The sequence below is a fragment of the Burkholderia sp. SJZ089 genome (assembly GCF_007828315.1).
Classification (GTDB): Bacteria; Pseudomonadota; Gammaproteobacteria; order Burkholderiales; family Burkholderiaceae; genus Burkholderia; species Burkholderia gladioli.
In genome coordinates this window covers 226,434-457,119 of sequence record NZ_VIUM01000003.1, presented here as the reverse complement: position 1 = coordinate 457,119, position 230,686 = coordinate 226,434, and the positions used below count along the sequence as shown (strand labels likewise).

The following is a 230,686-nucleotide window of genomic DNA, read 5'->3' as shown; positions in this document are numbered from 1 at the left end:
ATGGGCGCCGAAAACACGCGAGCCGCCAATCTCGCCGTATCGTCGAATATGGCTTCGTAGGGACTGTCCACCAAGCCTGAGCGTTGCAGGGCAAGCAGGCGCCTGGCCTCGTTGCGCGCCACCGGGTAGGGCAAGGCTGGCTCCGCCTCGGCGTCGCCGGGCGCACCGTCGAGGAAAGGCGCCAACGCGGCGCGGATGGCCTGGACGGCGGCCATCTCGTCCTCGCGCGCAAGCACGGTCAGACGTGCCGAAGCCGGCGCCGCCAGATGGCCGCGGCCGCGCTCCTCGCACAAGGCGATCACCGCGACGTGGGCCAGGTGCGGGTCCGACAGGATGTGATTGACCACCAGGGTGCGATCCCAGTCCGTCGCCGATATCTCGATCACCACCACGGCCGGCTGGATGCGGCCGAAGGTGGACAGGGCGGTGAGGGCATCGGCCACATGCTCGAGCCTGGCGCCCAGCCCGGCCAGTCGTTCGCGAAAGCCATGCCAGGTCGGCTCGGTGGTCAGGAAGGCGACGGGCACAGGAGCGAGCGCGAGGCCCAGCGGCCCGGCCTCGCGCGCCTGCGCGGCAAGCACATCGCGTTCATGGGCACGGCGATGCCCTCCGGGTGTTTTCCACGACTGCGGTACGTTGGCTTCGATCCAGCTCTGCGCGGTCTTGATGGACACCCCGAGCCGATCGGCCACATCCCTCGACGTCAGGACACGATCCTCGTCTGACATGCTCATGCACGACCTCGGAATTGGTAAATTTGAAAGGATAGTAGCCTCTTCCGTCAAAATTTAGCAACGCCCGGTAGAAATTGGGCGAAAAGAAAACGTTTGCCAACTTGAAAGTGGAAAAATTGATACTTCCCAATTCGGTATTGGGATATCGTCACCGCAACGGCTGCACACGAGCCCTCACCGACGAAACAGCACCGGTACCCGCCGAGCGCAGGCGCGCCGAGATAGACGGGATCCGCCCTGCCGGCCTCGCGCGGTGCAGGCGAGCGCTCGGCTGCGACAGCGGCTCGCTATCGTACTGCGTTTGGTCGTTTGGTGCGCTTGGTGCTCGCTCGTGACGTCACCTCTGAGGCGGCTGGTCGCGATGCATGAGTTAGTGATGCGAATGAATGTGGAAAATAGTCTGAACGGAAGGTGCCAGTTGCCAACTTGCCTCGCTCACCACCGCGATCTTGTGGATGGGAATTCATGAGTTCATTCGAGTTCATCGTCGTCGACGGCGATCCAATCGTCCGCTTCGGCATCCGTGCGCTGCTGACCGGCGGCATGCAGGCCCCCACCGCCGGTGAAGTGGCCCCAGGCTTCAGGTTCCGGGACTTCGACTTGGCCGCCACGCGATTGATCGTTCAGATCGCGAACGGCAAATTCGGGGCTGGGCTCGAGCGCATCGGTGAAATCAGGAAATACTCTCCGCGAGTGCCGTTGCTGGTCCTGGCCGCGAGCGTCGATGCGGACGACGTGGTCCGTGGCTTGCGGGCGGGGGCGACAAGCTTTCTCCGACACACGGCCGACATCGGCGAACTGCGCTCGGCCATCGAGACGACATGCCGAGGGCAACGCTACCTGGGCAACGACATCGCCGCCCTGCTGTCGGAGCACCTCGTCTCGGGACAACCCCGGAAACACGCGAGCCTGTCCAATCGGGAACTGCAGGTCATGTTGCGACTCGCGCAGGGCCGACGCGTCACCGATGTCGCCCGCGAGCTATGCCTTTCCGTGAAGACCGTCAGCAGCCACCGATCGAGATTGCTCGAGAAGATGGCAATGAAATCCAACACCGACCTGACGCGTTATGCGCTGACTCACAAGCTGATCGACGGGGATCTCGGCGACGCGGAAGCGGACCCGCACGCCCCCTCCATCGAAAGCGGAATGCAGCCCGCCCAGCCGCGTGGAGCACTGCGCGAGCGTGCTCCCCACGAGGACTGGCTCGGCAAGCGAATCGAAGCGGCACCTCGATTGCCTTAGGGCACCAGCCGCCGAGGCACCCCGGAAGAAGTATCGACCGAGACAGCGAAAACAATTCATCGCCATCAATCATCTGATTAGGAATACGACATATTTCCGCCTTCCGAGAGACGTGTCGTTCCGAACCCGGGTCAGCCATCCGAAACCTTGCGGCAAGAGCCAGGCCGAAGGACCGGATCGCGATTCAACGACGGAGCTAGATATGAGTTTTGACGGCCTGACCATGCGTACCAGGTTTTCCGCGACCTTCGGTGCGCTCACGGCGATCGTGCTGATTGCATCGGCCATTTCGATCCATGCCCTGGACAACGCGAACACCCGTTTCTCGAGCTTTGTCTCGGGCGTCCAGGAGCGCGCGGCGATGGCACAGGCGATACGGGCGGCGGTCGACGACCGGGCCATGGCGGTACGCAACCTGGTGCTGGTCTCGTCCCCGGCCGATATCGAACTCGAACGGAATGCCGTGTTCGATGCCGAGCGCCGCGTCGAGACGACTCTCGCCCGTTTCAATGCCATGGTGGCCGCCGCCCAGGATGCTTCCGACGAGGAGCGGAGTCTGGCGGCCGAAATAGGACGAATCGAAACACGCTATCGCCCGGTCGCCCTGGAAATCACCAGGCTGGCCATCGACCATCGCAACGACGCCGCCGGCGCCGAGATCGTCAGCCAGTGCAGGCCGCTGCTTGCGGCCCTGATCAAGGCGTCGAACGACTATGCACGCGCCAATCGCGCGCGTGCCGACGACATGGTGCGGGAGTCGGAGGATCGATTCGCGCGGCAGCGTGCCTTGCTGGTCGTCATCTGCCTGCTCGCCGTCGCGACGGCGACGGTGTCGGGGCTGCTGATCACGCGCGGCCTCCTGCGCGCCCTCGGCGCCGAACCCGCCGCCTTGAGGGAGGTGTCCCGGCGGATCGCGGGCGGCGACCTGAGCCCGGTTGCCGGCGCCGCGCAAGCCCCGGCCGGAAGCGTATTCGCCGCGATGAGCGCCATGCAGTCGAACCTCGTGAGCTTGATCGGGCAAGTCAAGGTCTCGGCGGGATTCATCGCCACCGGGACGAGCGAGATCGCCTCCGGAAACCAGGATCTGTCCTCGAGGACGGAACAGCAGGCGTCCTCCCTGCAGCAAACCGCCTCGAGCATGGAAGAACTCACCGCCACGGTGAAGCAGAACGCGCAGAGCGCCAGGCAAGCCAGCGCCATGGCGGCCAACGCGTCCGATGTCGCCCGCAAGGGAACCGAGGTGGTCGGCCGTGTGGTTGAAACGATGAACGACATCAGCCAGAGCTCCACGAAGGTCGCCGACATCACGGGCATCATCGAAGACATCGCGTTCCAGACCAACATCCTGGCACTGAACGCGGCAGTGGAGGCGGCCCGCGCCGGCGAGCAGGGACGAGGCTTCGCGGTGGTGGCGGGCGAGGTCCGCGGTCTCGCCCAGCGTTCATCGAGCGCGGCAAGGGAGATCAAGGACTTGATCGGCGCGTCGGTACAGAAGATCCGTGACGGCGCACAGCAGGCAAACGACGCCGGCGACACCATCGCCGAGGTCGTGCACGCGGTGGCGCGCGTCACCGACATCACCAGCGAGATCGCGGCCGCGTCGGACGAGCAAAGCCGCGGCATCGAGCAAGTCAACCAGGCCATCGTCCAGATGGACCAGGTGACACAGCAGAACGCGGCGCTCGTCGAACAGGCCGCGGCTGCATCGAGTTCCCTGGAACGCCAGGGACGCGAGTTGCATGGTGCGGTCGCATCGTTTCGCGTCTAGCCCGGTGAGCTTGCCGGCTTGCCAGGGCGGTGGCCGGCGAAACCCATCGTGGGCCAGGCGCGAACCATCTCCCGATCGCCGCCTGAACTCGGGCAAATCGGAGTCGCTTGGGGCAGCAGGACAATGAACATGGGACGGACATGAGCAGCATCGAGAAATATTGGCGCGGGTTGGCGATGGGAATCCGGTCGATCGTCTATTCGAACACGGAAAATCGACTGCGGCAGTTGGCGCGGCAACACCCACGTCATTGCCGGTTGTTCGATCCGCTCGCATGGGCGCAGCGCTGCATCGCGCAGGCGGCGGCGATGATCGATCGTGCGGACTGGGACGATGCCCCCGGCTCGGACGATGCGCAAGCACTGCGCTCATACGCTACGGGGGTGGCGATCGGCTTCTATGGTGTCGAAGCGCGGCGCAGCTTCGCATCGTCGCCGCCTTCCGCCGGCTCCAAGTGGAGCCAGGAACAACTGCACCGCTTGCAATCGTTGGGGCTCGAGCACGGACGCTACATTCGCGATGCTTGCGCCAACCGGCAAAACCTGTCCGGATGAAAACCGGGCGCCTGGCGACGGACGAATCCATTGTCCAGACGAGAACCGCTGTCTAGGCATGCCTGGTCAAGCCCCGGGAGCGGTGCCGTCTGCGAGCGAAGCGCCACCACCTGCCATGCACGAAAACACGAAGATGAGCGCATTCCACATGCAGCACGGCAGCGGCCCGGCCTGGAAATCCGGTCAGATCGCCCGCCTGGGCACGGCCCTGGATTCGCTTTGCGGGGCGCTTGTCGCCATCGACAAGCGGTACGATGAAACCATCGCCCTGCGCCGGGCGGTATGCGAGTCGGCTCGCGCCCTCGGCAAACGGCGACCGCACATGACGGAGGTGGCGCACTTGCTGGAGGCGACGTTCGCGCTGACGGCCCCTGCCCACCTGAGCATGGCGCGCCGCCTGGCCGTCGAGATGCGATGCATCCTGGAACAGGCCATCGCCAGCCTGCGCGAGTTGCCGGACGCGGACGCCTCTCGCGAATCGTCATGCACGATCGTGGGCTCGGCCATGGCGGATCTCGTCCATCATTGCGACGAAAATGCCGTCGCCCTGTCAAAACTGCTGGGTAATGCGGAGCACGAAATCCAGGTGCTGCAAGCGCTACTCGTCGAACTGTCCGGGCCGTGAAGCCGCTTGCCGTCCCGCCACGGGCAAGGCCGGGCCCGACGGCTTGCCGGCGACACCCGCCAGTCACGGGCGCCGCGCCCCCGATTTCCGCCGATGCGGCATCGGTATAAACACCCGAACCACTCAAGCAAATCGAGCCGGTGTCGTTATTACATTTTCATTGTCGTGTCGCGCATTGCCATATGAGGAATGCGCCGTGCCGAAATCAATCGGTCTGAGGATTGAAGGCGGCATCGGCGATGCCAAACGCTATTGGAGAATGTTGCCGCTCGCCCGCCCGCGAGGATATCGGGCCAGCAGACGAGCGGTGGGATGAAAGCGCGGGCGCTCGCCACTTCGGCGATGCCAGCCGGCTTGATGGTTTTCAATTCGCCTGGAGGATGGTTGAGATGCAAGCCGGCACTGCCGATCGCGAGCACGGCCTGGCGATCTTCGCCAAGCAGGCGATCGTCGATCGCGTTGGAAAGATATACGGCCACGAGCTGCTGTTTCGTGACGGGGCGGGCGCCGTGGCATCCGTTACCGATCACTCACGGGCAACGATGACCGTGATCGAGGCAGCGATGGGCCACGTGGGCCTCAACAATGTCTCGCCGGTCGGCACCTTTTTCCTGAATTGCTCGGCGGCCTTTCTGATGTCGCCGGCGATCCACACGTTACCCGTTCGCCGCTTCGTGCTCGAGATTCTCGAGACATGCGAGCTGGACCGGCAGCTCATACGCCGTTGCGAGCAGCTGAAATCGCTCGGCTTCCGCCTGGCGCTCGACGACGTGCGCACGGCGTCGCCCGATCTGCTCAACATCCTCCCCTTGATCGACATCGTGAAAGTGGATTGGCCCTATACCGATCCCGAGCAGCGCGACCGGCTGATCGATACCGTCGTCAAGCACGGCAAGATGGCGCTCGCGGAGAAAATCGAAACGGTTGCCGAGCGTGCATGCGCCCTGGCGTCCGGCTGCGCACTGATGCAAGGGTTCTATTTCAGCCGACCTCAAGTCATATCGAAGAAGAAGGTCCTGCCGGACCTCGAGGTCGTCACTCAGTTGATACAGGCGCTGCTCGACGAGGCAAGCCTGCCTCGACTGGCGGAGAAGATCGAGCGAAGCCCTGGGTTATGCGTGCAGTTGCTGCATCTGGCGAACAGTTGCACCGTCGGCAACCCGTCGAGGTCGAGAATCTCGTCGATCGAGCATGCCGTCTCGCTTGCCGGCACCCAGATGCTGCTCACGTGGTGCGCGCTGCAACTGTATCAAGGGGGAGCCGACGCGACGGCCGACCCGCTTACCGACCTGGCTCGGCAACGCGCCGACCGGATAAGCGACTGGCTGACTTCCCGGGGTGCCACGCCCCAGGCGTACAACAAGGGCCGGTTGGTGGGACTGCTGTCCCTGCTCCATATCAGCCAGGGCGTTTCCGCCGCCGAGCTGTGGCGCCCGATTTCGTTCGAACCGGAAATCAAGCGCGCTCTCGTACTGCAGGAGGGGCTGCTCGGCAACGCGCTGATCGCGGCGACGAGACTGGAACAGTCCTTCTCGCCGGGCGATCGCGTGCCGGCCCTGAGCTGATCGTTCCCGTCGCAAGCACCATGACGTGAACGCCCAGGCAGCCTTTCGCCAGCGCGGCATGCCATGCGCTGCCCCCGCCCCCCAATCGGACTCAATCCGCGAAACCAGGAGATCTCATGAAAACCATCGACGGCAACATTGACGAACGCACGACGCTGACGAGCAACAATCGGCTCGAACTCCTGCTGTTTCGCCTGGGGAGCGTGCGCCCCAACGCGGCACGCGCCCTGTACGGCATCAACGTGTTCAAGATCCGCGAGATCGCGACCATGCCCGAGGTCACGCCGATCGCGGGCTCGGCCGCTCACATCCTCGGCGCGGTCGACATTCGCGGTCAGATCATCCCCGTCATCGATCTGGCCTCCCTGATCGGCACCCGGACCGACAGTGCGCCGGCCATCCTGCTGGTGACGGAATTCTCGCGCGGCACGCAGGCATTCGCCGTCGAGGAGGTCGAGGACATCGTGCGCCTCGAATGGAACCAGGTGCTGAGCGCGGAATCGAGCGGCACTTCGGGCTACGTGACCGGCATCGCGCGACTCGGCGACGCGGACGGACAAAGCCGGCTCGCGCAGATCCTCGATGTCGAGCAGGTGATGCGCGACGTGTTCCCCGAGCAGCACGAGGACGTCAAGCCGGCGGACGTGGGTGCAGCCGTGCGCGCATCGAGCGGGAGCATTCTCGCGGTGGACGATTCGGGCTTCGCGCGGGCCTTGCTCGACCAGGCGCTGACCGCGCTGCAGGCGCCTCACATGATGGCGTCGAACGGGGAAATGGCCTGGCAGATGCTGCTCAAGCTGACCGAGCAGGCCGAGCAGGAAGGCGTGCCGGTACGCGACAAGGTTTCCCTGGTGGTCACCGATCTCGAGATGCCCGAGATGGACGGCTTTACCTTGACGCGGAAAATCAAGGCCGATGACCGTCTGAGACATATTCCGGTGCTGATCCATTCCTCCCTGACCGGGGAAGCGAACGAGACCCATGCTCGAAATACCGGTGCGAACGGCTATATCGCCAAGTTTTCGCCGGCCGAGCTTTCCGCGGCAATCCGCAACGCGCTTGCGGCCTGATCCCGATCCACATTCGGCCATGGCCGACATCCTCGGGCTGCCGCCTCGGCGGCGGCACCGGCACGCGCTTCAGCCGATCCGCGAGGCGTGCCCCGCGATCACCCGCCAGCGCGCACCCGAGGCACGCCAGAGCCGCGTATAGGCGAATTGCCCGTCGATCGGCGTGGAGCCGAAATGTCCCGCCAGATCGGCCTTGGTGACCGTCACCACCATCTCGCCTACGCGCCGCGAGCGCGTCTCGATGATGTCGAGCCGATGCAGGCGCAGCAGCCGCGCGCGATGCGCATCCAGGTCGTCGTCCTTCGACAGCACCTGCCCGTCGGGCGCCGTGAACACCAGGTCGTCGTCGATCAGCTCGGACAAGGTCATGACATCGTTGGCCAGCATCGCGTCGCGCAATGCCGCTTCGTAGCGGGCGATGATCTCGATTCCGTTCATGCGAAGCTCCTCGGCGGGCGGAGGCTGCGGGTGGTCGCAGCGTACACGAATCCGGGGAGCGCCGTGCAGGCTCCGGGCATCGGCGGATACCCTGAGTGATCGGACGAGTGAGGTAAGTGGGCGCCGGCTTTGGCGGGGCTTGTTGCGTGGTGCGAAACAAAACCGCTCGATTCTCAGGAATCGACCCATTTGAGATTCAAAACGCCGCTCGCCATCCATGCATCACCCCTCCCGCGCCTGCCCCCCGAACACCCGCCGCACGCTCACGAACAGCAGCGGCACGAAGAAGATCCCCAGCACCGTGGCCGCGATCATCCCGCCCAGCACGCCCACCCCGATCGCGTTCTGCGCGCCCGAGCCCGCGCCCCTCGCGAGCGCCAGCGGCAGCACGCCGAGGATGAAGGCGAACGAGGTCATCAGGATCGGCCGCAGGCGCTGCCGCGCGGCGTCGAGCGTGGCTTCCAGCAGGCTCGCGCCGCGCGCCTCGCGTTCCAGCGCGAACTCGACGATCAGGATCGCGTTCTTGGCGGCCAGGCCGATGGTGGTCAACAGGCCGACCTTGAAATAGACGTCGTTGGTCTGCCCGAACAGGAAGGCCCCCGCCAGCGCGCCGGCGATGCCCACCGGCACCGACAGCATCACCGCGATCGGGATCGACCAGCTCTCGTACAAGGCCGCCAGGCACAGGAACACCACCAGCACCGAGATCGCGTACAGCGCCGTGGCCTGGTTGCCCGACAGCCGCTCCTCGAAGGACAAGCCGGTCCACTCGTGGCGGAAACCCGCCGGCAGCGAGGCCACCAACCGGTCGATCTCGCGCATCGCGTCGCCGGAGCTCACGCCCGGCGCGGCCTCGCCCTGGATCTCCAGCGCCGACATGCCGTTGTAGCGCTCCAGGCGCGTCGCGCCGAAGCTCCAGCGGCCCGCCGCGAACGAGGAGAACGGCACCATCTCGCCGCCCGAACCACGCACGTACCAGTGATCGAGATCGCCCGGGTGCATGCGGAAGCCCGCGTCGGACTGCACGTAGACGCGCTTGACGCGGCCGCGGTCGATGAAGTCGTTGACGTAGTCGCTGCCCCAGGCCACCGACAGCGTGGTGTTCACGTCGGCCAGGTTCAGGCCCAGCGTGCTGGCCTTCGACTGGTCCACCTCGACGGCGAACTGCGGCGTGTCCTCCTGCCCGTTGGGCCGCGTGTTGGCGAGCAGCGGGCTCTTGCCGGCGGCCGCCAGCAGCCGGTCGCGGATCGCGTTGAGTCGCTCGTGGCCGGCGCCGTTCACGTCCTGCAGGAAGAAGTCGAAGCCGTTCGAGGTGCCCATGCCGTCGATCGCCGGCGGCAGCAGCGCATAGACCTGCGCGTCGCGGATCGCCGAGAAAGCGGCCTGCGCGCGCTGCGCCACGGCCTGCGCGGACCAATCCGCCTTACGCCGATCCTTGAAGTCCTTCATGCGGATGAAGGCAATGCCGACGTTCTGCCCCGAGCCGCCGAAGCCGTAGCCGGCCACCGTCATCACGCCCTCGACGGCATGCTTCTCGTCCTTCAGGTAGTAGTCGGTGACGCGCGAGAGCACCTGCTCGGTGCGATCGCGCATCGCGCCGGCCGGCAGCTGCACGGCGGTGATCAGGGTGCCCTGGTCCTCGACCGGCAGGAACGAGCCGGGCAGGCGCACGAACATCCAGCCGGTCACGGCCACCAGCAGCACGAACAGCAGCAGGAAGCGCCGGCCGCGCGCGAGCACGCCCTGCACGCCGCGCCGGTAGGCCAGCGCGCCGCGGTCGAAATGGCGGTTGAACCAGCCGGCCAGGCCGCGCCTGGCGGCATGGTCCTCGCCGCGCTTGAGCAGGGTCGCGCAGAGCGCCGGCGTGAGCACCATCGCCACCAGCACCGACAGCAGCATCGCGGTGACGATGGTCACCGAGAACTGCCGATAGATGATGCCGGTCGAGCCCGAGAAGAAGGCCATCGGCACGAACACCGCCGACAGCACGGTGGCGATGCCCACCAGCGCGCCGGTGATCTCGCGCATCGACTTGCGGGTGGCCTCGCGCGGCGAGAGCCCTTCCTCGTGCATCACGCGCTCGACGTTCTCCACCACCACGATCGCGTCGTCCACCAGCAGGCCGATCGCCAGCACCATCGCGAACATGGTGAGCGTGTTGATCGAGTAGCCGGCCAGCGCCAGCACGCCGAGCGTGCCGAGCAGCACCACCGGGATCGCCAGCGCCGGGATCAGCGTGGCGCGCACGCTCTGCAGGAACACGAACATCACGATGAACACCAGCACCACGGCCTCGATCAGGGTCTTGACGACCTCCTCGATCGACAGCGTGACGAAGGGCGTGGTGTCGTAGGGATAGAACACCTGCACGCCCTTGGGCATGGTGCCCGAGAGCGAGGCGATGGCGGCCTTCACGGCGCGCGCGGTGTCGATCGCGTTGGCGCCGGGAGCGAGATTGACGCCCAGGCCCGAGGCCGGCATGCCGTTGTAGCGCGATTCGTAGGTGTAGGTTTCCGCGCCCAGCTCGATGCGCGCCACGTCGCGCAGCCGCACGATCGCGCCATCCGCGCCGCTCTTGACGATCACGTTGCCGAACTGCGCCGGCGTCTGCAGGCGGCTCTGCGCGGTGACGGTGGCATTGAGCTGCTGGCCCGGCACGGCGGGCTGCGCGCCGAGCTGGCCGGCCGCCACCTGCGCGTTCTGCGCGCGCAGCGCGTCCTCGATGTCGCCCGGCATCAGCGCGTAGCGGTGCAGCTTCGCGGGGTCGAGCCAGATCCGCATCGCGTAGGCGGCGCCGAACAGCTGCGTGTTGCCCACGCCCGGCACGCGCTTGATGGTGTCGTTCATCGCGCTGACCACGAAGTCGTCGAGGTCGGCCGAATCGAGCTTGCCGTCGGTCGAGGCGAAGCCCACCACCATCAGGAAGCTCGCCGAGGACTTGGTGACGGTCAGGCCCGAGGTCTGCACGATGGTCGGCAACTGCGAGGTGACCAGCTGCAGCTTGTTCTGCACCTGCATCTGCGCGACGTCCGGGTCGGCGCGGTTGGTGAAGGTCAGGCGGATCTCGACCTCGCCGGTCGATTCCGACGAGGCCGACATGTATTGCAGGTTGTCCACCCCGGTCATGCCCTGCTCGATCACGCGCGTGACCGAGTTCTCGACCGTGCGCGCATCGGCGCCCGGATAGGTGGCGAAGATCGAGATGGTGGTGGGCGCGATCTCGGGGTACTGCGCCACCGGCAGTGTGCGCAGCGCGAGCAGCCCGCCCAGCATCACCGTGATCGCCAGCACCCAGGCGAAGATCGGGCGGCGAATGAAGAATTCCGACATCGATGCGGCCTCAGCTGACGGTGACGGCCGAGGCGCCGCGTGCCATCGCGTAAGGGAACGGCGACGGCAGCAGGGTCAGCATCGGGCGCGTGGGCACCGGGTGATAGCGCTTTTCGTCGGCGGCCGAGGCCGTGGCGGCCGGCGCCGCCGAAGGCGACTGCGCGACGGGCGGGGCTGTCGTGCCGGCCTGCGGCACGGGCTTCTCGCCCGGGTTCGCGCTGGGGCTCGCGCTCGGACTCGGCAAGGGCCTGGCCGGCTCGGCGGCGGCCGGCACCGTGGCCACCGCCGGCTTGATGCCCGCCGTCTCGGCCTGCGTCACCGCCGTGACGCGCCCCGTGGCCGGGTCGATCGCCACCAGGCTGGCCTTCACCGCGTCGCCATCGCGCACCGCCAGGCTGCCCTCGACGATCACCTGGTCGCCGTCATGCACGCCGCGCTCGACGATCAGGTCGTTGCCGTGCTCGCGCGCGCCTTCCAGCACCTGCTCGACCACCTTGCCGTCGCGCACGAACAGCGCGGTGGCCTCGCCGCGCGGATTGCGGCCGATCGCGCGCTGCGGCACCAGGAAGGCGTCGCGCACCGCGCCGGTCTCCAGCACCGCGCGCGCGTACATGCCGGGCAGCAGCAGCCGCTGCGGGTTCGGGAACACCGCGCGCAGCGTGACCGTGCCGGTGGCCGCGTTGACGCTCGATTCCGAGAACTGCAGCGTGCCTTCCAGCGGGTAGCTCGCGCCATTCTCCAGCCGCAGGCGCACCCGCACCTTGCCGCCCGAGGGGCTCACGCGGCCCGCGTCGATCGCCTGGCGCAGGTTCAGCAGGTTCGCGCTCGACTCGGTCAGGTCCACGTTGATCGGGTCGATCAGGCGGATGGTGGTCAGCGCGGTGCCCTGGCTCTCGGTGACGAGCGCGCCCGGCGTCAGCGAGGACTTGTCGATGCGGCCCGAGATCGGCGCGCGGATCGTCGTGTAGGCGAGCTTGATGCGCGCCGTCTCCAGCGCTGCGCGCTCCACCGCCACGCTCGCGCGCGCCTGCGCCAGCGTTTCCACCGAGGTTTCGTACTCCTGCTTGCTCATCGCCTGGGCGCGCGACAGGATCGCGTTGCGATCGGCGCGGGCCAGGGCCGTCGGCACGGCCGCCTCGGCGCGCTGCAGCGCGGCCTTCGCGCTGTCGTAGGCGGCCTGGTAGGGCGCAGGATCGATCCGGTAGAGCGGCTGGCCGGCCTGCACGTCGCTGCCCTCGACGAACAGGCGCTCGCGCACCACGCCCGAGATCTGCGGGCGCACCTCGGATTCGAGCGAGGCCACCACGCGGCCCGCCAGCTCGGTGCTGAGCGGCACGCTCTGGCGGTGCAGCGCGATCACGCTGACCGGGGTGGCCGGCGCGGCGGCGGCGCCGTCGGCAGGATGCCGGTCGCGGCAGGCGGCGGCGCCCAGCAGCAGGGCCAGCGCGGGCGCGGTAATGAAAAGGGTACGCAGGCGATTCATGATGATCGGGACACGGTGGGTGAGGCGGGCTGGCCACGCTGGCCGCCGGCTGCGCCGCGTCGGGCGCAAAGGGGCGATGCCGCCAGGCTGCCGATCATCGGGCCCCACGATTCAGCGTTTGTGGAGAAGCGATGGAGGTTCGATGGACCCGCGCCTCGCGCCCGCGCGAGGCCTCGACGGGCCGCGCTATCATGTGCCGGCCATCCTCCCATGGCTTCCCGCCCCCGCACGACCACCATGAACGCGCTGATCCTGATCGCCGAAGACGAACCCGAAATCGCCGAGATCCTCGATGCCTACCTGACGCGCGAAGGCTTTCGCACCTACCGGGTGGCCGACGGCCAGACCGCGCTCGACGTCCATCCGGTGCTCAAGCCCGACCTGGTGCTGCTCGACGTGAAGATGCCGGGCCTGGACGGCTGGGCGGTGCTGACCGAGCTGCGCCGGCGCGGCGCCACGCCGGTGATCATGCTGACCGCGATGGACCAGGACATCGACCGCCTGCAAGGCCTGCGCTTTGGCGCCGACGACTACATCGTCAAGCCCTTCAACCCGGTGGAGGTGGTGGCGCGCACCCAGGCCGTGCTGCGCCGCGCCGGCACGCAGGGCCGCTCGCAGGTGATCCGCGCCGGGCGCATCGAGATCGACACCGAGAGCTACGTGGCGCGCGTGCTCGGCGCGGGCGCCGCGCAAGCCGGGGCCGCCGCGAACGCGGGCGACGTCACGCTGGCGCTGACACTGACCGAGTTCCGCCTGCTCGCGCACATGGCGAAGTCGCCGCAACGCGTGTTCAGCCGCGGCGAGCTGGTCGATGCCTGCCTGCCCGGCGGCGACGCGCTGGAGCGCACCGTCGACAGCCACGTCAGCAACCTGCGCAAGAAACTCGAACAGGCCGGCGCCTGCGGGCTGCTGGCGGTGGTGCGCGGCGTGGGCTACCGGCTCGAGAACGGCGCATGAACCCGCGCCGGCGCCTCGGCCGCCAGATCGTCTGGTCGATGGGGCTGGTGTCGGTGATCACCACCCTGATCGCCTTCGTCGGCTCGTACCTGATCTACGGCCTGCTGTTCACCTACCTGCCGCAACTGCAGCAGCCCGAGGATTCCTGGGTGCCGCGCACGCCCGACTACCTGATCTTCGCCGGCACGCTGCTGGTGGCGCTGGTGGCCGCGATCGTGATCGCGCTGCGCCTGGCTCGGCGCATCCTGGCGCCGCTCAATTCGCTGGCCGAGAGCGCGCGCGCCATCGCGGCCGGCGACCTGGCCGCGCGCGCCATCCCCGGCGATCGCACGCTCGGCGAGACCGCCCACCTGGTGGACGACTTCAACTCGATGGCCGGCAAGCTGCAGACCATGGCCGCCGACATGGCGCAATGGAACGCCGCGATCGCGCACGAGCTGCGCACCCCGCTGACGATCCTGCAGGGGCGCCTGCAGGGCCTCGCCGACGGCGTGTTCAAGCCCGACGACGCACTGATCCGCGGGCTGCTCTCGCATGTCGAAGGGCTGTCGCGGCTGGTCGACGACCTGCGCATCGTGACCCTGCAGGACAGCGGACATTTCGAGCTCCGAAGCGCGAGCACGGACCTTGGCGAGGAGGCGCGCCGCGCGGTGGAATCGATCCGGCCCGCGCTGGAGGAAGCCGGCTTCGTGCTGGAGCTGCGGCTGGCCTCGGCGGTGGCGCGCTGCGACGGCGCGCGCGTGCGCCAGGCCCTGATCGCCCTGCTCGACAATGCCCGGCGCTACGCCACGCCGGGACCGCTGCGGGTGGCCGTGGCGCGGGCCGGCGAGCTGGTGGTGCTGTCGGTGGAGGATGCCGGGCCGGGCCTTGCCGCGGAATTCGCCAAGCAGGCCTTCGCGCCCTTCACGCGCGCCGACGCCTCGCGTTCGCGGCAGCTCGGCGGCTCGGGGCTGGGGCTGTCGGTGGTGCGCGCCATCGCGATGGCGCACGGCGGCTGGGTGCAGTACCGCACCTCCGCGCAAGGCGGGGCCGTGTTCGAGATCGAGCTGCCGATCAAGGGGCGCTGAGGCGGGATCGTCACGTTGTCCTGTGCAAATGCAGCGACACGAGCGCGACGGCGATCCGCATCCCGCCCTACACTGTCGAGGTTCTCACTCGACGGAGACGCACACGATGCATTACGAACTCTATTACTGGCCCAGCATCCAGGGCCGGGGCGAATACGTCCGCCTGGCCCTCGAGGCCGGCGAGGCCGACTACAGCGACGTGGCCCGCCAGCACGGCCGCCAGGGCGACGGCATGTCGGCCATGATGGAACTGCTCGACGCCGAACTGCCCACGCCGCCCTTCGCGCCCCCCTTCCTGAAGGCCGGCGAGCAAATCATCGGCCAGACCGCGAATATCCTGCTGTTCCTTGGCCCCAGGCTGCACCTCGCGCCGAAGGACGAAGCCGGCCGCCTGTGGGCACATCAATTGCAACTGACGGTGGCAGACTTCGTCACCGAGATCCACGACACGCATCATCCGATCGCCTCGAACCTCTACTACGAGGACCAGAAGGCCGAGGCCGCGATGCGCGCGGAAGACTTCATCCGCCATCGCCTGCCGAAGTTCCTCGGCTACTTCGCGCGCGTGCGCGAGCAGAACCCGCGCAAGGGCGGCTTCATGGTTGGCGGGCAGCTCAGTTATGTCGATCTGTCGATCTTTCAGTTAATCGAAGGATTGCGCTATGCGTTTCCGAAGGCGATGGCGCGTGCGGAGAAGACATACGCGGGTTTGGTGGAGATTCGCGATCGGGTTGCCGAGCACCCGCCGATTGCGAACTACCTGGAATCGGATCGGCGCATTGCGTTCAATCAGGAGGGGATCTTCCGCCATTATCTCGAGCTGGATCGCTGAGGCCTCGCAACCGCCGAGGCATTGCAACGTGACCGTGCGGCGCCAGGGGCCGGGTGACTGGCGCCGCGGTTTTGCGCCTTTGACCGACTTCGAGTAACCGGCCGTGCTCGCTGCCGGCGGGCGGCATCCGGCCCCTTTCGGAGCGTGGCCCGCGGCTCGGCAGAAAGATTCGAACGCCGGCGCCAATGGAACACCGCTCATCCCCGCTGGCCGGTTGGCCCGTTGACTTGCGTCAACGCTGCGCGGCCACGACGCGACACCATAGGGCCAGAACCTGCTCGTCGCCGCCTGTCTGCCAAATGCATCACCGCTTGAGCGCGGACGTGGCAAGGCGATGCCATAGCCTACCTACCGCCGTGCCATGCGCAACGATGCCGCTCCCAGCGAACGCCTGAAGCAGTATGCCTATCGGCTGCACGCGGCCGTCATCGCGCTCGCGCTGTCGCTGTCCGCTTGCCTGTCGCTCGCGCCACAGTATGAACGCCCCGTATTGCCGGTCGCCCCCTCGTGGCCGACCGACGCGCCGAACGCGGGCCAGTCGACTGCCGCCGATGTGGGCTGGCGCGACTATTTTCCGGACCCTCAGCTTCAGGCCCTGATCGCGCAGGCGCTCGAGCACAACCGCGACCTGCGCATCGCGGTGCAGCGTGTCGAAGAGGCACGCGCCGCATATGGTGTACGCCGCGCCGATCAATTGCCTACCGTCCAGGCGGGTGGGTCGGCCCTCCGCTTCCGGACGCCGGGCGGCATCCTGGGCAGCCAGCCCATCAACGGCGCGGGCTATAGCGTGAGCCTGACCGAAAGCAACTGGGAACTCGACTTCTGGGGACGCGTGCGCAACCTGAAGGATGCCGCGCTCGAAAACTATCTGGCCAGCGACGCATCGCGGCGCGCCGCCACCCTTGCGCTGATCGCGCAGGTCGCCGATGCCTACCTTCTGCTGCGCGAGTTCGACGAGCAAATCGCCATCGCGCGCCAGACGATTGCGACCCGCACGGAATCCTTGCGTATCGTCCGGCGGCGCTACGAGGTCGGCGCGACGCCGAGGCTCGACCTGACGCAGTCGCAGATTCTGCTTGAACAGGCGCGCACTCTCGCCGCACGACTACAGCAGCAGCGCGCCACCGATGCTCATGCGCTCGACGTGCTCGTCGGCACGCCGACGGCGCTGTCGCCGCCGACGCGCCTGGACGACAACAGCATTCGGGCCGATCTCGGCGCGGGCCTGCCGTCGCAACTGCTGGAAAATCGCCCCGACATCGTCGCCGCCGAACATCAATTGCGCGCAGCCGCCGCGAACATCGGCGCGGCGCGCGCCGCCTTTTTCCCGCGCATCACCCTGACCGGCACGCTCGGCACCAGCAGTACCGCGCTTCAGGACCTGTTCTCGTCCAACACCGGCGCGTGGATCTTCCTGCCGAGCGTGTCGTTGCCGGTGTTCGACGCGGGACGCAACCGCAGCAACCTGGCTCTCGAAGAGGCGCGCCGGCGGGAAGCGCTCGCGCAGTACGAAAAAAGCATCCAGTCCGCGTTTCGCGACGTGGCCGATGCCTTGTCGGCACGCGCGTGGCTGGCCGACCAGGTTCAATCGGCACGTGCGAGCCTCGACGCGCAGACCGAGCGCGCGCGGCTTGCGCGGCTGCGCTACGACAGCGGCGCGACGCCGTTCCTCGAAGTACTCGACGCACAGCGCGATCTGCTGGACGCGCAGCAATCGCTCGTGCAGACCCGCCGGGCGCTGCTGTCGAGCCGGGTCGCGCTCTACTCCGCGCTGGGCGGCGATCTGGAGCACGAGGCCCGGGCCGGCCAGCGGCCATCGATAGCCGGACATTCGACCTCACAGGACCCGTCGCAATGAACCTTGCAACAAGGACGACAAGGCTGATTGCCGCCGCAGCGATGCTCGTCGCCGCGGCGGCCGGCTATCATGCGTGGACGCGACTGCACAAGGACGGCCCGGGCGACGCGTTCGCGAGCGGCAACGGTCGTGTCGAGGCGACCGAAATCGACGTCGCGACCAAGCTTGCCGGCCGCGTCGACAGTATCTATGTCGACGAAGGCGACTTCGTGAAAGCGGGCCAGCCGCTTGCGAGGATGCAGCTCACCGTGCTCGAAGCGCAACTCGACGAGGCGCGCGCGCGGCATCAGCAGGCGATCAGCAACGCGGCCAGCGTCGAGGCCCAGGTCGCGCAGCGCGTGAGCGACAAGGCCGCGGCTCAAGCGCTCGTGAGGCAGCGCGAGGCCGAACTCGACGCCGCGCAACGCAAGCTCGCGCGCTCGGAAACGCTGTCGCGCGAAGGGGCTTCGTCGATGCAGGAACTCGACGACGACCGCGCGCGAATGCGCAGCACCGAGGCAGCGGTAAACGCCGCCATCGCGCAGGTCGCGACCGCGACGGCCGCGATCGACGCGGCCCGCGCGCAGCTCGTCGCGGCGCGTTCGATGGTGGTGGCCGCGCAGGCCACCACTGCGCGGGTCAATGCCGATATCGTCGACAGCGAACTCACCGCACCGCGCGACGGCCGCGTGCAATACCGCGTGGCGGAGCCGGGCGAGGTGCTCGCCGCGGGCGGAACGGTCCTCAACATGATCGACCTCTCCGATGTCTACATGACCTTCTTCCTGCCCGAGACGGTAGCCGGCAAGGTCGCGCTCGGCGCCGAAGTTCGCGTGGTGCTGGATGCCGCGCCCAACTATGTGATCCCGGCCGCGATCACCTTTGTCGCCAGCACCGCGCAGTTCACGCCGAAGACCGTCGAAACCGCGAGCGAGCGCCAGAAACTGATGTTTCGCGTCAAGGCGCGCATCAGCCGCGAGCTGCTGCTCCAGCATCTGAAACTCGTCAAGACGGGGCTGCCGGGTGTCGCGTGGGTCCGTATCGATTCGCGGATGCGCTGGCCCGCGAACCTGTCGATCCGGGTGCCGCAGTGAGCGCCATGCCGGCCGGCCTGGCCGACGACGTCCGTAGCGGCGGCACGAGCGGCGCGCCGGTCGTGAGCCTGCATGACGTGACGCTGCGCTACCGCAAGACGGTCGCGCTCGACGGCGTCACGCTCGACATTCCCGCGAGCCGGATGGTCGGCCTGATCGGGCCGGACGGGGTCGGCAAGTCGAGCCTGCTGGCGCTGGCGTCGGGTGCCCGCAAGGTGCAGCGCGGCAGGGTTGACGCGCTGGGCGGCGACATGGCGTCGGCCCGCCACCGCAACCGCGTCTGCTCGCGCATCGCGTACATGCCGCAGGGCCTGGGGAAGAATCTGTACGCGACGCTGTCGGTCGAAGAGAACCTGCAGTTCTTCGCGCGGCTATTCGGCCAAGACGCGGACGAACGCCGCCGCCGCGTCGACGACCTGACGCGCAGTACGGGGCTCTATCCGTTTCTGTCCCGCCCGGCGGGCAAGCTTTCCGGCGGCATGAAGCAGAAGCTCGCGCTGTGCTGCGCGCTGATTCACGACCCGGACCTGCTGATTCTCGACGAGCCGACCACGGGTGTCGATCCGCTCGCGCGCATGCAGTTCTGGAGCCTGATCGCGCGCATTCGCGAAACGCATCCCGCGATGAGCGTGATCGTCGCCACCGCCTATATGGATGAAGCCAAGCGCTTCGACTGGCTCGTCGCGCTCGACGCCGGACGCGTGCTCGCAACCGGCGCGCCGGCCGCGATTCTCGAGCAAACGGATTGCAGCACCCTCGAGGCAGCATTCATTGCGTTGCTGCCGGAGGCGAGACGACGCGGGCACCGCGCTGTCCAGATCCCACCGCTGCAGGCGGCCGACGCAACGGACATGGCGATCGAAGCCCATGATCTGACGATGCGTTTCGGCGATTTCGTCGCGGTCGACCACGTGAGCTTCCGCATCCGCAGGGGCGAGATCTTCGGCTTTCTCGGCTCGAACGGTTGCGGCAAGTCGACCACGATGAAGATGCTGACGGGGCTGCTGCCCGCTATCGAAGGCTCCGCCACGCTGTTCGGGCGCCCGGTGGATCCCGACGATATCGATACGCGCCGACGCGTCGGCTACATGTCGCAAGCGTTCTCGCTGTATGGCGAGCTCACCGTGCGGCAGAACCTGATACTGCACGCGCGGCTGTTCCATGTGAACGAGCGCGAGATTCCCGCGCGCGTCGACGAGATGGTGAACCGCTTCGGCCTGGCGGACGTACTCGGCACGCTGCCCGCGAACCTGTCGCTCGGCGTCAGGCAGCGCCTGTCGCTCGCGGTGGCGATGGTGCACAAGCCGGAACTGCTGATTCTCGACGAACCGACCTCGGGCGTGGACCCGATCGCGCGCGACAGCTTCTGGCAGCTGATGCTCGATCTGGCCCGCCGCGACCGCGTGACGATCTTCATTTCGACGCACTTCATGAACGAAGCCGAGCGCTGCGATCGTATTTCGCTGATGCACGCCGGGAAGGTGCTCGCCAGCGACGCGCCGGCCGCGCTCGTGCGGGCGCGCCGCGCGGCAACGCTCGAAGCGGCATTCATCGGCTATCTGGTCGATGCGGGTGGCGAGCCGGATATCGATACCGCGTCGCCGGTCACGACGATCGCCCCGCCGCGCGAAGCGGCCGCCCGCACGCCCGGCCAGCGCCACTTCAGCCCGGCGCGGATGCTCGGCTACATGTGGCGCGAGGGGCTCGAGCTGCGGCGCGATCCGGTACGCGCGATGCTCGCACTGCTGGGCTCGCTCGTGCTGATGTGCGTGATGGGCTTCGGTATCAACATGGACGTGGAAAACCTCAGCTTCGCGGTGCTCGACCGCGACCAGACCGAACTGAGCCGCGACTACGCGCTGAACATCTCGGGCTCGCGCTACTTCATCCAGCAGGCGCCGCTTGCCGACTACGACGACGTCGACCGGCGCATGCGCGGCGGCCGGCTCTCGCTCGCCGTCGAGATACCGCCGAACTTCGCACGCGACCTGCAGCGCGGCAGACCGGTCGAGATCGGCGCGTGGATAGACGCCGCGATGCCGCAGCGAGCGGAGACGATACGCGGCTACGTGCAAGGCATGCACGCGGCCTGGCTCGCCGATCAGGCGCAGCACCGGCTCGGCGCCGCGCCTGCCGCCCGGCTCGACATCGAGACGCGCTTTCGCTACAACCCCGACGTGAGAAGCCTTCCGGCGATGGTGCCCGCGATCATTCCGATGCTGCTGCTGATGCTGCCGGCGATGCTGACCGCGCTTGCGGTCGTGCGCGAACGGGAACTCGGTTCGATCGTGAACCTGTATGTGACGCCCGTCACGCGCGCGGAATTTCTAATCGGCAAGCAGGTGCCGTACGTGCTGCTTGCGCTCCTCAACTTCCTGCTGATGACACTGACGGCGCGCTTCGCGTTCGGCGTTCCCGTGAAGGGCAGCTTCATCACGCTGCTCGCGGCGGTTCTGATCTTCAGTGTCGTGGCGACCAGCCTTGGGCTGCTCGCGTCCACGTTCACGCGCAGCCAGATTGCCGCCATCTTTCTCACCATCATTGGCACCATGGTGCCGACGGTCCAGTTCGCGGGGCTGATCAATCCGCTTTCTTCGATGGAAGGCAGCGGCCGGATCATCGGACAGATCTATCCCGCCGGCTACATGTTCACGATCAGCCGCGGCGTGTTCAACAAGGCGCTCGGCTTCGACGAATTGCGGACACAGTTCTGGCCGCTGCTCGTCACGATACCGGTGGTGATGCTGGTAACGATGGCGATGCTGCGCAAGCAGGAGACTTGACGATGATACGCAGGCTATCGAACATCTACCGGCTCGGCATCAAGGAACTGTGGAGCCTGCGCCGCGATCCGATCATGCTCGTGCTGATCGTCTACACGTTTACCGTATCGATCTACTCGGCCGCGACGGCGCAGCCCGATACGCTGCACAAGGCGCCGATCGCGGTGGTCGACGAGGATGCCTCGCCGCTTTCGGCACGGATTGTCGAGGCATTTTTTCCGCCGCAGTTCGACACGCCCGCGCTCATTTCGTCATCGGCCGTCGACCGGGGTCTCGACACCGGCACGTACACATTCGCGCTCGATATTCCGCCGAATTTCCAGCGCGACGTTCTCGCGGGCCGTCGCGCCGTCATCCAGCTGAACGTCGATGCGACCCGGATGAGTCAGGCCTTCACCGGCAGCGGCTACGTGCAGCAGATCGTCAGCGGCGAAGTCGATACGTTCGCCCGGCGCTATCGGGCGAATACGGAGCTGCCCGTCGATATCGCCGTCCACATGCGCTTCAACCCGAACCTCGAGCACGTGCGATTCGGCGCATTGATGGAGATAATCAACAGCGTCACGATGCTGTCGATCATTCTCACCGGTGCGGCGCTCATCCGGGAACGCGAGCACGGCACCATCGAACATTTGTTGGTCATGCCCGTGACGCCGGCGGAAATCATGCTCTCGAAGGTCTGGTCGATGGGGCTGGTCGTCCTCGCTGCCGCTGCGTTCTCGCTGAGGTTCGTCGTACGTGGGGCGCTGCACGTGCCGGTCGAGGGATCGGTGGCACTATTCATGCTGGGCGCCGCCCTGCACCTGTTCGCGACGACGTCGATGGGCATTTTCCTCGCGACGCTCGCCCGCAGCATGCCGCAGTTCGGCATGCTGATCGTGCTCGTGCTGCTGCCGTTGCAGATGCTGTCGGGCAGCATCACGCCACGGGAGAGCATGCCGCAAATCGTTCAGGACATCATGCTCGCGGCCCCCACCACGCACTTCGTCGAACTGGGACAGGCAATACTTTACCGGGGCGCGGGCATCGACGTGGTGTGGCGGCCTTTCTGCGCATTGCTCGCGATCGGCGCCACGCTGTTCGCGCTATCGCTGCGCAGGTTTCGCAAAACCATCAGCCAGATGGCCTAGCCGCCCCGCAGGAAGCCCGCTGAATTTCATGGCCGGCATGTATGTTCGACGCGTGCCCTGAAACGCAATCGGGCGATCAACCCTTACCGATGTCAAACGCGGCGTGGCACCTCACGGCTGACGTGATTCGGAACAGCCGGGACGCTTCGCAAGCTGGTTCGCGTCGTCGACGACATAGTCCCGGGCCTGCTCCGCTTTCGGGTCCGTCCGCCGACGGCGGCCATGCTCGGTCGAGCAGGCGACGAATGCCGTCGCAAGGCCGCACCGGCGGGCGGCGGCGAGGCAGCCTTCGGCTGGGGCGAGAAGGCCATGCGATGAGCACCCTGCACGGCGTGCTCGCGCGAGTGCTGCTCGCCGCCATCTGCCAGCACGGCGGTGCTGCCGTGCTGCGTCGCTTCGTGCCGCGCGACGGCTTGCTGCAACGCATGTTGCCCTGGTAGCACGCCCGAGGCCGCCCGGGTTATTCAGGCGTGCCGCGGCATGCCCATGCGCCGCCCGTCCGGCGCCACCGGATCGACGTGCGTCATGACGCCAAGCACGCGGTGCCGCGACATCAGGTTGTTCTCGACCGCCGTGGCGATCTCGTGCCCCTCGACGATCGAGCGGCTCGCCTCGACCTCGAGATGCACGTCGACCAGGATCATGTCGCCCATCTTGCGGGTGCGCAGCGCGTGGAAGCCAACCACGCCCGGCGTGGCCCCCACCGTCTCGCCGATGCGCGCCACCTCCTCGTCGTCGACCGCGCGATCCATCAGGTCGTTGATGGCCGTCCACGCGAACCGGGCGCCCATCCGGATGACCATCGTGCCGACGATCAGCGCGGCCACCGGGTCGAGGATCGGATAGCCGAGCAGGTTGCCGGCGATGCCGGCCAGCACCACGAGCGACGAGGCCGCGTCGGATCGCGCATGCCAGGCGTTGGCGGCCAGCATGCTCGAGCGCAGCCGCTTCGCGATCCGCAGCATGTAGCGGAACAGCAGCTCCTTGGTCACCAGCGCCGCCGCAGCCATCCACAGTGCCACCGTGTGCACGCTGGCGATCAACGACGGCTCGGCGCACTTGCGCAGCGCCACCCACAGCATGCCGATGCCGACCGTCAGCAACAGCACGCCGAGGATCAGGCTGGCGGCGGTCTCGTAGCGTTGATGCCCGTAGGGATGGTCGCGATCGGGCGCCTTGCGGCTCTGCCGGCTCGCGATCAGCACGACGAAATCGGCGATGAGATCGGACAGTGAATGCACGCCGTCCGACACCAGCGCCTGCGAGTGCGCCGCTATGCCGATCGTCATCTGGGCGACCGACAGCGCCAGGTTCACCACGGCGCTGACGAGCGTGCTGCGCCGGCCGGCGTCGCGTGGCGGCGTCTCGGGCGAGGCGGCTTCGGTCATGGTGGTTCCCCTGGAAGTGATGTAACGAAAATCGGTGGCGTCCTGAGGCCGGATTGTCGCATCGGGAACGCCGGAACACGGCATAACCCCTTGTTTTTGCTTTAAAAACAAATGGAAATGCGTCTTGGTTCTCTTCACGGAACCGGACCGACTTGACGCCGCTGAGAGCACCTCGCGTCTATCACGGGCGCTGGGGCCGAGCAAAGGCTGTCCGTACTTTCCACCCCTGTCGATCGTCGCCGGGCCGGAAGAGCTGACGGCCCGCGTCATCGTGGTGCGGTTCCACGTGCCCAACGCGACGCGCGCCTTTCATCTGAAGGAATGGATGCATGCCGGGCGAGTCACGCGGGAGCGCGTCGGGCGCACCTTGATTTACCGGCCGCCTACGCGCGGATGAACGCCGTCATCGGATTCCTCACCGAAAACTGCTGCCAGCGGCAGGCAGGTCTGGGCCCGGGCACGAATCCAGACCCATGCGAAGCGCGAATGCCCGCCACGCGACGCGTGGAGCCAATCGATTCCCCAAGCCTGGAATCCATATGCTTGAGTGGGCGACGTTATTGATGATCTCACCAACACAATGTCGTCGATTCGCTTACGAGTCACAATGGCTGCGCGGATCCAAGCCCGAACGTTTTCCGCGAAGGCCGGCATATCGGACCGCAATGCGCAAGGATGCGTCGCGCCGCGCACCTCGGGCCGATCGATCCTCCGCGTCGACAGCGAGCCGCCGGCAGCGGCGTCGCGGCAAGAACGCTATGTCTGCGGTGTCGTCGGCAGCCTCCAAGCGCTTCAATCGAGGGGAAAGGTCAGCCGGTCGATCACCGCCCGGGTTCGAGGACGCACGCCGCGCCACCACGAGAACGCTTCGGCCGCCTGTTCGACAAGCATGCCGACTCCGTCGGCGATACCCAGGACACCGGCGTCGCGTGCGAGTCGCAGGAAAGGGGTGAGGCGTTTGCCATAGGCGAGTTCGTAAGCCGTGCTGCCTGCACTGAACACGCTCGGCGGTACAGGAGGCAGTTCGCCCGTGAGACTCGCCGACGTCGCGTTGACCACCAGATCGAAGCGTCCCATCGCAGCGAGCTCACCATACCCGCATGCGACAAGCGAGTCCTCCGTCGCGACTTGTGCCAGGAGCCCTTCGACCTTCGCGACGTCGCGGTTCGCGACGACCAGCTCGGCGGGCCGCGCGGCGATGAACGGCAGCAAGGCACCCCGCACCGCGCCTCCCGCGCCGAGCAGCAGCACGCGCTTGCCGGCCATCGGCAGCTCAAGGTTGACTTCGATATCGCGGACGAGGCCAACGCCGTCGAAGTTCTCGGCGATGATCCGGCCGTCCCTGAAACTCAGCGCATTCGCCGCGCCGGCGAGCATTGCCCGTTCACTGCGTTCGTCGGCCATCGCGAACGCCTTCAGCTTGAACGGGGCGGTCACGTTCAAGCCCTTGCCGCCGCCGGCAATGAACGACCGGACGGCGGCCTCGAACGCGCCGTCCGGCTGCAAGGGTCCCTCGATGGCCGTGTACACCATGTCCTGTTTCGATGCTTCGGCGAACAGTCCATGAATCAACGGGGACTTTGTATGGCCGATCGGATTGCCGATCACGGCGTACTGGTCGCGCATCAGGGCCTCGCATTCGAATACAGCACGCCGTCGGCCTGCATCGCATCGATCTCGGCCGCGCCGAACCCGAGCGACGCGGCCACCTCCGCGTTATGTTGACCGAGGTCCGGTCCGACATCGCGGATGCGCGTGTCGCAGTCGGAGAAGCGAAACGGCAGGTCAGGCAGGCGCAACTTGCCGAAGCGCGGATGCTCCTGCTCGATCACCATGCCTCGCGCGATGATCTGCGGGTCCGCCAGCACCTCGTCGATGCGCTGCACTTTCGCGCAAGGCACGTCGATGCCGTCGAGCAGGGCGAGCACCTCGGCAACTGGGCGCCCCGCCACCCACGGCTTCACGACCGACAGGATGTCCAGGCGGTTGGCGTTGCGGCCGTTCAGGCTGTGGAACCGCGCGTCCGTGCCGAAACCGGCAGGTCCGCCGTGTGCCTCGACGAGCGCAGCAAAGCGCTTCCACGCGTCGTCCACCTGCGCGGCGATGACCAGGTCGCCGTCCGCGGCCCGGAACACGCCGTAAAGCGTGGACGAGGGCATGTCGTGACCGGTCTGCTCGGGGACGATGCCCTGCATCGTGTAGCACTGCACGGCGTACTCGTGCATCGACACCAGGGTGTCGTACAAGGCCATGTCGATATGCTGGCCGCGACCGCTCCTCATGCGCCCCAGCAACGCGGCGTTGATCGCGGCCACCGCGTGAATGCCGGTGTACATGTCGCCGAGGGAAATGCGCATCAGCGGCGGCGGCTCCCCCGGGTTGCCGATCATCTGCATGATGCCGCTCTTCGCTTCGGCGATCAGGCCGAAGCCGGCTCGATGCGCGTCGGGTCCCGTATGGCCGTAGGCGGAGATGGAGCAGTAGACGAGCTTGGGATTGCGCGCCGACAGTTCCTCGTAACCGAGCCCGAGCCTGGCCAGCGCACCCGGGCGGTAATTCTCCACGAATACATCGGCCGAGTCGCACAGGCGCAGCATGAAGTCCTTTCCACGAGGATCGCGCATGTTGACGCTGACGCCGCGCTTGCCCATGTTCAACTGCAGGAAATAAGCGCTTTGCTCGTCGTCCAATATGGTGGCGTGCTGGCGCCCCGGATCGCCGCTGCCTGGGCGTTCCACCTTGATCACGTCGGCGCCGAGCGCCGCGAGGCAACGTCCGACGTAGGGAGCAGCGAGAAAATGGCTGTAGTCGACAACGCGAATACCCTCGAGGGGACGTGCCTGCATCACAATGCTCCCGGGCGGCGCGGCACCATCAGACGATGCTCGCCATGCTGGACGACCTGGCCGTCCTGGTTGATCAACTCCGATGGCAGCACGACGATGCCCCAATCCGGGCGGCTCTTGCTTGCCCGCATCATGCCGACGCGAAACTTCACGTGCAACACGTCGTTCACCTTGATCGGCAGGTTGAAGTCCCACGTCCACCCGAGCGACATGCCCGGCAAGAAACGGTATTCGCTCTGGGTTTTGAGGCCGTCCGCAATCGACAGGCCGAACAGGCCGTGCGCGACGATCGAACCGAAATGGCTGGCATTGGCATACTCCTCATCGACATGGACGGGCGTGTGATCGCCAGTCAGGTCGGCATAGGCGAGAATGCGCTCCCTGGTCACCGTATAAGTCGGACTCGTGCACGCGTCGCCCTCGCGGGCGTCGTCCCAGTATTTATCGACAATCGTCATCTCAGGCCTCCGCGCGCGGGTTGATGTCCAGTGCACGCGCCACGCAGGAGGCGGGCCTGGCCTGGATCAGTTCGACAGCCAGGCCGTCGGGCAGGCGCAACCAGTTGCGGCCCTGCGGCATCTCGCTGACTTGGTAGCGCAGCGCCGCGGCCAGCGCGGCTTCCATGTCTTCGCACATCACGCCGAGGTGGCCGAGCCGCCCCTCGGGCGCATCATGGTTCGGGTCGTGCATGAATTGCAGGCCGCCGAGCGTCCAATACTGGCGAGGTGCGTCGAGCGTGCCGTCGACCTCGCGCATCGTCATGCCCAGCACGTCCTCGAAAAACCGGATATGCCAGTGGATGTCCTTCACCCAGATGGCCACGTGTTCCAGATAAGCCTTGCTGCCGTTCATGCGCTTGTCTCCCTTCTTTTTCGATCGGCCATGCAGCGTTCGATGCCCTTGATACAGGCAACGAGGGTCGCGTTGACCGGAGTCGGCACGCCGTGACGTTGCCCCCAGCGCACCACCGCACCGTTGATGAAGTCGATTTCGGTGATGGATCCTTTTTCGAGGCTTTGCAGCATCGATGTCTTGAAGCCCGACGAAAGCCCCGCGCCGGCCAGCGTCCAGGCACGCTCGGGTTCGGTGGTCGAGAGCTTGACGCCAGCGGCATCGGCGACCGTCATCGCTTCGGCTACCGCCGCGAGCGCGACCTTCTTCAGCAGCGGTTCGTCGTAGAGCTGCCCATAGGTGAGCCCCGTGGTACCCGTCAGTGCGCCGGTGGCGACGTTGACCAGCAACTTGTCCCACATCGTGCCGACGATATTGGCGCTGACGCTCGTGTCCAGTCCTGATGCGTTGAACGTTGCGGCGATGGCATTCACGCGAGCGCTGATCCGCCCGTCCAGCTCGCCGATATGGGTCGCCTTTCCGACGACCCCGGACTCGATATGCCCCGGGCCGCGCATCACGCCGCCGACATAGGTCTTGCCGGCCAGCACCCGTTCGCGCCCGACGATGTCGGCCAGCATGTCCTCGTGTCCCAGCCCGTTCTGCAATGACAGGACAAGCGTGTCGGGACCCAGCAGGGCGAGTGAGCCGCGCATCGCCGCGTCGGTGTCGAACGACTTGACCAGCACGATGACCAGATCGACAACACCGGCCTCGGCGGCGCGCGTCGTGGCGTGGACTTTCACGCGACGGGAACCGCTCGCATCGTCGACCTGCAGACCGTCACGCACCATTGCGTCGACATGGGCCGCCGAGCGATTCAGCAGCCAGACCTCGTTGCCGCCCTCGCTCAGCGCCGCGCCAATCGCGCAACCCAGCGCCCCCGCACCCAGAATTGCAATCTTCACCGCCACCTCCTTGACAGGGAGATCACGATACAAGTCGCAAACCATGCCGGCAATTCAATGGAATAAATAGCGTCATTGCCTGGTGCAATAACGGTGCATCCACCGAAACCTTTTTATGGGTCGCCGACCGGGGCTCTTGGCAGGGCGCACCCAGTTGCGCAGCGTCGCAAACACGAGCTGCGGGGTGGGGAAAGCGAGCGTCGATCGACGGCGATTTCGTCCCGGCCTGGAACGCAAGCGACGAGCCGGCCTTCATTCGCGCGATGCTATGATTTCCATCACGTCATTGCACTGCACAATAGCTCCATGAACCCGACCGAACTACCCGATCTGAAGCTGCTGCAGCTGTTCGATCTTCTTTACGACGTCCGCAGCGTCACCCGCGTGGCCGAGCAGCTTGGCCAGAGTCAGCCGACGATCAGCATCTGGTTGGGGCGCTTGCGGGAGCATCTGCAGGACCCGCTATTCGTCCGGACTCCTGCCGGCATGGCACCGACGCCGCAAGCCGACGCATTGATCGGGCCTTGCCGCGAAATCCTGGAGTCGCTGCGACGCTTCACTGCCTGGGAAATCGCATTCGATCCCGCCACGGCCAAGCGGCGTTTTCGGATCTGCATGACCGACGCCAGCCATATCACGCTATTGCCACGCATGCTGGCGCACGTGCGCATGCGGGCGCCTGGCCTACGCCTGGAAGCCACGCGCATAGACGGCAACACCGAACGGGCGCTCGAATCAGGCGAGGCGGACCTTGCAATCGGTCATGTGCCCTGGCTTGGAGGCGGAATCTATCAACAGCAGCTCTATATGCAAGACTGGATCTGTCTGGCGAATCGTCGTCATCCGCGGTTGAAGGGCAAGCTGGGCCTCAAGCAATACCGCGCCGAGGGACACGTCGCCATCGCGGCGGGAACAGGCGCGCAGCTTCTGGAGCAGGCCTTGGTGCGTGAGCACATCGAGCGCGACGTGGTGTTGGAATTGCCGGGATTCCTCGGACTTGGCGCGATCATCAAGAGCACCGACCTGATAGCGACGCTGCCGCGGCACATCGGCGAAACCCTGGCGAAACTCAATGATCTGGCGGTTCATGCCTGTCCGGTTCCGGTGGACGGCTTCGCGGTAAGGCAGCACTGGCACGCCCGGTATCATCACGAAGCGGGAAACCGCTGGTTGCGCAGCCTGGTCGTGCAATTGTTCTGCAACGCGGATTGAGCGTGCGCCGCCGTCCGCCCTCGGGCGATGGCGTAAACCGCGGAATCAGCGGTTCCGGCGCCATCATCGACTCCTTACCGATTTTGCGTCTTGCCATGCAGCACGGCGATGCGACGTCGACAGCATCCTGTCCAGGTTGGGTCAGCCACGCTAAGCGAAGACAGCAGGGTTCTTCCTACGGTTCGCGAAGAATTCCCGCATCAGCGGTTTGAACGCTTCCAGCGTGAGGCTTTCGTATGAAGTGTTGAAGGCCTTGTCGTCGTAGAGATCGACGAACTGGATGGCATCGTCGTAGTACGGACTTTCGATGAATTTCTCTCGCGCATTCTTGTCGAGACCGATCTTGTCCCAGTAGTAGTAGCCCTGGAACGTGGTGTGGTGTTGCAGGATAAAGTGGTTGCTGGGGGAAATATAGTTCTTCAGAAGGCTCGCGATTACGGCATCGTGACTGAATGGATCGAAGAGTTCGCCGACATCGTGCAGCAGGGCACAGACGACGTATTCGTGGTCGCGGCCGTCTCGCAATGCCAGAGACGCCGACTGCAGCGAGTGCTCCAGCCGATCGATCGGAAAGCCTTCGGTGCTATGCCGAAGCTGGACAAGAAAATTGCTGTACAGATTCGTCAGGTATTCCGGATCCGTATAGTGATTGAGGCCTTGCACGATGCGTTCCACGTCGGACAGCGTCGACTCGGCCATCGTCGTGTAGGTCGGCTGGGGAAGGCCGCTGGCGGTTTGCATGTTCTTCTCCTTGGTTGGAGCCCTTGGGTGCCAAGAGCGAGGCCAGTCTAGCTTTTGAGCGGGCGCCCAACCACGGAAGAAATCCTAAAAGATTGTTTCAGGTTTTTGCGGGACCGTCCGGCGAATCGAACCATCGGATAACGTGATCGATAAAGGCCGTGGCGATGCGGCTGTTTCGCTTTCTGGTCGGGTAGACGAGACAGACGTCGACATTGAGATCGCGCAGTCGATATTCGGGAAGTAACTGGACCAGTTTGCCGCCGGCGATGGCTGTCTGCGCGAGCCGCTGAGGGAGCACGGAGAAGCCGCATCCGGACAACGTGAGTTCGTGGAGCATCTGCGCGTTGTTGCAGATGACCTGGGGTATGAGATCGATGATCTCGTCTTCCTCTGCGCCCTCCGCCGCGGCGAGGCGAAGGCTCATGCCTCGACGATCACCAGGCCGGCCGAGAAACACCAATTTCTGGAGATCGGAAGGCGTCGATATCCGACCTGCACTGGACAGGTAACGAGGCGCGGCGGCGATCACGTACGAGTATGTGATCAATTGACGGGCGACGACCGTTTCCGTCGGAATCAGGTAGTCGGCAAGGAGGGCGACTTCGACGGCTTCGTCGACGAGGTTGAAACCGTCGTCCATCGTGAAGAAATCCAACTGGATCAACGGGTAGCGATGCACGAAGTCCGCGACGACAGGCGCCATGTGAGAGAACGCGACGGCACTTCCGGACATCACCTTGAGGCGGCCTCGCAGGGCATCGTTGGCCGACGTGACCTGGTTCTCGGTGTCGTCTATCAGCTCGAGCGCGCGTTTGCATCCTTCCAGATACGTCGCGCCGGCGTCAGTCAATGAAATGCGTCGCGTCGTACGCTGGAAAAGCCTGATATTCAGGCGCTCCTCCAACTGGCCGATTAAACGCGTAATGGTTGGGACCGAGCTGTTGAGTTGTTCGGCCGCGCGGCTGAAGCTTCCTGCCTCGGCCACCCGTTCGAAAGCCCGCATCGCATTCAAGACGTCCATGGCGCGCGTCCGCAAGGGTTGCTTGTTGTCGAATAGGTGATCTTATAGGAGCCTTCGTAGTGGTGGAATATCCGCGCGGCGACTCGATGGCAAGTACGGGTGGAACCCGGCCCCGCCTCGCTTCCACGGACGGAAGATCAGGCTGCGATCATCGGCATGCGGACCTCGTCGATATCCAGGCGAGCCTGCGCTCGCGTTTCATGCCGAACCGGCCGGCTCGCAGCATCGCGCTGCCGGTCGCCTGAGCCGATCTCCGTGCTTGATGCGTGCCGCCCCGGCCGCCCTGCCTCAGTCGCGATAAGACGGCGACGCCTCGTCAAGGACACGCTTCATCTCCTCGAAATGCGCGATCGAGAAATCGCGAATCCCCTCCCAGTCGCGCGCGGTGCGCTCGGCCACCCGATCCGACAGCACGTTGATCGGCTTGCCGGTGGCATAGGCGTTGACGAGGATCCGGCAGGCGCGCTCCAGCGTGTACATGTCGTCGAATGCCTCGCCGATGGTTTCGGCCGTGACCAGCACCCCGTGATTGCCCATCATCAGCCGCGACTTGCCATCGAGCAGCGCGACGAGGCGCGCGCCCTCGTCGTCCGAATCGGCCATGCCCGAGAACGAGGTATCGAGCGCGACGCGCCGGAAGTAGCGCGCGGTGTTCTGTTCGATCGGCAGGATGGTCGGATCGGCAAGCGTGGCGATCGTGGTCGCATGGATCGGGTGCAGGTGCATCGCCACGCGTACCTGCGGCAGGCGCCGGTGCAACTGGCCGTGGATCGCCCAGGCGGTCGGATCGACGCTGCCGTCGGCCACGCAGGACGGATCGTCGGCGTCGAGCAGCACCAGGTCGCTGGCCCTGATCCGCGAGAAGTGCTGCCATTTTCGGTTCATCAGGAAGCGGCGGCCATCGTCGGAGACGGCGACGCTGAAATGATTGGCGACCGCCTCGTGCATGTCCAGGCGGGCGAAGCAGCGGAACGCGGCGGCGAGATCGATACGAAGCTGGGTTTCGGTCATGGCGGGAACGGTAGGGGAACGGAAGAATCGGCGGCGCGGCGCTCATGCGCCGCCGGCCGCGGCCTGTACGGCCGAATCGGCATCGTCGGCCGCCCAGAACGCGTTGCGGTCGAGATAGTTCTGCAGGAACTGACGCAGCCGCGGGTTCTCCGAGCGGCGGAACAGCTCGCGCGGCACGCCCTGCGCGGCGATACGCCCCTGGTCGATGAACACCACGGTATCGGCCATCTGCGCGGCGAATCCCATCTCGTGCGTGACGACGGCCATCGTCATGCCGTCGCGCGCGAGGTGCTTCATCACCTGCAGCACCTCGCCCACCAGCTCGGGATCGAGCGCCGAGGTGGGCTCGTCGAACAACATGATGGTCGGCTCCATCGCGAGCGCGCGCGCGATCGCCACGCGCTGCTGCTGGCCGCCCGACATCCGCGCCGGGCGCGCGTCGGCGCGATGCGACAGCCCCACCATCTCGAGCATGGCGCCGGCCCGGCGCGCGGCCTCGGCGCGCGAGAGCCGGCGCACGCGCAGCAGCGCTTCCTGCACGTTGCCGAGCGCGCTCATGTGCGGCCACAGGTTGAATTGCTGGAACACCATGCCGACGTTGCGGCGCACGCGGTTGATCTCGGCCTGCGAGGCACGCATGCGCCCCCCGCCGCGCTCGGTATAGCCGAGCAGCTCGCCTTCGATGCGCACCGCGCCGTGATCGTAGGTCTCGAGCCCGGCCAGGCAGCGCAGCAGCGTGCTCTTGCCCGAACCGGACGGCCCGACGATGCAGACCACCTCCGACTTCGCGATGCACAGATCCACGCCGCGCAGCACGTCGGTGTGGCCGAAGCGCTTGTAGAGCCCCTCGACGGCGATCAGCGGCGCGCCGGCGGGTCGGGAGGAATCGGGTATGCCCATGCGTGGCTCCGGGGTCAGGCGAACAGCCGGCCGACGCGCCGCTCGGCGAGCGCGCCGGCCCACGTCGCGAGTTCGACCAGCAACAGATAACAGACCGACAGCGCGAGCAGCGTCTCGACGAACGCGAAGCTCGCCGAGCCGATCCCGGTCAGCACGAAGGTCAGCTCCGGCACCGTCACGATCGACAGCACCGCCGTCTCCTTGCTCAAGACGATCGTCAGGTTGGTCAGCGCCGGCAGGATCAGCGCCAGCATCTGCGGCAGCTGGATCCGCGCGATCGTCTGCCAGCGCGTCAGGCCGAGACAGGCCGCGGCCTCCAGGTGGCCCGCCGGGATCGCGGCGAAGCCCGAGCGAAACGCCTCGGTGAAATACGCGCCCGCGTACAGCGACAGGCTCGCGATACCGGCCGGCAGCGGATCGAGCGTCAGCCCGAACGCCGGGCCGCCGTAATACAGCAGGAACAGTTGCACCAGAAACGGCGTGCCGCGAAACAGTTCGATGTACACCCGAATCGCGGCCCGGGCGCCCCGCCCGCCCAGTTGCTGCGCCAGCGCGGCGGCGAAGCCGATCGCGAGGCCGAGCGCGACGCTCGCGACCCAGCTGCCGACCGTGAGCGCGAGGCCGCCGCCGATCTGCGGCAGGTTGTGGGTAATGACGGCGGGATCGAAATTCGACATGCGCGGGCTTCCGGACGGGGCGCGGCGCTCAACCGGCGCGCAGGCGCCGCTCGGCGCCATGCGCGACCAGCGCGAGCGCGCCGCACAGGATGAAGTAGATCAGGCCGGCCGCCGCGTACGCTTCCAACGGCTGGTAGGTGCTCGCGGCGAGGTTCTGCGCGGTGCGCGTGATCTCGGCGACGCCGACCACCGAGATCAGCGAGGAGGCCTTGATCAGCAACACCATCTCGTTGGCGAGCGAGGGCAGCGTGAGACGCAGCACCTGGGGCACCTGGATGCGCCAGAGCCGATCGGCGGCCGACAGCCCGAGCATGCGGGCGGCCTCGATCTGGCCAGGCGGCAGGTTCTCGAAGCCGCCGCGCAGGATCTCGGCCACGTACGCGGCCGAGCACAGCGACACCGCGCTGACGGCCGCCACGACCGGCGACACGTTGATGCCGACGAACGGCAGCAGGTAGAACACCAGCAGCAGTTGCACCAGCAAGGGCACACCGCGGAAGAACCGCACGTAGAGCGTGCCCGCCACGCGCGGCGCGGCCCACGGCGCGCGCCGCGCGCAGCAGACGGCGAGCCCGATGAAGAAGCCGAGCACGAGGCCCGCCGCCGACACGGCGAGCGTCATCGACGCGGCGTGCGTGAGCAGCGGCAGCCCCGCGAGGAAGGCGCTCAGGCTGAACATGGCCGGCTGCCCGCCACGCTCAGAAATTCGGCGTCGGCATCGCCGGCGGCAAGTCCACCGCCACGCCGAACCACTTCTTCTGCAGCGCCGCGAGCGTGCCGCTCTGGTTCAGCTTGACCAGCGCCGCATTGAAGGCGGCGTTCAGCGACGCGCTGTCGGCATCCTTGCGCATGCAGTAGGCGAAGTAGACCTTCGCGCCGAACGCCGGCTGCACCAGCGCGAACATCGCCGGGCGCTGCTTGGCCACGTAGGCGACGTTGGTGAGCGAGTTGGCGACCGCGGCCAGCCGCCCGGCGGCGAGATCTGCGTAGGCCTGGTTGTTGTCGACGTATTCGCGCACGGTCGGCGGTTTCGGCAGCGTCGCCACATAGGCCTTCAACTGGTCGAGCTGCGCGCTGCCCTTGCCCGCGCCCACCACCTTGCCGGCGATGTCGGCGGGCTGCTTCAGGCTCGCGTCGCCGGCGCGCTTGAGCAGCGCGTCGGTGCCGTCGGCGATCGGCAGCGTGAACGCATAGCGGCCCATGCGCGCCTTCGTTACGGTCAACGGCCCGGCCACCATGTCGAACTTGCCGGCGTCGAGGCCCGGCAACACGCTTTCCCAGGGCAGGTCGACGAAGCGCACCTTCACGGCCAGCAGCTTGCCGACCTCGGCGAACAGGTCCTTGTTGAAGCCGGCCTGCTGGCCGTTCTCGAGGAAGTCGAACGGCGCGAACTGCATCTCCGTGCCGACCACCAGCTCGCCGTGCTGCTTCACGCGCGCCAGCAGATCGTCCGCGTGCGCGGCGGCCGCGCCGACGCTCAGCGTCAACGCGAGCAACATCGACTTCCAATGACTGAAACGAAACATGGACGCTCTCCGGATGAATGGGCGAAAGCCGTGCCGCGCCGCGCCGAAGCGCGGCCGCGTGCCGGCCGCGAAATCAATCTATTCGGCCAATATCCCGAGAAAAATATGGTTTTCCGATGCAGGCGCAAGTTTTTGGCTATGCAGCGCGCGGGCCGGCCACGGCCTCGCCCACCCCCTCGCCATCACCGGCGTCGCCGTCCTCGGCCAGCGCCGCCACGCAGTGATCCACGAAGGCGCGCGTAAGCGGCGTCGGCTGCGCGCCGGCCAGCGTCGCGGCCACGATCGTGGTGGTCGCGAGCCGGCCGGCCAGCGGCCGGGCCACCACACGCATGCCGTCGTAGGTCAGGTCCGCGGCCGGGCGAGTGACGAGCAGCGCGAAGCCCGCGCCGTGCCCGACCAGGCCGCGCACCATCTCGATCGAGGGCGAGGCGAACGCCACCGACGGCGTGAGCCCGGCCGCCTCGAACAGGCCGAGGAAATAGCGGCGACTCGGCTCCACGTCGAGCAGGATCATCGGCGCGGCGCTCAGCTGCGCGAGCGTCAGCGTGGGACACGCGGCGAGCGGGTGCCCGGCCGCGAGCAACACGTGAGGCTGCGCGCTCGCACGCAGCGGCGTGCGGTCGAGATCGTCGCCGAGCGCCTGGTCGTAGACGATCGCGAGGTCGTATCGGCCCCGGCGCAATCCGTCGACGAGTTCGGGCTGTTCGCCGTCGCCGATCCGGAACCGCACGCCGGGATGGCGCGCGCGAAATCCGGTGATCAGGCGCGGCAGCAGCCATGGCGCCATCGGCTCGTAGCACCCGACGCTGATCTCGCCGCCCGCCAGTTCGTGGCCGGCCAGCGCGCTCTGCTCGAACGCATGCACGCGGCGCAGCAGCGCCACCGCGTCGCGATGGAAGCGCTCGCCGGCCGGCGTCAGCGTGATGCCCTGCGCGTGGTGGCGGATGCAGAGTTGCACGCCGAAGTGCGCCTCGAGCCCGCGAATCGCGCTGGCGATCGACGGCTGCGCGATGAACAGCCGCCGCGACGCCTGCGCGGCGCCGCCGTGCGCCACCGCCGCCACGAAGTAGCGGAGCTGGCGCAGCGTGAACTTCGCGCCGGCCGCCACCCACGGGCCGGCCGACGCATCGATCGGCAAGCCATGATTTTCGTCGTCATCGTCGATAAATTTCATCGTCGGTCCTCCCGAATGTTCCGTGCCACGATCCTCTCACCGATCACCTTTCTTCCGCGGAGCGAATCCGATGCTGACCGATGACACCCGCCAGGCCTTCGCGCGCGACGGCGCCGTGGTGGTGCGTGGCGCCTTTGCCGACTGGATCGACACCTTGCGCGACGGCGTGGCGCAAAACGAACGCGAACCCGGCCCCTACTTCCGCAACTATTCGCCGGGCCGCGAGCAGGGCCGTTTCTTCGGCGACTACGCCAACTGGCAGCGCATCGCGCCGTTCCGCCGCTTCGTCGAGCAAGGCCCGGCGGCGGCCGTGGCACGCACGCTGATGGGCTCGCGCCGCGCGCGGATCTTCCACGAGCACGTGCTCGTCAAGGAAGCCGGCGCGGAGCGCGTCACGCCGTGGCACCACGACGAACCCTATTACTGCGTGAGCGCCGCGCAGTCGGTCAGCCTGTGGATTCCGCTGGACCCGGTGCCGCGCGACACCTGCGTGGAATTCGTCGCCGGCTCGCATCGCTGGGGCAAGCTGTTCCGGCCGCGCAAGTTCAGCGGCGTCGACTACGACCACGATTCGGCGCAACTCGAACCGATGCCCGACATCGACGGCAACCGCGCGGCCTACACCATCCTCGGCTGGGATCTCGAGCCGGGCGACGCGATCGCCTTCGATTTCCACACCGTGCATGGCGCCCCCGGCAATGCCTCGTCGCAGCGCTCGCGACGCGTGGTGTCATGGCGCTGGCTCGGCGACGAGGCCGTCTACGTCGAGCGCGGCGGCGAAACCTCGCCGCCGTATCCGGAGCTGGCGGCCACGCTCCGGCACGGCGATCCGCTGCCGGAACCGCTGTTTCCATTCGTCGGCTGAATTCGACCTCCCGAACTACCGGCCGCCGCCCCGCGAAAAATGTACGTCGCGCGCGGCCCGGCGAAAAACACATTTCAAATATGCACCGCATGGTTTTTGGCTATGCAGAATGACGCTGTCGCCGCTCGGTCGGCGCGCCCCCCTCCCGCTTTCCCGACCGGAGCCGGCGTCATGGAAACCATCCCGCTGCGGTATTCGCTGCGCCAGTTGCGCTATTTCGTCGTCACGGCGGAAACGCTGTCGTTTACGGCGGCCGCGCGGCAGCTGCATATCTCGCAGCCGTCGATCTCCACCTCGATCGCCGAACTCGAAGCCTCGTTCGGCGTGCAGCTGTTCATCCGCCATCACGCGAGCGGCCTGTCGCTGACGCCGGCCGGCCGCGACATGCTCGGCCAGGCACGCAATCTCCTGAAGAACGCCGAGGAACTGCAGGCGGCCGCGCGCGAGATCGACGGCGGCATGTCCGGCACGATTTCGCTCGGCTGCCTGGTGTCGCTCGCGCCGCCGCTGCTGCCGGCGATCATGAGCCGCTTCGTGGCCGGCCACGCCGGCGTCGGCTTTCGCACCTCGGAGGCGCACCAGGACGACCTGCTGACCGCGCTGGCCGACGGCACGCTCGACATCGCGCTGACCTACAGCCTCGACCTGACCGACGACGTCGCGTTCACGCCGCTCGTCTCGCTACCGCCCTACGCGATCCTGCCGCCGCAACACCGGCTCGCGCGCGGCAAGCAGGTGGCACTGGCCGACCTGCTCGACGAACCCTACGTGCAACTCGACCTGCCGCACAGCCGCGAATACTTCGCCGCGCTGTTCGATCCGCTGGGCCGGCGCCCCGTGCCGACGTTCCGCTCCTCGCAGCCCGAGGTGGTGCGCGGGATGGTGGCGAACGGCCTGGGCTTCAGCATCCTGAACTTCCCGCTGCGCTCGACCAGCACCGTCGACGGCGCGACCTTCGTGATCCGGCCGTTCCGCGGCAGCGTGACGGCGACCACGCTCGGCATCGCCATGTCGCGCAGCATGAAGCCGCGCCAGCTCGTCACGCGCTTCGCGAAGTTCTGCGAACAGAGCATCCCGGAACTGCACGGCCAGGTACCCGCGACTGCATAGGAAAAAACTGGCCGTTACATCCGAAAAGAATATTTTGACTGGTAATTTGACTTGTTAGATTCGTGACCATTGCATAGCGCAGTTGCTTCGGAGGTCCGATGAGCCGTTCCCACCCCACTGCGTCCGGCATCGACGAAATCGTCCGGCAACTGCAGTCGAACTGCGCACGCGAGTTCGACGACGCGCGCGCGATGCCGCCCGCCGTCTACACCTCGCCGGCCTTCCTCGAGCGCGAGCAGCAGACGATCTTCCGCGACGAATGGCTCTGCGTGGGCCGCGCCGGCGCGCTCGCCAACCCGGGCGACTATCTGACGGCCGACCTCGGCGGCCAGCCGGTGGCGGTGCTGCGGGCCGAGGACGGCACGCTGCGCGCGTTCTCGAACGTCTGCCTGCACCGCATGTCGGTGCTGCTGGAAGGACGCGGCAACGTGCGCCGCATCGTCTGTCCCTATCACGCCTGGAACTATTCGCTGGACGGCCGGCTGCAAGGCGCCCCCATGATGGATCGGCAGGCCGGCTTCTGTAAGGATAGCTATGCATTGCCGGCGGTGCGCTGCGAGGTCTGGCAGGGCTGGATCTACCTGACGCTGAACCAGGCCGCGCCGCCGGTGGCCACCCGGCTGGCCGAGCTGGACGCGCTGATCGACCGCTACGGCATGGGCGACTACGTGGAGACCTTCCACGAGGAACACGTCTGGAACACCAACTGGAAACTGCTCGCCGAGAACTTCATGGAGAGCTACCACCTGCCGATGCTGCACCGGGCCACGGTCGGCCCGCACTCGAAGCTCGACGAGATGGAATGCCCGCCCGGCCTGCCCGCCTTCAACTATCACTGGATCACCAAGGAAGCGACGCTGCCGATCGGCAACGCGCATCCCGACAACCGTCGCCTGGAGGGTCACTGGCGCCGCACCACCGCGCTGCTCGCGATCTACCCGAACCACCTCGTCACGCTCACGCCCGGCTATTTCTGGTATCTCGTGCTGCAGCCGCTCGGCGTCGATCGCGTCGCGATCCGCTTCGGCGGCGGGCTCTCGCCCGAGTTCATCGACGACCCCGACGCGGCCGGCCACATGGCCACGCTCAAGGCGCTGCTCGACGAGGTCAACGCCGAGGACCGGCGCGGCGTGGAGGCGGTGTTCCGCGGCGTACACGCGCCGCTCGCCGCGCCCGGCCACCTGAGCCACCTCGAGCGGCCCAACTACGACTTCGCGCGTTACCTCGCCGCGCGCGTGGGCGACTGAGCCCGCGCCCGTTCCCGATTCACCGTTCCCGCAAGCGCACCACGATGCCCAGCCCACCCTTCATTTCGTTCGTCGGCGTCAGCAAGTCCTACGACGGCCGGCACGCCGTGGTCGACGGACTCGACCTCGAGATCGCGCGCGGCGAGTTCGTCTCGCTGCTCGGGCCGTCCGGCTCCGGCAAGACCACCACGCTGATGATGCTGGCCGGCTTCGAGACGCCGACCGACGGCACCATCCTGCTCGACGGCCGGCGCCTCGACGACAAGCTGCCCCACCAGCGCGACATCGGCATGGTGTTCCAGAACTACGCCCTGTTCCCGCACATGACGATCGCGCAGAACGTGGCGTTCCCGCTGTCGGTGCGCAAGGTTTCGCGCGCCGACCAGAAGCGGCGCGTCGCGCGCGCGCTCGAGATGGTCGAGCTCTCGCACCTGGCCGCGCGGCGTCCGGCCCAGCTCTCGGGCGGCCAGCAGCAGCGCGTGGCGCTGGCGCGCGCGCTGGTGTTCGAGCCGAGCGTGGTGCTGATGGACGAGCCGCTCGGCGCGCTCGACAAGCGGCTGCGCGAGACCATGCAGTACGAGATCATGCGGCTGCACCGCGAGCTGGCGCTGACCATCGTCTACGTCACGCACGACCAGAACGAGGCGCTGACCATGTCGAACCGCGTCGCCGTGTTCTCGGACGGACGCATCCAGCAGGCCGCCACGCCCACCGAACTCTACGAGAACGCGCAGAACGCGTTCGTGGCGAACTTCGTCGGCGAGAACAACGGCCTCGCCGGCCGCCTCGCGGCGATCAACGGCGAGCTGGCCACGCTCGCCGTCGGCACGGCGGGCGCGACCGTGGTCGGCCGGCTCGGCCCCGGGTTGCGCGTCGGCGACGCCGCCACGCTCGCGCTGCGCCCCGAGCGCGCCGGCGTGGCCGCGCCGAACGCGGGCGGCGCGCCGGCCGACTTCAACACGCTCGCGGCGAGCGTCCACGAACTCGTCTACTGCGGCGACCATCATCGCGTCCACCTGCGCCTGCCCGACGGGCAGCCGATGGTCGTCAAGGTCGCCAACACGCGGCTCGTCGAGCTGCCGCCGGTGGGCGCGACGGCCCACGTGATCTGGCGCCGCGACGACTGCAAGGTGCTGGCCGCCACCGCGCCGCGCGCCACCGACTCGACCACATCCGCTCAACCGGCCGCGGCCAGCTCGTCCGCCGCGCCCGCGCCGTCCGAACCCGGCGCCTCGACCCTTTCCCCTTCCGCCCCGCCTCTCGCTTCCGGAGTCACCCGATGAAAACGTCCACCCCACGCATCGCCGCCGCGGCTGTCGCGGCCCTGGCCCTGTTGCCCGCGCTCTCGCACGCGGCCGACACGCTGTCCGTCGTCACCTTCGGCGGCGCCTACGAGACGGCCGCGCGCCAGGCCTGGTTCGAGCCGTTCAGCGCGCAGACCGGCGCGAAGTTCGCGACCGAGTCCTACGACGGCGGCCTCGCCAAGCTGCAGGCGATGGAGCAGGCCAAGAATCCGACCTGGGATCTGGTCGACATGGAGACCAACGACGCGATCAACGCCTGCGACGAGGGCCTGCTCGAAAAGCTCGACCCCAAGGCGATCGGCAAGACCAGCGACTTCCTGCCCGGCGCGCTGCGCGACTGCTCGGTGGCGGCGATGGTCTGGTCGACCGTCTACGCCTACGACACCACCAAGCTGAAGACGCCGCCCACCACCATCGCCGACTTCTTCGACCTGAAGAAATTCCCCGGCAAGCGCGGCCTGCGCAAGTCGCCGAAGGTGACGCTCGAATGGGCGCTGATCGCCGACGGCGTCGCGCCCGCCGACGTCTACAAGACGCTCGCCACGCCGGCCGGGCTCGACCGCGCGTTCCGCAAGCTCGACACCATCAAGTCGAGCATCGTCTGGTGGGAAGCCGGCGCGCAGGCGCCGCAGTTGCTCGCCGACGGCGCGGTGACGATGGTGCAGGCCTACAACGGCCGCATCGACAGCGCCGTGCACCAGGACAAGAAGCCGTTCCGCATCGTCTGGGACGGCCAGCTCTACGACTACGAATGGTGGGCCGTGCCCAAGGGCGCGAAGCATGCCGACGCGGCCAAGCAGTTCATCGCGTTCGCCGCGCAGCCGAAGGCCTACGCGGACCTGACGAAGTACATCGCGTACGCGCCGCCGCGCAAGGACTCGCTGCCGCTCGTCGCGAAGGAGCGCCTGGCCGACCTGCCGACCGCGCCGGCCAACTTCAAGCGGCCGCTGCAGATCAACGCGGGCTTCTGGGCCGACAACGGCGACGAGATCAGCAAGCGCTTCCAGGTCTGGCTGACCAAGTAAGCCGCGTGCCACGCCATCACGCGCGCCGGCGGCCTGGGCGGTCGATCCGCCCGGCACCGGCGCGCAGGAGTTCCGCCTCATGACGATCCTTCCGCAACCGGCGCCAGCCGCGCAGGCCGCACCCAGGGCGCACCGGCTCGCGGCCCAGGCGGCCAACTATCGGCGCGCGCGCCGCAAGGCCGCCATCCAGGCGCTGCTGCTCGCGCTACCGCTGCTGGTGTTCCTGCTCGCCACCTTCATCGCGCCGATCGCGATCCTGCTCGCGCGCAGCGTGCGCAACCCGGAGGTGCCGGGCGCGATGCCCGAACTGGCACGCGTGCTGCGCCAGTGGGACGGCCGGGGCGTGCCCGACGAGGCCGCTTTCGCGGCGCTCGCCGCCGGCCTGCGCGCGTCCGCCGAGGCCGGCAGCCTCGGCGAGGCGGCGCGGCGCATGAACTTCTACCAGTCCGAATTCCGCAGCCTCCTGCTCAAGACGGCACGCACGGTGCGCGCCCACGAGGGCGGCGGCCCGTGGCGGCCGCTGCTCGTGCAGGCCGACGCACGCTGGGACCAGCCCGATACCTGGCGGCTGCTCAAGCGCGCCTCGTCGGCCTGGACGCCCGACTATCTGCTCAACGGCATCGACGCGCGGGTCACGCCGGATGGCCGGGTGGCCGCGGTGCCGCCCGACAGCGCGGTCTATCGCGCCGCGTTCGCGCGCACCGTGTGGATCAGCGCGACGGTCACGCTGCTGTGCCTCGTGCTCGCCTACCCGGTGGCCTGGCTGCTCGCGAACCTGCCGCCCAAGCAGGGCAACCGGCTGATGCTGTTCGTGATCATCCCGTTCTGGACCTCGCTGCTGGTGCGCACCACCGCCTGGTACGTGCTGCTGCAGCCGGGCGGCGTGATCAACCGCCTGCTGCTGTCGCTGCACCTCGTCGACGCACCGCTGCCGCTGATCTTCAACCGCGCCGGCGTGCTGATCGGCATGACGCACGTGCTGCTGCCGTACATGATCCTCGCGATCTATTCGGTGATGAAGGGCGTGCCGCCGATCTACCTGCGCGCGGCGCAGTCGCTCGGCGCGCATCCGGCGGTGGCGTTCGTGCGCGTGTACATGCCGCAGACACTGCCCGGCGTGGGAGCCGGCTGCTTCCTCGTGTTCGTGCTCGCGCTCGGCTACTACATCACGCCCGCGCTGCTCGGCGGCGCCGGCGACGAGATGATCAGCCAGCTGATCGCCGCGCAGACCAACGAACTGCTGAACTGGGGGCTGGCCGGCGCGCTGTCGGCCTATCTCGTGATCTTCACGGCCGTGTTCTATTTCATCTTCAACCGGCTGGTCGGCGTCGACCGGCTGCGCTTCGGCTGAGCGCGCCACCCGGGAGCCCCACCGTGCAACTGACGAACAGCATTCCGTCGATCCGGCTCGCCAAGCTCGGCCTGCGCGTGCATTGCACGCTCGTGCTGGCCTTCCTGGTCGCGCCGATCCTCGTCATCATTCCGCTCTCGTTCAACTCGGGATCGTACTTCTCGTATCCGATGGAGGGTTTCTCGCTGCGCTGGTACGCGCAGGCGTTCGGCAGCCCCGACTGGCAGCGCGCGTTCGCCAACAGCCTCGGCATCGGCGCGGTCTCCACGCTGATCGCCACCAGCCTCGGCACGCTCGCCGCGCTCGGCCTCGCGCGCGAGAACTTTCCGTACCGCTCGCTGATCATGCCGCTGCTGATCTCGCCGATGATCATCCCGATCGTGGTGGTGGCGGCCGGCTTCTACCTGATCTTCGCGCCGCTCGGGCTCGTCAACTCCTACCTCGGCGTGGTGCTCGCGCACGCGGCGCTCGGCACGCCGTTCGTGGTGATCACCGTGACGGCCTCGCTGCTGTCGTTCGACCAGAGCCTGCTGCGCGCCTCGGCCGGGCTCGGCGCGAGGCCGTGGACCACGTTCCGGCGCGTGACGCTGCCGCTCATCGCGCCGGCCGTGGCCACCGGCGGCGTGTTCGCGTTCGCCACCTCGTTCGACGAGGTGATCGTGATCCTTTTCATCGGCGGCCCCGACCAACGTACCGTGCCGCGCCAGATGTGGAGCGGCATCCGCGACCAGATCGATCCGTCGATCCTCGCCGTGGCCACCGTGCTGATCGCGTTCGCGATCGCGCTGTTCAGTTGCATGAATTGGCTGCACGGGCGCTCGCGCGCCGCCGGCGCGGCGGCCGCGGACTGAGCGGCGGCGGCGGGCCGGGGTGCGGACGCGGTGGGCACCGCAGCGGTTCGCGGCACCATCGGCCGCGACACGCGCTGGTCGATCGACCACGCGAAGCCGAGTCCATGGACAAACCGCCCAAACAGCGAAGCGCGCCCGGTCAGCCGCTGCAGCCGCCCTCTCCTCCGATTCGCCGACGCGCCGCGTAATGAGCCCTGCAGCGCCGGCATGAACAGGTGAACATCCAGTAGACGGGCACCGCGGCCAGGCAGCCAGCGCCGGCCGGCCAGCGGCTCGCCAACCTGGATATCCCGCCGTGGGCCTGTCCCCGACTCACACTGTTCCCGGCGCACCGCTCCCCCCTTCGTTTCCCCTTCCACCACCTTCGATTTTTCCTACAAAACCTTTCCCCATGAAATATTAGAAGTCCACCTTGCAAGTTTGCCTTCCTTTTTATACGATACCGCCCATGACGACCTCCGCCGAATCCGAACGCTCGCTCGAAGCCACCGTTGCCGACCTTACGCTGGCTATCGGGCAATTGGTGCGCCGCGTGCGCTCCGAAGTCGACCCGAGCGACTACAACCTGTCCCAGCTCAGCGTGCTCTCGCGCATCGAGCGGCATGGCGCGCTGACCACCGCCGATCTCGCGCGCGCCGAATCGATGAAGCCGCAGTCGATGGGCGCGCTGGTGGTCGGGCTCGAACAGGCGGGGCTGGTCGAACGCCAGCCGCATCCGAGCGACGGCCGCCAGTGGCTGATCGCGCTCACGCCGGCCGGCGCGGCCGTCTCGCAGCAGCGGCGCAGCGCCAAGCGCGCCTGGCTGCTGGAAGCAGTGCGCCAGCTGAGCGACGAGGAGCGCAGCGCGCTGCGCGCGGCCACTCCGCTGCTGCGCCGGCTCGCCGAACGCTGACGCAGCCACACGCACGGCGCGCCAATCGCGCCACCTATCCCCCCGAGGCGCGGCGCATGCACGTCGCGTCGTTCCACCGAGCCGCCGGCTCGTCCCCGTCAACGGCCCCAGGCCGAAGGAGCTTCCCCATGACCGCCACCGTCCTCGATTCCAAGACCGCGCTGATCGTCGTCGACCTGCAGAAGGGCATCGTCGCGCTGCCCGTCGCGCACTCGCCGGCCGGCGTGGTCGAGCAATCGGTCAAGCTGATCGATGCGTTCCGCGCGCACCACCTGCCGGTGGTGCTGGTCAACGTCGCCGGCATGGCGCCGGGACGCAACGAGCAGCCGCACAGCGGCGGCGCGCTGCCGGCCGACTGGGCCGAGCTGCTGCCCGAGCTGAAGCAGCAGCCCGACGACCTGCTGGTCACCAAGCGCAGCTGGTGCGCCTTCACCGGTACCGATCTCGACGCGCAACTGAAGCAGGCCGGCGTCACCCAGGTGGTGCTGTGCGGCATCGCCACCAGCATCGGCGTGGAATCGACCGCGCGCGTCGCGCATGCGCTCGGCTACAACGTCACGCTGGCCGTCGACGCGATGACCGACCTGAAGCCCGAGGCGCATGCCAACAGCCTCGAGCGCATCTTCCCGCGCCTCGGCGAAACCGCCACCGCGCAGGAAATCGTCGCCCTGCTCGACGCCCGTCGTGCCTGAGCGCGCTTCCCGCGTCGGCTCGACCGACACGGAAACGCCAGCGCGCGCCGCCGCCTCGCCCGCGCGGCGCGAACCGCCCGAACGCCTGGATCCCTCGGTCTGGCGGATCGGCGCGGTGGCGACGCTGGGCGGCCTGCTCGCGCAGCTCGACGCGACCATCGTCAACGTCTCGCTGTCGAGCCTGGCCGGCGTGATGCACACCAGCCTGTCGACCATCCAGTGGGTCACCAGTGCCTACCTGCTGGCGCTCACGCTGGCCCTGCCGCTGAGCGGCTGGCTGGTCGACCGGCTCGGCACGAAGCGCGTCTATCTCGGCTGCTTCGCGGCCTTCACGCTCACTTCCGCCTTGTGCGGCCTGGCCTGGTCGGCCGGCTCGCTGATCGCGTTCCGCGTGCTGCAGGGCGTGAGCGGCGGCCTGCTCGCGCCGATGGCGCAGATGACGATCGCGCGCGTGGCAGGCAAGCAGATGGCACGCGTGGTCGGCTACACGGCGGTGCCGGTGCTGTTCGCGCCGATCGTCGGGCCGGTGTTGGCCGGCGCGCTGCTCGACTACGCCTCGTGGCGCTGGCTGTTCCTGATGAACCTGCCGATCGGCCTGCTCGGCCTCGCGCTGGCGGTACGCTTCCTGCCCGCCGACGTGCGCGGCACCGCACCGCGAAGGCTCGACTGGATCGGCTTCGCGCTGCTGTCGCCCTCGCTGGCCCTGCTGCTGTTCGGTTGCGAACGTCTGGCGCGGCCCGGAGGCGCTGCATCGATCGCGGCCGGTGCCGTGATGCTGGCTGCTTTCCTCTGGCGCGCGCGGCGCATCGGTCAACGTGCCCTGATCGATCTCGCGCTGTTCCGCCGACGCGTGTTCGCCACCGCGTCCGTCACGCAGTTCGTCTGGAACGGCGCGCTGTTCGTCGGCCAGATGCTGGTGCCGCTCTACCTGATCGACGGCGTCGGCCGCACGCCAGGCGAGATGGGCTGGCTGCTCGCGCCGACGGGGCTCGGCATGCTGGTCACCTATCCCGCGATGGGCGCGCTGACCTCGCGCTTCGGGCTGCGCCGCGTCTCGGCCAGCGGCGCGCTGCTCGCGCTGGCGGCCACGCTGCCGATGATCTGGATGCCGCTGCAAGGCTTCCAGCTCGGCGTGCTGCTGGTCACGCAGTTCCTGCGCGGAATGGGACAGAGCGCGATCGGCGTGCCGACCATCACGGCCGCCTATGCCGCCGTGCCGCGCGAATCGCTGCCGATGGCCACCACCGCGCTCAACATCGTGCAGCGGCTGGGCGGGCCGGTGCTGACCACGCTCTGCACCACGCTGGTCGCGTGGCGCCTGGCGGGTGTCTCGGCGCGATCGTCGGGCGCGCATGCGCCCGCCTATGCCTGGGGCTTCGCGATGCTGGCGGCGATGTACGCGTTGCTGTTCGTCGGGGCGATGAACCTGCCGGCGCGATCGGAAGACGCGGCGAAGCCGGCCGCGCGATAATCCTCCTTCCCCGAACCCGCCCCGGAGCCCCGCATGACCCCGATCGTCCTCATCCCCGGCCTGCTCTGCACGGCCGAGGTGTTCGCGCCGCAGATTCCCGCGCTCTGGCCATATGGCCCGGTGACGGTCGCCTCGACGCTGGAGGGCGACAGCATCGCCGCGATGGCCGCCGCGATCCTGGCGAGCGCGCCGCCGCGCTTCGCCCTGGTCGGCTTCTCGATGGGCGGCTATCTCGCGCACGAGATCCTGCGCCGCGCGCCCGAGCGCGTGACGCGCCTCGCGCTGCTCAGCACCTCGGCGCGCGCCGACCAGCCGATCCAGGTCGAGATGCGCCAGGGGCTGCTGGAAGCCGCCACGCATGGCGATTACGACACCGTGCTGGCCAACGCCACGCTCAACACCGCCCATGTCTCGCTACGCCGCGATCCGGTGTTCGCGGCCACCAAGCGGCGCATGGCGGCCGACATCGGACGCGCGGCCTTCGCGCGCCAGACCGCGGCCGTGATCGGCCGGCCCGACTCGCGACGCGAGCTGCCTTCGATCGCGGTGCCGAGCCTGGTGCTGGTGGGCGACAGCGATCCCGTCACGCCGCCCGAGTTCGCGCGCGAGATGGCCGAGGCGATTCCCGGCGCGAAGCTCGTGATCGTGCCCGAGTGCGGCCACACCTCGCCGCTCGAACGTCCCGAGGCGGTCAACGCGGCCTTGCGCGACTGGCTCGCCGCCTGACCCGCGATACCGGGACAAACGGCCCGCCGCTCGCGAAGATTTCTCGCCGACCTGCACAGATGGCGGGATTTCATACTGCAACAGAGCCACGGGTAATTTTCAGTAACACACTCGTGCCCGCGCGCCGATTCACGCCCGTGATGCGTGAATTTCCCGCTAATTCGCGCGATTCGCCAACTTCAGGCGGGACAGCGAATCGCGGGCCGCAACAATCGCCGCGGTCGCTATCGTTTACGCGGGCCGTCGCGGCGGCGCCGGCCGCCTCGCATGCGAATCGCGGGGCCGCCTCACGTATATGCCGGAGCCCTGCTCGTGTATCGTGGCGACGTAACAGGCCATTCCGGAACACCGATGACAAAGATCGATACGACATCGACGCCCCATTCCAAGCTGTCCGAAGCGGTATCCAGCACGAACCTGAGCAGATCGAATCCGGCCCACGCCAACCCGCGTCGCGCCTTCCGGCGCCATGCCGCGCGCACGGCCGTCGCGCTCGCGACCGGCGCCACGCCGCTGCTCTGTCGTGCCGAAGCCGGTGAACTGGGCGGCGTCGGCATGATCGCGATCGTCGCGCTGGCGGCAGGCTGGGTGCTGTTGACGCTATTCCTGTTCACGATGCTGCGGCGCGTGCGGCCGCGCACGCGCTATCTGGCCAGCGGCCTGTTCCTGGCCGCGCCCTTCCTCTGGCTCGCCGTCACCTTCGGCTGGTTCATGATGACCGAGCCGCGCGGCCTCACCCCGCAGGGCTCGGCCACCACGCGCACGGCCGAGGCACCGGTGCTGATGGGCGGCGCGACCTTCCCCGCCGGCAGCCACGTGCAGTACGCGCCGGTCGACGATCACGGCGAGGCCTCGCAGCCCAGCGCGATCAGCAGCGACCAGCCGGTCGCGCTCGGCACGCTGTCGATCCGCGGCATCGAGCATCGCGACAGCGACGACGACAGCACCTTCGATGTCGCGCTGGCCTATGAACAGAGCATCGACGGCTGGCCCTGCGCGGCCGTCACCGACATCGGCACGCGCATCGACATCGGCGACGCGCATGCGCCCACCCCGCACCTGATCCAGTGCCGCCTCGCGAAGACGGTGACGATCGGCGACGTCGCCTGGCCGCCCGCCACGGTGGTCACGCGCGCCGCCGATTCGCGCGGCTGGTCGCTGCTCTGGTATCGCGGCACGTTCTCGCAGGTCGAGCGCGCCAAGGGCTTCTCCTTCGACGTCGATTCGATGTCGGCCGACTACGACCAGGCCCACGCGCTGCAGTCATGGCAGGGCACGCTGGCGGTGGACGGCGATGTCGGCGTAGGCAGCGTCACCTTCGCCGGCGATCCGAAGCCGGAGCTGCGCTGGAACCGCCTGGACGGCACCGTGCAGGTGACGGGCCATCGCGCCGGCCCCGCCTCGGACGTCACGGCCTGCGTGGCGGTGGCCAGCACCAAGCCGCGCTATCGGCCCTGCGCGGTGCCGGTGAAACCGGCGAGGCGCCCGGCATCGAGCTGAGGCTCGCGGCACCCTCGCGCCATTGTTCGCAGCCCAAATGAAAATCGGGCATCCAGCCTGAGCTGGATGCCCGATTTTCAATTCGAGGCGCTGTGCCGCCTAAGGCCGGCTCAATGCAGCGTCGCCGCAACAGCAGCGGCAGGCGCATCGCTGGCCGCCACGCGCGCCTGCGACAGGCGCCGGTAACGCGCCAGCGCCCACAGCGGGAAGTAGGCGGTATAGCCGTGGTACTTGAGGTAATAGATGCGCGGGAAACCCGGCGCATTGTGCGAGCGGTGCCACCAGAAGCCGTCGCCCTGCTGCACCGACAGCAGGTAGCGTATCCCGCGCTGCACCGATTCCGATTGCCAGTCGCCGAAGGCCATCTGCGCCAGCAGCGCCCAGGCCGTGAAATTGGAGGCGCTCTCGCCGCCGTTGGTGCCGGCCAGCGCCGGGTCGACATAGCTGTCGTTGGTCTCGCCCCAGCCGCCGTCGGCGTTCTGGCGCGCGCGCAGCCAGTCGATCGCGCGCGCGATGTAGGGCTGCGAGCGATCCTCGCCGGCCAGCGCGAGCCCGGCCAGCACGCTCCAGGTGCCATAGATGTAGTTGGTGCCCCAGCGGCCCCACCAGCTGCCGTCCTCGCGCTGGGTGCGCTTCACGTACTCGATCGCGCGCGCCAGCGCCGGCCGGTCCTCGGCGCGGCCGGTCACGCCGAAGCACAGCAGCACGCGGCCCGAGACATCCTCGGTGGGCGGGTCGAGCAGCGCGCCGTGATCGGCGAAGGGGATCAGGTTCAGGTAGAGGCGATCGCAATCGGCATCGAAGGCGCCGAAGCCGCCGTTGCGCGACTGCAGCCCGCGAATCCAGTCCAAGCCCCGCGTGACCACCTCGGCATAGGGATCGGTGCCGGTCAGGCGCGCCATCGCGCGGCCGCGCTGGTGCAGCATCGCGGCCACCACGGCGCTGTCGTCGATGTCGGGGTAATAGGGGTTCTCGTACTGGAAGGCCCAGCCGCCCGCCGGCGTCTCGGCCGGCGCGTTCTCGATCCAGTCGCCCTTGAGCTCGGTCACCTGCTTGCCGGCCATCCAGTCGTAGGCGCGCGTGATGCCGGCCTGCAGGTCCGCCTCGGAGACGGCCGGCCGATCGCGCGTGTCGGGCACCGCGCGCGCCTGCTCGAGCGCCATGGTGGCCCAGGCCGTGTCCCAGACCGGCGACAGGCAGGGCTGGCAGTACATGCTGCCGTCGGGGCGCTCGACCAGCAGCTTCTCCAGCGCGTCCTCGCAATCGCGACGCAGCGGATGGTCCTCGGCGTAGCCGAGCACCTCCATCATCTGGTAGCTGTAGACGATCGGCGGGAAGATGCCGCCCATGCCGTCCTCGCCGTTCATGCGTTCGGCGCACCAGGCCTCGGCATGGCGGATCGCGCGGCGGCGCAGCGCCTTCGGGATCAGCGCGTCGAGCGGGCGCAGCGTGCGGTCGATGCCGAGGAACAGGTTGCGCACGAAACCGCCGCGCGCGAAGTAGTTGCGCTCGTCCTCGGGCGCGGTCACGAACAGTTCGCGGATCGAGATCCCGCGCGGATTCTTCGCGCGCGCCTTCAGCGAGCAGAGCACCAGCAGCGGCACCATGGTCGTGCGCGCCCAGTAGGCGACCTTGTACATCGAGATCGGCACCCACTTCGGGAACAGCACGAATTCGATCGGCATGAAGGGCGTGGCGCGCCACGGCACCTGGCCGAAGGTGGCCAGCAGGATGCGCGTGAACACATTGCATTTGGCGGCGCCGCCCAGGCGCAGGATGGTGTCGCGCGCACGCGCCATGTGCGGCGCGTGCTCGCTGTCGCCGGCCGCCTTCAGCGCGAAATAGGCCTTGACGCTGGCCGACACGTCGGGCGCGCCGTCCACGTACAGGTCCCAGCCGCCGTGCGTGGCCAGCCGCTGGATCTCGCGCAGGTAGCGCGCCATGCGGGCCTGGCGCGCGTCGTCGATCTTCCCCATGAAATGCATCATCAGGATGTATTCGGCGGTGATCGTGGCGTCGGATTCGAGCTCGAAGCACCAGCTACCGTCGGCATTCTGGCGCTGCGCGAGCGCATCCCGGCCGCGCAGGATCGCGGCATCGAGCATCGATGGAAGGGGAAGATCGGAATTTTTCATCGGCCGGATCATACCATCCGGCCGGATTGTTTGGATGGGAACGACGATGCTAAGATGCGCGGATGAATCCCATCCGGCCTTCCGCGCCCGGCACGCCGCCCGACAGCCGCGCCGCCGCGCCCGCCTCCTCCTCGCCAGCGCCGGGTCCTGCATCCGCCGCCGCGTCCGACGACGCCGTCTTCGCCCCGGCTTCCGCCTCCAGCCCCGCCGCTTCCGCCAGCGCAGCCGCTGCCTGCGCCGCCGACCCGCGCGCGGCCGCCGGCGACGACGCGCGCGGCAACCGCCGCAAGAAAGCCCCGGCGCACGTGCGCGCGCAACTGCTGCAGGCCGCCGCCGAGATCGCCACCGAGCTGGGCGTGCAGGCCGTCACGCTCGACGCGGTGGCCGAGCGGGCCGGCGTCAGCAAGGGCGGGCTGCAATACCATTTCCGCAGCAAGCAGGCGCTGTTCGACGCGCTGTTCGGCCAGACCCTGGAGCGCTTCGAGCAGACCATGCAGGCGCACCTCGCGGGCGATCCGCATCCGCAAGGCGCGAACGCGCGCGCCTATTTGCACGCGGCGATGAACGAAACCTCGCCGGCCGCCAGCACCAACCTGCTGCGCGTGCTGGTCTCGTCGATGATGACCGATCCCGAGGCGCGCGAACGCTGGGCCCAGCCGATGCGCGAGATCGCGCGGCCCGATCCGCTGCCGCTCGAGCAGGCCGCGCGACTGATGATCTGCCGGCTCGCCGCCGACGGGCTGTGGATCTCGGAGCTGCTCGGCTACCAGAACCTGCCGAGCGGGCTGCGCGACGAGATCGTGCGCCAGCTCGAGACCATGACCCTGTCGGGAGCCTGAAAGCCGGGCTGCCGCGCCGTCCTTCCCCGCTGTCCCGCCTTGCCGGCGCCACGCGCCATGCAGTCCCCCGTCCCACCCGCATTTGACTTTCTCGTTTCCGGAGCCCGCCGATGTCTACCCCGATCCCGTTCGACACGATCCGCGCGATCGCCTTCGATTTCGATGGCGTGATCCTCGATTCGGTGTGGATGAAGGTCCACCTGTTCTTCGAGTGCTACGACGAGCCGATCAGCGAGGCGCAGAAGGCCGAGATGCTGGCGCACCTGACGCATCACGGCGGCGTCGGCCGCGTCGCGAAGATGGCCTACTACGAGCGCGCGATCTTCGATCGCGAGCCGGATCCGGCGGTGGTGGAGGCGCGGGCGCGCCGCTACAGCGAGCTGCTGATGGCGCGCATCGGCGACTGCCCCGAGCTGCCCGGCGCGCGCGCCTTCCTGGAGCGGATGCAGGCGCGGTTGTCGCTGCACCTGATCTCGGGCACCACCGACGACGACCTGCGGCGCATCACGCGCGAACGCGATTTCGCGCGCTACTTCCAGACCATCACCGGCTCGCCGACCACCAAGCCGGTGGCCTTCGCCAAGGTGCTGCGCCATGGCGACTGGACCAGCGATCAAGTGCTGGCGATCGGCGATTCGTTCACGGAATACGACGCGGCGCGCGAGCTGGGCATGCCCTTCGCGGGCATCGTCGCGCCCGGCGAGGAGAACCCGTTCCCGCCGGAGATTCCGGTATGGACCGACATGGCCGCGTTCGACGCGGCCTGGCGCGAAAGCGAGACGGCCGGCGGCGCGGCGCGCTGAGGGCCACCACGCCACGGCTCGGCGGCTCGGCGGCTCGGCGGCGACAGCGCTCACCCCGCGAAGCCGCCCCCGCCGGCTGCTCATGGACAGCCGGCGCCGCCTGCCGACTCAGCCCTGCCGCTTGTCTGTGCGCGCCTCGATCGCGCGCACCACGGCGGCCATGTCCTCGCCGCCGTGCCCGAGCTTCAGCGTCTCGGTATAGAGCTCGAAGCAGGTATCGAGCAGCGGCGAGGCCAGGTTCGCGCTGCGCGCGGCCTCGGCGGCCAGCCGGTTGTTCTTCAGCACGTCGGCGATCGAGGCCTGCACCTCGAAATCCTCCCTCACCAGCTTGTCGATCTTCACGCGCGACACCGCGCTGGCCATCGGGCCCGCGTCGAGCACCTTCTGGAACTGCTGCATGTCGAGCCCGTAGCGGCGCGCCAGGTGCGAGGCCTCGGCCACCGCGGTGACCATCGGGATCAGGAAGGTATTGACCGAGAGCTTCATCAAGAGGCCCGTCGGCACCGGCCCGCACACCACCGACTCGTGGCACATCGGCTTGAGCAGCGGCCGCACTTCCTCCACGTCGGCCGGCTCGCCGGCCAGCATCGCCACCAACTGGCCCGCCTCGGCCGGCTTGCGCGAGCCCGACACGGGCGCTTCCACGTAACGGCCGCCGGCGGCGCGGATATCGGCATCGAGCCCGCGCGAATACTCGGCGGACACGGTGCCCATGTGCACGATCAGGTGATCGGCCACGCGCGCGGCGAAGGCCGGCGTACCGCGGCCGAGCACGGCATCGAGCGCCTCGTCGGTGGCCATCATCAGGATCACGATGCGCGCCTGCCGATACACCTCGTCGAGCGTGTCGGCCACCTGCGCGCCGGCTTCGCGCAAGGGCGCGCAGCGCTCGGGCGAGCGGTTCCAGATCACGAGTTCGATGCCGGCGCGGGCGAGGTTGAGCGCCATCGGCTGTCCCATCACGCCGATGCCGATGAATCCGACTTTCATGGAATGTCTCCGTATCATGCGCGCCGCTCGTGGCGGCGCTCAGGTGGTGATGGCGGGGAACGGCGGGAAAGCGGTCGAGCGCGGGCGGGTTGCCCCGGGTGCGGCCCGGTGTGTCCCCGCTTTGCCTCCCCGCTCGGGCGGCGGCGATCGGCCGCGCGCGCCGCCCAGTGTATCTAAATCGCCGCCACCTGTGCGGCCGCCGCGTGGCGGCTCTCGCGATACGGCAGGCCGAGGTGGTCGCGCAGCGTACGCCCGCGCAGCAGCGGGTCGAAATAACCGCGCTCGGTCAGCACCGGCAGCACGTGGCGGATCATGTCGTCGAGCCCGAAGCCGACCACCGGCAACCCCAGCATGAAGCCGTCGGCGGCGCCCTCCTCGACCCAGCGGATCATCTCGTCGGCCACCTGGCCCGGCGTGCCGATGAAGGCTTCCGAGGTGCCGATGTTGGAGCGCCGCGTGGCCACCTCGTAGGCCACCTCGCGCAGCGTCAGGCCGCGCTCGCGCGCGAGCTTCTTGATGTTGTCGGTGGTGGAGCGGAAGCCGTCGTTGCCGAGCTCGCCGATCTCGGGGAACGGCCCGTCGAGCGGATAGACGCTGAAGTCGTGCTGCTGGAAGAAGTGGCCGAGATAGGCCAGCGCCTCCTGCGGCGAGAGAAGCTCGCGCACCTGGCGATACTTGTCGTCGGCCTCGGCCTGACTCGCGCCGACGATCGGGCCGATGCCGGGAAACACCTTGACGTGGTCCGGATCGCGCCCGGCCGCCGCCGCGGCCTCCTTGACGCGCCGATAGAAGTTGCGCGCGTCCTCGAAGCTGCCGCCGTTGGAGAACACCGCGTCGGCGTAGCGGCCCGCGAAGGCCACGCCGTCGCCCGAGGAGCCGGCCTGGAAGATCACCGGCTGGCCCTGCTGCGAGCGGCGGATGTTGAGCGGGCCGTCGACCGTGTAATGGCGCCCGCGATGATCGAGCCGATGCAGCTTGGCCGGGTCGAAGAAACGGCCGCTGGCGCGATCGCGGATCAGCGCGTCGTCGTCCCAGCTGTCCCACAGGCCCTGCACCACGTCGAGATGCTCGGCGGCGATCTCGTAGCGCTCGGCGTGGTCGGGATGCGCGCGGCCGTAGTTGCGCGCGGTGCCCTCCAGCGAGGAGGTCACCACGTTCCAGCCGGCGCGGCCACGGCTGATCAGGTCCAGCGAGGCGAACTGGCGCGCCACGTTGTAGGGCTCGCTGTAGGGGGAGGACACCGTGCCGACCAGGCCGATCTTCGTGGTCAGCGCGGCCAGCGCCGAGAGCAGCGCGATCGGCTCGAAGCGGTTCAGGAAGTGCGGCGCCGATTTCTCGGTGATGAACAGGCCGTCGGCGATGAAGGCGAAGGCGATGCCGGCGGCTTCGGCGCGACGCGCGCGATCGACGTAGAAATCGAAGTTGACGCTGGCATCGGGCGGCACGCTCGGGTGCTTCCAGGCGTTCATGTTGGCGCCGGGCCCCTGGATCAGGACGCCGAAGTTGATCTTGCGTTTGTTCTGCATGGCCATGCTTCCTCGCGGGATGGGAATGGGCCGCGCGCGACCGACGCGGAGCCGGCGGGCGCGGATGATCGATTCAGCGGCGCGGCTCGGGCACGCACTCGCGCCAGCGCAGCCGCATCGGCGCCGCCGGGCCGCGACGCAGCCCGAGCGCGAGCCGGTAGCGCGAGTCGAGTGCGAAGCGTTCGAACTGCCAGTCGCGCGCGGTATCGCCGGTTGCTGCCGCGAAGCGCGGGCGCGAGGTGCCGCGCGCGTGGCGCGGCAAGCTGAAGGAACAAGCGTCGAGCGGCGCCGACAGGCCGACGCCGCGCGCCTTCAGATACGCCTCCTTGAGCGTCCAGAGCGCGAAGAATCGCTCGCGGCGCAGCGGCGGCGGCAGCGCGCGCAGGGCGCGCCGTTCGTCGCGCGTGAAGAAGGCGGCGGCGATGCCGTCGATATCCACGCGACGATGGCTGTCCTCGATGTCGATGCCGGCATCGACGCGGCGCGTGATCACGCAGGCGACCAACCCGCCCGCGTTCGACAGATTGAAACGCAGCGGCGGCTCGCCCGTGCCGGCCAGTTCGGGGCGGCCGTGCTCGCCCGTGCGAAAGCGCCAGGCAGCCGGCGCCACGGCGGGTTGGTAGGCCGACAGCACCGAACGGCACAGCGCGCGCGTGAGCAGGTATTCGAAGCGCAGCGCGTCGGTGGCGAGCCGCGCATGACGCTCGGCCTCGGCCGCGTCGAGCAGCGCGAGGTAGCGCGCGCGGCGACGCGGTGTATCGCAGCCGGCGGCGCGCGCGATCCAGATATGAGCTTCGTTATCGGGCAGCGGCACGGGCCGGGATCGATCGACGGCCAGCGAGCAGCGTTCGATGCCGCCGGCATATCGGCGCGTCGGCGAGCTCGCCTCGACGGGCACGTCGACGCGATCGAGATGCCGACGCGACGACGAGCGCCCGCCGCGCCGCCCGGCCGCCGCCTCGCGCCCCAGCCCGAACCCTCGCGCGCCGCCGCTCATGCACCGATCGCCCGCGCGGCGGCCGGCGCGCCGTCCTGCCAGAGCAGCGGCGTCACCGCCTGCGCGGCCGTCACCGCCTCGACGCGCCCGATCACCAGGTCGTGGCTGCCATAGGCGTGCAGTGCATCGACGCGACACAGCAAGGTGGCTTGCGCGCCGGCCAGCACCGGCAGCCCGCGTGCCTCGCGCCAATCGCCGAAACCGAAGCGCGCCGCATGCTCCAGCTTGCCGCTGAACGGCGCCACCAGTTCGTGCTGCCCGGCGTTCAGCAGGCTGACCGCGAAGCGCCGCGTGCGCGACAGCGGCAGGTACAGGCTCGCGTTGCGGTTGATGCAGACCACGATCGAGGGCGGCTCGGTGCACAGCGCGCTGAGCGCGGTGGCCGTCATGCCGTAGCGCGATCCATGCTCGCGCGTCGCCACGATCGCCACCGAGGCCGTCAGCCGCCGCATCGCGTGGCGGAACTGCTGCGCGAGTTCGCGGCCGGCGGCGGCATCGCGATCGACGTCACGAGCCGCAACCGCGGCCTCGACTGCGGCCTTCGCCTCGCCACCCGCCACCGCCGCGCGTCGCGCACGTGCGGCCAGCGCCGTGTCATCCATCCAGGGGCTTGCCATCATCTCTCCTTGTCGTGTCGGTTCGTCGGGCTCAGCTCTTGAGGATCGAGTACATCAGCGTCCCCGAGAACATCAGCAGCACCAGCGAGGCGCCGCGCAGCAGGGTGGAGGTGCGCTCGGCCCAGGCGCGCCGCGAGGTGATCAGCCCGCCCAGGCAGGACCAGCCCAGGCCGATCGGCGCCAGCACCACCAGGAACAGCGCGAACGCGGTGAAGTAGACCTGCGAGGAACGGAAGGCCTCGATCGGGAACAGCGTGCTGGCGAACAGCAGCGCCTTGGGGTTCATCAGCGTGGCCACGAACTGGTCGCGGAAACTGATCGGGCGGATCGACAGGTCCTCCATCACGCGGCTGCGGGTCCACATCTTCACGGCGAGGTAGAAGATGTAGGCCGAGCTGGCCAGCTTCACCGCGTCGTAGAGCCAGGGCCGGGTAGCCGCGAAGGTGCAGAGGAAGAAGCCCCACACCGAGATCGCCACGGTATAGCCGAGCGCCTCGGCGATCACCAGCGGCCAGGTTCCGCGCAGGCCCACCTTCAGCCCCGAGGACAGCAGCAGCGTATTGGTCGGCCCCGGCACCACCAGCACCAGGGACACGTACATCACCATCTTCATCAGCGCGGCTTCGAGCAGCACGATGTCTCTCCTTGTTTTCTCTCTCAGGTTCGTTCGGGTTCGCCCCGGAGCGCGAGGCTCAGGCCCGGGCGCCGGCGAAGTAGCGGTTGCCGTCGGGCTCCAGCCAGTCGGCGCGCGGCGGCGTGAAGATGTCGAGATCGACGGCGTCCTCCAGGCACAGCGCGTTGTGGGGCAGGTTGGCCGGCAGGTGCAGGATGCCGCCGGGGCCCACCTCGGCCTCGTGTTCGAGCCGTTCGCCGTAGCGGAACAGCAGGCGCCCCGAGAGGATCAGCGTGAACTGCTCGTTCGGATGCGAATGGGTGGCCACGAAGGCGCCCTTCTTCAGGAACAGCCGGGCCATCATCAGCGCGTCGCCGTTCACCACCTGCCGCTCGATGTCGGGCGTCAGCACCTCGCGCTCGATGCCCTCCCAGTGGCCCTGGCCTTGCGGGTTCAGTCCTGTCATGTGCTTGTCTCCATGCTGTTCGTCTCGTGTCGATGCGCGGCGAGCGCGCGGCTCAGGCCGACAGCTCGCCGGCCGTCTCGCGGCGCCGGGCGGCCGGACCGGCGCCGGCTGCGCCGGCGGCCCCGCTCGCTGTCGCTGCTGCCGCCTCGCCGGCCGCCGCCCCACCACCTGCCCCACTCGCCCCGCCTGCCTCCGGCGAGCGCGCCAGCCGGCTCGCCTCCTCGGTGATGATGTCCTCCTGCCCCGCCACCAGCCGCCGCTCGGCCAGCCGCCGGTACAGCTCGAACTCGTTCACGCCGAATTCGAGCGCGGCCTTCTGGATATGCGGCACGTAGCCGGAGAACAGCCCGTACAAGCCGCTGGCGATGTTGGCGGCGGCGATATGCGGCGTCTTCGGGCTCAGGAAGGCCTCGCTCTCGCGCGCCAGCGCCGTCACGCGCTCGAAGCTGGTGTTCGCGGCATGCCCCTCGCGCTCCATCGCGGCCACCAGCGTCTCCAGCTGGGTATTGCCGGCACCGGCGCCGAAGCCCTTCACGCAGGCGTCGACGATGCGCGCGCCCTGCTCCAGCGCCACCAGGCTGTTGGCCACCGCCAGGCCGAGGTTGTTGTGGGCGTGGAAACCCACGTCGACGCGCAGCGCCTCCACCAGCAGGCGCACCTTCTCGCGCACCAGGTTCGGCGTCGAATAACCGGCGCTGTCCATCAGGATCACCGCCTGCGCGCCGTAGTCCTGCATCAGCCGCGCCTGGGCCAGCAGCACCTCGGGCGGCGCCATGTGCGACATCATCAGCACGCCGTAGGCCACCCGCCCCGCGCGCCGCGTCTGCTCGATGAAGCGCCGCGAGACATTGGCCTCGGTGCAGTGGGTGGCCACCCGCACCACGTCCACGCCGGCCTCGATCGCCAGCTCGATGTCGGTGGCCTTGCCCAGCCCCGGGATGAAATGCACGCCGAGCCAGCTGGTGGTGAGCGCCGCGCGCGCCGTCTCCAGCATCAGGACATCGTCGATCGGCGTCTGGCCGAGCAGGCAGGACGAGCCGCCCAGCCCGTTGCCGTGGCCGACCTCGACGATGTCGATGCCGGCCGCGTTGGCCGCGCGCGCGTAGTCGGCGATCTGCTCGCGGCCGAGCTGGTGGCGGATCGCGTGATTGCCGTCGCGCAGGGTGGCGTCGCTGATCAGGTTCATGATGGGACTCCCGTGCTGAGGGTTGCATGCCGATGCGTGGCCACCGCCAGCGCCGCGCAGTTGATGATGTCGAGATTGCCGGCGTATTCGGGCAGGTAGTCGCCGCGCCCGCGCACGGTCAGGCTCATGGTGATGCGCCCCTGGCTCTCGAGCGGCGCCACCACCAGTTGGTAGCCCGGCACGTATTCGCGCACCCGGGCCGCCATCGCCTCGACGCGCTCGCGCACCCGCTCGAAATCCCGGTAGCGCGCCTGCGCATAGAGCGTGGTCTGCATGCGGATGCCGGGCTCGGCCGGGTTGATGTTGAGGATCGCCTTGGTGCGCTTGGCGCCGCTGAACTTCGCCAGCGCGTACTCGGTGGTGGCCTGGTACTCGCTGATGTTCTCGCGGGTGGCCGTGCCGGCGCTGCGCGAGGCGATCGCCGACACCACCTCCAGGTAGTCGATCGAATCGACCGCCTGGCGCAGCGCCCAGGCCAGCGGCAGGCTGGCCTGCCCGCCGCAGGTGATCAGGTTGACGTTCTGCACCGCCTGCGTGTCGGGCAGGTTGATGCAGGGCACGCAGAGCCGCCCGAGCTTGGCCGGCGTGAGGTCGATCGCGAACTTGCCGGCCTCGGCGAAGAAGCGGTTGTGGATCGTGTGGGCCGCGGCCGAGGTGGCGTCGAACACCAGGTCGTAGCCGTCGACCTGGTCCTTCATGAAATCGAGCCCGTCGCTCGAAGTGGCGACGCCGCATTCGCGTGCCAGGCGCAGGCCGTCGCTGTCGGCGTTGCGGCCGACCACCCAGGCCAGCTCGAACTGCTCGCACGCCTTCACCTTGAACATCAGGTCGATGCCGATGCTGCCCGAGCCGAGGATGGCGACGCGGGTGCGTGGGGTTTGCTGCTTCATCTGCCGTTCTCCTCCATCGTTTGGACGACGCGCGCCGGAGCGCGGGCCGCGTCCTGCGCGGGCGATGCCGGCGATCCGGGCGATCCGGACGGCACCACTTCGGCCAGCGCGCGGCCGAGTTCGGCCAGCACGCGCGCCTCGTCGCCGTGCAGGAAAAAGTGATTGCCGGGATAAGGCACGTAGCGGATCGGCCCCCGACTCTCCTCGCGCCAGCCGGCCAGCCCCTCGTCGCTGACCAGGCCGTCGTCGGTGCCGTGCAGCACCAGCAGCGGGCAGGCCAGCGGCGGCGCATCCGTGTAGCGGTAGCAGGCCGAGATGGTCAGGTCGGCGCGCAGCCGGGGCAGCCACAGATCGCGCATCGACGGCTCGTCGATCAGCGCGTCGGGCGTGCCGTTGTAGTCACGCACCGCCGCGATGAAGGGCTCGTCGGGCAGCGCCTGGATGCCCGCATCGCGCCAGCGGAAACGCGGCGCGTTGCGGCCCGAGGCGACGAACAGCGCCGGCTCGCCGCGGCCGCGCTCGCGCAGCAGCCGTGCCAGGTCGAAGGCGATCAGCGCGCCCATGCTGTGGCCGAAGAAGGCGAACGGCAGGTCGAGCCAGCTTTCGATCTCCTCGGCCAGCGCGGCGGCGATCGGCTGCGCGTCCTCCACCAGCGGCTCGGCGAGCCGGTATTCGCGGCCCGGCAGTTGCACCGCCACCGGCTCGATCCAATCCGGCAAGCCCTCGCGCCAGGTGCGGAAGATCGAGGCCGTGGCGCCCGCGTAGTGGAAGCAGAACAGCCGCAACCGCGCCGGCCGGCCGTTCGGCGCCGGCTGGGGGATCAGCCAGGGCGTCTCGCGCGGCGCGCTCATGAGGCCGCCCCGGCACGCGCCGGCTGGCCGGCGGCCTCGCCGGCCAGCGGCACCGGCACGGTGCTCAGCCAGTTCCACTTGTCGGCATGGGTGCCGCGCACGATGCCGAAGTAGCGGTCCTGGATCGCGCGCGTCACCGGCCCGCGCACGCCGTTGCCCACCGGCATGCGATCGACCGAGCGCACCGGGCAGATCTCGACGGCGGTGCCGGTGAAGAAGATCTCGTCGGCCAGGTAGAGCATCTCGCGCGGAATGCTGGCCTCGGTGACGGTGCAGCCGAGGTCGCGCGCGATGCGCATCACGCACTGCCGCGTGATCCCGCTCAGGATGCTGCTGCCCACCGAGGGCGTGAAGATCTCGCCGCGATGCACCAGGAACACGTTCTCGCCGCTGCCCTCGCTGACGAAGCCGTTGCCGTCGAGCGCGATGCCCTCGCTCATGCCGTTCTCGCGCGCCTCCATCACGATCGCCTGGCCGTTGATGTACTGGCCGCCGATCTTGGCCATGGTGCTGGCCGCGCCGGGGCCGTTGCGGCGCCAGCTGCTGACCTGCACGTCGACGCCCAGCGTGAGCGCCTCCTCGCCCAGGTAGGCGCCCCAGGGCGTGGCGGCCAGCAGCGCCTCGGCCGGGTGCTGGCGCGCGTCGAGCCCGAGCGAGGGCCCCGCGCCGCGATACACCAGCGGGCGCAGATAGGCGCTGCGCAACCCGTTGGCGCGCAGCGTGTCGGCGCTCACCGCCATCCACTGCTCGACCGTCAGCGGCGAGGGAATGCGCGCCACCTTGCAGCTGAACAGCAGCCGCTCGTAATGCTCGCGGCCGCACAGGATCGCCGCCTTGTCGCCGATCGCGTAGGCGCGGATCCCCTCGAACACGCTGGTGCCGTAATGCAGCGCGTGGCTCATCACGTGCACCTGCGCGCGCTCCCACGGCAGCATCTCGCCGTTCTTCCAGATCATGCCTGCCTGCTTGCTGGTTTGGCTCACGGGCCGTCTCCTCACATCACGCTGTATTCGTTGAAGGCATCCACCACGCTGCGCCCGGCGCCCACCGCCTCGCGCACCTTGCGCTCCAGGCGGTTCTTGGCCAGCGCGCGCGTCACCGCCTCGCGCTCGACCTCGCGCGGGATCACGCAAACTCCGTCGTTGTCGCCGAACAGCAGGTCGCCGGGGCGCACCCGCACCTGGCCGACCTGGATCGAGCAGCGGTAGTCGACCACGTTGTGGCGCCCCTGCAGCCCATAGGCATAGGTGCCGCGCGAGAACACCGGCAGCCCCAGCTCGCCGATCGCGTTGGCGTCGCGCACGCGGGCGTTGAGCACCACGCCGGCCGCGCCGATCTTCTTCACGCGCGCGCTGAGCAAGTCGCCGATGCGCGCCGCGTCCACCGGGCCGCCGCTGGCGATATAGACCTCGCCGGGGCGCAGCGCCTCGATCGACTCGAACAGCAGGCCGAAGGGCTTGGCGTCGAAGCGCCTGAGGCCGCCATGCGGCACCGGCGGATCGTCCTGCACCGGCATCGCGCGGCCCACCATCACCATCCCGGGCGACAGCGGCCGGATCTCGGGCGGCAGCATCGGATGGCCGAAGCCCAGCTGCTCGAGCACGTCGCTCAAGGGGCAGGTGGCCAGCTCGGCGCGCAGCAGCGCGAACAGCTCCTCATCCGTATTCCATTGCGTCATGGTGTGTCTCATCCGATAGGAAGGGGGCTGGGCTCGTCGAGCAGCACGGCCAGCTCCCGGTTGATCTCGTCCAGCACCGCCGCCTGCTGCTCGTGGACGAAGAAGTGGCCGCCGCCGAACTCGCGGCGCCGGAACCCGCCGCGCGTCTCGCGGGCCCAGCGCGCCAGCCCCGCTTCGTCGACCATCGCGTCGCGCGTGCCGTGGAACAGCACGATCGGGCAGTCGAGCGGCGCCTCCTCGAGGTAGCGGTAGGTCTCGAACACCGCGCCGTCGGCGCGGATGCGCGGCAGCAGCAGATCGAGCAGCACCGGATCGTCGAGGATCGCCTCGGGGGTGCCGCGGCAGCCGCGCAGCACCTCCACGAAGGCCGCGTCGTCGAGCACGTGGCGGATCACGGGCGGCTTCACGTCCGGCGCGTTCTGCGCCGAGGCGATCAGCACGCGCGGCAGCGGCTGCGCGCGCCGGCGCAGGCGCCGCGCCACGTCGAAGGCGATCAGCGCGCCGGTGCTGTGCCCGAACATCGCGTAGGGCAGGTCCAGCCAGGGCGCGAGCGCCTCGGCCAGCGGCGGCGCGACTTCCTCCATCGCGTGGCGCAGCGGCTCGTCGAGCCGGGTCTCGCGGCCCGGCAGCTGCACGGCCAGCAGCTCCACCTCGTCGGGCAGGGCCGCCGCCCACGGCGCGAACATCGAGGCGCCGCTGCCCGCGTAGTGGAAGCACACCAGCCGCGCGCGCGGCGCGGGGCCCCCGGCGGGCCGGGGCAGGCCGGCGCCGGGCAGCAGCCAGTCGGAACGGGGCCTGGCCATCTCGGCGCCGGCCATCGCTCAGGCCGTGGCCGCCGCTTTCGCGGCGAGCGGCCGGGTCACGCGGTTATGGCCGTAGCGATCCTCGCCGGCCACCAGCACCGTGGAGTAGCGATCGAGCGGCAGCACCTCGCCGAAGTGATGGAACGAGTCCTGGCCCGAGTACACCTTCACGTGGGTCGGCACGAAGCGCGTGGCCCAGCCGAAGCGCACCGAATCCTTGGTCGAGTTCGGGTTCGAGCCGTGCATGCAGCGCGAGGTGAAGATGAAGAACTGGCCCGGCTTGACCTCCATGTGCACGGCGCGCGCCTCGTCGGGCTTCCACTTCGGGTCGAGCTTGAGCTTCTCGTAGTCGTAGCCGTAGAAGCCGGACTTCTGGCCGTCGTCGAGCACCCGCTGGTTGAAGTTCTCCGGCTCGAAGGGGATGTTGCGCTTCTCGTCGAAGTACCAGGTGCGATGGCTGCCCGGCATCAGCTTCAGGCAGCCGTTGGCCTTGGTGGCCTCGCTCATCGCCACCCAGGCGGTCAGCTCCCAGGGGCGGCCTTCCTCGGCCGCGGTGGGCTCCAGCTTCTCGGTGCCCTCGAACTCGACGAAGCTCTCGGCCTGGTGCCAGTCGGTGCCCTCGTCGCCGGGGTACTTCGGGAACCACTCGGTGCGCCAGCTCAGCACGTCCGGCCCGAGGATGCTGGAGATCCGGTCGACGATCGCCGGGTGGCTGATCATGCGATTCAGGTTCGGCATGTCGAGGTGCCGGTCGTAGTTCAGCTTGCTGTCGGGGAAGGCGGCGTTGGTGGTGTCCAGCAGGTCCATGCGGACCTCCTCCCACACGCGCGTCATCTCCTCCGGCTCGTAGAGCGTGAACGGGCCGGCATAACCGTTCTCGTAAAAGAACTTCTTTTCTTCCTCGGACAGATGGAAACGCTTCTGCATCTCAGTTCTCCTGATCAATAGGGAAGACCGTCGCGGGCTCGCTCGGGTCGTCACGGCTCACTGCATGGGGTCGGGGCTCGCGCCCTGGCGTGTTTCGTTACGTGTCGCTACGGGTTGCTGGGTATCGATGCCGGGAGCCGCGGCCGGCGCAGCTCAGCCGGCCGCCTCGGCGGGGCTGCGGCTGGCCTCGCGCAGCGCGTCGGTGGCCGCGGCCAGCTCGGCGACGGTCGAGCGCGTGCGGTCGAAGAACAGCCGCGGCGGCGGCGTGATGCCGAGCTTCGCCTTGAGCTGCTTGAGCACTTCGACGAGGTTCAGCGAATTGCCGCCGATGTCGAGAAAGCGCGTCTCGGGCGTCACGTGCTTCGCGCCGATCACGTTCTCCAGCACTTGGATCAAGATATCTACGGTCTTCATGAATTGACTTCCTCCTGGTGGCTTGCGTTGATGCGTTGCTGCAATATCGACAGAAGCGCCTTGCGATCCGTCTTTCCCGACGAGAGCTGCGGAAACCGGTCGAGAACCGCCAGATGGCGCGGCACCATGTAGGCCGGCAGCTCGCCCGCGAGGCGCTGCCGGATCGTGTCGGTCTGCCGCTCGGCGTCGACCGGCCTGCCCTGCTCGAACAGCACGCCGGCGGCCAGCACCTTCTCGCCGTGGCGCGTGTCGAGCAGCACGATCTCGCTGGCGTGCACGTGCGGCACGCTGTTGATGACCCGCTGGATTTCGTTGAGATGGATGCGATAGCCGCCGAGCTTGATCTCGTTGTCGCGGCGTCCCTGGTAGAACAGGCTGCCGTCCTCGAGCCAGTGGCAGAGGTCGCCGGTGCGATAGAAGGGCACGCCGTCGATGCGCAGCAGCCGCGCGGCGGTTTCCTCGGGCAGGTGCCAGTAGCCCTCCATCACCTGGCTGCCGCCGATCAGCAGCTCGCCCGGCACGTGCGGTGCGTCGATCGCGCGGCCGTCCTCGCCCACCAGCAGCACGCGCACATGGGTCAGCGGCTTGCCGATCGGGTAGAGCGTGCGGCGCTCGGGCTCGATCTCGCCGATCAGGTGGGCGGTGGACGCACAGGTCACCTCGGTGGGCCCGTAGGCGTTGATCACCTGCATGCCGGGCGTCTTGCGCAGCCAGCGCTGGATGGTCTTGATGTCGGGCACGTCGGTGCCGGTCAGGATCCGGCGCAAGGCCGGCAGGCGCGCGGCCTCGAAACCCTCGGCCTGGGCGATCAGTCCGAGCATCATGCCCCAGGCCGAGAAGTGGGTGACGTCGTGCGCCACCAGCGCGTCGAGCATGATCTCCGGCACGATCACGTCGTCGTGCACGTAGAGATGGGCGCCCTGCGCGAGCGGAAACAGCATGTCCATCAGGTAGACGTCGAAGTGCAGCGGCGAGAAGCTCGCGCAACGCGAGGCCATCTTCACGTCGTACACCTCGCGCGTGCCCTCGAAGAAATCGACGATGCTGCGATGCTTGATCAGCACGCCCTTGGGCCGCCCGGTGGAGCCCGAGGTGTAGATGCAGTAGGCGGTGGCCGAGCCGTCCAGCTCGGGCAGCGGCAGCGCGCGCACGCAGGCGTCGCTGGGGGTGGCCTCGTCGTGGTCGCGCAGCCGCTCCAGGTCGGCCAGGCGCAGCACCGGAATGGCGCCGGGCAGCACCGCGCGCGCCTCGGCCTCCAGCTCGTCGTCGACGATCACCAAGGCCGGCGCGATGTCGTTGAGGATGTAGCGCAGGCGCTCGGCGGGCATCCTGGGATCGAGCGGCACGTGCACGCAGCCGGCCTTGAAGCTGCCGACGATGGCCGCCACCAGCAGCGCACGGCGGCTCGCCGCCATCACCACGCGATCGCCCGGCGCGCAGCCGTAGGACTGCAGGCGCAGCGCGAAACGCGTGCTGAAGCTGTCGAGTTCGGCATAGCTGAAATCGTCGCGGCTGTCGGTCAGCGCCGGTCGATACGGCGTGCCGAGCGCGTGGGTCTGGATCGCGTGAACGATGTGTCCTGGCTGCTCCATATAGCCTTCTCCGATGTGTCTCTGCGGGCACCTTCGGCAGCAAGGCGGGCGGCAACGCGCGCCGGTTCGCTACGAGCGCGCAGGCTGGATTGCATGCGCCATGGCTCGCGGCCGCGACCGGCCCCTCGGTTTGTCGTGTCGCCCCCGCCGCGAGCCTCGGCCGCCTCTCTCCTGGCGGCCCCTCGCGGCGGGGTCGTATCTCTCGTGTCTATCGTGTTTCTGGTGTTCGACTGCTGAGACGAACAGTAACGGGATTGCCGTGCGTAAGGACTTAGATCGTTTACTGCATATGCATGCATTTTGTTATCGCTCCGCGATATAACCGTCGCCGAGCAGGCCGAGCTGGCGCGCCTTGTTGGCGCTGACGCGGATGTGCTCGCTGTCGAGCTTGCGGTTGATCGCGCTGAACAGCTGATAGACCGCGCGCTCGCCCACGCCGAGCTCCTCGGCCACGTGGCGCGCATTGCCGCCGCGCGCCACCAGCCGCAGCGCCTGCACCTCGCGCGGCTCCAGCGCCAGCGTGTCGGCCAGCTCGCGGCGGCGGCGCAGCACCTGCCATTCGAGCAGCTCGTTGGCCAGCCCGCGCAACTGGCGGCGATGCGCCCACAGCCGGTCCTCGCCGGCCGGTGGCGGATGCGGCGTGCTCACATGCAGCACGCCCACGGTGGCCACGTCGCGGCGGTGCGCCGGGTGGAACTGGTGGCTGCCCATGCCGTGCGCCGCGCCGTGACGCGGCAGCCAGTGGCCGGCCGGCAGCGCCAGCGCGCTGCCGCGCATCGGCCGCGTGTCCTCGCGCGCGGCCGCCAGCGCCGGGTCGTTCAGGTACCAGTGGCCGCCCGTGTAGCGCTGCGCCCAGGCCGGATCGCCGCCCACCAGCAGGTGATGGACGGCGGGTTCGCCGCTCGGCTCGTCGAACACGAACCAGTGGAAGAAGCATTGCGCGGCATCGCAGGCCGCCGTGACGCGCCGCATCAGCGCGATCAGCTCGGCGTCGCTCTCGCATTCGGAGGCATAGGCGGGCTCGTCCAGGCGCGGCGCGGCGCCGGCCTGTGCGAGCCCCGCCTCGAGCGCGTCGAGCACCGCGCGATATTCGTTGGCCAGCGGCGCGGCGAACGGATCATGCGCGACGAAGGCGGCCAGCGCCGCGCGCTCGCCCGCGTCGAGACGCTGGATCGAGACCGGCTCGCCGGGCGCGCGGCGATGCCGCTCGAACACGAAGCCGCGTTCGGCGTCGCCGCGCGCGACCAGCGAGAGACGAACCCCGCCCACCACGCCGTGCCGGATCTGCAGGGCATCGTCGTAATCGGGATCGGGGGAGAGATAGGAAGGCAAAGCGGAGTGTCGAGCCATGAGCGCCGGACCACCTGTGCAGGGAGTGGAAGGCGATGGCGGGCCGTCCCGCCGGCATCGCGGCGGGAGCGGTTTGCGTACGGGCGTGAACGCCTCGAACGACGGGGACGAATAGGTGGGTCGGCAAGCCTCGCTCCGCGTCACACGCACCGACGGCCATCGGTGGGATCAACCGCGCGGCGGGCGTGCCGACGCGCGCAGGGGATCTCGGGCGACGAGAAAAGGCGGATCGCGAAACCGGCGCGGGCGAGGCGCTGCCTCGTCCTGGCCGGGATGCGAGCCGATCGAAACGCACTGGTGGGCCGCCGGGAAGGCGGCACGCGACGCAGCGGCGCCGCGGCCGAGGCCGGGCACCGCCGCCGCATGGATGGCCAGGGCGGCCCGCATGCGGCGAACGTCAGGCGGCGAACCAATGGAACGCGGCGGCACGGCGCCGCGCGCGACACGCGCGGCCGCAGCCTGGGGCCGCGGCACACGGTGCCGGTTCGCTCGGGCGGCCCGAGGCGTCTCCTGGACTCGGGCCGGATTGCAGAGACGATGACGGCGGGTGCGAGCCCGGCCGTGAGCGCGGTTGCCTGCGCCACGGCCTGCTCGCCCCGCCGTTCCTTGGTCGTCAGTTCAGACTTCGCACTCTCTCGTCGTCGAATGCCTGATCGCCGGGTCCGCCAGGCGTCCCGGCCTTGTTGTTCAAGGCTTGCCGCGGCCGGTCATCGCGCGTCGTCGCGCGCGGCGACCGGTTCGGCCCTAGATGTGCAGGGCGTGACCGAGCGCCCGCAAGGCCGCCTCCATCACCGCCTCGCCGAGCGTCGGATGGGCGTGGATGGTGCCGCCCACGTCCTCCAGCCGCGCGCCCATCTCCAGCGACTGCGCGAAGGCGGCGGACAGCTCCGAGACACCGCGGCCCACGGCCTGCCAGCCGAGGATCAGGTGATCGTCGCGGCGCGCCACCACGCGCACGAAACCGTCGCTGCTCTCCAGCGTCATGGCCCGGCTGTTGACCGACAGCGGGAAGCTGGCCACCAGCGCGTCCTCGGGCGTGGCCGCGTCGTGCGGCGCGAGGCCGACCGACACCACCTCCGGATCGGTGAAGCAGACCGCCGGGATCGCCGCCGGCATGAAGCGCCGCCGCTTGCCCGAGACGATCTCGGCCACCATCTCGCCCTGCGCCATGGCGCGATGGGCGAGCATCGGCTCGCCGGTCAGGTCGCCGATCGCCCAGACGTTGCGCATCGAGGTACGGCACTGGTCGTCGATCTTCAGGGCATGGCCCTCGCGATCGAGCTGCAGCGCCTCCAGCCCCCAGCCCTGGGTGCGGGGCCGGCGGCCGACCGCCACCAGCACGCGATCGGCCGGCAGCGCGTGTTCCGCGCCGGCCGCGTCCTGGATGCGCACGGCGTCGCCGCCCGCGTTCAGGCCCAGCACCTTGCGCTCCAGGTGCAGCGCGATGCCGAGCTTGCCGAGCGAGGCGGCGACCGGCTTGGTCAGCGCCTCGTCCCAGGCCGGCAGGATGCGCGCCTGGGCCTCGACCACGGCCACCTCGACGCCGAGCTTGCGATAGGCGATCGCCAGCTCCAGGCCGATATAACCGGCGCCCACCACCACCAGGCGCCGGGGCAGGCTACTCGGCGAGAGCGCCTCGGTGGACGATTGCACGATGCCGCCGAACGGCATCGAGGGCAGCGCGACCGGCTCGGAGCCGGCCGCCAGCAGCAGGTGCTCGCCGCGCACGCGCAGCGGCTCGCCGCCCTCGCGCGCGACCTCGACGGTCTTGCCGTCGATCACCCGCGCCTGGCCCCGCAGCACCTCCACGCCGTGGCGCTTCATCAGCGAGCCGATGCCGCCCGTGAGCCTGGCGACGATGCCGTCCTTCCAGGCCACGGTGCGGCCGATGTCGATCGCCGGCGAGGCCACGCTGATGCCCAGCGGCGACTCCTTCGCGTAATGGCGGGCCTTGTCGAATTCCTCGGCCGCGTGGATCAGCGCCTTGGAGGGGATGCAGCCGATGTTCAGGCAGGTGCCGCCCAGCTGCGCGCGCTCGACCAGCACGGTCGGCACGCCCAGTTGCGCGGCGCGGATCGCGGCCACGTAGCCGCCGGGCCCGCCGCCGATCACCAGCAAGGTGGTGTTGATGGGTTCGCTCATCGGCTCAGTCCACGAATAGCAGGGCGGGTTGTTCGAGCAGCGCGCGCACCGACTGGATGAACTCGGCCGCGTCCATGCCGTCCACCACGCGATGGTCGAACGAGGACGACAGGTTCATCAGCTTGCGCGCCACCACCAGGCCGTTGCGGATCATCGGCCGCTCGACGATGCGGTTCACGCCGACGATGCCCACCTCGGGATGGTTGATGACGGGCGTGGACACCACCCCGCCCAGCGGCCCCAGGCTGCTCAACGTGATGGTCGAGCCGCTCAGCTCCTCGCGCGAGGCCTTGCCGGCGCGCGCCGCCTCGGCCAGCCGCGCCACCTCGGCGGCCAGCGCCCAGACGTCGCGCGCCTCGGCATGGCGCACCACCGGCACCATCAGCCCGCCCTTGCTCTGGGTGGCCACGCCCAGGTGCACGGCGCCGTGGCGCGTCACCACGCCGGCCTCGTCGTCGTAGCGCGCGTTGATCTGCGGGAAGTCGCGCAGCGCGACCACCATCGCGCGCGCGATGAAGGGCAGCATGGTGAGCTTGCCGCGCGTCTCGCCGTGACGGCGGTTCAGCTCGGCGCGCAGCGTCTCCAGCTCGGTCACGTCGATCTCCTCGACGTAGCTGAAGTGCGGGATGCGGCGCTTGGCTTCCTGCATCTTCTCGGCGATCTTGCGGCGCAGGCCGATCACCGGCACCGCCTCCTCGTCGTGGCGCTCGGCATAGGCCGCGTGCGCGCCGGCCGGCGAGGACGCCGCGCCGCTGCCCTGCAGCCAGGCATCGAGATCCTCGTGCAGGATCCGGCCCGCCTCGCCCGAGCCGCGCACGAAGCGCAGCTCGATACCGAGATCCCAGGCGCGCTTGCGCACCGCCGGCGAGGCCAGCGCACGCTCGCCGGGCTGGCGCGCGACCGGCGCCGCGGCGGCGCTCGATGTCGAATGCGCGGCTTCGCGGCGGCACGGCGCCTCGGCGGGCGCCTCGCGCGGCGCGCTCTTTTCAACCGGCGCCGGTTCGGCGGCCTTGGTTGCGGCCGCATCGACCGTCGCCTTCGCCGGCGCGGCCTGCGTTGCCGGCGCCTCGCCGCGATGATTGCCGCTGCCCGCCACCTCCAGGCGGATCAGCTCCGAGCCCACCACCATCATGTCGCCGGCCTTGCCGCCCAGCGCCACCACGGTGCCCGTCACCGGCGAGGGAATCTCGACCGAGGCCTTGTCGGTCATCACGTCGGCCAGCGCCTGGTCCTCCTTGACCTGGTCGCCCACCTGCACATGCCAGAGCCCCAGCTCGACCTCGGCGATGCCTTCGCCGATGTCCGGCATCTTGATCACATGAATACCCATCTCAGCTCTCCATCACACGCCGCATCGCCTCGCCCACCCGGCTCGGCCCCGGAAAATACGCCCATTCCTGCGCATGCGGATAGGGCGTGTCCCAGCCCGTCACGCGTTCGACGGGGGCTTCGAGCCAGTGGAAGCAATGCTCCTGGACCAGCGAGATCAGCTCGGCGCCGAAGCCGCAGGTGCGGGTCGCCTCGTGCACCACCACGCAGCGCCCGGTCTTGCGCACCGAGGCCACGATGGTGTCGAGGTCGAGCGGCCACAGGCTGCGCAGGTCGATCACCTCGGCGTCGAGGCCGGTTTCCTCGGCGGCGGCCAGCGAGACGTGCACCGTGGTGCCGTAGGTCAGCACCGTCAGTTCGCTGCCGGGCCGCACCACGGCGGCCGAATCGAGCGGCACCGTGTAGTAGCCCTCCGGCACCAGGCTGGCCGGGTGCTGGCTCCAGGGCGTGACGGGGCGCTCGTGGTGGCCGTCGAAGGGGCCGTTGTAGAGCCGCTTGGGCTCCAGGAAGATCACCGGGTCGTCGTTCTCGATCGAGGCGATCAGCAGGCCCTTGGCGTCGTAGGGGTTCGACGGCATCACCGTGCGCAGCCCGCAGACCTGCGTGAACATCGCCTCGGGGCTCTGGCTGTGGGTCTGGCCGCCGTAGATGCCGCCGCCGCAGGGCATGCGGATGGTCAGCGGCGCGGTGAACTCGGCGGCCGAGCGGTAGCGCAGCCGCGCGGCTTCCGAGACGATCTGGTCGGAAGCCGGGTAGAAATAATCGGCGAACTGGATCTCGGCCACGGGCCGCAGCCCGTAAGCGCCCATCCCGACCGCCACGCCGACGATGCCGCCCTCGGAGATCGGCGCGTCGAACACGCGCGAGCTGCCGAACTTGGCCTGCAGGCCTTCGGTGCAGCGGAACACGCCGCCGAAATAGCCCACGTCCTGGCCGAACACCACGACGTTGCCGTCGCGCTCCAGCATCACGTCCATGGCCGAGCGCAGGGCCTGGATCATGGTCATGGTGGCGGCCGACTGGCCCTTGGGTTGTGCGGTGGTCATCGCTCAGACTCCCAGTTGCTGGCGCTGGCGCCGCAGGTGTTCCGGCATGTCCTTGTAGACGTCCTCGAAGAAGCTCGCGACGTTCACGCGGTCGTCGCCGAGCGTGCCGTAGCGCTCGGCCTCCTTCTGCGCCGCGATCACCTCGGCCTCGAGCTCGCCCTTCAGGTCGGCGTGCTCCTGCTCGGACCAGTGGCCCTCGCGGATCAGGTGGCGCTTGAAGCGCTCGATCGGGTCGCCCAGCGGGAAATGCGCCCAGTCGTCGCCGGGGCGGTATTTCGACGGATCGTCCGAGGTCGAGTGCGGGCCGGCGCGATAGGTGACCCACTCGATGAGGGTCGGGCCGAGGTTGCGGCGCGCCCGCTCGGCGGCCCAGCGCGAGGCCGAGTAGACCGCCAGGAAGTCGTTGCCGTCCACCCGCAGCGAGGCGATCCCGCAGCCCACGCCGCGGCCCGCGAAGGTCGAGCCCTCGCCGCCGGCGATCGCCTGGAAGGTCGAGATCGCCCACTGGTTGTTGACGACGTTGAGGATCACCGGCGCGCGGTAGACGTGCGCGAAGGTCAGCGCGGTATGGAAATCGGCCTCGGCGGTGGCGCCGTCGCCGATCCAGGCCGAGGCAATGCGCGTGTCGCCCTTGATGGCCGAGGCCATCGCCCAGCCCACCGCCTGGATGAACTGGGTGGCGAGATTGCCCGAGATGGTGAAGAAGCCGGCCGCGCGGTTCGAGTACATCACCGGCAACTGGCGGCCCTTGAGCGGATCGCGCTCGTTGGACATCAGCTGGCACATCAGGTCGACCAGCGGCACCTCGCGCGTGAGCAGGATGCTCTGCTGGCGATAGGTCGGGAAGCACATGTCGCCGTTGTCGAGGGCGAACGAATGCGCGGTGCCGATGGCCTCCTCGCCGAGGCTCTGCACGTAGAAGGAAATCTTCTTCTGGCGCTGGGCGATCAGCATGCGCGCGTCGAACACGCGCGTCTTGAGCATCGCGCGCATGCCGGCGCGCAGCCGGTCGCGATCGAGCTCGGGCGCCCAGGGGCCGACCGCGCGGCCGTCGTCGTCGATCACCCGCACCAGGCCATAGGCCAGGTCGCTGGTATCGACCGGCGCGACGTCGATCGGGGGTTTGCGCAGCTTGCCCGCCGGGGACAGCAGCAGGTAGGAAAAATCGGTTTTACAGCCCGGTCGCCCGGTTGGCTCCGGTACATGCAATTTCAATGGCCCGTATTGGCTCATTTCGCTTATCTCCACGTTTGATTTTGTCGCACGCTTCGACGGTGATCGTATCAATTCGGCAGGCGCCGAGATAGAGCGGGAATCGCCCCGATTTTCAAAAATCGCGGGCGGTGTTATTGAAGTGGAGAATATCGCGGCAAAGTGGTTTTTCCGATCAGCGCGATCGCCCGGAAAAGCAATGCACACGGGGCCGGAAGGGAATCCCGGCCGGCCTGGCGGCTCGCGGGGGTGGTTTTCCTGGCGATTATTCGCGCCGATTTTCAGCCACGCCAAAATCCCATTTTTTATCAAAGGCGACGAGCAAATCCCGCATCCGACGCGAATCGAATGCGCGAAACCCAATCGAGTCGCCGGAAAATGGCGTGAGAAATTGCGTGATGGCCGAGCCGATATCGTCCAGGGACGGTCGACCGCGGCAGCCCGGCTGCGGAAAAACCGCGCGGAAGCGGCCGGGCATGCGCGGTAAAAAAGTCGCCCGGAAAATGAAATGCCGGCTTCCGTGCGATCGCAGGAAGCCGGCAAGGCAAGCCGCCGCCGTGTCGGGCAACGGCCGGGGATGAGGGTCAGGCGCTCTCGGTTTCGCGCGCGAGCCGCGCCTCGTAGGCCTTCAGGTGGTTGTAGGCGATGCGCAGCAGGGACGGCTGGCCGTCGACGTCCGCTGGCGCGCGCGCCAGCAGGTCGCCGATCACGTGGTCGGCCTCGACGCGCGAGCGGTTCTCGAGATCGCGCAGCATCGAGGCCGTCATGCCCGAGGGCGTAAACAGGATCCGGCGCGAACGTTCGTTCATCGCCTCGCCGGGCGCGTAGCCGTGGTGCGCGGCGATCGCGCTGGTCTCGCCATAGAGCGTCTCCAGCAGCCGATGGCCGTCCGGCGCGGCGAGGATGTCGCCCACCGAGCCGCGGAACAGCGAGGTGGCCGCCGCCAGCGTGGCCAGGAACACCCACTTGTCCCACATCTTCGCGACGATGTTCTCGGCCGGCAGCACGTCGAAGCCGGCGCCCGAGAAGGTGTCGGCGATCGCCTGCACGCGCGGCGTGAGGCCGCCCGCCAGGTCGCCGAAGCCGACCGCCTGCGCATCGTTGAGATGGACGATGTGCTGCCGGTCGTCGAGCGTGGCCGCGATCATGCACAGGCCGCCCAGCACGTTGGCGTCGCCGAAGCGCGCCTTCAGCACGTCCAGGTGGCGCATGCCGTTGAGCACCGGCAGGATCAGCGTGCGCGGGCCGACGAAGGGCGCGAACGAGGCGATCGCGTCGTCCAGGCCGTAGGACTTGCAGCTCAGGAACACCAGGTCGAAGCCGCCGGCGCGGTCGGCGTCGCCGGCCTGCACGGTCTTCACCCCGGGCAGCGTCAGGTCGCCCGCGTGCGGGCTGCGGATCACCAGGCCGTCGCGTGCCAGCGCGCGGGCCCGGCCCTCGCGCACCAGGAAGCTCACATCGCGCCCGGCCGCGGCCAGCCGCCCGCCGAAATAACCGCCGGTCGCGCCCGCGCCCACCACCAGAATCCGCATTACCGTCTCCTTGCATCCATGTGTCGAAAGGTCGGCCGGCCGCGCTCGTGCGAGGCGCGGCCGGGCGCGACGACTGTAGCCGAATTCGACCAAGCCTGCCGGCGGGCGGCACGGCATGGCGAGACATGGATGCGGCAACGGGCAAACCGACCCGCGCGCGACGACACCGCCGCCGCGCGCGGGGGCCAGCGCGTTCAGGCCGCCGTGCCGCCTTGCGGCACCACGGCCACCGAGGCCTCGCTGGTCAGCATCAGGAAGGTGAAGGTCTCGCGCAGGTACAGGCGCACGACCTGGTCGTCATGGCTGGTGTAGCCGATCGAGACGTCCTCGCCGAGATGCAGCTCGTAGTCGCCGCCGCGCGTGGACAGCACGCAGCCGCCGGCGATCGCCGGCGCCCAGATGATCTCGCCGCTGACGATGCGCTTGATATGGTCGAGGATCGGGTAGCCCTGGTCGCGCGCCTCGCTCAGCGCGGTGTAGGCGTGCGAGCCGAGCACCACCGAATACGGGCCGTCGACGCCGGCCAGGCGCAGCGCCTCGAGCGCATCGCTGATCGCGTCCGGGTAGGCGGCGACGTCGCTCGGCAGGCCGAGCCTGCGGTTCGAGGTGCCCTCGCTGATGCCGACGATGCCGGCGGCCGGGTAACCGTCGAAGATCGCGTTGTCCTCGGCGAAGGCGAGCCGCTGCGCGGCCTCCTTCGCCGGCTGCCAGTCGGCGTCGCGCGCGCCGCGCTCGACGCTGTCGATCGCCTCGCGGCTCAGTTCGAACGGCACGGTCAGCTCGACGATGGTCCGCACTTCGCGCAACCGCGCGTTCACGTGCTCGCGCGGCGCGGCGACCTCGCGCAGGTGGCCGGTGCCGACGGCCGACAGCTCGGAGCCGGCGGGGCCTTCGACGTCGACCACGCGGCGGCCGGCCACCGAGCGCTTGAAGGTGCGCGCCACTTCCTCCTCGATCTGGGCCCAGGCGGACGACGAGATCGGGGCGAGTTCACGATGCAGGTTATTCATGGGATGGGGTTCCTTTCAACGAGCCGATATTGAGCGAGCCGTCGCGACGCGGCGCGGGCGGCGAGGATTCGGGCAATGAGGGTTCGGGCGAAGCGGCGGCATCGGCGTCGGCCGGTGCCGCGCGCTCGGCGAGCGCCTCGAGCAGGTCGGCCGACGGCACGAAGAACAGCGAGCCGGTGACCGCGCGGCTGTAGTCGAGCAGGCGGTCGTAGTTGCCGGGCGGGCGGCCGACGAACATGTTCTCGAGCATCTGCTCGATCGGCCGCGGCGAGCGCGCGTAGCCGATGAAGTAGGTGCCGAACTCGCCGGCGCCCGGGCGCCCGAACGGCATGTTGTCGCGCAGGATCTTCACTTCCTGGCCGTCCTCGTCGAGCGTGGTCAGCGAGCTGTGCGAGCACGAAGGCTTCACGTCCGCCGCCAGCTCGATGTCGGACAGTTTGGTGCGGCCGATGATGCGCTCCTGCGTCTCGACGGCCAGCGCATTCCAGCCGGCCATGTCGTGCAGGTACTTCTGCACGATCACGTAGCTGCCGCCCGCGAAGGCCGCGTCCTCGTCGCCGATCACGGTGAAGTCGACCGCCTCGCGGCCTTCCGGGTTCTCGGTGCCGTCGACGAAGCCGATCATCGCGCGCTGGTCGAAATTGCGGAAGCCGTGCACCTCGTCGACCACCGTGACGGCATCGCCGAGCGCGTTCAGCAACTGCGTCGCCAGTTCGAAGCACAGGTCCATCGCCTCGGCGCGGATGTGCAGCAGGATGTCGCCCGGGGTGGACACCGCCAGGCGCTGGCCGGCGCCGAACTCCCGGAACGGATGCAGGGACGCCGGGCGCGGCGCGCCGAACAGCGCATCCCATGCCTCGGCGCCGAAGCCGCACACGCAGCTGAGATGGCCGGCCGGCACGCGCTTGCCGACCGAGCGCACCAGCGCCGCGATGTCGCCGCACCATGAACGGATCGTATCGGCGTGGGCCGCGCCGGGATTGATCGTCGCCACGAGGAAGATCGCGCTGCGCGTGACCGTGCCGTGGACGGCCTGGGAAAGCGGGGGACGTGTCTGCATCGCGGCCTGCCTGTCAGTCATGTCGTGACGGATGGACCGCGGCTGCCGCCGCGCAAGAAGGCGAAGAGGGGATGTGGGTCATGCTGCGTTCTCTTTTTGACAGGCGTATGAAGGACGTTGCCCGCACCGTGCAACGTCGCCGAACCCGCAATCTAGCAGCTTCGGCCGGTCTTTGGAACGCAGCCCGGCAATCGGCTGCGCCGAGGCGAAGCCGATCCGGCCGGGGGCGAGCCCGGAGCGAGGCGGGCGCCGCGATGCGCGCCATGCGCCCCGCCCCCGCCCCACTCCGCCCCGATGCTCAGAAGCGGTGCACCACGCCCACCCCGAGCGCCGCCTGGCTGCGCGAGGACGAGGGCGTGCCGCTGAAGCCGTCGCCCAGCGAAGGCGTGGCGACGATCACCTTGCCGTTGCTCGACAGCGTGTCGCCGTTGGCGCGCTGCCAGGACTCGACCGCGTACAGCCCGGTGCGCTTGGACAGGCTGTAGTACTGCGAGAGCGTGAACTGCTGGTACTGCGCGGCATGGCTGATGCCGTTGGACAGCGTGGCGCGCGTGTAGCTGTAGCCGCCGGCGAAGTCCCAGGACGCGGCCGGGTGGTAATGCAGCACCGCGCCGGCCGTGTTGAAGGTGGCCGTGTTGCGGAAGCTCGAACCCGTGCCGGGAATGTACTGCACGTTCGAATAGGATGCCGAAACGTCCCAGGCATCCGAGAAGCGGTAACCGCCCGTCACGGCGAAGCGCTGCTGCGCCTGCGCGCTCTGGTAACCGTTGTTGATCGCCGAGACCGCCGTTTGCGCGCCGCCGTTCGAGGTGGTGGAGGACGCGCCCCAGGCGCCGCCGCCCGGCGTCGCGTTGTTGACGCGCTGGACGGCCGCGCCGATCCCGAACGGCCCGTTGCTGTATTGCAGGCCCGCGCTCCAGGTGGAGCCGGCATCGACGCTGCCCGGCACGCCGCCGAACGCATAGGACGCGCCAAAGCTGAAACCGCCCAGCGTCGGCGACTGGTAGACCAGCGAGTTGTTGGCGCGGTAGATGTTGTCGAGCGAATCGATATCGCCCGGATGCGCGCCGAAAAAGCCGGTCAGCCAGGTGGTCGGGCTCCAGGGCGAGAGGATCGTGTAGTAGGCCGTGTACTGGCGGCCCGCCGTCAAGGTGCCGAAGCGGTTGTTGGCGAGGCCCACCCAGGATTGGCGCGTGAACATCCCGCCGCTGAACTGCGAGCTGCCGTTGGCGCTGCTCACGCCGGCCTCGAGCGTGAAGATCGCCTTGGTGCCGCCGCCCAGGTCCTCGCTGCCCTTCAGGCCGAAGCGGCTGCCGGCCCACACGCCCGAGGTCATCTTCACCAGCGAATGGCCGCCCGCGGTCGAGCCCAGCGAGGCGGCGCTGTTCTGCCAGGCGATGCCGTTGTCGACGATCCCGTACAGCGTCACGCTGCTCTGCGCCTGCGCTGCCGCGCAGGCTCCGCCCAGCACGCAGACGGCGATGATGGTCTGTTTCATTTTCAGTAATCCTATTAGTTTGAGAAACGAAAGGGTCGCTGCTTCGCCTTCCCCGTGTCAGGCGAGCGTGGTCAGCCAGCGCGCCGCGCGAACGAGCAGCACGTCCGCCGAATCGAAACTCTCGATGCCTGCCACCTGCGGCGCATCGCATACCGCGAACACCGGCTTGCCCCATTGCAGCCCGAGCGCGATCTCGGACAGCGTGCCCAGGCCGCCGCCCACCGCCACCAGGCACAGCGAGGCGCGCGCGATCAGCGCGTTGCGGGTGATGCCCAGCCCGGTGGGCAGGGCCACGCTCAGGTAGGGGTTCGCGCCTTCCGCGTCGTCCTCGGGCAGCAGGCCGATGGCGATGCCGCCGGCGCGATGCGCACCGCGCGCGGCGGCCTCCATCACGCCGCCCTTGCCGCCGCCGACGATCGCCATGCCGGCCCGGGCCAGCGCATGCGCGACCTGCTCGGCCACGCGCAGTTGCTCGTCGGTGGCCGCGCGCGGGCCGATCACGCCGACCGGCATCAGGTGCCGGTTCGCGCCGCGCTGGCGCGCGGCGAGATCCGCGAGCGCGCGCTCCACCAGCGTCGCGCCTTCAGTGTTGCCTTGGTCTGACAATCCATTCCCCCATTGCAAGAACGCAGGTGCAGAGCGCCGTCAGCAGGATCGACAGCACGGCTGCCTGCGAGAAATCGGTCTGTCCGTCGGACAGCTTCAGGTACATCAGGAGCGGCAGGATGTTGATCTGCGTGCCGGCCAGCGCCACCGCCGTGCCGTAGGTGCCCAGCGCGATCGCCGCCACCAGGCACCAGGCCGCCGCCACCGAGGGCCACAGCTCGCGCCAGGCCACGTCGAGCCAGGCCCGCCACGGCCGCGCGCCGAGCGTGAGCGCGGCATCCAGCGGACGCCGGTCGAAATTGGCGAAGGCCGGGTACAGCATCAGCGCCACGCGCGGGATCAGGTAATACGCATAGGCGATCGCCAGGCCCGCGCTGGTGTAGATCAGCCCGCCGAGCCGCGCCGGGTCGGCGCCGAGCTTCGCCAGCAGCATGGTGACGAAGCCGGCGCGCCCGAAGCTCAGGATGAAGCCGTAGGCGATCACCAGTCCCGAGAAGGCCAGCGGCACGCCCAGCACGGCCAGCGACAGGCGGCGCCGGGCCGGCGCCTGCCCGGCCAGCGCGATCGCCAGCACCGTGCCGATCGCCGTGGACAGCGTGCCGGTGGCCGCGGCCAGGCCCAGCGAGCGGCCGATCGCGTCGGCCACCAGCGGATCGCCGAGCACGGCGGCGAAGGCATGGCCGCCGCCGTCGAAGGCGGCGCCGACCAGGGCCGCCAGCGGCAGCGCGAAGGCGATCGCGAACAGCAGGCCGGCCGGCAGCGCGCCGAAGCGGCGCAGCAGGCCCGCGTCGCGGGCGGCGGGAGTCGAGCGCGGGTTCATCGCGGGCGGCCCGGAGCGTGGCGCAGGATCGCGAGCATCACTGGCCGAGCGTGGCCTGCGACCACAGCTGGTCGACCTGGGCCTTCTTCGCGGCCGCCTTGGCCACGTCGAGCGGATGCACCTGCGGCGCGTTCGGCATCTTCGCGGCGACCTCCGGCGCCAGCGTCACGCCGGGCACGGCGGGCCGCACGTAACCCTGCGCGAACAGCGCCTGGCCCGCGTCGCTCATCACGAAGTTCAGCCACAGCCGGGCCGCCGACGGGTTCGGCGCGTTCTTCACCAGGCTCATCGCGTAAGGCGCCGAGACGCTGCCGTCCTGCGGGATCACCACCTCGGCCGCGTCGCCCATGCCGTCGCTGTACTTGGCCTTCAGGCCGTCGTTCTCGTAGCCGATCAGGATCGGGATCTCGCCCTTCACGAACTTCGCGTAGGGCGTGGTGCCCTCCACGCGCAGCACGTTGCCGGTGTTCCTGAGCTTGCCGAAGAAGTCGGCGCCCGGCTTCGGATCGTCGACGCTGCCGCCCATCGCGTAGGCGGCCGCGAACACGTCCACCTGGCCCTGGCCGGTCGAGCGCGGGTCGAGGTAGACCACCGCGTTCCGGTATTCCGGCTTGAGCAGGTCCGCCCAGCGCCTGGGCACCTCCTTCACCAGCTTGCGGTTGACCAGGAAGGCGATGTTCAGCGAGTGGACCGTGAACCAGCGCGCATCGGCATCGCGAAACACCGGCGGCAGCTTGTCGAAGTTGATCGGCTTGAACGGCGCGACCACGTCCTTGGCCTTCGCGTCCAGCGCCGAAGCCGCGAAGTAGTAGGCGGTATCGGCCTGCGGGCGGCGGCGCGACTTGTCGAGCGCCACCACCGTGGCGGCCGAGCCGATGTCGTTGTAGGTGATCTCGACCTTCGGGTAGCGCTTGCGGAATTCGGCGAACAGCGCCTTCCAGTTGGCCCACTCGGGGCCGGTGTCGAACGACACCACCAGGCCTTCGTCGGCGGCCTGCTCGTAGAGCGCGTCCTCGCCGGGATAGAGCGGCGCGGGCGGGGCCGCGTGCGCGGCGCCGCCGGCGAGCGTGCCGAGCGCGAGGGCCAGCGCGCCGGCGCGCAGGCGTTGGATCAGGGTGGGACCTGCGGACATCGTGGTTCTCCGGGGTGCTGGCTGTGTTCCGCCGAGGCGGACGAGCGTGGGTTGATCGGTAGTGCGAAGCGGCATCGGTTCATGCCGCGCCGTCGAGTCGAATCGGAACGGCTTCATGTCACGCGCCCGGCGAAGCCGGCAGCACGCGCAGGTGACGCGGCTCGATCGCGATGCTGTGGCTGGCCACCACGCGCCCCTCGCCGAGCAGCGGCGTGGCCGCGCCATGCGGGAGGAAGTCGTAGCGATGGGTCGAGCCGAAGTAGCGGACCTCGCCGCGCGCGCCGTGGATGCGATTGGCGCAGCCCTGCTCCGGGTCGGCCTGCACGTGCTCGGGACGCAGCAGCAGCTCGACGGCCTCGCCCTCGCGCGCCGCGCCGGTGGGCGCGCACAAGGTGGTGAAGCCGACGTCGACGCGATCGGTGGCGATCACGCGTCCCGGCAGGATCGTCGAATGGCCGATGAAGCGCGCCACGCGCGTCGAGGCCGGCCGCTCGTAGAGCTCGCGCGGCGTGCCCACCTGCAGCACGCGCCCGCCCTCCACGATCGCCACGCGGTCGGCCATGCTGAGCGCCTCGTCCTGGTCGTGGGTGACGAACAGCGTGGTCGCGCCGCAGGCGCGCTGCAGGGTGCGGATCTCGTCGCGCAGTTGATGGCGGATGCCGGCATCGAGCGCGGCCAGCGGCTCGTCGAGCAGCAGCACGCGCGGCTCGATCACCAGCGCGCGAGCCAGCGCGACGCGCTGCTGCTGGCCGCCCGAGAGCTGCGCCGGGCGCCGCCCGGCATGGCTGGCCAGGCCGACGCGCTCGAGCATCGCGAGCGCCTGGCGGCGCCGCTCGGCCGCGCCCAGGCCGCGCATCTTCAGGCCGTAGGCGACGTTGTCGGCCACGTCCAGGTGCGGGAACAGCGCGTATTGCTGGAACACCATGCCGACGCCGCGCTTCCACACCGGCTGCGCGGCCACGTCCTGGCCGCCGATCGCGATGCGGCCGTGATAGCCGGTCAACAGGCCCGCCGTGAGGCGCAGCAGGGTGGACTTGCCCGAGCCGCTCTGGCCGATCACGGCCAGCAGCTCGCCGGGAGCCGCCTTCAGCGAGATCTCCGAGATGCCGTGCGCGGCGCCCGGGTAGGTGTAGCTGACGGTATCGAATTCGAGGCTCATGGTCTTACTTCAGTCGTTGCACGGTGGCGATCGAGGCCAGCGTGGCGGCCACCGCCAGCACCAGCAGCACCACGGTGGCGGCGCAGGCGAAGCCCGAGGCGCCGTAGAAGGCCTGCAGCAGCACCACCGGGTAGTTGCGGTAGCGGAAGCCCGCGATCAGGTTCGAGATCTGGAATTCGCCGATCGACAGCGCCGCCACCATCACCAGCCCGGCGAACAGGCTGTGGCGCAGGTTGGGCAGCACCACGCCGAGGAACTGACGCGCCGGGGTGGCGCCGAGCGTGGCCGCGCAGGCTTCCAGGGTGGCCAGGTCGAGGTGGCGCAGGTCGGCCAGCAGGGTCTGCAGCAGGTAGGGCAGGGTCAGCACCGCGTGCGCGGCGATCATCAGCCACAGCGTGCCGAGCCAGGGCAGCGTGGCGCCGCCGAACACGGCGATATAGCCGAAGCCGAGCGTGAGCGCCGGCACGGCGATCGGCAGCAGCATCACCAGCCGCGCCACCCATCCACGGCCGCTGCGCGCACGGTGGTGCAGCGCATAGGCAAGCGGCACGCCGAGCAGCGCGTTCAGCGCGCAGCAGGCCAGCGCCACCGTGAGGCTGGTGACGAAGGCGCGGCGAAAGCTCCGGTCGGCCGCCAGGTCGGCATACCAATGGCCGGTCAGCCCGCTGGGCAGCAGCGTGTTGGTCCAGCTCTGCCCGGTCGAGCCGATCAGCAGCAGCGCGATCGGCAGCAGCAGGTAGAGCGCGAACAGCACCACCACCGCGCGCACCAGCACGCGCCCGGCCGAAGGCGCGCGATTGCCACGACGAATGGGAACACCAGCGGCCTGGGCCCCGGCGGCGGAGGAAGACATCGGCGAATCCGTGAACGAGCGGGAGGAACGGCGCGAAACCGAGTCGAATCAGGAACTTGGCATCGCGATGACGGCCGCCAGTGTGGGGCGGCGACATGGCAGCGTCATGAAAAAAACGTACAAAGTGCGCATCGTCCTTTGCGAATCCGGAACACCACGCGATGAAGCACCTGTATCCGAACATCGCCGAACTGCATGCGTTCGCGAGCTCGGCCAAACATCTGAACTTTTCCTACGCGGCGCGCGAGCTGGGCCTGACGCCGAGCGCGGTGAGCCGGCAGATCGCCAACCTGGAGACGCTGTTCGGCGTGAAGCTGTTCGTGCGGGAGGGGCGCAACCTGTCGCTGACGCGCGCCGGGCAGGTCTATCACGCGCGCGTCACGGGCCCGCTGCGCGAGATCGGCCATGCCTCGCTGGAGCTGCTGAGCGTGCGCGAGGACAGCGACCTGCTGACCATCGCCAGCGTGCCGACCTTCACCACCAAGTGGCTGGTGCCGCGCCTGCCGTCGTTCCTGGCCGCCGCGCCGAACGTGACGCTGAGCTTCCGGCGCCACCTGGCGCACGGCGATCCGTTCCCGTTCGGGCTGGACGCGGCGATCCGCTATGGCGACGGCCGCTGGGAAGGCGTGCGCTGCGATTACCTGGCGGGGCGCACCTTCGTGCCGGTCTGCTCGCCCGAATTCGCGGCGAAGCATGCCCTGCGCACGCCGGCCGACCTGGCGGCCGCGCCGCGGCTGGTGCACGAGCAGGCCGAGAGCGTCTGGTTCGAATGGGCGGAGCGCCATCGCGTCACCAGCATGAACGCCTTCTCGGGGCCGCGCTTCGAGCAGTACGCGGTGCTGATCCAGGCGGCGCAGGCGGGGCTCGGCCTGGCGCTGGTGCCGGCCTTCCTGATCGGCGCGCCGCTCGAGGCGGGCAGCCTGGTGCAGCCGGTGGCCGCCCCGATCGAGGTGGACAATCAGGGCCACTATCTCTGCTACACGGCCGAGCGCTTCGAGACCAGCGCGGCCTTGCGCCGGCTGCGCGAGTGGATGCTGGGGGAATTCGCCGCGCAGGCGGCGGCAAGCGCCCGGGCCGCTTGAAGACCCGGGGCGCTGGAAGATCGAACGATACCGCGACGAGGTGGCGAACCCGTGGCGAACTCAGGCCGCGGCGCGTTCCGCTTCCACGCCCGCGACCTCGTCCGGAATCGATTCGGTTTCCTTCAGGAAGGCCTTCAGGTAGCGTCCGTGGATGAAGCGGCACTCGGCGCGCAGCATCCCGTAGAGGATGAAGTCGGTGCCGTCGCCGGCCGCGCCGCGCATCACGCCCTCGCGCACGAAGCCGAGGTTCTCGTCGAGCCGTTGCGCCTCGAGGTTGTCGACGCGCACCAGCCCCGTCACGCGCCGGCAGCCCAGCATCGCGAACGGATAGAGAAACGCGGCGGCCACGAAGGCCGGCGTGATCACGTGCTGCGACACGCCCTCGCCGAGCGCGAAGTGCATCAGCAGGTTGGGGCCGTTATGCCCCTGGAACACCACGCCCGCCACCAGCTCGCCGTTCTTCGCGAGCCCGATCGAGCGCGCATCGTCGTAGCGATGCTCGCCCGTGCGCGAGGCGACGAAGTGCATGACCTCGTCGTGCTGGTCCAGTACCAGACGGCGCATGCTGCCTCCTATTGGCTGGCCTTGCCTCGATGCCGCGTCGATCAGGACGGCAGCGGGATGCCGAACTGCTGCAGCGTCGGGTTGACGTTGGAGGCGAAGGCCTTCTGGTTGTTGTGCTTCTTCACCGCCTCGACGATCGCGAAGATGATGCCGGCCACGCCCACCACGGCCGCGCCCACCGCCATCACCGGCGCGGCTGCCGCCATCGCGCCGCCCACCGCGCCGAGCACGCCTTCGCCGGCCGCGGCACCCGCTTCGGCACCCGCCGCCGCGCCCTCGGCCGCTTCCGCGCCGGCTGCCGCGCCCTCGGCGCCGCCGGTGGCGGCCGCACCGGCCGCCTCGGCCGCCGCGCTATCGCCGCCGATGCCCATGAAGCCCTCGCCCTTGGCAAGGTCGCCCAGCGTCTGGGTGACCGTCTTGGCGTCGCTCAGGCCGCGATGCACGTCGTCGATGGTGTTGCCGGCCTGCTGGTCGCCATTGCCGCCGCCCACCGCGCCCGCGCCGTCGCCGCCGGCATCGCCCGCGCCGCTGCCGGCCTGGCTCACGCCGCCGCCGCCCTGGAACTCGCCCGACATCTTCTGCATCTCGGGCGGCACCGTCTGCTGCAGGTAGGCCGCCGTGGCCGGGTCGCTGGCCAGCTTCTGGATGTCCTGCTGCAGCGCCGCCACCGTCTTGTCGACGTTGCGCAGCTTGTCCGAGCCGCCGGCCTGCACGTCCACCAGGGTCTCCATCAGCTTCACCATCACCGCCGCCTTCTGCTGCGGCGTGTAGTTCTGCGGGTTCTGGATGATGTCGCCGTTCAGCGAGCTGATATCGGTGTTGCCGGTGATGTTCTGCAGGCTCGCGTCCTGCAGGAACTGCTGCGAGCCGGCCTGGGTGGTCGGCGCGTCGTCGCTGAGGAAGTGGTCGAGGTTCTTGGTCGAGTAGATCTGGTCGCGCTTGTGGGTGGCCTTGTCGTCGCCGCTGCGGTCCAGGTCGTCGAAGCCGCCGTCCGAGCCGAAAGCCTGCGCGGCCGACTTCAGCGCCGAGCTGAAGCCCGAGTTCTTCTGCAGGTCCTCGACCTGCTGCTGAGTGGTCAGGCCGCCGCCCGACTTGCCGCCGTGCGTGTAGTTGTTGCCGTTCTTGCCGTTGGACTTGTGGCCCTCGGATTCGCCCGCGATCGCGTTGTAGGCCTTCATCAGCCCGGCCGAGCGCTCCACGTTGACCGAATCGGCATCCGCGTCGGGATGCTTCTTCATGTAGTCCTTGATATCCGAATCGGCCTGGTCGAGGTTGGTGCTGACCTGGCCCATGAAGCCCTGCATCTTCTTGGTGTCGATCGTGCCGTCCGACTTCAGCGCGCCGGTGTTCTGCAGCGCCGTCTTCAGCGAGGGGTTGTCGTTGACGAACTGCATCGCCGCGGCCTTCTGCGCCTCGGTGGGCGGCTGGCCGTCGGGGCCCGTCTTGCCGCTGAGGATCTGCATGGCCGCCAGCGGACGCTCGAGCGACACGCCCTGGTCCGGCGAGGCCAGGTCCGACCACTTCGCGAGATCGGACTGGTCGTTGCCCTGGCTGTACTGGTCGAGCGCGGCGTACTTGCCATCGTCGGTGGCCGCGCCCGAGGCACCTGCCGCGCCCGCCGCGCCGCCGAGCGTGCCCGCGCCGCTCATCGAGGGATCCTGCGCCAGCGAGGACGGGTCCATCTGCGGCATCTGCGAGCCGCCGGCCGGCGCCGCGTCGCCACCGTCATCGCCGCCGCTCTGCTGCTGTGCCGCCGATGCCAGGTTGCGCACCATCGCCTGCAATTGCTGGTTGAGCTGCTCCATCATCTGGAGCGCGTCCTGTATCCCGCCGCCGGACGAACCGCTGAGGTCCGTGGTCGGCACGTTCATGGTCTGGGAATACGAAAGCGGATTGAGGGATGTCATGGCACGCGGCTAATTGAATTGGAATGCGAAAAAGCGGGGCGGCACTGGGCGGCCCCACGCGAACGCGAATGACAAAACGGCCCGTTCCGCGAGGAACGGGCCGCCGCCATCACGCGTTGTCGTCGTCGTCCTGCTGCTTCGGCATCTGCAGGCTACCCATGCCGCCCATCCCTCCCATGCCGCCCATCCCCATCATGCTCATCATGATCTGCGGGGAGAAACCGCCGATGAAGGACGAATCGGAAGCCGTGGCGGTGGGCGAGGCGCCGGCCGTCGGATCGGCGATGCCGCCCTGCGCGGCCTTCTGGAAGTTGGCCATCGACGACAGGCCGTCGGCGCCCTTCACGTCGGCCGTCTCGATGGCCTGGTAGGCGCTCGGATTCTGCAGCATGAACTTGGCGGCGCTCTGCACGTCCGGCGGCGTGCCGGCCGGCGGGTTCATCGCCAGTTGGTAGAGCGAGTTCGGATCGGTGGTGCCGACGCCGTTCTGCTGGCCGTAGGCCGCGATCGCGCCGGCGGCCGACTGCATGGTGACCGGCGAGCCGTCCGACATGGTCGGCGCCTGCGAGCCCTGCGTGCCGTCAGCGCCGCCCTGCGCGGCCCACTGCATGTCGCCGATGCCGGCCTTGCCGTCGGCGCCCGGCACGTCGTGCGTCTCGATCGCCTTGAACACGTCAGGGTTCTGCAGCATGAACTGCGCGGCCTTCGAGACATCCGGCGGCGTGCCTGCCGGCGGGTTCTGCGCCAGTTGGTAGAGCTGGTTCGGCGTGATCGGGTCGACGCCGTTCTGCGACATGTAGGAGCTCAGGGCACCCGCCGCGGATTGCGGCGTCATGCCGGTGCTGTCCGCCGCGCCGCCGACGCCCGCGCCGCCGATGCCGCCCAGCGCGCCGTCGCCGCCCACGTCACCGGCACCGCCGGCATCGCCGCCGGCACCGGGCAGGCCGCCCGCGCCGGACTGGCCGCCGCCGAGTTGCTGCGCGAGTTGCTGCGCCTGCGCCAGGCTCTGCTGGATCTGACCGATCAGTTGCTGCATGACCGAGCCGGCCAGCATGCTGACCTGCTGGTCGACCTGCTGCTTCAGTTGCGCGACCTGCGAGGTGAGGCTCGACAGGCTCGCACCACCCAGCAGCGACGAGGCAGTGTTCGGCAGGCTGATTCCGCCTGAGAAATTCATGGTTTGGCCTCCTATGAATGGGTACCGAGTACGACGTTCAAGGTGTCACGTCACACGCCGCCTGTTCATAGGAGGCGCTATGCCGTTGCCAATACTAGTCAACCGCTGCATATCGAAACTTCGTCGATCCGAACCCCCTGCCGGAAATGCGAAGCGTATGCAAGCCGGGCCTCGGCGGCCCGCGAAGGCAGGGGCGAGTCGCTGCGCCTCGTCGCGCACGGCTTCGTATCGCGCTACGCGGCGGTGGCGCGCTTCCTGTCTGATATGGGTTTACCGACTCTCCGTGGCGCGGCCATGCACGTGTTTTCGTTCGTCGATCGTCGCGGTGCGCATCGCGCATCGCATGCAGGTCGGGTTTCGTTCGGGCGGGGGCTCGGGCTGAGCCTCGCGTTCGCGCTGCTCGCCGGTTGCGCGACGCGCCCGCCCGGTCCGCCCGACGCGGCGGTGCCCGACTCGCTGCGCGGCGCGCATGCCGAGGCCTGGCAGGAAACGCTGACGGCGGCGGGCGACCAGGTCTATCGCTGCCATCGCGTGCCGGCGCAGGCCACCGACGCACCCGGCGCGAGCGCGGGCCAGGCCTTGCGCTGGCAGCCCTACGGGCCCGAGGCCATCCTCATCGATGCGCGCGGGCGCAGCGTGGGCGCGGTCACGCCGGGCCGCTACTTCCTCGCCCACGACGGCAGCTTCGCGGTCGGCAAGACCGAGGCGGCCACCATCGTCGACGCCAGCGCCCTGCCCTGGGTCCGCTACACGATCGACGCGAGCACCCGCGCGCGCGGCGGCCGCGACGGCCGCATGACGCGCGTCAGCACGGTGATCCGGATCAACACACGCGGCGGCCTCCCCGCCAGCGACCGTTGCCGCCTGGAAGGCACCCAGCTCTACGTCCCCTACTTCGCCACCTATCTCGTCTACCGCCCGGCAGCCGCGGCGCGCTAGCACATCTTTTTGGTTTCTTGATTAAATCGCGTCATTAAGATATGACGATTTTTTATTGCATCTGCACAAGTATTCGCGCGATTCATTTAAAAGATTGCCGGGGATTACTCACCAAATATCAGCGAACATTACAAATGGAAAGGAAGCTGGTGTTGCCTGATTTTTACCTGATTCTAGGTATCTGACGATCCCCTTACGATCTTGTCTGATCCTAGGCGCCCGAAGCTTACATTTTCATATCGAAAGTTTATGTTTAGGTGAAAAACTAAACATTACATTCCATGATTCGAAAAAGATGTGCCTGCAAGCCCCAAAAACCGGCAATTTCTTTCCGGCGGTTAACAATAAGTTACATCCTTGGTTTTTCGATGCCTGTACTTTCGCTCCGTGCCAGTAGCCTGCCGGTTCATTTCACGACGGGACAAGTAGAGAGGAGGTCAGGTTGAAGTTCGCCGTATTAACGCCCAACGTCAGCATGTTCGAACGACTGCGCCAGCATTTTCTCGATGCCTCGGTCGAATGCATTCAATTCGACGACGATGTCGCCCTGGCGCGTGGCCTTTATCGCGATGATTACCGCGTGATCCTGGTCGATGCCGCCACCGGCATCGACGGCACGCGCACCGTGTTCGCGCGACGCGCCTTCTATGGCGGCCGCCGGGCGCCCCTGCTGGTGGTCGGCACGTTTACCGATCGCGACAGCCTGGAGCGCGCCTTCGACGCCGGCGCCGACGACGTGGTGCTCGCGCCGTTCGATCGCAACGAACTCGCGGCGCGCGCGTTTCGCGCCATGCGCCGCGTGGAGGCCGAGCCGGCCCCGCGCGACGAGCAGCGCGTCACGCTAGGCGCGTACACGCTGGACCAGCAGGCCAGCACCGTGCAGATCGCCGGCCGCACCGTGCGCGTCACCACGCGCGAATTCGCGATCGCCTGGCTGCTGTTCTCGCGAGCCGGCGAATACGTCACGCGCCGCCAGTTGGCCGGCGCGATCTGGGGCAGCACGGAAGACATCGTCGGCCGGCGGCTCGAGCAGCATATCTACAAGCTGCGCCGCAAGCTGGAGCTGACCGGCGAATCGGGCGTGGCGCTGCGCACCATGTACGCGCACGGCTACCGGATCGAGCAGACCGACGGCAGCGCGCTGGAGGCGAGTGCCCAGGAAGAGATGCAGGACGACAAGCTGTCGGCGCTGCTAGAAGCCGCACCGGGTGCCGCGCTGCGCGCCATGGCGGAGCTCGTGCCGGCCTGCGCGCCGCAATCACGCCCGAACGCGGCCCCCTTGCCAGCCGACCGCGCAAACGTTGTCGCGCCAGGTGGCGGCGCCACCGTGCATGCCCGGCACAGCCTCACGGCCTCGCTGGCGCAGCCCTGGGCCTCGTATGCCAACCCCTGGCACATCGGCGCGACCATGATCGCGAAGTCGGTGCGCGACGACGGCACCACCTCGGACCAGATCCGCATGCCGACGCTGCCGGGTTCGCGCGGCGAAGGCTGACAGCCGATCCACCACGACTAATGGCCGGCGCGATGCCGGCCATTTCTTTTTCCGGCGCCTCGCGCAAAGCGCCCGAGCTGTCCCGCCGCGCGCGGCGGGACGCTTGCGCCTACAGCCCCTGGCTCAGGAACTGCTGGGCGTACTGATCGCGGTTCTGCATCTGCGGATCGGCGGTCAGCTCGAACTGCTTGCACCAGACGCTGGCGGCCGCATCGGCGGAGCCCGCGTTGTTGAGCGCGTCCACCAGGCCCGGCTTCTCCTTCACTTCCTTGGCGAGGTAGTCGAGCTGCACGCCCAGGTCCTGCGGCGACTTGCCCTGCGAGGCCGCGAACTGCTCGAGGCCTTCCTTGCGCACGCCGCCCCATTGCGCGAGACCGTAGCCGTGGCCGTCGTCGTCGGCATTGTTGGCCGAGGGCGCGCCGATCTGGCCGCCCTGGTTGATGTTCGGCGTGAGGCCGCTCTCCTGCTGCAGGTTGCCGAGCACGCCGGCCACCGCCGTCTTGTTCAGGCCGAGGTTGTCCTGCAGGTAGGCCGCGATCTTGTGGGCGTTGTCGCCGCCGAGGCTGGAGACGTCGGTGCCCGAGCCCGGGCCGTTGGTGCCCGCCGAGGCCTGCACCGGCGTGCCGGCCCCTGCCCCCGCAGCCGGCGCGCCTGCCGCCGGTGCACCACCGCCTGCGCCGCCGGCCGGCGCCGCCGCGAACGACTGGGGCATGCCGCCACCGCCGCCACCACCACCTCCGCCGCCGAGGCCATCCTCGCCATCGGACGAGGCCGCCATCTTCAGGGCCTGGGTGATCTCCTGGATCATTTGCGCGATCTGCTGGAGGATCTGGATCAGCGACGAGCTGTTCGACCCGTTGCTGCCGCCCGTGCAGAGCGACATCGGATCGATCGACGGCGTCGATAAGGAATTGATGGACAGCGACATGAACGACTCCCCTGGAATGGACGGCGGCAATGCCGACTCGTAGCACTATAGGGAAGTGGTCGAAGGCTTCCGTCGACGGCGCGAAGCCGCCTCTCACGAAGCGAACCGGAGGACGGGAGCAGCAGCGGCCTGCTTCCATCGAATCGGGTCCGGCGATCGGTGCGGATGCGAACCGGCAAGGGCTGCACCGATCGAAACCCGGCCCGGCGGCACGCGCGGCGCCGCCGGGCCGGTGCTCAGACGCCCGCGTCGATGATGCGCGGCGTCAGCAGGAACACGCGCTCGCCATGCGAGTGGTCGTCGCTGTGATACCGGAACAGCGCCCCCAGCAGCGGGATGCGCGACAGGAAGGGCACGCCGGTCACGCCGTTGGTCTGCGTGTCGGTGGTGAAGCCGGCGATCAGCAGGCTCTCGCCGAGCCCGACGAAGGCCTGCGTATTGATCTGGCTGGTGGTGATCACCGGGATGTCGTCCACCTTCTGCTGGGTCAGCTGGCCGTCCTCGATATGCACGTTCAGCTTGATGCGCGTCTTGTCCTGGTCGCGCACGATCAGCGGCAGCACGCGCAGCGACACGCCGGTCGAGACGCTGTAGAGATCGGCCGAGGTATAGCCTGCCACCTTCACGAAGAAGCGCGTGGTGTTGTCCATGGTCGCCTCGACGTTGTCGAGCGTGGCCACCAGCGGCGAGGCGTCGATCTTGGTCTTGTTGGTCGACTGCAGCGCGCTCACGCGGGCCATCAGGTAGCGCCCCGCGCCGCCCACCACGGCCGACAGCGCCGCGCCGCCCGGCGTCGCGTTGACGATGGTGTTGCCCGGCCCGGCCTGCTGCACGGTGCCGAACAGCGGGTTCAGCTGGCCGCCGTCGAAGCTGTTCTGCGCCTGCTGCGCATTGCCGGTCTGGAAGTCGACATGGCTGTTGTGGGCGCGCCAGTCGACGCCGATCTGCTGCAGCGTGTCGTCGTCGATCTCGATGATGTGCGCCTGGATCTCGACGATCTGCGGCCGCACGTCGAGCTGACGGATCAGCTCGCCATACTGGCCGACGCGATCGGGCGTGTCGCGGATCAGCACCGAGTTGGTGATCGGGTCGGGCTGGATCACCGGCAGGCCGTCGCTGCCGTCGGTCACGGCCACGTCGTTGCCGGAGCCGCCTCCACCACCGCCGCGCCGGCGCGTATAACCGCCGCCGCCATTGTCGTAGGCGCCGCCGAACGCCTGCCCGGCCTGCCCGACCGATTGCGAGCCCATCATCGAGGGCGGCAGCGGCGGCGGCTGCACGCCGCCGCCCCCGCCCATGCCGTTGGACGAGCCCGACACGTCGTTGAGCGACTGCACGCGCTGCATGTTCGGCGTCGAGCTGGGCTGGCCGCCCGTCGAGCCCGACTTCACGCTGTACATGTTGCCGAGGATGGTGGCCACGCCCGGCACGCTGACCTTGTTGCCGTCGACCTGCACCTCATGGTCGGTGGCCCAGGCGTTCTTCAGCTTGTAGATGCGGATCACCGAGCCGTTGCGATGGCCGGTGCTGGCGTCCAGCCGCTGCGCGATGTCGGCGATCATCTGCACGTATTGCGCGGGGCCGCTGGCCAGCACGGTGCCCGAGGCCGAATCGTAGGTGAGCGGGAAGCGCGGATCGTCCAGGCCGATCTGCTTGAGCGTGGAGCGCAGCTGGCCGATCTCGCTATGGTCGAGCTGCAGCACCTGGCGCGTCACGTCGTTCGAGCTGCTGATCGACAGCACGTTGCCGTCGTAGAACCAGACGAAGCCGAAGGTGGAGGCCAGCGTATCGAGGAAACGCTGCGGCGACAGGTCGAACCGGCCGGTGACGGTGCCCGTCACGTTCTGCGCGATCGAGGCGGCGATCCCCTGGCTGGCCGCGAAATCGCGCAGCACGTCCTTCAGGTCCTTGCCGTCGAGCTGCACGTGCACGGTGGCGCTGCGCCAGCGCACGGGGGCCGCGGACGCGGCATCGGACAGGCAGCCCGACAGCGCCGCCGCGACGCACGCGGCGGCAACAAGCTTCTTCGCTCTCATGGATGTCGATTCGGGAAGATAGAAGGGATCGGCCGGCTCAACGCTCGAGCGTCTCGGACGGCGCTTCGCGGAACTGCTTGCGATAGCCGGTCACCAGCGTGGAGCGGCTCTGCACGCCCCAGCGGCGCGCGGTCTCCAGCACGCGCTGGTCGCCCGCGTCGGCATGGTCGATCAGCGCCTCGCGGATCCGCTCCATGCGCCGGGTGCGGATCAGCTCGCTGGGCGAAAGGCCCAGGCAGCTCTTGAAGGCGCTCTGCAGCGCGCGCTCGGTCACGCCGATCTGGGTGGCGATCTCGCGCACCGAGAGATCGGCGCGGTCGAGGTTGTCGAGCACGTAGCGATAGGCGCGGCGATACTTGGCCGGCAGGCGCGCGCTGACGTCGTCGGGCGCGGCCTTGGGCTGGCGGTCCAGCGCCGGCGTGCGCACGTGCGAATCCTCGCGCAGGCACTGCATCGCCACCAGCGCGTAGCGGCTGTACCACTGCAGCGATTCCTGGGCGCGGCCCTGGCTTTCGCGCAGCTTGGCGGCGCAGTAGAGATACTCGAGCTGGCGATGGCCGGTATCGGAGCCGCGCACGCCCTGGTGCAGCGGCTCGATGATGGTCTGCGCCACGTGCGGCGCGTCGCCGACGAAGCTGGCCAGCGCGATCTCCAGGCGCACCGCGCGCTGGTAGTCGGCGAAACCCTGTTCGCGGATGCGCTCCAGGTAGGCGCAGACATTGGCGATCGCGTCGCGCTCGCCGCTGGTGACGTTGCGCAGCTCGCGCAGGTAGGCCACGCGCGCGGCCAGCAGCGGCGCGCGCACGCCGGCGGCGGCCTGCAGCGCCTCGGCGAAACCCACGCGCGGCGCGGGCAGGTAGGCCGCCGGGCTGGCCAGCGCGGCCGAGCGCCAGTAGACGTGATCCTGCAGTGCGTTGGCGCAGCGCAACTCGTGCTGGGCGATCAGGTCGAAGCGCAGCGCGATCACCAGTTCGCGCCAGCGCGCGTTGGTGGGCACCACCTCGTCGAGCGCGTCGAGCGCCTCGCGGGTGCGGCCCAGCTCATGCAGCGCGCAGGCGATGCCGATGCGTGCCTCGATGCGGCGCGCCGGCGGCGCGTCGACTTCCTCGGCGGCACGCGCGAAGCAGGCCAGCGCGGTGCCGATGCGATGCCGGAACAGCGCCTGCCAGGCCGCGTTGCGGCAGGTGGCGACGCGAATCTCGGCCTTCGAGCCGCGCATCCGGCGCTGGGCGCGGCGATAGGCGTCCTCGGCCTCGGCGTCGAAGCCCAGCACCAGTTGCAGGTCGGCGTGCCACTGCAGGTCGGCCGCGGTGGCGGCGGCGGCGGAATCGTCGAGACGGCGCCCCGACTGCTGCACGGCGGCGGCGAATTCGCCGTCGAGGATCGAATCGACCGCGCGGGCCGCGATGCCGGAGCCGGCATCCTCGTCGGACGCGGCGAGCGCGGAAACCACCGGGAAATAGAGCATCGAAAACATGAAGCGACTCTCCTTGCATTTGCGCAGGACACCGGGGCGCGGCGCCATGCGAGCAATGTAGTCGTCGGCCTGTTTTCGAACCCTCAGTTTGACTGAGTAATCTTCAGCAATAATTCCGATTTGAGAATTGCGCCCCGCGCGACGCGGCTTCGCGCGAGTCTCACGATTGCTCAGGCGCGAATCGTGCTCGCCCCGTGCGATGAATCTCACCAAACATCGCCGGGCCCGACATCACTTCGCGCCGGGGCCGAAGAGCGGCACGGTGGGCGGAGAGACGGGATGCGCCACCGGGTTCGCATCGGCCGCGTGCGCGGCGTCGGCCCAGGCGCGGAACTGCGAGGTGAAGGCCGACAGGGTGAGCTGGTCGCGCACCTGGTCGACGAACACGCCCACGAACAGCGCCAGCAGCAGCACCGCGACAGCGCCCTTGACCGGCTGCGAGAGCCCCATCAGCTCGAGCTTGCTGGCCGACTTGGCGGCGAACGCGAAGGCGAAGTCGATCAGCAGCAGGATCATCACGGCCGGCGCGGCGAGCTTGGCGACCTGCTGCATCAGCGTGTCGGTCTCCTTCAGCGCGAAAGCCTCCAGCACGCTGGATACGTCCACGCTGTGGGCCGTCAGCGGCCACCACCGATAGGACTCGTAGAGCGTGCCGAGCAGGAAGCTCATGCCGCCCAGGCTCCAGAACGCCACCGTGGCCACCTGCTGCAGCAGGGTGGCGGTGGGCGTGGCCTGCTCGTTGCGCAGCGGATTCTGCACCTGGGCGCTGTTGTAGCCGGTCAGGTCGTCGATGTAGTAGCCGGCGCATTCGGCCACCCAGAACACCGAGGAAGCCGCGAAACCCAGCACCAGCCCGATCATGCCCTCGCGCAGGCCCAGCTCGACCAGCGCCGCGCCATGCAACTGCTCGCCGAACGCGAGCGGCTGGCCGTAGGCGACGAAGGTGCTGAACAGGATCACGATCGCGTTGCGCACCGGCCCCTGCAGCACGCCGTCGGCCGAGGGCGGGAAGATCGTCATGATCACGAACAGGCGCACCGAGGACACGCCGATCAGCGTCAGGTAGCCCATCACCAGGTGGGTGATGTCGGGCAGCACGTCCAGCGTCGGATTCATGCGGCCGCCCCCGCCTTGTCGCGCGCGCGGCGCGCCAGCACGCCGTCCTCGGCCTCGTCGTCGGCCGCGTCGTCCTCGGCGCGCTGGTAACCCAGCCGCATCTTCGCCACGCGCTGCTCGCAGGCCTCGACGCTGCCGTTGTTGCGTGCGATCGCACGATGGGTATCGACGATCGCCTGCTGCGCCTCCCGCACCGCCTGCCAGGCGGTCTCGACCTGCGCCTCGGCGCCCTGCAGGCGCTCGACGGCGATTCCGCGCACGATCTTCAGCGCCTGGAAATCGTCCACCACGAAGGGCGTGACGCCCGTCATCATGGCCTCGACCTGGTCGTCGATCGACTGCAGCGCGGCGCGCTCCTGCTCGACGCGTTCCAGCGCCGCCGCGTGCTCGGCCTCGCGCTCGGCCAGCGCGCGGCGCAGGCCCACCAGGTGCATGCGCAACTGCTCGTTGTGCTTGCGGCGCCGGTCGCTGGCGCGCGTCAGCGCGATCGCGCGGCGGTCGCGTTTCAAACGCGCCTCGGCGCTCATGCGCTCACCCCGGCGAGTTGATGCAGGTAATTCGTGGTGTCCTCGTAAGGGGCGTAGTCGCTGGTGCGCTGGCACAGGAACTCGCGGATCACGTCGGCCTTCTCGATCGCCTCGTCGGCCACCGGGTTCTGGCCCGGCTGGTATTCGCCCACCTGCAGCAGCACCTCCACCTCGCGATGCTTGGCCATCAGCTCGCGCACGCGAGAAGCCGCGCGGTTGTGCGTGTCGGGCACCACCAGCGACATCACGCGCGACAGGCTGCCGAGCACGTCGATCGCCGGATACTGGTTGCGCGCGGCGATCTCGCGCGACAGGATCATGTGGCCGTCCAGGATGCCTCGCACTTCCTCGGCCACCGGGTCGCCGCCGGTCTCGTCCTCGGCCAGCACCGTGTAGAGCGCGGTGATCGAGCCGGTCTGGCCCATCCCGGTGCGCTCCAGGAGGCGCGGCAGCTCGGCGAACACCGAGGGCGGGAAACCGCGCCGCGCCGGCGGTTCGCCCGCGGCCAGGCCGATCTCGCGGCCGGCGCGCGCGAAACGCGTCAGCGAATCCATCATCAGCAGCACGCGCAGGCCGCGATCGCGGAAATATTCGGCGATCGCGGTGGCCGTGTGGGCGGCCTTGGCGCGCTCCATCGAGGAGCGGTCCGAGGTGGCGCACACCACCACCGAGCGCGCCATGCCGTCGGGGCCCAGGATCAGCTCGATGAATTCGCGCACTTCGCGGCCGCGTTCGCCGATCAGCGCGATCACGTTGATATCGCAGGCGGCGCCCCGCGCGAACATGCCCATCAGGGTCGACTTGCCGACCCCGGCCGGCGCGAAGATGCCCATCCGCTGCCCTTCGCCGAGCGTCATCATGGCGTCCACCACGCGCACGCCGGTGGGCATCGGCGTGTCCACCATGCGCCGCTTCATCGGGTCGGGCGGCTGCACGATCACCGGGCGCCAGTCGTCGCTGTCCAGCGGCGGGCCGCCGTCGATCGGCTCGCCCAGGCCGTCCAGCACGCGGCCGAGCAACTGGTCGCCGACCTGGATCGACAGCGGCCGGCCCAGGCCGATCACCTGGGTGGCGCGCGAGACGTGCTCGAGCCGCGCGAACGGCGAGAGCAGCGCCACATCGCGCGTGAAGCCCACCACCTCGGCGCGCTGCAGCAGCACGCCGTCGGGCGAGCGCAGCTCGCAGAGCTCGCCGAGCGTGACGTCGAGGCCCGACACCTTGATCACCGTGCCGACCACCTCCATCACCTTGCCGGTGCGCGCCACGGCCGGCACGGCGAGGATCTCGCGCTCGATCGCGTCGGTCAGGCGCTCGAAGTCGTCGGTGCGCGACAGCCAGGAGACGTCCATCGTCATCGCGGCTGGCCTCCCTGGGCGCCGTAGGCGTTCGGGTCATACGGCGCGTCGGCGTATGGCGCGGCCTCGTACTGCGGCTGGGCGGCGTGGGGATCATGGCCGGGCTGGGCGGCGTTCGGGTCGTGGTAGCCGGCGCCCTCGCCCGCCTCGCCGTATTGCTCGCCCTGCTGACCGTAAGGATCGCCCTCGGCCGGCGGTGCCTGCTCGGCTTCCACCAGGGTGCGCTTGAGCGCGCGCGAGACGGCGCCGTGCATGGCGCGCAATTGCGTGTCGAGGCTCGCGTCGACCGCGCCGAAATCGGATTCGCACACGCAGCTGCCCGGCGCGAGCCGCTTGTCGCCCACCACCGACATGGGGATCGGCCGGCCCAGTTCGCGCCAGCGCGTGGCGAGCCGGTCGAACACGTCCTTGGCGCTGTCGAGATCGTCGGGATGCACCGCCACGCGCAGGTAGGTGGCGCCGTCGACGATGCGCTCCACCGAGGCCAGCGCGCGCTCGAACAGGGCCGCGCGGTTCTCGGTCTTGACGATCTGCTCGACGGCCGAGGCCACGATGTCGGCCAGCCGCTCGCGCATGCGCACCTGCAACTGGTTCTGCGCGTGGGCCACGTCGGCGAGCCGGTCCATCCAGTCGCCGAGCGCGCGGTCGTAGCCGTCGCGGTAGCCGGCCTGGGCGGCGGCCTCGCGCTCGCGGCGCGCGATGTCGAGGATCGCCTCGGCCTCGGCGCGGCCCGCCTCGACGATATGCGCGGCTTCCAGGTGGGCGGCCTCGATCAGCGCGGCGCGATCGTCGGCCAGCGCGGCATAGGCGTCGTCGAGCGTGACCAGCGAGCCGAACAGCTCGCGCGGCAGCACGTCGCTCGTCGCGCCCAGCCGCGCGCGCATCGCTTCCTCGTCGGGCTGGTGCTGCGCGTCGCGCGGACGGCTCAACCAAATAGCCATGCAACCTCCGGCAGCAAATCGGGCATGCGGGCGAACAGGCGGATCGAGCCGGCCGCGTCCAGGCCGCTGGCGGCCGGCAGCGAAGCCGGCGGCGCGAAGGCGCGCGGCAGCGCGAGCCGGGTCAGCGAGGGACGGCGCCGGTCGGCCGGGTTGGCGGAATCGGCCGCCTCGGCCGCGCCCCCGGCGTCGCGCACGAACAGCAGCCAGCCCTCGGCGGCCATCGCGGTGGCGTCGAGCCGCGCCAGCGGCGGCAGCCCGGTCTTCATGGCGAGATGCGCGACGTCGGGCGCGTCGGCCGCGTGGGCGTCCTGCGCGATCGCGTCGGGATGCACGCCGGTCCAGTCGGCCAGGCGCGAGCGCGTCTGCTTGTCGATCAGGCGGCGCACCTCGACACGGCGGAACGACAGCGAGCGCATGCGCAGCACCGCCAGCGCCTGGCTGACCGGCAGCGCGTCGAGCAGGGCGAGGTTCGGTTTCGGGCCGCCCGGCGCGGGCTGCAGGCCGGCGCCGCCGGTGCCGAGCACGGCCGGCGTGGCGAAGGCGCCGAACGGCGGCTCGCGCACCCCGGCGGCGCGCGCCAGGGCCTGCGAGCAGGCGCGCCGCGCCGCCGACGAGGCGCGCGACAGCGCCTCGCGCCAGCCGTTGTCGGGCAGCGCGGACCAGGAGGCGTCGGCCCACAGCGCCGCGCTATCGAGGTTGTCGCGATAGCCGTTCAGCGCCGCGGCGACGCGTTGCGGGGGATAGAACTGGGCAGACGCCATGCGTGCGGGCCGGCGTTCAGTTGGCCGGACGCGGCCGCAGCCGAGCCGTCAGCGCGCCGAGCTTGCCGCGCAGGCCGCCGGCGCTGTCGCCAGCCGCCTCGGGCGCGCCGTCGGCGCCATGCGGCAGCTTGCGGCGCAGCACCACCAGCAAGGCGGCGGCCACGATCAGCACCACCCCGGCGATGCCGCTGACGATCCACACCAGCGGCGCGCCGTTGCTCGCCGGAGGCAGCGGCTGGCGCGCCAGGTCGGCCGGATCAGCCGGCACGGCGGTCACGCTGACCTGGTCGTAGGTGAGGCCCTCGACGCTGTGCATCACCAGCGTCTTGATCTGCGGCACCAGCGCGCCGACGTCGGAATTCGGGCGGTACTTGATGAACACGGCCGCCGAGGAGGGCTTGATGGTCTGCGCCAGCGGGTCGTTGTTGGGCAGCACGATCTGCACGCGCGCCACCAGCACGCCGTCGATCTTCGAGAGCGTGGACGACAGCTCCTGCGACATGCCGTAGATGAAGCGCACGCGTTCCTCGGTCGGCGTGGATACCAGGCCGTCCTTCTTGAACAGGTCGCCGAGGTTGTCGAAGCGGCTCTTGGGCAGGCCGCGCGAGCGCAGCGCCTCCATGGCGCGCACCATCTGGTCGCCGTCCACCTCGAGCGTCCAGGTCTTGCCGCCGTCGGGCGTTTCCTTGGCGGCGTCGACGCCATTCTCGAGCAGCGCCACGACCATCTCGTTGACGTCCTGCTCGGACAGGTTTCCGTATAGTTCCTTCTTGCAGCCGGCGAGCAGCGCGCAGAGCGCGAAGGCGCCGACGACGGATGCGCGCCGCCATCCGGACCGGGTCTGTGACATGGGGTAAGTCTCGCGGCGGACCGCGCGGCGCCGTGGAGCGCCGCGTGTCACTGGTTCTTCATCAGCGTTTCGATCGACGACTTCGACGAGTTCACCACGCCCATCTTCGCTTCCATGTCGAGCTGGGTGGCGGCGAGTTCGTAGGTCAGCCGGATCGAGCCGGCATTGAGCTCGTTGAGGTTCATCTCGGGCGCACGCTGCATGAACTCGGCGGCGTCGGTGACGCTGCGCTGCAGCTCGGCATCCTGCGCCGCCACCAGCTTCGAGGCGACTTCCATCGACGGGCTCTGGGCCGCGTGCGGCGGCGCCATCGAGGGCTTCTCCATCATCGCCTTGAACTTGTCGGCGGCAGCGGGCGAGGTGCCGCCGCCCGCTGCGGCTTCCGGCTTGGACAAGGCTTCGAGCGAGGCGCGCAGCGCCGCGGAATGGTCGATCGCAGTCATCGTCGGACTCCTCGTCAGGCTTCGTCGAGCGGGCGGACGACGTTCACGCGCGCAGCGCGACGCCGAACGGCAGGGATTCGAGGCCGGCGGCCGGCGGCACCGGCGCGGTGGGCACGTCGGGCTTGTCGCCGCGGCTGGCCAGTTCCTCGTTCAGCTCCTCGATCGAGACGGGCGGCACGAAGGCGCCGCCGTTGCGGCTCGCGTTCACGGCGCTGACCAGCTCCTCGCGCGCATGCAGGGCCTTGACGAGGGCCAGCGTATCGCGCGTCGGGTTGTTCTCGAGCACTTCGTTGGCGATCAGCTTCCAGTCGCCGTCGCCCTTGGTGGACAGGCAGAAGGCCAGCAGCGCCTTGGCGTAGGCGAAGCGCGGCGCGCTCTCGCTGACCTCGCGCAGCACCAGGATCGCGTCGTCCCAATGGTTGCGGACCATGTGCAGGATGCCGTCCAGCATCTGGATCTCGGGCACCTTCGGACGCAGCACGCGCAGCGCGTCGAGCATCAGCTCGATGTCGTAGGGGTCCACCGACACCTTCGGGAAGGTCTGCAGCAGCGCATCGGAGGCCGTCTCGATCAGTCCTCCGACGATCTCCGGGCGGCAGTTCAGGTAATCGGGTGTGGCCTTGGTCATCGCGCATTCTCCTGGCGGATATCTTCGCGCCACGGTCGGGGTCGATCGGACGCACGACGGAACCTTAGCAACCGGCCGGGGGCCGCGAGATCGGCGATGCGAAGCCAGCGCACCGAAAGCGAAGGCGCGAGAACGCGGCCCGCCCCCTCCCGCCGCCGCGGGCCACGAAGCCGGGGCGCGCCTGGCCGGCGCTCGCGCCAGGGCTCACCCGAGCGCCGGACGCCCGGCTGAAAAACCTTGCTGCGCGCCGGATTCCAGGCGCCTCCCGGGGCCGCGGCCGGCGTTTCCCGGGGCCCCATCGCTGCGCATCCGCCCTGCTCGCCGCCCCAACTTCGCATGCGCAGCGCCCGATTCGCGTCGGACGGAAAGCGCGGCGCGGCGCGCGGCTATCTTCGTCCGACCGGCCCGCTGCGCGCTCCCGCGCCGGGCCTGCCCGCCAACCCCTGCCCGCCCTCCCCGGCGAGCGCCTGCGTGAGCACCCCACCCCGGACCACGCGACGAGCGAGCGATGAGCGACGAAAAAACCGAAGAGCCCACCGACAAGAAACTGCGCGACGCCCGCAAGGACGGACAGGTGTCGAAAAGCTCGGACCTGGCGGACGCGATCTCGATGACGGTGGCGATCGGCTTCGTGATGGCCGCCGGCGCCCACCTGCGCGATTCGATGCGCCAGCTGGTGGTGAGCGCGCTCGACTTCGTCACCACCGAGCACGGCATTCCCGACATGTTCGACCGGCTCTACCGCTTCGGCGGCATCGCGCTGCTGGCGGTGGTGCCGCTCGCGCTGGCCGCCGCGATGGCCGGGCTGATGGGCTCGGCGATGCAGGTCGGCCTGCAGATCGCCTTGAAGCCGGTGATGCCCAACCTCAATTCGCTCAACCCCGGCGAGGGCCTCAAGAAGATCTTCTCGATCAAGACCGTGATCGAGACCGCCAAGATGATCGTCAAGGCGGCGCTGATCTTCGCCGTGATGTGGGTGGTGATCCGGGGCCTGTTCCCGCTGGTGTCGGGCTCGATCTACCAGCCGCTGCCGGAGCTCTCGGCGATGTACTGGGGCATCCTGGTCAAGCTGATGATGATCGCCGCGGTGATCTTCGTGGTGGTGGGCGCGGCCGACGTCAAGCTGCAGAAGATGCTGTTCATGAAGCAGATGAAGATGTCGAAGGACGAGGTCAAGCGCGAGCACAAGAACGACGAGGGCGACCCGATGATCAAGGGCGAGCGCAAGCGCATCGCGCGCGAGATGGCCAACTCCCCGCCGCCGCGCATGGCGCGCGCCAACGTGGTGGTGGTCAATCCCACCCACTACGCGGTGGCGCTGCGCTACGCGCCCGACGAGCATCCGCTGCCGGTGGTGATCGCCAAGGGCATGGACGAGGCCGCCGCCGCGATCCGGCGCGCCGCCGCCGAGGCCGAGGTGCCGATCGTCGGCAACCCGCCGGTGGCGCGCGCGCTCTACAAGGTCGGCGTCGACGAGCCGATTCCCGAGGTGCTGTTCGAGACCATCGCCGCGATCCTGCGCTGGGTGGACTCGATCGGCGCGAGCCGCGAGGCGCAACAGCAGCACCAGGCGCAGCAGATCCACTGACCGCCGACCCCGGAGCCACGATGCTGAAGTCCATGAAACTCCCCGCCGGCGGCGAAATCGGGATCGTCGCGCTGGTGGTGGCGATCATCTCGCTGATGATCCTGCCGCTGCCGCCGCTGATGATCGACGGGCTGCTGGCCCTGAACATCACCATCAGCGTGACGCTGCTGATGATCACCATGTACGTGCCGGACATCTCGGCGCTGTCGGCCTTCCCCTCGCTGCTGCTGTTCACCACCCTGTTCAGGCTCTCGCTGAACATCGCCTCCACCAAGTCGATCCTGCTGCACGCCGAGGCCGGCACCATCATCGAGAGCTTCGGCAAGCTGGTGGTGGGCGGCAACCTGGTGGTGGGCCTGGTGGTGTTCGCGATCATCACCACGGTGCAGTTCATCGTGATCGCCAAGGGCTCGGAGCGGGTGGCCGAGGTGGGCGCGCGCTTCACGCTGGACGCGCTGCCCGGCAAGCAGATGAGCATCGACGCCGACCTGCGCGCCAACCTGCTCACGCCCGAGGAAGCCAAGCGCAAGCGCGCCACGCTGGCGGTGGAGAGCCAGCTGCACGGCGGCATGGACGGCGCGATGAAGTTCGTGAAGGGCGATGCGATCGCCGGCCTGATCATCACGCTGATCAACATCCTGGCCGGCATCGCGGTGGGCGTGGCCTACCACGGCATGTCGGCCGGCGACGCGGCCAACCGCTTCTCGGTGCTGTCGGTGGGTGACGCGATGGTCTCGCAGATCCCCTCGCTGCTGCTGTCGGTGGCCGCCGGCGTGATGATCACGCGGGTGGCCGACGAGCGCCAGGCCAAGCAGCGCTCGCTGGGCGACGAGATCGGCCACCAGCTCGGCTCCAGCAGCCGCGCGCTGTTCTTCGCCGCGGTGCTGCTGCTGGGCTTCGCGATCGTGCCGGGCTTCCCCTCGCTGCTGTTCGTGCTGCTGGCGGGCCTGCTGTCCTTCGCCGGCTACAAGCTGGCGAAGAAGCCCGCGTCCTCGCGCGACAGCGAGCACGGCGGCGCCGAGACGCTGGCCTCGATGCAGCGCTCGGGCGCCAAGACGGAAGTGCCGCCGATCCTGCCGCGCGCGCCGCAGTTCGCCTGCGCGGTGGGCGTGCGCATCGCCCCGGACCTGGCCGCGCGGCTCTCGCTGCCGACCCTCGACATCGCCTTCGAGACCGAGCGCGCGGCCCTGCAGGAGATGCTCGGCCTGCCCTTCCCCGGCATCACGATGTGGATCCACGCGCCGCTGCCGGCCAACAGCTTCGAGATCCTGGTGCACGACGTGCCCCACCTGAGCGTGACGCTGCCGGCGGGCAAGGTGCTGATTCCCGATCCGGCCCTGCTCGCGCCCGAGGTGGCCTCGGCCGCCGCCGAGAAGCTGCAGTCGGTGGCCGAGCGCACCGAGGCCGGCCCGGCGATCGTGGCCGACGGCACGCCCACGCGCTGGCTCGACGACAAGACCATCCCGCCCAAGATGCCGGTGTGGCGCGCCGAGCAGATCATCCCGCATGCCTGCGTGGCGGCGATGCGCCGGCACGCCACGCTGTTCCTCGGCATCCAGGAGGTGCAGTGGATCCTCGACCAGCTCGGCCATGACGCGCCGGGGCTGGTGGCCGAGGTGCAGAAGGTGCTGCCGCCGCAGCGGATCGCCGACGTGCTGCGCCGGCTGCTGGAGGAGCAGGTCTCGATCCGCAACGTGCGCACCATCATGGAGAGCCTGATTGCCTGGGGCGCCAAGGAAAAGGACATGCTGATGCTGACCGAGTACGTGCGCGGCGACCTTTCGCGCTTCCTCGCGCATCGCGCCGCCAAGGGCGAGCGCACGCTCTCGGCGGTGCTGTTCGACATGCAGGCCGAGCAGCATATCCGCGCCGCCATCAAGCAGACGCCCACCGGCAACTTCCTGGCGCTGCCGCCCAACGACGCCGCGTTCCTGATCGACCGCATCCAGTCCTTCGTGGGCGCAGCGCCCCGCGAGGGCGTGGTGCTGGTGACCTCGATGGATATCCGCCGCTACGTGCGGCGCATGATCGAGGCACGGCTGGGCTGGCTGGCGGTGTACTCGTACCAGGAGCTCGGCGAGCACGTCGAACTCAAACCCGTGGGCCGCGTGACGCTGACCGCATGACCACCATCGACTCGCGCAATGCGCGCATCATCCCCGGCGCCGCGCCCGCCGAGCCGAACCGGCCGCGCGAGCGCCGCTTCGACTATGCCTCGCTGGCCTCGCGCCGCGCCCCGCACCGGCTGCCCGCGCGCGAGCAGCCGCAATCGGGCGGCGGCGGGCAGGACAGCCCCGAGGATGCCGCGCCGCAGGCCGAAATCGCGCTGTATTTCGATCCGCGCTACATGCCGGGCGCAGGCGAGGAGGCGCTGCCCGAGCCGGCCGCGGCCCTGCCGCTGGCGGCGGGCGCGGCGGCCGAGGATCTCGATACCTTGTCGGCCCGCGTGGAGCGCGCCGCCGTGCCGGTGGTGTCGGCCGTCTACATGCAGCAGCAGCAATATCTTCAGGTGCTGGGCGTGCTGACGCGCGAGATCGCCGCCTTCTGCGGCGATCCTGCGATCGCAAATGCCGGCAACTGGGAGGCGCAGATGACGCTGGATCCCGCGCTGCTGCCGCATACCAGGCTGTCTCTGTCGCTTTCGCGTTTCAGTCTCCTGCTTCGGTTCGATGCGCAGGACCCGGCCGCCCGCGACTTACTCTTGACGCACAGCACGATGCTCCAGCGCGAACTCGCCGATACGCTGCGCGCCTGGGGCGAAGTCCGCGACATCGAACTCACCGTCTGGTAACCCTTTCCCCCGCATGGCCGACATCCTTCTCAGCGCGACGGACAGCGACGACGACGCGAGCGATCCTTCCGCTCGCGCGGCGGCCGCGCCCGTGCCTGACGCGTTCGAGAGGGCGGGGGCGCAGGCCGAGGCTTCGCGGTTGCGGCAACAGCAACCCGGCGGCGAGGCGCCGGTTAGCACCGGTCAGGATGCTGGCGTCGATGGCGGCGCCGGCACCGATGCCGTGCCTGCGAGCGCGCCTATCGCGCGCGTCGTGCCGCGCCGCATCGACACCAGCCTCGCGCGCCTCTCGCAGACCGTGCACGACACGCGCCTCGGCCCCGCCGTGCAGGCCGCCACCGGCGCCACGCTGCTGCGCGCCGAGCCGCTGGCCGGCTTGCCCGCGCGCAGCGGCGCGCGCGATCCGGCCGTGATCGAGTTGTCGGTGGCCGCGCCCGGCGGCGCGCCGCGGCCGGTGTTCGTCGAACTCGATCTCGATGCGCATCCGGCGCTGGCGATCGTCGCCTGGCCCGATCGCACGGCCTCCCCCGTTCCGACTGGCGCGCTGGGTGCGCCGGCCATGCTCGCGCCTGGCGGTGCCGAGCTGGCGCTGCGCCAGGCCGTGGCCGGCGTGCTGCTCGATCCGCTGGCCGGCGCGCTGGCCCAGCTCGGTTTCGACGCGCCGCGCATCGTCTCGGTGACGCGCCGGCCGCTGGCCGACTGCGTGGCCGACGCGCGGCGCGAGCCGCGCCCCGATGCTCGGCACGACCCACGGGCCGACGCGCGTTTCGACGTGCCGCCCGTGGCGCTGTCGGTCGCCTTCGGCGACACCCGCATCGATTGCACCGTGGCCCTCGGCACCGCCGTGCTCGCGACCCTCGACGCGCTGATCGCGCGCACGGCGAGCGAGCCCTGGCGCACGGCGTTCCCCGCGCTGACCCTACCGGGCAGCGCGATCGTCGGCACGCGAAGCTACGCGGTCGACACGCTCGCCGCGCTCGAACCCGGAGACGTGCTGCTGCGCTGCCTGTTCCCGACCTTCGACGCCGCCGCGCTGCAAGGCGCCGCGCCCGATGGCGCCGCGCCGCGCGTGGTGGCCGCCTGGGGCGCCCGCGGCCACGCGCGCGTGCATGCCGGCGCGGCGCTCGACGGCCGGTCGCTTACCCTTACTCAGGAGTGGTACATGTCCGACGAACTCGATTCGACACGCGCCGATATCGGCCTGGCGACGGATCGCCCCGACGAACCGATCGTGGTCGGCGCCATCGAGCTGCCCGTGCAGTTCGAGATCGATACCGTCGCGCTGCCGCTCGACCAGCTTTCCGCGCTCGGGCCGGGTTACGTCGTCGAGCTGCCGGTGCCCGCCGCCGACGCGCAGCTGCGCCTGGTGGTACACGGCCAGACGGTTGGTTTCGGCGAGCTCGTGACGGTGGGCGAGCATCTCGGGGTCCGCATCATTCGCATGGCGCATCGGCATGGTTCAATTCAGTGACATTACCGGGCTGCTGCTGGTCGTCATCGCGATCAGCCTGCTGCCCTTCGTGGCGATGGTGGTCACCTCCTACGCGAAGATCGTGGTGGTGCTGGGGCTGCTGCGCAATGCGCTGGGCGTGCAGCAGGTGCCGCCCAACATGGTGCTGAACGGCATCGCGATCCTGGTGTCGATCTACGTGATGGCGCCGATCGGGATGCAGGCCTCGAAGGCGCTGGAGGGGCAGCAACTCGCCTCGCAGCCGTCGCAGGCCTTGATACAGGCGTTCGGCGCGGCGAAGGAGCCGTTCCGCGCGTTTCTCGTGAAGCACACGGCGGAGCGGGAGAAGCGTTTCTTCCTGCGCTCGGCGGCGGTGGTCTGGCCCAAGGAGCAGGCGCAGCAGTTGAGCGAGAACGACCTGATCGTGCTGGCGCCCTCGTTCACGCTCTCCGAGCTGACCGATGCGTTCAAGATCGGCTTCCTGCTGTATATCGCCTTCATCGTGGTCGACCTGATCATCGCCAACGTGCTGCTCGCGCTGGGCTTGAACCAGGTCACGCCGACCAACGTCGCGATTCCGTTCAAGCTGCTGCTGTTCGTGGTGATGGACGGCTGGTCGACGCTGATCCACGGTCTCGTGATGACCTACAAGTAAGGAGTCTCGGACATGGATGTCGATTCGCTGATCCGGTTTACCACGCAGGGCATGCTGCTGTGTCTCACGGTTTCGCTGCCGCCGGTGATCGTGGCGGCCGTGGTTGGGCTGGGCGTGTCGTTCGTGCAGGCGATCACGTCGCTGCAGGACCAGACCTTGCCGCAGGTGATCAAGCTGATCGCGGTAACGATCACCATCATCGTGGCGGCGCCGGTTTGTTGTGCGGCGGTGCTGCATTTTGCTAACCAGATGATGCGCACGGCCGTGCCGCTTTGATCGGGAGACGTGTTTCATGGCTTTGAATCGAACTCCCACCATTCGCTCGCAGACCACGGCGGCGGCGGATCAGCTGCGTCGCGCGGGGGATGCGCAACAGAATGCGTCGGCCAAGGAAGGGGTCAGGCAGGCGCAGCGGGCGACCACCTATAACGGCACCTTGTTCACCAATACCAACCAGGCGCAGAACAACAACCAGGGTTCGAGGAAGTTCGCGAGCCTGCAGCGCAACAAGCGGCGAGCGAATGAACGCGCGCGGCGGAATTCGGCTCGGGGCGCGGGCGGCGATGACGAGGGTGGCGGCGACGTCAGGAACAACGACATGGATGCGCTGAACGGTGGCCGGGGCGGTGGCGGCGGCCGTGGAAGAGAGCAGGAACAGCAGGACGATACGCAGATCGAGGCGGCGGGCGGCAACGGTGGCGCTGACGCTCAGGCGAGCGGCGGCGCGCGGCCGGCCTCGGCGCAGGCGGCGCCCATGAGCCATCTGGATGCGATTGCGGCGAAGTTCGAGACCGGGCATGAAATGCAGCGCGCGGAAGCCGTTCGCAACGCCTGGCATGAGTCGATTCGGCAGTTGTTCGAAACGGCGGGGAATAGCGAGGCCGGGCCTTGGAATGCTCGGTTGAGTGCGTTGATCGTCAATCTGCTGCAGATCGAGATGAAGATCGGGTCGGTCGGCGCGGGCGGGATTTCGGCGTTGAAGGAGTTGGCTCAGCATGCCGGGAAAGGGATGGGCAGTGAGTCGTTTCACCATATCCTGCCGTTGGCCATGCTCAGGGCTTCGTATAAGGCCGGGAAGGCTCGGCGGGAACGTGGCGGGGCCATTCAGCAGAGCGTTGGTGCGGGGATCGTGGCTCGGTCGAAAAAGCAGGCTTCGGGCGGAGACGAGAAGAAGTAATTGGCTGGAGCGCGCTTGAGGGGCGCCGTCGCTGGGAGTCGATGCTCCATCTGGCGCCGGCGCCTCGTTCATTTAGATCGAAGAGGTGGCCTCACTCGTTCGGACAGTGTTCCGAGGTTTTGAAGGGGAACGTCCGGAGCGACCATGCTGCCGATTGGTCGCTGGCGGCGTCGCGAAGGATGCCTCATCCGGCGTCCGATCCGCCAGGCTCGAGTGGGGCCGTTTCCACCCATGCGCGGCATCAACGTGCGCACATGTCCGCGACCGACTTCACGGCCCTCCCGGCGCATCAGGCGATACCTGCGTCCGCGCCCCGGCGAACGGAAACGCCATGTGCAGTTCGTCGATTCGCCGCATCAGCAACTGATCCGCCTCGGGCTTGCCAAGCGCTCCGGACAAAAAAATCATTTCCCAGCGTCAACTGACCTATCTTCGCGTGCAGAGCCTTCAGGTCTACCGGCGGCTCGCTCGAACGCATGCCTGCCGCACCGAACACATCGGCTGCACGCTCCTGCAGTTGCCGCTTCCCTTCCGTGATCCGGTTCGGATGCACATCGAACCGCCGTGCCAGTTCGGCCAGCGTGCGCTCGCACCTGACCGCCGCCAGGGCCACTTTCGCCTTGAACGCCGCTGAGTGCGTCCGGCGGGTTCCCTTCGTCCTCTTTTCGGTTCCTTTGCCCGCGTTGTCGCTGGCTCTGGCCCCGCGTATTCCACTTACCCGATTGTCCGAATTTGCGCGGCCACATCTTTACTACGACTTTGTGGCGGACCCGAAAGAGGTTTGAGCCAATCGTCGGATGGAATCCTCGATATCTTGCAAACAATATATATTTTCATATAATGTTGACGAGCCACCTCCTCGCTCCAAAGGATGCCGAACGATGACCACCCCTTTGACTCCCGCCGCGCTCGACTCGCTTCGGCAGTCAGCCACGAAATGCTGCGCGCTCCTGAAAGCCATGGCGCAGGAAGACCGCCTGCTGCTGCTATGCCAACTGATCGAAGGCGAGCAGAACGTCGGGGAACTGGAAGCCGCGGTCGGTCTTCATCAGCCAAGCCTTTCGCAGCATCTCGGCGTGCTGCGTGAAGAAGGCCTCGTCAGTACGCGGCGCGAGGGAAAGTACATGTACTACAGCCTCGCGAGCACCGAGGTGCTGAGCATCATGCAGACTTTGTCGACTCTCTATTGCGGCAAAGTCAAAGGACGCGTGCAATGAGCATCGACCTCGCACACTTCACGCCGCTGCCCTCGCTCGCCGGCGGTTTGCTGATCGGCCTGGCCGCAACGCTGCTCGTACTCGGAAACGGCCGGATCGCCGGCATCAGCGGAATTCTTGGCGGCCTGCTGGACACCGCATCCGGCGATCGCGCCTGGCGCGCCGCATTCGTGCTGGGGCTTCTGGTTGCGCCCTGGATCTTCCGGCTTTTCACGCAACTTCCCGCCACCACGCCCGTGTCATCGCCGCTTGTGCTCGTCGCGGCCGGCCTGCTGGTCGGCATCGGCACCCGCTATGCCTCCGGCTGTACCAGTGGCCACGGCGTATGCGGCCTCTCCCGCGGCTCGGTTCGCTCGCTTGCGGCCACCCTGTCGTTCATGGCGGCAGGCTTTTTTACCGTTTTCCTGACACGTCATCTGCTGGGGCTTTGACATGCTGATTCTCAACGCCTTTGTCGCGGGGCTGATTTTCGCCACGGGACTGATCATCTCAGGCATGGCCAATCCGGCGAAGGTCCTCGGCTTTCTCGATATCGCCGGCAACTGGGACCCATCACTGGCGTTCGTCATGGGCGGCGCGATCGCGGTTGGCAGTATCGGCTTCGCGATAGCTCGCAGGCACGGGCGAAGCCTGTTCAACGCGCCCATCTCGTTGCCGAGCACGAGGCACATCGACCGCCGCCTGCTCGCCGGCAGCGCCGTGTTCGGCGCGGGCTGGGGCCTGGCCGGCTTCTGCCCGGGCCCCGCCCTCGTGAGTGCAGGCAGCGGCCAGACCGAGGCGATGCTGTTCGTCATCGCCATGCTCGTCGGCATGAAGATTTTCGCTCTGGCCGAGCGGCGCGCCATACGCCGCCCACCGTCATCCTGAGCTCACGCCGCCGCGCACCCCGCCCCAGCCTCACCCTGCGCACGCAGCACCGGGCCGTGGAACACCTTGCGGCCGCTCACCCAGGTCTCGAGCACATCGATGTCGCGCAACCTCGCGCCGATCGGCGCCGTCAGCGGATTGCCGGCGAGAATCACCAGGTCGGCCTGCTTGCCGGCCTCCAGCGAGCCGACCTGCTTGTCGAGATTGCATTGCCAGGCGGCGTCGATCGTGATGGCGCGCAGCGCCTGATCCGTGTTCAGCCGCTCGCCCTTGTTCAACACCGGATCGGAGCGGCCAGGATGCGCCGTCTTGTCTTTCCAATATCCCTCCATCCAGCGGCCGATTGCCTGCTCCATGTTGCGCAGGGGGCCGAGCGGCGTGACGAAATGGTCGCTGTGCAGGCTGATTCGCAGGCCGGCGTCGGCCGCCGAGCGGCAGCGATCCAGCATCTGCGCGCGGTCCTTGCCGAGGATCGTCTCGCTGAACGCCTTCCCCCAGTAGCCGGCATGGCCGATCAGGAAGCTCGGCGACACATCGAGCTCCTTCATGGCGTCGATCGACTCGTCGGTCAACAAGGATGCATGTTCGATTCGATGGCGCGAGGCAGGCGGCACGTCGACGGGTTTCGGCTGCGGCGACTCGCCGGGCGGCGGCACCACGTTCAAGGCGAGCCGGTACGCCGCGAGCACGTTGGCGATCGCGGCGTCGCCGTTGGCGTGTGTCATCATCGGCCAGCCGAACCGCGCGATCTGCTGCATGACCGCCGCCAGGCGCAGGGCGGGATCGAAGTTGAACAGCCCGCGACGGCCGACGCCAGGCACCTGGTGCGCTTCGCAGCATTGATAATCCACGCTCTGCAGCCCCGTGAGGCCCTGGTTCGAGCCGTCGGCCACCAGCTTGATCGCGCGCAGCGAGAACAGCACCTCCGGCGCGCTGCTCAGCTCGGGGCGATAGGTCGCCAGCCACAGGGCGAGATTGTCGCCGTTGCCGAACAAGGCCGCGCCGACGCGCACCGTCATCCACGAGGTGGTGGCCAGCGCACGCATCACGAGCACCTCGAGCGGCCCCATCGTCATGCCGAGCCCCGCATCGAACAGCGTGGTGATACCGCGCGCGTTCGCATCCTCCATCACCTTGCGCAGGCCGCCGATCAGCGTGGTCAGCGACGGCTGCGGCACGATCGCCGTCACGACGCTGATCTGCAGTTCGGTCAGCACGCCGTCGGGATGGCTGTCGAGCAGCTTGGCCAGCTCAAGCGCGACAAGGCTGGCGTAACCGATGTGCCCGGACGCGTTGAGCAGGAACACGGCCACCGGCGGCTTGCCGCTGACATCGTGGCCGATGGCATCGGCGACGATCCCGTCGAGCACGGTCTTGTTGATATCGGTCCAGACCGTCATCAAGGACGGGTCGATGCCGTAGCCGCATACCCATACCGGCCTGGTGGGGTCCGTCGCGGCATGTACGGCCTTGATGATCGCCGTCTTGAGTTTCTCCTTGATGCTCGCGATGCCATAGCCGTAGTTCAGATACTGCTCGTCGAAGGCAGACAGGTCGAGCCAGGTGGTCATCAAGGCACTCGGCACCATGTGCGCATGCGGCTCGATCAGCCCCGGCAGCAGCGTCTGCTCCGCATCGAGCTGCTGTTCACGAAACGGGACGCCCCGCGCCGCCATGGCAGCGCGCACCTCGGCCAGCGTGCCCGTGATCACCACGCGGTGATCGGCGATGCCGATCGCCTCGACGCACAGGCCGGTGTCATGGGGGTTCGGATAGATGTGGCCACCATGGAACAGCACGGATTCAGGCGGCTGGGGCTGGGGCAAGTGCTTGATCGCTTCGAGCAGATCGTCCTGCCAGGTGCCCTCGGGACCGGCGGCCGACAACATCAGGTGGGGACTGCAGCATGCGCAACCAAACTGCGCGTTCTCGGACATGGATCGCTCCCGTGCTGGAGGTGTCATCGTGGACGGAAAGCCGGGCACCGGCTTTCCACCCATCAATTAACGGCAGGTCCGTCGAAAAGTTCAGAGGATTGGCGCCGACGCGCCGAGGCGGATTCGGTCTGGCATGCCCGCTGCGCTCATGCCTGCGCCGTCACCCCGGCAAGGCCGGGTGAGCGGCGGCTCAGAACGTCGCCCAATCAGCGCCCTCGGCCTTCACCGGCTCCCGCGCCGGCCTCGCCGCTTCCCTGCGTTGCGCCGCCCTGTCCGCCCTGTCCGCCGTGGCTCGCACCGGCGTGGCAGCGGCAGCCGCCTGGGACCGCGACTCGACCTTGAATATGGATACGGCGGCCCGCAGGCTTTCCGCCTGGTCCGCCATCGACTGGGCGGCTGCCGTGGCCTGCTCGACCAGCGCGGCATTCTGCTGGGTCACCTCGTCCATCTGCGTGACGGCAACGTTGACCTGCTCGATCCCCGTGCCTTGCTCGGCCGAGGCGGACGCGATCTCGCCCATGATGTCCGTGACGCGCCTCACCGAGCGGACGATCTCGTCCATCGTCGCGCCGGCGCTCGACACCAGTTGCGAACCCGCCGCCACATGAGATACCGAGGTCTCGATGAGCGCCTTGATCTCCTTGGCCGCCACCGCGCTGCGTTGCGCCAGGGTCCGTACCTCGCCGGCGACCACCGCGAAGCCGCGACCCTGCTCGCCTGCCCGCGCCGCTTCGACGGCCGCGTTGAGCGCCAGGATGTTGGTCTGAAACGCGATGCCCTCGATCACGGAAATGATCTCGGATACCTTCTGCGAGCTGGACGTGATATCCGCCATCGTGCCGACCACTTGCCTGACCACCTCGCCGCCCGAGGAAGCGGTCTGCGAAGCCGCGGCGGCCAGGGTGCTTCCCTGGCGGGCATTGTCCGTATTCTGTTTGACCGTCGAGGTGAGCTCCTCCATGCTCGCGGCCGTTTCCTCGAGCGAGGCGGCCTGCTCCTCGGTGCGCTGCGAAAGATCGACGTTCCCCTGCGCCACTTCCCCGGCGGCGATGGAAATGGACTCCGCCGATGTCTTGATGCCCTGGACGATCGAGGCAAGCTTGGCGCGCATCGTCTCCAGCGATGCCATCAAGCTGGATGAATCACCGCGCGTCACCGGCAGATCGATCATCAGGTTGCCGTCGGCGATCTGGGCCGCCGCATATTGCGCCATCGACGGCTCGCCTCCCAGTTGCCGCAGGATACTGCGCGCGATGAGGATGGTCGTGCCGACCGCGACGAGCAGCGCGCTGCCGGCGATCACCGCGATCAAGGCGCGGACGTTCGAGTAGGTCGCGACCGCCTCCCGCTGCGCCTGCTCGTTGAGTTGATCCTCGAAATTCGCCAGCTCCACCGCGCGCGCGAGCCATATGCGCTGCGCAGGCCGGGCATTCTGCAGGAGTTCCCGGGCCGCGGCCGCCGCATCATTGTTCAGGGCGAGCTGGACCGATTTCCTGAAGGGCGGTATGGCCGCCGCTTCATCCTGCTTGAGAGCGGCCAGCAAGGTCTTCTCGCGCTCGGTCGTTCCGGCCTCATCGGTAAACATGCGCGACAACTGCTGGTAGGCATCCGCATAGATCCGCTCCTGTTGCGTGATGCGATCCGCCTCCCGCGCCATATCCTGCGGGTCGGTCACCAAGGCGAGGTTCCGCACCGCGATCGCACGATCCTGGATCGATGCGCGAAGCTGGTTGGCAAACCGGGCTTCGGTGTTGTTCACGCGCGCAATGCTGTCGAGCTGGCTGTTGAGCTGTCCGAGCCCGTAGAACGCGCCCGCCGCGATGGCCAGCAGCAGGATCGTCAACAAACCGAATCCGATGATCAGGCGGCTGGATACTTTCATGTTTTTCATTGCGGCTCCCGAGCGTCGTTAGATATTTCTTACTTTTTGTTTACGGCTCGTAACTGCCCGGCTGAAGGGGAATTTGCAATCCGATCACCTCGGAATTTTCCTTCGCGCAAAAACCTTCGTCCACTGCCATTCGAAGGCGGATGAGCCGTGGGTCTTCGTGTCAATCAGCAGAGGAATGGCGGCACCCCGGCAGACCGATCGGCCGGCAGTGGTCATGATGAGGGGCGAAGCGGGTAGCTTGCCGTCACACGCCGGCCACTCAATCGACGCCGAGCGCCAACGCCGCGTACGTCGCGAGCCAGTGCTCCGCCATGTAGTTGCCGCCGACATGCAGCAACGCCGCGGCCCCGTGGCGGCCCGCGGCGTCCTGCATCGCGCTTGCCCTGCTGTCCTCGGCGGGCAGCGAGTTCGCGAGCGAGCGAAAGCACCAGGCCCGGCTCAGGTTCAGCCCATTGAGATGCGTGATGCGGCCATCCGCGTGGTCGCTCACGACGGCGGGGACGAACAGGCACGATGGTTGGCTCGCGGCCAGGCGCGGCAGGAACTTGTCGAACCAGACGGCGAACTCGCGAGCGCCCAGGGCGCGCCGCATGCATTCGGCCTCCATCAGGCACGGGGAAAGGAATTCGTCGAGGCTCGGCTCCCCCCAGGCCGGACAAGCCTCGTCATCGGCATACCACCGCGTCGCCGCCTCGGCCAGTTGCGTCCTGAAGACGAGGTCGCCGACGGTGTCGGCGTAATCGAGCGCGAGGCGCACGGCGAACGCCGTGTTGTGATGTGTCCCGGCCCGAATCGGGTAGGTCGCCTTGGGAAGAAATCGCTGGAATCGCTCCCGTATCATCGTCGCCAGCGGCGATAGCGCCTGGGCCCAGCGCAGGTCGTGGTGAGCGTGCAGCTCGGCGAAGAGCTTGAGCAACCATGCCCAGCCATACGGCCTTTCGAAATTCCCGCTCAGCGGGTTCCCGAAATACTCGCACTCCCGCTCGACCTTCTGCGGCGTCAACGAAGCGTCGAACAAGGCACGAATCCCGGCCGCGGCCTCGAGGTCGGGAAACCGGCGCAGCAGGCTGGCAAGCAGCCAATAGCCATGCACGCACGAATGCCAGTCGAAGCTGCCGAAGAACACCGGATGAAGCTGCCGCGGCGCGCCGATGTCCTGCGGTCCGGACATCACATGGCCAGGACTGCAGGGGTATTCGCGCGTGACATGGCCCAGTGCCAGGCCGGCGAATTGGTCGGCAAGCTCGCGCGTCAAAATCGAAGACATAGAGAGGAGGGTTTCAATAAGATCAGGCAGCCCTGCCATACCGCTCCAGACGCTTCGCGACTTCGTCGATCACCCTCACGGGAACGACCTCCAGCTGCGAGTCATGCGTCGTGAGCACCTTGGCGAAAAGGCGGAATGCATCGCCATCGAAATGGAAATGCCCTTGCCGGCCGGAGGAAAACGCGTGGTTGGCGATCTTTTCCAGATCCTTGTACGACGCGTCCTCGATATCCCCGTACCCGAATTCGCACAGGATGCCCGTGGCAATCACCGTCCTCATCAGCACCTGGAGCGCGATCAGCGAGCCCACGCCGGCGTGCAGCGCCTCGAGCTGAAGGTGATACTCCAACGACAAGGCGTCGCGTATCGGCCTCGGCAAGGGCAGCAGTTCCGTTTTCGCCTCACGCTGGCTGCGGCTGGACTGGCTGAGACGACGAGCCCATTTATTCACTTTCCATTCCACCGGCAAGGCACGATCTCGACGGCCATGACTACGCGGTGCCGCCGACGGTCATTTCATCCACCCTCAGGGTCGGCTGACCGACGCCCACCGGGATCGACTGCCCCGCCTTGCTGCACGACGCCCTGCCGGGATCGCAGGCCAGATCGTTGCCGACCAGGCTGATCTTGCGGATCGTGTCGGGGCCGTGGCCGGTAATCGTCGCGCCCTTGATCGGCGCGGTGATCCTGCCGTTTTCGATCAGGTAGGCCTCCGATGCCTCGAACACGAACTGCCCGCTCGTGATGTCCACCTGGCCGCCCTCGAGACCCGCGACGTAAATGCCGTTGCGCACCGACTCGATGATTTCCTGCGGTTCGTGGTCACCGTTCAGCATGAAGGTATTCGTCATGCGCGGCATGGGCGGCGAGGCGTAGCCCTCGCGGCGGCCGTTTCCGGTCGGCTCCATGCCCATCAGGCGCGCGCTCAGCGCATCCTGCATGTACGCGCGCAGCACGCCGTTCTCGATCAGGGTCGTGCGCCGCGTCGCGCAGCCTTCGTCGTCGATATTCAGCGAGCCCCGGGCGCCCTGGAGGGTTCCGTCGTCGACGATGGTCACATTGTCGGCGGCAACCTTTTCTCCGAGGCGTCCCGCGAAGGCGGAGGTGCCGCGGCGCACGCCGTCGGCTTCCAGTCCATGGCCCACCGCCTCGTGCAACAGCACGCCGTTCCAGCCCGGGCCGACCACCACCGTCATGTTCCCGGCAGGCGCCGGCCGTGCCTGCAGCTTGGTAAGGGCGGCCGTCACGCGTTCCAGCACGAAGGCGCGGAGTTCGTCATCCGTCCAGGTATGGATACCATGGCGCCCGCCGATGCCCCCGCTCGCGCTCTCCACGCGCGCGCCCGACCTCACGCGCACATTGATCCACAAGGCCAGCAGCGGGCGCACGTCGCCGGAACTCAGGCCGTCGCATCGCGCGATCCAGACCGTTTCGTGCACGGCGCTCAGCACGGCGTGCACCTCGATCACGCGCGGATCGGCGGCACGGGCGATCTCGTCGAGCTTCTTCAGGAGCACGATCTTGTCCGCGCCGGCCATAGTCCCCAGCGGATGGGCCGGGTCGTAGAACGAGCGTGCCGATGCGACCGGCCTGCCCTGCAGCGTCGTCGAGCCGTCCCGCGCGTTGCCGCTTCCGGTTTCGCGAAGCTGGGAGGCGACATGCCGCAGCGCCATCGTGTCGATGCGTTGCGAACTCGCCAGCGTCGCTTGTTCCCCCTTCAATACACGCAGCCCGAAGCCCGTATCGCAACGATACGAACTCGCGCGCACCGCCCCGCCTTCCAGCGACCACGATTCCGCGCTGGTTTCCTTGAGGAAGATATCGGCATGATCCCATCGCCGGCCGAGGGCGACGCCCATCGCCGAAAACAGCGCCGCCTCGTCGACACCATGCCGCTCCAGCAGGGTGTGCCGCGCCAGCGTGCGGATCTCCTCGTGGGCGGGTCGCAATACCTGCCACTGCTTCATGTCACTCATGCCTCAAGCTCCCCCAATCCGCATTGCATCGATCAGCCAGGACCCCGAGCTCGCCCATCCCCTCGTCATCGCATCGCTGCCGATCGCCTGTAGTCCGCCGAACATCCGCCGCAGGTTCGACGCTATCGTGATGCCGCCCACCGGGAACCGGATCTCGCCGTTTTCGACCCAGAACCCCTTGGCGCCACGGGAGAAGTCCCCCGTCAAGCGGTTCACGCCGCCCCCCACCATTTCCGTGACCAGCAGCCCGCGATGCAGCTTGCCCAGCATCGCGGCGAAGTCGTCGCCGGGCCGGGTCCGCGTGCTGCTCAACACGAGGTTGTGCGGTCCATGGCCGTTTCCGGTGGGCGGCAAGTTCAAGCGGCGCGCCGCGTAAAGCCCGAGGAAAAACCCGCGCAGGCGCCCCTCTTCCACCACCTTGCGGCGCCAGCCCGGAATGCCGTCGCTGTCGAAGTATCGGCTGGCCATGCCGCGTTCGACGAACGGATCCTCGGCGAGCTCGACATGCGCCGGAAACAAGGACGAATCGATGGCATCCTTCAGGAACGACCCGCTCCGGTAGAGCGCCTCCCCCGAAGCTGCGGACACCAGCTCGGAAAGCAGTCCCAGCGCCGCCGAGGGCTCGAAAAGAACCGGGCATTGCTGGGTGGGAACCTGGGTCGCGCCAAGCGCCTCGGTTGCCCGCCTGGCGGCCAGCGTCCCGACCTCCTCCGGCGTCGCGAGATCGTCGAATGCGCGACTCGCATGGCTCCAGACACCGATCTGCTTCTCGCCGGCGCCGAACGCGACCGGGGCACATGCGATCGAATGGACCGACCACGGCGCCGTCGCGACGAAGCCCATGGATGTCGCCAGCAAGGACATGCCCGACACCGTTCGCACCGTCGCGCCCTTGGACGCCTTGATCGAAGGGTCATGCGCCAGCGCCGCATCCTCGGCGCGTTGTGCATGGGCGCCGATCTCGTCGAGCGACCAGTCCAGCGGATGATGGAGATCGAGATCGGGAAAGGCCCTGGCCAACTCGCCGGGATCGGCGAAGCCGCCCGCGGGATCGGGCTCGGTCGCGGCGGTACTGTCGATTGCCGCGCGAACGATCTTCCTCAGCCCCTCGTCCGACAGGTCGGACGATTTCGCGAAGGCACGTTTCCCGTCGCGAAGAACCGTCACCGTCATTTCCAGGGTGCCGCTGAAACCGCGTTCCGTCTGCACCCGGTTCGTCACGGTAACGATGCGCGATTCGGCGGCCTCCATCTCCACACGCGTTCCCTCGGCGCCCGCCAGCCGCGCGAACTCGATCACGCGCTCGGCCGAACTTTCCAGCTCGGCGGCGACGTTTTGCAACTGCGTACTGCTCGACTGCATCAGCCTGCCTCCTCCGCCACGCGGCATCGTGTCATTGCATGCCTCAGGCGATCTGCCTGGTGAGTTGAAGCAGCAGGTCGCCGAATGCACGCCCCCGCTCGCCCGAGGCACGATGGCCTTCTTCGTAATGGGACAGGAACCGCTCCACCAGTTGGGGATCGATCTCCGCGATCCGCTTCGACATCGCGCCGCCTCTCGGCGGCTCGACGCCGGTTTCGAGCGCATGCTTGTAAATCCCATCCGCGAGCTTCATGAAGCGGGAATCGTCCGCCGGCCTCCAGTTGCACCTGGCCTGCAGGCTCTTCCAGACGAAACTGGCAACGGCAAACACGAAGTCCTTCAACACGTCCGGATTCCTGGCCAGGGAAGACGAGGCGGCCTCCAGCATGGCCGCTGCCCTGGCGGCGTTGCCTTCGTCGAGCTCACCCGCCACGTCCTTCGACGCCTGCTTGAGGTCCGCCCATTTTGCGTCCGGCACCGGGGCGCCGTCCGTTTCCGCCGTGTGCAGGGAAACCAGCTCGTCACGAATCGCCAGCAGCCTCGATTCCCCGTTGAGCGTGTCCGTGACGATCTGGCTCGACAGGATCGACGTCAGCAGCCGGCCCGGCAATCGGGAGAGGTTCGCCCCGACCGGCACGCTTTCCAGCCAGTCGGCCACGAACAACGCGGCATTGAAATGCGTGCCTCGATAAGTGGACAGCACATTCACCGCCTCGATCACATCGGTCGGGATGCCCAGCGCGCTCGCGCATTCGTCCGGATCGGACGACCCGACCACGAAGGCGAGCGCACCGCTGATCTTTTCCGGCCACATGGGCGTATCCGGCGAGGCTTGCTTGCGCTCCAGATACTCACGCAAATATGCGACCCGAGCCGCCTTCGCCTGCGAATCGCCGCCGAACGCGCGCAGCGTGACTTCAGGCTTCGCCAGTTGCGTGGCGGTTCCCAGGTGCGCGTCGAGATAGCTCGCCAGTTGCGTGGCCGAGCGGTTCCCCACGATGCGACCCGCCTCCTGGCCGCCGTTCACGAGCACCAGGGCGGGAATACCGCGCACGCCGAAGCGCTCGCGCAAGGCGGGATGCTCGTCGACGTTGACCTTGACGATGTCGACCTTGCCTTCGAAGTTGCGCGCCACCTTCTCGAGCGTCGGCGCCAGCGCCTTGCACGGCCCGCACCACTCGGCCCAGAAGTCGATCAGCACCGGGCGGCTGTTCGTCATCACATCGGCCTCGAAGCTCGCTTCGGTCACGCTTTTCAAATCGCTCATTTCACATCCCTATTCGTTGGTTCGGTTTCATCGGATGCCTGGTGCCGGCAAGGCGCGGCCTTGCGACGGCATCCGGGCCTCATGCCGGGAAAGCAGACGGCGCCGGGCCGGCCAGGCCTCGTGCAAGCGCGGATGCCGGCTCCGGCGAGAAGTCGACGGTTTGCTGGTGAAAGGCCAGCAGTTCCTTTCGATGCGCGACGCTCACCACCGTGGCGTGGGGCAAGCGGTCGATCAGCAACTGATAGAGGTTTCGCTCGCTTTCCGGGTCGAGCGCCGAGGTGCACTCGTCCAGGAAGATCGTGGAGGGGCAGGCCAGCAGCACGCGCGCAAACGCCACCCGCTGCTGTTCTCCGCCGGAAAGCCGGTCGCTCCAGCGATCGGCGTCCAGCATCGACGCGGCGTGGACACCGAGGCCGCATGCATGCAGGACTTCCTCGCAACGGCTGTCGGTGTACATCGATTCATCGTGGGGATAGGCGATCGCGGCCTTCAAGGTGCCGGCGGGAATGTAGCTGCGCTGCGGAACGAACACCGCGCCTTCGGCAGCGCGGGTGATCGCGCCTTCGCCGTAAGGCCAGAGGCCCGCGAGTGCCCTGAGCAGCGTGCTTTTCCCGCTTCCGGAGCGACCGCGGATCAGGCATCGCGAACCCGGCGGGAGCGAGAAGTCGGGCACGCGGGCAAGCTCCGTGCCGCCTGCGTCGCGCAGCACCAGCGCCCTGGCGGCAACCGTGCCTGCCTTGCCGGCGCTCACCACGATGCCGCCCTGCGCCTCGAGCGCGTTGACATGAAGGAATTCGCGAAGCCGGTTCGCTTCCGCGCGCCACGCGGTGAATCCCAGATAGGCCTGGGGAAAGAACGCCAGGGAACTGGACACGGAATTGAATGCAGCGTTGGATCGCATCAGCCCGCCCAGCGTCAGCCCCCCCGTCATCAGTTGCGGCAGCACCAGCAGGGTAGGCACCACCGAGCTGACCTGCCCGACGATGTTGGTAAACAGCGAGACCCGCGTGTTGACCCAAAGCAGCGCATAGAGATTCGAAACGACCTGGCGAAAAGCCCCGTTCAATCGCTTGCCTTCCGCGCCGCTTCCATCGAAGAAGGCGATCTGCTCGGCGAACTCGCGCACCCGCACCATCAACACGCGGAAGTCGCCCTCCACGCGGTTCTGCTTGGCATTGAGGGTGATCAGGCGTCGGCCGAGCAGGTGCGTGGCCCAGAAAAACAGGCCTTGATAGAGAAAGACGGCATAGACCAGATATCCATGGATTTGGTACGTGTGTCCACCGATATCGAGATCCAGGGAATGGCCGATCGACCACAGGATCACGCTGAAGCTCACGATGCTCACCGGCACCTGAAGCACGCCCATCGACAGCAGCAAGGTGTCCTTGACGAACTGCTTCGCGTCCTCCGCGATACGCTGATCGATGTTCTCGAGCGCGCGGTCGCGCTCGATGCGGTAGTAGGTATGGCGGGCCAGCCATTGATCGGCCAGCCAGGTCGTCAGCCATCGCCGCCAGCGAATCTCGACGATCGACTGCAGCACCACCGTCGACATCGTGAGCGCGGCCGCGGCCATGGACACCAGCAGGAACTGCAACAGCAGGCTCGGCAGCGCCTGAAACCTCCCGGATCCCACGGCGTCGTAGAACGTGCCGGTCCATCGGTTGAGCCACACGGCGATATAGGTGTGGCCCCAGCCCGCCCCGAGCACGTAGGCGAGCATCAAGGCCGACAGCATGCCCTCCCTGGTGCTCCAGTACGGCTTGATCAACTTCCAGACGGTGGGAAAGTGACGCCGGGCATCCCGATCCTCGGCGCGATCCGTCGGGAATGCCCGATTCCTGATCATTGCTGTCCCTTGTCCGGCTGCATGACGAAATTGATCTTGTTCAGCCCTCCGCCCTGCAGCGCCGCGAGTATCGCGGCAACCTTGCCGTACTCGACGTGCTGATCTGCGTTGATGTTGACGGCAGGCGGATCGCCCTGTTTCGCGGCCGCCGCGACGCGCAGCTTCAGCGCCGCGTCGTCCACCACGTCCTTGTTCCACAGCACCGTCTTGTCGGCCGTGATCGACAGATCGATGTCCTGGGTTTTCGATTCGGCAGGCTGGGCCGCGGCCTTGGGGAGATCGACCTTCACCGCCTTGTTGATGACCGGCAGCGTCACGATGAAAATGATCAGCAATACCAACATGACGTCGATCAGCGGCGTCATGTTGATGTCGTTCATCACGCCTTCGTCGTTGTTGCCATCCATGAGAATCGACACGATAGGCTCCCGATCAGGCGGCGGCGCCGACGCGCTTGCTCGCCACCGGCGCCGCGGGCGCCTGGCGAACGTCGCCGTGGGCCTTGGCGCCCGTGATGAAGTACACGTGCAGCTCATGCACGAACCGGTTCAGGCGATGGCTGACCCGCTTGTTGCCGCGATTGACGTAGTTGAATCCGAGCACGGCGGGAATCGCCACGAACAGGCCGATCGCCGTCATGATCAGCGACTCGCCCACCGGTCCCGCGACATGGTCGAGGCTGGCCTGGCCCGATGCACCGATCGCCATCAGCGCGTGATAGATGCCCCACACGGTGCCGAACAGGCCGACGAAGGGCGCGGTGCTGCCGATCGAGCCGAGCACGGCCAGGCCGTTTTGCAAGCGGGCGACCTCGTCGTCAAGGGCATTGCGCAGGCCGCGGGCCACCCATTCGCTGGCGCTCAGGCTGCCTTGCAGCGATGCCCCGCCGCCCGCCTGCTGCTCGTTCGCCTCGCGGCCCGCCAGCGCCATGGCGCGATAGGGATTGTCGGCGCCATCCCCCAGCGCCTTGATGCCCTCGTCGAAGGACGGGGTGGACCAGAAGCGCGTCTGCGCGCGCTTGCCCATGGTCTCGAGGCGCCGATTCGCCAGTCCCTTGGTCACGATGACGAACCAGGACACGACCGACATGCCGAGGAGAAAGACAAAGATGAAGCGGGTGATGAAGTCGCCCTGCTGCCAGACGTTGGCGATGCCGTACTGTTCCATTTTTTGCTCCGTTGATTCCAGGTCAGTCATTCAGGTTGAAGGCGATCGGCTGCTCCGCCTCGACGGCGCGGGCAATGCCGGCGGTCGTATAGGGCTGGCAACGCCCGGCCTCGATCGATGTCAGCGCCGCCGCGTCCAGCAGCGGGTAGCCGCTGCTTCGTGCGACTCGCGCCGTCTTGACCGCGCCGTCCGCGCCGATGGTCAGCCTCACCACCACCGTGCCTTCCTGCTCGAGCCGCCTGGCCTTCGGGGGATAGTCGGGCCTCGGGATCCGGCAACCGAGTTGCTTGAGTTCCGCGCTGCTGATCTGCTTCGGGGTATCGAGCAGATTGGGCCCGGGTGCGGGTGCGGGCGGCGTCGGCGCGGGGGCCGGTGCCGCGGTGGGCGTCGGCACCGGCGGTGGGGGCGCCGGCTCGACCGGTTTGACGGGCTCGGTCTTGGCGGGCGCGACGCTCCGCTCGGCCGGCGCCTCCGAGGACAGCAAGGGTGCCGTCTTCCGAACCACCGGTTTCTCGATCGGCCTGGGCTTGGGCTCCGGCGGCCGCTCGGGCCTAGGCTCGGGCTTCGCCACCGGTTGCGGCGTCGGCGCGGCAACCAGCCTGACCTGCACCGAGGCACCGGCGGCCCGGTCGGCCTCCAGCCTGATCAGGTGCACGCTGTGATGAAGGATCAGGTACAGCCCGAGTCCGTGCACCATCACGACGGCAAGCGCAACCGCCGTGCGCCTGCACCGCGATCGCAAATTCGCCAGGTGCTCGGAGCCGGACATGCCGCCGCGCCAGGGCCGAGTCTCGAGAGTGTCAGAAATCATAGGTACCGGTGAGCATGACGGTCCGCTCCGGTCCCATCGGGATCAGGGTAGAGGTCGTGCTGCTGTAGTAGAGCTTGCGATTGAATACGTTCTTGACCGAAAGATTCAGGCCGTAACCCTTCTTCCGATAGAACACGCCGAGGTCCGTCTCCACCTGGCTGGGGATGCGGTACGCCGAGCCCGTGCCGACGTATTGCCCGCTCGCGAAAAACAGCCCCGCGCCGACACCGAAACCCTGGAGCTTCTCGGAACGGAAGTTGTAGGTGGCCCACAGGCTGGCGCTGTTCTTGGGCAGGTTCACCGCGAGCTTGGTGCCCGAGGGCTGCACGAAGTCGTTGTAGGTGTAGCTACCGATCAGGTTGACGCCGGGCAGCGGCTGGCCGCTGATCTCCGCTTCGAATCCGCGGCTGACGGCGCCGCCGGCGGGAAGATAGAAACCGCGATGAACCGGGTCGGCGACGTTGTAGTTGCTGAACGAGGTACGGTAGGCCGAGGTCGTGATGGCCAGCTTGTCGTCGAGCAGATTGAATTTCATGCCCACTTCGACCTGCTGGCTGATCTGCGGGGGAAGCAAGCCGCCGCCGAATTGCATCGCCGTGCCTGGCTGGAAGCCGCGGTTGTAGCTGGCGTAGGCCGCGACCTCGGAGGTCAGTTCGTAGAGCAGGCCGAGGCTCGGGCTATAAGCGTTCTGATGGTTTCCCGCCGGTGGGTTACCGGCGTAGTTCGCATGTGTCAGATACGTATCCCGGCGCACGGACGCGAGCGCATGGAAATTCCGGTAGGAAAACTGATCTTGAAGATACAAACCGGTTTGGGTGTAGAAGCTCGCCACATCCGGCGCCAGGCTTGCAACGTCGGACGTCGGGAACACAAAGGATCCGAATACATTCGGAACCGAAATGAATTTCGTGGTCGTGGCGTCAGACTGATACTGGCTGTAACGGAGCACATCCCAACCCGCTATCACCGTATTTTTCACTTCGCCGATATTGAATTTGCCACGCAGGTAGTTCTGAAAACTCCAACTGTAGAAATCCGAAAGCGAATCGAAACTCATGAACGTCGCGCCATTGGTCGCCGAAAGCGTCGAGACCGGCGTCCAGGCCATCTGCGTCTGCTGGCTTCGTGTGTAGGACGCCTTGCTCACGAAGGTCAGAGATTCGCCGAGCTTCTGCTCGAGATGATAGAAAATATTGTCGGTTTGCGCGCCGAAATGGTCGGAGGACGAGCCCAGCGGCCTGTCGATATAGTTCCGATAGATATCGCCCTTGGCATAGCCGACGGTGAATGGGGGAACCGGCTCGCGGTCGACCGTGCGCTCATAGCCCACCGTCAGATCCGTGGTCGAATCCTTCCATTGCAGGGTCGGGGCGAAGTAGAAATTTCTCTCGCCGTCATAGCCCATCGAATTCTGGCCGACCCGCTCGCCCGAAATGATGAAGCGATACCGGAGCTTCTTGTCGTCGGTGATGGCGCCCGTGCTGTCCAGCGCGATCTGCTCGCTGCCGTAGGAGCCGTAGCCCACCTGGATTTCGTGGAATGGATCGGCCTGAGGCGTCTTCTTGACGATATTGATGACGCCCCCCGGCGGGCTGTTGCCGTTGACGATCGCCGACGGGCCCTTGACCACTTCGACGCTCGAGATGGCGATCGTCGGCGTGACGTTGGGTGCCGAGCCCACCGTCGCGAGCCCGTCCGAGGTCAGATTGGATGCCGTGAACCCGCGAATCGTATAACTCGGCACGCCCTCCGGCCCCGGCCGCGTGACGACACCGGAAGCATTCCTCAGCACATCGGAGAGCGACTGGTCGGCCTGACTCTGGATCACCGCCGCGTTGATCACGCTCACCGACTTCGGCGTCTGGCTCAGCGGCACGTCCGAGCGTGCATAGGTGGACGACGATTCCGCGACGAAGCCGGTACCGCCGGAATCCCGGCTGGCCGCCACGCTGATGAGCGGCAGGGTGGTATCGACCTGCGCCGTGGACGTGCCGGCAACGGTCGTAGCCGCGGCCGTCGCCGCCTTCACGTCCGCCTTGACGTGCGCCAGCGTGTAGCCGCCGTTGGCCGTCGGGACCAGGTCGAGGCCGGTGCCCTGCAAGGCCTTGCGGATCGCCGCTTCGCCTGAATAGGTACCGTCCACCGGAGCCGACTTGAGCGACTGCACCAGGGCAGCGTCATAGCTCAGCGGGAGATGCGCGACCTTGGCGATCTCCACCAAGGTGCGATCCAGCGGACCGCTCGGTAGATGATAGGTGTGCTGCGCCGCTTGTTGCGCATCGGCCGCGGACACCATGAAAGTCTGGGCAACCGCCATCGCGATCGCCAGTGCCGCAACATTGCGAGCCATACCCTTGCCGTTCAACTTGATCCCCACGATGACACCCATCCCCTAGTCGGTTGTATTTCGGCAAAACGCCTGTCTTGTCCCACATGAACGAAGGTCGGGAAGCGGCGGACCGCAACGGCATGCCCTTGCGCCCCTTCACTCCCGGCTTCGCTCGAGGCCGCTGGCTACAGCAGGCTTGCCTGCCCCTCACCCACACGAAAAAGTCTAGCGATCCTGCTCGGAATGCTTTTTTGAAAGAATTCGTCTTTCGCGCCATTTGCGGTTTTTTATTCCCGCCGAACGCCCCGCCCTTGAAAATTCCATCCGCGTGCGAATTCCGCAGACCAGGAAATCAACAAACGTAATCGAGCGGCAGCCTCGTCGTATGCTTGATGGTCTCCATCGAGAAACTCGAGCTCACGTCGAAGATCTCCAACTCGCTGATCAGGCGCTTGTAGACGCCGTCGTACGCGGCGATGTGCGGAACGACCACCTTCAGCAGATAGTCGATATGGCCGCTCATGCGGTACACCTCGATGACCTCGGGGATGCCGGCGACCACCTCGCAGAAACGCCTGAGCCAGGCTGCCGTGTGCTGCGCGGTGCGGATCTCGACAAGTACGGTCACGCCGACATTGAGCTTCTCGGCGTCCAGGAGGGCGACGCGGCGGGCGATGATGCCGTCCTGCTCGAGCTTCTGTATGCGGCGCCAGCAGGGCGTGGTCGACAGATGCACGCGATCGGCGATTTCCGCCACCGAAAGCGTGCTGTCCTCTTGCAGGACTGTCAGGATGGCCTTGTCGATGTGGTCGATCACAGTTCCCCCCTTCCGGGACAAGGGTGGCGTCCGGCATTCGGACGCCTTCATTCACCTTGTGCAACGAAACGGGAAAAGTGACACCGGGGAGGGAAAAAATTTTTCGGCCGGGCCGGGCCGGCGGAACGCGACCTCAGGCCGTCGAGGCGACGGCCAGGACCTTTCCGTACACGGCAAGGGAGAGTCCCAGGCCGTTGGCGAGCTGGCGCAGCGCCGCCTCGGCGTCGTCGAGCGGAAACACGCCGCTGACCCGGCGGGCGAGCGCGACCTGGGGAAACCGGATATAGCCGCCGTAATAGCGGCCCAGCGTCTCGAGAATGTCCGGCACGGGGCGATCCAGCACCACCAGGGTGCCGCGCCGCCATGCAAAGATATCGGCGGCCGTCTCGGGCATGCGGACGATGCGCCGCGCCGACAGCGACCAGACCGAGCCATCGTCGGCGCGCAGGCTGCCGCCGCCAGGCGAGGCGAGGGTCGCGCCGCCGCCCTGCACCGCGACCACGGTGTGGTAACGCAAGGCATCGACGCTCAGGCGAGCGAGACTCGTGGCCGCCGTCCCGTCCTTCGTGCGCACGATCCGCCGCGAGGGGCTCGTCGTGGAAGGCGTCGTCAGGATCTGGCCCGATGCGAGGTAGACGTCGCCGCGTGTGCCATCCTCTGCGGAATAAACGCGTGCCGACGCCCCGAGTATCATCGGCGTGCCGTCATCCAGCGCAACGGAGCGCGGCGCCAGATCGCCATTGTGGTAATCGGCGTCCAGCGAAAAGGTCCTGACCAGTTCTCGCGTCCCGATCGCGGCCAGGGCCAGCGCCCCCACGCCCGCCCCCGCCTTCAACATGCGGCGTCTTGCATGAGAGGGTTCGTTCAGCGCGCTTCGTACCGCCGCGCCGGGCGCCCCCCGCAAGGAGGAAAACCTCGCCAGCCCTTCCTGGAGGCGGGTCCACGCCTGCTCGTTGGCGGGATCGGCGCGGCGCCATGCCTCGAAGCCTTCGCGGTCCCGCTGCGTGGCGTCCTCGGCTCGCAGGCGCACCTCCCAATGGACGGCTTGCTCCACGGCGGATTCGACCGGACCGGCGCCGCGCGGGATCTTCAACTGATCAGAAAGCATCGGGTAAGCGCCTGGGCGATGTATTTGCGGACCATGCTGGTGGAGACGCCGAGTCGAGCGGCAATCTCCGCATAAGTGAGGCCGTCGATCTGGCTGTAGATAAAAGCACTTTTTGCTTTCGGTGACAATCCATCGAGCGCCTGATCGATCAGAAACAGGGCCTGGGAAATCTCGACGATCGATTCGGCGGACGGCGCGACCGGCTCCTCGACGTTGAGGAGCGCCTGCTGATAGGCGCGCTCGAGATCCCGGCGGCGCCACATCTCGAAGGTGAGGCGCTGGGCGATGACGGTCAGGAAGGCACGCGGCTCACGCACGCCCTGCGGGTCGTCGACGCCGGCGAGCGCCTCGAAGGACGAGGCCGCGAGATCCTCGGCATCGGCCGGCGACCCGACACGCCGCTGCAGCTTCGCCTTCAGCCAGGCATAGCTGGCCCGAAACTCGTCGGCAAGCCATGAGGCGCGGGAAGGGGACGACGCCTCGTCGTTCCCTTCCTGCTTCTCGATCGGCTGTGCTGTCGGGCCGGTGCTCATGTGACATGTTCCAAGGCGATGGCGCGATGAGCGTGCGCTGCAGGATGCCAATCATCTGCCCAAATGCAACGTCATGCCCCGCTAGGTCGATGTCGTAGTATGCCATTTCAAAATCGCCCTGTATCGGCGCGATACCAATCCAAAACCCATGGTCGCCCCGGCGATTCGCGACGCCGCGGCGAAACCGGATCAATCATGTAGCACAGCTATGTTTGGCGTCGGTGAGTCACTCGCGCCTCGATCGGATTCGGCACGCGCATTCGCCAGCCCCCGGCAGATTCCCAAGTCGAATACTCTGACGAATGCGGCATGGCCCTCGGGCTCGGAATGATGCCCTGATCCGGATCAGTCCGAGGCGCGCTGCATGGATCGGCGGGCCTGCCGCAGGTTGCGGCATCTCGGAAGGCGGCCTCCGCCACCCGGGGCAGACCGCCCCGGACAACCGGATCGCCCCCCGCCTCACCGGCAGCTGAAGTTCGCTGCGGAATTCAGGTCGCCGGAGCCGTTGTACCGCGCCACTTGCGGATAAGGACACAGAGGCCGCGTGCGCCCCACGCCCCATGACGCCGGTACGTCGGCATTCGGCACCGCATTCGTCGCATCGCGAGCCGCGGCCACGATCGGGGCCGGCGCCTTTCCCTGCTCCACCCAGGCCACCAGCGGCGTGAGCATATCGAACTGATCCGCCGCCGGCCCGCCCGAACAGTGGTTCATTCCCGGCACCGGATAGAAGCGCACGAAGTCCGCAGCACTTCCGCCGTTCGCCTGAGCGACACGCTCGTACCAATCACGCGTATCGTCGAACGAGAACACTGGGTCACCCGTGCCGTGATAAACGAACATCTTCGCGCCTCTCGACTTCAGCGCGGACAGGTTCGTCTCGTCAGGCGGCGTCATGAACGACCACGCGGATTGCGTATACGTGCCGTTCGTCGCGAAGATCGCCGGCGCATCCGCATCCATGTCGAACCCGAGCGCGAAACCGGCCAGGTTCGCGAGCGTCGCGGCGCTCTTAGGCGGCGTCATGAAGGTGAACGCCATCGCGGCCGGATCGAGCGTGATGGAATTCGACTGCTTCCACGCCGCCCAGCCGCTGCCCGCGATGCCGGGATCGTATGGAAAGCCCGCATAAAGCGCCGTCCCCGCGCTGTTGCGCGCGCCCGCGAACACATTCTCGAGTGCCGTCTTCTGCTCGCTCGTCAGGCATGCTCCCGTTCGTGTACCGCCAACACAGGTCGGAATATCCGTCTCGGCACTGAAATGCGCCTGGCAAGCGGCAACGTCCTGCACCATCCCGTCGGCCACCCCATCCAGCGCATCGCATTGATCGAGTATCCTCGCGCCGACAAACTGCCGCTCCGTCGCATTGAACCCGCTGCCGATATCCGGCAAGCCATTCGCTCCCGTCGCCGACGCGATCTTCGCGAACTGCTGCGCGCCATACATCTCGCCGATCGCCGCCTTGGGCAAATGGAAACCCGGATCGCCCGCGATGATCCCGTCGTAGTCGCCCGCATTGCGCACGGCCGTCACCATCGCATGACGCCCGCCGTTCGAGCAGCCGTCGAAGTAGCTGCGATCGGGCGCCTTCCCATAAGCCAGCCGTATCACCTGCTTGGCCATCGGCGTGAGCGCATCCACGGCGGCGTAGCCGTAATCTAGCCGCGCCTGCGGATCGAGCCCGAACAACGGGTTCTGAGCGGCGCCATGCCCCGAATCGGAGCTGATCACCGCGAAGCCCATGTTCAACGCATCGTTCAACGGCCCGCCGCCGCTGATCTCGCCGGTCGCGGTCACCACGTTGCCGTCCAGCCCGCCGTTCGCCTGGTAGAAGAAGCGTCCGTTCCACGCCTTCGGCAAGCGCATCTCGAAGCCGATCGCGTAGGTCTTGCCATCGACCGCGCTAACGCGCTCGTTCATCTTCCCTTCGATCACGCAATGCTCGGCGATCGGCTTGCCGGCCACCGTCAACGCGCCGGCCGAAGCGGTGGTCACGGACGTGAACGCGGTATTCGCATAGGCGAGCTTCGCCGCGAGCGCATCGCAGCTCTGCGTCATCGCCGCCGGCGTCGCGGCGCTCAGATGCGAGGGCGCGGCGTTGGTCGTGCCATCGCCGCCACAACCGGCAAGCCCGACTGCGAACAGCGGCGACAAACAAAGGAATGCATATTTTCCGTTCAAGATATCCCCCTCGTTTCAATCTGCCGGATCAGAACATGTGCTTGACGCCGACCATCGCGCCGAGTTGCCCCATTCCCGCGCCGGGCGTCGTGCCGGCGCCGCCGCCGCTCACCGCGTAGCTCGCGTGCGCGCTGTTCCACAGATACGAGGACTGGGCATAGACGGAGGTCTGCTTCGACAGCAGGTAGGTCGCGCGCAGCGTCGCCATCGTCGCGCGCGTGTCGTGCGCGGCATTGACGATCCGATATCCCTCGCCATCGACGATGAAATCGGGCTTCACCGCATACGAAGCACCGAGGAAGAAAAGGTCCGAATGCGCGCCGGCCGCGCTCGGCGAACCGGTCGACACGCGCCGCCCGATCCATCCCGCGCCGATACGCGCACCCGCCGCCTGCGCATAGGCGCTCACATGTACGCGCGCGTCCTTGCCGGCGCTGCTGGTGAGCGCGGCCGGCGCCACGCCGTCGAAGAAGTTCGCCGCCGCGCCGGTGCCGCCGCGCTGCTCCTCGTACGAAGCCGCCGCGCCGAAATACGCGCTGTCGTACTTCAGCATCACCGACATGTTTCGGCATTCGACGGTATTGCCGGGCACCTGCCCGGCGCAGGTTCCCTGCCCAGGCGAATTGCCGGTGCCCGCGCCGTCGCGGCCGAACGAATAGGCGGCGCCGAGCGTCACGCCGCGATAGGTGCCGATATAGCTCACGGCATTGTCGGCACGTCCGTTCGGCACATAGGCATCGAGCGAGCCGAGCCCGTAGATGTCGGGGCCGATGATGTCCGCGCCCTGCAGCGCGAGATAGGTCATCGTGTACTGGCGGCCGAACGCGAGCGTGCCGAAGCCGCCCTTCAGCCCGACGAAGGCCTGCCGCCCGAACAGCCGGCCGCCCTGGCCGAGATCGCCGCCGCGCACGTTGAAGCCGCTTTCCAGCGTGAAGATCGCCTGGTATCCGCCGCCGAGATCCTCGCTGCCGCGCAGCCCCCAGCGCGACGGCAGCTCGCCCGTCACGGCCGGCATCCGCACCACGTGGTCGCCGGCCGCGTTCGCGTGCGACACGAATTCCACGCCCGTGTCGATGATGCCGTACAGCGTCACGCTCGACTGCGCGTGCGCGATCGGCGCGACCAAGGCGCAGCCCGCGCCGGCGGCCAGCAGGCCGTTCCTGATGTGCTTTTTCATCTGCTTCGTCTCCATACCTTGATTAGGCGCGCTCTGACGGCACGCATCGGGAAAACCGGAAAAGCTCAGTCGCGGGCCTGTGGACGACGGATCAGCAGCAGCGCGGCCACGGCCGCCACCAGCGTGACGGGGATGCTCGCGCCGATCACGATCGGCGCGCTGCGGCCGGCGGCCAGCAGCGTCGCGGCCGCCAGCGGCCCGACCACGGAGCCGAGCCGCCCGACCGCCACCGCCGCGCCCACGCCCGTGCCGCGCATCGCGGTGGGGTAGTAGATCGCCGCGAGCGCGTACAGCACCGACTGCCCGCCGATCACGAACATGCCGGCCGCGAACGCGGCCGCCGCCAGCGAGGCGAAGCCCGGCGCCGCCGCCAGCGCGGCCAGCGACAGCACGATCCCCGCGTACATGCCGCCCACCACGCGCGAGGCGCGCATCCGGTCCAGCGCCGCGCCGATGCCGAGCGCGCCCAGCCCGCCGCCGACGTTGAACGCCACCTGCACCAGCCCGACGTGCGCGCGGTCGAGCCCGCGCGCGGCCATCAGCGACGGCAGCCAGTTCAACAGGAAGTAGAGGACGATCAGGGTGCAGAAGTAGCTGATCCACAAGGCCAACGTGGCGCTCGCGCGGCCGCCGCCGAACAGCGTGTGGGCGACGCTCGCTCGCGCGGCGCGGGTGCCGGCCACGTCGAGATAGGCGCGCGATTCCGGCAGCAGCACCGCCAGCACCGGCACCAGCAGCAAGGGCCCGGCGCCGCCGACGTAGAAGATGTGCCGCCATTCCGTATCGCCGGCGAGCAGCACGCCGATCAGGGAGGCGATCACGCCGCCGAACGGAATCCCGCAGTACATCGCGGCCACCGCGCTGCTGCGCGATCGCGGCGGCACCGCTTCGGACGACAGCGCGATCAGGTTCGGCATCGCGCCGCCCAGGCCGATGCCGGTCAGCACGCGCACCACGACGAGCATCGCGAAGCTCGAGCTCTGCGCGGTGGCGATCGACAGCAGCCCGAACAAGGCAACCGAGGCGATCAGCACGCGCTTGCGCCCGATGCGATCGGCCAGCCGCCCGCCGAGCATGGCGCCGGGCAGCAGCCCGAAGGTGCCGGCGCTGAACGCGATGCCCATCTGCGACACGCTCAGGCCGAACTCCCGCGCCATGCGCGGCGCGGCAACGCCGACCGACTGCAGGTCGAGCCCTTCGAGCAGCGCGATCGCGAAGCAGAGCGCGAGCGTGGTCGCGACCGCCGGCTTTTCGGCAACGTAGGTATTCATCGATGTCTCCAATCCATGTTGTCTTGTCGTCGGCGCGTCTTGCCGGGCGCCGCGGCTTTTATCAGGCAGCCTGATCCACCGGCCGTAAAAAAGCCTGCCGGTCGCGTGGCCGGCAGGTCCTTGTTTGTCCGTCCAGGACCGCGCTCAGGCGCGAATCACGTCGGGATCGTCGCGCGCCGGGTCGTACAGCGTCTCGATCGCCGCCGCGCGATGCTGCTGCACGGCCGCCTGGTTCAGCGACCCCTTGTCGGTCACCTCGCCGAGATCGAGCGACGGCGGGCTATCCATCAAGCGGATGCGCGCCACGAAGGTCGATCCGCCGCTCGCCTGCCGATTCAGCGCCGCGAGCCAGGCCTCGAAGGCCGCGCGCACGGCCGGCGCGCGCAGCACCTCGGCGGCCGGCGCGTCGGCGGCGAGCGCGGCCAGCGCCCGGCAGGCATCGAGGCGCGGAAACACCAGCAGGCCGATATCGTCGCGATTGATTCCGGTCACGACCACATCCTGCACATAGGGCGCGCCGCTCGACACGGCCCTCGCGCGCAACGGCCCGACGCTGACGAAGGTGCCGCTGCTCAGCTTGAAATCCTCGGTCAGCCGCCCGTCGAACTGCAGCCCGAGTTCGGGCCGATCGGGATCGGCGAACACCGCCGCGTCGCCGCTGCGGTAGTAACCTTCCTCGTCGAACACCTCGCGCGGATCGACCTCGGCATGCCAGTAACCGCGCATCACGTTCGGCCCCTTGAAGCGCAGCTCGAGCTTGCCGCCGCTCGGCGCGAGCTTCACGTCGCAGCCGGGCGCGGGCAGCCCGATATAACCGGAGCGCATCAGCGGCCCGGTCGTGAACAGGCAGGACGGCGAGGTTTCCGTCATGCCCAGGCCCGCCATGATGCGAATCCGCTCGCCGCAATGCGCGGCGGTCACGCGATCGAGCCGGTCCCAGGCGGCTTGCGAGAGCCCCGCGCCGCCGAAGAAATACAGCTTCACGCGTGAGAAGAACGAATCGCGCAGCGCCGCGTCGCCTTCGAGCGCGGCGGCCAGCTCTTCCCAGCCCTTCGGCACGTTGAAGTAGATCGTCGGCGCGATCTCGCGCAGGTTGCGCACGGTTTCGTCGAAACGGCCCGGCACCGGGCGGCCGTCGTCGATATACAGCGTGCCGCCGTTGTACAGCGCGATGCCGAGGTTGTGGCTGCCGCCGAAGGTGTGATTCCACGGCAGCCAGTCGACCAGCACCGGCGGCTCGCGCCCGAGCTCGGGCATGGTCTGGCGCAGCATCTGCTGGTTGCTGCACAGCATGCGATGCGTGGTCGGCACCGCCTTCGGCTGCCGGGTGGAACCCGAGGTGAACAGGATCTTCGCGAGATGGTCGGGGCCGATCGCGGCATGGATCGCGTCGATGGTGCGCGGCGCCGTGGCCAGCAGGCGCGAGAGCGGCAGCGCATCGCCGGCGGCATCGGCATCGCGCGCCACGATCAGCGTGGCATCGGCCGGCTTGGCCGCGTCGAGCGCGCGGGCGAACCCGGCGCGCTCGGCGACGAACACCGCGCCCGGCCGCAACACGCCCAGCGTGTGGCGCAGCTTGCCGTAGTCGGTCGAGACCAGCGAATAGGCCGGCGAGATCGGCGCATACGGCACGCCGGCCAGCATCGCCGCGAACATCAGTTGCAGATGTTCGAGATCGTTGCCGGACAGCACGGCGAGCGGGCGCGTCGCCGACAGGCCGAGGTCGGCCAGCCCCTGCCCGATCGCGCGCGAGCGCTCCAGCATCTGGGCGTAGCTGATGCCGATCCAGCGGCCATCCTCGCCGCGGCGCGCCGCCAGCAGTCGATCGGGATGCGCCTGCGCACCGCTCACCAGGCGGTCGCTCAGGCGCGCGGGGTAGTCGCCGAGCGGCTCGCGCGCGCTCAGGTACCAGGTGCCGTCTGGCGCGCGGCGCATCGCGGCGGCGCCTTCGGCGACCGCCGCCGCGCGATAGCGCACGCCGTCGTCGGCACGTGCCGGCGCGGGCGCGGGCTGCGATGGGTTCATCGTCGCGTCGCTCATGTCGGACCGTGGCACGGCGTGGTCTGCATGGCGGCCCGCCCCGGCCCGCTGGATCCGGCGTTCGACGCGCCGGCGCGCGCCTTCGTCTCGCCGATCAGCATTTGTCTGTCGGTCATGTCGTCTCCTGCCTTGTCTGTCCCGTTTGCCGGCGTCAGCGCTTGTAGGCCTGCAGGCCCGGCTTGATCGCCTTGTCGTCGAGGAACTGCTTGAGGCCCTGCTCGCGGCCATGTTCCGGGTCGCGCAGTTGCGCCTGGTCGAGCTTCGCGTACAGGTAGTCCTCGTTCTGCTCCCAGGTGAGCTCGCGCGAGCGCTTGAAGCCGTGCTTGGCCGCGCGCAGCACGACCGGGTTCTTGTCGATCAGCCGCGCGGCCAGCGCGATGGTCGCCTCGCGCAGCCCGGCGAGCGGCACGCTGCTGTTCACCAGGCCCATCTCGGCCGCCTCGATGCCGGTGAAGGTATCGCCGGTCATGATGTAGTGCAGCGCGCGACGATGCCCGACCGTATCCGCCATCGCCTTGCTGACCAGGTTGCCGGGCGGGATGCCCCAGTTGATCTCCGACAGGCCGAACACGGCCTCCTGCGCGGCGATCGCCAGATCGCAGGCGACCAGCGGCGAGAAGCCCCCGCCGAAGCACCAGCCGTTGACCATCGCGATGGTCGGCTTGCCGTACATGCGCAGGCGCCGCCATTGCCACTCCGACGCGTCGCGCCGCACCTTTTCCTGCAGCGCGTCGGGCCCGCCGTCGATCTCGCGGAAGTACTCCTTCAGGTCCATCCCGGCCGTCCAGGCGGCACCGGCGCCGGTGAGGACCAGCACCTTCGCCTCGTCGTCGAATTCGATCGCGTCCAGGACCTGCAGCATCTCCTGGTTGAGCGTCGGGCTCATCGCGTTGCGCTTGTCGGGGCGGTTCAGGGTGACCCAGGCGATGCCGGCCTCCACCTTCACGTCCACGGTCTGCCAGCGCTTGTCGTACTTGCTCATAGAAGTTCCTGTCGTTCGTTTTCGTGCCATGACGCACGCAGCATCCTGCTGCGGACGGCTCAATTTAATATCAGGCTACCTGATATTGCAAGCCGCACGCGCGCCGGTGTAAACCCGGAGCGAAACGACAGGAAGCAGGGATCGATCAGGCGCCGCGGCAGCAGCAGCGGCGAATGGGGAACAGGCGGGTCACGCCGCGCGATGCGGCGGCAGGCTCAGCCGCGCAGGTTGCGCGCGAACAGTTCGAGCGCGCGCTGGACGTGCACGGCATCGTCGGCGGAGACGTCGCCGAGCATGCGCGTCTCGAGCGGGCGCAGCACGGCTTCGCATTCGCGCAGCATCGCCGCGCCTTCGCCGGTCAGCTTCAGCAGGATCACGCGGCCGTGCGAGGGATCGGCCTCGCGTGTGACGAAGCCACGGCCGGCCATCACGCTCATCACCTCGTTGGCCGATTGCGGCGTGATGAAGGAGCGGTCGGCGAGCTGCGCATTCGACAGGGCGCCGCGCGCCTCGAGCACCGACAGCGCCGTGTATTGCGCGAGCGTGATGCCGAGCGGCGCGAGCGCGTCGGTCATGTGACGACGCAGCAGCCGATCGAGCCCGCCGATCGCATAGGTCAAGCGCTGCGATACGCGCGCCTTCGGCTTGTCGCCCGGCGTGGAGGCGGCGGATTTCGGATTCGCGGGCTGGGCGGGGGCGGACTTCATGGCGCGGGAGGGAGGAAATGGCGGTGATTCTAGCAGCCCGTCGCGTGCCGGGCGGCAAGCCAGTCCCCGGCCCGGTTCGGCGACCGGCCCTCGCCACGCCGGCACGCCGCCAGCCGCCAGCCGCCAGCCGCCGCGCCCGGCGCAGCCGGCCCTGCCCGCGCGCGCCGCCTACTGCGCGGCGCCCTGCAACCCCTCCATGACAGCCCGGTTCACCGTGCCGCGCAGCAGCATGGCCGTCAGCGCGGCCACCACGGCGAAGATCGCGCCGAGCATGAAGGCAGCGTGGTAACCGCCCGCCATCGCCACCTCCATGGCCGCCTGCGCGTCCAGCAAGGCGCCGGTGCGTGCCGAGGCGACACTGGCGAGCACCGCCAGGCCGAGTGCGCCGCCCATCATGAACGAGGTGTTGACGATGCCCGAGGCGAGCCCCGAATCGGCCGGCTCGACGCCGCTCATCGCGGCAAGCAGCACCGGATTGAAGGCGATGCCGGCACCCGTGCCCAGCAGCATCATGCCGGGCAGCACGTCGCGGACGAAGTCGCCGCCCACCGGGGCGCGCGCGAACAGTAGCAGGCCGACCGCGGCCGCGCTCAGGCCGATCGCGATCGGCACGCGAATCCCGAAGCGCATCACCATCAACGCGGACAGGATCAGCGAGAACACGCCCATGATCAGGTTGGCCGGCAGGAACGCGAGGCCGATCTGCAGCGGGCCGTAGCCCAGCACGCGTTGCAGGTAGAGCGCGGCCAGGAAGAACCAGGCGAACATCGCCGCCGCCCACAGGATGCCGACCAGGTTCGCGACCGCGACATTGCGCTTGCGGCAGAGCGCGAGCGGAATCAGCGGATGCGCGACGCGCGCCTCGATCGCGACGAAGGCCACGAACAGCAGCAACGCGCCGCCGAGCCAGCCCAGCGTGCGGGCCGACAGCCAGCCGGCCGCGTTGCCGTTCACCACCGCGTAGACGGCCATCATCAACGCGACGGTCACGGTGGCCGCACCGGCCAGGTCGAGCGGCACGCGCTCGGCCGGCCGGCGTGCCTTCGGCAGCAGGGCCGAGCACAGCAGGTAGACGGCCGCGCCGAGCGGCAGGTTCACCAGGAACACCCAGTGCCAGCTCAGCGCGCTGGTCAGCAAGCCGCCCAGCAGCACGCCGAGGCTGCCGCCGCCGGCATAGACGAAGCCGTAGACGCCCATCGCCTTGGCCCGCTCCCCCGGCTCGGTGAACAGCGCCATGATCAGCGACAGCGCCACCGCCGACACCACCGCGCCGCCGATGCCCTGCACCGCGCGCGCGGCGATCAGCATGAACTGCGTGTGCGCCACGCCGCAAGCCAGCGACGCGAGCGCGAACAGCGTCACGCCGGCCAGGAACAGGCGCCGGTGCCCGTACAGGTCGCCGAGCCGGCCGCCCAGCAGCAGGCAGCCGCCGAAGGTCAGCATGTAGGCGTTGACGACCCACACCAGCGCATTCTCGGAAAAGTGCAGGTCGGCCGCGATCGACGGCAGCGCGACGTTCACGATCGTCGTGTCGAGCACGATCATCAGCACGCCCAGGCACAGCACGGCCAACGCGTACCAGCGCTGGCGGCCCGAAATCTCAAGAGTCATGACAATCCCCTGTTGCATGAAGGAAGACGCGAGCGCCGTACCGGCCTCACTCGGCGTCCGCCGTGATGGTGTCCTTGACGACCGGATGCGCGAGCAGCCCGCGCACGTCGTAGTCGAAATACTCGGCGCGCACCTCCGCCGGCAGCCGCTCGACCCAGTCCAGCAGCAGCTCGCCGATCTTCTCGGGCGAACTCGGCCAGGTGATGCGCGCGGACGGCGAGAGGAAATCGAAGAACGGCGGCAGCAGCTCGGCATTGCGCTCGAGCAGCGCGAAGATCGCCTGCGTGGCTTGGTCGCCCGTGAGCTCGCCGGCGTCGAAGCGTTCGACGCAGCCGGCCGCCTCCTCGAACAGGCGCATGATCGGTGCGTGCCGCGTGAAGGCGCCCGGCAGCAGCGCGTCCGAGGGCTCAAGCCAGCGCGCGTCGCCGGTCTCGCGGTACTTCATCATGGCGCGCTGCAATTGCAGCTGTCCGTAGTTGCCGCTGAGCAGCCACAGGCGGAACCAGGCATTCCACAGCGGATAGTGGCGCCACGAGACGTAGGAACAGTGAACCAGGCGGTCGTTGAAATCGATCAGCCCCTGCTGCAGCTTCTCGACGCTCGCGAAGCGCGCCTTGCTGAAATCACGGTCCTTGACGGCCTCGATCAGCAGCCCGGCCAGCGCATTGGTGGTCTGCATGGTGTTGAACAGGCCGCGCGAGAACAGCGGATCGATGAAGCCCGTGGCATGCGAGAGCAGGCAGAAGCGATCGCCCGTGCACTCGCTCGCGCTGTACTGGATCCGCCCCGACGACACCCACTCGCGCACCGCGCGCGCATCGGCGAACTGCCGCGCCATGTCCGGATAGCGGGCGATGAAATCGGCAAACTCCTGCTCGGGCCGCACATCGGGCTTCGGGTACTTGCGCGGGTCGAGCATCAGCCCGACGCTGACCAGCGGATTCTTCGATTCGGGCGTGTTGTTGAACGGGATCACCCACATCCAGCCACCGTCGAACAGGTGGTGGAGCGTGCCCTGGTGCCAGGGCACCGGCTGTTGCTGCTCCTTCGGCACCGGGCGGCACTCGTCGAACGGCTTCACGCCGATCATGTGCGTGAACAGCCCGCGCGCATGCGTCTGCGCGCGGCACGGATTCTCGCGCAAGCCGAGCTTGTCGGCCAGCACCGAGCGATAGCCGGCGCCGTCGGCGATGTAGTCGGCCTCGAAGCTCAGACCGCCGCGGGTGCGCACCGTCACGCCGCCGGGCTCGATGGCGATGTCCTCGACCATGGTGTTCTGGTACGCATCGCAGCCGTATTGCACGGCCACATGCAGCATGTAGGCGTCGATGTCCTGGCGGAAGTAGTGCACCTCGTTGACCACCAGCGCCTGGTTGACCTCCTCGGGATTCTGCTCGGCCTGTTCGCGGTGATAGACGAAACCGAAGTTGCGCTTCACGCCGCACGAGGGCATCACCTTCTCGCTGACTTCGGCGATCGACGTGATGTGCATCAGCTCCGGCACGTCGTAGCGCATTGCCATCAGCTCCAGCGTCAGCGTGGTGGTGGCGATGGTCGATTCGCCGACGGCAAAGCGCGGATGCATGCCCGCATCGATCATCGCGACCTTCAGACCGTGGCGCGCGAGAATCGCCCCCAGCGAGGTACCGCCGATGCCGGTGCCGATGATGACGACGTCGTACTTTCTGACCTGATTGGTACTCATGGTAGTTCTCCAGCCTGTTGTCGAATCTTCTTCAATGAACCCGCCCGGCATCGGGCGGGCGACCTGTCGGCGCGCGGCGGCTCAGTCGTGCCGGGCCGATGCCGGCTCGCCTTGCGGCGAGCCCGATGCGGACGCCACCGCATCCGAGATCCAGTAGCGCTCGCGCGCGAAGGGGTAGGTCGGCAGGCCGCCGGTGCGACGCCACGCGCCGGCCGGGTACAGCGTGTCCCAGGCGATGGCCTGCCCGCCCACCCAGGCCGCGGCCAGCGCGTCGAGCCCGGCCGTGGCCGTCACCGGCGCGGCGCCGGCCACGGCGCGGCGGCGCGCGGTACCGAGGTGCAGGCGCGGCACGCCGGCCCCGTCCATGCCGCCGGCCGCGCGCCAGGCACGCAGCACGCTCAGCAGGTCGTCGCGGTCGGCGACCGCCACCGCGAGCCGCGCGGCCATCGGCTCGCGAGCGCTCTGCAGGGTCCGCAGCATCCGCGCGAAATCGGGCACGGGGCCTTGCTCGAGAAACGCGATCCATCGCTCGACATAGGCGGCCAGCCGCGCGCGGTCCTGCGCCGACAGCACGAACAGGTGCGGCGCATCGGACGACCCGGCCGGCGGCGGCGCATCGGCGGCGCCCGTCCATTCCTCCAGCACCAGATGCGCGTTGACTCCGTTGCCGATCGCGGTCACGCCGGCACGGCGCGGCACCGGCTGGCCGTCCACGCTGACCGGCTCCCAGGGGCGGGCCCGCGTCGCCAGCCGGAACGGCAGTCGCTCGAAATCGATCGCGGGGCTGAGCCGGGCCGGCAGGCGCGTCGGAGTCAGCGTGGCGTGCGACAGCGAGAGCGCCGCGCGCATCAGCTGCGCCATGCCCGAGGAAGCCTCGCCGTGCCCGATCGCCGGTTTCACCGACCCGATCGCGTAGTCGCCCGTGGTGCCGCGGCGCTCGCCGAACACCTCGGTCAGCGCCGCCATCTCCACCGCGTCCGAGCCCTCCACGCCGCTGGCGGCCGCCTCGATGTAGCTGATGCTGCGCGGATCGAGATCGGCGCTCGCCAGCGCCGCGCGGATCGCGGCCGCCTGGCCGGCCGCGTCGGGCTGGCCGTAATAGCGCATGCGGCCGTTGTGGCTCAGCGCGCCGGCACGAATCACGGCGTGCACCGGATCGCCGTCGGCCACCGCCTGCGCGAGGCGCTTGAGCACCACCACGCCGACGCCCTCGCCCGGCACGTAACCGCTACCGCCCGCGCCGAACGCCGCGCTGCTGGCATCGCGCGAGAGCATCCGCACCAGCGAGAGCTGCAGATGGCCGGAGGGATGCAGGCACAGGCTCACGCCGCCCGCGATCGCCAGCTCGCCGCCGCCGTGACGCAGGTACTCGCAGGCCTCGTGGACCGCCACCAGCGACGAGGCGCAGTGGTTGTCGATCGCCACGCTCGGCCCTTTCAGATCGAAGAAATGCGACACGCGGCCGACCATCGACGCCGGCGAGGTATGCGGCTGGGTGCCCGCGTACTGCGCCGCATAGAGGCTGTAGCCGTGCTTCGACAGGCCGCCGAACACACCGGTGCGCTCGCGCAGCGCCGCGTCGAGCCGCGCCGGCGGATAACCAGCGTCCTCCAGCGCCTTCCAGCATTCCTCCAGGAACAGCCGCTCCTGCGGATCGATCATGGCGATGCGGCGCGGCGCCATCCAGAAGAACAGCGGATCGAAGCAATCGACCTCGTCCAGGAATCCGCCCCACTTGCCATAGGACTTGCGCAGCCGCACGGCCTGCTCGGGATCCGGGTGGTAATGCTCGCGCCAATCCCAGCGCTCGGCGGGAATCTCGCTGATCGCCTCGCCGCCCTCGACCAGGTTGCGCCAGAACGCCGACAGCTCGCCGGCACCGGGGAAGCGTCCCGCCATGCCGACGATCGCGATCGCCTCCGGCTCCCCGGCGACATGACGGCCGGCCCGGCGCCCAGGGCCATCGACGGCGCGGTTCGCGGGTTCGCTCGACCCGGCCGCGCCGTGATCCATGCCGGCATCCACGCCGGGCGGCCGTGCACCGGCGCCGGCCGGCGCGTGCAGCAGATCGGGCAGATCGACGCGCGCGGCCGGCGCGTCGGGCACGCTCGCCGCCAGGGCCTCGGCAAGCCGCGCGGCAAGCTCGTCCGGGTGGCCGGCCTCGCGCGCCGCCTCGGGCAGGCCGATCGGCAGCGCGAGGCGAATGCAGCGTTCCAGCACGCGGGCCTCGCCGCTGCCGGGCAGGTGGATGCCGGCACGCACGCCGTGGCGCTCGTACAGCACCCGCAGCAGCGCCTCGCGCGGATGGCGGTAGCCGGCGTAGCCGGGCACGGCATCGGCCGGCACCAGCACGCAGTGCCCCGGCACCGGCAGCAGCGCGGGAACCCCGCGCGCCGCGAGGGCCTCGCCCAGGCGCGCGGCGAAATCGAGCTGCGTCGAAACAGCCCGCTCCAGCGCCTCGCGCTCGCCGAACGACGCGCAAGCGAGCTGCGTCTGCAGATGGTCGAGCAGCGCGCCCTCGATTTCCGCGTAGCGCCGCGCCCTGCCGATCAGCCGGGCGTCGTGCGCGGCCAGGATGCCGCCCGCGCCCAGGCCGAAGTCCTTGCAGAGGCTGCCCATCACCACGTCGGCACAAGCGGTGATCGCCGCAACGGTTTGCCATAGGCCAAACGCGGCACGGCCGGGCTCGTGACGCCGGATCAATTCCGCGTTGCGCAGGATGCGCGTGATGTCGAGCACCAGGGGCACGCCGCGCGCGCGGCACAACGCCGACACCTCAGTGAGCTGGGCCAGCGACGAGGGATAGCCGCCCGCCGCGTTGTTGCAGAGCTCGATCATCACCATCGCGATGTCGTCGGCCTGCTCGTCCAGCCGCGCCCGCAGCCGCGCCATGTCGATACCGCCGCGAAAGATCTCGCGGCACTGCGCGTCGAGCGCTCGCGGGTCGGGAATCTCCAGCGGCACGAAACCGGCCTTCACCGCGTTGTGGCGCGTCGAGAAGAACGGGATGTTCTGCAGGATGGTCCGGCGCCGGGCCGGGAACAGGCTGAAGAACACCCGCTCCGCGCCGCGGCCCGAGGTGGTCAGCACGCTGTGCTCCATGCCGAGCAGGCGGCCCGGCGCGCCCCGCTCGGGATCGGGCGACACCAGCCCGGCCAGCAGCCGCCGTGCCCGCTCGCGCACGAACGGATAGCCGAGGTGAGCCCAGGAATCGCTGACCAGGTCGAGCCGGATCCCGGCGGGATCGACCGCCGTGGCGTCGAAGAATGCATCGGGCCCGTCGGCGGCCGGGCTCGCCGCCGGCATGGCCGCCGGCTCGGCGCGAACGGGCTCCACCGCATCCTTCGCGTCCACCGCGGCCGGCGGCTCGCCACGTGCCGCGCCCAGGGCCGCTTCGTCCGCCTCGATCTGGCGGGCGATCTCCTCGTAGGGCACGCCGCTGCGAAAGAACTGCCCCATGCACTGCTTGATGATCTGCGGCCGGCTGTCGGCGCTGCGGTACAGGTAAAGCGGATATTCGGCCGGGTCGTACTTGTTCTTGTACTGGTGGTTCTGCACGCCGCGCTGGAAAATCCGCGCGAGCTGCCCTTCCGTGCGATTGACGAGCGCCCAGCCTTCCACGTCGCTGAAACCTTCCTTCGGCTCGAACAGGCCCCAGGTCAGCCCCAGGCTGAACTTGCGGTATCCCTGCGCCTTCAGCAGCCCGATGATCGTCACATAGGCGTATTCGGTGCCGCCCAGCGGCATGTCGGGCAGGAAATATTCCTGGTCGGTGATGTAGCCGTCGTCGATATGGCTGAGCACCACCACGTTCTGCAGCCGCTCGCCGAGGTAGGTCAGGTAGACGCGATAACGCTTGAGCAGATTCCCGACGCGCATGTCGGCCAGGATCGCATCGACCTTGTTGACGACGCCTTTTTCCCGGCTCCAGGCCGCCATGACGGCGCGGATCTCGCTGTCGATTTCGGGCGTCGGTTCGGTGTACTCCACCACGCGGCACGCGGCGTCGCGTCCGAACTTCGAGACCAGGTAGCGCAGCTTGCGCATGCGCGCGCCCTCGATGCCGAACGCGCCGATGTCGTCGATGGTCTGCACCACGCCGAGCGGCGTCGAAAGCAGGCCGCATTCGCGCTCGATGTCGGGCTTGCGGCGATTCGACATGTCGAGGTAGCAGAGCGCGCGCCCTTCCGCGCGCGCATGCCGGTGCAGCACGGCGAGCAGGGCCGGCTCGCGCTCCGGCGGCCCGACGTAGCGCGTGACGAACAGCAGGCCGCGGTCGCGCAGCACGTGGATGTGATCGTCATGCGCGTCGGACAGGAAGATCGACGGCCACAGATCGAGAAACACGCCGTCCTGGTGCTCACTGCCCTTGCGCGCGGCGAGCCGCGCCGCGAGGGCGGGCTCGCCGCGGATGGCGGCCTTGTCGACGAAGCGGAACCCGGCGGGCGGCGCCGGCTCCACCGTGCCCGCCACGATCTCCTCGCTATACGTTGCTTGCATGGCACTCCTTTTCCTGTGCTTGCCGTTCGAGCAGATAAGCGGCCAGCTCCTCGATCGTCTCGTGTTCGAAAAACAGCGTCTTCGGCAGGCTGCCGAGGTCCTTTTCCAGCTCGGCGATCAGGGCCATCGCCATGATCGAATCGGTGCCGTAGCTCGCGAACGGCGCATCGATCTCGATACGCTCCGCCGGCAGCTTCAGCACGCGCGAGAGCAGATCGCGCAGGTAATCGTGCATGCCCTCGGTGGTGTGGGCGGGCGCACCGGGCTCGACGTCGGCGGGCGCGGGCACGCCGCCCGCCGCGGGCTGCGCGACGGCCGGCAGATCGGGCAGCGCGGGCGCGTCCCGTTCGAGCAGGTAGGCAGCCAGTTCCTCGATCGTCTCGTGCTCGAAGAACAGCGTCTTCGGCAGGCTGCCGAGGTCCTTCTCCAGCTCGGCGATCAAGGCCATCGCCATGATCGAATCGGTGCCGTAGCTCGCGAACGGCGCGTCGATCTCGATACGCTCCGCCGGCAGCTTCAGCACGCGCGAGAGCAGGTCGCGCAGGTAATCGTGCATGCCCTCGGTGGTATGGACCCGCGCACCGGCTTCGACGCTCACGGCCGCGGGCACGCCCCCCGCCGCCTGGTCCGCCTCGTCGCCGTCGACGGCCGATGCCGGCGAGTCCGTCGCCGGCTGCGCGACGACCGGCAGATCGGGCAGCGCGGGCGCTTCCCGTTCGAGCAGATAGGCGGCCAGTTCCTCGATCGTCTCGTGCTCGAAGAACAGCGTCTTCGGCAAGCTGCCGAGGTCCTTCTCCAGCTCGGCGATCAAGGCCATCGCCATGATCGAATCGGTGCCGTAGCTCGCGAACGGCGCGTCGATCTCGATACGCTCCGCAGGCAGCTTCAGCACGCGCGAGAGCAGATCGCGCAGGTAGCCGTGCATGCCCTCGGTGGTATGGACGATATCGCCAGCGCCGGCCGTATCGACCGTGGAGGCGGGGTGCTTCGCCGGCTCGCTCGTGACCGGCGCCGGAGTCGGCGCCGTCGCCGTGGCGGCGGCAATGCCGGCATCGACGCTCGCCGCGGCAGGTGAGCGCCGCGAACGCGCCACGGCCTCGGGTGCCGACGCGCTCGTGCTTGCCGTGCTTGCCGCAGCCGGTGCGGCGGCCGCCATGCGCGCCGGCGCGGTGCCCTCGCGAGCCTGGCGGACCACACCGTCGCTCTGCGCGATCACCACCTGCTGCCCGTGAGCGTGCAGCGCCGGCGCCGGAAACACCACGTACTCGAATCCCTCCTCCACCAGCACGCGCCGCCAGGTGGCCATGTCGATACCCGGCGAACCCGGAATCCGCAGCTCCGCATCCCGATACATCCACCAGCCGTCGAGCAGCCCGAAGGTCACGTGGCTGAACAGCGACTTCAGGCTCAGCTCGTTCAGCACCAGCAGCCCGCCCGCGCGCAGCGTGGCCTTCACGTTGCGCAGCGCGCGCCGGATGTCCTGCGTGGCATGCAGCACGTTGGTGGCGATCGCGAGGTCGTAGCGGCCGACCGGCACGCCCTGCGGCCCGATCGGTCGATCGACGTCGAAGATCCCGGTGCTCAGGAACGGCGCGCGCGGCGCGTACTGCTCGCGTGCATGGAGCAGGAAGGCATGCGACAGATCGGTGTAGCGGTATTCGCGCACGGGCACGCCCTGCGCGGCCAGCTTGCGCAGCAGGCCGTCGGTGGTGCCGCCGGTGCCGGCGCCCACCTCGATGATGTCGAGCTCGCGGCCCAGCACCCGGCCGTGGGCGAGCACCGCATCGTGCACCACCTCGTTGAACAGGTCGGCCTTGCGATTGTTCTTGTAGAGCCCCTCGACGAGCGCCATGCTCGAGCCGGGGAACATCACCTCGGTGGCACGCCGCGTGCCGGCCAGCAGCTCCGGCAGCGCGCGCAGGCAGACCTCGGCCAGCCGCATCGGCACGCGCCGATAGTCGTCCTCCACCCAACCCAGCGAGGCGCGCGCCCAGTCGTCCCAGACTGCCGTGGCGGCCCGACGGCCGGCATCGCTCAAGGACAGACGCGCGTCGGCACCGCCCGCATGCGGCGCGAGATAACCGAACCCGCGCAGCATCGACACGCTTTCCTCGAACCATTTCGCGTGGCGCGCCGCCACCGGGGCGGCTGCCTCGATGCACGGCAGCATCCCCGCGAGCAGGCCGCGCGCGATCAGCGTCTCGAGCTCGGGGTTCGTCACCTCGAGGCTCGCGGCCTGGGCCTGCCAGTGGTCGGCACGCGCGGCCAGGGCGGCCTGCAGGGCGGCGGTAGCCGGCGCGGCCTTGCCCTCTGGCCAGTCGCGGCCGGGGTAATGGTCGAGCCGGTCGGCGCGGGCGTCGCCGAGCAGGTTCGGCGTCAAGGTCTTGAGCACGGCGACCTGCGCGAAGCGGCTGGCAAGCAGCCGCTCCAGCGCCTGCATGCCCTCCTCCGGCTCGATCGAACCGAAGCCGGCCTGCGTCATGCGCTCGCGATAGCTCGCCTCGCTGACCACGCCCACGCTGCCCCAGTAACCCCAGTTCATGACCTTCACGGGATAGGCGAGCGTGCGGCCCAGGTGCGCGGCGAATGCATCCTTGAAGGCACAGCCGGCCGCGTAGTTCGACTGCCCGGCGGTCTTGCCGAACGAGGTGATCGACGAGAAGAACAGCATGAAGTCGAGCGGATCGTCGCCGAACACCTCGGCCAGACGCACGCTGACGTCGGCCTTGGCGCGCCAGGCGGCGAGAAAGCGCGCCTCGTCCATGGTCGCGAGGCTCGCATCGGCCAGCACGATGGCCGAGTGGATCACGCCGCTGGTCGGCAGCGCCTGGCCGTCCCAGCGCAGCGCGGCGATCCGCTCGCGGGCCGCGGCCAGCGAGTCGCGGTCGGCGGCATCGGCGCGCAGGTAGACGGGCGGCGTGCCGAAGCACGCTAGCCGCTCGCGACGGGCGCGCATCGACGCGTCCTCCTCGCGCCGGCCGATCCAGACGATGCGGGCGCGATAGCGCGCCATCATCCAGCGGCTCCACACCTCGCCGATCCCGCCCGCGCCGCCGATCACCACGTAGACGCCGCCGGTCTTCATCGCGCAGGCGCGCGGCTCGGGCAGGTCGATCGCCACCAGCTCGCGGGCCAGCCAGCGATGGTGCCGGTAGGCCAGCGCATTGCCGTCCGGATCGAAGCGCGCCGACAGCATCGCCTCGACCGGCCAGTCCTCGGCGGCGGGCATGTCGAGCACGCGCACGCGCCAGTTGCGGTATTCCTTGGCCATCGATCCGACCAGGCCGTGCACGCCGGCGTGGGCAGGCCGAGGGAGGTCGGCGCCGCTGGTGGCATGCGTCTCGCGCGTGACGACGGTCCAGTCGAGCGACTTCGCGCCATAACCGGCCGCGAGCAGCAGCTTGACGATACGGAACAGCTGCAGCACGCCGTGCCCTTGCGCGGCCACCAGCGCGTCGCCGCGCGCGGCGGCCGGCTCCGGCGGCGCGATCCAGATCAGGTGCGCGAGCGCCGTGCCGTCGTCGAGCCGGCGGCGCAGCGCGTCGAGCGCGGCACGGCCATCGCCGGCGTCCTCGCCGGGAGCGAACTCGCAGGCGGCATGGGCCGCCGCGATCGCCTGCCGCTCGGCCTCGGTGCCGCCGAGCACGAACAGGCGCGTGCCCGGCGCCGGCCGGTTGGCCGCCTCGACCAGCCGCTGCGCATCGGCCGGCTCGCTCCAGGTCGCGGCGCGCGCCAGCAAGCCGAGCTCGGCGTCGGCCGAGATGATCGCGGCCGGCGCAGTATCCGGCAGCTCGGCCGACGGGGCCCGGGCCGCGATGGGCGCCGCGCACGCCTGCGCCGTGTCCGCCGCCGGACGGCGTGCGAGCGGGCGCGAGCTCAGGCCGCGCAGCCTGACCAGGATGCGCCCGGCATCGTCGCAGACGTCGATGTCGATGCACTGCGAGGCGGCCTTCGCCGCGTCGCCGCGTGCCGCGGACGGACGCAGCCAGGCCCATGCCGCCTCGTCGCAGGCACCGAGGATATCCACGGTGTCGAGCGCGAACGGCAGGTAGGGCGTACCGCGCGGCACTTCGTCCGCCCGGGCCGTGCCGCGCAGGCCGATCGCGGCCTGCAGCACCGCATCCAGCAAGCCGGGATGCAGCACGAACGGCCGCGCGGCGGCACGCTCGGCCTCGGGCAGGCGTACCCGCGCCAGCACGCCGGCGGGACCGACCAGGCAGCGTTCGAGGCCGCGATGGCTGGGGCCGTAATCGATGCCGGCCCGGGCGAAACCCTCGTACCAGACAGCCGGATCGACCGCCTCGGCCGCCGCGAAGCTGGCGCGCAGGGCATCGAGGTCGAGCCGGCGGTCAGCCTCGGCAAGCGCGGCGCGGCCGACCGCGCCCTCGCTGTGGATCACGCGCTCGCCGAGCCGATCCTGGCCGCAAATGCGCCACGCCGTCTCGGGCGCATCGCTGCGGTCCAGTTCGATGGACAGGCGCAGCGGGCCGTCGCCGGCCACCACCGGCCGCACCCAGCCGAGATTGCGGATGCGGATCGCGTCGCCCAGGCCGAAGCTCAGGCGAGCCGCCTCGCGAGCGATCTCCAGGTGCATCACGCCGGGCAGCATGCGATGGCCGTTGACGCGATGGTCGGCGAGGAAGGCCTCGCCGCCGTCGAGTTCCAGCACGAAGCGGCCGGCGTGCCCCGCGTCGCGTCGCAACGGATGCGGCGCGGGCGCCGCGCCCACCGGCCTCGAGGCGGGCGACACCGGCGATGCCGCCGCGGTCTCCGAAATCCAGTAATGCTCGCGGGCGAACGGGTAGCCGGGCAGATGCACGCGGCGCGGCGCGGCCGGCGACCCGGCCGGATGCAGCTGCGCCCAGTCGATGCGGGTTCCCTTGATCCAGGCACCGAGCAGGGCCTCGTGCTTGTGCCCGGCCAGCCAGATGCCGACCAGCCGCTCGAGACCGTCGGCCTCGGGCGGGCGCGCGCCTCGCGCCGGCCGCACGCTGCCGCGATAGACGCCCGGCGCATCCGGTATGCCGTCGACGCAGGCCGCCAGCCGCGCTTCCAGCTCGGCCAGCGAGCCGACCACGAAGCCGAGCCGCTCGCGCATCGGCTCGCGGCCGACCTGCAGCGTGTAGGCCAGGTCCGCGAGCCTCGGCCGCGCGGGCGCGGCGCGCAGGAAGGCCAGCAGCGTGCGCACCTGCTCGATCAGCCGCTCGGGGTCGCGCGCGGACAGCAGCACCGCCGCCGGCCGACCGTCCTCGGCGGCGTCACGCACGCCGTCCTCGCGATACTCCTCGATCACCACGTGCGCGTTCACGCCGCCGATCCCGAACGAACTGACGCCGGCGCGGCGCGGCAGCTCGCGGCCATGCCGGTCGAGCGGCCGCGGCCAGGCCGCGTTGGCGCCCACCACGCGGAACGGCCCGCCGTCGAACTGGATATAGGGATTGAGGGTCTCGCAATGCAGGCTCTTGACCCATTGCCCGCGCGCCATCTGCAGCAGGACCTTGATGACCCCCGACACGCCGGCCGCCAGCTCCAGGTGGCCCACGTTGCTTTTCACCGAACCGATCGCGCAGGCGCCGGGCACGAAGCTCGCCCCCGGCTCGCCCTGGGCGCGCAACAACGCGTCGAAGGCCTGGTTCAGGGCGTTGATCTCGATCGGGTCGCCGAGCTTGGTGCCGGTGCCGTGCGCCTCGATGTAGCCGACGCGGCGCGGATCGCTGCCGGCCCGCTCGTGCGCCTCCACGATCACGTCGCGCTGCGCGGCCGGATTCGGCGCGGTCAGCGAGTTCGAGCGGCCGTCGTGATTGACGGCGCTGCCGCGAATCACGCCGTAGACGGGATCGCCGTCGCGCCGCGCATCGGCCAGGCGCTTCAGGAACAGCATGCCGATGCCTTCGCCGCGCACGAAACCGTCGGCGCGATCCGAGAAGGTCTTGCAGCGGCCGTCGCCGGCGAGCATGCCCGCCTTGCCGAAGCCGATATGCGCATGCGGCGAAAGAATCGTCTGCACGCCGCCCACCAGCGCCAGGTCGGCATCGCCGCAACGCAGGCTGACCACCGCGCGATGCATCGCCACCAGCGAGGACGAACAGGCCGTCTCGACCGGCTCGCTGGGCCCGTGCAGGTCGAGAAAATGGCTGATCCGGTTCAGCGCGATCGACGGCACCACGCCGAGGAACGAATTGCCCTCGATGCCCTCGCCGGCCTCGCGACGCAGATCGGCATAGCCGCTCTGCGCGACGCCCGCGAACAGCGCGGTGCGGCTGCCGGCCAGCGCGACCGGGTTGTAGCCGGCGTCCTCGATGGCCCACCACGCATGCATCAGCAGCAGCCGGTGCGCCGGATCGAGCAGGTAGGCTTCCTTCGGCGACAGGTTGAAGAACAGCGGATCGAATTCCGCGATGCCGTCGATGAAGCCGCCCCACTTGCTGCTGGTCTTGTCGCCCTGTTGCTGCGGATCGTCGAGATAGTCGCGCCAGTTCCAGCGCTCGGCGGGAATCTCGCCGACGCAGTCGCGGCCTTCGAACAGGTTGCGCTCGAACTCGGCGACATCGCGCGCGCCGGGGAAACGGCCGCTGATGCCGATGATGGCGACCGCGTCGGCGTCGGCGTCGACGGTCCCGGCATCGGCGAGCCGGCGTGCCGCGCTCGCGGGCGGCGACCCGTCGCCGGCGGGAGTGGCGGCACCGCCGTCGCGTTCCGGTGCACCGTGCCCGGCCGCCGGCGGCGACGCATCGCGCCGCGCGGGCCAGGCCCGCGCCTCGATATCGTGATGGAGGCCAGCCTGGCCGTCATCCGTGCCGGGCAGCACGGCCTCGACGGCCGGCGCAAGCACCTCGGCGGCCTGGTCGGTCTCGGCGGCCGCGAAGCAGGCGGCATGATGGGCCGCGAGATACGCGGCCATCCGCTGCACCGAGCCATGCTCGAAGAACAGCGTGGGATTCAGCGCGCCGGTCGGCGACGCGTCCAGCCCATAGCGCTCGTTGAGCCGGTTGCTCACCAAAGTCAGCGACAACGAATCCAGCCCGTAGTCGCCGAACGGCTGGCTCGCGTCGATCTCGTCCGCCGCGGAGCGGATCACCTCGGCGATCACGTCCTTCAAGCAGGCCGCGATCCGATCCGGATCCGCCTGCCGGGCCGGTGCCGGCTTCGAGGCGGGCAGCGGCCCGGCGGCCGGCATGGCCTGCGGCGCGGGCGCGGTGGCCGGCGAGACCATCGACGATACGATCGACGAAGCAGCCGACGAAGCACCCGGCAAGACAGCAGCGGCGGCGACGCCAGGGCGGTGCCAGTCGACCGCCAGCGCGACCTGCTCCGAGCCGAGCGCGTGATACAGCGCCTGCACCACCGCCAGCGCCGGCTGGCTGGCGATGCCGCCGGCGCGCAGCAGGGGCGTCCGGCCGGGCCACGGCAGCGGCGCCCCGGCGGTGACCGACACCGTGCGCCCGAAGCCGATGCCCGCCTGCACGCGCGCCTGGCGCGCGTCGACGAAGCGAGCCACGAGCCCGACACGGTGTTCCCCGCACGCGTCGTCGTCGACGCGCGTTTCGCCCACGCTGGCCCCGATCGGCGCCGCGCAGGCGGCAAGGAAATCGAGCGCATCGGCGCGCGTTGCCGCGTCGATGGCGGCCAGCGCCGCCAGCGTATCGCGCGAGGACGCGCCTGCCGGGTCGTGCGCGCAGTGCAATACGCCATCGATCCGGCCATGGCGATCGCGGATCCGTGCCGCCAGGTCCGCGGCATCGCGCCCGGCATCGCCGGTCAGGCACACCAGCCGCGCGCCCTCGCCGCGATGGCGCTCGATCGCCTCGACGATCGCCGGCTCGGGCGGTTGGGCATCGCTCAGCACCACGGTCACGCGTTCGACCGTGAGCAGATGACAGGCCAGGCTGGCGCCGAGCGCGCCGTTCGCGCCGGCGATCCAGTAACAACCGCCGGGACGCAGGGCGTCGGTCTCCAGCAGCCAACGCGGCACCGCCGCGTCGATCCAGCCACGCACCCGGCGCGTGCCGTCGGCCTCGTGGCGCACCTCGGCGGCATGCCCATGCCGCTCGCGCTCGACGAGCGCCGCGACGCGCTCCGCGCTCGCCTCGGCCAGCCCCGCCACCAACACCAGGGCGCGGCGGCCGGTGGCCGCCGCGTCATGGCCGAGCCAATCCGCCAGCGTGTCGTCGGCCGGCGCCTGCCGCGCATCGGCCAGCACCAGCAGATCGCGCGGCCGGCCCTCGGCTTGCGTCGCGGCCTGGTCGCGCGCGAGATCGCGCAGCGCAGGCCGGTGCCGCGCGTCGTCGCCTTCGGGCAGCCAGCTCGCGTCGATGCCGAGCCGGCGCAGTTCGTCGCTCAGCCGCGGCGCGGCCTCCAGCACCGCCACCCGCGGCGCGTCACGCTCGCCGCGATGGCGGCCGGCAACCATGGCGCCGGCATCCGCCTCGCGCTCGTCGCGCGGTTCGCCGGGCTGCCAGACGGCGGCCCGGTAGCGATTGGGCTCGCTCGCGCCGTCGGCCGCCTCGGCCCGCGCGCTGAACTCGCGCATCGACACGCAGACGGTGCCGTCCGGATCGATCAGGTCGATGTCGTAGCGGGCCACCCTGCCGTCGCCGCCGGCCAGGCGGACATGGACCCAGGCCTCGCGGCCGGGCCGGCGCCGCATCTCCAGCGACTTGACGAAGAACGGCAGGCAACCGCCGTTCGCGCGCGGCTGCAGGACCAGGCTGTCGGCGATCTGAAACGCCGCGTCCATCATGCTCGGATGCAGCACGAAGGCTTCGGGGGCACCGGCCGAGGCCGGCAGCGCGAGCCGCGCCAGCACCTCGCGCTCGCCCAGGTGCAAGGCCGTCACGCTGCGGAAGCTGGGCCCGTACTGGCCGCCGCCGCTGTCGAGGAAATGGTAGAAGCGCTGCGCCGGGATCTCGCGCGGGCAGCGCGCCAGCAGCGCCGCGAGATCGATCGCCGCCACCGCCTCGAACGCACCCGGAACCACGCGAATCGTCCCCTGGCTGTTGGTGCGGCCCGCCTCGCCGGCGCCGGAAGCCACCGCGAAGCGCATCACGCGCGCGGCGTCACCGGTGCTGCCGGTCGCCTGCGCGCCGTCCAGGCGCAATTCGACCCGGCACGGCGCGTCGACCACGATCGGCGCCATCCAGACCACGTCGTGCAGGCTCACGGCGCCCTCGCCCTGGCTTCGCACGGCCGCCAGACGCGCCATCTCCAGATAGGCGACGCCGGGCAGGATCCGCTTGCCGCGGATCAAGTGGTCGGTCAGGAAGAATTCCTCGCCCGAATAGGTCGCGGTGAAACGCGTGAGCGCGCCGTCGACGTGCTCCTCGTGCATCAACGGGTGCAGGCGCGGCGCGTCGGGCGCAGCCTCGCGACGCGGCTCGTCCCGGCCGTCATGCCCGGCCGGCCGCGACCGTGGTTCGCGACGCGGCGCGGCCGGGCAGGCCTCGGGGGCGAACGGATAGGTCGGCAGGCTCACGCGCCGCGGCGCGCGGCCCGCGTAGAGCCGGCGCCAGTCGATCCGCGCGCCGTTCGCCCACAGCGCCGCCACCTTGGCGAGCTTGCCCTCGGCGCACCAGGCGGCCACCAGGGCGTGCCCGGCCGCGTCGTCGTCGAACAGCGCCGACAGCGTCGCGTCCTGCCCGCTCTCGCCGGCGAAGCAGCTCGCCGCGTCGGGCGTGCCGCGCAGGAAGCCGGCGAGCGCCGCGGCCAGCGCGTCGTGGCCGTCCACCACCAGGGCCAGCCGGTGGCGCATCGCCTCGCGTCCCGTCTGCAGCGTATGCGCGAGCGCGTCGAAGTCGGGCAGCGCGCCGGCCTCCTGCTCGAGGAAGGCCAGCAACTGGGCCGCCTGGGCACGCAGGCGCTCCTCGCCGCGCGCCGACAACACGACCAGGCGCGACGCGGCGGCGCTCACGGTGTCGCTCGCTCGCTGCCCGGCCGGCTCACGAGCCTCGAGTATCAGATGCACGTTGGTGCCGCCGATGCCGAACGAACTGAGCGCGGCGCGCCGCGGCAGTCCCGACGCGACGGCGGGCCAGGGCGTGAGCCGATCGACCACGCGAAACGGCGAGCGCTCGAAGTCGATCTCGCGGTTCGGCTTGCGATAGTGGATCGACGGCGGGATCTCGCCGTGCCGCAGGCTCAGGGCCACCTTGATGCAGCCCGAGAGCCCGGCCACCGTGTCGAGATGGCCGATGTTCGGCTTGACCGAGCCGATCGCGCAGAACCCGGTGCGGCTGGTGTGACGCCGGTAGGCCTCGGTCAATGCCGCCACCTCCACCGGATCGCCGAGCCGCGTGCCGGTGCCGTGCGCCTCCACATAGCCGATCGTCTCGGGATGGATGCCGGTCGCGTCAAGTACCTTGCGGATCACCTCGGACTGGCCGCCCACGCTCGGCGCGTAGAAGCCGACCTTGTCGGCGCCGTCGTTGTTGACCGCGATGCCGCGCAGCACCGCGTACACCGCGTCGCCGTCCTCGATCGCCTCGCGCGCGCGCTTGACGAGCAGCACCGCCACGCCCTCGCCGGACGTGAGGCCGTCGGCGTCCTCGTCGAAGGTCCGGCAGCGCCCGTCGCTGGACAGGTTGAGCCCGGGTTGGTGCAGGTAGCCGATGCCGGCCTCGGGCAGCACCGTCGCCGCCCCCACCAGCGCGTAGCGGCTCTCGCCCTGCAGCAGGGATTTCGCCGCCACCGACAGCGACACCAGCCCCGACGAGCAGTTCGAGTGGACGAACAGGCTCGGGCCGGTCAGGCCCAGCTCGTACGAGATCCGCGTCGGGATCGTGCCGCCCTGGGCAAGCAGCCAGGCCTGGTACTCGTCGGAGGCGTCGATGTTGCCGGCCGCGCGCAGCATGGCCTGGTAGTAGCTGTTCGACGCCGACATGTAGACGCCCGCATCGGCGAGCTGGTCGCGCGTGTAGCCGGCATCCTCGATGACCTTCCAGGCATGCTGCAGCAGCAGGCGGAACTGCGGGTCCATCAGTTGCGCGTCCTTGGTGGTCAGCCGGAAGAAACTCCGGTCGAACAGGTCCTTGCCCTCGATGGTCTGCTGCATCGGCACGTAATGCCGGTTGCGGATCAGCGCATCGGGCACGCCGGCCTCGCGCAGCTCCTGGTCCGAATAGAAACGCGCGCCCGACCTGCCCTCGCGCAGGTTGCGCCAGAACGCGCGGTGATCGATCGCGCCGGGAAACTGGCACGAAATACCGATGATCGCGATCGCGTCGTCCAGTTCGTCGCGTGCCTCGCCTTCGGCGCCGGCCCGCCGCGCACCGGCAGCGCGTGCCGCGCCGGCGCCCCCGTGGGCGCGTCCGTCGGCGTCTTCGTCGGCGGCGGCGCCGCCCTCGCCATCGTCCTGCCGGCGCAGCCGCTCGGCCAGGTGCGCCGCCAGCGCGGCCACGTTCGGGTAGCGGAAGAAGGCGCCCGCGCCGGGCGCCGCGATGCCGAACTCGGCCCCCACCCGCGCGGCCATCAGCGCGACCGACAGCGAGTTGCCGCCGGCCTCGAAGAAGCCGTCGTCGCGGGCGATGTCGTCGACCCCCAGCACGTCGCGGCAGATCGTCAGCAGGCGCGCCTCGATGCGGGCGACCTCGGCGCGCCGGTCCGACGCGCCGCCGCCCGCCGCGGGCGTCTGGCCTGCGGCGGCCACCCGCAGCCGCACGCCGCGCCCGGCGAGCGCCTTGCGATCGAGCTTGCCGTTGTGCGTCACCGGCAGCGCGTCGATCGGCTGGAACAGCGCGGGAATCATGTAGTCGGGCAGTCTCGCGGCCAGGTACTCGCGCAGCTCGGCCGCGCCGGGCACGTCATGCGCGCCGTCGGCATCGCGCGGCACGTGATAGGCGACCAGCTGGTCGCCGCCGGCCTGGCGCCGCGCCACCACCGCCGCCGCGCCGATCGCCGGATGCCGGGCGAGATGCCGCTCGACGTCCTCGATCTCGATGCGATGGCCGCGGATCTTCACCTGGAAATCGATCCGGCCGAGATGCTCGATCTCGCCGTCCTCGCGCCAGCGCGCCAGATCGCCGGTCCGGTAGCAGCGCTCGCCGCCCGCCAGGGCGCGCGGCCAGCCGTCGACGAATCGCGCCGCGGTTTCGGCGGGACGATTCAGGTAGCCGGCGGCCAGGCCGGCGCCAGCGATGCACAGCTCGCCCGGCACGCCGATTGGCTGCAGGTTGCCGTAGGCGTCGACGATCCGCACCCGCGTGTTGTCGATCGGCGTGCCGATCGAGGTGGCGCGCTCCGCCGTCACCGGCGCGAGCATCGACCAGATGGTGGTCTCGGTCGGCCCGTACAGGTTCCAGACCTCGCCGCCGAAGGCCAGCAACTGCGTCTTGAGCGTGTCGGGCAGCGGCTCGCCGCCGCACAGCACGCGCAGGCGACGCGGGTTCGACCAGCCGGCGTGGCAAAGCATCGCCCAGCTCGAGGGCGTGGCCTGCATCACGGTCGCGCCCGAGCTGTCGACGAGTTCGCGCAGACGCGCGCCGTCGCGTGCCGTGGCGCTGTCGCAGATCACGCAGCGCGCGCCGCATACCAGCGGCAGGAACAGCTCGAGGATCGAGATATCGAAGCAGCAGGTGGTGACGGCCAGCAGCGTGTCGTGCTCGTCGAGGCCGGGGCGGCGCGCCATCGAGGCGAGGAAGTTGAGCAGCGCGGCATGCGTGACCATCACCCCCTTCGGAGTGCCGGTGCTGCCCGAGGTGTAGATCAGGTAGGCCAGCCCCGGGGGCAGCCCGGCGCCGTCCCGGCTCGCGATCCGCGGCGCGGCGGCCGCGTCATGCTCCGGCGCGTCGATCACGATGGCGACCGGGCCGGCGGCTTGCGCCCCGCCCATGCTCGCCGCCTGCCCGGCATCGTCGGCCGCGCCCGCCACACGCCGCATCAGCGCCTCGGTGCCGGCCGCCAGGGCAGCCTGGGTCAGCAGCGCCGCGGGCCGGCAATCGCGCAGGATCGCCTCGGTCCAGTCGTCGGGATAGGTCGGGTCGAGCGGTACGTAGGCCGCGCCGGTCTTCCACACCGCCAGCAGGCTCACCACCAGTTCGATCGAGCGCTCGAGCCGCACCGCGACCGCCTGGCCCGCGCCGATTCCGTGCCGGCGCAAGCGCGCGGCGAGCGCGTCGCTGTCGCGCACCAGCCGCGCATAGTCGAGCGAACGATCGCCGCAGGACAGCGCGATCGCCCGCGGCGCGCGCGCCGCGCGGGCATCGATCCATTCGTGCACGTGGCGCTCGGCCGGCAAGCGGCCTTGCGGGCCCTGCCCACGCGCGAGCAGCCAGGCCACCTCGTCGGGCGGCAGCATCGGGCAATCGGCCAGCCGCGCCGAGGCATCGGCGAGCAGGGCATCGAGCAGGGCCAGGTAGTGGCGCGCCATGGCCTGCACGGCCGGCGCGCCATGCCGCGCGCCATCGTATTTCCAGTTGAGCGTGTAGCCGGCCGGGCCGGCCTCCACCACTTCCAGCACCAGCTCGTACTCGCCGGCCTGGCGGATCTCGCCGATCGGCTCGACCCCCTCGCCCACCTTCAGGCCGCCCAGGAAGTCCTGGTACATGAAGGCGATCCGGTAGAGCGGCGCACTGTCCCGCGCGCCCTGCAGGCCGAGTTCGCGCACCAGCGCGCCGAACGGATACTGCATCGCGATCGCGTCGACCAGCTGGCGCTGCACCCGCTCGAGCAGGGTCGCCATGGATTCCTCGCCGGCCAGGCGCGTGCGCAGCGGCAGCATGTTGATGAACAAGCCGAGCGTGTCGCGATAGCGTCCCGGTGGGCGCGCATCGACCGGCATGCCGACCACGATGTCGGGCTCGCCGGTATGGCGATGCAGCAGCAGCGTGAAGAGCCCGAGGAACAAGGCGGATGCGGACAGATTGCGCTGCGCCGCGAACGCGGCGACGCGCGCCGCCCGGGCCGCGTCCAGCGACAAGGCATGCACGCCGGGGCCGGGCTCGGCGGCGCCCGGGTTCGGCATCGACGGCAGCGCCAGGGCCGCCGGCAGTCCCTCGAGTTGCCGGCGCCAGTAGGCGAGGCGGCGCGCGCCTTCCTCGCCGGCCAGCAGCGCGCGCTCCTCGGCCACGAAATCGGCGAAAGCCTCGGACGCGGCCAGCGCGCGGCCGGGTGCCGGCCGCGTGCCGCCGACCAGGGCGTGGTAGGTGTCGAACAGCGTGCCGACCAGCAGCAGCAGCGACTGCCCGTCGAGCACCAGATGATGCACATGCAGGGCGACGATGGTCCAGGTCGCGTCGAAACGGCCCTCGCCGGCCGGCCGCGCCGACCGCCAGCCGTCCAGCTCGAGCACCTGCACGCGGCACAGCGGGCCGTCTTCCAGCGCGAACGGCTCGCGCGCCTGCCGATTCAGCCAGGCCAGGATCGCGGCCTCGTCGGCTGCGGCGGCTTCGGCGCCGAGCGCCTCGGCCAGCGTCGAGACCACCGGCTCGAGCGTCGCGACCGCCGGCTGGATGCAGCGCGGCTCGCCGTCGATCACGCGGATCGCCGCGCCCAGCGACGGATAGCGCTGGGCCAGCACGCGCAGCGCCTGGCGCAGCGCATCCATGCGCAGCTCGCGCACGGCGAAGCACAGCGGCACGTTGTAGGCACCGCGATCCTCGTGCAGCGCCTGCAGGGCCCAGATGCCGCGCTGCCCTTCCGACAGCGCGCAGTCGGCGCCGTCCTCGGCACCGCGGCGCAGCTCGCCGGCCAGATCGGCGGTCGTCAGCTTGCCTTCCCGGTAGGCACGAATCACTTCACTGATCATGGCGTTCATTTGGTGTTCTCGATCAAGAAAATCGTCTCCTCGAGGCTCAGCGCACCGCCTTCGAGTCGTTCGAGCAGGGCCATCACGTCCGGGGCGGGGCCGTCGGCCACGTCCTCGGGCACGGCCCCGGAAGAAACAGCGGATGCCGCGGGCGCGCCCTCGAGTCCGGCGACGGACGGGGCGACGAATGCGGCGGGACAGGTAACGCTCAGGTAGGCGGCCAGACGCTCGATGCTCGGGTAGTCGAACAGCACGCTCGGCAGCAGCGCCTCGCCGGTGGCCTCGCGCAACTGGCCGGCCAGGCTCACGAGATCGAGCGACGAGAGCCCGAGGTCGAGCAGGCTGCGGCGCCGGTCGACACGTTCGGCCGGCAGGCCCAGGCGACCCGCGATGCGCGCGGCCAGCCACGCGGCCGGCCCGGCTTCCGGCATCGGGGCGGCGGCCGCCGCCGCTGGCGGCACGACGGCCGCTGCCTCGGTGGCCTGCGCATCGCCGGCCCCCGCGGAGTGGTCCGATGCCGTGGCGCGGGCCGGCAGGCTCCGCTCCCAGCCGGCGACCGTCGCGCAGCGGCGACCGGCAAACGGGTAGGTCGGCAGGTGCACGCGCCGCGCCGCGTCGAGCGCGGGCCAGGCCAGCGTTTCGCCGGCCAGCCAGCGAGCCGCGCAGCCGGCCTGCGCCGCATCGAGGCCGGCCGCGCGCGCCTGGGCCTCGCTCACCGCGCCTTCGAGCCGGCCCGGCGCGGCACCCGGTTCGACGCCGGCCCCGCTCGCCGCGAAATCACGCAGCCGGTCGAGCAGCTCGGCCGTGCTGGCCGCGCACAGCACGACCCGTCGCGCCATCGATTCGCGCGCCACCCGCAGCGTGTGCGCCAGATCGAGCAGATCAGGCGGCGTCGGCGCGGCAGCGAGCCACGCGGCAAGCCGCGCTGCCTGGCGACGCAGGGCAGCGTCGTCCATCGCGCTGAGCGGCACCGCGTGCGGCGTGTGGGCCACTGCGCGCGGCCGCCCCGGCATGGGCGCCGGCGCCGCCTGCACCACCAGGTGCACGTTGGTGCCGCTGTGGCCGAAGCTGTTGATCGCGGCCAGGCGGGGACGGCCGCCGGCGCCGTCGCGCCACTCGCGCGCCGGCTCGCCGAGCCGGAACGGCGAGGCGTCGAGGTCGATCATCGGATTGGCGCGCGCGGGACGCGGCATGCCCGGCAAGCGCGCATCGCGCATCGCGAGCAGCACCCGGATCAGGGCGACCACACCGGCGGCGGCCGCGCCGTGGCCGATCGTGGTCTTCACGGTGCCGAGCGTGCAGTAGCCGGTGCGATCGGTGAAACGGCGGAAGGCACGCACCAGCGCATTGGCCTCGACGGCATCGCCGAACAGCGTGCCGGTGCCGTGTGCCTCGACGTAGTCGATGTCGGCGGGGTCGATCGCGAAGCGCTGGTAGACGTCCACCATCAGCTCTTCCTGCGCCACCCCGTTGGGCGCCATGATGCCGTTGCTGGTGCCGTCCTGGTTCACGCCCGAGGCCTTGACGATGCCGTGCAGCGGATCGCCGTCGGCCAAGGCCTGGTCGAGCCGCTTCAGCACCACGATGCCCACGCTCTCCGAGAACGCGGTGCCGTCGGCATCGGCCTCGAAGCTGCGGCAGCGCCCTCCCGCCGACAGCATCCCGGCCTGGCCGAGCGTGCCGAGCATGCGCGGCCCCATGGCGGCGAAGATCCCGCAGGCCAGGACCAGGTCGGATTCGCCGCGGCGCAGGCTTTCGCAGGCGAGATGGATCGCCACCGCGCTCGACGAGCAGCCGGTATTGATCACGTAGGCCGGCCCGCGCAGGTTCAGGTGGTACGACACGCGCGAGGCGATCAGCGCGTCCGAGGCGCCGCTGAAGGTAGGCGAACGATAGTCGACCGGCTCCGCGCCGACGAACACGCCGACCCGCTTGCCGGCCAGCTCGACCGGGTTGTAGCCGGCATCCTCGAGCGCCTTCCACGATTCCTGCAGCACCAGGCGCTGATACGGGTGCATCGCGTCGGCCTCCTCGGCGCCGAGCCGGAAGAAGTCGTGATCGAAATCGTCGCGCGCTTCGAGCATGCCTTTCGTGGCGGCGGCCACACCGTCGTGGCCGCGGGCCAGCAGCGCGGCGAATGCCGCCACGTCGGGCGCCTCGGGGAACTGCCCGGCCATGCCGATCACGGCGATGTCGGAAGACGATGCCGAGGTCGATACCGACGCCAAAGCAGATGCCGATGCCGATGCCGCAGTCGATGCCGAGGTCGCAGCCGAAATCGAGGCCGGAGTCGAGGCCGAGGACGAGCGCGAGGCCGGCGCCGGTTCCAGGGCCGATGCGGCCGCCGCCGACGCATCCGGCGGCATCGACGCCGCCGCGGGCGCCGCGGCGCGCGCCAGCAGCCGGCCGCCATGCGTCGCGACGATGAACCCGGCAAGCCGCTCGACCGTCGGATACTCGAACAGCACCGCCGTGTTGAGCGGCAGGTCGAGTGCCTGCTTCAACGAATCGATGAAGCGCACACCGAGGATCGAATCGATCCCGTAGTCGAGGAACGGCACCTGGTCGACGATCCGCGCCTCGGACAGCTTCAGCGATTGCTTCAGCGCGTGGTGGATCGCCGCCACCACCTCGGCGCGCGTCGAGGCGGCATCACCGGCGCCTGCCGTACCGCGCGGCGCCGGCCTGCCGCCGGCCTCGTCGGTGGCGGGCGCGATCCGATCCGCGTCGGGATGCGCCCCGCCCTGCTCCCGCGCCGGCGCCTCCACGCGCTGGCGGATCACGCCGTCGCTGCGCGCGGCCATCACCTGCTGGCCGAGCGCGTGCGCATCGCGGGCAGGCAGCTCGATCGCCTCGAAACCTTCCTCCGCGAGCAGGCGACACCAGCTCGCGGCCGCCAGCACGGGGCTGCCCGGCTCGCGCAACGCGGCGTCCTGGTGCAGCCACCAGCCCTCCAGCAGGCCGAAGCTGAGGTGCGTGAACCACGACGGCTCGACGATCTCGTTGATCAGCAGCAGGCCGCCCGCGCGCAAACACGCCTTGGCATTGCGCACCGCCTCGCGCACCCCGCGCGTGGCATGCAGCACGTTGGTGGCGATCAGCACGTCGTAGCGGCCGAGCGGCAGCGACTGCGCCTCGAGGGGCCGCTCGATATCGAGCAGGCCGGTGCGGAGATATGGGGCCTGCGCGCCGAAACGCGCCTGCGCGTGCTGCAGGAAGGCCTGCGAGAGATCGCTGAAATGGTATTCGCCGATCGCGGCGGCATGCGGGCGCAGCAGCGCCAGCAGGACCGCGGTCGTGCCGCCCGTGCCGCCGCCCACCTCGAGCAGGCGTATCGGTTCGCCCCGCTCGCCGGCCGCGCCATCGAGCCGGTCGCGCAGGTAGTCCAGCAGCGCGGCGCCCTGCACCGCGTTGAAATAGTCGGCCACCGGGTTGTCGCGGTACACGCCCTCGACGCGCGCCATCGAGCCGCCGGGAAACAGCAGCTCGGCGGCCGGCAGCCGGCCGGCCAGCACCTCGGGCAACGCCCGCAGGCAGGCTTCGGCGAGCTCGAGCTGCGCGCGGCGGCCGAGGCCGGGCGGCAGGTTGGCACGCCAGCCGGCCCAGTCGCGCCACAGCGCGTCGAGCGCGTCGGCCTCGACCAGCACCTTCGGCACGCCATCGACCAGACGGATCCAGCCGAGCGCCGCGAACCGCCGCAGCGTCTCGTCCCACCAGCGTTCGCGCCAGGGCTGGTTCGCGCGCGGCGCGGCCAGCAGCGGGCCGAGCGTGGCGTAGGCGAGCCGCGCGAGCCAGGTCTCGATCTGCGCGGACGCGACCGCCGCGCCGGGCGGCGGCACCAGCGCCGCGCCAGCGCCGCGCGCCACGGCATCGGCCGCGCCAGGCGCGGCCCGCGTGGGCACGGCCGCCGACTCGGCGAGCCTCGCCAGTTCGCCGGGCAAGACCGGCATCAGGCGCTCGACCTCGGGCGTGGCGCGCATGCAGACCAACTCGCGCAAGGGGTTGCCACGCGTGCACTGGCTGACGAAATACTCGAAGCAGGCAAAACCCTGCTGGTCCGAGAGCGCCGCGAGATGCCGCGAACCGAGCGCGGAATCCGCCAGCGAGGTCTCCCAGAAGCCCCAATGGATCGTGCCGACCGGGAAGCGTGCCGTGCTCGCGATCGAGCGCACCCAGGCGTCGCCCGCGGTGGTCGCCGCCGCGTAGGCGCCGAGCCTCGCCGCGCCGGAAAACGAGAACGACTGGGCCGAGGAGCAGTAGCAGAGGAAGTCGAGCGGCTGGTCGGCCAGCACCTCATGGAACACGCGGCTGCCGCTCGCCTTGACCTCGAGAATCTCGTCGAGGCGCTGGACCGGCAGCCTGGCGATGCCGTGGTCGGCATCGAACACCATGCCGCAGAACACCGCGCCGTCGATCCGGCCGTGGCGCCGGCGAATCGACGCGATCGCGGCACGCATCTGTGCCGCGTCCGTGACGTCGGCTTGCAGGTAGTCGGGTCCGGCACCGAGGCTGCCGAGTGCCGCGCGAGCCTCCGCCACGCGCGCCGATTCGGGCGCGCTGCGGCCGATCCAGATCACGCTCGCGCGATAGCGCTCGGCCAGTTGCCGCGTCAGCACGCGGCCGACATGGCCCGCGCCGCCGAGGATCAGGTAGACACCGCCCTGCTTGAGTCCCGCCGCGGCCGGCTCGCCGGCCGTTTGCAGGCGCACGAATGCCTGCCGGTAGGCACGCCCGGCCTGCAGCCTGACGAGCGCGCCGCGATCGGACGGCGCCAGCCGCGACACCGCGTCGAGCACCGGATGCGGGGCCGCGGCGTCGCGCGGCGCGCACAGGTCGGCGAGCGACACGTCGACGTGGGTCACGCGCAGGCGGTGATCGCCTTGCGCGAGCGAGTAGGCGATGCCCGCCACGCCGCCACCGACCGGATTCGACGGCGTGCCGTCGCGCCGATGGTGGTCGAGCGCCAGGATCACGCAGTCGATCGCGGCATCGGCGGGCTGGGTCCGCATCAAGGCCTGCGCGACCTGCAGCAGGGCACGTTCGTCGTCGCCCGGCGCGTGCCCGGCGGCAGGGCCGGCCGCGCCGGTATCGAGCCAGCCGGACGCGCTCGATGCGTCATGGCGGGCCTCGCTGCAACCCGCCACGAAGTACAGCGCCCGCACTGGCGAGAACGCGGCGAGCCAGTCCGCGAGCCGTGCCGCATCGGGCGCGCCGTCGCGCCAGACGCGCCCGTCCGGCGCCGCTCGCGGGCCGGACAGGTCCAGCCGCAGGCAGGCCGCGCCGGCGTCGCGCTCGAGCGCCTCGACCAGCCCCCAGGAGGCGCCGCGATGCACGATCAGCACGCTGCCCGCGCGCGCTTGCGGCGTGCCGGCCGCCGGCGTCGCGATCTCCTCCCATACCGGCAGGTAGGCGAGCGTGGCGTCATCTGCCGGAGCTGCCGCGTCTGGTGCGTCTGGTGCGTCTGGTGCGTCTGCCGCATCGACCGCGCCGCCGTGCGGCGCCGGCACGGGCGCCACGTCGATCCAGTAGCGCTCCGAGGCAAACGGGTAGGTCGGCGCCGCGATCCGTCGCGGCAGGGTGGCGGGCGAGTCCTGGTCGTACAGGCGCGCCCAATCGAGATCGAGGCCGCCCGCCCACAGCTTGGCCAGCTGCTCGTGCTTGCCCTTGCGAAGCCAGCCCTCGATCGCCGCGCCGAATTCCTCGTCGAGGGCGAGCACGCCCGAGGCCAGCGAATCCGGCGCTGCACGACCGGCATGCACGCCCTCGATCGGCTCGCCGGTCCTAGCGTAGTGACGCAGCTGCCGCTCCAGCTCCTCGCGGCTGCTGGCGACGAAGGCGACGCGCTCGGCCATCGCATCGCGGCCGAGCTGCATGGTGCGGGCGAGATCGTCGATACGCCGCGCCGGCATGCCGCTCGCGAGCGGCGCCGCGAGCCAGTCGGCCAGGCTGCGCGCATAGTCGCGCAGCCGCTCGGGATGGCGCGCCGAGAGCGGCACCAGCACGCGCCGCGCCGCGCCGCCCGTCGAAGCCTCGGCGGGCCGGGGCGCGAGCGCGGCGGCCGGCCGGTACTCCTCGATCACCACATGGGCGTTGGTGCCGCTGAAGCCGAACGAGCTGACGGCCGCCCTGCGCGGCGCGTCGCCCTGGGCCGGCCAGTCTCGCCGGTCGGTGTTCACGTAGAACGGCGAGGCATCGAAATCGAAATGGCGGTTCGGCGTGGCGTAGTTCAGGGTGGGCACCAGCTCGCCATGCGCGAGGCACAGCAGCACCTTCTGCAGGCTCGCCACGCCGGCCGCGGCCGAGGTATGGCCGATGTTGCTCTTCACCGAGCCCAGCGCGCAGAAGCCGCGCCGGTCGGTGTAGTCGCCGAAGGCCGTCGACAGCGCGGTCAGCTCGATCGGATCGCCGAGCCGGGTACCGGTGCCATGCGCCTCGACATAGCCGATGCTGCCGGGGTCGATCGCGTGGCGCCGGTAGACCTCGCGCAGCAACTCGGTCTGGCTGCTGCCGCTCGGCGCGGTGATGCCGTTGGTGCGACCGTCCTGGTTCAGGCCCGAGCCGACGATCACGCCGAGGATCGGGTCGCCGTCGCGCTCGGCGTCGGCCAGCCGCTTGAGCACCAGCGCGCCCACGCCCTCGCCGGGCACGAAGCCGTCGGCGGCGTCGTCGAAGGTCTTGCAGCGTCCCTCGGGCGAGAGCATGCCGGCCGCGCACATCGCGATGTACGACTCGGGCGTCAGGTAGACCGTCACGCCGCCCACCAGCGCGAGGTCGATCTCGCCGTTGCGCAGTGCCTGGCAGGCCAGGTGGGTCGCGACGAGTGCCGACGAGCAGGCGGTGTCGACCGGGATCGCCGGCCCTTTCAGGTTCAGGTAGTAGGCCAGGCGCGCCGCGCCGATCGCGTAGCTGCTGCCGATGCCCGAGGCCGCGCCCCGGTGGCGCATCGCGAGCTCGCCGTATTCGTGGTTCATCACGCCGAGATAGACGCCGCAGCGCTGGCGCGACAGGGAGCCCGGCGCGCAGCCCATCCGCTCGATCGCCCGGTATCCCTCCTGCAGGAACAGGCGGTGCTGCGGGTCCATCTCCTCGGCCTCGGCCGGCGAAATACGGAAGAAATCCGGATCGAAGCGATCGACGTCGTCCAGCAGGCCGATCCACTTGCAATAGACCTTGCCCTCGCGGCCCGGCTCCGGATCGTAGAACGCCTCGGTCGGCCAGCGGCTCGGCGGCACCTCGGTGATCGCGTCGTGACCGGCCGCGAGCTTGTCCCAGAACGTGTCGAGATCGGGTGCGCCGGGGTAGCGCCCCGACATGCCGACGATCGCGATGCGCTCGGGCACCGACGAGGCTGGCGAGGTCGAGGTCGGGCCGGCGGCGACGGCCGCGGGCTCGACGGCCGCGGGCTCGACGGACGGGGCGATGGGCGACGCGACGGACGGTGCGGCGGCAGCGACGGCGGGTTCGACCACGGGCGCCGCGACGGCGGCCGTCGCGTCCCGCGTCGGCGAATCCGCGTCGAGCTGCGCCTCGACGAGCCGCGCGATGCTGGTGACGTTCGGATGGTCATACACATCCATCGCCTTCAGCGCCACGCCGTAGCGCTGGTTGATGCCCTTGATCCACTCGACGCCGACGATCGAATCCATGCCGATCTGCACGAACGGGCGCTCGGCATCGATCTCGGCCAGCTCGACGAACAACGCATCGGCGAGGCTGCGCGCGAGTTCGCGCACGATCCGCTCGAGACGCGCCGCATCGCGCGGCGCGCGTGCCGTGTCGGGCATGGCCTCGACGGCGGCCGCGGCCGGCAATTCGGGCACCGCCCCGGCAAGCTGCCCGGCCGCCGGCTGCCGAGCCGATTCGCGCAGCAGCCGCTCCAGCAGTCCGGCGAATTCGGCCAGGCTCGGGTACTCGTACACGTCGGTGCTGCGGATCGCCACGCCGTAGCGCTGCTTCACCTCGCGAATCCACTCCACGCCGACGATCGAATCGAGGCCCAGCTCCGCGAACGGCCGCCGGATATCGAGCTCCTCGATCCCGACGAACAAGGCGCCGGCAAGGCTGCCGCGCAGCTCGGCCAGCAGCGATGCCTGCGTGGCGGCCTCCCGCGCCGAAGTCGATGCCGAGGTCGATGCCGGCGCGAGCCGCTCGGCCGAAGCCGCGACGAGCGCAGGCGTAGCTGCGGACGCAGGCGCGGTTGACGTTGTATTGAACTCGGACAGCGGCGTCAAGCTGATGCGCGGTGCGCGCGGTGTCGTGTGCTCTGCCTGTTTCACGGTTCCCTCTGATTCGGATGACGCACGAGCGACGGAGGCCGCGTGCGGTACGACAGCGGCGGCGGCGACCGCCGCGAGCCGCACGGCGCCGGTCTTGCGGCCGGCCGTCGCGTCGACCCCGGCATTGGCCCCGGCACCGGCCCGGGCACCGACCCAGTAACGGCCGCGTGCGAACGGATAGGTCGGCGCCGAGATCCGGCGAGCCGACGGGCCGGTCGCCCACGACGGCCAGTCCACCGGCTCGCCCGCCACCCAGCGCGCGGCGAGCCGGTTGGCCTCCTCGGCATCGGCGGGCCCACTCGCGGCTGGCGCCGCGGTGCGCGGCGTCGCCTCGCGCAGGGCGGCATCGGCGCGGCCGGCATGAATGCCGTGGCCGGTGCGGGCACCCGCCACGAAGGCGGCCAGCGCCTGCTCGAGGTCGGCCAGCGAATGCGCGACGATCGCGAGGCGCTCGGGCATCTCGATGCGGCCGCGCTGGAAGGTGCAGGCCAGATCGGCAAGGCGCGGCGGCCCGGCCTGCCCGCGTCGCGGCGCGACCACGAAGGCATGCAGCCGCTCGGCATAGGCCGCGAGCCGCTCGGCATTGCGCGCCGAGAGCGGCACCACCACGGGCACGCCGGCCGGCTCGCCCGGCGCAGCTTCCGGCTCGGCGGCATCGCTTTCTGGGTACTCCGAAACGATCACATGCGCATTGGTGCCGCCCGCGCCGAACGAGGACACGCCCGCCGTGCGCGGCAGCGCCACGCCGTCGACCACCACCCGCGGCCAGTCGCACAGCGACTGGTTCACGACCCAGCGCGTGCCGGCCAGCGGCAGATCCGGATTCAACTCGTGCGAATGGAGCGAGGGCACCAGTTCGCCGTGCCGCAGCTGCAGCAGCACCTTGGTCAGCGCGGCAACCCCCGCCGCGCCCTCGCAATGGCCGATGTTCGATTTCACCGAGCCGATCCGGCACGGCTCTCCCGGCAAGCCATGCGCCTGCCCGGCGACACTGCCGGCGAAACCGCGCGCGAGGCCGGCCAGCTCGATCGGGTCGCCCAGCGCGGTGCCGGTGCCATGCGCCTCGACGTAGTTGATGGCGCGCGCATCGACACCGGCGGCCCGGATCGCTCGGGAGATCACGCTGCCCTGGGCCGCGGCGTTGGGCACCGTGTAGCCGTTGGAGCGGCCGCCGTGATTGATCGCGCTGGCCTTGACGAGGCCGAGGATGCGGTCGCCGTCGCGCTCGGCATCGGCGCGGCGCTTGAGGAGCAGCGCGCCCACGCCCTCGCCCGGCACATAACCCTCGCCGCCGCTGCCGAAGCTCGCGCAGCGCCCGTCGGCCGACATGAAGCGCGCCGCGCTCAGCATCCGGTACTTGTTCGGATGCAGACTCAGGTTGACGCCGCCCGCGATCGCGATGCCGATCTCGCCGGCCAGCAGGTCGCGGCAGGCCAGATGCACGGCCACCATCGAGCTGGAGCACATGGTGTCGATAGCGAGGCTCGGGCCATGCAGGTCGAAGAAGAACGACACGCGGTTGGCGATGCTCGCGTAGCTGCCGCCCGCCATGCCGACATCGCCGCCCGCCGCTGCGGCTTCCGCCGCAAGCAGCTGGTAGTTCTCGTACATCAGGCCGACATAGACGCCGGTGCCGCGACCCGCGCCGTGGCGCAGGTCCTCGGGACGCAGGCCGGCATCCTCCATCGCGGTCCACACCTGTTCGAGGAACAGGCGCTCCTTCGGATCCATCGACGTCGCTTCCTTCGGCGAGATATTGAAGAACAGCGGATCGAATGCGTCGGCATCGGACAGGAAGCCGCCCCACTTGCTATGGTGCGAGCCGCGCCCGCGCGCCGGATCGTAGTAGCGACGCCAGTCCCAGCGATGCGCAGGCACCTCCTCGATGCAATCGCGGCCGGCCCGCAGGTTGTCCCAGTACTGCTCGAGGTCGTCGGCCTGCGGATACTTGCCGGCCATGCCGATCACGGCGATGTCGCACTCGTCGGCGCCCTGCGCCGGCCAGACGCACGCGGGCGAGGCCGGCCGCGGGGTGGTAGCGCCGCCGGCCGCCGCTGCTTCGGTGGCTTCGGTGGCTTCGGTGGCTTCGGTGGCTTCGGTGGCTTCGGTGGCTTCGGTGGCTTCGGTGGCTTCGGTGGCTTCGGTGGCTTCGCTCGATTCAGCGAAGGGCCCGCCCGACGAAGCTTGCGTCGAGCCCGCGGCGGCAGACTCGGCGCAGAGCCGCGCCGCGATCGTGGCGCCATGCGCGGCTACCAGGTGACGCTCGAGTTCGTCGGCGAACTGATATTCGAAGAACAGCGTCTTGGGCAAGGGCCCGAAGCTGCGTTCGAGTTCGGCAATCAACCGGATCGCATTGATCGAATCGATCCCGTAGCTCTCGAAATGCTCGGCCTCGCGCAAGCGCGACTCGGGCAGCTTCAGCACCGTCGCCAGCGCGCCGTCGATGGCCGCGCGCACCGCGGCATGCACCGCGACCGACCGGGCCGCGGCGTCGGGGCCGCCGTCGTCTTGCGCGGCATCGGCGCCGCCTTGGCTATCGGCCACGGCCGGCGCCCCCATCGCACGGCTCGCTTCCGGCACGGCGAAGCGCTGCCGCGCCAACGCCTGGATCCGCGCAGGCGCGCCATAGACCACCATCGGGCTCGCGCTCGCGCCGTCCAGGCAAGCCTCCAGCGTGTCCAGACCGACCGCGCTCGGCATCGGCCGCATGGCGAGCCGGCGCTCGAGTTCCGCCTCGGTCTGTCGGTCGATGCGCATGCCGCCTGTCTGCCAGATCGGCCAGGCGATCGACAGGCTCAGGCCGGCACGCGCCGCGCCAAGCGCGGCACGATGCGCGGCGAACGCGTCCATGAAGGCATTCGCGACCGCGTAATCGCCCTGGCCGGGATTGCCGACCACACCGGCGCCCGACGAGAACAGCACGAAGCAGTCGAGGCTGGCCAGGCCGCGCGTGGCGAGATCGAGGTTCACGGCGCCGCGCACCTTGGGCGCCAGCACCTGCTCGAACTCGCCGGCGCGCTTGCGCAGCAGGTAGCCGTCGCGCAGCAGCCCGGCGCAATGCATCACGCCGTGCAGGGCACCGAACTCGTCGACGATCGCCGCCACCATCCGCTCGACCGCCGCGCGATCGGTGACGTCGAGCACGCGATACTCGGCCGCCACGCCTTGCGCCCGGATCCGCTCGATCGCGGCGAGAACCTCGCCGCCGGCCGCCGAGCGCCCGGTCAACACCAGCGTCGCGCACGGCGCCGCGCCCGCGAGCCGGTCCGCGATCCGTTCGGCCAGCGCCCGGGCGAGGCCGCCGCCGGCACCGGTGATCAGATAGACACCGCCCTGCCGCCACGGCAAGGGCCGTGCCTCGCCGCCGCGCGACGCATGCGTCACCGCCAGGCTCGCCACCTGCCGTTCGCCGTTCAGGTAGCGGACCCGGGTATCGGCGGGATGGCAGGCCTCGCGCTCCAGCACCGCGTCGAGCGCGGCGGCATCGAGTGTGTCGAGCGCATCGAAGGCGATCACCTGCCCGCGCAGCAGCGGATTCTCGAGATACGCGGTATCGAGCAGCGCGCCGAGCGCGGCCAGCATCGCGCCGGGCCCGTGCGTCGGCACCACGATCTGCACCAGCGTGGCCTGGCGCTCGGTTGACGCCATGCGTTCGCGAAGCTGCTCGAACAGGGCCAGCGCGTGGGCCTCGAACCAGGCCGGCAGGGCCGCCGGGTCGTCCGCGGACAGGCTCGCCGCGCGCGCGGCCGTTGCATGATGTGTCGCCGCGCCGGATTGCACGACCTCGACGGCTTGCCGGGCCCGTCCGGCCGCGGCCGTTGCCGCCGCCTCGTCAAGCCACCACACCAGGCGCCGCGCGACACCCGCCGCCGACCGTTCGCCGGCGTCGAGCGGCGCGGCGTGCCAGACCGGCTCGAGCCGCACCGCTTCGTCGCGATGCTGCCAGGCCGCCACCGCCACGCCGCGCAGGGCCACGCACAGCGCACCGCGCGCATCGCAGAGCTCGACGTCGAAGCGGGCACCCCCGACCGCCTCGCCGCCGTCGGCCTCGACAGGCCGGCGTCGGCGCAGGCACGCCCGCATCGCGCCGCCGGTGGCGGCATGGAATTCGACACGATCGATCCGGTAGGGCACCACCGGCGTGTCCTCGCCGAACTCGTCGTCGAGCAGGCTCAGCAGTGGCTGCAGGGCCGCGTCGAGCACCGCGGGATGCAGCCCGTACGAGCTCGAGGCGGGATCTCCCGGCGGCGCGGCAAGCTCGGCCAGCAACGTATCGCCGTCGCGATGCAGGCGCCGCAGCAGGCGATGGCTGTCGCCGTAGTCGATGCCGAGCCGCGCGAAACGTGCATGCAGCGTCGCGCAGGCCGCGCTGGCGGCTTGCGCGGCGAATACGTCGGCGGGATCCGCCAGCGTCGCGAGGCAAGCCTCGCGCGCGCGCCGCTCGGCATCCGCCTCGGCCACGCGCGGTACCCGGCGGGCCGTGCCCGTGCAGTGCATGACCGGGCCGGCCTCGTCGTCGAGCGGTGTCGAGCCAGCCTCGAAGCCGAGCGATTGCACATCCTGCCCGGCCCGCAGCACGAGCCGCAGGCGCCGCGCGCCGTCGCCGGCCGTCAGCGGCTGCACCCAGTTCACCGCCTCGATCACGAGCATCGAGTCGGCCGATTCGCCGAGCGCCCTGGCCGACGCCTCGCGCACCATCTCGAGATAGGCCGTCGAGGGCAGCACGGGACGCCCGCCGATCCGGTGATCGCGCAGGAACGATTCGTCGCCGTGCAGGACCGTATCGAAACGCATGCCCGACAGCATCGGCACGGCATCGCCCAGCAGCGCATGCGCGCGCGCCGGCGGCAAGGTGCCCGAGCCGGCATCGTCGGCGGTGGCGGTGGCGGTGGTCTTGGCCGGCAGCCAGTGGCGCTCGGGGGCGAATGGATAGGCGGGCGCCGCCATGCGGCGCGGCAGCGCAGCCGCTGGACAGCCGAGGTACAGACCCTGCCAGTCGAGCGTCGCGCCGGCCGCCCAGCTTTCGAGGATCCGCCGCGGCTCGCCCGCTTCCAGCCAGGCACGCAACTGCTCGGGCGCCACCGTGTCGGACGAGCCGTCCCGCTCGCGGCGGCCCGGCACCAGGCCGGCGTGCTCGCGGCCGGCCAACAGGGCGTCGAGCAGCACCAGCAGCTCGCCCTTGTCGCGGGCCAGCAGGCCGACTCGCTCGGCCATCGGCTGGCGCCCCACCTGGAAGGTATAGGCCAGGTCGGCCAGCACCTGGTCGAGATCGGCGAGCCGCGCCACGCAATCGCGCAGCTCGGCCGCGTACGCCAGCAGCCGCTCGCGGTTGCGCGCCGACAACGGAATCAGGTAGGGGCCCGCCATCCCGGCGGACCGCGCGGCGGGCGCGTATTCCTCGATCACCAGATGCGCGTTGGTGCCGCTGAAGCCGAACGAACTGACCGCTGCGCGCCGCGGCGCGGCAGCGGCAGGCGTCCAGTGCCGGCACGCGGTGTTCACCTGGAACGGCGAGGCCGAGAAATCGAAATGCCGGTTCGGCACCTCGAAATGCAGTGACGGCACCAGCGTGGCGTGGCGCAGGCTGAGCAGCACCTTGTGCAGGCCCGCCACCCCCGCCGCCGCCGACGTGTGGCCGATGTTGCTCTTGACCGAGCCGAGCGCGCAGAAGCCCGTGCGCGAAGTCTGCCGCCGGAACGCCTCGGTCAGCGCGGTCAGTTCGATCGGATCGCCCAGCCGGGTACCGGTGCCATGGGCCTCGACATAGCCGATCGTCTCGGCATCGATGCCGTGGCGCGCGTGCACGCCGGCCACCAGCTCCAGCTGGCTCGCCATGTTCGGCGCGGTGATGCCGTTGGTCTTGCCGTCCTGGTTGATGCCCGAGCCGATCACGGTGGCGAGGATCGGATCGCCGTCGCGTTGCGCGTCGGCCAGGCGCTTCAGCACCACCGCCCCGACGCCCTCGCCCGGCACGAAGCCGTTCGCCGCGTCGTCGAAGGTCTTGCAGCGGCCGTCCGCGGACAGCATGCCCGACGAGCACATCTCGAGATAGGAATCGGGCGACAGGTAGAGCGTGACGCCCCCCGCCAGGGCCATGTCGATCTCGCCCGCGCGCAGCGCCTGGCAGGCGAGATGGATCGCGACGAGCGCCGACGAGCAGGCGGTGTCGACCGGGATCGCCGGCCCCTTCAGGTTCAGGTGATAGGCCAGCCGCGCCGCGCCGATCGCGAAGCTGTTGCTCTTCTCGAGCATGGTGACCGCGCCGCCCACCCCGAGCTGCCGGTAATCCTGGCTCATGATGCCGAGATAGACGCCGCAGTTGCGGCCGTCGAGCGTATCGGCCGAGTAGCCCGCGCTCTCGAAGGCCCGATAGCCTTCCTGCAGGAACAGCCGGTGCTGCGGGTCCATCTCCTGTGCCTCGGCCGGCGAGATCCGGAAGAAGGCCGGATCGAAGCAGTCGGCATCGTCGAGCAGGCCGATCCACTTGCTGTAGCTCTTGCCCGGTCGCGCGGGATCGGCATCGAAGTGACGCGCCAGGTCCCAACGGCTCGCCGGGATCTCGACGATCGAACTGCGGCCGGCCGCCAGATTGTCCCAGTACGCATCGAGATCGCGCGCGCCGGGGTAGCGGCCCGACATGCCGATGATCGCGATCGGCTCCCCGCCCGCGGCGTGGGCTCGCGTGGACGCCGCTTGCCCGGCGGCCGGATCGGCGTCGTTCGGCAAGGGTTGCGACTGTGGGGCTTGCGAGGCTTGCGAGGCTTGCGAGGCTTGCGAGGCTTGCGAGGCTCGTGGGGCTTGCGGCGCGGCGCGGCGCGTCTCGATCAGCGCGGCCAGATCGGTCAGGCGCGCGCAGGCCAGGGCTTCGTCCACGCGCAATCGAACGCCGTGGCGACGGTTCACGCGCGACAACCATTCCTCGGCGACGACTGCGTCGAGTTCGCCGAGCGCCAGCCCCGGTCCGGCGTCGATCGTGCTCGCCGGCACGAACAGCGCCTGCGCCAGGCTCTCGATCAGTTCGTCGAGCAGCGACGCGGGCGCCACGCATGCTTCAGCGGTTGGCGGGTCCGCGCGATCCTCGCGCGCGGCGACCACCACCTCGGCGGCCACGACCGCGCGCGGCGCGGGATCGTCCGCCGGCGCCGGGATCGAGCGCAACAAGAGATCGGTCAGCGCCTCGACGTCCGGATGGTCGTAGACCTGAATCGCCTGGATCGACGTGCCGTGGCGCCGATTCAGGCCATGGATCCACTCCACGCCGATGATCGAATCCAGCCCCATCTCGACGAAGGGCTGCCCGACGTCGATCTCCTCGGGCTCCATGTACAGCGCCGCGGCCAGACTCTCGATCACCTGTCGGCGCAGCGCCTCGCGCCGCATCGGCTCGTTGCCGACGGGGGCGGCGGCCACGGCTCGCGGTTCGATCGAGGCGAGCGGCGCGCCCGCCTCGATGGCCGCTACCGGCACGGCCGGCACGGTGGGCACCGCGGCTTCGACCACCGCCGCCTCGGGCGCCGCCGCCGCACCGTCGGCCTGCGTGAGCGACTCGACCAGCCGCGCGAAGCTCACGATGTTCGGATAGTCGTAGACCTGGATCGCGTTGATGCCGATCCCGTGGCTGCGGTTCACCTGATGCACCCACTCGACGCCGACGATCGAATCGAGGCCCATTTCCATGAACGGTTGCTCGATATCGATCTCGGCGGCGTCCATGTAGAGCGCTTTCGCGAGACTCGCGGCCAGCGACCGCACCAGTGCATCGCGCGTGGGACGGCTCGCGGCGGGCGCGGCAGCCGTGACGACAGGCGCGGGGGCCGTGGCAACGGCCGCGGCTGGCGTCATCGCCGGGCGCGCGGCGATCTCCGGCGCGGCGGGGGCGATCGACGCGACGGCCACGCTCTCGCGCCTCGCGGGCGCGAGATCCCGAGCCGGCGACGAGGCGCCCTCGCTGCCGACCAGATACGCCGCCAGCGCTTCCACATGACCGCACCGCGCGAGCACCGCGCCATCGACATCGCTCGCGTAGGTCCGGTTCAGCTCGCGCAGCCAGGTCTGGCCGATCAGCGAATCGACGCCGAGTTCGTCGAACCGGTCGCGCGCACCGAGGCCCTGCGAGCTCATCGAGAGGATCCGCGCCAGGCTCTCGATCAAGGCGGCTTCCAGCTCGCCGCGCGCGGGCAGGGCCGCTTGCCCGGCCGTCGATACCGGCGCGGCCGGCGGTGCCGACGCGGCGGCCGGCGCTGGCGGGACGGCCAGCGCGTTCAGCGCGCTCAGTGTGACCGGCACCCGCTCGCGTCGCGGCGCGAAGCGGCCGCGCGCGGCATCGACCGCCGCGCCGAGCGTGATCGGCATGCCGGGCGCGGCATCGCGCGAGATCGGCGTCGCATCGTGCGCGGCGGCCTGCCCGGCAGGCGCTGCCGGCATCGCCCCGCCGGCCGGCGCCGCGCTCGCGGCCGCCGTCTCGCGTACCCAGTAGACGTTGCGCGCGAACGGATAGCCGGGCGCGCTCTCGAGCGGCGGCCGGCCGTCGGGATAGAGCCGGTCCCAGTCCGGTGACTGTCCGCTGATCCATTGATCGAGCAGTTCGGCGATGAGAGTGTGTTCAGTTGACATGGTGCGGACTCCGCCCGACTCGCGATACATGAAGGTTTTCGATATCGGCCTTGCCATCGACGAACTGGCTCAGTCGCGTCTCCAGCGCCAGGACCGAATCGGCGACGACGGCGAGCCGCTCCTCCATGGCCTCGCGTCCGAGCTGCAGCGTGCAGGCCAGCGAGCGAAGCCCATCGGCCTCGGCCCGCCGGCGATATTCAGGGTCGCGCAAGCGCGTGAGCAACTCGCTCGCGTAGCGGCGCAACTGCTCGGGCTTTTTCGCCGACAGCACGATCAGCACCGGGCCGCCCGCGGGGGTCGAGGCCGGCCCGCTGGTGGCAACGGCGGGCGCCGCGGCGGCCATCACGCGCGGCGCCTCTTCCAGGATCACGTGCGCGTTCGAACCGCCCGCGCCGAACGAGGACACCCCCGCCAGGCGCGGGTATTCGCGGCCATCGACCACGGGCCTCGCCCAGGGCCGGGTCTCGCGATTGACGACGAACGGCGAAGCGGTGAAATCGATGCCGGGATTGAGCTGCTCGGCATGCAGGCTCGGTACCAGTTGGCCGTACCGCATCTGCAGCAGGACCTTGGTGAGCCCGGCGATACCCGAGGCGGCTTCCAGGTGGCCGATATTGGTCTTGACCGAGCCGATCGCGCAGAATCCGCGCTCGTCGGTGTCGTGCCGGAACGCCCCCGTCAAGCCGGTGATCTCGATCGGATCGCCCAGCTCGGTGCCCGTGCCGTGCGCCTCGATGTAGCTGAGCGAGCGCGCGTCGATGCCGGCCCGATCCAGCGCGCCGCGCACCACGTTGCGCTGTGCGACGGGATTCGGCACCGTGTAGCCGTTGGTCTTGCCGCCGTGGTTGACGCAGCTCGCGCGGATCATCGCGTGGATGCGATCGCCGTCCGCGAGCGCGCGCGACAGCGGCTTGAGCACGATCACGCCCACGCCCTCGCCCGGCACGTAGCCGTTGCCGCCCAGCCCGAAGGTCTTGCAGCGCCCGTCCGACGACAGCATGCGCTGCGCGCTGAGGCTCACGTACATGTACGGGTGCAGCGCCAGGTTCACGCCGCCGGCGAGCGCCACCTCGCATTCGCCGTGGCGCAGCTTCTCGCAAGCCTCGTGCACCGCGACCAGCGACGACGAGCACATCGTGTCCACTGGCATGCTCGGGCCGTTCGCGTCGAGGAAGTACGACACGCGGTTGACCAGCGAGCAGAAGGACGTGAACGGTGCCTTGCCATGCTTGACGCGCTCGGCGCCGTACAGGCTGAACTCCGAGCGGGTGATGCCGGCAAACACGCCGAGCCGGCCGTGGTGCTGGTGCGCGATCCGCGCGCGGGTATAGGCGGCATCCTCGAGCGCCTGCCAGCACGCCTGCAGGAAGATCCGCTCCTGCGGATCCATGTTGCTGGCCTCGCGCGGCGACAGGTTGAAGAACAGCGGATCGAATTCGGCGAAGCCGTCGATGAAGCCGCCCCACTTGCCGTAGCTGCGATTGGTGCCGATCGCGCGTTCCCGATCGGCTTCGTAGAAGTCCTCCAGCGGCCAGCGATCGGCGGGAATCTCGGTGATACTGTCGCGGCCGCTGCGCAGGTTGTCCCAGAACTGGTCGAGATCGGGCGCCTGCGGATAGCGGCCGCTCACGCCGATGATCGCGATCGGTTCGTCCCAGGCCAGCGGGCCGCGCGCACGCGCCGACGCGGCAGCGGGCGCGGCGCCATGGGCGGCGGCCGGCGCGGTGGCCGACGGCGCCGCGGCGGCCTGCTCCGGCACGGCACGGTGCTCGACTTCCACCGCCGCCCAGGCCGCGCAAGCGTCGCGATGCGCGACCAGGAAATGACGCCCCAGTTGGCCCGCGCTCCGATGCTCGAACAGCAGCGTGCTGGAGAGGCGGCCGAAGATCTCCGAGAACCGGACGTTCAGCACCTTGATCAGGAAGGAGTTGATGCCGTAGTCCTCCAGCGGCCGGTCGAGCTCGAGTTCGTCCGCCGGCACCTGGAACACCTCCGCGACGAGCTTGCCGAAACGCGGCAGGAACGCCGCCGCGAGCCGGGCATCGGCATCGGCATCGATGGCGACCGCCTCGCCGGCATCGGCTCGCGACGACGGCGAGACCGCCGCGCGCTCATCCGCGGCCCGCGCCCGCTGGCTGCTGGCGGCCGGGCCCGGCCAGAAGCGGCGGCGCTGGAACGGGTAGGTCGGCAGGCCGGCCAGGCGCCGCGGCGCGGCGCCCTCGTGCCGTGCCGCCCAGTCGATCTCGGCACCCTCGACCCAGGCACGCGCGAGCTCGATCGCCTCGCCCGCACCCGACACGGCACGCCCGCGGCGCCTGGCCGGCGCCGGCAGCTCGCCGTGGAACAGCTCGCGGGCATCGGCCGCGCCGGTCTCCAGCCATCGCGCGAGCCGCGCGGCCAGTTCCCGGCCATCGCGCGCGACCACCGCAAGCCGACAAGGCATGGCCTCGCGGCCCGCCTGCAGGGTCCAGGCGAGCGCCTCGGGCTGCTCGCCCGCCTCGCGGCCGGCGGCGGTATCGAGGAAGGCGAGCCAGGCGCGCGCGTAATCGTCGAGCCGCGCGCGATCTCGCGCCGACAGCACGAACACCCGCGGCCCCGCCTCGGCCGTCGCGCGAGGCGCCGGCACGGCGAACTGGTACTCCTCGACCACCAGGTGCACATTGAGCCCGCTCGCGCCCGTCGAGGTGATGCCAGCGCGACGCGGCACCGCCTCCGCGCCAATCCGCAGCGGCTCCCAATCGGCCAGCTCGGCATCGAGTTCGAACGGCAGCGCCGCGAAATCGATATCGGGATTGCGCTCGCCCGATACCACGGTGGGCGGCAGCCGGCGATGCCGGAACGCCAGCAGCACCTTGCTCAACTGCGCCATGCCCGACACCGCCTCGCCGTGCCCGACATTGGGCTTCACCGAACCGATCCGGTAACGGCCGCCGGCGCGCTCGCGAGCGCCGAACACGCGCGTGAGCGCGGCCATCTCGATCGCGTCCCCGACCGCCGAACCCTGGGCGGAGGCCTCGATATAGGCGATGCTGCGCGGATCGACGCCGGACCGCTCGAGCGCCGCGCGCAGCACCGCCTCCTGCTGCTTCTGGCTCGGCATGCCGAAGCGGTTCATCCGGCCGTTCTGGTTGACGGCGCTGCCGCGGATCAGGCCGTGAATCGGATCGCCGTCGGCGAGCGCGCGCCGGTAGGACTTCAGCACCACCGCGCCCACGCCCTCGCCCGGCACGTAGCCGAGCCCGCCGCTGGCGAACGCGGTACTCGCATCGCCGGTGGCCAGCACCTGCAGCTTGGCGAGCTGCTGATAGCTCGACGGATGCAGGTTGAGATTGACCGCGCCGGCGATCGCGATGCCCAGTGGCTCGCGGCGCAGGTAATGGCAGGCCTCGTGAATCGCCACCAGCGCCGACGCGCAATGGCTGTCGAAGGCCATCGCCGGGCCGTTGAAATCGAGGCAATGCGAGACGCGGTTCACCAGCGTGGCGAGCGAGGTGCTCTGGTAGGGCTGCGCCTGGCCGGCGCCGTACAGGTTGAAGCCCTGCTTGGTGATGCCGCCGAACACGCCGATCCGCGCGCGCTCGGCGCGCGTAAACGCGCCGGGCGGATACCCCGCGTCCTCCAGCGCGTGCCAGCACGCCTCGAGGAACAGCCGCTCCTGCGGATCGATGTACTCGGCCTCGCGCGGCGCGATCTGGAAAAACAGCGGATCGAATTCGTCGAAGCCGTCGAGAAAACCGCCCCACTTGCTGTAGGACTTGCCGGCGGCGACCGCCGCGTCCGGATCGGGCTCGTAATGATCACGCCAGTCCCAGCGTTCGGCGGGAATCTCCGAGATCGAGCGACGACCGGCCGCGAGGTTCTGCCAGAACGCGTCGAGCGTCGGCGCGCCGGGGTAACGTCCGGCCAGCCCGACGATCGCGATCGCATCGGCATAGGCATCGGCATAGGCATCGGCTGCCGGATCGGCGGGGTCGGCCGGGCTCGCCGCCCGCGCGCGGGCCGGCCTTGCCTCGGTCGCGTCGCGCGCCGCGTGCAGCAGATCCTCGAGCGGGTACTCGCGCGCCTCGCGGGCCGCTGCCAGCACCGCCGGCAGCGCCTGGGCGACCCGTGACAGGTCCAGGCCGAGCGGCAGCGCGAAGCGCACGCAGTGATTCAGGTGACTGTCGCGCAGGTTGCCGACATGATGCATCCCGCCGCGCAGGCCGTAGTCTTGCGCGAGCTGCCGCAGCAGCGCGTCGCGCGAAGCGGCGCTGCCGGTGGCGGCGAAGCGGTCGGCGCGCAGCAGCACGCAGTGCGCGGCACCGGGCTGCAGCACCGGAATCGCCAGACGCTCCAGCTCGCGATGCAGCACCGCGACGCCGTCGATCTGGCGGCCGATCTCGCGCGCCAGATCGGCACGATCGGCACATGCCGCCGCGATCCGACGCAGTTCCGCCGGCCCGGGCAGGCCGCCCTCTAGGCGCGCGATCCCCGCCGCCCTGGTGAACTGGCGTGCGTCGCGCACGGCGAGCAGGCCGCCCGCGGCGAGGCCGAAATCCTTGCACAGGCTCCCCACCACGGCATCGGCATGATCGGCGATCTCACGCACGATCTCCCACAGCCCGCGCCGCGCCTGCCCCGGCTCGTGACGCCGGATCAGCTCGGCGTTCTTCAGGATACGCGTGACATCCAGCACCAGCGGCACGGCGTGCCGCCGGCATGCCTCGGCGGTCGCGCGAATCTGCGCCAGCGAAACGGGGTAGCCGCCCGAGGCGTTGTTGGCCAGTTCGAGCGCAACCATCGCGATCGTCGCGCCCGCGCCTTGCAACTCGCGATCGAGCCCGGCCAGGTCGATGCCGCCTCGGAACAGCTCGCGCGAATCGGCGTCGAGCGCGCGCGGGTCGGGCAGCTCCACCGCCTCGAAACCCTGCCTCACGAGATTGTGCAGCGTCGATTCGAACAGCAGGTTCTGCGGCACGCGCCGGGGCTCGCCGCGCAGCGTGCGGAACAGCAACTGCTCGGCCGAGCGGCCCGAGGTGGTGGGCAGGCAGTGCTCGAAACCGAACAGCGCCGCGAGCGAGCGCGCAGCCTCGTCGGCGGCGGCAGCGCCTCCCGCCAGATCGAGCCGCGTAGCGCGCTCGCGCATGTGGGGATAGTCGACATGCGCCCAGGAATCGCTGATCAGGTCGAGGCGCAGCGTGGCCGGATCGACGCGCGTCGCGTCGAACACGTCGCACGCGTCGCGAACCTGCGTCGATTGCGCCGGTTTCGCGGTCGGCGCCGGCGATGAAACGGGCAAGGCGGCATCGGCCGCGGCGGCCATCTCGCGCACCGCGCGATGGGTCAGGCCCTTGCGGTAGAACTGGCTCAGGCAGCCGGCGATCACCGTTTCGGGCTTGCCGGGGCGACGGTACAGGTAGACCGCGTGATCCTTCGTGCCGTACTTGCTCTTGTACTGCCGGTTGGCCGCGCCGCGCTCGAGGATGGCGCGCAGCTGGCTGCGGGTTCCCGCCAGGAAGGCGTCGCCCTCGGGATCGCTCGATCCCTCGCCGGTATCGAAGAGGCCCCAGGTCAGGCCCAGGCTGAAGCGCTCGCGGCCCTCGGCGGCCAGCGTCGCGAGGATCTCGCTCACCGCGTATTCGGTGCCGCCGAGCGGCATCTCGGCCAGGTAGTACTCCTGGTCCATCAGGTAGCCGTCGCCGTCCGGCGTGATCATGATCACGTTCTGCAGGACCTCGCCGAGATAGGTCAGGAAGACGCGGTAGCGCTCCTGCAGACGGCCGGCGGCCATCTCGCCGAGCACCACGTCGACGTTATTGACCACCTTCTTCGCGTCGCTCCAGGCGCAGATCACATGCCGGATCTCGCGTGCGACCGCGGGATCGGGTTCGCGGTACTCGACCACCCGGCACGTCCCGGCCTTGCGGAAGCGATCGACCATGTAGCGCAGCCGGCGCATGCGCCCGCCCGCCAGCGAGAACGCGCCGATCGACTCGATGGTCTGCACCACCCCGACCGGCGCGGCCAGCAGCCCGCAGCCGGCCTCGAGATCGGGCTTGCGCCCCGCCGACAGGTCGAGATAGCCGAACTCGTCGCCGCGCTGCCTGCATGCCTCGAGCAACGCGGTGAACAAGGCCTGGCGGTGCCGCGCCTCGCCCGTGTACCGGGTGGCGAACGCGATGCCGCCCTCCACCAGCAGATGGCAGTAGGCGCCGGCCTCGGTATCGACGAACAGCTCCGGCCAAATTTCGAGCAAGGCGATGCCCTTCACGGCCGGGCCGCCGTCGGCCCGGGCCACGGCCTCGGCCAGCCGCGGCTCGGCCGACAGCCGGGCCTTGTCGACGCGGCGATAGCGCCGCGCGCCGTCGTCGGCCGGTGGCGAGTGTCGTGGATCGGGCAGGATTGCGCCGGGCGGATGGCCCGCATCGACCGTGGCGGCCGGCCGGGCGGCGGGCGTCGAACCGGCCGCGGATGACGGGGCCGGCGCGGCGAACCAGCCATGGGCCGCGAGCCGCTCGGCATGCTCGTCCACCAGATGGTCGGCCAGTTGCTGGACGTTCTCGTGCTCGAAGAAAAGTGTCTTCGACAGGCTGCCGAGCTCCGCCTCGATCGCGCGCGTGGTGTCGAGCGCAAGGATCGAATCCATGCCGTAGCTCGCGAACGGCGCGTGAATGTCGAGGCGCTCGGGCGCATGACCGAGCACCGCGGCAATCCGGCCGACCAGGTAGGCCAGCACCGCGCGACGCCGCGCTGCCTCGTCGAGCACCGGGCCCGGCCCGGCCTCGGTGCGCGCCGCGCCGAGGCCGGCGTCCGCCTGCCGAGCCACGCGCGGGCGCGAAGCCAGCAGGCTCGCCGCGGCACGTTCGGGAGTCCAGCCGGCGTCGCCATGACCGACCACGACATGCGCGGCGTCCGAGGCGAGCGCCTGGTAGAAGGCCGCGATTCCGTACTCGGTCGCCATCGGCACGAGCCCGAAGGCCCGCTCGAAATGTGCCGCCACCGACGGCTGCCGGCCCATGCCGCCATCGCGCCAGAGCGGCCAGCCGATCGACAGCACGCGCCCGTGTCGCGCCTCGCGTCGATCCGCATGTGATTCGGCGCAGGCATCGAGAAAGGCATTGCCGGCACCGTAGCCGGCCTGCCCGAGATTGCCGGTCACCCCGACGATCGACGAAAACGACACGAGGAAATCGAGGCCGATGTCCGCGGTGGCCGCATACAGTGCCTCGGCGCCCGCCACCTTGGGCCGCAGCACGGCGTCGAAATCCTCGCGTGACTGGCGTGCCAGCAGCGTATCGCGCGTCAGGCCGGCCGCGTGGATCACGCCCGACAGATGACCGTGCTCGCGCCGCAGCGACTCGACCAGCGCGCGCACGGCGGCGGCGTCGCCGACGTCGAGCTGCCGATGGCGCACCACCAGGCCATCGCGCCGGCCGATCGCGTCGAGCTTCGCCGCCAGCACGGCATCGGCGGCCGAGCGCCCGGCCAGCACGATCGTCGCGCTTCGCAGCTGCGCGGCGATCTCGCGCGCGAACGCGAGCCCGAGTTCGCCGGCCCCGCCCGTGATCAGATAGACCCCACCTTCCTTCCAAGGCCGCCAGCGTTCGTCCGGCAGCGGGTTCGCCAGGGCAGGCGACGGTTCGAGCGGCTCGAACACCAGCGACTCGCGCACGGCCGGACCGGCCTGCCCGATCTCGCGGCGATAGCGCGCCCGGTCCGCCGCATCGGCGCGGCTCTCTCGCACCCAGGCCAGCGCCTCGGCGGTGCCGGCCGCGGCATCGATCGACAGCACCTGCGCCGACCACGACGGCTGTTCGAGCCGCGCGCTGCGCACCAGCCCCGCCAAGGCCGCGAACACGCTCGCGGGGCCATCCGCGGGCAACAGCAATTGCAGCGCCACGCCCGCCTTGCCCTCGCGGGCCAGCTCGCGCACCTGCTCGAAGACACGCCCGGCCAGGTCGGCGAAACGCTCGGCCGGCGTCGCGCCCTCGGCATCGATCGCGACGATCGAGGTATCGGGCAGGGCATCGCGCCAGGCCGCGAGATCGCGACGCGCGGCGGCCTCGCGCTCGAATCCGCAAAGCAGCAGCCAAGGCGCGAAGCCGGCCGCGTCGTCCCGGACCGGCGCCTGCGCCGTCTCGATCGGCCGGGCACGCCAGCGCGGCCGGAACAGGCGCGTCGACACGGCCGGCTCGGCGAGCACGGCACGCGAGGCGGCCGGCGTGGCCGACGCGCGCAAGGGCCGGAATGCCAGACCGCGCAGGCTGGCCCAGACTCGGCCGTCCTCGTCGCAGAGGTCGAGGTCGACGCTGGCGATCGATGCTCGTGTCCCGGCCGTCCGGCGTACCCAGGCCCAGGCCCGCGCGGGGCAAGGGCCGGCGGCGATCAGTCGGTCGAGCGAGAACGGCACGCAGGCAGGCGAATCGGCCAGCGCCCGGCGGCCGATCGCGAGCGCCATGCCCGCCTGCACGGCGGCGTCGAGCAAGGCAGGCGGCAAACGGAATTGCTCGCGCGAGCCGGCCACGCAGGCCGGCAGCTCGATGCGCGCGAGCAGCTCCGACGGCTGCGCCGGGTCCTCGCCCCAGGCGAGTTCAACCAGGCCGCGATGCGCGGGGCCGTAGCGGAATCCCATCCGCTCGAAACACCGATGACAGGCTTCGGCATGGCTCGCCTGCCCGGCGAGGTCGAAACGCGCGCGCAGCGCGGCCAGGTCGAGCGGCTCGGCGATCGCGCCGGCGGTCTCGGGGATGGTTGCGCGCGCATGGATCGACGCCGTGCCCGGCGCGCCGCTGCACGCCTCGTAGTGGCGCGTGCCGGCCGGCTCGTCCGCCAGCAGGCGAACCGTCAACGTGCTCGCGGCGCTCACCTCCAGCGGTTGCAGCCAGGCGAGATCGCGCAGTTCGAGCACCGACGGCGCGGCACCCGGCAGCGCGGCCAGGGCGGCATGCGCCAGCTCGAAGTGGACCACGCCCGGCAGGATCGCGCGTTCGTCGAGACGATGATCGGCAAGATAGCTCGCCTCGGCATCGAGCCGCACCTGGAACGCGACATCGCTGGAACCCGCGGACGCGGCGAACGCGGCATCCGGCGTCAGGCTCAGCTTGCCCGGGTAGCCGCCGGCCGCGGACGGCACGGGCACCACCGACGGCGCCGAGGGCGCGGCGAACCAATGCCGCTCGCGCGCGAACGGATGACCCGGCAGCGGCAGGCAGGCGGGGCGCGCGTCATGCAAGGCCGTCCAGTTGGTGATCCGCGCGCCGTTCACCCAGCATCGCGCGAGCTGCTCGAGCCGGCGCTCGCGCATCCATCCCGCCAGCACTTGTTGCACGTCCGGGTTGCGGTTGACGAAATCGGCGAGCGCCGTGTCGGGCGACCCCGCTCCGACCAGCAGGCCGGGTTCGGCAGCGCCGGCCACAAAGGCTCGCAGGCGCCGCGCGATGGTCTCGACCGAATCGGCCACGAAGGCGAGCCGATACGGCATCGGCTGCCGGCGCTGCAGCGTATAGGCGACGTCCGCGGCGGCCGGCGCATGGCGCTCGCAATAGGCGAGCAGGCAACCCGCGTATTCGATCAACTGCTCGCGGCTGCGCGCGCCGAGCAGGACCAGCACGTCCCCTGCGGTCGCGGCCTCGGCGCGAGTCACGCCGGCCTCGAGCACCACATGCGCATTCGCCCCGCCCGAGCCGAAGCTGCTGACCCCGGCCAGCCGCGGCACGCCATCGCGCATCGGCCACGGGCGCGGTGTGTCGACCACCACGAACGGCGTGCCGGACAACGTGATCTGCGTATTGAGCCGGGACACGTGCAGGCTCGGCGGGATTTCCCGATGCGCGAGGCCCAGCACCGTCTTCAGCACGCCAGCCAGGCCGGCCGCCGCCTCCAGGTGGCCGAGATTGCTCTTGACCGAGCCGATGCCGCAGGAATCGCCCGCGGCATCGCGCGTGCCGAACGCATCGATCAGCCCGCGCACCTCGATCGGATCGCCGAGGCGGGTGCCGGTGCCATGCATCTCGAGGTAGCCGATCTGGTCAGCCGTCACGCCCGCCGCGGCCCATGCGGCACGCAGCAGGTCGGCCTGGCGGTCCGGATGTGGCACGGTCAGGCCGCCGGTCAGGCCGCCGTGATTGCAGGCACTGCCGCGCAGCACCGCGTGGATCGGATCGCCGTCTCGCAGCGCCTGGTCGAGACGGCGCAGCATCAGCATCACCGCGCCCTCGGAGCGCACGTAGCCATCGGCGGAATCGTCGAGCGTCTTGCAGAGACCGTCCGGCGACAGCATCCCAGCCTTGTAGTAGGCGATGGTGTTGCCGGGATGGCAGATCACATTGATGCCGCCGACCAGCGCCTGCTCGCATTCGCCGGCGCGCAGCGCCTGCGCCGCCTGGTGCAGCGCGACCAGCGAACTGGAGCAGGCCGTATCGACCTGGATGCTCGGGCCGCGAAGATCGAAACTGTATGAAATGCGGTTCGCGATCACCGCCATCGAGGCGCCGGTCGCGACATGCGCCTCGACGCCGATGCCGGCCGCCTCGAGCAGCAGGCGGTAGTCCGAGCCGCTCGCGCCGACATACACGCCGGTCCGGCTGCCGGCCACCGCGTCCGCGCTGTAGCCGGCACTCTCCAGCGCCTGCCAGGCGAGTTCGAGCAGGATCCGTTGCTGCGGGTCCATGGTCGCGACTTCCTTGGGCGACAGCCGGAACAAGCCGGCATCGAAGCACGCGATGTCGTCCAGGAAACCGCCGCGATCGATGCCGCGATGGCGCCCACGCGGATCGATCTCGCCGGGCCAGCGCCAGCGTTCGCCAGGCCGCTCGCCCACCACGCAGGTGCCGGCCTGGAGCGCGTTCCAGAACGCCTCCGGCGTGTCCAGCCCACCCGGCAAGCGGCAGGCCATGCCGACGATCGCGATCGCATCGGGCGCGATCGCGCGCGGCGCCGCCACGTCGGCCGAGGCCGGTTTGTCGGCCTGCGATGCGCGGCCGCGCGGCGCGGCGAGCGGAACCGTCGCGTCGCGCGCGGCCGACTCGAAATGCGCGACGATCGCGGCCGGCGTGTTGTGACGGAACAGGAAAGTGGGTACCAGCGTCGTGCCGCAATACCGCGCCAGCGCCTCGCCGAACTCGAGCAAGCCGACCGAGTCGAGCCCGAGCTGCATCAGCGGCAGATCGCGCGCGTAGGCGAGCTCGCCGCCTTCTCCCACGATGCGCCGCACGCTGTCCTCGATGAAGGCGTGCAGCGCGCCGGCGTCGATCGCGCGCGAGGATCGATCCTGCTTGCCCGCGGCGGCCCCGTCCTCGTCGATCGACGACGCGGCGGCTGCCAGGCCCAGCTCGTTGCGCTCACGATGCGCCAGGTCGTAGGACACCAGCACGCCGAAGCCGGCATTGCGCGCGTCGCGCGGCCGGTAGCCCGGCATCGGCCGCTCGATGCGCGCGCCGTGCAGTTCGTGAAAGCGCAGGATCGGATCGGCCAGCACCCCCGAGGCGTTGCGCAGCGCCAGGTAGGCCTCGATCGACAAGGCGGGATGCTTGTGGAAGTCGCGGCACAGAGTCACCGCGACGAGAGACTGGACCTCGGGCAACGCCGCGCAGCGTTGCAGCATGAATTCGAGCAGCTCGTCGCCGAGGCGGCGCGCCTGACATGCCGGATCGACATTGACGGCCAGCAGCTGGACCACCGGGGCGCCCGCCACGTGCAGCGAGTCGACGCGATCGGCATCGATCTCGTGCAGGGCCGCCACCGAGGCGATCCGTTGCGAATAGATCACACCGACCGGCAGGTAGCCGCCCGACAGCTGGGCCAGGTCGAGCACGAACTGGCCGGCCGCATGGCGGCCCAGGCGAGCAGCCAGGGTCGCCTCCGGCATGCGCAGCTCGGCGGGCCAGCAGGCTGCCTCGAGCGCCAGCAGCGCGCCCAGGTCCTCCGGCACGGCAGCTCGTATGCGATAGTCGCGCGCCTCGAATTCGCCGAGCGTCGCATGCCGCCGGCATGCCGCGTGCGCGTAGGCCAGGGGCGGCGTTCGCGCGTACAGCCCGTGGGCGGCCATCTCGATCAGGAATGCCTCGGCATCGCCGCCGGCCGCGAGCCCGAGCAAGCGCAGCATGCGAGGGACCAGACCGGTGCAAGGCGTGCCGTCGAGGCTCTCGACGGCGCACGGTGCCCCGTGTCGCGCGAGCACGAGCGCCGCACGCGCGCCGAGCGCGAGCAGGCCGCCGAGCTGGTGGATGGCGGCCTGGTCGGCCGCGCCATCGAGCAGGCAGACGGGCAGCAGCGCATCGATCCTGTCGACGGCATCGGCCGCCGCGATGTCGAGCCTGCCCAGTTCGGCGCGCCATGCCGCGCGCGCGGCATCGGCCCGCTCGCCAGCGGACACGCCGGCCTCGCACGCGGCACCGAACGCCGCCGGCACGCACACGATGCGCGGCGCCTCGGAGGCGGCGATGCCGAGCCGCTGGTCCTGCCGGGAGATCGCATCGGCCAGCCGTTCGGCGAGGGCCCACGCCACCTCGCCCACCAGTGCCAGGTAACGCGGACGCAGCGCCGCAGCCACGGCGAAACGCGCCAGCACGGCCGCCTCGCATTCGGCGACGGCATCGCCGACGAGTTCGCCGGGCAACGCGCAGTGGTGATCGTTGCCGGGTGCGCCTGCCTCGGCGTCCTGCTCGGACAGGATCGACAGATAACGTGTCGCCTGCAGCAGCGGCTCACGAAATGCCACAACGCCTTCGATCTCGGCGCGCAGCACGTCGGGTTCCAGCCCGTCGAGCAGACCCGAGGCATCGAGCAGGTGACGCAGGTCCGCACCGAACGCATCGGCCAAGGCACGCCACGCGGCCGCATCGCGCGGCCACGCCGCGTTCGAGCGGGCGGCGGCGGCAAGGAACGGAACCAGCACCGCTTCGCCAAGCCGCAACTCGGGCGGCAACCCGGATGGCGACTCGAGCAGCAGACGGCGGCTCAAGCGGTTCAGGCATGCGCGGAATCGCACGTCGAGGAACGCCGCCCGGTCGGGCTCGACACCATACGGCTCGAGCAGATCCGAGAGCAGATCGGCAAGGCCCGCGTGCTTGGCGAAGCATGCATCCACGAGTGCGGCCATGTCCCATGTCGAGTTCGATGCGCCCTCGCCCGCTGCCGGCGCGAACCGCGCCAGCCATTCGCGCAAGGCCGCCATGCCGTCGCGATCGAGGCGCGCGAGCGCCTCGCCGCCATGCCGCCGACGCAGCGCCAGAAGGATCGGCACGGCGACATAGGCCGCTCCCACCTGCTCTCTCAATCCGTTCATGCTTCAGAGCCCTCGGAACCAGGATCCGGCGGGCGCGCGAATCCACGCATTCCCGACCCCGTGCAATCAATGAAACGTCACTGTCCGACAAACGATTTTTCAGGAACGGTCAATTGATTTTCATGACCGCGCATTCGATTTTCACGAACGCAACCCATGCCCGGCATGCAGGCTCGGATTAAAAACAATGACGATGAATCCATGCATGCGGCATCCCCCGGAAAACCATCCGGAAACAGGCGCTCGCGGCTGCAGGCAAGCAGCCGCGAGCGCGGGACGCACGCCGCGGCAACCGGCGCTTCAGCGCGTCGGGCAAGGCAAACCGGCGATTGACATCATGCAGACAGCCCTCTCGTTTTGATTTTTTCCAACCCATCTTCATCCGTTCGACGACAAATCAACATTCACTTGACAAACAATTCGGATGACGAAACACTTCGCAAAAATTTTGAACCGGGCGGCAAGGCGAATTCGCCAGGAATTTCCATCTACCGCGCCGATCCGATCAGCGTGTCGGTACGCCGGAACAGCCATCTTCCGAGGCCGCCCCCCGTTGCCCGGACATCAACCTCAAACGGAGTCAGCATGAGCAGCATCTTCGTCTTCCTGTCACAGGCGCTGTTGATCGTGGCGGTGCCACCCCTGCTGATGAACACGCTGCGGGTCGGATCGGTCATCCCGCTGGTGGTGGTCCAGATCATGTTCGGCGTCGTGATGGGGCCATCCGGCCTTGGCCGTGTTTCCCCCGAAGCCTACTCGGCCCTGTTTCCTCCCGATTCGCTGAACTTCCTCTCCCATGTATCCGCGATCGCGCTGTTCTTCTTCGCGATCGTCACCGGCCTGCATCTCGACACCTCGAAGCTGCGCGGCCATGGCCGCAAGCTCGGCATGATCTCGCTGGCCAGCATGCTGGTGCCGATGGCGCTGGGCATGCTGGCGGGCATCGCGATCAGTCGCGCCTACCCGCAAGCGCTCGATCCGCTCGCCTCGCCCGCCGAATTCGTGTTCGGCATCGGCATCTGCTGCGGCGTCACGGCTTTGCCGGTGCTGGCCGCGATCCTGCGTGAAACCCACCTGACCTCGCGCCGCCTCGGCCAGTTCGCGCTAGCCCTCGCCGCGGTCAACGACGGCATGCTGTGGATCCTGCTCGCCGCCTTCCTGTCGGTGATCGGAACCGGAGCGGCCACCGGCGGCACCCTGGTGCTCGGCTCGACGCTCATCGTGCTCTACTTCGCCGCGATGCTGCTGGTCGTGCGTCCCGCGCTGCGTGCCTGGGCCAACCGTCGCCGCGCCACGCTCGACACGCAGATCCTGATCGCCTGCGGCGTGGCGATCGCCTCCGCCGCCGCCACCGAACATCTCGGCCTGCACTACCTGCTCGGCGCCTTCATCGCCGGCGCGATCATTCCGGCTGCCTGGCGCGATGCGCTGCTTGAGCGGATGCAGCCGATCACGGTCAACATCCTGATTCCGTTCTTCTTCATCAGCACCGGGCTGCGCGTGCTGATCGACGTCGACGCGCCGGGCTTCCTGCCGATCACGCTGCTGATCACGCTGAGCACGGTGAGCGGGAAGATCGCGGGCACCGCGCTGGCCAGCCGCGCGACCGGCGAGTCCTGGGGGTTCTGCCTCGGGCTCGGCGTGCTCGCTCAGGCGAAGGGCCTGATGGAACTGGTGGTCGCGACCATCCTGCTCGACTCCCATGTGATCTCGCGCGCCGTGTTCTCCGCGCTGATCCTGATGGCGCTGATCAGCACGGCCTTCGCGATGCCGCTGCTGAAACTGAGGCCGGTACGCACCGCCACCCAACTGGCCTGATCCGCATCCGGCAACGATCGAGGCGCAGCGAACACGAAATCGCTACATCGCGGCCAAGTATATCGATAGCATTTCCGCATCTTTAGCGGCCGACGAAACACCGCGCGAAGCGGCGAAACTTCCGAGATTCGCTTTTTTCTGCCAAGTTTCGCTGGCCCCGAATTAGCGCTGTCACGCTTTGCTATAGTCCACTCGAGCCCGGCGCACGGCGCATCCCGCCACCGCGCCGCGGCGCGTCGGGCCTTCACTGACGAGAGTCGAATCGGGGAGGCGAGATGCTGAAGACACTGATGTTTCCGGGCCAGGGTTCACAAGCCAAGGGCATGGGCGCGGCGCTGTTCGAGCGCTTCGCCGACCTCACCGCGCGCGCCGATGCCGTGCTCGGCTATTCGATCCGCGAGCTGTGCCTCGACGATCCACGCGACGAACTGAATCGCACGCGCTACACCCAGCCGGCGCTCTACGTGGTCAACGCGCTGGCCTGGCAAGCCTGGCGCGAGGACAACGCCGCGCAACCCACGCCAGATTTCCTCGCCGGACACAGCCTCGGTGAATTCAACGCCTTGCTCGCCGCCGGCTGCTTCGATTTCGAGACCGGCCTGAAGCTGGTAATGAAACGCGGCGAGCTGATGAGCGAGGCGCGCGACGGCGCGATGGCGGCCATCGTCAACGCGAACCGCGAGCATATCGAGCGCACGCTGGCCGAGCACGGCCTGCACGACACCGCGATCGCCAACGACAACACGCCGAACCAGCTCGTGATCTCCGGCCCCGTCGACGAGATCGAGCGTGCCGAGCCGCTGTTCCAGCAGGAGCGCGTGCGCTATCTACGACTCAATACCAGCGGTGCGTTTCATTCGAAATTCATGCGGCCGGCCCAGCAGGCCTTCGCGACCTTCCTGCAATCGTTCCGTCTCGAGGATCCGGCGGTGCCGGTGATCTCGAACGTTTCCGCCCGCCCCTACGAGGCCGGCACCGTTGCCGACGGGCTGGCGCGACAGATCGCGAATCCGGTGCGCTGGACCGAAAGCGTCGGGTATCTGCTCGCGCTGGCCAGCACGCGCGGCCAGGAAATCGAATTCGTCGAGCTCGGGCATGGTGATGTGCTGACGCGTCTCGCACACACGATTCGCCGGCTCGCGCCCTCCAAGCCCGATTTGCCGAGCGGCAAGCCGCAGGAATCCATTGCTCCCGCCGTCACCGCCTCGGTGCCGAATGCGGCGGAGCAGGTCGCGGACTGGAACCTCCGGCATCCGATCGGCGCGCGCGTGCGATCGTCGCGAGTGCCGGACGACGCTCTCGAGACGCGCAGCGCCGCGATGGTCCTGTTCGGGCATCGCGCCGCCGTCTACATGAAGGGCTACAACGGCTACTTCGACCTGCAGGAAGTGACGCCGCTCTGACGCGGATCTCCCGGGAGCGACGAGCGCCGGGCAAGCTCGCTCCCCTTCGTTCCCCAACCAGCCGCTCCTCGCACGACAGCGCGCGAACGCGTCGTTCGTCGCGACACGTGCATGAGCGTGCGCGGAAATTTCATCAAACGGATAGAAGGGAAAGTGGGCTCGAACGAGCCCGAACGCGCAATTGCGCAGCCGCACCGCCGAACGTCGGTACGAGGAATCTGGAGGCGCGAGCTGGAGTCGAACCAGCCTGAGCGGCTTTGCAGGCCGCCGCATGACCGCTTTGCTACCGCGCCCTGGTGGCTTTCATTCCCGCCATCGATATCGCCGACCGTGGTGGGCGGTTTTACTTCCAGGCTGCCAGCTTTTGCGTGGCGACCGGGTCGTTCAAAACCGTAAGACGAATATATCCGAAACCGATCCTGTAAAAACCCAAGTGACGAAACATGGCGGGAACCAGCGAAATTCTTCCGTTTCGTATTACTCCGCATAACTTCGCCGCATCCAAAACCACCCTCACCATCGACATCTCGATAAGCGAGACCCATAGGCTCATTACATATTGATGTCGACACACTTCACCCGATACTCGAGCCGAGCTGCTTAAACAGTTATTGAATTCGATAATTACGAGCCGCCGGGCCCACGCAACTAAATAAACCAGCGAACGTTGTCAACTGTCAGTTTTTCTAGGTTTTGAGAGTTTTTTAAATTCGCATGCCCTCGATGGTCTTGGCGAGCGATGGAGCGCCCTCATCCGGCCATCCGCGAAAATCCCGAAGGGCGGTGTCCTGAACTCCCGGTGCCTTGCCTGGAGCGGGGCTGCGGGAAGAAGCGGGAAACCGCGCGAAGTCGGCCGAGGTCGCGCATCGGAATTTCCTATCGATTCAATTCACTTCGGTACTTTTTTCCTGAAATCTCATGACCGCGATCGAATTGGCGCGCCGCACCCAATCAAGCGCTTTCCAGACCTGGATCAGTTCATTCTTTTATCCGCCGAACATCGTAATTTCCGTAACTTTCCGGTCATGTATTTCTATCTTGCAACCCAAAAATCCATGGTGTAGGATGGCCGCTCAAAAATCATATCGCCGACATTGGTCTTAATCCCTTCCGATTATCTCTGCCCGTTTTTATTGCACACCGATTTAACGTTCCGTGCAGCAAGGAGAATGACCCAATGACAGCCGTTGGTATCGAGGCGCTCAATGTTTATGCCGGGGCCGCCAGTCTGGATGTTTCCCGACTGGCGGAGCATCGCAATCTGGACATGGCCAGATTCCAGAATCTGCTGATGCGGGAAAAATCGGTCGCGCTGCCCTATGAGGATCCGATCACATATGGCGTGAACGCCGCGAAGCCGATCATCGACGCGCTCACGCCCGACGAGCTCGAGCGCATCGAGATGCTCGTCACCTGCACCGAGTCGGCCTTCGATTTCGGCAAGTCGATGAGCACCTACTTCCACCACCACCTCGGCCTGAAGCGCAACTGCCGCCTGTTCGAAATCAAGAACGCCTGCTACTCGGGCGTCGCCGGGCTGCAGACGGCGATCCAGTTCGTGCTGTCCCAGGTCTCGCCCGGCGCCAAGGCGCTCGTGATCGCCACCGACCTGTCGCGCTTCATCGTCGAGGACGGCGGCGAAGCCCTGTCGGCCGACTGGTCCTTCGCCGAGCCCAGCAGCGGCGCGGGCGCGGTGGCGATGCTGGTCAGCGACACGCCCCACGTGTTTCGCATCGACGTGGGCGCGAACGGCTACTACGGCTACGAGGTGATGGATACCTGCCGTCCCACCACCGATAGCGAAGCCGGCAATTCCGACCTGTCGCTGCTCTCGTATCTCGACTGCTGCGAGAACGCATTCGCCGAATATCAGAAGCGCGTGTCCGACGTCGACTATGCCAGCACGTTCGGCTTCGTGGCCTTCCACACCCCGTTCGGCGGCATGGTCAAGGGCGCGCATCGCAACCTGATGCGCAAGACAGGCCGGCGTTCGACCCAGGAAATCGAGCAGGATTTCCAGCTGCGCGCCGGCCCCGGGCTGGTCTATTGCCAGCGGCTGGGCAACATCATGGGCGCCACCGCGATGCTGTCGGTCGCCAGCACGATCGACAACGGCGACTACCGCACGCCGCAGCGCGTGGGGGTGTTCTCCTACGGCTCGGGCTGCTGCTCGGAGTTCTTCAGCGGCGTGGTGGACCAAGCCGGCCAGCAACGCCTGCGCGAGATGCGCATCGGCGAGCAGCTCGACCGTCGATACTCACTTTCGATCGAGGAATACGAACAGGTGCTGACCGAGAGCCGCGTGGTGCGCTTCGGCACGCGCAACGCGACCATCGACAGCGGCTTCCTGCCGGCCGCACGCCGCTCGCATGGCCGCGAGACGCTCTTCCTGAGCCGGATCAACGAATATCATCGGGAATACGAATGGATATCCTGACCCGGCCCGTCGATCACGAAACGATCCGGGTGCGCCACGACGGCGACATCTGCTTCCTGCAGCTGTATCGACCCGATGCGCAGAACGCGATCAACAACCGGATGATCGCGGAATGCACGCGGGTGCTGGAGCAATGCGAGTCGACCGCGAAGATCGTCGTGCTGCAGGGGCTGCCCGAGGTGTTCTGCTTCGGCGCCGATTTTTCCGAAGTCAGCCAGGCGCCGGGCACGCTGATCGATTCGGATGCCATCTATGGACTGTGGCAGCGCCTCGCCACCGGCCCCTACATCACGATCGCCCACGTGCAGGGCAAGGTCAACGCGGGCGGCGTGGGTTTCGTGGCCGCCTGCGATATCGCGATCTGCGACGAGGCCGTGCCTTTCAGCCTCTCGGAGCTGCTGTTCGGCCTGATTCCCGCTTGCGTACTGCCGTTCCTGGCGCGCCGGATCGGCGCGCAGAAAGCGCACTACATGACGCTGATGACGCAGCCGGTCAGCGCCCAGCAGGCATTCGCCTGGGGGCTGGTCGATGCGGTCGGCGCCAACACCGAGGCGCTGCTGCGCAAGCACCTGCTGCGCCTGCGTTACCTGCCCAAGACATCGGTGGCTCGCTACAAGGCCTTTTCCGCCACGCTGGACAGCACGCTCGCGGCCTCGCGCCGGGAGGCGGTGGGGGTGAGCATCGAGATGTTCGCGGATCCCGACAATCGCAGGAAGATCACGCGCTTCGTTGAGACCGGAAAATTTCCTTGGGAGGCCGACTAAGTGGACACGCAAGAACGTGTGGTGGAGCTCCGCGAACTGGAAGCCGGCGTGCTCCAGGTCGTGATGCAGGATCGCGCGAACAAGAACACGTTCTCCGATGCACTGATTCGCGGGCTGGGGGATGCCTTCGACGCGATCCGTCAGGACCCGCATTGCAAGGCCGTGATACTGACCGGCTACGACAACTACTTCGCCAGCGGCGGCACCCAGGACAGCCTGATGTACCTGTCGGAGGGCAAGGGCACCTTTGCCGATATCGCCGCCAGCGGCAGCCGCAACGGCATCAACCTCTACAGCCTCGCGCTGAACTGTCCCGTGCCGGTGATCTCGGCGATGCAGGGGCACGGTATCGGCGGTGGTTTCGTGATGGGCCTGTTCGCCGATTTCGTGGTGCTCGGCAAGGAATGTCTCTACACCACCAATTTCATGAAGTACGGCTTCACGCCGGGCATGGGCGCGACCCTGGTGCTGCCGCAAAAGCTGGGCCTGCCGCTCGCGCAGAACATGCTGATGAGCGCGCGCTCGTTCTACGGCGACGAACTGCAGAAGCTCGGCGTGCCGTTTCCGGTCGTGCCGCGCGCCGAAGTGGCTGCCTGCGCGCTCGAAATCGCGCGTAGCCTCGCGGAAAAGCCGCGGTTCTCGCTCGTCACGCTCAAGGATCACCTGGTCGCCGATCTGCGTACGCGGCTGGCCGGCGTGATCGAGCAGGAACTGGTCATGCATGAAAAAACCTTCGGTCAACCGGAGGTCCGGGAGCGCATTCGTTCGCTCTTCGGTCAATAAATACGACATACAACTCCGCCGCTCCAGCGGCGATACCCAGTCAAGGAAGCGCTGCCATGGACCTGCAGCAGATCGTCGAGCTGATCGCTCGACATACGAAAGAAGTGATTCCCGGGCTCGACCGGCACACGTTCCGCGCCACCGATGCGCTCAAGGATCTCGGCGCGAATTCGCTCGACCGATCCGAGATCGTCATCATGACGCTCGAATCGCTGTCGCTGCGGGTACCGCTCGTCGAGCTGGCCGGCGCGCGCAATATCGGCGAACTGGCGCAAGTGCTTCATGCGAAGCTCTGAACGCGACGAGATCCTCGTCACCGGAATCGGCGTCGTTTCCGCCATCGGCCAAGGCCGTCAGGCCTTCACCGAAGCGCTGCTGGCCGGCCGCCACGGCTTCGGCGTGATGCGCCGGCCGGGGCGGCAGCTGCCCGACGCGGAACCGGCACGGGATGCCGACGCGCCGCCGTCCGGCTTCCTCGGTGCGGAGATCGGCACGCTCGACGCGAGCGCGATTCTCGGCGCGCATCAGCGCAAGGCATCGCTGAGCGCGCAGGCCGCCGTCATCTGCCTTCGCGAGGCCTGGGACGATGCCGCGCTCGGCGAGGTCGACCCGCTGCGGATCGGGCTCGTGATCGGCGGCTCGAACTTTCAACAGCGCGAACAGACACTGGTCCACGACGCCTACCGCGACCGCGGCGCGTTCGTGCGCCCCGGCTACGCGGTGTCCTTCATGGACAGCGACCTGTGCGGCCTGGCCACCGAGCTGTTCGGCATTCGGGGCGCCGCGATGACGGTGGGCGGCGCTTCGGCGAGCGGCCAGCTCGCGGTATTGCAGGCCGTTCGCCTGGTGGAATCGGGCAGCGTCGATACCGCGATCGCGCTCGGTGCGCTGATGGATCTCTCCTACTGGGAATGCCAGGCATTCCGCTCGCTCGGCGCGATGGGCTCCGACCGGTTCGGCAATGATCCCGGCGCGGCCTGCCGGCCGTTCGACAAGGATCGGGACGGCTTCATCTATGGCGAATGCAGCGGCGCGGTGGTGGTCGAACGCGCCTCGCGGCTGCGCCGCCCGCGCGTGGCGCCCTACGCGAAGTGGCTCGGCGGCTACCTGCGCATGGACGGCTCGCGCGAACCGGCGCCCTCGCTCGAGGGCGAGACCGCCGCCATCGAGGGCGCGTTGCACGACGCCGGCATCGACGCGGCCAGCGTCGATTACGTGAATCCTCACGGCAGCGGCTCGGCGCTGGGCGATGCCACCGAGCTCGCCGCGCTCGGCCGGGCCGGACTCGGGCACGTCTGTCTCAACACCACGAAATCGCTGATCGGCCACGGCCTGACGGCGGCGGGCACCGTCGAGCTGATCGCCACGCTGGTCCAGATGCGCGTGCGCCGCCTGCATCCGAGCCGCAACCTCGACCAGCCGATCGATCCTCGCTTCGACTGGGTCGCTGCGCCGCGAGATGCCGAGATCCGACGGGCGTTGACACTGAGCATCGGCTTCGGCGGCATCAACACCGCGCTCTGCTTCGAGCGCTGTTGACGCTGCGCGCGCAGGCCAAGGTTGGGATGAGAAGAGACATGAGCGATTATCTGGAACAGGAAGCACGCATCGAGCGGATCACGATTCGTGACCCCGAGGCGCGCACATGGTTCGAACGCGGTTTGCTGTGGGCCTACGGATTCAACTTCGAGGCCGCGGTGGACTGCTTTCAGCAAGCGGCCCGGATCGATCCGGATTGCGTGATGGCCTACTGGGGTATTGCCTACGCCTCGGGCTGCAACTACAACAAGCAGTGGAAGGTGTTCCATCCGCGCATGATCGCGCGCTGCATGAAGCTCGCGCGCAAGGCGATCCAGCGCGCCCATGCCTGTACGGCCGACGCCGGCGACCTGGAAATGGGGCTGCTGCGGGCCATCGAGTGCCGCTTCCAGTCCGAGGGCGCCCATGACGAGGCCTTGCTGCGAAGCTGGAACGACGATTACGCCCGAGCCATGCGCGAGGTCTATCTGTCGAATCCCGACAACCTGGACGTGGCGGCCTTGTTCGCCGACGCCTTGATCAATCGCACGCCGTGGAAGTTGTGGGACATGTCGACCGGCAAGGTCGCCGCGGGCGCCGACACCGACGAGGCGATCGCCGTGCTCGAACGCGCGCTGGCGCAGGTCGACACGCACCGGCTGCCCCCGCACGCGGGCCTGCTGCATGTCTACATCCATACCGTCGAGATGTCGCCCAGCCCCGAGCGGGCCCTGCGGGCGGCGGACACGCTGCGCGAGCTGGCGCCTGATGTCGGCCATCTGCTGCACATGGCCTCGCATATCGACATCCTGTGCGGTCACTACCACGACGCGGTGACGGCCAACGACCGTGCCATCGCCGCCAACCGGCGCGTGCTCGAGCAGCACCCCGAATGGCTCGAGTTCCGGCTGTACTGCGTCCACGACATTCATTTCAAGATCTACGCGGCCATGATGCTCGGCCGCTTCCAGGCTGCCTGGCAAGGCGTGCTCGAGCTCGAGGCCCTGATCACCGAGCCGCTGCTGGCGATCGAGCAGCCGCCGATGGCCTATCTGCTCGAAGGCTTTCTCGCGGTGCGTGCGCACGTGCTGATCCGCTTCGGCAAGTGGCGCGAGATTCTCGAGCAAACGTTCCCGTCCGATGCCGCGCTCTACTGCAATACCACCGCGATGCTGCACTACGCGCGCGGCATCGCCCACGCCAACCTCAAGCAGCACGAAGCCGCGGCACGCGAACGGCGGGCCTTCGCAGAGGCACAGGCCGCGCTGCACGAGCACCGCTACGTGACCAACAATACCTGCGCGGACCTGCTCCGGGTGGCCGCCTGCGTGCTCGACGGCGAAATCGCGTACCACGAGGACCGCTTCGACGAAGCCTTCGTCCAGTTGCGGCGCGCCGTCGAGCTCGACGATGCGCTGGAGTACATGGAGCCGTGGGGCTGGATGATGCCGACCCGCCATCCGCTGGGCGCGCTGCTGCTTGCCCAGGGCCGCGTCGAGGAAGCCGAGCGCGTCTATCGCGCCGATCTCGGGCTCGACCCCACGATCTACCGGGCGCTGCAGCATCCCGGGAACATCTGGAGCCTGCAGGGTTACCTCAGTTGCCTGCGCCAGCTCGGCAAGCACGAAACGGCACAGGCCCTGCAGCCCGCCCTCGAGGTGGCACGCGCGCGTGCCGATATCGAGATCGGTGTGTCCTGCTTCTGCGCGAGCCCCGCCAGACGCAGCTGCTGCCACTGAGACGCGGTCGGGAGCACGCGCAGCAGTCGAGGGTCGGGTCCGGAATCCGACATTCCTTTGAAAACAAAGCAGTCCTGATTGACTTGATCACCCACAACAGACAAAACCGAAGCGAGGGAGTTGACATGAACGGCACACAACGATTTCCGATGGACATGCCATTCGGCTGGTTCTGCATCGGCTACAGCGACGAGGTGGCGATCGGCGACGTCAAGCCGATACGCTACTTCGGCAGGGATCTGGTGATGTTTCGCGGCGAATCCGGCGAGATCGGCGTGCTCGACGCCTATTGTCCCCATCTCGGCGCGCACCTCGGACATGGCGGCAAGGTCGAGGGCGATTCGCTGCGTTGTCCGTTCCATCACTGGGCCTACCGCAAGGACGGTTTCTGCACCAGCATTCCCTATGCACGCGAGTTGCCGGCGATCGCGCAGCGCGAGCCGATCGCGCAGCCCTATCCCGTCGTCGAGCGCAACGGTGCGATCTGGGTCTGGTATCACCCGCAGCAGCTCGCGCCGAGCTACGAGGTTGCCGAACACGAGGAATTCGTCGCACCGGGCTGGAGCAAGCCGGTACGCCGCTTCTGGTCGTTCGCCAGCAATCCTCAGGAAATCGCCGAGAACGGCGTCGACACCGCGCACTTCAAGTACATCCACCAGATGGATGCGATGCCCGAGGGCGAGGTCAGCTACGACGGCCATATCCGGTTCAGCAAGACCACGGGCGAAACCTCGATGATCTTTCCCGACGGCGTCACGCGTACGGTCGAGACCGGCACCCAGGTGATCAACAGCGGCGCGGGCCAGAAGATCTCGCGCTTCACCGGCTTCGTCACGATCTCGTTGATGGAGATGGCCACGCCGGTCGAGGTCGATCGCGTCGAGCTGCGCTTCTGCTTCGCGTTCCCCGAGTGCCCCGAGGGTTCGCCGGCCTGGGAAGGCGCCATGAACACGGTCGGCTATTTCGGCGGACAGCTCGGCATCGACGGCGATATCCCGATCTGGGAAAACAAGATTCATCGTACGAAGCCGATCCTCTGCGACGGCGACGGCGCGATCATGCGATTCCGTCGCTACTTCGAGCAGTTCTACGCACCGCGCGTGGTGCCGGTGGCAGTCAGCGCCTGAGCATCACGTCGTCGTTTCACCTATCGGCCGGCGATTCGCCGCGAGCAGGTGCCGGATGCCGCCGGGCATTCCCGGCCATCATTCGCCCGCGCCACGCCGGCCGGCCCCGCACCCTGTCTCCGAGCCGATCGGAGCGGTGGAGGGCCGTTGTACGCCTCACACCATGATGGAGTTGCGCATGTTTTGTGATTTCTATTTCCCGTTGATCGCCGTTCTCGCCTCCCCGTCCGCGCAGCCGGGACTGCGCTCGAAGATCCGCGAAACGCGCGTCCTGTCCGCCTATGCCGACCTCGCACGTCTCGTGCAGGACGGCTGCGGCGACGCGGAGCGCGCGTATCGGATGCAGTTGCATGCCGACATGCAGCTCGCCATGGGGCTGGAATTCGATGCGGAGGAATCGTATAGACGGTCACGCAAGCTCATGCATGCGTCCAAGGACGAAATTCGCCTGCTGTCGTTTCGCAATACCGGATGGCAGGCCTTGTTCCGGCGCCGGCTCGGCACCGCGATGGCCTGCTTCGCGAGCGTGACCAGCGAGGCGTCCGTCGCCCCCTGTCGCCACGTCGAGGGGCTGTTCGGAACGCTGTGCGTGTGGTTCGAGCTCGGCCATCTCGATGAAGCCGGCCATCTGCTCGACGAGATCGAACTGGCTATCGAGCAACGCCTGTCGACACACGAGGATTTCGGCCTGTGGCGCGAGTTCGCACGCACCCTGCGTGCCGACCTGGACGTGCAGCGCAGCCTGCGCCACGCGCCGGAGCTCGCCGATCACGTGTACTGGCAATCCGCGCGCCTGAGCGATCCGCTGCGCCCGCCCGCGCCGCGCGACAAGCCGCGCGGCCGGCTGCTCGACGAGCGAGAGGTGCAGGTCCCGCTGCTGCGTTCCCGGCTCGATTTCCGCACCTCGCTGCATCGGCTCGCCAGCGGCCACGGCGAAGCCATAAACGACTTGATGCGGCACCTGGACTGGGCCGATGCGAACGGCCTGACCGCCTACCAGAGCTCGGTACGCCAGGAAATCGCGCTGGCGAGCCTGATCGGCAATGCCCCGCATCTGGCCGAAATGGTGCTCGCTCCGCTCGCCAACGAGATCCGGGTTGGCCATGATCACCGCCAGCTCGAGATCCTCTACTGCCTGGCAAAGGTGCACCAGGCCCAGGGGCGTACCCACCACTCGCAGCAGCTCTACAGCCGCTACGCGATGACGGCCGTGCACTGTGCCCGCAAGGGCGCTTGCGACCTGGCACGCAGCAACTCGCAGCGGCACACGCCCTACGTGGCAGACGACATCAGCGCACGCCTGCCGGCCAAGTACCGTCGCGCCTATCACTTCCTGCTCGACAATCTCGAGCGCAGCGATCTTTCGATCGGCGAGGTCGCGGAGGTGATCGGCGTCACGGTGCGCTCGCTGCAGAACACCTTCAAGACGAGCCTCGGCGCCACTCCTTCGGAGATCATCCGGCGCGAACGGATGAAGCGCATTCATCTCGAGCTGCAGGGGGACGACGCCGCGTTCGGCCAGCGCGTGCTCGACTCCGGCAACCGCTGGGGCGTGCCGAACCGCTCCACGCTGCTCAACGCCTACAAGCGGCAGTTCAACGAGGCGCCGGCCGAAACCCTGCATCGCAAGCACCACTTCAATGCCGCCGAGGATCTCGGCACGGGCGTGCTGGCCGGAGTCGGCGTGGGCTCGCATCCGATCGCCAGCCGCCCCCAGCCCGAACCGAGCATATCGACGGCCGACTGAGGCCGCGCGGGCCGCCGGGCAGGCTTCGCCGGCGGCCCGCAGGCCTCGCGCGACGCGAGCCCTATGCTAAGCTCACGTCCTGTCGCCCGAGGCCGCGGGACGACCATGGTGCCGCGAGGAGAATCCCTCGGTGCCCGGGCGACCCGAGCGCGTGCCGCGCCGGATCCGCCGATCCGCATCGCAAGCGGCACGCAGGCATCCGGCCTGGCCCATCACCCCGGCTGGCAACCGAACCGCACTTCATTCCCATGTCCGCAACCGATCCCAACTCCGGCTACCTCAGCGACGTGACGTTCCCGGACCGGTTCCACCGCGAACTGTCGCCGGTCTGGCTGAACTATGCCGGCGTACTCGGCGGCGCGCGCCCGAAGGCGCTCGACCAACCATTCCGCTATCTCGACCTGGGTTGCGGCTTCGCGCATTCGACGGTGATCAACGCGGCCGCCTTCCCGCACGCCGAATTTCACGCCTGCGATTTCAACCCGGCCCATATCGAGGCGGCTTCGCGACGCGCGGCCCGGCTCCGCGTAAGCAACACGGTGTTCCATCAGACCAGCTTCGAGGCCCTGCTCGAGGCGGAGCTGCCGTCTTTCGACTTCATCGTGATGCACGGCATCTACAGCTGGGTCGACGCCGACGTGCGGCGCGTGGTGCGGCAGCTGCTCGATCGCCGCCTCGCCGACGGCGGACTCGTCTATCTCAGCTACAACTGCGAGCCGGGCTGGTCGGCCGAGGCACCGCTGCGCAAGCTGATGCTCGAGCTCGCCCAGGCCGCCGACGGCGACATCGAGACTCGCACCGGCAGCGCGCTGGCGGGCATGCAGCGGCTCGGCATCCCGAGCCTGCGCTACTTTCGCGACAATCCGGCCGCCACCGAGGCACTCGCGGCACTCGCCGGCGATCCACTCGACTATCTCGCGCATGAATTCCTGAACGGCACCTGGCAGGTGCATTACTCGGTCGACGTGGTCGACGAGATGGCCGAGGTTGGCCTGGCCTATGCGGGCAGCGCGACGCTGCCCGACAACCATCCGCTGCTGCTGATGGACCGGCCGGCCGCCGACGCGATCGCCGCCTTGCCCAACGCGCGGCTGCGGCACCTGGGCGAGGACTTCGCGGTCAACCGCCGCTTCCGGCGCGACGTCTTCGTACGCGGCGCGCGCGCGGGCCGCTCGCCCGCCGACGCGATGCGCCATCTCGACGAGCTGGCGATCGGCTGCTCGGGCGCGCTCGAGAAGATCGAGCCGCGCATGACGATTCCGCGCGGCGTGCTCGGTTTCCAGCCCGACTTCATCGCCGACCTGCGCGCCTTGCTGGCAGGCGGTGCGCTGCCGATCGGCGAGATCGTGGCGCGGCTCGGCGGTACGCAGCACAACGCGCGCGAGATCATGCAGAACCTGCTGTTCCTGGTGGCGGGCGGCTCGCTCACCCCGTTCGCGCGATCCGGCGGCCCGGATACGAGCGGCCCGCGCCGCGCCGCGAGCGCGGCCACCGCAGCTGCGCTCGCCAGCGGCGGCACGCCGGCGGCAACGGTGTTCGTGCCCTGCGAGGTGCTCGGCAACGGCGTTGCCGTGAGCGGCGAGGAAGCCGCCCAGGCACTCGCCTGGCTGGCGGGGAACCCGGTGGCTTGCCCCGAGCGGCTCGCACGGCTGGGCGTGTTGCGCGGCGGTTGATGGTCGTTGCCGTCACGGCATCGGCTGTCTGCGGTGCTGCCCGGTGCCCGGTGCCCGGAGATTTCAGGCCCGAGGCGTGGAATACAGCACGTCGATGGGATAGGGCAAGGCCAGCGTGGGCATTTCGTGCCGATGAAAATACGCGATCGATTTCGTCTCGCTATCGATCGGCTCTCCTGTCCCGCCCACGATCTGGCAAGCGAACAGCGTCACGACATACTCGAGCTGATCGCCGCTCGGATAGGTGTAACGAAACTCCCGCCCTCCGAACACACCGAGGATGCCCTTCACGTCGACGCGATATCCCGTCTCTTCCATCACCTCACGAATGATGGCCTCCTGCGGCGACTCCCCCAACTCGATCCCGCCGGCCGGAAGGCTCCAAGGCTCGCCCGACGCCTTCTCCTGCAACAGCAGGCGCCCCTGCTCGTCGTGAATCACGGCTGCCACGGATGGGCTGATGATCCGTGCATTCCCGACATGGCTGCGAAGCCAACCGATATAGCTCTGGCCGTTCATGAGATGGCTGAGTCGAGTGAACCAGCCGACGATTCTAAAGCACCGGAATCACATCCCCCGCCACGCCCGTCACGATGTTCTTCGATCCACCGGTCAAGAACGCCGACCCGAACTTGTAGAGCTGGTACTTCCGGTTGTTCAGGTAGTTCGAGTCGAAATCCTTCCTCGGCTTCGCCCACTGGTTCGCGATCTCGTCCGCGCTGTATACCTTGTAGCCCGAATCCTCGATGTACTTCGCGCTCCAGTTGTGCAGGCGGGCCAGATACTTCACCCCGGCATCGTATTGCGACTGGTTGATCACGCAGCGCCCCGCGAACATCTTGAGCAGGTGCATCTTGTTGATCGCCCCGCTGTTCAGGATCAGCGCCGAAATGAGCGGCACCCGCGTCGCGTAGTACTTGAACCACGTATTGAATGCGATGGGATCCTGATGAATCTTCAGTGCCGCGAGCCCCTGGAATTTCTCCTTCGCCTCGGCCACGAACTTCCGGAACAGGTGCAATTCATATAGGCGGTAGGCCGTCTTGATCAGCACCTCCACCGCCGACACGACAAAGCTGACCACATGCGCCGCCCCCAGCGAGGCGACCTGCAAACCGAATTGCACGCCCGAGCGCAGCGTCGCGTACAGGTTCTGCGCCGCGATCACCGACATCTTGGTTTCCAGCGCATGCACGATGGTGGCCGGCGTGCCGTCGACCACCTGCACGTCCTGCCCGCTCTGCCAGGCCTTGTATCGCTGGAACACGGCCTCGACGAGCGTGTTCACGGCGGTGGCGAGATTCATCGACACGCCGTATGTCGCGTTGGCCACCGTCGACAGAAAACGCTTCACCAGGAAATCGGTCAGGGCCCGCAGATCCTTGAAGGTGTTTTCGTCGATGAAATTTCCCGCCGCGGCCCAGGCCTGCCTGAAGGCCCCGAAGATCTTGTCGGACAGCGCGATCTCGCCGTTGCTCAGCACCTCGGGAGAGCGATGGAACAGGATCCCCGAATCGACCGTGAATTGCGTCGAGGGCGGGTCTGCCGCCTTGGTGCCGGCCCCTCGCGCGTCGAGCTTCTTGGCGAGCTTTTCCGCCTGGGTGCGAACCCCGGTGCTGCTGATGTTCCTGACATCGGTGACGATCTTGCCGGCCTCCTTGCCGGCCTCGATAGCCCCGAAGGTCAGCCCGGCATTCGACATGTCGAACACCCCGCCCGTCACGATCTGGAATTTGCCGCGCTCGCACTCGAGCTTGGAGAAGAACCAGAGGATGCCGGCGCGCGCATTGGCCATGTCGTCCACCATGAACCGGGCCGATCCCGCCAGCACGTCCAGGTCGACCGAATAGAGCCACGCGTACAGAAGGGAGAAGCACTCCGTCTTCTTGTTGCGGGCATTCCGCTTCCACTCGTCGCCCATGCCGCTGCCGCGGCGCCAGGCGAAGAACGCGTTCTCGATGATGCGCAGATTGCCGGGCGACTTGCCCACCTCATAGGCCTTGATGGCCATGTCGAGCGCCGCCAGCCTGGAATCGCGGCGGCCGATCGTCAGCTCGGTCTTTTTCTTCCACTCCTCGTAGGTGAAAGGTAGGGGCTGGAGCCCCATGCGCTGTCTGGATTGCATATTCGACCTTGTCAGCTCTCAATTTGTCGTGCGGCACGGGAAAAATGCTGCGACAGACATCTCGGCCCTCGATGCATCGAAGGCGCCCTCGGTGGTACGTCCAGATCGTCTTGAGTGTCTGTCGCACTCAAGAACGCTTGATGGCGTGGATCTATTCCGTGTGCAGCCTCTCGAATTCGACGACGGGGGCGGACGTGACGCGGTCACGATCGGGGATGAACGTGTCATGGACGTGAAGCGGCGATGACGGCATGACGCCGGCCGAATCGATATCCGAATCCCCTGCCACTCTCGTCGAACTTCTCACGAGAGATGTCCACCTTCAATCGATGAACCGCCGCCGTCCCGCGAGAACCGCGAACACGGCAACCAACGCACTGACGACGATCAGCACGGCCAACGGGACACGCCAGGCCCCGGTGGCGGCATGCAAGGCCCCCATCAGCAGCGGGCCGACAGCCGAGCCGGAATATCCGATGAACTGCGCCATGCTGGACAGCCTGGCCGCCTGGTCGTGATGGTGGGTACGCAGCGCGAACAGCGACAAGCTGGTGGTCATCGAGAAGCCCGCGCCGAGGCCGGCAACAACCAGCCACGCGGCGGATACGGGAGCACCGCTCCAGAGCCCGAGCGTGCCGACGAGCAGAGACGCGCCGCACACGTAGCCCATCGCACGCTGATCCTTCATGCGCTTGATGAGAGGCGCCGAAAGCAGGCTCGTCGCCACCGCGACCACCTGGTAAAGCAGCAGATCGAACCCGGTGGAAGCGGCGGACTCGCCACGCTCCAGTCCAATCGACGCGTACCAGGTCACGAGCGAATAGAACACGAACGAATGGCAGGCGAAGAAGCCTGAAATCTGCCAGCCGATCGGGTGTCGCCAGGGCGAGACCGAGCCGGCGGCGCTTTCCTTGCGCACCGCGGGACGGTGTTCGAAGCGCAGTTGCGGCAGCCACGTCGCGAACGCCGCCACGGTGATGATGATGCTCATCCCGATGGCGACGCGCCAACTGGAGCCGGGTAGCGACGCGACGGGCACCGCCAGGCCCGCGGACAGGCCCGCCGCGCTGGCCATGGCCGCGGCGTAGAGGCTGGTGTGGAAGGCGGAGCGCTCCGGGAACTCGCGCTTGACGAGCCCGGGCAGCAGGACATTGCCGATGGCGATGCCGGCGCTCAACAGCAGCATGCCGAGCCAGACTGCACCATCGAACGGGCAGGAACGCACGACGGTGCCGACCAGGATCGCGACCAGCGCGGCACCGATGCCGCGTTCGAGGCCGATTGCCCTGGCAATCGCCGGCGCGACGAGCGACAGCAAGGCGAAAACCAGAAGCGGCAGGGCACCCAGCAGGCCGGCGGCGGAATCGCCGAGCGACAGGTCGGATTGAATCCGGTCGAGAACGGGACCAAGGGACGTGATCGGTGCGCGCAGATTGGCGCCAACCAGGACGATGCCGATGGGGAGAAGATAGCCACGGCGCAATGCGGCCGCGTTGACGTAAGCGGATTTCATGATGCGTGAACCTGCGCAATCGAGCCTGCCGGGAGAGCAAGCCCAATGATTTGCGTTGGTTCACGTTAACGCTTACGCGAGGATCGGGAAGTGGATTGAACCTCGTCTGCGGCGCAGTGTAACGAAGAGAGTTCGCGAGTGCAAGCGAGTGGCCGATTCACATGGAATCGCGAGCCGCATCACTGGATTCGACATGGGCCGACCGTTCGTCGAACGAGCCCGCTACCGGTATCGCCCGATCTCGCATCGGCATCCATCATCAAGCTTTGTTTCAAGCCAATGAGCCCGTCGAGCATTCCTGATTTCCACCGGCCGTCGCTTCGCATTCACCGCCAAGCCATCGCGCACGAGGATTTAAATCCCGCCGAATCGCCCACCCGACAAGCCTTCCCCACCCGCCGCCCGCGCCACCCGCCGAGCCTCGGAGACTCACCTCGGCATTACCCCCATTCCCAACACGAAAATAATTCGGCGTCGGTAAAAACCACCTTCACGACACGCTTTTTCACACTCCCGGCGCCGCTTCCCCTGCGTTCGCATACCGCGTTCTAGCTTCGCATCCGCCACACGCCGCTATCGAGCGAGCGCCTACATTAGCCGGAACGAAAGCTCAGGCTGCGACCAGACTCGACGGACCCATGAAACTGCTGCGGATTCTGACCGGCACCCACGCAGGCGCGCAATTGCAGCTCGCGCCCGGCGCGCACCGCATCGGCACGGACGACGCGGCCGACATACGCCTGACGGACTGGCGCGGTGCGGATCTGTGGCTGACGGTGGACGATTCGGGCGTGGTGTCGGCGCAGGCGGTGGCCTCGGCCAACGCGGGCGCGGCGGCCGGCAACCCGACTAGCGGCCCGCTCGAGACCATCCTGCTGATCGACTTCGTGCCGATGCAGTTCGACGGCACGATCCTCTGCGTCGGTGACGAAACCGGCGTCTGGCCGTCGGACTACGAGCTGCTGCAAACGCTGCTGGCCAAGCCGGTGCCGAAGGCCTCGCCGCTGCGCCGCCGCTACCTCGGCATCGCGGCGGCCTGCTTCGGCGTGGGCGCGGTGATCGTGACGGTCTCGGTGCTCTCGACGGTGCAGATGAGCCGCGCGGCCCTGCCGCCGAACGCCGACGACAACGCGCGCCGCGTCACGGAAGCGCTCGCGGCGGCCCGCATCGACGGCCTGAACGCGCACGCGGTGGGCGACACGGTGGTGGTGACGGGCATGCTGGCCAGCTCGGCCGACGATTCGGCGGTGCGCCAGTTGCTGCGCCGCCTGACGATCACCCAGGTCGCGCCGCAATACGACGTCGCGCCCCAGGTGGCGCGCAGCATCGAGGATTCGCTCGGCGTGCCCGGCGCGCGCGTGCAGTACGGCGGCGGCGGGCGCTTCGTGATCAAGGGCTCGGTCGGCAACAAGATGGCGCTCGACGCGGCGATCGCGCGCGTGCGCGCCGATCTCGACCCGAACGTGAAGGACATCGTCGCCGACGTCTCCGAATCGGCCAGCAACGCCACCTCGACGGACGCGACGGCCTATTCCGAAATGATCTCGGCCGACGGCGTGCAGTACGCGCAGACGCCCGACGGCGTGAAGCACATCTACGCCTCGGATCCGCAGGACGCCTCGGCGGCCGACGCGGCGGCGGCAGCCGACAACGCGGCCAATGCCGCCGCGAACGGCGCGACCGACAGCGGCGTGACAGGCGCGAACGGCACCGTCAGCGGCAACGCGAACACCGGCGTCAGCGCCCCGGCCAAGGTCGCGGCCACCGGCACGGCAGCCAGCGCGCAGGCCACGCCCGCCGCCGGCAAGCCGGCCCGGGCCGGCGCCTCGCGCAAGGACGCGGCCGCCAAGGCGGCCAACGCCCCGGGCGCCGCGGGCCAGCGCAACACGGCCGACGAATTCGTGCCGCTGCCCTCGGCCTCGGCCGAGCTGCCGCGCGCGGCCCGAACCCATGCGCCGATGCTCGCATCGGCCACCCGCCCCGCCGCGCTCGCGCAGCGGGCCGAACCACCGTCCCGGCAGCCGGCTCCGCCGATCGCGGGCTGAGCCCGGCACGTCACCCCAAGGGATCAACCATGTACGAACCGCTCGACCCGTACGCCAAGGATTTCAACGAGATCCGCACGCTGCTCAACGCGCCGGACAGCCAGGACCGCGTCAACGCACTGCGCGCGGCGCTCGACGCGACCGCCGAGAAGATCGGCGCGACGCCGTCGACCAACGAACTCGACCGCAGCAACCTCGCGAAGCTCTATCGCGGCTTTCTCGCGACCTCGCGGGCGCTGGCGAAGCTGCAGGAGCAGCGCGCGAACGCGTCGTAACCGATTCGCGGGCGGTCCACCGTCCTCGAACGCTGCCTGCCGCGCGCGGCCCGGGCTTGACCGCCCGGTCCGGGCGTGGCCGGTCATGCACCGAAGTGGCAGTTCCGTAGTTTTCGCAACCAAACCTAGACACGCGAGGTACACAATGCCTTTTCCGAATGTCAGCTCGATGGCGGGCACCATGGGCAACCTGGCCAGCACCGCCGGTAACGTGATGAACGGCGCCGCCAACACGGCCGCCGGCAGCGCGGATTCCGCATCCACGCAAGCGCAGATGCAGAGCATCAGCAACCAGATGAACCAGATGACGCTCGCCTCGGCGCAGATGCAGCTCCAGCAGAGCATGGCCGCATCGCTGGCCAACGTGATGAAAAGCGGCGCGAGCAACGTCAAAAGCGCATCGCAAGGCGGCTAATCGCGCCAACCGGCGTCGCCTCACGCGGCGCCATCGCGGCGGCCATGCCCGGTTCCGGGCGGCCGCCTCTTTTTGTTTTCTCGATTCACCCCCGATTTTCCCGAACCCTTAGCGCATCGCATGAGCTCCGACCGATATACCTGGCTGATCGAGGATCTGTGCGCCGTCATCGACCTGCCCGACGTCCAGAACGTGCTGGAGACGCGTGCCATCGAAGTGGAAGGATTCGACGTACGCCTCGATTATTTCGATAACGATATCGACGCGATGTATGCGAACTTCCACTATGGAACCGTCACCGCCGGCCGCACCCTGACGATCTTCCGCCTGATGCTGGAGGCGAACCTGCTGGTCTACGCCCAGGATCAGGCGCAGATGGGAATCGACACGGATACCGGGAACGTGGTACTGATACTGCGCATCCCGTTCGACAGCGGCGTGGACGGCGCGGAACTGGCGGACCTGCTCGCCCATTACGCGGAACACGGCCGCTACTGGCGGCGCAACATCATGGAATCGAGTGACGACATGTTCGACGGCATCGCATCCGGGGAGTACGTCTGGTTGCGCGCTTGACCGCCCGGCGCCGCTCGGCCGATCAACCCGAGTCTGGTGCCACGCGTAGTCCCCGATGTCGAAATCCGTCTCTCCGCGCGCGCCCATCCGGCGCCGCGTCCCGGCGCCGGCCGATACCCCGGGCGGCCGCACCATCGCCTTCTCCCGCTTCTGGCTGCTGCGCGACGCGGGCCTGCTGATCGCCGACGGCGAGATCGTCGCGATCGGCGCGCGCCCGCTCGCGATCCTGATCCTGCTGATCGACGCCAACGGCCGCGCGGTGCCGGTGGCCACGCTGCGCGACGCGGTCTGGCCGGGCCTCGAGGTCGACACCAATACCGTCCAGTCCCAGATTTCCGCCCTGCGCCGCGCGCTCGGCGACGACCGCGACCTGATCGAGACCGTGCCGGGCCGCGGCTACCGCTTCGCCGGCGACCTTCGCGTGGTGGAACGGCCCGATGTCGACGGCGGCGAGCGCCTGGCGCGCGATGCCGCGCCGCCCGACGAGCTGATGGCGCTGCCCGACGCCGACGCCGAAACCGCCGCGCCGCGCGCGCGCGACACGCTCACCCATGCCCAACCGCACGACCCCACCCCCTTCGTCGGCCGCCACGCCGAGCTGGCCGAGCTGCTGGCCACGGTGCCGGCGGTGCGCGCCGTCACGCTGACCGGCGCGGCCGGGATCGGCAAGACGCGCCTGGCGATCGAGGCCGCGCGCGGCCTGGCGCCGTCCTTCCCGGATGGCGTCGCCTACGTGCCGCTGGCGACGCTGTCGGCGCCCGATCGGGTGGTGCACGCGATCGCCGACGCGCTCGACGTCGACACGCGCGGCGGCGAGCTGGACGCGGCCCAACTGGCCGACACATTGCGGGAACGGCGCTTGCTCGTCGTGCTCGACCATGTCTCGCCGGTACGCCACGCGGTGGCGCGCGTGATCGAGCATCTCACCGCCGCCACCCAGGGCGTGCACGTGCTCGCCACGGGCGACACGCCGCTGGCGGTGGGCGGCGAACGCGCGATCGCGGTGGCGCCGCTCGGCGTCTCGGCCGACGCGCACCAGCCCTACGATTCCGGCAACAGCGACGCACTGGCGCTGTTCTTCGCGGCCTTCGCGCGCCGCCAGCGCCGCGACGGCACGCCGGCCGCCGCGCGGCTGCCGGCCGACGCGCTGGCCGCGGCCGCCTCGATCTGCGCCAGCCTCGACGGCATGCCGCATCCGGTCGAGCTGATGGCGGCCGACCTGGCCGCCGCGCTGGCCTCGAACGGCGACGTGCGCTCGGTGTTCGTGGCCTGCGCCACCGACCTGGACCGCTTCCTCGCGCAGCGCTCGGGCTCGCGGCGGCGCCTGCTGCCGCACGCGGACCTGCAGTTCGCCTGCCTCGATTTCGTGCATGGCCGGCTCGACGCCGGCACGCGCGCCACGCTGCGCCGGCTCGGCGTGTTCCACGGCGCCTTCGAGGAAGGCGCGGCGATCGAGCTGCTGATCGCCTTCGACCGCGCGATCGGCCTCGACGACACGCCGCCCGAGGCGGCCCGCCGGCGGCTGCGCCAACTGGTCAGCGCGGGCCTGGTCGACGACGTGGAATGCGACGGCGAGCTGCGCCTGCAACTGCCGCCCTCGGTGCGCCGCTTCGCGCTGGCCACGCTGGCGCGCACGCCCGAGCGCGCCACGCCGGGCGCGCTGCACGCGGCCCTGATCGCGCGCATCGTGGCGCGCCGCTTCGGCGCCGGCCCGTTCCTCGCGCCGCCCTCGGTGCGCCACGACCTGGCCGACCTGCGCGCCGCGCTCGAATGGGCGATCGACACCGGCAAGCCGGAACTGGGCGCGGACCTGCTCGACCACTCCGCGCCGCTGTGGGTGCGGCTCGCGCTCGGCGACGAATACGTGGGCTGGGCGCGGCGCGTGGCGATCTGCGGCAACGACGGCGAGGTGCGCCGGATCCGCCCCGAGATGCGCGTGGCGGCGGCGCTCGCCAACGCGCTGACCTGCAAGCGCAACGCCGCCGGCGAGGCGGCCCTGCAATGGCAGCGCGCCTACGAGATCGCCAGCGCCTGCGCCGACAATTCCACCCGGCTGCGCGCGCTGCTGCACCTGTTCTTCCGCGCCCAGATCCGCGGCGAGACCGATCGCGCGCGCGAGTTCGCGCGCAAGTACGCCGAGATCGCCGACGCGGCGCACTGGCCGGCCGCGCAGCACAACGCGCGGCTGATCGAGGGCCTGCTGCGCGCCTATACCGGCGACCTGCACATGGCGATCCCACTGCTCAGCGGCATGCCCGACGGGCCCAACGTCGCGCTGCCCGACGTGATCCGCGAGGCGCGCGCGCTGGCCACGCGGCACGGGCTGTCGCTGCACCTGATCGCCGGCGCGGCGCTGTCGACCGTGCAATGGCTGGTGGGCGGCACGCCGCGAGAATGCGAGATTCCCGAGCTGAACGCCACCGACAACGAGCCGCTGTCCTGCTGCGTGGCGCTGCGCCATGCCTGCGCGCTGGCGGTGGTGGACGACGACGCGCCGCGCGCCGAAGCCTACGCCGCGGCGCTGGTCGAACTGGCCAGCTCGACCGCGCCGCGCCGCTGGCTGCGCACCGGGCTGGACGTGCAGCGCTGGCTGCTGAGCCGGCAGGGCGACGCCTCGGCCGCGCTGTCGCTGGTGGAGGAGATCGCGCGCCGCTTCGAATCGCATCGCGTGCCGCCGGTCGAGCTGGCCTTCGTCACCACCCTGCTGCCGGCGATCCCCGTGGCCACCACGCCGGCGCTGGCCGACACGCTCGCGCAGGGCATCGCCCAGGCGGTGCGTCGCGCCGATCGCACCGGCGAGCGCTGGACCATGCCCTGGCTGCTGCATCTGCAAGGCGTGCTGTCGCGCGCGCGCGGCGAGGCGCACGAGGTTACGCGGCGCGGCTTCCTGCAGGCGCTGCGCTGCGCCACCGAGCAGGGCGCCTATCGCATCGTCGAGCGGATCCGCGCCGATCTCGACGCGCTCGACGGCACCGCCGGCGGCTGATCGGCCGCCGCATCACATCTGCATCGACATCCGCATTCGCATCGACGCGGCGCACGCGATACTTCGGATCACGCAACATCGCTTCGGCCGGTGCCGCCGCGGTGACTAATGGCTGTCATCCACGCCGCCTACCATGGGCTTCCATACCGAGATGCGAGCCTCGCGCCAACGGGCGCGGCTCGCATGCGTTCCCGGAGCCCCGATGCCGTCGTTCAAGCCTGTCCTCGCCCGTCTCGGTATCGGTGGTAGCGGCACGGCCGATGCCAAGCCGCGCGGCGATGCGCGAGGCGTGCCCGGCATCACGCACGCGGTGCCCACGCCGGCCGCGCAACCGGGCGCGCCGCTGCCGGCCCCGCGCGCGCGCAACGACGCGGCACCGCCCGAGCGTCCCGCGCCGCCTCCGCAGCCCGAGCACGCCGCCAATCGGGCCGAGAACCGCGCCGCCGCCCATCCCGATGCGGATGTCGCGCGGCGCCAGCAGAACACCGATCGCCTGAGGACGCTGCGGCCCAGGCCGGCCGCGCAGGACACCGGCCCGTCGCCGGGCGTGTTCGCCAACGCGGCCGCGCACGTGCAGGCCGCCGCCACCGAGCTGTCCACGCCCTTCGGCCAGTATTCGAGCACGCATCGCCCGCTCGCCGCCAGGCAGTACCGCACCGACGTCGAGCGGCACGCGCCCGATACCAAGGCCGCGCACGCCGAGGCGCTGCGCCGCCGGGCCGGCAAGCGGGTCGGCGCGGCGCTCGGCGGCGCCCTGCCGGCGGTGCCCGAGGACGATCACGAGGACGCCGACGAGCGCAGCACGCGCCTGGACGCGCTCGAGCATCCCGAATCGCTCGACCGGCTGGTCAAGGCCTGGTTTCCCGAGCCCGCCGGCGCGCCGCCGGTGGAGGGCGGCGAACGCTCGGTGCTGACCGGGCAGCTCGCCGGGCTGGGCGCGCCCGAACATGCGCCCGCCACGCAGCGCGGCGCCCTGCTGGCGATCGCACTGCGCGGCGCCGGCGCGCACGACGCCGCCGACGCGAAGGCGATCGTCGAGGCGATGCGCACGCTCGACTTCTCGCAGATGGACCGCGCCACCAGCGCGCAGCCGGCCGGCGCCGCGCAACCGCTGGACGCCGCGCGCGCGCGGGCCTGGCTGGCGGCGCGCATCCTGTCGCGCAGCGACGAGGGTTTCGACGCGCTCTGCACGCTGCGCGGCACCGATCCGCGCGAGGCGCCGATGAAGACGGCCGCGCAGCGCGTGATGCTGCAGGCGGCCGACCACGCCGACCCGGGCCCGCACGACACGCTCACGCGCGACAACGATCCCGCGCCGGGCGCGGTGCGCGAGCGGATGCAGGTGCCCGGCGCCGAGCCGACGCTGGCCGCGCGCGCCTTCGAGGCGGCCGCGGCGGCGAACAGGCGGGAAGTGCGGGACATGACGCCGGCGCAGAAGGGCGACTTCTTCGCCTGGCGCCAGAACTTCCGCGAGGACGGCGCCGGCACGCCGCTGGCGAAGACGCGCGAGCGCCTGCACAAGTTCACCGGCAAGACACTCGATCGCGCCGCCGAGAACCGCTGGAAGACCTTCGCCGCGCGCGCGGTCGGCAAGCATCGCTCGCCGGTGGCGGCGCTGCGCAGCGGCACGGCCGACGTCACGCGTGCCACCATCGCCAAGGAGCTCAAGGCGCTCAAGGCGGTGGCCGAGCATCGCGGCGCGCTGATGGACCAGCCGATGATGCAGCCGCGCGCCACGCTCGCGCATGCGCACGCCCCGCACTCGCTGGTCGAGCTGGCCGCGCTGCACGTCTGGTTCGAGCACGGCGGCTTCCCGACCGGCAAGCCCGACGCGGCGCAGATGAAGCAGATCGTCGCCAAGGCCAACAGCCTGCGCGACGATCTCGCCAAGGCCGACCTGTCCGACTCGCCGGCCGATGCCGAGGCGCGCGACAAGCTGCTGGCCGACACGGCCTCGTGGGGCGGCAAGGACGCGCAGAAGCACGAGGCCTTCACCGCGCTGAACCAGGCGCCGTTCAACCTGGAGCGGATCACCAACTGGGCGCAGCGCGCCGATGTCGAGGATGCCGAGTTCGTCGCCGCGCTCGACACGCTGCGCGGCGACGCCAAGAACCTGCCGCACACGGTGGCCAGGCCGCAGCGCCAGGAAGTGGTCAAGGCGATGTCGCAGGTGGCCAGGGAACTCCCGTCGGGGGCCCGGCTGCGCATGCAGGACGGCAACCGCTTCGGCGCCAGCACGCGCGGGCTGTCGGCCAACGTCGGCAAGCTGCTGAACGTGCATGGCGTGCCGCTCTCGCCGCGCGTGGACCTGCGCGCCACCGGCAATCGCACCGCGATGGTCGAGCTGGGGCGCAGCAACTACGGCGCCGAGATCTTCATGGGCACCGCGAAGAGCGTCAGCACGCAGGCCGGGCTCGGGGTGCGCGTCGGCTACGACTTCGACGTCGGGCTCTCCTACGTGCGCGCCGGCGTGACCGCCCAGGCGGTGCTGCACCAGCACGAGCGCAACGAGCCGAGCGGGGTGTCGCTGCGCGTGACGCGTCGCGTCAAGGAAGACGGCAGCAACTTCGACGACAAGACGCTCGAGAAGAAATACGCGGCGGTGTTCGACCACCTGGTCGAGAGCTCGGCTCAGGCCAGGACCGGCACCTCCGGCGACACCTGGAACCGGCTCGCCGACAAGTTCATCGAGGATCCGGACATCTCGGTCGGCTGGACCGACGGCATCGACGACACCACTCGGCGCGGCGCCTCGGTCGACGTCGGCGTCTACGGTGGAATCCCGCACTCGCCGCTGACCGCCGGCCTCGGCCTGGGCATCGGCTACGCGTCAACGCGCGAGCACACGCGCGAGGTGCACGACGACGGCGGCTCGCTGCAGATCGAGCAGCACCGCTCGGGCGGCGGCTCGCAGTGGGTGGCGCGCCTCACCGGCGGGCTGAGCGGCTCGGTGCCGGTCGGCCACAAGCCGCATACGGTCGGCGTGGGCGTCAGCTCGCTCGACACGCCCTCGGCCAACCTCGCGCTCAGCGACTCGGGCGTCGAGTCGCGCGTGCAGATCGCGCGCGACAACGGCGTGCTGATGCCGCGCTCGTGCATCATCGACGTCGAGTACAAGTCGACCAGGACCTTCACGCACGCGGTGGACATGCAGCGCGGCGCCTGGCGCGATCTCTACGCGCTCGACCACTTCAAGCAGAGCCGCATCGACATCGACCAGGCCACGCCCGAGCAATGGGATGCGGCCCACCAGGCGGCGGACAGGAAGATCGACACCCTGCTCGGCGACATCCGCGGCAACGCGGCGCCGAACCAGACCTACTTCCACCGCTTCCGCCTGCGCAACGACGCGGCCCGGAAGATCGACGCGCTGGCCGCCGCCGATGCCGCGATGGGCAAACCCAGCGCCGCCGCCGCGCGGAAGATCGACGAGATCATGACGGATCCGGCCTCGTGGATCGCCTCGGACCTCAAGGTCAAGGAGTCGAACGCGACCACCACGCGCGTGGGCCTGAACGCGGCGATCCATCTCAGCTCGGTCACCCAGGTGTCGGGCGAGCACGAGATCGTTTCGGAAAGCGCCGATTTCGCCCAGCTCGACAAGCTCGAGCGGTACCAGGCCAGGCTCGCGGCGGCGCAGCCGGCCGCGCCGGTGGCGGCTCCCGTGCTCGCGCCCTTGCCGGATCCGGCCGCGCTGCCGCGCCAGCGCCCGCCCGTGCCGACCCGGCCGGTGCCGCCCACCCCGCCGCAGATGCAACAGCGCATGCAGGCGATGCTCGACCCGACCACCGCGCAGGCCGGCCAGACGCGGCCGACCATCGGCGCGATGCTCGACGGCAGGAACCGGCCGGCGCGCGACGCGCTGTCCGAACCGGCGGCGAGGCCGCCGCGCGCGGCGCAGCCGCAGCCGCAGCCGCAGGCGATCCGGCCGGCGCCGGCGCAGACGGGGTTCCAGACCTTCGGCGCGCTGGGCGGCCGCCCGGCCGCGCCGCCGCCACCGCCCGCGCGCGCTCCCGCGCCACCGCCTCGCGAAACGGCGCTCGATCCGATCCCGGCGGCGGACACGCGCGTGGCGTTCCAGTCGTTCGGCGCGCTGGCGGGGGCCCGCACCCCGGCGCCGGCGCGCACCACCACCGCGCCGGTGCAGACTCCGGCCCCAGCGCGCACGGCGACGCCGGCCCCCCAGACCGAAACGCCCTATATCGACGAGGACGGCGACGAATTCTTCGACGCGCGCGATACCTTCGAGGAACAGGCCCCGCCCGCCACCGGGCGCGCCTGACGCCGGCATCGGCCATCTTGCCCGCGTGTGACAACGGCCGGCGCGCGGCGCCATGGCTTCGCCGCGCGCAACTCGGTTTCGCGTTTGATTTCCTGCTCGGCTCGCGCACTCGCTACCGTTGGCTGAAACAAGGCCGGTGGCTGCGCACGAGCGCGTCGGGCGGCCCATCGCAACGAGAGGGCCAACATGCCGCCAGGAATCAAATCGAACAGCCCGGTGCTCGCACCAACGACCACCGCGACCACCGAAACGCCCAACCCGGCATCGACTTCGCATGTACCGACGCCGCCCTCCCCGACCCGGCAAGCCTCGAACCAGGCGCTGAAGGGGCTGCAGGGCCAGGAGGACACGCGCGGCTCGGAAGGCGAGGGGCCGCGCCAGACGCCCAGGTTCAGCACCTCCACCCGTTCCGCCAGCTCGCACCCGCCGCCGGTCGCGCCCAAGCCGGTGGCCTCGAGCTCGCGGCTCGCGCCGCCATCGTCGAAAATGCAGGCGCGCCGCCTGCCGGCGCAGCGCGCGCCGCAGCACCTGCATCGCGAGGCCGCGCAGACGCTGGCCACGAGCGGCCAGCACGAGCCGAGCACGGCCACGCTGGCGATGCAGCAGATGATGCCGAGCATTCCCGAGGACGCCGAGCTGGGCCCGCTGACGCCGGCCGAGCAGGACCTGCTGACCCGCATGCGCGAGGTGGCCTCGGGCAACGAAAGCACCGAGATCGGCGGCGCCGACATGGCGCTGGCGATGCGGCACATGATGCCGCGCGTGCCGCCCGATGCGGTCCTGCACGGGCAGCACGGCGCGATGAGCCCGGCGGAGCGGCAACTGGTGGGCCGCATGCGCGAGATGGCACGGATGGTCGACCAGATGGAGATCGAGCCCCTCAGCGAGGCGCAGCTCGACCAACTCGAGGCGGGCCTGATGAACACGCCGGTCAAGCAGCCGACCACCGAGGGCGAGAAGCAAATCCACCAGGCGGTGACCCAATTCATCACGGACGTCGCCGAGAACAATTTCGACAATCGCGCCGGCCGCCTGGCCACCTCCTTCGCGCACTCCCTGCTCGCGCGCATCCCGTCCGTGGCGGTCACCACGCTGTTCCGCCAGATGGCCGGGCAGGGTTTCGGCAAGGAAATGGAGCACCTGCCCGAGGGCGTCAAGACCATGATCTCGGTGCTGCTCACGGCGGTGCCGCTGGCCATGATCTTCGCGGGCAAGATGCGCGACGACAAGAAGGGGATCGCGACCGACCGCAGCAACTATTCACGCCTCGCGCTGATTGCGATCGGCGGCACGCTCGGCCTGGCCGCGCTGGCCACCCAGAGCATGGGCAAGTCGGCCCCGGCGCTCGCGCAGTTCGTGCTGTATTGCCTGCTGCGCGACGGCGTGCAGCGGTTCGTCTCGGTCGGGCCGAAGGACAAGGAGCAGCCCGCGCCGTCGCCCGTGCGCTCGTTCGGCGCCGGCGCGGTCTACGCGGGCGACCAGATGGCGGCCGGCACCGGCATGAGCGAGCTGGCCCCGCACTCCGGCGCGGGCGCGGCCGACCTGCCGCCGCAATGGGCCAACTCGGCCACGCGTGCCGGCCTCAACCTGGGCGGGGAAGTGGTCGACGACCTGGTCTCGAACGGCATCGCGAGCGGCGACGTACCGCGCCTGGTGGCCGAGCTGAAGAAACCGACCATGGAGGACGTCAAGGACACCGCGGTGGGCGCCTTCCCGGCACGCGCCACCTTGTTCACCAGCAGCGCGCTGCTCTCGCAGATCCTCTCGGACACGGTGCTGGCCGGCAAGAGCGATTCGGTGGCCAACAACTGGGGCAATGCCGCGGTCGGCCTGCTGCTCGGCCTGGTGATGTACATGCCGTTCGCGCAGATGGGCGCCACCAAGAAGCCCGACGAGCCGAGCACGGCGAGCATCGAGGAGCTGCCCGATACGCCCGAACCCGAGCTGCCGCGTCCGCCGCAAGCCCACCTGGCCTGAGCCTGGGCACCACCGGGCGCGCTCGACGCGCAAGCCGCGCCGACCGCGCGCGGTTGACCGCCATGGCGCGGCTCGCTATCGTGCTCGGCACCTCGCCAGCCGGCGCGCCGCCCGCCCCCCGCCATGACCGACCTGCTCTCCCGTATCTGGACCCTGCTCGCCGAGGGCGCCAACCCGGGCCGCGAGCGCTCGCCGTTCACCATGCTGCAACTGGCCACGCTCGGGCTCGACGGCGCGCCCAGGGTGCGCACGGTGGTGCTGCGCGGCGTCGATGCCGGGCAGGGTTCGCTGCTGTTCCATACCGATGCGCGCTCGGCCAAGCTGGCCGAATTGCGGCGTGACGGCCGCGCCGCGCTGGTCGGCTGCGATCTCGCCGGCGGGCTGCAGATTCGCGTCGAGGGCACGGCGAGCGTGCTGGCCGACGAGGCCCGGCGCCTGGCGATCTGGCAGGCGAGCCGGCCGCGCACGCTGATCCTCTATCGCGCGCCGCTGCCGCCGGGCACGCCCGTCGCCGCGCCGGCCGATGCGCATCCTGCTTTCGCCGCCGCAGCCGACGACGCGCTCGACGGCTTCGCGAACTTCGCCGTGATCGAGCTGCGCGCCGAGGCGATCGACTGGCTCGACCTGGCCGCCGACGGTCATCGCCGCGCGCGCTTCGTGCGCGAGCCGGCAGGCTGGCAAGGCAACTGGATCGCGCCCTGAGGCTGACGCGCCGGGCGCCTCAGATCCGCAGCGCGTCGCTGCCCTGGCTGGCGCGCTCGTGGTCGCGCTGCGAGAACAGCCAATCGCGCAGATCCCGCAGCGGACCGCTGTCGGCCGCGCCCTGCGGATGCACGACATAAAAACCGAGCGACAGGGGAAACGAGAAATCGAGCACGCGTCGCAAGCGGCCGGCGGCGATGTCGCGCTCGACCAGCGGCTCGCTGGTCAGCGCGATGCCCTGGCCGTCGATCGCCGCGTCGATGGCCAGCGAGGACTGGTTGAAGCGCGGCCCCTTGGCCGGATCGACGGCCGGCCCGGCGCGCAGCGCCTCCAGGAACTCGGGCCACAGATCGTGCGCGTCGTGCAGCAGCACCTGGCCGGCCAGCTCGTCGACGCGGCGCACGGGCCGCGCCGCCAGCAGCGAGGGCGCGGCCACCGCGAACACCTCGAGCGGAAACAGCAGCTCGGCCGCCAGCCCCTTGCCGAACGGCGGCTTGCCGAGCCGGATCGCGATATCGACGCCGTCGCCGCGAAAGCTCGCCAGCTTCTCGTCGGCGATCACGCGCACCTCCAGCGCCGGCTGCGATTCGCGCAACCGGGCGAGCCGCGGGATCAGCCATTTCGAGGCGAACGAGGGCGCGGTGCTGATGCTCAGCGTGGACGGGCGCCGGCTCAGCGTATCGGTTGCGTCCGCAACGATCGCGAAGGCGCGCTGGACCGCCGGGAAATAGGCGCGACCGTCGGCCGTCAAGGCCAGCCCGCGCGGCAGCCGGTCGAACAGCGGGCGCTGCAGCACATCCTCGAGGTGCCGCACCTGCTGCGCGACCGCGCCCTGCGTCACGCCGATCTCCTCGGCGGCGAGCCGGAAATTGAGGTGGCGCGCGGCCGCCTCGAAGGCACGCAGGGCGTTGAGCGGCGGCAGGCGGCGATGTGTCGGGATGCGGGTCATACGGGAAACGCCGGGCCCGGCGGGCGGCGGCGATCTGCGGGACGAAGCGGGCATTCTAGCGCCGCGTGCGCGATCGGCGCCGGCGCCTCGCGGCGGGCACACCGCTGCGATCGCACCGCCGGCCCGCCGCGCTCACGCGCTTCGCCGTCCTGAGCGTCGGCGCGGACACGCTTTCGCCACGATTGCGCGGTAAAACAGGCTCTTTTCGTCTGCCCAGGACTGGTAGACTTGCAGGCGGCGCCCAGTGCGCCACCACGCAGGCTTGGCGCATCGCGCCGGCGCGCGCGTCGGAACCGTCCAGCACCCGCGGACGGCGGGGCCCGACGGCATGACCGCACGCGAAGCGTTCGGCCGGTCACGCAGTTCGCCGCAGTCGCCTGCCCGATCCCAATAGCGCCGCCCGCCGTCCACAAGCTGGGCGCGACTCGACGAAGGACCGTCACGTGCAGAGCAGGACCGAAGTTTACTCGTTGCCTCGCGGCCGGCTGGCAACGTGGCTGGCCGAGCCTGGCCGGGACACGCCGCACGAGATACGCGTCGCGCTGGTCGGCACCCTGTTCGGCACGCTGCCGATCTTCTTCGGCGGCGTCTTCAACACCATCGCCGTGGCCTGGGCCCTGGAGACCCGCCACCCCACCACGCTGTTCCGCATCTGGCTGTTCGGCGAGATCCTGATCTGCGCGATCCGCTTCGTGGTGCTGATCGTCTCGCGCCGGCGCGCGCTGCAGCACCGCCCGACGCCCACCGATTTCTACCTGAGCCTGGCACCGCTATGGGGCGCCTCGGTGGGCTACGGCGCCTTCATCAGCGCGATCAGCGGCGACTGGGTGGCGGCCACGCTGTCCTTCCTGTCGGCCGCCGCGATGGTGGGCGGCATCTGCTTCCGCAACTTCGCGGCGCCGCGCCTGGTGGCGGTGATGATCGTGCTCTCGCTCGGCCCCTGCGCGCTGGGCGCGCTGATCTCGGGCGAGAAGGTGCTGCTGCTCACCCTGGTGCAGATCCCCTTCTACCTGTTCGCGATGAGCGGGGCCGCGCGCCGCCTCAACGCGCTGCTGATCTCGACCATGAAGGCCGAGCGCGAGAACAGCCATCGCGCGCGCCACGACATGCTGACCGGCCTGCTCAACCGGGCCGGCCTGTTCAATGCCGCCAACGGCAGCGCGCGGGCCCGGATCCACGCCGGCATGACCCTGCTCTATCTCGACCTGGACGGCTTCAAGCCGGTCAACGACGCGCACGGCCACGAGACCGGCGACACGCTGCTTGTGCAGGTGGCCGAGCGGCTGATGCGGCTGGCCGGCCCGGAGGCGCTGGTGGCGCGCATCGGCGGCGACGAGTTCGTGATCGTCGACACCTGCCGCGACTACGACACGCCGCGCGACTTCGCCCATGCCATCGCCCGCGAGATCGCCCGGCCCTTCGAGCTGGCGCCCGGCATCACGGCCAGCGTCGGCGCGAGCGTGGGCATCGCCTCCGTGTCGGGCGAGGACACCGATATCGATTCGCTGCTGCGCATCGCCGACGCGGCGATGTACGACGCCAAGCGCAACAAGAAGGGCGACGCGCCCGAGGGCGCCCAGGCGAACGGCTGAGCGCCGCGCCACCGGCGATTCGTCCGGCCGGGTTGCCCGTCCGTTGCGCCGCGAACCCGCCTCGGGCGGGCGGCCAGACGATCGGCCGCGCTGTGCCATCATCGACACTCCCGATCCGGAACGGAGGCGACGATGCGCACGCAATGGTTCTCGCGGTTCTCCAGCTTTCTCTCCACCACCACCGGCCGCCCGGCCACCTTCATCCTGGCGGTCGCGCTGGTGCTGATCTGGGCCGTCTCCGGCCCGCTGTTCCACTTCAGCGACACCTGGCAACTGGTGATCAACACCTCCACCACCATCGTCACCTTCCTGATGGTGTTCCTGATCCAGAACACCCAGAACCGCGATACCGCGGCCATGCAGATCAAGCTCGACGAGCTGATCCGCGCGTGCGACGGCGCCCACAACGCGCTGCTCGACCTGGAGGAACTCGACGAGCACGACCTCGAGCGCTTCCGCCGCCACTACGAGCGGCTGGCCGAGCGGGCACGCAAGGCGCTACGCGAGGGCCGCCCGGACACGGATTCGCCCTTCGTCGAGACCGATCGGAATGGCAAGGACGACGGCGACGGGAACGAAGAAAACGATCGGGACGGCCCGCAACGAAGCTGAGGAAAAGCCGCGTCGGGAGAATGGCATGAATTATGTCTATCTACGTCATTTGAGACAAGGCGGAAGCTTGCCAGAATGCGTACACCGGTTCGACGACGAACCTCCCCCGAAACGCAGCAAGCCTCTGGAGAATGACCATGACCTCATCCCGCCCCGGCACCGCCCTCGTCACCGGCGCCTCGTCCGGCATCGGCGCCCTCTACGCGGAACGCCTCGCGCGCCGCGGCTACGACCTGGTGCTGGTGGCCCGCCAGCGCGACCGGCTCGACGCGCTGGCCAAGCGCCTGAGCAACGAGACGCAGGTCGGCGTCGAAGTGATGGCGGCCGATCTCAACGACCGCGCCGAGCTCGCGCGGGTCGAGGCGCGGCTGCGCGAGGATGCCGGCCTGAGCCTGCTGGTCAACAACGCCGGCATCGGCACCCACACGCCGCTGCTCGACAGCGACGTCGAGCGCATGACGAGCATGATCGAGCTGAACGTGACGGCGCTCACGCGCCTGACCTACGCGGCCGTGCCCGGCTTCGTGGCGCGCGGCGGCGGCGCCGTGATCAATATCGCCTCGATCGTCGGGATCGCGCCGGAAGTGCTGAACGGCGTGTATGGCGGCACCAAGGCCTTCGTGCTCGCCTTCAGCCAGTCGCTGCATCACGAGCTGGCCGCCAAGGGCGTGCGCGTGCAGGCCGTGCTGCCCGGCGCGACCGCCACCGATTTCTGGGCCACCGGCGGCTTGCCGATCGAGCATCTGGACCCGGGCATCGTGATGCCGGCCGCCGAGATGGTGGACGCGGCCCTGGTCGGCTTCGATCGCGGCGAGCTGGTAACGATTCCGCCGCTGCATGACGAGGGTGCCTGGCTGGCCTACGAAAGCGCGCGCCGCACGATGTCGGGCCAGTTGTCGACGAACTCGGCCGCGCCGCGTTACCGGAACGCCGCCTGAAAACAGACGGGGCGCGATCCGTCGAAGGATCGCGCCCCGTCCTCACGCCCGAACCGGCGGTCCAATCACGCACCCTGGCGGTGCATCCGCGGCCGCCCGGCGCGAAACACACGCTTGCGACACGAAACAACACGCCGTAACGCGCGACGCGGCGTCGCGAACGCGCCACGGCAAGCGAAACCTGGCCGGTTCAAGGTAATCTATGCGTCACACCCGATTCCCCGTTCCGGCCCCGCCGAGCGGTGCGACGGCGGCATGCGGCTCCCGATTTCCGGGAGGGTCCGCCACTCCGGGTGGCCTAAGGAAGTCGGACGCATGAGCACCAAGAAGCAGAGCATCGTCGATACCGCTACCCGCCTGTTCGCCGAAAACGGCTATCACGCGGTGGGGATCGATCGCATCATCAAGGAATCGGGCGTCGCCAAAATGACCCTGTTCCGCCATTTCGCCACCAAGAACGACCTCATCTCCGAGGTGCTGTCGCAGCGGGCCCGCTCGGCCCTGCAGTCGATGGCCGACTCGATCGCCACGCGGCAGTCGTCCGAGGAGCAGTTGCACGAGTTGTTCGACTGGCACCACCGCTGGTTCACCTCGCACGACTTCTCGGGCTGCATGTTCGTGGGCGCGCTGTCGGAGTTCCACGAGGATTCGGGCGACATCGTGCGCATCTCGGTCTCGCAGAAACAGGGCCTGCGCAGCTTCGTGCAGGGGCTGCTGCAGGACCTGGTGCCGTCCGCGCTGGTCGAGCCGCTGGCGCGGCAGATCGTGATGATCCTCGATGGCGCGATCATCGCCGCCACCAGCGGCGATCGTGATCACGCGGCCGGCGAAGCCTGGGAAGCGGCCGAGCGGCTGATCGCCGCCTACCGGCTGACGCCCCAGCACCGGGAAACCGCCACGCTCAACTGAGCAAGGTCGCGCCGCCGCGCGCCGGGCCAGGCCGACGCGCGGGCGCGGTTCTCTCAGGCTCCATTATTCTGCTTGCCGCCTCAAGCCCGTCTCAGGCGAGCGCGGCGGGTTCGAGCGCGGCCAGCCTGGCATGCAGCGCGTCGAAATAGGCCTCGCAGCTCGCCAGGCGCAGCGCGGCGCCGAAGATGATGTCGTCGCCGACCGCCGGCGTCTGCTCGACCACCGGCATGATCACGTCCGCCAGCCAGCCTTCCGCGTGGACGATGTCGATCGTCACATGTTCCTCGTAATACCCCAGCTCCCCGGCGCCGCCGAAACCGACGCGCCGGCAGCCGCGCACCAGCTTTTCGTAATGGGACGGATCGAGCAACTCGGTCATCGCCATCACGCCGAGCAGCTTGAAGTAATGGGCGCGGTTCAGGCTGGTCAGCATGAACAGGTTGTAGCCGGCATGGCCCTCCACCTGGAGCTGGCTGGCATGGTTGTCCTCGGCCTGGCCGACGCCGACCACGTCGAGCAACTGGCGGAACAGGCTGACATGGCTCAGCGTGGGGTTGCCGCGGCCCGATTCGTCCCACAGGTTCTGCACCAGCTCCTTGCGCACCTCGACACGCGAACCGATCAGCGAATACAGCAGCAGGTCGAAGAAGCGGATGTTCAGCGCGCTGTCGCTGCGGAAGAAGGCGACGATCTGCTCGCGGCTCGCTTCGGTCTCGAGGAAATCGAACAGCGGATGCGCGGCCGCGCGATGGCCGGACCACAGGGCCTTCAGGGCGCTGACCACCTCGGCGCTCGCGGTGGGCGCCGTGCCCAGGCCGAGCCGCTCGCGCTCGCTGCGCAGCCAGGCCCGCTCGATCAGGGCCCGCGCCTGCGTCAGCAGCGGATTGAACTGGTGACGCGCGCGCGGATCGGTGCCGTCGGCCACGTGCAGGTCGTAGAGCTGGAACAGCGCCTGGTGCACCTCGGCGAGCGCCTCGGGGTCGCGCGCGCCGAAGGCGCGCGACAGCGTGGCGCGCACCGCGGCGAGAAAGCGCTCGCCGCTCTCGGGCGTGGCGTCGGGCCACTCGTCGAACGCATCCGAGTCGCACAGCAGCGCCACGGCGGCGGGCAGGCTCAGCATCGACGCTTCGGCCAGCACCGCGTCGATCCGCGTTGAGTCGGCCGTCTCGCGCTCGAACGCGCGGAACGGGAGGTCCTGAGCCGTCGCTGCCATTTCGTGTCGCATGCTGTCCTGATGATTCGTTGTGCCTTATGTCCCTCGACGCCTGTCGTCGAAAAAGTAAACATACGCGCGAGTATTCTACATAAACGAAATGACAGTGAGTGATGCACACGGGTTTATCCCGTGGGATTAAGAAATCCGCTTGCGATCGAGCCCGCTTTCCAGTACGCCAGGGCCGCCGGACAACGATACCGCCGGTATCATCATGAGATTAGAATCAATCGCGGCACTGCCGCTCGCGATGGAAAAAACGAGACCGTCGGTATCATTTTTTATTCAATGACGGCCAATGGCGCGATTGCCTGAATTCAGGAAAATCGGAATACCTCGCGGCATTCGGACGATGCAAAAAAGAAAAGCCGCAATTGCGGCTTTGATGAAAAGCGCGAGCGCGTGTCCACGATCGCTTTGCCTTTGCTCGGTGGTGCGCGCCGCAGCGCGCCGGCCGGGCCACCTGCCGAGCCGGGATCCGCCGCGTTCGTCGTCCGTCGCGGCGAGAATCCGGCTCTTGCCCCAGCGCCGTTTCTCTCAGGTTCTCTCGTTGTTCTGCCAGCCCCCTGGCGCCACGCGCCTGGAGTTCGGGTCCTCCATCCTGCTCGCTTTCGATTGCCTGCCGAAAGATTCGATATGCCGACGGAGGGAATCGATTCCATATCAGTTGAAGCCGCCGATTAAGCAAGACAGGTCGGTATCGGCGCAGAGAATACCTTGAGAATGTTCTCCCTACAATAGGGTGGGCGGTATCATCCGGCGCCCATGCAAACCGCTTGACCGGCGCCAGACTTTCGGAATCGAAAGCCTGGCGGCCGCGCATCCGTTAAAATCGCGGCACGCGCGATCCGCCGATCGCCCTCAATCTCACCCGCGCATCGACGCCCCGTCCTCGCCACGGCCGCCCGCATCCGCGCCGTCGCCCGGATGCCGCAGGCCGCCGTCGCGCGGCGCCCGGCCGGCCCCGCTGGTCCGGAGCGCCATCGCATCCCGTTGGAGAAGACCTTGTTCACTTGCAGAAACCAGAGCTGCGGCACGCCGTGGGAGCTCGCCGACGTCGTCATCAAGGACGAAGGACAGGGCGACCTGTTCCGCTGCCCGCTGTGCGGCGCGCGCAATTATCTCTATCGCTACGAGGACGAGAACGGCAATCCCGTCTACGAGCAGATCGAAGGCCGTCCCTTCTGAACCCGGAGCCACGATGACCCAAGCCACGCCCAACCGGCCGTTCAGCGAGCTCGCGCTCTCGCCGACGATGCTCGCCAATCTAGAGCAGCTCGGCTACACCGAGATGACGCC

General features: G+C 69.3%; 161 protein-coding genes, 1 tRNA gene and 3 pseudogenes (2 of these 165 only partly in view). 68 read left to right on the top strand and 97 right to left on the bottom strand.

Annotated elements, in window-relative coordinates; all coding sequences use genetic code 11:
- Window positions 1-734 carry the 5' portion of a GAF domain-containing protein gene (locus tag FB600_RS07910; RefSeq protein ID WP_098182469.1) on the bottom strand. Its footprint begins 385 nt before the window's first position, so 734 of the gene's 1,119 nt are visible here — the first part of the coding sequence; its start codon is at window positions 732-734; its stop codon lies beyond the left edge, outside the window.
- A gap of 465 nt (window positions 735-1,199) precedes the next feature.
- Here FB600_RS07910 and FB600_RS07905 point away from each other — a divergent pair, with 465 nt between their 5' ends.
- The 6 genes from FB600_RS07905 to FB600_RS07880 all read left to right on the top strand — a co-directional run bounded on the left by FB600_RS07905 (window position 1,200) and on the right by FB600_RS07880 (window position 7,561).
- On the top strand, window positions 1,200-1,979 hold the full coding sequence (locus FB600_RS07905) for a response regulator transcription factor (RefSeq protein ID WP_096752398.1): 780 nt from the start codon (window positions 1,200-1,202) through the stop codon (window positions 1,977-1,979).
- 202 nt (window positions 1,980-2,181) lie between these two features.
- Window positions 2,182-3,747: a methyl-accepting chemotaxis protein gene (locus FB600_RS07900; RefSeq protein ID WP_145756486.1), complete on the top strand. Its 1,566-nt coding sequence runs from the start codon at window positions 2,182-2,184 to the stop codon at window positions 3,745-3,747.
- Window positions 3,748-3,887: 140 nt separating this feature from the next.
- Window positions 3,888-4,301: a hypothetical protein gene (locus tag FB600_RS07895; protein WP_098151584.1), complete on the top strand. Its 414-nt coding sequence runs from the start codon at window positions 3,888-3,890 to the stop codon at window positions 4,299-4,301.
- Between the two features lie 133 nt (window positions 4,302-4,434).
- The gene (locus FB600_RS07890; protein WP_227742725.1) at window positions 4,435-4,926 is read left to right on the top strand and encodes a hypothetical protein; all 492 of its coding nucleotides are present in this window, start codon (window positions 4,435-4,437) and stop codon (window positions 4,924-4,926) included.
- Window positions 4,927-5,315: 389 nt separating this feature from the next.
- Window positions 5,316-6,491 carry an EAL and HDOD domain-containing protein gene (locus tag FB600_RS07885; protein WP_096752971.1) on the top strand — a complete coding sequence of 392 codons (1,176 nt, stop codon included), beginning with the start codon at window positions 5,316-5,318 and terminating at the stop codon, window positions 6,489-6,491.
- 116 nt (window positions 6,492-6,607) lie between these two features.
- A complete protein-coding gene (locus tag FB600_RS07880; protein ID WP_098151583.1) occupies window positions 6,608-7,561 on the top strand; it encodes a chemotaxis protein in 954 nt (317 codons plus the stop codon).
- Window positions 7,562-7,630: 69 nt separating this feature from the next.
- Here the strand turns inward: FB600_RS07880 and FB600_RS07875 are convergent, their stop codons facing one another.
- The 3 genes from FB600_RS07875 to FB600_RS07865 form a co-directional block, all read right to left on the bottom strand.
- Window positions 7,631-7,999: a nuclear transport factor 2 family protein gene (locus tag FB600_RS07875; protein ID WP_096752394.1), complete on the bottom strand. Its 369-nt coding sequence runs from the start codon at window positions 7,997-7,999 to the stop codon at window positions 7,631-7,633.
- Window positions 8,000-8,221: 222 nt separating this feature from the next.
- On the bottom strand, window positions 8,222-11,329 hold the full coding sequence (locus FB600_RS07870) for an efflux RND transporter permease subunit (RefSeq protein WP_145756485.1): 3,108 nt from the start codon (window positions 11,327-11,329) through the stop codon (window positions 8,222-8,224).
- A gap of 10 nt (window positions 11,330-11,339) precedes the next feature.
- Entirely contained in the window at window positions 11,340-12,812 is a 1,473-nt protein-coding gene (locus FB600_RS07865) for an efflux RND transporter periplasmic adaptor subunit (protein ID WP_145756484.1), read from the bottom strand.
- Window positions 12,813-13,049: 237 nt separating this feature from the next.
- Between FB600_RS07865 and FB600_RS07860 the strand changes: the two genes are divergently transcribed.
- The 8 genes from FB600_RS07860 to FB600_RS37665 all read left to right on the top strand — a co-directional run bounded on the left by FB600_RS07860 (window position 13,050) and on the right by FB600_RS37665 (window position 22,952).
- Window positions 13,050-13,769 (top strand): response regulator, encoded by a 720-nt coding sequence (locus FB600_RS07860; protein ID WP_046576196.1) that lies wholly within the window; start codon window positions 13,050-13,052, stop codon window positions 13,767-13,769.
- A complete protein-coding gene (locus FB600_RS07855) occupies window positions 13,766-14,836 on the top strand; it encodes an ATP-binding protein (protein WP_013689172.1) in 1,071 nt (356 codons plus the stop codon). The genes FB600_RS07860 and FB600_RS07855 overlap by 4 nt, the downstream gene beginning before the upstream one ends.
- A 106-nt stretch (window positions 14,837-14,942) precedes the next feature.
- A complete protein-coding gene (locus FB600_RS07850) occupies window positions 14,943-15,668 on the top strand; it encodes a glutathione S-transferase (RefSeq protein WP_046576193.1) in 726 nt (241 codons plus the stop codon).
- 361 nt (window positions 15,669-16,029) lie between these two features.
- Window positions 16,030-17,526: an efflux transporter outer membrane subunit gene (locus FB600_RS07845; protein WP_145756483.1), complete on the top strand. Its 1,497-nt coding sequence runs from the start codon at window positions 16,030-16,032 to the stop codon at window positions 17,524-17,526.
- Window positions 17,523-18,599 carry an HlyD family secretion protein gene (locus FB600_RS07840; protein ID WP_145756482.1) on the top strand — a complete coding sequence of 359 codons (1,077 nt, stop codon included), beginning with the start codon at window positions 17,523-17,525 and terminating at the stop codon, window positions 18,597-18,599. Before FB600_RS07845 ends, FB600_RS07840 begins: the two co-directional genes overlap by 4 nt.
- Window positions 18,600-18,604: 5 nt before the next feature.
- Window positions 18,605-21,382 (top strand): ribosome-associated ATPase/putative transporter RbbA, encoded by a 2,778-nt coding sequence (gene rbbA / locus FB600_RS07835; RefSeq protein WP_145756481.1) that lies wholly within the window; start codon window positions 18,605-18,607, stop codon window positions 21,380-21,382.
- Between the two features lie 5 nt (window positions 21,383-21,387).
- Window positions 21,388-22,512 carry an ABC transporter permease gene (locus FB600_RS07830; protein WP_046576437.1) on the top strand — a complete coding sequence of 375 codons (1,125 nt, stop codon included), beginning with the start codon at window positions 21,388-21,390 and terminating at the stop codon, window positions 22,510-22,512.
- A 314-nt stretch (window positions 22,513-22,826) separates the two neighbouring features.
- Window positions 22,827-22,952 carry a hypothetical protein gene (locus FB600_RS37665; protein ID WP_258182192.1) on the top strand — a complete coding sequence of 42 codons (126 nt, stop codon included), beginning with the start codon at window positions 22,827-22,829 and terminating at the stop codon, window positions 22,950-22,952.
- A 24-nt stretch (window positions 22,953-22,976) separates the two neighbouring features.
- On the opposite strand, the gene FB600_RS07825 is transcribed toward FB600_RS37665, so the two are convergent.
- Window positions 22,977-23,900, bottom strand: a complete 924-nt coding sequence (locus FB600_RS07825; RefSeq protein ID WP_096752389.1) for a cation diffusion facilitator family transporter — start codon at window positions 23,898-23,900, stop codon at window positions 22,977-22,979.
- A 124-nt stretch (window positions 23,901-24,024) separates the two neighbouring features.
- On the opposite strand from FB600_RS07825, the gene FB600_RS38050 reads away from it, so the two are divergent.
- Window positions 24,025-24,297, top strand: a complete 273-nt coding sequence (locus tag FB600_RS38050; protein WP_186110475.1) for a hypothetical protein — start codon at window positions 24,025-24,027, stop codon at window positions 24,295-24,297.
- 395 nt (window positions 24,298-24,692) lie between these two features.
- Here the strand turns inward: FB600_RS38050 and aroE are convergent, their stop codons facing one another.
- The 5 genes from aroE to FB600_RS07795 are packed head-to-tail and all read right to left on the bottom strand — an operon-like array spanning window position 24,693 to window position 28,545.
- Window positions 24,693-25,526, bottom strand: a complete 834-nt coding sequence (gene aroE / locus FB600_RS07815) for a shikimate dehydrogenase (protein ID WP_145756480.1) — start codon at window positions 25,524-25,526, stop codon at window positions 24,693-24,695.
- On the bottom strand, window positions 25,526-26,746 hold the full coding sequence (locus FB600_RS07810) for a CaiB/BaiF CoA transferase family protein (RefSeq protein ID WP_046576180.1): 1,221 nt from the start codon (window positions 26,744-26,746) through the stop codon (window positions 25,526-25,528). The genes aroE and FB600_RS07810 overlap by 1 nt, the downstream gene beginning before the upstream one ends.
- Window positions 26,746-27,204, bottom strand: coding sequence for a MaoC family dehydratase (locus FB600_RS07805; RefSeq protein ID WP_013689160.1), 459 nt, complete (start codon window positions 27,202-27,204; stop codon window positions 26,746-26,748). The genes FB600_RS07810 and FB600_RS07805 overlap by 1 nt, the downstream gene beginning before the upstream one ends.
- A 1-nt stretch (window position 27,205) precedes the next feature.
- Complete coding sequence (locus FB600_RS07800) at window positions 27,206-27,598, bottom strand: VOC family protein (RefSeq protein WP_046576177.1); 393 nt, start codon at window positions 27,596-27,598, stop codon at window positions 27,206-27,208.
- Window positions 27,595-28,545: a ketopantoate reductase family protein gene (locus FB600_RS07795; RefSeq protein ID WP_036033096.1), complete on the bottom strand. Its 951-nt coding sequence runs from the start codon at window positions 28,543-28,545 to the stop codon at window positions 27,595-27,597. Before FB600_RS07795 ends, FB600_RS07800 begins: the two co-directional genes overlap by 4 nt.
- A gap of 306 nt (window positions 28,546-28,851) precedes the next feature.
- On the opposite strand from FB600_RS07795, the gene FB600_RS07790 reads away from it, so the two are divergent.
- Window positions 28,852-29,757, top strand: a complete 906-nt coding sequence (locus FB600_RS07790) for a LysR family transcriptional regulator (RefSeq protein WP_046576176.1) — start codon at window positions 28,852-28,854, stop codon at window positions 29,755-29,757.
- A 150-nt stretch (window positions 29,758-29,907) separates the two neighbouring features.
- Here the strand turns inward: FB600_RS07790 and FB600_RS07785 are convergent, their stop codons facing one another.
- The 8 genes from FB600_RS07785 to FB600_RS07750 all read right to left on the bottom strand — a co-directional run bounded on the left by FB600_RS07785 (window position 29,908) and on the right by FB600_RS07750 (window position 36,807).
- The gene (locus FB600_RS07785) at window positions 29,908-30,498 is read right to left on the bottom strand and encodes an HD domain-containing protein (protein ID WP_046576174.1); all 591 of its coding nucleotides are present in this window, start codon (window positions 30,496-30,498) and stop codon (window positions 29,908-29,910) included.
- Between the two features lie 97 nt (window positions 30,499-30,595).
- Window positions 30,596-31,519 carry a LysR family transcriptional regulator gene (locus FB600_RS07780; protein WP_145756479.1) on the bottom strand — a complete coding sequence of 308 codons (924 nt, stop codon included), beginning with the start codon at window positions 31,517-31,519 and terminating at the stop codon, window positions 30,596-30,598.
- A 288-nt stretch (window positions 31,520-31,807) separates the two neighbouring features.
- Window positions 31,808-32,530: a class II aldolase and adducin N-terminal domain-containing protein gene (locus FB600_RS07775; RefSeq protein ID WP_145756478.1), complete on the bottom strand. Its 723-nt coding sequence runs from the start codon at window positions 32,528-32,530 to the stop codon at window positions 31,808-31,810.
- Between the two features lie 42 nt (window positions 32,531-32,572).
- A complete protein-coding gene (locus tag FB600_RS07770; protein ID WP_145756477.1) occupies window positions 32,573-33,430 on the bottom strand; it encodes an amino acid ABC transporter ATP-binding protein in 858 nt (285 codons plus the stop codon).
- 14 nt (window positions 33,431-33,444) lie between these two features.
- Window positions 33,445-34,107: an amino acid ABC transporter permease gene (locus tag FB600_RS07765; protein WP_036054745.1), complete on the bottom strand. Its 663-nt coding sequence runs from the start codon at window positions 34,105-34,107 to the stop codon at window positions 33,445-33,447.
- A gap of 28 nt (window positions 34,108-34,135) precedes the next feature.
- On the bottom strand, window positions 34,136-34,786 hold the full coding sequence (locus tag FB600_RS07760; protein ID WP_036054746.1) for an amino acid ABC transporter permease: 651 nt from the start codon (window positions 34,784-34,786) through the stop codon (window positions 34,136-34,138).
- Window positions 34,787-34,805: 19 nt separating this feature from the next.
- A complete protein-coding gene (locus tag FB600_RS07755; protein WP_085963683.1) occupies window positions 34,806-35,606 on the bottom strand; it encodes a transporter substrate-binding domain-containing protein in 801 nt (266 codons plus the stop codon).
- Between the two features lie 163 nt (window positions 35,607-35,769).
- Window positions 35,770-36,807, bottom strand: a complete 1,038-nt coding sequence (locus FB600_RS07750) for a LysR substrate-binding domain-containing protein (RefSeq protein ID WP_063777971.1) — start codon at window positions 36,805-36,807, stop codon at window positions 35,770-35,772.
- Window positions 36,808-36,877: 70 nt separating this feature from the next.
- On the opposite strand from FB600_RS07750, the gene FB600_RS07745 reads away from it, so the two are divergent.
- The 12 genes from FB600_RS07745 (at window position 36,878) to FB600_RS07690 (ending at window position 49,841) form a co-directional block, all read left to right on the top strand.
- Complete coding sequence (locus tag FB600_RS07745; protein ID WP_013689146.1) at window positions 36,878-37,672, top strand: phytanoyl-CoA dioxygenase family protein; 795 nt, start codon at window positions 36,878-36,880, stop codon at window positions 37,670-37,672.
- A 171-nt stretch (window positions 37,673-37,843) separates the two neighbouring features.
- The gene (locus tag FB600_RS07740; protein WP_013689145.1) at window positions 37,844-38,782 is read left to right on the top strand and encodes a LysR family transcriptional regulator; all 939 of its coding nucleotides are present in this window, start codon (window positions 37,844-37,846) and stop codon (window positions 38,780-38,782) included.
- Window positions 38,783-38,880: 98 nt separating this feature from the next.
- A complete protein-coding gene (locus FB600_RS07735; RefSeq protein WP_098182454.1) occupies window positions 38,881-40,029 on the top strand; it encodes an aromatic ring-hydroxylating oxygenase subunit alpha in 1,149 nt (382 codons plus the stop codon).
- 44 nt (window positions 40,030-40,073) lie between these two features.
- Window positions 40,074-41,312: an ABC transporter ATP-binding protein gene (locus tag FB600_RS07730; protein WP_145756476.1), complete on the top strand. Its 1,239-nt coding sequence runs from the start codon at window positions 40,074-40,076 to the stop codon at window positions 41,310-41,312.
- Complete coding sequence (locus tag FB600_RS07725; protein WP_013689142.1) at window positions 41,309-42,358, top strand: polyamine ABC transporter substrate-binding protein; 1,050 nt, start codon at window positions 41,309-41,311, stop codon at window positions 42,356-42,358. The genes FB600_RS07730 and FB600_RS07725 overlap by 4 nt, the downstream gene beginning before the upstream one ends.
- Before the next feature lie 79 nt (window positions 42,359-42,437).
- Window positions 42,438-43,709, top strand: coding sequence for an ABC transporter permease (locus FB600_RS07720; RefSeq protein ID WP_145756475.1), 1,272 nt, complete (start codon window positions 42,438-42,440; stop codon window positions 43,707-43,709).
- 23 nt (window positions 43,710-43,732) lie between these two features.
- Complete coding sequence (locus FB600_RS07715) at window positions 43,733-44,560, top strand: ABC transporter permease (RefSeq protein ID WP_145756474.1); 828 nt, start codon at window positions 43,733-43,735, stop codon at window positions 44,558-44,560.
- Between the two features lie 448 nt (window positions 44,561-45,008).
- Window positions 45,009-45,452, top strand: a complete 444-nt coding sequence (locus FB600_RS07710) for a MarR family transcriptional regulator (RefSeq protein ID WP_046576162.1) — start codon at window positions 45,009-45,011, stop codon at window positions 45,450-45,452.
- Window positions 45,453-45,580: 128 nt separating this feature from the next.
- Window positions 45,581-46,144 carry an isochorismatase family protein gene (locus FB600_RS07705; protein WP_013689138.1) on the top strand — a complete coding sequence of 188 codons (564 nt, stop codon included), beginning with the start codon at window positions 45,581-45,583 and terminating at the stop codon, window positions 46,142-46,144.
- Window positions 46,145-46,229: 85 nt separating this feature from the next.
- Window positions 46,230-47,615, top strand: coding sequence for a DHA2 family efflux MFS transporter permease subunit (locus FB600_RS07700; RefSeq protein ID WP_098183274.1), 1,386 nt, complete (start codon window positions 46,230-46,232; stop codon window positions 47,613-47,615).
- Window positions 47,616-47,648: 33 nt separating this feature from the next.
- Window positions 47,649-48,341 carry an alpha/beta fold hydrolase gene (locus FB600_RS07695; protein ID WP_096752378.1) on the top strand — a complete coding sequence of 231 codons (693 nt, stop codon included), beginning with the start codon at window positions 47,649-47,651 and terminating at the stop codon, window positions 48,339-48,341.
- Between the two features lie 351 nt (window positions 48,342-48,692).
- Window positions 48,693-49,841, top strand: coding sequence for a hypothetical protein (locus FB600_RS07690; protein WP_244128335.1), 1,149 nt, complete (start codon window positions 48,693-48,695; stop codon window positions 49,839-49,841).
- 110 nt (window positions 49,842-49,951) lie between these two features.
- Here FB600_RS07690 and shc read toward each other — a convergent pair whose 3' ends face one another.
- On the bottom strand, window positions 49,952-51,988 hold the full coding sequence (gene shc, locus FB600_RS07685) for a squalene--hopene cyclase (protein ID WP_046576155.1): 2,037 nt from the start codon (window positions 51,986-51,988) through the stop codon (window positions 49,952-49,954).
- A 50-nt stretch (window positions 51,989-52,038) separates the two neighbouring features.
- Between shc and FB600_RS07680 the strand changes: the two genes are divergently transcribed.
- Entirely contained in the window at window positions 52,039-52,815 is a 777-nt protein-coding gene (locus FB600_RS07680; RefSeq protein WP_013689133.1) for a TetR/AcrR family transcriptional regulator, read from the top strand.
- 110 nt (window positions 52,816-52,925) lie between these two features.
- The gene (locus FB600_RS07675) at window positions 52,926-53,618 is read left to right on the top strand and encodes an HAD family hydrolase (RefSeq protein WP_145756473.1); all 693 of its coding nucleotides are present in this window, start codon (window positions 52,926-52,928) and stop codon (window positions 53,616-53,618) included.
- 108 nt (window positions 53,619-53,726) lie between these two features.
- On the opposite strand, the gene FB600_RS07670 is transcribed toward FB600_RS07675, so the two are convergent.
- The 30 genes from FB600_RS07670 to FB600_RS07525 all read right to left on the bottom strand — a co-directional run bounded on the left by FB600_RS07670 (window position 53,727) and on the right by FB600_RS07525 (window position 83,917).
- On the bottom strand, window positions 53,727-54,626 hold the full coding sequence (locus tag FB600_RS07670) for an NAD(P)-dependent oxidoreductase (RefSeq protein ID WP_323638448.1): 900 nt from the start codon (window positions 54,624-54,626) through the stop codon (window positions 53,727-53,729).
- A 155-nt stretch (window positions 54,627-54,781) separates the two neighbouring features.
- Window positions 54,782-56,134: an LLM class flavin-dependent oxidoreductase gene (locus FB600_RS07665; RefSeq protein WP_096752965.1), complete on the bottom strand. Its 1,353-nt coding sequence runs from the start codon at window positions 56,132-56,134 to the stop codon at window positions 54,782-54,784.
- A gap of 73 nt (window positions 56,135-56,207) precedes the next feature.
- Complete coding sequence (locus FB600_RS07660; RefSeq protein ID WP_145756472.1) at window positions 56,208-57,131, bottom strand: 4'-phosphopantetheinyl transferase family protein; 924 nt, start codon at window positions 57,129-57,131, stop codon at window positions 56,208-56,210.
- The gene (locus tag FB600_RS07655; protein WP_098153146.1) at window positions 57,128-57,748 is read right to left on the bottom strand and encodes a flavin reductase family protein; all 621 of its coding nucleotides are present in this window, start codon (window positions 57,746-57,748) and stop codon (window positions 57,128-57,130) included. Before FB600_RS07655 ends, FB600_RS07660 begins: the two co-directional genes overlap by 4 nt.
- Before the next feature lie 31 nt (window positions 57,749-57,779).
- Window positions 57,780-58,382 (bottom strand): LysE family translocator, encoded by a 603-nt coding sequence (locus tag FB600_RS07650; protein WP_013689127.1) that lies wholly within the window; start codon window positions 58,380-58,382, stop codon window positions 57,780-57,782.
- A gap of 58 nt (window positions 58,383-58,440) precedes the next feature.
- On the bottom strand, window positions 58,441-58,827 hold the full coding sequence (locus FB600_RS07645; protein WP_025101663.1) for a cupin domain-containing protein: 387 nt from the start codon (window positions 58,825-58,827) through the stop codon (window positions 58,441-58,443).
- A gap of 52 nt (window positions 58,828-58,879) precedes the next feature.
- Entirely contained in the window at window positions 58,880-60,013 is a 1,134-nt protein-coding gene (gene dmpG / locus FB600_RS07640) for a 4-hydroxy-2-oxovalerate aldolase (protein ID WP_098151575.1), read from the bottom strand.
- Window positions 60,010-60,903: an acetaldehyde dehydrogenase (acetylating) gene (locus FB600_RS07635; protein WP_145756471.1), complete on the bottom strand. Its 894-nt coding sequence runs from the start codon at window positions 60,901-60,903 to the stop codon at window positions 60,010-60,012. Before FB600_RS07635 ends, dmpG begins: the two co-directional genes overlap by 4 nt.
- Window positions 60,900-61,754 (bottom strand): thioesterase II family protein, encoded by an 855-nt coding sequence (locus FB600_RS07630; protein ID WP_098151574.1) that lies wholly within the window; start codon window positions 61,752-61,754, stop codon window positions 60,900-60,902. The genes FB600_RS07635 and FB600_RS07630 overlap by 4 nt, the downstream gene beginning before the upstream one ends.
- A complete protein-coding gene (locus FB600_RS07625; protein ID WP_261383352.1) occupies window positions 61,751-62,737 on the bottom strand; it encodes a branched-chain amino acid transaminase in 987 nt (328 codons plus the stop codon). The genes FB600_RS07630 and FB600_RS07625 overlap by 4 nt, the downstream gene beginning before the upstream one ends.
- Before the next feature lie 11 nt (window positions 62,738-62,748).
- Window positions 62,749-63,432, bottom strand: coding sequence for an RraA family protein (locus FB600_RS07620; protein WP_013689121.1), 684 nt, complete (start codon window positions 63,430-63,432; stop codon window positions 62,749-62,751).
- Between the two features lie 8 nt (window positions 63,433-63,440).
- Window positions 63,441-64,250, bottom strand: a complete 810-nt coding sequence (locus tag FB600_RS07615; protein WP_145756470.1) for a thioesterase II family protein — start codon at window positions 64,248-64,250, stop codon at window positions 63,441-63,443.
- 3 nt (window positions 64,251-64,253) lie between these two features.
- A complete protein-coding gene (locus tag FB600_RS07610) occupies window positions 64,254-65,162 on the bottom strand; it encodes a chlorinating enzyme (RefSeq protein ID WP_098151573.1) in 909 nt (302 codons plus the stop codon).
- A gap of 153 nt (window positions 65,163-65,315) precedes the next feature.
- A complete protein-coding gene (locus FB600_RS07605) occupies window positions 65,316-65,576 on the bottom strand; it encodes an acyl carrier protein (RefSeq protein WP_013689118.1) in 261 nt (86 codons plus the stop codon).
- Window positions 65,573-67,168, bottom strand: coding sequence for an amino acid adenylation domain-containing protein (locus FB600_RS07600; RefSeq protein WP_105821388.1), 1,596 nt, complete (start codon window positions 67,166-67,168; stop codon window positions 65,573-65,575). The genes FB600_RS07605 and FB600_RS07600 overlap by 4 nt, the downstream gene beginning before the upstream one ends.
- A gap of 303 nt (window positions 67,169-67,471) precedes the next feature.
- A complete protein-coding gene (locus tag FB600_RS07595; RefSeq protein WP_096752368.1) occupies window positions 67,472-68,518 on the bottom strand; it encodes a helix-turn-helix transcriptional regulator in 1,047 nt (348 codons plus the stop codon).
- A 744-nt stretch (window positions 68,519-69,262) separates the two neighbouring features.
- Window positions 69,263-70,660: a dihydrolipoyl dehydrogenase gene (lpdA, locus tag FB600_RS07590; protein WP_145756469.1), complete on the bottom strand. Its 1,398-nt coding sequence runs from the start codon at window positions 70,658-70,660 to the stop codon at window positions 69,263-69,265.
- Window positions 70,661-70,664: 4 nt separating this feature from the next.
- Entirely contained in the window at window positions 70,665-71,990 is a 1,326-nt protein-coding gene (locus FB600_RS07585) for a dihydrolipoamide acetyltransferase family protein (RefSeq protein WP_145756468.1), read from the bottom strand.
- Between the two features lies 1 nt (window position 71,991).
- The gene (locus FB600_RS07580; RefSeq protein WP_025101027.1) at window positions 71,992-73,035 is read right to left on the bottom strand and encodes an alpha-ketoacid dehydrogenase subunit beta; all 1,044 of its coding nucleotides are present in this window, start codon (window positions 73,033-73,035) and stop codon (window positions 71,992-71,994) included.
- 3 nt (window positions 73,036-73,038) lie between these two features.
- Window positions 73,039-74,268 (bottom strand): 3-methyl-2-oxobutanoate dehydrogenase (2-methylpropanoyl-transferring) subunit alpha, encoded by a 1,230-nt coding sequence (locus FB600_RS07575; protein ID WP_025101026.1) that lies wholly within the window; start codon window positions 74,266-74,268, stop codon window positions 73,039-73,041.
- Between the two features lie 244 nt (window positions 74,269-74,512).
- On the bottom strand, window positions 74,513-74,815 hold the full coding sequence (locus FB600_RS07570) for a hypothetical protein (protein ID WP_124076823.1): 303 nt from the start codon (window positions 74,813-74,815) through the stop codon (window positions 74,513-74,515).
- Window positions 74,816-74,831: 16 nt separating this feature from the next.
- Complete coding sequence (locus tag FB600_RS07565) at window positions 74,832-75,779, bottom strand: ketopantoate reductase family protein (protein WP_098151570.1); 948 nt, start codon at window positions 75,777-75,779, stop codon at window positions 74,832-74,834.
- A gap of 194 nt (window positions 75,780-75,973) precedes the next feature.
- Window positions 75,974-76,789: a family 1 encapsulin nanocompartment shell protein gene (locus FB600_RS07560; protein ID WP_098151569.1), complete on the bottom strand. Its 816-nt coding sequence runs from the start codon at window positions 76,787-76,789 to the stop codon at window positions 75,974-75,976.
- Window positions 76,782-77,870, bottom strand: a complete 1,089-nt coding sequence (locus tag FB600_RS07555) for a Dyp-type peroxidase (RefSeq protein ID WP_096752362.1) — start codon at window positions 77,868-77,870, stop codon at window positions 76,782-76,784. Before FB600_RS07555 ends, FB600_RS07560 begins: the two co-directional genes overlap by 8 nt.
- A gap of 277 nt (window positions 77,871-78,147) precedes the next feature.
- Complete coding sequence (locus FB600_RS07550) at window positions 78,148-79,347, bottom strand: porin (protein ID WP_145756467.1); 1,200 nt, start codon at window positions 79,345-79,347, stop codon at window positions 78,148-78,150.
- Between the two features lie 57 nt (window positions 79,348-79,404).
- Entirely contained in the window at window positions 79,405-79,860 is a 456-nt protein-coding gene (locus tag FB600_RS07545) for a TIGR00725 family protein (RefSeq protein ID WP_063977705.1), read from the bottom strand.
- 70 nt (window positions 79,861-79,930) lie between these two features.
- Complete coding sequence (locus FB600_RS07540) at window positions 79,931-80,773, bottom strand: ABC transporter permease (protein WP_098182438.1); 843 nt, start codon at window positions 80,771-80,773, stop codon at window positions 79,931-79,933.
- Between the two features lie 37 nt (window positions 80,774-80,810).
- Window positions 80,811-81,905 carry an extracellular solute-binding protein gene (locus FB600_RS07535; RefSeq protein WP_145756466.1) on the bottom strand — a complete coding sequence of 365 codons (1,095 nt, stop codon included), beginning with the start codon at window positions 81,903-81,905 and terminating at the stop codon, window positions 80,811-80,813.
- A 118-nt stretch (window positions 81,906-82,023) separates the two neighbouring features.
- Window positions 82,024-83,064, bottom strand: coding sequence for an ABC transporter ATP-binding protein (locus FB600_RS07530; protein ID WP_145756465.1), 1,041 nt, complete (start codon window positions 83,062-83,064; stop codon window positions 82,024-82,026).
- A 4-nt stretch (window positions 83,065-83,068) separates the two neighbouring features.
- Entirely contained in the window at window positions 83,069-83,917 is an 849-nt protein-coding gene (locus FB600_RS07525; RefSeq protein ID WP_098151563.1) for an ABC transporter permease, read from the bottom strand.
- Window positions 83,918-84,078: 161 nt separating this feature from the next.
- On the opposite strand from FB600_RS07525, the gene FB600_RS07520 reads away from it, so the two are divergent.
- Window positions 84,079-84,999: a LysR substrate-binding domain-containing protein gene (locus FB600_RS07520; RefSeq protein WP_145756464.1), complete on the top strand. Its 921-nt coding sequence runs from the start codon at window positions 84,079-84,081 to the stop codon at window positions 84,997-84,999.
- Window positions 85,000-85,059: 60 nt separating this feature from the next.
- Here the strand turns inward: FB600_RS07520 and FB600_RS07515 are convergent, their stop codons facing one another.
- From FB600_RS07515 to FB600_RS07505, 3 genes are all read right to left on the bottom strand, one after another.
- A complete protein-coding gene (locus FB600_RS07515) occupies window positions 85,060-85,563 on the bottom strand; it encodes a GNAT family N-acetyltransferase (protein ID WP_013689101.1) in 504 nt (167 codons plus the stop codon).
- A gap of 41 nt (window positions 85,564-85,604) precedes the next feature.
- Window positions 85,605-87,470, bottom strand: a complete 1,866-nt coding sequence (locus FB600_RS07510; protein WP_096752355.1) for a type III effector HrpK domain-containing protein — start codon at window positions 87,468-87,470, stop codon at window positions 85,605-85,607.
- Window positions 87,471-87,579: 109 nt separating this feature from the next.
- Window positions 87,580-88,647, bottom strand: coding sequence for a hypothetical protein (locus FB600_RS07505; protein ID WP_098151562.1), 1,068 nt, complete (start codon window positions 88,645-88,647; stop codon window positions 87,580-87,582).
- A gap of 294 nt (window positions 88,648-88,941) precedes the next feature.
- Between FB600_RS07505 and FB600_RS07495 the strand changes: the two genes are divergently transcribed.
- Window positions 88,942-89,586, top strand: coding sequence for a DUF3455 domain-containing protein (locus FB600_RS07495; RefSeq protein ID WP_096752353.1), 645 nt, complete (start codon window positions 88,942-88,944; stop codon window positions 89,584-89,586).
- A gap of 475 nt (window positions 89,587-90,061) precedes the next feature.
- Window positions 90,062-91,081 (top strand): response regulator transcription factor, encoded by a 1,020-nt coding sequence (locus FB600_RS07490; protein WP_227742723.1) that lies wholly within the window; start codon window positions 90,062-90,064, stop codon window positions 91,079-91,081.
- Window positions 91,082-91,190: 109 nt separating this feature from the next.
- Here FB600_RS07490 and FB600_RS07485 read toward each other — a convergent pair whose 3' ends face one another.
- From FB600_RS07485 to FB600_RS07435, 11 genes are all read right to left on the bottom strand, one after another.
- Window positions 91,191-92,009 (bottom strand): phage tail tip lysozyme, encoded by an 819-nt coding sequence (locus FB600_RS07485; RefSeq protein ID WP_145756463.1) that lies wholly within the window; start codon window positions 92,007-92,009, stop codon window positions 91,191-91,193.
- A gap of 236 nt (window positions 92,010-92,245) precedes the next feature.
- Window positions 92,246-94,045, bottom strand: coding sequence for a type III secretion system outer membrane ring subunit SctC (gene sctC / locus FB600_RS07480; RefSeq protein WP_096752350.1), 1,800 nt, complete (start codon window positions 94,043-94,045; stop codon window positions 92,246-92,248).
- Window positions 94,046-94,082: 37 nt separating this feature from the next.
- A complete protein-coding gene (locus tag FB600_RS07475) occupies window positions 94,083-95,522 on the bottom strand; it encodes a helix-turn-helix transcriptional regulator (RefSeq protein ID WP_096752963.1) in 1,440 nt (479 codons plus the stop codon).
- Between the two features lie 231 nt (window positions 95,523-95,753).
- Window positions 95,754-96,638: a type III secretion system export apparatus subunit SctT gene (sctT, locus tag FB600_RS07470; protein WP_105821422.1), complete on the bottom strand. Its 885-nt coding sequence runs from the start codon at window positions 96,636-96,638 to the stop codon at window positions 95,754-95,756.
- Window positions 96,635-97,147, bottom strand: coding sequence for a type III secretion protein (locus FB600_RS07465; RefSeq protein ID WP_227742722.1), 513 nt, complete (start codon window positions 97,145-97,147; stop codon window positions 96,635-96,637). Before FB600_RS07465 ends, sctT begins: the two co-directional genes overlap by 4 nt.
- 14 nt (window positions 97,148-97,161) lie before the next feature.
- Complete coding sequence (sctN, locus tag FB600_RS07460; RefSeq protein ID WP_098153143.1) at window positions 97,162-98,514, bottom strand: type III secretion system ATPase SctN; 1,353 nt, start codon at window positions 98,512-98,514, stop codon at window positions 97,162-97,164.
- Window positions 98,515-98,516: 2 nt separating this feature from the next.
- Window positions 98,517-99,404: a type III secretion system stator protein SctL gene (gene sctL, locus FB600_RS07455; RefSeq protein ID WP_261383354.1), complete on the bottom strand. Its 888-nt coding sequence runs from the start codon at window positions 99,402-99,404 to the stop codon at window positions 98,517-98,519.
- A gap of 41 nt (window positions 99,405-99,445) precedes the next feature.
- Window positions 99,446-100,222 (bottom strand): type III secretion protein HrpB4, encoded by a 777-nt coding sequence (locus FB600_RS07450; protein WP_145756461.1) that lies wholly within the window; start codon window positions 100,220-100,222, stop codon window positions 99,446-99,448.
- Window positions 100,223-100,238: 16 nt separating this feature from the next.
- Window positions 100,239-101,072, bottom strand: coding sequence for a type III secretion system inner membrane ring lipoprotein SctJ (gene sctJ / locus FB600_RS07445; protein WP_046576095.1), 834 nt, complete (start codon window positions 101,070-101,072; stop codon window positions 100,239-100,241).
- 47 nt (window positions 101,073-101,119) lie between these two features.
- Window positions 101,120-101,515, bottom strand: a complete 396-nt coding sequence (locus FB600_RS07440; protein WP_025097506.1) for a type III secretion protein HrpB2 — start codon at window positions 101,513-101,515, stop codon at window positions 101,120-101,122.
- A gap of 43 nt (window positions 101,516-101,558) precedes the next feature.
- Window positions 101,559-102,143: an HrpB1 family type III secretion system apparatus protein gene (locus tag FB600_RS07435; protein ID WP_145756460.1), complete on the bottom strand. Its 585-nt coding sequence runs from the start codon at window positions 102,141-102,143 to the stop codon at window positions 101,559-101,561.
- A 508-nt stretch (window positions 102,144-102,651) separates the two neighbouring features.
- Between FB600_RS07435 and sctU the strand changes: the two genes are divergently transcribed.
- The 7 genes from sctU to FB600_RS07400 are packed head-to-tail and all read left to right on the top strand — an operon-like array spanning window position 102,652 to window position 109,804.
- On the top strand, window positions 102,652-103,731 hold the full coding sequence (sctU, locus tag FB600_RS07430) for a type III secretion system export apparatus subunit SctU (protein WP_046576092.1): 1,080 nt from the start codon (window positions 102,652-102,654) through the stop codon (window positions 103,729-103,731).
- A gap of 20 nt (window positions 103,732-103,751) precedes the next feature.
- On the top strand, window positions 103,752-105,857 hold the full coding sequence (gene sctV / locus FB600_RS07425) for a type III secretion system export apparatus subunit SctV (protein ID WP_098151556.1): 2,106 nt from the start codon (window positions 103,752-103,754) through the stop codon (window positions 105,855-105,857).
- The gene (gene sctP / locus FB600_RS07420; RefSeq protein WP_096752343.1) at window positions 105,854-106,522 is read left to right on the top strand and encodes a type III secretion system protein SctP; all 669 of its coding nucleotides are present in this window, start codon (window positions 105,854-105,856) and stop codon (window positions 106,520-106,522) included. Before sctV ends, sctP begins: the two co-directional genes overlap by 4 nt.
- 13 nt (window positions 106,523-106,535) lie before the next feature.
- A complete protein-coding gene (gene sctQ, locus FB600_RS07415; protein WP_145756459.1) occupies window positions 106,536-107,993 on the top strand; it encodes a type III secretion system cytoplasmic ring protein SctQ in 1,458 nt (485 codons plus the stop codon).
- Complete coding sequence (gene sctR / locus FB600_RS07410; protein ID WP_013689081.1) at window positions 107,977-108,627, top strand: type III secretion system export apparatus subunit SctR; 651 nt, start codon at window positions 107,977-107,979, stop codon at window positions 108,625-108,627. Before sctQ ends, sctR begins: the two co-directional genes overlap by 17 nt.
- Before the next feature lie 12 nt (window positions 108,628-108,639).
- Window positions 108,640-108,903, top strand: coding sequence for a type III secretion system export apparatus subunit SctS (gene sctS, locus FB600_RS07405; protein ID WP_013689080.1), 264 nt, complete (start codon window positions 108,640-108,642; stop codon window positions 108,901-108,903).
- A 16-nt stretch (window positions 108,904-108,919) separates the two neighbouring features.
- On the top strand, window positions 108,920-109,804 hold the full coding sequence (locus FB600_RS07400) for a hypothetical protein (protein WP_145756458.1): 885 nt from the start codon (window positions 108,920-108,922) through the stop codon (window positions 109,802-109,804).
- 227 nt (window positions 109,805-110,031) lie between these two features.
- Here FB600_RS07400 and FB600_RS37655 read toward each other — a convergent pair.
- Window positions 110,032-110,513: pseudogene (locus FB600_RS37655) on the bottom strand (transposase); the annotation flags it as partial.
- 172 nt (window positions 110,514-110,685) lie between these two features.
- Here FB600_RS37655 and FB600_RS07390 point away from each other — a divergent pair.
- From FB600_RS07390 to FB600_RS07380, 3 genes are read left to right on the top strand one after another with little or no spacing between them, the layout of a single operon-like run.
- Window positions 110,686-111,021 carry an ArsR/SmtB family transcription factor gene (locus tag FB600_RS07390; RefSeq protein ID WP_145756456.1) on the top strand — a complete coding sequence of 112 codons (336 nt, stop codon included), beginning with the start codon at window positions 110,686-110,688 and terminating at the stop codon, window positions 111,019-111,021.
- Complete coding sequence (locus FB600_RS07385) at window positions 111,018-111,452, top strand: YeeE/YedE family protein (protein WP_098151552.1); 435 nt, start codon at window positions 111,018-111,020, stop codon at window positions 111,450-111,452. Before FB600_RS07390 ends, FB600_RS07385 begins: the two co-directional genes overlap by 4 nt.
- 1 nt (window position 111,453) lies before the next feature.
- A complete protein-coding gene (locus FB600_RS07380; RefSeq protein WP_096752338.1) occupies window positions 111,454-111,888 on the top strand; it encodes a YeeE/YedE family protein in 435 nt (144 codons plus the stop codon).
- Between the two features lie 2 nt (window positions 111,889-111,890).
- Here the strand turns inward: FB600_RS07380 and FB600_RS07375 are convergent, their stop codons facing one another.
- The 27 genes and pseudogenes from FB600_RS07375 to FB600_RS07245 form a co-directional block, all read right to left on the bottom strand.
- A complete protein-coding gene (locus FB600_RS07375; RefSeq protein ID WP_098151551.1) occupies window positions 111,891-113,825 on the bottom strand; it encodes an amidohydrolase in 1,935 nt (644 codons plus the stop codon).
- A 190-nt stretch (window positions 113,826-114,015) separates the two neighbouring features.
- Entirely contained in the window at window positions 114,016-115,716 is a 1,701-nt protein-coding gene (locus tag FB600_RS07370; protein WP_145756455.1) for a methyl-accepting chemotaxis protein, read from the bottom strand.
- A gap of 259 nt (window positions 115,717-115,975) precedes the next feature.
- On the bottom strand, window positions 115,976-116,983 hold the full coding sequence (locus FB600_RS07365; protein ID WP_186467852.1) for a DUF2891 domain-containing protein: 1,008 nt from the start codon (window positions 116,981-116,983) through the stop codon (window positions 115,976-115,978).
- Between the two features lie 22 nt (window positions 116,984-117,005).
- Entirely contained in the window at window positions 117,006-117,452 is a 447-nt protein-coding gene (locus FB600_RS07360; RefSeq protein ID WP_105851564.1) for a Fis family transcriptional regulator, read from the bottom strand.
- 22 nt (window positions 117,453-117,474) lie between these two features.
- Window positions 117,475-118,950 carry a metalloprotease TldD gene (tldD, locus tag FB600_RS07355; protein ID WP_145756453.1) on the bottom strand — a complete coding sequence of 492 codons (1,476 nt, stop codon included), beginning with the start codon at window positions 118,948-118,950 and terminating at the stop codon, window positions 117,475-117,477.
- Between the two features lie 12 nt (window positions 118,951-118,962).
- Window positions 118,963-120,321, bottom strand: coding sequence for a TldD/PmbA family protein (locus FB600_RS07350; RefSeq protein ID WP_145756452.1), 1,359 nt, complete (start codon window positions 120,319-120,321; stop codon window positions 118,963-118,965).
- Between the two features lie 946 nt (window positions 120,322-121,267).
- A pseudogene (trxA, locus tag FB600_RS38045) lies at window positions 121,268-121,588 on the bottom strand (thioredoxin); the annotation flags it as partial.
- A gap of 79 nt (window positions 121,589-121,667) precedes the next feature.
- A complete protein-coding gene (locus tag FB600_RS07340) occupies window positions 121,668-123,440 on the bottom strand; it encodes an ABC transporter ATP-binding protein/permease (RefSeq protein ID WP_098182425.1) in 1,773 nt (590 codons plus the stop codon).
- Complete coding sequence (locus FB600_RS07335) at window positions 123,437-123,859, bottom strand: ExbD/TolR family protein (RefSeq protein WP_013689054.1); 423 nt, start codon at window positions 123,857-123,859, stop codon at window positions 123,437-123,439. Before FB600_RS07335 ends, FB600_RS07340 begins: the two co-directional genes overlap by 4 nt.
- Before the next feature lie 13 nt (window positions 123,860-123,872).
- Entirely contained in the window at window positions 123,873-124,607 is a 735-nt protein-coding gene (locus FB600_RS07330; RefSeq protein ID WP_145756450.1) for a MotA/TolQ/ExbB proton channel family protein, read from the bottom strand.
- 22 nt (window positions 124,608-124,629) lie between these two features.
- Window positions 124,630-125,376, bottom strand: coding sequence for an energy transducer TonB (locus tag FB600_RS07325; RefSeq protein WP_261383351.1), 747 nt, complete (start codon window positions 125,374-125,376; stop codon window positions 124,630-124,632).
- 31 nt (window positions 125,377-125,407) lie between these two features.
- On the bottom strand, window positions 125,408-127,807 hold the full coding sequence (locus FB600_RS07320; RefSeq protein ID WP_145756448.1) for a TonB-dependent siderophore receptor: 2,400 nt from the start codon (window positions 127,805-127,807) through the stop codon (window positions 125,408-125,410).
- 292 nt (window positions 127,808-128,099) lie between these two features.
- Window positions 128,100-128,564 (bottom strand): Lrp/AsnC family transcriptional regulator, encoded by a 465-nt coding sequence (locus tag FB600_RS07315; protein WP_085963668.1) that lies wholly within the window; start codon window positions 128,562-128,564, stop codon window positions 128,100-128,102.
- A gap of 133 nt (window positions 128,565-128,697) precedes the next feature.
- Complete coding sequence (locus FB600_RS07310) at window positions 128,698-129,672, bottom strand: DUF4880 domain-containing protein (protein ID WP_145756447.1); 975 nt, start codon at window positions 129,670-129,672, stop codon at window positions 128,698-128,700.
- Window positions 129,654-130,205, bottom strand: coding sequence for a sigma-70 family RNA polymerase sigma factor (locus FB600_RS07305; protein ID WP_096752961.1), 552 nt, complete (start codon window positions 130,203-130,205; stop codon window positions 129,654-129,656). The genes FB600_RS07310 and FB600_RS07305 overlap by 19 nt, the downstream gene beginning before the upstream one ends.
- A gap of 459 nt (window positions 130,206-130,664) precedes the next feature.
- A complete protein-coding gene (locus FB600_RS07300) occupies window positions 130,665-132,386 on the bottom strand; it encodes a tannase/feruloyl esterase family alpha/beta hydrolase (RefSeq protein WP_145756446.1) in 1,722 nt (573 codons plus the stop codon).
- A gap of 28 nt (window positions 132,387-132,414) precedes the next feature.
- Entirely contained in the window at window positions 132,415-133,563 is a 1,149-nt protein-coding gene (locus tag FB600_RS07295) for a porin (protein WP_096752960.1), read from the bottom strand.
- A gap of 65 nt (window positions 133,564-133,628) precedes the next feature.
- Window positions 133,629-134,834, bottom strand: coding sequence for a 3-(3-hydroxy-phenyl)propionate transporter MhpT (gene mhpT / locus FB600_RS07290; protein ID WP_036032817.1), 1,206 nt, complete (start codon window positions 134,832-134,834; stop codon window positions 133,629-133,631).
- A 144-nt stretch (window positions 134,835-134,978) separates the two neighbouring features.
- Window positions 134,979-136,874 carry a feruloyl-CoA synthase gene (locus FB600_RS07285; RefSeq protein ID WP_096752327.1) on the bottom strand — a complete coding sequence of 632 codons (1,896 nt, stop codon included), beginning with the start codon at window positions 136,872-136,874 and terminating at the stop codon, window positions 134,979-134,981.
- 151 nt (window positions 136,875-137,025) lie between these two features.
- A complete protein-coding gene (locus FB600_RS07280) occupies window positions 137,026-137,856 on the bottom strand; it encodes a p-hydroxycinnamoyl CoA hydratase/lyase (RefSeq protein WP_013689043.1) in 831 nt (276 codons plus the stop codon).
- A gap of 215 nt (window positions 137,857-138,071) precedes the next feature.
- Window positions 138,072-138,563 (bottom strand): MarR family winged helix-turn-helix transcriptional regulator, encoded by a 492-nt coding sequence (locus FB600_RS07275; protein ID WP_025097476.1) that lies wholly within the window; start codon window positions 138,561-138,563, stop codon window positions 138,072-138,074.
- Window positions 138,564-138,731: 168 nt separating this feature from the next.
- Window positions 138,732-140,174, bottom strand: coding sequence for a DHA2 family efflux MFS transporter permease subunit (locus tag FB600_RS07270; RefSeq protein ID WP_013689041.1), 1,443 nt, complete (start codon window positions 140,172-140,174; stop codon window positions 138,732-138,734).
- A gap of 46 nt (window positions 140,175-140,220) precedes the next feature.
- On the bottom strand, window positions 140,221-141,879 hold the full coding sequence (locus tag FB600_RS07265; RefSeq protein ID WP_013689040.1) for an NAD(P)/FAD-dependent oxidoreductase: 1,659 nt from the start codon (window positions 141,877-141,879) through the stop codon (window positions 140,221-140,223).
- Window positions 141,880-141,960: 81 nt separating this feature from the next.
- Window positions 141,961-146,379 carry an aminotransferase class I/II-fold pyridoxal phosphate-dependent enzyme gene (locus FB600_RS07260; RefSeq protein ID WP_096752326.1) on the bottom strand — a complete coding sequence of 1,473 codons (4,419 nt, stop codon included), beginning with the start codon at window positions 146,377-146,379 and terminating at the stop codon, window positions 141,961-141,963.
- Window positions 146,363-161,125, bottom strand: a complete 14,763-nt coding sequence (locus tag FB600_RS07255) for a non-ribosomal peptide synthetase (RefSeq protein WP_145756445.1) — start codon at window positions 161,123-161,125, stop codon at window positions 146,363-146,365. Before FB600_RS07255 ends, FB600_RS07260 begins: the two co-directional genes overlap by 17 nt.
- Window positions 161,122-178,005 (bottom strand): SDR family NAD(P)-dependent oxidoreductase, encoded by a 16,884-nt coding sequence (locus tag FB600_RS07250; RefSeq protein WP_145756444.1) that lies wholly within the window; start codon window positions 178,003-178,005, stop codon window positions 161,122-161,124. The genes FB600_RS07255 and FB600_RS07250 overlap by 4 nt, the downstream gene beginning before the upstream one ends.
- Window positions 177,995-191,269, bottom strand: coding sequence for an SDR family NAD(P)-dependent oxidoreductase (locus tag FB600_RS07245; RefSeq protein ID WP_145756443.1), 13,275 nt, complete (start codon window positions 191,267-191,269; stop codon window positions 177,995-177,997). Before FB600_RS07245 ends, FB600_RS07250 begins: the two co-directional genes overlap by 11 nt.
- 585 nt (window positions 191,270-191,854) lie before the next feature.
- Here FB600_RS07245 and FB600_RS07240 point away from each other — a divergent pair.
- A complete protein-coding gene (locus tag FB600_RS07240) occupies window positions 191,855-193,087 on the top strand; it encodes a cation:proton antiporter (protein ID WP_013689035.1) in 1,233 nt (410 codons plus the stop codon).
- 247 nt (window positions 193,088-193,334) lie between these two features.
- Window positions 193,335-194,490 (top strand): annotated as a pseudogene (fabD, locus tag FB600_RS07235) (ACP S-malonyltransferase).
- A gap of 219 nt (window positions 194,491-194,709) precedes the next feature.
- Here fabD and FB600_RS07230 read toward each other — a convergent pair.
- Window positions 194,710-194,783 (bottom strand) — tRNA-Cys (locus tag FB600_RS07230).
- 884 nt (window positions 194,784-195,667) lie between these two features.
- Between FB600_RS07230 and FB600_RS07225 the strand changes: the two genes are divergently transcribed.
- The 9 genes from FB600_RS07225 (at window position 195,668) to FB600_RS07185 (ending at window position 206,278) form a co-directional block, all read left to right on the top strand.
- Window positions 195,668-196,927: a hydroxymethylglutaryl-CoA synthase family protein gene (locus tag FB600_RS07225; protein ID WP_013689033.1), complete on the top strand. Its 1,260-nt coding sequence runs from the start codon at window positions 195,668-195,670 to the stop codon at window positions 196,925-196,927.
- Entirely contained in the window at window positions 196,915-197,691 is a 777-nt protein-coding gene (locus FB600_RS07220) for an enoyl-CoA hydratase/isomerase (protein ID WP_013689032.1), read from the top strand. The genes FB600_RS07225 and FB600_RS07220 overlap by 13 nt, the downstream gene beginning before the upstream one ends.
- The gene (locus tag FB600_RS07215; protein WP_013689031.1) at window positions 197,692-198,474 is read left to right on the top strand and encodes a polyketide synthase; all 783 of its coding nucleotides are present in this window, start codon (window positions 197,692-197,694) and stop codon (window positions 198,472-198,474) included.
- A gap of 56 nt (window positions 198,475-198,530) precedes the next feature.
- Window positions 198,531-198,770 carry an acyl carrier protein gene (locus tag FB600_RS07210; RefSeq protein ID WP_013689030.1) on the top strand — a complete coding sequence of 80 codons (240 nt, stop codon included), beginning with the start codon at window positions 198,531-198,533 and terminating at the stop codon, window positions 198,768-198,770.
- Window positions 198,757-200,013 carry a beta-ketoacyl synthase N-terminal-like domain-containing protein gene (locus FB600_RS07205; protein ID WP_145756442.1) on the top strand — a complete coding sequence of 419 codons (1,257 nt, stop codon included), beginning with the start codon at window positions 198,757-198,759 and terminating at the stop codon, window positions 200,011-200,013. The genes FB600_RS07210 and FB600_RS07205 overlap by 14 nt, the downstream gene beginning before the upstream one ends.
- A gap of 38 nt (window positions 200,014-200,051) precedes the next feature.
- Window positions 200,052-201,731, top strand: coding sequence for a tetratricopeptide repeat protein (locus FB600_RS07200; RefSeq protein WP_096752322.1), 1,680 nt, complete (start codon window positions 200,052-200,054; stop codon window positions 201,729-201,731).
- Window positions 201,732-201,856: 125 nt separating this feature from the next.
- The gene (locus FB600_RS07195) at window positions 201,857-202,858 is read left to right on the top strand and encodes a Rieske 2Fe-2S domain-containing protein (RefSeq protein WP_013689027.1); all 1,002 of its coding nucleotides are present in this window, start codon (window positions 201,857-201,859) and stop codon (window positions 202,856-202,858) included.
- Between the two features lie 178 nt (window positions 202,859-203,036).
- Entirely contained in the window at window positions 203,037-204,605 is a 1,569-nt protein-coding gene (locus FB600_RS07190; RefSeq protein WP_013689026.1) for a helix-turn-helix transcriptional regulator, read from the top strand.
- Window positions 204,606-204,853: 248 nt separating this feature from the next.
- Window positions 204,854-206,278, top strand: coding sequence for a class I SAM-dependent methyltransferase (locus FB600_RS07185; protein ID WP_145756441.1), 1,425 nt, complete (start codon window positions 204,854-204,856; stop codon window positions 206,276-206,278).
- Between the two features lie 63 nt (window positions 206,279-206,341).
- On the opposite strand, the gene FB600_RS07180 is transcribed toward FB600_RS07185, so the two are convergent.
- The 3 genes from FB600_RS07180 to FB600_RS07170 form a co-directional block, all read right to left on the bottom strand.
- Window positions 206,342-206,797, bottom strand: coding sequence for an NUDIX domain-containing protein (locus FB600_RS07180; RefSeq protein ID WP_098182415.1), 456 nt, complete (start codon window positions 206,795-206,797; stop codon window positions 206,342-206,344).
- Between the two features lie 34 nt (window positions 206,798-206,831).
- Window positions 206,832-208,385, bottom strand: a complete 1,554-nt coding sequence (locus FB600_RS07175; protein ID WP_098182414.1) for a hypothetical protein — start codon at window positions 208,383-208,385, stop codon at window positions 206,832-206,834.
- A 340-nt stretch (window positions 208,386-208,725) separates the two neighbouring features.
- The gene (locus tag FB600_RS07170) at window positions 208,726-209,916 is read right to left on the bottom strand and encodes an MFS transporter (protein ID WP_098182413.1); all 1,191 of its coding nucleotides are present in this window, start codon (window positions 209,914-209,916) and stop codon (window positions 208,726-208,728) included.
- 638 nt (window positions 209,917-210,554) lie between these two features.
- Between FB600_RS07170 and FB600_RS07165 the strand changes: the two genes are divergently transcribed.
- From FB600_RS07165 to FB600_RS07130, 8 genes are all read left to right on the top strand, one after another.
- The gene (locus FB600_RS07165; RefSeq protein ID WP_098151538.1) at window positions 210,555-211,961 is read left to right on the top strand and encodes a type III secretion protein; all 1,407 of its coding nucleotides are present in this window, start codon (window positions 210,555-210,557) and stop codon (window positions 211,959-211,961) included.
- A 29-nt stretch (window positions 211,962-211,990) separates the two neighbouring features.
- A complete protein-coding gene (locus FB600_RS07160; RefSeq protein ID WP_013689020.1) occupies window positions 211,991-212,236 on the top strand; it encodes a hypothetical protein in 246 nt (81 codons plus the stop codon).
- Window positions 212,237-212,381: 145 nt separating this feature from the next.
- Entirely contained in the window at window positions 212,382-212,651 is a 270-nt protein-coding gene (locus FB600_RS07155; protein ID WP_096752316.1) for a hypothetical protein, read from the top strand.
- Between the two features lie 120 nt (window positions 212,652-212,771).
- Entirely contained in the window at window positions 212,772-213,227 is a 456-nt protein-coding gene (locus FB600_RS07150; RefSeq protein WP_013689018.1) for a CesT family type III secretion system chaperone, read from the top strand.
- 55 nt (window positions 213,228-213,282) lie between these two features.
- Window positions 213,283-216,213 carry an ATP-binding protein gene (locus FB600_RS07145; protein ID WP_145756440.1) on the top strand — a complete coding sequence of 977 codons (2,931 nt, stop codon included), beginning with the start codon at window positions 213,283-213,285 and terminating at the stop codon, window positions 216,211-216,213.
- A gap of 202 nt (window positions 216,214-216,415) precedes the next feature.
- Window positions 216,416-220,495, top strand: a complete 4,080-nt coding sequence (locus FB600_RS07140; RefSeq protein WP_145756439.1) for an autotransporter — start codon at window positions 216,416-216,418, stop codon at window positions 220,493-220,495.
- 186 nt (window positions 220,496-220,681) lie between these two features.
- The gene (locus tag FB600_RS07135; protein WP_096752314.1) at window positions 220,682-222,472 is read left to right on the top strand and encodes a hypothetical protein; all 1,791 of its coding nucleotides are present in this window, start codon (window positions 220,682-220,684) and stop codon (window positions 222,470-222,472) included.
- A 123-nt stretch (window positions 222,473-222,595) separates the two neighbouring features.
- Window positions 222,596-223,174, top strand: coding sequence for a pyridoxamine 5'-phosphate oxidase family protein (locus FB600_RS07130; protein WP_096752313.1), 579 nt, complete (start codon window positions 222,596-222,598; stop codon window positions 223,172-223,174).
- Window positions 223,175-223,193: 19 nt separating this feature from the next.
- Here FB600_RS07130 and FB600_RS07125 read toward each other — a convergent pair whose 3' ends face one another.
- Window positions 223,194-224,123 carry a LysR substrate-binding domain-containing protein gene (locus FB600_RS07125; protein WP_096752312.1) on the bottom strand — a complete coding sequence of 310 codons (930 nt, stop codon included), beginning with the start codon at window positions 224,121-224,123 and terminating at the stop codon, window positions 223,194-223,196.
- A 443-nt stretch (window positions 224,124-224,566) separates the two neighbouring features.
- On the opposite strand from FB600_RS07125, the gene FB600_RS07120 reads away from it, so the two are divergent.
- The 4 genes from FB600_RS07120 to FB600_RS07105 all read left to right on the top strand — a co-directional run bounded on the left by FB600_RS07120 (window position 224,567) and on the right by FB600_RS07105 (window position 228,174).
- Window positions 224,567-225,715, top strand: a complete 1,149-nt coding sequence (locus FB600_RS07120) for a sensor domain-containing diguanylate cyclase (protein ID WP_096752311.1) — start codon at window positions 224,567-224,569, stop codon at window positions 225,713-225,715.
- 132 nt (window positions 225,716-225,847) lie between these two features.
- On the top strand, window positions 225,848-226,327 hold the full coding sequence (locus FB600_RS07115) for a low affinity iron permease family protein (RefSeq protein ID WP_096752310.1): 480 nt from the start codon (window positions 225,848-225,850) through the stop codon (window positions 226,325-226,327).
- Between the two features lie 137 nt (window positions 226,328-226,464).
- Window positions 226,465-227,265, top strand: coding sequence for an SDR family NAD(P)-dependent oxidoreductase (locus FB600_RS07110; protein ID WP_098151533.1), 801 nt, complete (start codon window positions 226,465-226,467; stop codon window positions 227,263-227,265).
- A 315-nt stretch (window positions 227,266-227,580) separates the two neighbouring features.
- Window positions 227,581-228,174: a TetR/AcrR family transcriptional regulator gene (locus tag FB600_RS07105; protein WP_025097461.1), complete on the top strand. Its 594-nt coding sequence runs from the start codon at window positions 227,581-227,583 to the stop codon at window positions 228,172-228,174.
- Window positions 228,175-228,265: 91 nt separating this feature from the next.
- Here FB600_RS07105 and FB600_RS07100 read toward each other — a convergent pair whose 3' ends face one another.
- Complete coding sequence (locus tag FB600_RS07100; RefSeq protein WP_098151532.1) at window positions 228,266-229,387, bottom strand: iron-containing redox enzyme family protein; 1,122 nt, start codon at window positions 229,385-229,387, stop codon at window positions 228,266-228,268.
- A 1,005-nt stretch (window positions 229,388-230,392) separates the two neighbouring features.
- Between FB600_RS07100 and FB600_RS07095 the strand changes: the two genes are divergently transcribed.
- Both FB600_RS07095 and dbpA read left to right on the top strand, forming a co-directional pair.
- Window positions 230,393-230,575: a hypothetical protein gene (locus FB600_RS07095; RefSeq protein WP_025097459.1), complete on the top strand. Its 183-nt coding sequence runs from the start codon at window positions 230,393-230,395 to the stop codon at window positions 230,573-230,575.
- A gap of 13 nt (window positions 230,576-230,588) precedes the next feature.
- Window positions 230,589-230,686, top strand: the beginning of a protein-coding gene (gene dbpA, locus FB600_RS07090) for an ATP-dependent RNA helicase DbpA (RefSeq protein ID WP_098151531.1). The gene runs 1,300 nt beyond the window's last position; 98 of the gene's 1,398 nt are visible here — the first part of the coding sequence; the start codon lies at window positions 230,589-230,591; its stop codon lies beyond the right edge, outside the window.

Excerpts from the sequence above, each read along its gene's own strand:
- FB600_RS07905 (WP_096752398.1), top strand. The coding sequence starts at position 1,200 with ATGAGTTCATTCGAGTTCATCGTCGTCGACGGCGATCCAATCGTCCGC.
- FB600_RS07900 (WP_145756486.1), top strand. The coding sequence starts at position 2,182 with ATGAGTTTTGACGGCCTGACCATGCGTACCAGGTTTTCCGCGACCTTC.
- FB600_RS07895 (WP_098151584.1), top strand. The coding sequence starts at position 3,888 with ATGAGCAGCATCGAGAAATATTGGCGCGGGTTGGCGATGGGAATCCGG.
- FB600_RS07890 (WP_227742725.1), top strand. The coding sequence starts at position 4,435 with ATGAGCGCATTCCACATGCAGCACGGCAGCGGCCCGGCCTGGAAATCC.
- FB600_RS07885 (WP_096752971.1), top strand. The coding sequence starts at position 5,316 with ATGCAAGCCGGCACTGCCGATCGCGAGCACGGCCTGGCGATCTTCGCC.
- FB600_RS07880 (WP_098151583.1), top strand. The coding sequence starts at position 6,608 with ATGAAAACCATCGACGGCAACATTGACGAACGCACGACGCTGACGAGC.
- FB600_RS07875 (WP_096752394.1), bottom strand. The coding sequence starts at position 7,999 with ATGAACGGAATCGAGATCATCGCCCGCTACGAAGCGGCATTGCGCGAC.
- FB600_RS07870 (WP_145756485.1), bottom strand. The coding sequence starts at position 11,329 with ATGTCGGAATTCTTCATTCGCCGCCCGATCTTCGCCTGGGTGCTGGCG.
- FB600_RS07865 (WP_145756484.1), bottom strand. The coding sequence starts at position 12,812 with ATGAATCGCCTGCGTACCCTTTTCATTACCGCGCCCGCGCTGGCCCTG.
- FB600_RS07860 (WP_046576196.1), top strand. The coding sequence starts at position 13,050 with ATGAACGCGCTGATCCTGATCGCCGAAGACGAACCCGAAATCGCCGAG.
- FB600_RS07855 (WP_013689172.1), top strand. The coding sequence starts at position 13,766 with ATGAACCCGCGCCGGCGCCTCGGCCGCCAGATCGTCTGGTCGATGGGG.
- FB600_RS07850 (WP_046576193.1), top strand. The coding sequence starts at position 14,943 with ATGCATTACGAACTCTATTACTGGCCCAGCATCCAGGGCCGGGGCGAA.
- FB600_RS07845 (WP_145756483.1), top strand. The coding sequence starts at position 16,030 with ATGCGCAACGATGCCGCTCCCAGCGAACGCCTGAAGCAGTATGCCTAT.
- FB600_RS07840 (WP_145756482.1), top strand. The coding sequence starts at position 17,523 with ATGAACCTTGCAACAAGGACGACAAGGCTGATTGCCGCCGCAGCGATG.
- rbbA (WP_145756481.1), top strand. The coding sequence starts at position 18,605 with ATGCCGGCCGGCCTGGCCGACGACGTCCGTAGCGGCGGCACGAGCGGC.
- FB600_RS37665 (WP_258182192.1), top strand. The coding sequence starts at position 22,827 with ATGAGCACCCTGCACGGCGTGCTCGCGCGAGTGCTGCTCGCCGCCATC.
- FB600_RS07825 (WP_096752389.1), bottom strand. The coding sequence starts at position 23,900 with ATGACCGAAGCCGCCTCGCCCGAGACGCCGCCACGCGACGCCGGCCGG.
- aroE (WP_145756480.1), bottom strand. The coding sequence starts at position 25,526 with ATGCGCGACCAGTACGCCGTGATCGGCAATCCGATCGGCCATACAAAG.
- FB600_RS07810 (WP_046576180.1), bottom strand. The coding sequence starts at position 26,746 with ATGCAGGCACGTCCCCTCGAGGGTATTCGCGTTGTCGACTACAGCCAT.
- FB600_RS07805 (WP_013689160.1), bottom strand. The coding sequence starts at position 27,204 with ATGACGATTGTCGATAAATACTGGGACGACGCCCGCGAGGGCGACGCG.
- FB600_RS07800 (WP_046576177.1), bottom strand. The coding sequence starts at position 27,598 with ATGAACGGCAGCAAGGCTTATCTGGAACACGTGGCCATCTGGGTGAAG.
- FB600_RS07790 (WP_046576176.1), top strand. The coding sequence starts at position 28,852 with ATGAACCCGACCGAACTACCCGATCTGAAGCTGCTGCAGCTGTTCGAT.
- FB600_RS07785 (WP_046576174.1), bottom strand. The coding sequence starts at position 30,498 with ATGCAAACCGCCAGCGGCCTTCCCCAGCCGACCTACACGACGATGGCC.
- FB600_RS07780 (WP_145756479.1), bottom strand. The coding sequence starts at position 31,519 with ATGGACGTCTTGAATGCGATGCGGGCTTTCGAACGGGTGGCCGAGGCA.
- FB600_RS07775 (WP_145756478.1), bottom strand. The coding sequence starts at position 32,530 with ATGACCGAAACCCAGCTTCGTATCGATCTCGCCGCCGCGTTCCGCTGC.
- FB600_RS07770 (WP_145756477.1), bottom strand. The coding sequence starts at position 33,430 with ATGGGCATACCCGATTCCTCCCGACCCGCCGGCGCGCCGCTGATCGCC.
- FB600_RS07765 (WP_036054745.1), bottom strand. The coding sequence starts at position 34,107 with ATGTCGAATTTCGATCCCGCCGTCATTACCCACAACCTGCCGCAGATC.
- FB600_RS07760 (WP_036054746.1), bottom strand. The coding sequence starts at position 34,786 with ATGTTCAGCCTGAGCGCCTTCCTCGCGGGGCTGCCGCTGCTCACGCAC.
- FB600_RS07755 (WP_085963683.1), bottom strand. The coding sequence starts at position 35,606 with ATGTTGCTCGCGTTGACGCTGAGCGTCGGCGCGGCCGCCGCGCACGCG.
- FB600_RS07750 (WP_063777971.1), bottom strand. The coding sequence starts at position 36,807 with ATGAAATTTATCGACGATGACGACGAAAATCATGGCTTGCCGATCGAT.
- FB600_RS07745 (WP_013689146.1), top strand. The coding sequence starts at position 36,878 with ATGCTGACCGATGACACCCGCCAGGCCTTCGCGCGCGACGGCGCCGTG.
- FB600_RS07740 (WP_013689145.1), top strand. The coding sequence starts at position 37,844 with ATGGAAACCATCCCGCTGCGGTATTCGCTGCGCCAGTTGCGCTATTTC.
- FB600_RS07735 (WP_098182454.1), top strand. The coding sequence starts at position 38,881 with ATGAGCCGTTCCCACCCCACTGCGTCCGGCATCGACGAAATCGTCCGG.
- FB600_RS07730 (WP_145756476.1), top strand. The coding sequence starts at position 40,074 with ATGCCCAGCCCACCCTTCATTTCGTTCGTCGGCGTCAGCAAGTCCTAC.
- FB600_RS07725 (WP_013689142.1), top strand. The coding sequence starts at position 41,309 with ATGAAAACGTCCACCCCACGCATCGCCGCCGCGGCTGTCGCGGCCCTG.
- FB600_RS07720 (WP_145756475.1), top strand. The coding sequence starts at position 42,438 with ATGACGATCCTTCCGCAACCGGCGCCAGCCGCGCAGGCCGCACCCAGG.
- FB600_RS07710 (WP_046576162.1), top strand. The coding sequence starts at position 45,009 with ATGACGACCTCCGCCGAATCCGAACGCTCGCTCGAAGCCACCGTTGCC.
- FB600_RS07705 (WP_013689138.1), top strand. The coding sequence starts at position 45,581 with ATGACCGCCACCGTCCTCGATTCCAAGACCGCGCTGATCGTCGTCGAC.
- FB600_RS07695 (WP_096752378.1), top strand. The coding sequence starts at position 47,649 with ATGACCCCGATCGTCCTCATCCCCGGCCTGCTCTGCACGGCCGAGGTG.
- FB600_RS07690 (WP_244128335.1), top strand. The coding sequence starts at position 48,693 with ATGACAAAGATCGATACGACATCGACGCCCCATTCCAAGCTGTCCGAA.
- shc (WP_046576155.1), bottom strand. The coding sequence starts at position 51,988 with ATGATCCGGCCGATGAAAAATTCCGATCTTCCCCTTCCATCGATGCTC.
- FB600_RS07680 (WP_013689133.1), top strand. The coding sequence starts at position 52,039 with ATGAATCCCATCCGGCCTTCCGCGCCCGGCACGCCGCCCGACAGCCGC.
- FB600_RS07675 (WP_145756473.1), top strand. The coding sequence starts at position 52,926 with ATGTCTACCCCGATCCCGTTCGACACGATCCGCGCGATCGCCTTCGAT.
- FB600_RS07670 (WP_323638448.1), bottom strand. The coding sequence starts at position 54,626 with ATGATACGGAGACATTCCATGAAAGTCGGATTCATCGGCATCGGCGTG.
- FB600_RS07665 (WP_096752965.1), bottom strand. The coding sequence starts at position 56,134 with ATGCAGAACAAACGCAAGATCAACTTCGGCGTCCTGATCCAGGGGCCC.
- FB600_RS07660 (WP_145756472.1), bottom strand. The coding sequence starts at position 57,131 with ATGAGCGGCGGCGCGCGAGGGTTCGGGCTGGGGCGCGAGGCGGCGGCC.
- FB600_RS07655 (WP_098153146.1), bottom strand. The coding sequence starts at position 57,748 with ATGGCAAGCCCCTGGATGGATGACACGGCGCTGGCCGCACGTGCGCGA.
- FB600_RS07645 (WP_025101663.1), bottom strand. The coding sequence starts at position 58,827 with ATGACAGGACTGAACCCGCAAGGCCAGGGCCACTGGGAGGGCATCGAG.
- dmpG (WP_098151575.1), bottom strand. The coding sequence starts at position 60,013 with ATGAACCTGATCAGCGACGCCACCCTGCGCGACGGCAATCACGCGATC.
- FB600_RS07635 (WP_145756471.1), bottom strand. The coding sequence starts at position 60,903 with ATGAAGCAGCAAACCCCACGCACCCGCGTCGCCATCCTCGGCTCGGGC.
- FB600_RS07630 (WP_098151574.1), bottom strand. The coding sequence starts at position 61,754 with ATGAGCGCGCCGCGCGAGACGCCCTGGCTGATCCCCCAGCCGGCGCCG.
- FB600_RS07620 (WP_013689121.1), bottom strand. The coding sequence starts at position 63,432 with ATGACGCAATGGAATACGGATGAGGAGCTGTTCGCGCTGCTGCGCGCC.
- FB600_RS07615 (WP_145756470.1), bottom strand. The coding sequence starts at position 64,250 with ATGGCCGGCGCCGAGATGGCCAGGCCCCGTTCCGACTGGCTGCTGCCC.
- FB600_RS07610 (WP_098151573.1), bottom strand. The coding sequence starts at position 65,162 with ATGCAGAAGCGTTTCCATCTGTCCGAGGAAGAAAAGAAGTTCTTTTAC.
- FB600_RS07605 (WP_013689118.1), bottom strand. The coding sequence starts at position 65,576 with ATGAAGACCGTAGATATCTTGATCCAAGTGCTGGAGAACGTGATCGGC.
- FB600_RS07600 (WP_105821388.1), bottom strand. The coding sequence starts at position 67,168 with ATGGAGCAGCCAGGACACATCGTTCACGCGATCCAGACCCACGCGCTC.
- FB600_RS07595 (WP_096752368.1), bottom strand. The coding sequence starts at position 68,518 with ATGGCTCGACACTCCGCTTTGCCTTCCTATCTCTCCCCCGATCCCGAT.
- lpdA (WP_145756469.1), bottom strand. The coding sequence starts at position 70,660 with ATGAGCGAACCCATCAACACCACCTTGCTGGTGATCGGCGGCGGGCCC.
- FB600_RS07585 (WP_145756468.1), bottom strand. The coding sequence starts at position 71,990 with ATGGGTATTCATGTGATCAAGATGCCGGACATCGGCGAAGGCATCGCC.
- FB600_RS07580 (WP_025101027.1), bottom strand. The coding sequence starts at position 73,035 with ATGACCACCGCACAACCCAAGGGCCAGTCGGCCGCCACCATGACCATG.
- FB600_RS07575 (WP_025101026.1), bottom strand. The coding sequence starts at position 74,268 with ATGAGCCAATACGGGCCATTGAAATTGCATGTACCGGAGCCAACCGGG.
- FB600_RS07565 (WP_098151570.1), bottom strand. The coding sequence starts at position 75,779 with ATGCGGATTCTGGTGGTGGGCGCGGGCGCGACCGGCGGTTATTTCGGC.
- FB600_RS07560 (WP_098151569.1), bottom strand. The coding sequence starts at position 76,789 with ATGAATAACCTGCATCGTGAACTCGCCCCGATCTCGTCGTCCGCCTGG.
- FB600_RS07555 (WP_096752362.1), bottom strand. The coding sequence starts at position 77,870 with ATGACTGACAGGCAGGCCGCGATGCAGACACGTCCCCCGCTTTCCCAG.
- FB600_RS07550 (WP_145756467.1), bottom strand. The coding sequence starts at position 79,347 with ATGAAACAGACCATCATCGCCGTCTGCGTGCTGGGCGGAGCCTGCGCG.
- FB600_RS07545 (WP_063977705.1), bottom strand. The coding sequence starts at position 79,860 with ATGCCGGTCGGCGTGATCGGCCCGCGCGCGGCCACCGACGAGCAACTG.
- FB600_RS07540 (WP_098182438.1), bottom strand. The coding sequence starts at position 80,773 with ATGAACCCGCGCTCGACTCCCGCCGCCCGCGACGCGGGCCTGCTGCGC.
- FB600_RS07535 (WP_145756466.1), bottom strand. The coding sequence starts at position 81,905 with ATGTCCGCAGGTCCCACCCTGATCCAACGCCTGCGCGCCGGCGCGCTG.
- FB600_RS07530 (WP_145756465.1), bottom strand. The coding sequence starts at position 83,064 with ATGAGCCTCGAATTCGATACCGTCAGCTACACCTACCCGGGCGCCGCG.
- FB600_RS07525 (WP_098151563.1), bottom strand. The coding sequence starts at position 83,917 with ATGTCTTCCTCCGCCGCCGGGGCCCAGGCCGCTGGTGTTCCCATTCGT.
- FB600_RS07520 (WP_145756464.1), top strand. The coding sequence starts at position 84,079 with ATGAAGCACCTGTATCCGAACATCGCCGAACTGCATGCGTTCGCGAGC.
- FB600_RS07515 (WP_013689101.1), bottom strand. The coding sequence starts at position 85,563 with ATGCGCCGTCTGGTACTGGACCAGCACGACGAGGTCATGCACTTCGTC.
- FB600_RS07510 (WP_096752355.1), bottom strand. The coding sequence starts at position 87,470 with ATGACATCCCTCAATCCGCTTTCGTATTCCCAGACCATGAACGTGCCG.
- FB600_RS07505 (WP_098151562.1), bottom strand. The coding sequence starts at position 88,647 with ATGAATTTCTCAGGCGGAATCAGCCTGCCGAACACTGCCTCGTCGCTG.
- FB600_RS07495 (WP_096752353.1), top strand. The coding sequence starts at position 88,942 with ATGCACGTGTTTTCGTTCGTCGATCGTCGCGGTGCGCATCGCGCATCG.
- FB600_RS07490 (WP_227742723.1), top strand. The coding sequence starts at position 90,062 with ATGTTCGAACGACTGCGCCAGCATTTTCTCGATGCCTCGGTCGAATGC.
- FB600_RS07485 (WP_145756463.1), bottom strand. The coding sequence starts at position 92,009 with ATGTCGCTGTCCATCAATTCCTTATCGACGCCGTCGATCGATCCGATG.
- sctC (WP_096752350.1), bottom strand. The coding sequence starts at position 94,045 with ATGAGAGCGAAGAAGCTTGTTGCCGCCGCGTGCGTCGCGGCGGCGCTG.
- FB600_RS07475 (WP_096752963.1), bottom strand. The coding sequence starts at position 95,522 with ATGTTTTCGATGCTCTATTTCCCGGTGGTTTCCGCGCTCGCCGCGTCC.
- sctT (WP_105821422.1), bottom strand. The coding sequence starts at position 96,638 with ATGAATCCGACGCTGGACGTGCTGCCCGACATCACCCACCTGGTGATG.
- sctN (WP_098153143.1), bottom strand. The coding sequence starts at position 98,514 with ATGGACGTCTCCTGGCTGTCGCGCACCGACGACTTCGAGCGCCTGACC.
- sctL (WP_261383354.1), bottom strand. The coding sequence starts at position 99,404 with ATGCGCGCGCGGCTGGGCGCGACGAGCGACGTGCTGCCGCGCGAGCTG.
- FB600_RS07450 (WP_145756461.1), bottom strand. The coding sequence starts at position 100,222 with ATGGCGTCTGCCCAGTTCTATCCCCCGCAACGCGTCGCCGCGGCGCTG.
- sctJ (WP_046576095.1), bottom strand. The coding sequence starts at position 101,072 with ATGTCACAGACCCGGTCCGGATGGCGGCGCGCATCCGTCGTCGGCGCC.
- FB600_RS07440 (WP_025097506.1), bottom strand. The coding sequence starts at position 101,515 with ATGACTGCGATCGACCATTCCGCGGCGCTGCGCGCCTCGCTCGAAGCC.
- FB600_RS07435 (WP_145756460.1), bottom strand. The coding sequence starts at position 102,143 with ATGACCAAGGCCACACCCGATTACCTGAACTGCCGCCCGGAGATCGTC.
- sctU (WP_046576092.1), top strand. The coding sequence starts at position 102,652 with ATGAGCGACGAAAAAACCGAAGAGCCCACCGACAAGAAACTGCGCGAC.
- sctV (WP_098151556.1), top strand. The coding sequence starts at position 103,752 with ATGCTGAAGTCCATGAAACTCCCCGCCGGCGGCGAAATCGGGATCGTC.
- sctP (WP_096752343.1), top strand. The coding sequence starts at position 105,854 with ATGACCACCATCGACTCGCGCAATGCGCGCATCATCCCCGGCGCCGCG.
- sctQ (WP_145756459.1), top strand. The coding sequence starts at position 106,536 with ATGGCCGACATCCTTCTCAGCGCGACGGACAGCGACGACGACGCGAGC.
- sctR (WP_013689081.1), top strand. The coding sequence starts at position 107,977 with ATGGTTCAATTCAGTGACATTACCGGGCTGCTGCTGGTCGTCATCGCG.
- sctS (WP_013689080.1), top strand. The coding sequence starts at position 108,640 with ATGGATGTCGATTCGCTGATCCGGTTTACCACGCAGGGCATGCTGCTG.
- FB600_RS07400 (WP_145756458.1), top strand. The coding sequence starts at position 108,920 with ATGGCTTTGAATCGAACTCCCACCATTCGCTCGCAGACCACGGCGGCG.
- FB600_RS07390 (WP_145756456.1), top strand. The coding sequence starts at position 110,686 with ATGACCACCCCTTTGACTCCCGCCGCGCTCGACTCGCTTCGGCAGTCA.
- FB600_RS07385 (WP_098151552.1), top strand. The coding sequence starts at position 111,018 with ATGAGCATCGACCTCGCACACTTCACGCCGCTGCCCTCGCTCGCCGGC.
- FB600_RS07380 (WP_096752338.1), top strand. The coding sequence starts at position 111,454 with ATGCTGATTCTCAACGCCTTTGTCGCGGGGCTGATTTTCGCCACGGGA.
- FB600_RS07375 (WP_098151551.1), bottom strand. The coding sequence starts at position 113,825 with ATGTCCGAGAACGCGCAGTTTGGTTGCGCATGCTGCAGTCCCCACCTG.
- FB600_RS07370 (WP_145756455.1), bottom strand. The coding sequence starts at position 115,716 with ATGAAAAACATGAAAGTATCCAGCCGCCTGATCATCGGATTCGGTTTG.
- FB600_RS07365 (WP_186467852.1), bottom strand. The coding sequence starts at position 116,983 with ATGTCTTCGATTTTGACGCGCGAGCTTGCCGACCAATTCGCCGGCCTG.
- tldD (WP_145756453.1), bottom strand. The coding sequence starts at position 118,950 with ATGAAGCAGTGGCAGGTATTGCGACCCGCCCACGAGGAGATCCGCACG.
- FB600_RS07350 (WP_145756452.1), bottom strand. The coding sequence starts at position 120,321 with ATGCAGTCGAGCAGTACGCAGTTGCAAAACGTCGCCGCCGAGCTGGAA.
- FB600_RS07340 (WP_098182425.1), bottom strand. The coding sequence starts at position 123,440 with ATGATCAGGAATCGGGCATTCCCGACGGATCGCGCCGAGGATCGGGAT.
- FB600_RS07330 (WP_145756450.1), bottom strand. The coding sequence starts at position 124,607 with ATGGAACAGTACGGCATCGCCAACGTCTGGCAGCAGGGCGACTTCATC.
- FB600_RS07325 (WP_261383351.1), bottom strand. The coding sequence starts at position 125,376 with ATGTCCGGCTCCGAGCACCTGGCGAATTTGCGATCGCGGTGCAGGCGC.
- FB600_RS07320 (WP_145756448.1), bottom strand. The coding sequence starts at position 127,807 with ATGGGTGTCATCGTGGGGATCAAGTTGAACGGCAAGGGTATGGCTCGC.
- FB600_RS07310 (WP_145756447.1), bottom strand. The coding sequence starts at position 129,672 with ATGCTTTCTGATCAGTTGAAGATCCCGCGCGGCGCCGGTCCGGTCGAA.
- FB600_RS07305 (WP_096752961.1), bottom strand. The coding sequence starts at position 130,205 with ATGAGCACCGGCCCGACAGCACAGCCGATCGAGAAGCAGGAAGGGAAC.
- FB600_RS07295 (WP_096752960.1), bottom strand. The coding sequence starts at position 133,563 with ATGAAAAAGCACATCAGGAACGGCCTGCTGGCCGCCGGCGCGGGCTGC.
- mhpT (WP_036032817.1), bottom strand. The coding sequence starts at position 134,834 with ATGAATACCTACGTTGCCGAAAAGCCGGCGGTCGCGACCACGCTCGCG.
- FB600_RS07285 (WP_096752327.1), bottom strand. The coding sequence starts at position 136,874 with ATGAGCGACGCGACGATGAACCCATCGCAGCCCGCGCCCGCGCCGGCA.
- FB600_RS07280 (WP_013689043.1), bottom strand. The coding sequence starts at position 137,856 with ATGAGCAAGTACGACAAGCGCTGGCAGACCGTGGACGTGAAGGTGGAG.
- FB600_RS07275 (WP_025097476.1), bottom strand. The coding sequence starts at position 138,563 with ATGAAGTCCGCCCCCGCCCAGCCCGCGAATCCGAAATCCGCCGCCTCC.
- FB600_RS07270 (WP_013689041.1), bottom strand. The coding sequence starts at position 140,174 with ATGACTCTTGAGATTTCGGGCCGCCAGCGCTGGTACGCGTTGGCCGTG.
- FB600_RS07265 (WP_013689040.1), bottom strand. The coding sequence starts at position 141,879 with ATGAGTACCAATCAGGTCAGAAAGTACGACGTCGTCATCATCGGCACC.
- FB600_RS07260 (WP_096752326.1), bottom strand. The coding sequence starts at position 146,379 with ATGCAAGCAACGTATAGCGAGGAGATCGTGGCGGGCACGGTGGAGCCG.
- FB600_RS07255 (WP_145756445.1), bottom strand. The coding sequence starts at position 161,125 with ATGAACGCCATGATCAGTGAAGTGATTCGTGCCTACCGGGAAGGCAAG.
- FB600_RS07250 (WP_145756444.1), bottom strand. The coding sequence starts at position 178,005 with ATGTCAACTGAACACACTCTCATCGCCGAACTGCTCGATCAATGGATC.
- FB600_RS07245 (WP_145756443.1), bottom strand. The coding sequence starts at position 191,269 with ATGAACGGATTGAGAGAGCAGGTGGGAGCGGCCTATGTCGCCGTGCCG.
- FB600_RS07240 (WP_013689035.1), top strand. The coding sequence starts at position 191,855 with ATGAGCAGCATCTTCGTCTTCCTGTCACAGGCGCTGTTGATCGTGGCG.
- FB600_RS07225 (WP_013689033.1), top strand. The coding sequence starts at position 195,668 with ATGACAGCCGTTGGTATCGAGGCGCTCAATGTTTATGCCGGGGCCGCC.
- FB600_RS07220 (WP_013689032.1), top strand. The coding sequence starts at position 196,915 with ATGGATATCCTGACCCGGCCCGTCGATCACGAAACGATCCGGGTGCGC.
- FB600_RS07210 (WP_013689030.1), top strand. The coding sequence starts at position 198,531 with ATGGACCTGCAGCAGATCGTCGAGCTGATCGCTCGACATACGAAAGAA.
- FB600_RS07205 (WP_145756442.1), top strand. The coding sequence starts at position 198,757 with ATGCGAAGCTCTGAACGCGACGAGATCCTCGTCACCGGAATCGGCGTC.
- FB600_RS07200 (WP_096752322.1), top strand. The coding sequence starts at position 200,052 with ATGAGCGATTATCTGGAACAGGAAGCACGCATCGAGCGGATCACGATT.
- FB600_RS07195 (WP_013689027.1), top strand. The coding sequence starts at position 201,857 with ATGAACGGCACACAACGATTTCCGATGGACATGCCATTCGGCTGGTTC.
- FB600_RS07190 (WP_013689026.1), top strand. The coding sequence starts at position 203,037 with ATGTTTTGTGATTTCTATTTCCCGTTGATCGCCGTTCTCGCCTCCCCG.
- FB600_RS07185 (WP_145756441.1), top strand. The coding sequence starts at position 204,854 with ATGTCCGCAACCGATCCCAACTCCGGCTACCTCAGCGACGTGACGTTC.
- FB600_RS07180 (WP_098182415.1), bottom strand. The coding sequence starts at position 206,797 with ATGAACGGCCAGAGCTATATCGGTTGGCTTCGCAGCCATGTCGGGAAT.
- FB600_RS07175 (WP_098182414.1), bottom strand. The coding sequence starts at position 208,385 with ATGGGGCTCCAGCCCCTACCTTTCACCTACGAGGAGTGGAAGAAAAAG.
- FB600_RS07170 (WP_098182413.1), bottom strand. The coding sequence starts at position 209,916 with ATGAAATCCGCTTACGTCAACGCGGCCGCATTGCGCCGTGGCTATCTT.
- FB600_RS07165 (WP_098151538.1), top strand. The coding sequence starts at position 210,555 with ATGAAACTGCTGCGGATTCTGACCGGCACCCACGCAGGCGCGCAATTG.
- FB600_RS07160 (WP_013689020.1), top strand. The coding sequence starts at position 211,991 with ATGTACGAACCGCTCGACCCGTACGCCAAGGATTTCAACGAGATCCGC.
- FB600_RS07155 (WP_096752316.1), top strand. The coding sequence starts at position 212,382 with ATGCCTTTTCCGAATGTCAGCTCGATGGCGGGCACCATGGGCAACCTG.
- FB600_RS07150 (WP_013689018.1), top strand. The coding sequence starts at position 212,772 with ATGAGCTCCGACCGATATACCTGGCTGATCGAGGATCTGTGCGCCGTC.
- FB600_RS07145 (WP_145756440.1), top strand. The coding sequence starts at position 213,283 with ATGTCGAAATCCGTCTCTCCGCGCGCGCCCATCCGGCGCCGCGTCCCG.
- FB600_RS07140 (WP_145756439.1), top strand. The coding sequence starts at position 216,416 with ATGCCGTCGTTCAAGCCTGTCCTCGCCCGTCTCGGTATCGGTGGTAGC.
- FB600_RS07135 (WP_096752314.1), top strand. The coding sequence starts at position 220,682 with ATGCCGCCAGGAATCAAATCGAACAGCCCGGTGCTCGCACCAACGACC.
- FB600_RS07130 (WP_096752313.1), top strand. The coding sequence starts at position 222,596 with ATGACCGACCTGCTCTCCCGTATCTGGACCCTGCTCGCCGAGGGCGCC.
- FB600_RS07125 (WP_096752312.1), bottom strand. The coding sequence starts at position 224,123 with ATGACCCGCATCCCGACACATCGCCGCCTGCCGCCGCTCAACGCCCTG.
- FB600_RS07115 (WP_096752310.1), top strand. The coding sequence starts at position 225,848 with ATGCGCACGCAATGGTTCTCGCGGTTCTCCAGCTTTCTCTCCACCACC.
- FB600_RS07110 (WP_098151533.1), top strand. The coding sequence starts at position 226,465 with ATGACCTCATCCCGCCCCGGCACCGCCCTCGTCACCGGCGCCTCGTCC.
- FB600_RS07105 (WP_025097461.1), top strand. The coding sequence starts at position 227,581 with ATGAGCACCAAGAAGCAGAGCATCGTCGATACCGCTACCCGCCTGTTC.
- FB600_RS07100 (WP_098151532.1), bottom strand. The coding sequence starts at position 229,387 with ATGGCAGCGACGGCTCAGGACCTCCCGTTCCGCGCGTTCGAGCGCGAG.